The sequence below is a fragment of the Massilia sp. LXY-5 genome, from assembly GCF_059801075.1.
This window is the reverse complement of record NZ_JBNNEH010000003.1, coordinates 280,363-511,048: the sequence shown is the minus strand read 5'-3', so window position 1 is coordinate 511,048 and position 230,686 is coordinate 280,363. Positions and strand designations below refer to the sequence as shown.

The following is a 230,686-nucleotide window of genomic DNA, read 5'->3' as shown; positions in this document are numbered from 1 at the left end:
CATGGTCAGGGTCGGCTCGTCGACGGTCAGCATCGGCAGCGCTTCCGGGGTGTCCGGTGCGCAGATGGTCGAGCCGATGCCGATTTCGTCGATACCGTTGATCAGGCAGATGTCGCCGGCGACGGCTTCGTCGACCAGCACGCGCTCCAGGCCCTTGAAGTTCAGCACCTGGTTGATGCGGCCCTTGATCGGGGTGCCGTCAGGACCGTTCATGACGACCACGTCCTGGCCGGTCTTGACGGTGCCGCGGTTCACGCGGCCGATGCCGATCTTGCCGACGTACGACGAGTAGTCGAGCGAGGTGATCTGCATCTGCAGCGGGCCTTCCGGATTGTCGTCACGGACCGGCACGTGTTGCAGGATGGCGTCGAACAGCGGCTTCATGTCGCCGCTGCGGACGTCTTCGGTCAGGCCGGCGTAGCCGTTCAGGCCCGAGGCGTAGACGATCGGGAAGTCCAGCTGGTCATCGCTCGCGCCCAGCTTGTCGAACAGTTCGAAGGTCTGGTTGATCGCCCACTCGGCGCGCGCGCCCGGACGGTCGACCTTGTTGACGACGACGATCGGCTTCAGGCCCAGGGCCAGCGCCTTGCGGGTCACGAAGCGCGTCTGCGGCATCGGGCCTTCCTGCGCATCGACCAGCAGCAGCACGGAGTCGACCATCGACAGCACGCGCTCGACCTCACCGCCGAAGTCGGCGTGGCCCGGGGTGTCGACGATGTTGATGTGGGTGCCTTCGTACTCGACCGCGCAATTCTTCGACAGAATCGTGATGCCGCGTTCTTTTTCGAGGTCGTTCGAGTCCATCACGCGGGTGTCCACCGCCTGGTTTTCACGGAAGGTGCCGGACTGACGGAGCAGCTGGTCGACCAGGGTGGTCTTGCCGTGGTCAACGTGGGCGATGATTGCAATATTACGAATTGCGCGTTTGGTATTTGACATGTATTTTCAGCGTGATTTGCGTGATTTGCGGATGAACTCGCGGATGTGTCCGATGCTGCCGATTTCGGAAACCGCGTAGTATAGCACGTTGCCGTCGGCTCACCTTGGAAAAGGCGAGCATTTTCAACGAGTTGCTGTGTTTGCACCGAACCGGCGCGGTTCGGTGCGCTCTGGCCGACAGTGTGGCCCTGTTTTATTGCGGGGGTATGAAACGCCCCGCACGGTTTATTGCTGCGCCACGATCAGGCGTTCCGGTGCCAGGATCGCATACTCCTGCAGGTTCGCGGTACCCAGCAGCTTGCCCTCGGCGTAGACCCGCACGCGGCCAAGTTCCGTCGGCACGACGACCGCTTCCTTGCCCAGCGCCAGCCGCTGCCCGTTCAGGAAACGCTTCGCCAGTTCCGGCGTCAGCTCGACCGACGGAAAACTCGACAGCAGCGCATCGACCGGCGCCAGCAGCGACAGCGGGTCACTGTGCGCCTGCAGGTCTTCCAGCGTGATCATCGCCTCCGCCGTCAGCGCGCCCACCTGGATCCTGCGCAGCGCGTTCAGGTGCGCGCCGCAACCCAGGGCCGCACCGATGTCTTCGCCGAGCACGCGCACATAGGTCCCCTTGCTGCAGGTGACGCGGATCTTCAGCATCGGCGCTTCGTAGCCGATCAGTTCCAGGCCGTGGATCGTCACCGGCCGCGCTTCGCGTTCCAGCGTAATGCCTTCGCGCGCGTATTCGTAATAGGCCTTGCCGTCGCGTTTCAAGGCCGAGTACATCGGCGGCACCTGCAGGATCGGGCCGCGGAAACGCGCCAGCGCCGCCTCGATCTGCGCGATCGTCACGTCAACGGGAAGCGTCTCGATGGGCTCGCCCTCGGTGTCGCCGGTATTCGTCATGATGCCCAGGTGGACCGTGGCGTCATAGGTCTTGTCCGCTTCCAGCAAGTCCTGCGAGAACTTGGTGGCTTCGCCGAAGCACAGCGGCAGCAAGCCGGTGGCGAAGGGGTCGAGGGTGCCGGTGTGGCCGGCCTTTTTCGCGTTCATCACGCGTTTGGCCTTGATCAATGCGTCGTTCGAGGACAGTCCGACCGGCTTATCCAGCAGCAGCACGCCGTCGACGAGGTCACGCGGCTTTTTTTGCGGGCGGGCGTTCACTTCGGCTGGTCGTCCGCTTCGGATGCTGCCTGGCCGTCGTCGAAGTCGGCGGCGCGCACGGCGTTGGCCTGGTCGATCAGGGCCGACATCTGCAGGCCGCGCGAGGTCGAGGTGTCGTGCATGAAGTGCAAGGCGGGCAGCGTGTGGATGTGCAGGCGCTTGCCGAGCATGTTGCGCAGGAAGCCGGCGGCCTTGTTCAAGCCCTCGAGCGTCTGCTTGACTTCTTCCTTGCTGTCTTTGAGCAGGGTGAAATAGATCTTGGCGTGGGCGTAGTCAGGCGTCAGCTGGACTTCGGTCAGCGTGATCATGCCGACGCGCGGGTCCTTCAGCTCGAAGGCGATCAGTTCCGACAGGTCTTTCTGGATCTGGTCGGCGACGCGCAGGCCGCGCTGGGGAATGGTTTTGCTGTGTTTTGCCATGGTGTTTATTTGAGGTTTTTCCGACGATGGTACATCGATTGGGGGCGCAGGGGCGTACGCGCGCGTGCGCGCGTGGGGTGTAAAAAAAACGCCACCGGCTGGGCGTGAACCCGGCGGATGGCGCTTTTCGATCGCGCTGATGGATTAGAGCGTACGAGCCACTTCCGTCACTTCGAACACTTCCAGGACGTCGCCAACCTGAATTTCGTTGTTGCCCTTCAGCGAGAGGCCGCACTCGAGGCCGGCGCGCACTTCTTTCACATCGTCCTTGAAACGCTTGAGCGAGTCGATCTCGCCGGTCCAGATGACGATGTTGTTGCGCAGCAGGCGGACCGAGGAGGTACGTTTGACGACGCCATCGGTCACCAGACAGCCGGCAATCGCGCCGACCTTCGAGACCAGGATGACCTGGCGAATCTCGACCTGGCCGGTGATGGTCTCGCGCTTCTCCGGCGCCAGCATGCCCGACAGTGCCGTACGAATCTCGTCGATCGCATCGTAAATGATGCTGTAGTAACGGATGTCGACGCCATTGGCTTCGGCCACCTTGCGCGCCTGGGCGTCGGCACGGGCGTTGAAGCCGATGATGACTGCCTTCGAGGCGGTTGCCAGGTTGACGTCGGATTCCGTGATACCGCCGACCGCCGCATGGACGATCTGCACGCGCACTTCCGAAGTCGACAGCTTCTGCAGCGAACCGACCAGCGCTTCCTGCGAACCCTGCACGTCCGTCTTGATGATCAGCGGCAGGTTCTTGACCTCGCCCTCGCCCATCTGGTCGAACATGTTTTCCAGCTTCGCTGCCTGCTGCTTGGCCAGCTTCACGTCGCGGAACTTACCTTGACGGAACAGACCGATTTCACGCGCCTTGCGCTCGTCGGCCATGACCATGACTTCTTCGCCGGCTGCCGGCACTTCGGTCAGGCCCTGGATCTCGACCGGGATCGATGGGCCGGCTTCGGCGATCGCCTTGCCGTTTTCGTCCAGCATTGCACGGACACGGCCATAAGCGGAACCGGCCAGCACCACGTCGCCGCGGCGCAGGGTACCCGACTGCACCAGGATCGTCGCGACCGGGCCACGGCCCTTGTCCAGACGGGATTCGACCACCAGGCCACGGGCCGGCGCACCGACCGGTGCCTTCAGTTCCAGCACTTCGGCCTGCAGCAGCACTTGCTCGAGCAGGTCGTCGATACCGGTACCGACTTTCGCGGACACCGGCACGAACGGCGAATCGCCGCCGTATTCTTCCGGCACGACGCCTTCGGCCACCAGCTCCTGCGTGACACGGTCGGTGTTCGCACCCGGCTTGTCGATCTTGTTGATCGCGACAACCAGCGGCACGCCGGCAGCTTTTGCGTGAGCAATTGCTTCCTTCGTTTGCGGCATCACGCCGTCGTCCGCCGCCACCACCAGGATGACGATGTCGGTCGCCTTGGCGCCACGGGCACGCATCGCGGTGAACGCCTCGTGACCCGGGGTATCCAGGAAGGTGATCATGCCGCGCGGGGTGTCCACGTGGTATGCACCGATGTGCTGGGTAATACCGCCGGCTTCGCCCGCGGCAACCTTGGCGCGGCGGATATAGTCCAGCAGCGAGGTTTTACCGTGGTCGACGTGGCCCATGACGGTCACGACCGGTGCACGTGGGGTCGCCTCGAACTCGGCGTGCTCGCCCTGGTCGGCCAGCAGCGCTTCCGGATCGTCCTCGGCGGCAGCGAAGGCTTTGTGGCCCATCTCTTCCACCACGATCATCGCGGTTTCCTGGTCCAGCACCTGGTTGATGGTGCACATCTGGCCCAGCTTCATCAGCTGCTTGATGACCTCGGAGGCCTTCACCGACATCTTGTGGGCGAGCTCGGCCACGGTGATCGTTTCAGGGACGTGGACGTCCTTGACGATCGCCTCGGTCGGCGCCTGGAAGTTGGTTTCGCGGTCGTCGTGCGAATTGCGGCGGCCACCACTACGGCCACCCGAACGCCAGCCATCGCGGCCGCTCGGCGCGCTTGGGGCGCCACGGCCCTTCGCACCGCTCGGTGCGCCACGTTTCTTGGCATCGTCCGACCAGGTCGAGGAGACATTCGCCGACTTGATCGACTTCTTGTCGCCCGGCTTCTTGTCGCCCGGCTTGGCGGCGGCACCGTCGGCCGGCTTCTTGTCGGCAGGCTTGTGCAGCGTGCCGGCAGGTGCGGCCGGCTTGGCCACGACCGGTGCTGGAACGGGTTCCGGCGCCTTGATGACGCGGCGCGGCTGCGCCATCATCAGCTTGATCTGGGCTACTTCGTCGGCCACGGCCTTGCGTGCACGCTCGGTGGCGGCAGCGCGTTCGGCGGCTTCCTTGGCGGCTTCTTCCGCCTTGCGCTTGGCGTCGTCGGCGGCGGCCTGCTTGGCCTGCTCGCTGGCAGCCGAATTGGCGGCGGCGGTGGCGGCGGCATTGCGCTTGGCGGCTTCCGCAGCGTCGCGCTTGGCCTGCTCCTCATCGGCCTTGGCCTGTTCGGCGCGCTCGGCTTCGAGCTTGGCCAGGCGTTCCTGCTTTTCACGCAGGTCCGCTTCCTGGCGAGCGACGAGCTCGGCGTGACGGCGCGACTCTTCCTCGCGGCGCGCGATTTCGGCGGCGTCGACCACAGGGGCCGCCGCTTCCGTTGCCGGCGCCGGCGTGGCGACGACGTCGTCGCGCTGGACGAAGGTGCGCTTCTTGCGCACTTCGACCTGGATCGTGCGCGACTTGCCGGAAGCATCCGCCTGCTTGATCTCGCTCGTTTCCTTGCGGGTGACCGTGATCTTCTTCTTCTCGGTCGCATCGGCTGCACCGTGGGTACGGCGCAGGTGGTTCAGCAGCTTGTCCTTATCATCCTTTGACAAGGGATCTGACGTCGAACTTTTATCGACGCCGGCAGAACGCAGCTGCGTCAGCAGCAAATCTGCAGGCATCTTCAGTTCGGTGGCAAATTGGGCTACGTTGTTACTCGCCATTCAGTCCTCTTTTCTATGTGTCGCGGAGATGATAAAGATTTGCAAATTATGCCTTGGCCGTTTCTGCCAGGCTCCAGGCTTTCGCCTGCAGCGCCTTGACGCGGTCATCATATTTACTGTCGACCAGCTTCATCTCATCGTCGGTCACATCATTAAATTCATTCTTGATCAGTTCACGTGCGCGGTCCGACGACAGGGCCAGGATCGCGCCGAATTCGTCGTAGGCCAGGCCGGCAAATGCTTCCACCGTCTTGATACCTGCGAGACCGAGCTTGCCGGCAGTCGTACGGTCCATGCCTTCGAGGTTGACCAGTTCCTCTTCCATACCCTCGAGACCTTCTTCCGAGGCAATCGCCTCGGTCACCAGGGCGTCGCGGGCACGGGTACGCAGTTCGTTGACGGTCTCTTCGTCGAAGGATTCGATTTCCAGCATTTCCGAAATCGGCACGTAGGCGATTTCTTCCAGGCTCGAGAAACCTTCTTCGACGAGGATGTCGGCCACTTCCTGGTCGACGTCCAGCTTTTCCATGAACAGCGTACGAATCGTTGCCGTTTCCTGGGCCACCTTGTTGGCCGATTCCTCGGCCGTCATGATGTTGATCTTCCAGCCGGTCAGTTCCGAGGCCAGGCGCACGTTCTGGCCCGAGCGGCCGATCGCGATCGCCAGGTTCTCTTCGTCGACCACGACGTCCATCGCGTGCTTTTCTTCGTCGACCATGATCGACGACACGTTCGCCGGCGCCAGGGCGCCGATGACGAACTGGGCCGGATCGTCCGACCACAGCACGATGTCGACGCGCTCGCCGCCGAGTTCGCCGGTCACTGCCTGGACGCGCGAACCGCGCATGCCGACGCAGGTACCGATCGGGTCGATGCGCTTGTCGCTGGTGAAGACGGCGATCTTGGCGCGCACGCCGGCGTCGCGGGCAGCCGATTTAATTTCCAGCAGGCCCTGCTCGATTTCCGGCACTTCCAGTTCGAACAGCTTCATGATGAATTCCGGCGCGGTGCGCGACAGGATCACCTGCGGGCCGCGCATGTTGCGGTCCACGCGAAGAATGTAGGCACGGACGCGGTCGCCGATACGCAGGTTTTCCTTCGGGATCATCTGGTCGCGCGGCAGGCGCGCTTCGATCTTGCCCGACTCGACGATCGCATCGCCGCGTTCCATGCGCTTGATGGTGCCGGTCACCAGCGAATCGCCGCGCTCGAGGAAGTCTTGCAGGATCTGCTCGCGCTCGGCATCACGCACGCGCTGCAGGACGACTTGCTTGGTGTCCTGGGCGAAGCGGCGGCCGAAGTCGACCGATTCCACCGGCTCTTCGATGTATTCGTCGACTTCGATGTCCGGAATCTGTTCTTTTGCTTCGAAGTGCAGGATTTCCTGGTCCGGCAGTTGCAGGCCGGCCTCGTCGGGCACGACGTGCCAGCGGCGGAAAGTTTCGAACTCGCCCGTGTCGCGATCGATGCTCACGCGAATGTCGACCTCGCCTTCATAGCGTTTTTTGGTGGCCTGGGCCAGGGCGAACTCGAGCGCCCCGAACACCACTTCCTTATCGACGTTTTTTTCGCGCGCAAGCGCATCAACCAATAACAAAATTTCGCGACTCATGCTTTGCGACTCCTAAAATCCACCTGCGGCACCAAACGTGCCTTGTCCAATTCGGCCAGCGTAAATTCCAACAACGCCGGCCCATCTTTGCCTTCAAATTCCAGACCGATCTTGTCGCCTTCCGGCGCGACCAGGATGCCCGTATAGGTCTTCCGGTTCGCGGTGCCCGGCATGGCGACGCGCAGCTTCACCGTGCATTCATGGCCGGCGAAGCGCTCGAAATCGGCCAGGGTGCGCACCGGGCGGTCCAGCCCGGGCGACGAAATCTCGAGACGTTCGTAATCGACGTTCTCCACCGTCAGCACGTGCGACAACTGGTGACTCACCGTTGCGCAATCCTCGACGGTAATCAAGCCCTTCTCTTCCGCGACTGCAGCCGGGAAATCGATAAACACGCGCAGGACCCCGCGCTCGCCCCGCTCGACATCAACGAGGTCGTAGCCGAGGCCACCGACTGTCTTGGCGATCAAATCAAACTGCTGCACGACACTTCTCCAAGGGCGTTAAAACGTTTTACCAAAAAAAAAATGGGCATCTGCCCATCTTTTGTATTTACAACCCAACCAGATGAAAGCACTTGCACCAAATTAATACTGGGGAAGGACTTCGATTAGGCTGCAAATTATAACGTATTCGAGGGCACGCTGCAATCGACATACCATTTTATGAGCAAGCAAACAACGGCCGCGCACGATATTAAAGCGAAAACAGCTGATATCGGGAACACAAGAACCCACGCGGGTCCGCTTTCACCACGACAGGGTGCCTGACGTAGGGTGGGCACTCGTGCCCACGCGTTCGGACCGGTTGAGCAGACGCAGCATTATTACCGGATACCCTATATGAGGACACAGCGCCGCGGTTCAAGCGCTGAAACGCGTGGGCTCGAGAGCCCGATGAAGCCGTCATTGAAGCTTTGGCTTCAATGACCCCTACGTTACGCCACCGCCGCGTTCTTCATCGGGCGGCGGCGTACAGCTTAACCCCGGCGTCCGCGGCGCGGCAGACCGTGCTCGGACCCGCGCGGACCCTGGCCGCCGCGACGGCCGCCACCGGTGCCGGCAAAGCCGAAGGTGGTCTGCAACGGATCGGGCTGCTTCGGACGGCTGCTGCCGCCACTGTTCGGACGGCCCGACGCATTGCCGCCAAAGCCGCCGGCGTTGCCGCCCCGGCCCTTGCCGCCCGCAGGACGGCCCACGGGTGCCTGGCCGCCGCGCGGCGGGACGCCGACGCGCGCCACCGGCGGACCGAACGGGTCGACGTTGCGATTCGCGTCGGCACGGTCGATGCGGTTACCGTCGGAGCGGCGTGGATCGGCCGGCTGGCCGCCCTTGCCCTTGCTGTCGGCGCCGGCGCCGCCCTTCTTCTCGATCCCGAAGGCCGACATGAAGCTGCGCACGTCGTTTTCTTCCAGCTCTTCCCAGCGGCCGCGCTTCAGGCCCGACGGCAGCGTCATCGCGCCGTAGCGGGTACGGATCAGGCGCGAGACAGTCAGGCCGACCGCCTCGAACATGCGGCGCACTTCGCGGTTGCGGCCTTCGCCGATGACAACGCGGTACCACTTGTTGATGCCTTCGCCGCCGCCGTCGGCGATCTTGGTGAAGTTCGCCAGGCCGTCGTCGAGTTCGACGCCGGCCAGCAGCTTCTGGCGCATGCCCTCTTCCAGCACGCCCAGCGTCCGCACGGCGTATTCGCGGTCGATGTTGTAACGCGGGTGCATCAGGCGGTTCGCCAGGTCGCCCGAGGTCGTAAACAGCAGCAGGCCTTCGGTGTTGAAGTCGAGGCGGCCCACGGCCAGCCACTTGCCGGTCTTCATGGTCGGCAGGCGGTCGAACACCGATGGACGGCCTTCCGGATCGTCATGGCTGACAATTTCTCCGGCCGGCTTGTGGTACACCAGCACGCGCGGCGGCTTGCTGCTGGTGACGCGGCGCTGGATCAGCTTGCCGTTGATGCGCACGGCGTCGGTCGGCAGGATGCGCTGGCCGATGTGGGCCGGCTCGCCGTTCACCGACACGCGGCCGGCGACGATCAGGTCTTCCATGTCGCGGCGCGAACCGAGACCGGCTTCGGCCAGCACCTTGTGCAGCTTCGGCGCATCGTCGTCGGCGGTCAGGTCGCGGCGCACCTGCTTCGCAGGCTGGCCACGGCCGCCTTCGTTGGCGTCGAAGGCGTCCGAGGTGACAAACGAGAAGACGGCGTCGGCGTCGTTCGGCTTGGCGCCCGGCTTGCCCTTGCCGTTCGGCTTGCCGCCCTGGCCGCGCGGATTCTGCTGGCCTTGCTGCCCCTGCTGCGCATTGCGCTGGCCGGCCTGTGCACCACCGCCTTTGCCGTTCTTGCCTTTGCCCTTGGCCTGGCGCTGCTGCTCGCGGCGCGGCTGCTCGGCGGCGGCGCCCTGCTCGCCCTGCGCTTGCGGCGCGTCGGCTGCCGGTGCCTCAGGCGCGGCGGCCGCTGCGGCGGCCGGCTGGCGTGCTTCGCGGCTGGCGCGCTGTTCGCGCATCTGGCGCGGACCGCGCGGCTTGCGCTGGCCGTCGCCTTTAGCTTGTTCCTGGCGCGGCGCGTCGGCAGCAGCCATGTTGTCGGCCGCAGGGGCCGACGCGGCGGCCGGCTGCGGCCAGGTTTCCATCGCCGGGGCCGGCGCCTCGGCCGGCTTGGCCTTGGCGGCACGTGGCTTGCGTACGGAGACGCGCGCCGGCGCAGGATCGGCGGTCGGTGCAGTCGCCGGCGCGGCGGCCGCTGCGGCGCCTGGCGCAGGCGCTTGCGCGCTCACGGGCGCTGCGGCCTCGGCCGCAATAGCCGCCTTGGTGCGGCGCTTCGGCTTCTCGGCCGCAGGCGCAGCGTCGGCGGCAGGCGCGGCTGCGGCAGCTGGAGCAGCAGCTTTGGTGCGGCGCTTCGGCTTGGCCGCTTCGTCCTTGCCCGGTTCGGCAGGTGTGATGTCGGTGTCAGTTGGATTCATCGTTCGTTTCGTTGTTGTTGACCCTGTCCACGCCGTAGGCCGGTTGCGGGTCGTGTATCGGGACTTCAACGGGTGAAGTAACTTGTTCTTCTTCGGCGTCCGCCTGTGCGTCCGCCTTGTCAAAATTCTGCTGCAGCGCCGCTTCCAGCGCCTCCAGGCTGCGCCCGTCCTGGGCGTCGGCAATGCTGTCAAGCGGAGGCAATTGCCCCAGCGATGCCAGGCCGAGGTCGTCGAGGAATTGCTTCGTCGTCCCCAGCAGGGCTGGCCGTCCAACCACTTCGCGGTGGCCGACGACGTCGATCCAGCCGCGGTCTTCCAGCATCTTGATCGTCTGCGAGTTCACCGCGACGCCGCGGATTTCCTCGATGTCGCCGCGCGTGACCGGCTGGCGGTAGGCAATGATCGCCAGCGTCTCGAGCGTGGCGCGCGAATACTTCGGCGGCTTTTCCGGCGTGATGCGGTCGAGATACACCTTCATCTCCGGACGGCTCTGGAAGCGCCAGCCCGAGGCCAGGCTGACAATCTCGATGCCGCGGTCCTGCCAGTCGTGGCGGAGTTCCTCGAGCAGAAGCTTGATGGTGTCGGCCCCGACGCCGATGCCGAGGACGCGCCCGTTGGCGTCGACATCGGCAAACAGCTTCTTCATGCCGTGCAGCGACATCGGCTCGCGCGCGCACAGCAAGGCGGTCTCGAGGACCCGCTTGGCCTCATCAGTCTTCATTCTCGATGTCGTCAGGCTCGCGCCAAAGGTTCAAACAAATACGCGTCCGACGGGCACCGGCTGGCCGGATACGGCGCAGCGCAGGCCCTATCGCCGACGCGGTTCGAGGTACTGCTCGCGCAGTCGTGCTTCTCTACAGGAATCAAGGCCCGCGCTTGGACGCGGCGGGCGATAGTACGGTGGCGGGACAGGACCCACCACCGGCTGTCCGCGTGCCAGGCGGTCAACCTACAGGTGATTATCTAGCGAAACGCGGATTTTGCATGCGGCTTCGAGGCTCGGCTCGGTGGGCACGTCATGACGACAATCGACGTCGTTTCTTCCAACTGCGGGCCATTGTAACCGATAAAACACAGGAAGGGCCACTTGCGCAAGGGGTGCGCGCCCGCTTTGGCTTCAAGCTGACAGTTTTTCGGCCAAAACGGCGGACACGCCAAGGAAAGCCGGATATTCGGCAGTGATCACGTAGGTGGGTACCTGGGCCAGGTAGGAAGCGAAGCGGCCCTTCTGTTCGAAGCGGCTGCGGAAAGGCGAGCTGGCAAAGCGTTCGCCCAGGCGCGGCACGATGCCGCCGCCGATGTAGACGCCGCCTTGGGCACCGAGCGTAACGGCAAGATTGCCGGCGACGGTGCCGAGCATGCCGCAGAAGACGTCGAGTACCTGGATCGAGAGCGCGCATTCCCCCGCCAGCGCGCGGCGCGAAATTTCCGGTGCCGACAATTCCTCGGCCGGGCGGTCCTGCACATGCGCCAGCGCGCGATGGATCAGCTCGACGCCGGCGCCCGACAGGAAGCGTTCCGCCGAGACATGCTCGAACTCGCGCCATGCGTATTGCAGCACTGCCACTTCGAGTTCGTTGGCCGGCGAAAACGTCACATGCCCGCCTTCGCTCGACAAGGCCGTCCAGCTGTCGCCAAACGGGATCAGGCCGGACACGCCGAGGCCGGTGCCGGCGCCGAGCAGGCCCAGTGGCGCCCCCGCACGCGGCAGGCCGCCGCCGACTTGCACCTTGTCGCTCTCCTGCAGATGTGGCAGCGAGCGCGCCAGCGCATAGAAATCGTTGACCACCAGCAGCGTGTCGAGCCCGACTTCGCGGCGCACGGCCTCGATCGAGAATTGCCAGTGGTGGTTGGTCATGCGGATCTGGTCGCCATCGACCGGATTGGCGATCGCCACCGCCGCATGGGCTACCTTGCCGCAGGCCGCCACCGCGGGCGAAGCGAGGTAGGCGCGCATGGCGTCGGCAAAGCTCGCATGGTCGCCGCAGGCAAGTACCTGCACCGCCTCGAACTGCCCCGGCGCACGCTCGAGCGCGAAGCGTGCATTGGTGCCGCCGACGTCGGCCAGCAGGCGTGCGCTATCGAAGGGAGCGGCGGGGGAAGCAAGGTCGGCAGGCAGAGAAGCAGTCATTGCGGGACATAAGGCTGGGGATGTCCAAGCTTACTGGATTTCTTTGCTGACTTACAAGAAGATTTTGTAGTTTAGGTACAGGATTGAGCAGGGAGTGACCGGATTACCGCACCAGCATAAGTAGTACGACTACGTTAGTTCCTCAAGCCGCGGCCGGGCGCGACTCTGGCGCCTGTGCCTGATGCGCATGCCAGGCATCGAGCCCGCCATGCAGCGGACGCGCCCGGTGAAAGCCGTTGGCCAGGAATTCCTTGGCCACCTGGGCCGCCGTTACGTCGTTCGGGCAGCTGCAATAGACGACGATATGCCGGTCCTTGTCGAGGCTGGCCATCAACTGGCCGGGCTCGCAACTGTTGTACAGCAGCGCGCCCGGGATCGCCGCTTCGAGTTCCTGGGCGGTGCTGCTGCGCGCATCGATGATGAGCGGATCGTGCCCGCCTTCCATCAGCGCCTGCAGTTCAGCGATGGCGATGCGCGGGATGGCGAGCGAGGCGCGGTACCGGCGCCGCTCCACATATTTATAGACGATGAACAGCGCCAGCAGGCCGCCCAGCACCATCAGCGCCGCGCTGCCCATGGTTTCCAGCGCCGCCAGCACGCCGTCGACGCTGTCGTGGAAGACCGCCCCAAGGGCGATGCCGGTCCCGCCCCAGAGCAGCGCGCCGCTCGCGGAAAAGCCGAGGAAGGCGCGGGTGCCGGTGCCCAGCGCACCCGACATCGGCGCGGCGATCGTATTGAAGCCGGGCACGAATTTCGAAACGAGCAGGGATTTCGGGCCGTAGCGCCGGAAGCGGTCTTCGGTCTGGTTGACGCAGGAATCGGGAGAGAGGGAAATCCGGCACAGCAAGCGCAGCACGCGCTTGCCGTAATAACGTCCGGCGCGGAACCAGAAATAATCGCAGATCAGGCAGGCGAGCAACACAGCGGCCAGGCACAACTGCCAGCTGGCGCCGCCGTCGACCGCCATCGCACCGGCCAGCACCAGCACCGGGAAAGCGGGGATCGGCAGGCCGAACTGCTCCAGCAGCACCGTGCCGAAGACGAGGAAGACGCCGTAGTGCTGGATCAGGAGCGAGAGCTGGGACATCCGGTCATGGTAGCCCAAATCGCCTTTTCGCATCGGCGACACCGGCTTTTTCGCAACGCTTTTGGCCCTCAGGTCAGACGGGGAATCGCCCCCAGCAGCGAGCGCGTGTACGGATGCTGCGGGTTGCGGTACAGCTCGTCCGAATCCGCCATCTCGACCACGCTGCCATGGTGCATCACCATCACCCGGTCGGCGATATAGCGCACCACCGATAAATCGTGCGAGATGAAGATATAGCTCAGCTTGTACTCGTCCTGCAGGTCCTGCAGCAAATTCAGCACTTGCGCCTGGACCGAGACGTCGAGGGCCGATACCGATTCGTCGCAGACGAGGATTTCCGGCTTCATCGTCAGGCAGCGGGCAATGGCGATGCGCTGGCGCTGGCCGCCGGAAAACTCGTGCGGATAGCGGTGGAAGGCTTGCGCCGGCAAGCCGACCCGCTCCAGCAAGGCATGCACGGTGTTGGTGCGCTCGCGGTCGTCCTCGCCGATGCCGTGGATGCGCATCGGTTCCAGCAGGATCTGGCCGACCGTAAAGCGGGGATTCAGGGACGCGTATGGATTCTGGAAGATGATCTGGATACGCCGTTTATAGGCCGCATACTCGCGCTCCGACAGCGCGAACAGGTCGCGCCCGTCGAACCGGGCACTGCCGCCGGTGGCGCGGTGCAGGCGCAGCAGGGTCAAGCCGACCGTGGTCTTGCCGGAACCGGATTCGCCGACCACGCCCAGGGTTTTACCGCGCGGGAGCGTGAACGACACGTCTTTCACGGCGTGGAAGACCCGCTTGCCGAACAAGCCTTCGCGCAGCGTAAAGCTTTTGGCGAGATTGTTCACCACCAGCAGGTTCTCGTCGTCCGCCGCATAGCCGCGCGCACGCTGCGGCAGCTCGGCCAGGGGATCGCTGCGTCCGCTTAAATAATCGTCGATCACGGGCAGGCGCACCGGACGGCTGTCGAGCGTCGGCCGGCAATGCAGCAGGGCGCGCGTATAGGCATCGCGCGGGGCGCCGAATACTTGCGTCGCACTGCCCTCTTCCCGCACTTCGCCATGGCGCATCACGATCACGCGGTCGGCAATTTCTCCGACCAGTCCGAGGTCGTGGGTGATAAACAGAACCGACATGCGGTGCTTCTTCTGCAGGGCCGCGATCAGTTCCATGATCTGCTTCTGGATCGTCACGTCGAGCGCCGTCGTCGGCTCGTCGGCGATCAGCAGCTTCGGTTCGCAGGCAATGGCCATCGCGATCATCACGCGCTGCTGCTGCCCGCCCGACATCTGGCTCGGATAGGCGTCGATCTTGTTGGCCGGGTCGGGAATGCCGACTTCTTCCAGCAGTTCCAGGGTGCGGGCGCGCGCTTCCTTCTTGCTCATGCCCATGTGCCGGCGCAGCACTTCGCCGATCTGGAAGCCCACCGTGAACACCGGATTGAGCGAGGACATCGGCTCCTGGAAGATCATCGCGATGTCCTTGCCGCAGAGCTTGCGGCGCTCGGCGATGGGCAGGTGCAAGAGCTCGCGCCCATTGAACAGCACGCTGGAACCGGGTTCGATGAGCGTCGTCTCCGGCGGCAGCAAACCCATCACGGCCAGCGAGCTGACCGACTTGCCGCTGCCCGATTCGCCGACCAGGGCGACGGTGGCATTCTGCGGCACGTCGAACGAGATGCCCTTGATCGCCTCGGTCGTGTTCTTCTTGTCGACGCGAAAGGAAATGCGCAGGTCGCGCACCTGGAGAAGCATGCTGTTATTCAAATTCGGATTCGGACTCATTTGATTTTCGGATCGAGCGCATCGCGCAGCGCATCGGTGAACAGGGAAAACGCCGTCACCAGCAGTGCCATGGCCCCGGCCGCGGCGGCCAGCTGCCACCATTTACCGAGGATCAGTTCGTTCTGCGCTTCGTTCAGCATGCTGCCCCAGGACACGGTGCCGACCGGCACGCCAAAACCCAGGAAGGACAGGATGACCTCGGCCTTGATGAAGCCGACGACCAGGATGGACAGCTGCACCAGCGCCACGTGCGAGACGTTCGGGAAAATGTGCGAGAACATCTTGCGCCAGCTCGAGGCGCCGATGGCGTCGGCCGCCATCACGTATTCGCGCGCCTTGTGCTTGATGTATTCGGCGCGGATCAGGCGATACGGTCCGGTCCAGCCGGTCAGGCCGAGGATCAGCACGATCGTCAGCACGCCCTTCTGCTGCAGCACCGCGGCCACCGTCAGGATCATCAGGATCGACGGAATCGACGTAAAGATACTGTAGAACCAGTTAAAGACGTCGTCGACCACGCCGCCGAAAAATCCGGACAGGGCGCCGAACAGCGTCCCCAGCGCGACCGCGACAAAGGCGGCGACGAGCCCCACCACGATCGAGGTTTCGCCGCCCTTGATGGTCTTCTTGACGATGTCATGGCCCCACTTGTCGGCCCCGAACGGCAGGGTCAGCGCTTTCGTGCGCGGCGGGTGGCCGGCGTGCACCTCGGCCTTGAGGACCTCGAGTTCAGCCGCCAGCGGATCGAAGGCATTCGGCGGCGTCGGCGCCTGCGGGCGTGCCAATGCGGCGCCGGCGGCGTCGGGCCCGACAAACGATGGCGGCGCGTAATTGACCGCCACCTCGTCTTCCCAATCGCCGGCGACCAGTCCGCTCGAGGACAGCAGCAACAGCAGGATGAAAGCGCCGACCACGCCCAGTGCCGCCATCGCCAGGCGGTCGGCGCGCAGGCGCCGCCAGGCAAGCGTCCACAGGCCGGGAGAAATTTCGTGATGCATCATTGCGTTCATTTCAATTGCACGCGCGGGTCGACCGCGCCATACAGCAGGTCGGCCAGCAGGTTGAACACCATGGTCGCGGCCGCCACATAGACGGTGATGGCCTTGATGACCGGAAAATCGCTGCGCTCCACGGCCAGGATGACTTCGCGCCCGATGCCGGGAATGCCGAAGAAGCGCTCGAGGAGAAAAGCGCCGATCAGCAGCGCCGGCAGGTTCGCCATGACGTGGGTGATGATCGGGATCGCCGCATTGCGCAGCACGTGGACCCAGACGATGCGGCGCTCGGACAAACCTTTTGCACGCGCGGTGCGCACGTAATCCTGGTGCACCTCGTCGAGTACGAAGCTGCGGTACAGGCGCAGGGTCGGCGCGATCGAGACGGCGAGGCCGATGATGATCGGCAGCAGCGCATAGCGCAGCAGGTTCTCGCCCAGGCTCTCGCCCCAGCCCTGCACCGGGAACAGGCCCAGCTTGTAAGCGAAGAAGTACTGGAACACGATGATGTAGACCAGGATCGAGATCGACATGCCGACCGTGCAGGCGACCATCACCGCGCGATCGGTGAGCGAGCCGCGTACGAAAGCAATGGCGAGCGCCAGCGCGATGCCGAAAAAGGTTTCCAGGATGGTCAGCGGCACCAGCACCGTCAGCGAGGGGCCGAGGCGGCTGGCGATGATGTGGGCAACCGGTTCGCCCGTGCTCCAGGCATTCCCGAAATCGAAGGTCGCGATCTGCTTCAGGAAGATCCCGAGCTGCACGTAATACGGCTGGTCGATGCCGAGCTGGGCGCGGATGTTGGCGATCGCCGCCTCATCGGCCATCTTGCCGGCGAGAAGATAGGACGGATCCCCGCCCACCCAGTTAAACAGCAGGAACACGAGCACGATGACGCCCGCCATCGTCGGCAGCATCTGCCACAGCCGCCGCACAATATAAGCCAGCATGGAAATCCCTCAGCGGCCGCCGGCGCCCTGCACTCGCTCGGCCATATCCAAAAGGCGTAACGATAGCGTAAATCGGATGCGCCGGGCGGGTCCGTCATGCTGCGCCGCACAAACCTCACCAAATATCTCGGGAGCACGCCTGTCAAGCCCCGCACGATTGACGAACTCGACTGTTGTTTCCGTGTCGTGCATACCGTGCGCGTCCTTGACCGTGCTGTATTTACATGTTTTTATGCAAGTGGTCGGGAATGAATGGACTAGTTTTCGGCCTTATAACGATACGCATGGCATATGTATGAGCGTTCAGTAGGATTGACATGCTTGTCAATTTCTTAATGCAAACTGCATATATCCTGCGAAATTTTCTGTAGCTATTTTGGAGTAGAGATGTTGAAAAGAACAATGATGTCGCAAGCCGTTTCCATGGCCCTCGCCGCCGCGTTCGCCCTGCCTGCCTTTGCGCAGACCTCCGGCACACCGGAAGTACCGGTCGCCCGTGTGGAAGTGACCGGCTCGAGCATCAAGCGCGCCAGCGCAGAAACCGCATCCCCGGTGCAGGTCGTCACCCGCGATGACCTGGCCAAGTCCGGCAAGGGCACGGTTGCGGAATACCTGCAGACCCTGACCGCTGACGGCGCGGGCTCCCTGCCGACCGGTTTCGGCAACGGCTTTGCGGCCGGTTCGACCGCGATCTCGCTGCGCGGCCTGGGCGCGACCTCGACCCTGGTGCTGCTCAACGGCCGCCGCATGGCGCCGTTCGCGCGCGCCGACGACGGCCAGAAAAGCTTCACCGACCTCTCCACCGTACCCATGGAAGCCGTCGAGCGCATCGAGATCCTGAAGGACGGCGCCTCCTCGACCTACGGCGCCGACGCCATCGCCGGCGTCGTCAACATCATCCTGCGCAAGGACTTCACCGGCATGGTGCTCAAGGGCGAAGTCGGCCAGTCGCGCTACCACGACGGCGAGATGGCCAAGGCCTCGCTGACCTGGGGCATGGGCAAGCTCGACCAGGAAGGCTACAACGTCCTGGTCAATATCGAGGGCTATGCCAACAAGGAGCTCATGAACAAGGACCGCGCCGACCGCAAGTGGATCGGCGCCGGCGACCTGCGCCGCTGGGGCTATCCGCAGAACACGCAGTTCGCGGGCGGCTTCATCACCCCTGGCGCGTCGAGCCCAACCCCGACCGGCGCGCTGCGCGATCCGGTGACCGGCAACTTCGTGTCGCTGCCGGGCTGCGCGGCCCTGTCGACGACGACCGCCCAGGATCCGGCCGGCGGCTGCCTCTGGTACCACGACCAGTTCCGTTCGATGCAGCCGAAGATCGACGGCTTCAACCTCTACACCCGCGCCGCCAAGCGCCTCTCGGGCGGCCACGAACTGTATGCCGAAGCCGGCTATTCGCGCCGCGATACCGAATTCACGCTGATTCCGCCATCGGTGTCGCCGACGGTCGCCTTCCCGCCGAACGCCCAGTTCCCGACCGGCGTCATCAACTACGGCACCGGCGCCAACGCCATCGTGCTGGCGGCGAACCACCCGCAGAACCCGTATGGCGTGCCGGTACGCCTGCGCTACTCGGCCTTCGACGTCGGCCCGTCGACCCGTTCGGCCGACAACGCCTTCATGCGCGCCGTCATCGGCGTCAAGGGCGAAGTGGCGGGCTGGGACTACGACACCGCCTATGTCCACTCGCGCTCGGAGCTCGACCTCAACTACAGCAACATGCTGAACATGCCGGCGCTGGCCGCCGCGCTCGGCAACCCGGCAAGCAACCTGTTCCCCTACTACATCGGCGCCCAGGCCGGCCGCAACCCGGCCTCGCTGTACCAGGCGATCGCGCGCAATGCGACCTCGCACTCGACCACGCGCCTCGACATCCTCGACTTCAAGGCTTCGCGCGAACTGATGCAGCTGCCGGGTGGCGCCATGGGCCTGGCTTTCGGCGCCGAATACCGCCGCGAGAAGCTCGACAACCCTTCCCTGTCGGGCACCGAAAACGGTTCGATCAACGCCTCCTACGTGGCCGCGCGCGGCGACCAGGACATCAAGGCGGTCTTCGTCGAGGTGGTGGCGCCGGTCATCAAGGGCGTCGAAGTGAACGGCGCGGTGCGCTATGACCGCTACGAGAACTTCTCGTCGACCACGCCGAAAGTCGGCGTGAAGTGGACCCCGATCCAGACCTTCGCCCTGCGCGGCACCTATTCGGAAGGCTTCCGCGCGCCGGGACCTGCGGAATCGGGCGTCGAAAGCCAGAGCACCGGCACCGCCACCGCACGCGATCCGATCCGTTGCCCGGGCGGCGTCCCGGCCGCCGGCGGCGCGACCCTGGCCGATTGCTCGGTTGCAGTCGGCGCGGTCAAGATCGGCAACCCGAACCTGAAGCCTGAAACCTCGAAAGGCGTGACCCTGGGCATGGTCTGGGATCCGCTGGCCAACACCAGCTTCGCGCTCGACGCCTGGAAGATCAAGCGCAGTGACGAGATCAACCCGTTGCCGTACAACGAAGCGGCCGCCCTGCCGGACGCGATCCGCAGCGACAACAACCTGGTGGTGAACGGCGTCGTGCAGCCGAACACCGGCAGCCTGCTGCTCTCGCGCGCTCCGTACCGCAACTCGAGCTTCACCGAAGTCAAGGGTGTCGACCTGGACCTCAAGCAGCGCTTCCGCATGGGCGATTACGGCCGTGCCACGCTTGGCCTGACCTGGACCCACATCGCTTCGTGGGAACGCGCCGAGTCGGCTACCAAGCATTACCAGTACGCCGGTACCCACGGCAACTGCGACACCTCGAACTGCGCGGGTACGCCGAAGAACAAGGTCAGCATGGTCGCCTCCTGGGACCGTGACGCGCTCAACCTGACGGCAACGGCCAACTACCGCAGCAGCATGCAGAACGTGGCCTTCGCGGGCGACCTGTGCGCTTCGAAGTTTGCCAACGGCAGCGATGCGCCGTATGGCTGCAAACTGGCCTCGTTCACCACGCTCGACCTGTCGGCGCGCTATAACCTGAACCGCAACCTGCAGCTGTTCGCGTCGATCAACAACGTGCTCGACAAGGTGGCACCGCTCGATCCGCTGACCTACGGCGGCCTGAGCTACAACCCGATGGACGCCAGCGGCGCCATCGGCCGCTACTTCAAGCTGGGCGCGCGTTATCAGTTCTAAATGGTAGGGTGGGCGGCTTTGCCGCCCACGCGGCGATCGATAGCGGCTCCGCTACCGTGCAGGATGATCTCGCTGCCAACCATCACCGCGTGGGCGGGAGACCGCCCACCCGACGCCCGGCCTAGGCCGGGTTTTTTCATTCCCCGCGCAAACGGCGCTGGCGCACCGACTCCGCCAGGCCCTCCAGCACGCCCACACTCGTTTCCCAGTCGATGCAGCCGTCGGTGACCGACTGGCCATACGCCAGCTCCTTGCCCGGCACCAGGTCCTGGCGGCCGGCCAGCAGGTGCGATTCGATCATCACGCCGACGATGCGCTCGTCGCCCGCCGCGATCTGGCGCCCGATGTCGGCGCACACCGGCACCTGGTTCTCCGGCTTCTTCGAGCTGTTCGCGTGCGAGGCGTCGATCATCAGGCGCGAGGCCAGGCCGAGGGCGGCGATCTGCTTGCAGGCGTCGTCGACGCTGGCGGCGTCGTAGTTCGGCGTCTTGCCGCCGCGCAGGATGATGTGGCAATCCTCGTTGCCGGCCGTCGAGACGATCGCCGAGTGCCCGCCCTTGGTCACGGAAAGGAAGTGGTGCGGCGTCGAGGCGGCCCTGATCGCCTCCACGGCGATCTTGATGTTGCCGTCGGTACCGTTCTTGAAACCGACCGGGCAGGACAGCCCGGAAGCGAGCTCGCGGTGCACCTGCGACTCGGTAGTTCGCGCGCCGATGGCGCCCCAGCTGATCAGATCGGCGATGTACTGCGGGCTGATCACGTCGAGGAATTCGGTACCGGCAGGCAGTCCCATCTCGTTGACGTCGCGCAGCAGCTCACGCGCCATGCGCAAGCCGTCATTGATGCGGAAGCTGTTGTCCATGTAGGGGTCGTTGATCATGCCCTTCCAGCCTACCGTCGTGCGCGGCTTTTCGAAATACACCCGCATCACGATCTCGAGCTCGCCGATAAAGCGGTGGCGCTGTTCGACCAGGCGCCGTGCGTATTCGAGCGCGGCCTTCGGATCGTGGATCGAGCAGGGTCCGATCACCACCATCAGGCGGTCGTCCTGGCCATGCAGGATGCGGTGCAGCGCCACCCGCGCCGCGGATGCCGTTTCCTCGGCCATTGGTGTCACCGGAAACTCGCGGATCAGGTGCGAAGGTGGCGTCAGTTCCTTCATTTCGCGGATGCGTAAATCGTCGGTACGAGGCATGCGGTACTCCGTTTCGTTGGTCTGGGCTGCAAATAAAAAAACCGCCATCTCTGGCGGTTTCTGGTTGTTCGGTCTGTTCTGCTGTCGCGTGAACCTGCCGCTATTCCACCGCCTGAGGGCCGGAAAAGCTAAACCAAAAATAGCAGGTAAAGAAGACAGGGTTGCGCATGAGGGATCCGAAAAGCTTGAAACGACTATAACCCTTGGCTGGGAAGCTTGGCAAGGGTTTTGTCGCAGTGCGTCATTTGCTGCATAAATCATCAGTGATGAGCAAGCGGTTGCGCAGAACGGACAGGTTTTTGAACGCTCCAGAAACGTTTGAGAGATATCAGATGGTGTGTTGTCTTCAATGCAAAAGTCGGACCAAGCCCCCGTCCGGCCTGCACACACCTTTGCTTCGGATCAGTTTCTTTGAATCCAAACCATGAGGCGACGTAAGGTGCGGCTACAGTCAGGACAGGGATTTCCATACGATCCCTTGGAGTCGAGACATGACCGAGACCTTGTTATCCAGATCCGTGCGCCGCCTGTTCGCAGGTGGCGGCGCCATCGGCCCGATTTTGCTGGTCCAGCTGCTGGTCCAGCCGCAAGCCCATGCGCAGGAAGCGGCCGAGCGGCCGGTCGCGCGCGTCGTCGTCACCGGCAGTAACATCCGCCGTGCGGAAGCCGAAACCGCTTCGTCGGTGCTGACCGTCAACCGGGCCGACATCGAGCGCTCCGGCAAAAGCACCGTGTCCGAACTGCTGCAGACCCTGGCGGTGGACAACCAGGGCTCGGTGCCGAGCAGCTTCGGCAACGGCTTCGCGGCCGGCGCCTCGGGCATTTCGCTGCGCGGCCTCGGCACGGCCTCGACCCTGGTGCTGCTCAACGGCCGGCGCATGGCGCCCTACGGCCTGGCCGACGACGGCCAGAAGGTATTCTCAGACCTGAACGTGATCCCGACCGACGCCGTCGACCGCATCGAGATCCTGAAGGACGGCGCCTCCGCCATCTACGGCTCGGACGCGATCGCCGGCGTCGTCAACATCATCCTGCGCCGCGACTTCAAGGGCACCACGGTGCGCGGGTCCCTCGGCATGACCGGGGACTGGGACGGCGAGAAGGAGAACTACGCGATTACCCACGGCTTCGGCGACCTCCAGGCCGACCGCTACAACGTGCTGCTCAATTTCGAGTACAAGCGCAACAACAACATCTGGCTGCGCGAGCGCGACGACCGCCGCCACATCGGCCGCATCGACCTGCGGCGCTGGGGCTATTCGGCGCAGCAGGCGCTGGGCGGCACCGGCGCCATCACGGGACCGAACGCCGCCGGCAGCGCGATCAACGGCAATGTGCGCAATCCGCTCACCAACAACTACTACAACCGTGGCAGCCTCGACCCGGCAGCCGGATTCACGCGCCCCCAACCGGGCGCCGCCTGCTCGAACTTCACCAATCAACCGCAGGGTGACCCCGGCGGTGGCTGCCTGATCGATTCGACCCTGCTGTACAACCAGATCGTGCCGCAGCAGGAAAACTACAGCGTGTTCGGGCGCGGCACCTTCCGCCTGACGCCGGAGATCGAGGGCTATACCGAGCTGAACCTGTACAAGAGCCTGACTGCAGCGTCGACCACCCCCTCGACCGTCAGCGCCAACGTCGGTTTCCCGGGCGGACCAGTCAGCAATGCCGATATCGCGCTCGGCGCCGGCCATCCGGACAACCCATATTTCGGCACCGCCGCCCGCTTGCGCTACCTGGCTGCCGACGTCGGACCGCGGGTCTCGAACATCGACTCCATCTTCGTGCGCGCGCTCGCCGGCATCAAGGGCAGCTTTGCCGGCTGGGAATACGATACCGCCCTGCTGTTCTCGCGCAACAGGGTCAGCAACGAGCGCAGCGGCTACCTGCAGCGCGACGTCGCCTATGCGCTGCTCAACCCGACTGCGGCGAATGTCGCCCTGGCGCAAGCCGGCAGCCCGGCCTATGCCGCGCTGCCGGCCGGTACCCTGTGGCGCATCGGCGAAAACGCGGGGCTGAACACTCCCGAGGTGTACGGCGCGCTGTCGCCAAGGATCGCGAACGACGCCCGCACGAAAATCATCCAGGGCGACTTCAAGGCCACGCGCGAAGTCGGGCAGCTGGCCGGCGGCGCCATCGGCGTTGCGGCCGGCGCCGAGTGGCGGCGCGAAGAAACCGAGCTGCAGCCGACCGCCGGTACCGAACGCGGCAACATCATCGGCCTCGGCTACTCCGCCTACCGCGGCGCGCGCAATGTGTTTGCGCTGTATGCCGAGGCGCTGGCGCCTGTCCTGCCGGGCCTGGAGGTCACGGGCGCGCTGCGCTGGGACCATTTCACCGACGTCGGCAACTCCTACACGCCGAAGGCCGGCGTCAAGTGGCAGCCCGCACCCCAGCTGGCCCTGCGCGGCACGTTTGCGCGCGGCTTCCGGGCCCCGAGCGCGGCCGAAAACGGGGTCGGCGGACTGGCCGCCTTCTCGACCGCGGCCGATCCCCTGCGCTGCGGCCTCGGCGTGGCGGCGGCCTGCAACCCGGCGTCGATCGCGATCATCACCTCGCCCAATCCGAACCTCTCGCCGGAACGCTCGAAGAGCTACAACCTCGGCGTCATCTGGGACCCCTTGCCGCGCACCAGCGTCTCGGTCGACTTCTGGAAGATCAAGCGCAAGAACGAGATCAACCAGGAACTGACCACCGCGGCGATCGCCGCCGGCCACGTTGCGCGCGACCCCAGCACTGCACAACAACCGGGCGACCCGGGGGCGATCACGGCCGTGCTGGCGAACTACGTCAACTCGGCCCAGACCGAGGTGCGCGGCGTCGACGTCGACGCCCGCCACATGGTGCGCCTGCCCGGCGACTGGGGCAATATCCTGCTCGACGGTAAATGGACGTATATCGACAAATGGCTGCGCACTGAACTCGACGGCAGCTCGCGCGACTTCGCCGGCACCCATGGCAACTGCGACGTCTCGAACTGCGTCGGCACGCCGGACCACCGCGTGAACCTGCGCGCTGCCTGGGACCGCGGCGACTGGCGCGTGTCGCTGAACGCCAACTTCCGCGGCACGATCGAGAATACGCAGTTCAAGAACGATCCGCGCGGCTGCGCCAGCCACTTCGCCAACGGCGAGGATGCGCCGAGCGACTGCAGGCTGGCCTCGTTCACGACCTTCGACCTGGTCGCGCGCTGGAAACCGCTCCCCGGCCTCGAAGTGTTCGGCAGCATCGAGAACCTGTTCGACAAGATCGCTCCACTCGATCCGCTGACCTATGGCGCCCAGGCCTACAACCCGCTCGACTTCCAGGGCGCGGTGGGGCGTACCTTCACGCTGGGGGCGCGCTACACGTTCTGATCCGAGGAAGTGGAGGCAGGGAGGCAGAGGCAGACCCGGCGCCGGCCGGTGCGCACGCACTGGCCGGCGCTGACTTGCGCAGGGTCCTTGCCGTGTCGCATGCAAGCGCGGCGCCGGATGTGGCGCACATCCAACGGCTTTCCCCGGCAAGCAACGCTTTGGGCGCCAAGAGCACACGAACTCCCACGCCATTTGAGCGCGATCACTCAAATCGACAGGCGCGGTGCAAGACTCAGTCCCAATCACCCCCGCCTGACCACAGTTGTCCATGCTTGCGGTCAATTTATCTACAGATAAGCATTGAGGTGGCGCAATGAGGGGCCGACAATCTTCCAGGAGCCGGAAATGAACGAAACCATCTTGTCCCGCCAGCTGCGCCGCCTGTTTGGCAGTGCCGTGGCGGGCCTTGGCCTGCTGGCCTGCCTGCCAGCCGGCGCGCAGGACACAAGCGCCCAGCCGATGCAGCGCGTCGAAGTGACGGGCTCGTCGATCAAGCGGCTGGCGACCGAAAGCTCGTTGCCGATCACGACCATCCGCGCCGCCGACTTCGTCAAGCAGGGCCTGACGACGGCCCAGGACGTGCTCAACACGATCCCGATGAACCAGACCTCGACGGTGAGTTCGTCGGCGGTCGGCGCCGGCACCGGCGGGCGCGCCGTGGCCGACCTGCGCGGCCTCGGCGGCGACAAGACGCTGGTGCTGCTCAATGGCCGGCGCCTGGCGAACCACCCGTATTTCGCCGACACCGTCGACCTGAACATCATCCCGCTCTCGGCGCTCGAACGGGTCGAGGTGCTGCGCGACGGCGCTTCCGCGATCTACGGCACCGATGCGATCGGCGGCGTCATCAACTTCATCACCAAGCGCTCGGTCGAGGGCGGCGCGGTCACGCTCGAAGGCTACGAGCCGCTGCGCCGCGGGGGCGGCGACGAACAGCGCGTCAACGCCTCGGGCGGCTGGGGCGACCTCGAGCGCGACGGCTACAGCATGTTCGGCGTGCTCGACTACCACCAGCAGAGCGCGCTGCGCTCCACCGACCGCAGCTTCTCGCGCACCGGCGTGCGGCCCGAGCGCGGCATGAACGAAATCAGCCGTACGCCTTTCCCGGCCAATTTCTTTTCAAGCCTCGGCATCGCCGGCAACCCGTCTTTCGCCACCGGCTGCCGGCCGCCGGACACCCTGCCCGCCACCGACGACCCGGTCTGCGAATTCGACTACACCCAGTTCGTCGACAACGTCCCCAAGACGCGCCAGTACAGCGCGATGGGCAAGTTCAACCGCAAGCTCGGCGCCGACCACATCGGCAGCCTGGAAGTGCTGTGGGGCCGCAGCACCAACGAGTCGCGCGTGGCGCCGCCGCCGCTGTCGAACATCGGCGTCACCATGACGGCGGCGAGCCCCTACTATCCCGGCGCCGGCATCACGCCGGCCTTCCCTGGCCTGACCGGCGAGGACCTCGACATCAGCTGGCGCCCGGTCGAGACCGGCGGACGCCTGAACTACGACAGCAGCAGCACGGTGCGCCTGCTGGCCAGCCTCGAGGGCACCCTGGCCGGCTGGGATTACAATGCCGGACTATCGCATTCGATGGGCCGGGCGCGCAGCGCCTTCCGCGGCGGCTACGTGATCGACCAGGCCATCATCAACGGGGTCGGGGCCGGCATCCTGAATCCCTTCGGTCCGCAAAGCCCGGAGGGCGCCGCCTACCTGCAGAACTCGCTGCTGCTGGGTGAATACCTGCATGCGCGCATCCTCAGCAGCGCCGTCGACGCACGCGCCAGCCGCGAACTGATGACCCTGCCCGCTGGGCCCCTGGGCTTTGCCGTCGGCGCCGAATTCCGGCGCGACAGTGCCAAGTATTTCGTCAACCGGCCACTGGCCAGCCAGGCCTCGAGCTCGGGCTACGCCGACGCCCAGGACCAGAGGGGCCAGCGCCGCATCTACGCCGTCTTCACTGAGCTCAACGTGCCAGTGATCAAGGACCTCGAGCTGAACTTCGCCGGCCGCTACGACCATTACAGCGACGTCGGCGGCAGCTTCAATCCGAAAGTCTCCGTGCGCTACCAGCCGGTACCCCAGGTGCTGGTGCGCGGCTCGTTCAACAAGGGCTTCCGGGCGCCGACGCTGTTCGACCTGTTCGGTCCGCAATCGACCACCAACAGCTCCGACACCTATGACGATCCGCGCCTGTGTCCGGGCGGCGTGGCCATTCCCGGCGCCAACCCGAACATCGTCTGCGGCCAGCAGCAGAACATACGCGGCGGCGGCAACCCCGACCTGTCTCCGGAACGTTCGCGCACCTTCAGCGCTGGCATCGTGGTCGAGCCGATCCCCTCGCTGACGCTGTCGGCCGACTACTGGCAAATCAAGCTCAAGGACCAGATCAATTCGCTGGCCGAGCAAACGATCTTCGGCGACCCGGTGAAATACCAGAACCTGTTCGTCTACGACCCGAGCGGCACCCGGCTCAACTACGTGCTCGACCTCACCGACAACCTCGGCGAAGTGCGTACCCGCGGCCTCGACCTGTCCGTGCTGTACCGGCTGCCGCGCAACGATTTCGGCAACATCAGCCTTTCGATCGATGGCACCTATGTCAACAAATACGAGTACCAGAACGAGCGCGGCGGCCCGTTCACGCAGAACGCCGGACGCTATGCCGACGCCAGCCCGGTGTTCCGGTGGCGCCACAACCTGCTGCTGACCTTGGTACGCGGCGACTACAGCTTCAACCTGACGAACCGCTACCTGTCGCACTACGAAGACCAGAACACGGCCGTTGCGCCCGAGTTCGCCAACAAGGTCCGGCATTACTCGACCTGGTCGCTGTCGACCACCTTCACCGGCAACAAGATGTTCGAACTGACCGCCGGCATCAAGAACCTGTTCGACAAGGAGCCGCCGTTTACGAACCAGGTCACCAACTTCCAGCTGGGCTACGATCCGCGCTATACGGATCCGATCGGGAGGACGGTGTATGCGCGGTTGACGTACAAGTTCTGAGGGGTGGCGGGTAATCCTGCAACTTCAAACGGAGGGACGCAGGGTGGGCCTCGGCGGCCCCGCGGTTTGCCGCCCACGCGTTCAACCGGCTGATGATATTTCGGGAAGAAGCCAGCGTTCGTTGAACGCGTGGGCGGGGGACCCGCCCACCCTACAGCTTAAATCCAATTCATCGCCAAAAAAAATGCCCGGCAAGCCGGGCATTCGTGCATCGCAACAGCAGCGAATTTTATGCCGTACCGCCAACGGTCACGCCATCGATCCGCAGCGTCGGCTGCCCCACCCCGACCGGCACGCTCTGGCCTTCCTTGCCGCACACGCCGACGCCCGAGTCGAGCGCCATGTCGTTGCCGATCATCGAGATGCGGTTCATGACTTCCGGGCCGTTGCCGATCAGGGTTGCGCCCTTGACCGGATAGGTGATCTTGCCGTCTTCGATCATGTAGGCTTCGCTGGCCGAGAACACGAACTTGCCGTTCGTGATGTCGACCTGGCCGCCGCCGAAGTTGACCGCGTACAGGCCGTTCTTGACCGAGGCCAGGATCTCGGCCGGGTCCTTGTCGCCCGCCAGCATGTAGGTGTTGGTCATGCGCGGCATCGGCAGGTGGGCGAAGGACTCGCGGCGGGCGTTGCCGGTGATCGGCATCTTCATCAGGCGCGCGTTCATGGTGTCCTGGATATAGCCCTTCAGGATGCCGTCCTCGATCAGCGTCGTGCACTGGGTCGGATTGCCTTCGTCGTCCATGTTGAGCGAACCGCGGCGGTCCTTCAGGGTACCGTCGTCGACCACGGTCACGCCCTTGGCAGCCACGCGCTGGCCGATCATGCCGGCATACGAGGACGAACCCTTGCGATTAAAATCGCCTTCCAGGCCGTGGCCGACGGCTTCGTGCAGCAGCACGCCGGGCCAGCCCGGTCCGAGCACGATCGTCATCGGGCCGGCCGGGGCCGGGCGCGCATCGAGGTTGACCAGCGCCGATTTCACCGCCTCGGTCGCATAGCGGTCGAGGATCTCGTCGTCGAAATAGCCGTAGTCGAAACGGCCGCCGCCGCCCGAGGAACCGGTCTCGCGCCGGCCGTTCTGCTCGGCGATCACGGTGACGGACACGCGCACCAGCGGCCGGATGTCGGCGGCCAGCACGCCGTCGCTGCGCACCACCAGCACTACGTCGTATTCGCCGGCCAGGCCTGCCATCACCTGCACCACGCGCGGATCCTTGGCGCGTGCCATTTTCTCGACGCGCTCGAGCAGGCGCACCTTGGCGGTGGCGTCGAGCGAGGCGAGCGGATCGCGCGGCAGGTAGAGCGAACGGCCGCCGGTCGGCGTCGTGCTGGCCGCAACCTTCACGCGGCCGGCGCCGGCGCGCGCGATGGTGCGCGTCGCGGCCGCCGCGTCGAGCAGCGCGGATTCGGAGATCTCGTCGGAATAGGCAAAGGCCGTCTTCTCGCCCGAGATGGCGCGCACGCCCACGCCCTGGTCGATCGAGAAGCTGCCGGTCTTGACGATGCCCTCTTCCAGGCTCCAGCCTTCGCTCTTGGTGAACTGGAAATACAGGTCGGCGTAATCGACCTTGTGGGTGAACATCGTGCCCAGCGTGCGCAGCAACTTGCCTTCGTCGAGGCCAAACGGGCTCAAGAGCACATCGCGTGCGACAGCCAGGGAGGAAAGATTCGGTTCGAATGGGGTCATTTTGCGTCTTGTCTCGGTCTCGTGAGGATTGGGGCATTGTGCCATATCCGCCTGGATCGTACCGGTGCGGACGCGGGTGTCTGGCCAAGCAAGCAGCGTAACGTAGGGTGGGCACTCGTGCCCACGCGGGCGCACTTGTGCGCCGTGGTATCGCGACAAAACATCGTAAACGCCAGCAATCGCCATGTTGGATACGTTGCGGCATTCAACTGCACGTACGCGTGGGCACAAGTGCCCACCCTACGTTACCTCGGCGTTCCAGGCGAGATCACATTTTTCGGTGCCGTAGCGCCGGCAGGCTCTCGCGCACCGATGCCAGGAACGCCGGATCGAGTTCGCCCGACACCACACCCTCCCCTTCGCGCAGCACGTCCTTCACTTCGCCCCAGGGATCGACCAGCATGCTGTGGCCGAAGGTGCGGCGTCCGTTGGCGTGGGTGCCGCCCTGGGCCGAAGCGAGCACATAGCACTGGTTTTCGATGGCGCGGGCGCGCAGCAGGACTTCCCAGTGGGCGCTGCCGGTGGTGTGGGTAAAAGCGGCCGGGACCACGATCAGCGCGCATTCGCCCATGGCGCGGTAGAGCTCGGGGAAACGCAGGTCGTAGCAGACCGACAGGCCGACCCGGCCGAACGGCGCCTCGAAGCTGCCGACCGCTTCGCCCGGCACGATGGTGCGCGCTTCGTCATAGGATTCGCTGCCCTTGTTGAAGCCGAACAGGTGGATCTTGTCGTAGCGGCCGATCGATGCACCCTGCGGGTCGTAGACCAGCGTCGTGTTGAGCACCTTGCCGTCTTCCTGCGAGCGCAGCGGCAGGGTGCCGCCGATCAGCCAGATGCCGTGCTCGCGCGCCAGCGCCGCCATGCAGTCCTGGATCGGGCCGGCGCCTTCCGGCTCGGCATGGCGCACTTTATCGGTATCGGTCATGCCCATGATGGGCCAGTACTCGGGCAGGGTCACCAGGGTCGCACCCGCGGCGGCCGCTTCGCCGACGAGGCGGCGCGCGGTGGCGAGGTTGTGGGCGACGTCGGGGCTGGACACCATCTGGACTGCGGCAACGCGGGTCATCTCGTTATTCCTTCGCTTTGGCGGCCGCGGCGGGCGGCGGGTTGTCGAGTTTGATAATGGTAGGCGATTTCCACGGTCCCGTGACCCGCATCTGATAAGTCAGCGCCTTCATCACCGGCGCACGCAGGAAGAGCTGTGCCAGGTAGGAGCCGAGGCCGATCACCGGATTGACGGCGAGGCCGTACACCAGCGGCCCGGTACCGAGGTTGAATTCGGGGATCACGACCACGCGCAGGTCGGTCGATTCGTTGGCGATGTCCGCCGTGCCTTCCATCATCACCGTGGCGGCGACGCCGTGCATTTTCAGGTTGTCGGTTTTCACGACGCCGCGCGTGATCATGGCGTTGGCGCTGATGCCGTCAAAGGCCAGGCCTTCCGAGAACACGTCGTGGAAGTCGAGTTTCAGCAGCCGCGGCAGCATTTGCAGGCTGAGCACGCCGAGCAGCTTGGCCGCGCCCGGGTCCTGTTTCAGGAACTGGCCGCCGCCGACGTTCATCTCGATCTGGCCCGACAGCGTCGGGATGTCGAGCGCATACGGCAGGCCGCTCCAGGACAGGTCGCCGGACAGCTTGCCCTTGCCGCGGCGCAGGGTTTCGGGGAAGCCGAGCCGATCCAGCAGACGCCCGGCATCGAGGATGTCGAGGGTGAAATTCATGCCGGTATTGCTCTTGCCGTCTTTCGTCAGCCAGCGCCCGGTCGCTTTCAGCTGGCCGTCGGGATTGGTCAGCGACAGGCGATCGATGCGCCATTCCTTGCCGGCCAGCGCCTGCACGTTGCTCGCCTGCAGATCCAGGCGCCCGAACTGTTTATTGAAGAGCTCGAAGTGTTCGGCCACGATGTCGAGCGCGGGGATCGTGGCGCTGGCGCCGCGGTTCGATTCGAGCAGCGCCTTGACTTCGGCCGCCTGCGATTCCGGGATCACGAGCGAGGCCAGGCGCGCCGTGACCTTGCCCACGCCCTGCCCCTGCCCTTCGCTCCAGGTGAGATACCCGGTCGCCTGGCGCGAATGGATGTTCGCCTGCCAGGCATTGCCCCGGTGCGTGGCGCCGACCACGACGTCGGCCATGCGGCGCTCGCCGACGAACAGCTCCGAGGCGCGCGCCGCGATCGTGGTCGGTATTACATATTGGGAAAAATTCGGGCCGGCGGCGGCACCCGCGACAGCCTCGCCCTCGCCCGCAATCTCGCGCGCCGTGGCCAGCCAGTTGTCGACATTCAGGGACTTCATGTCGACGTTGATCATCATGCCGTCGTCCGGTTCCGGGGCCGGCAGGTTGACGCCGATACCGCCGCGCTCGACCGTCCAGGCGCCGTGCGGCGCGCGGCTACGCACATAGCGCGCGGCGACCGCTTCACCCAGGGACAGGCGCAGTTCGTCGCGTCCGCTGCCGTCCGCCGCCGTCGGCGCGCCCGTGAGGGCGAAGCGTAGCGGCAGCGCGTCGGCCTCGGACTTGTTCAGTGGCGCCGGCAGATCCATGCCGAGTCCGGCCAGGGTCGAATCGAGCGTGACGCTGAGCTGGTGGTCGCGGAAGGCGACCAGGCCGCCGTAGCGCGTACTGCCCGACAGGCGCTGCGCCAGGCGCGCCATCGCCGGCGCCGGCGCGGTACGGCGCATGCCCTCGGCCGACAGGGTGCCGGCCAGGCGGATCGCGATCGCACCGTCGCGCTGGGTGCCGCCGGTGAGCGCCAGCGGCCCGCCGAGGAAGTTGGCGCCGACCCCGTTCAGGTTGACGCCGTGTTCGCTGAACTCGACCTTGCCGACGGCCGCCTGCATGGGCGGCAGGTCCGGGAAGAGCTGCACGTCGTTCTCCTGCAGCTGCAGGGCGCCCTGCACCCTGGTGTCGTGCAGGTTCGCCAGCGGCATCTGCAGCTTCAGTCCGAGGCGGGCATTGCCACTGCCGCGGGTGTCTTCAGTGAAATGGCCGATCCAGCCCAGCACCGGGCTGGCCGCGACATAACGCAGGAAGTCCTGCAAGGCGCCGGCGGCATTGCCGTCGATGTCGAGCTGCATCTCGTGCGAGCCGAGGTTCGGGATCACTGCCTTGACGTTGGAGAGGTTCAGGTCCTGGGTGCGCAGCGTGTCGCCGATGATTTCCATGCGCGCGCGGTCGAAGACGATGCTGCCGTTGATGGCCTCGGCAACCGGCCACGTCGGCTTGTTCTCAGGCGTGCGGTGGAAGGGCGCGTATTCGAGCACGCCCCCGGCGATGCGTCCGGCGACGCGGAACTCGCCGCGCGCGCGCGCCGCCGCGTTCTCGGCGCGGAAGGGGAACTCGGCCAGGTCGCCGCGCAGGCGCAGGCGCACGTCGTTGAGCATGCCGCCCTGCAGCGCCGTGCTCAGCCAGTCGCGCAGGTGTTCGGGCGTGGCCAGCGGCAGGAAACGCCCGACCTGGGCGATCTGGAAGCCGTCCAGCGTGCCTTCGACATCGGCCACGCCCGGACCGTGCCCCGGACCCAGCGGCAGCAGGTGGCGCCCCGACAGGTTGCCGCGCAGGCTGCCTTGCGCGAACTCGAGCTTGTCGACCTCGACCAGCAGCTGCTCCTGCGGCTGGTAGGTCCAGCGCGCGCCCAGCGCCAGCTTATCGAAAGGCATGGCCGGATCGGCGAACCAGGCCGGCATGTGCAGCACCAGCTCCCTGGAATCGAGGACGATGCTGCCACCCTTGTCGGTCGCGTCGATCGAACCCGACAGGTTGTCGAAGCCGGGCAAGGCCGGCAGCGCCGGCTGCGCGGTATCGGCGGCTGCACCCGGGGCGGCCGGCACGGCGGCGCGCGCCGCCTGCGGCCGCAGGCTGAGACCAGCCACCTGTCCCTTGATCCGATAGCCGGCCAGATGGGGATACTGGCCGTCCCAGGAGGCCGAGAAATCGAGCAGGCGTCCACGCGGCGCGAAGTCGGCCAGCGCGCGCCGCTGCAGGTTCGACAGCGGCAGCTGCGCTGCCATCTCGGCCAGCGCCGCCAGGTCGACCTGGCGCGCCTCGACCGTGACGCGCTGCGGCTTGCCGGCCGCTGCCGGAACGAAGGTTTCGGTCAGGGTGGCCGGCGGCAGGCTGCGACCGTCGTGCGTGACCACCATGAAATTGTCCAGGCTGACCGTGTGGCCGTTGGCGCCGAACGTCGGCTTGCCGTCTTCCTTGCCGGGCAGCAGGGTTTCCTGCGCCGACAGGCGTCCCGAGACCCGTGCCAGCTGCAGCGGCGGCAGCTCGGGTTTGACGCGCGCGGCCACGCCGGACAGGGCAAGGTCGGCAGTGAAGCCGGCCAGGCGCGCATTGTCGAGCGTGATCCAGGCGCGCAGCGAGCCGCGGCCCTGGGTCAGCGAAAACGGATAGTCGAGGTAACGGCGCCAGGCGGCCAGGTCAGCTTCGCGCAGGTCGGCGTAGAGCTCGCCGCGCCAGCGCGCGACGTCCGACGCCCGCCCGCTGAAGCGCGGATGGGTGAAGCGTGCGCGCACATCGAGCGGCTGGGCCAGTTCGGTCGGCGGCGTCGCCTTCAGGGCAAACTTGTGCGTGGTCCAATGGTTCTGCAACACGACGCCGACCTCGCGCAGGCTCAGGGGCGGCGCCCCACGCTGGCCGTCGGTCCAGTCGATGCGGCCTTCGCGGATCAGGATCTCGCGCTGGCGAAACACCCAGTCGCCGCCGGGTCCGCCCTTGTCCTCTTTCGGATCGATGCGGATGCCGGCGACCTGGATCACGCCGTCAGGCCCGCGCCGCACGTCCAGCTGGGGCCGGATCAGCTCGAGCGTCTCGAAGCGCGGCTCGGCCGCGAACACGCTCCACCAGGAAAAGGTGGCCGCAACCGAAGGCAGCGCGAGCACCTGGCGGCCGGCGGCGTCCGTCAGCGTGACGTCGCCCAGGAACAGCGAGGGATGCACCCCGCTCCAAGTGGCGTAGATGCGGGCGATCGCGACCTTGTTGCCGAGCGCGTGGCTGGCGGCGCGCTCGATGTCGCCCTTGTACAGGTCGATGTTGGGGAGGATCGCGTAGCGCAGGACCAGGAACAGGATGCCCAGGCCGAAATAGACGAGCAGCGCCAGCTTGACGGCGAATCCAAGCACATGATGCGACGCCAGGTTGGCATAGCGGTAGGCGGCACGCAACCGCCGCCAGCGTTCGGCCAGCGGCACGGGCGCGGGAGGGGCCTGCGGTTCCGGATTGTGCATCAGGGTGCTAATAATAAGGCTCGCCGAAAATTAGTTCTTTAATAAGAGAGCGCTTGCTTGAATTGCGGCGTCTACCTTACCATCGTGCTGACCGGGGCAGCACGGCGGGCAATTCTACCGCAAGCTGCCTGTCGGAACGCTTTTACTCTCGTGCCGGACACCCTCCATGCCCCATCCTTCCCCCGCCTGCGCCTCGCGCTTCTACCAACGCTGGATCGCCGCCGCCCCCGGGCGTGAAGAGCGCGTCGCACAGCTGGCTCAATTATCGCTGGCTTGCCCGGATTTCGGCGCGTTATTGGAGCACGAGCTGGCAGCCGGCATTCCCTTGCCGCGCGCCATGCGGCGCCTGCGCAACCTGCTGCTGGCGGCCCTGATCCGGCGCGAGCTGGAAGGCGCATCGAACATGGACGAAGTCGTCAGCGCCATGACCCATCTCGCCGACTTCGCGATCCGCACCCACCTGGCCGACCTGATGGCCGAACTGGTGGCCGCCCACGGCATGCCGATCGGCGCCGAATCGGGCCGCCCGCAGGAGATGATCGTGCTCTCCATGGGCAAGGGCGGCGGCGGCGAACTAAACGTCTCCTCCGACATCGACCTGATCTTCGTCTATCCCGAGGATGGCGAAACGGCCGCCGGCCCCGGCCAGCGCGAGCTGTCGAACCATGAATTCTTCGTGCGCCTGGGGCGGCGCCTGATCGGCGCGCTGTCGGAAGTCATCGAGGACGGCTTTACCTTCCGCGTCGACATGGCGCTGCGCCCGAACGGCAATTCCGGGCCGCTGGCCGCCAGCCTGAACATGGTCGAGGAATACCTGATCGTGCAGGGGCGCGAATGGGAACGCTATGCCTGGGTCAAGGCGCGCGCCGTGACCGGGACGGCGGAGGACATTGCCGCACTCGAGGCGATCGTGCGGCCCTTCGTGTTCCGGCGCTACCTCGACTTCGGCGTGATCGACGCGATCCGCAACATGCACGCCCAGATCCGCGCCGAGGTCAAACGCCAGGAGCGCCTGCACCCGGACCGCAGCAACAACGTCAAACTGGGGCGCGGCGGCATCCGCGAGATCGAATTCCTGGCGCAAGTGTTCCAGCTGATCCGCGGCGGGCGCGACCCGGCCCTGCGCGAGCGCTCGACCCGCCTGACCCTGCGCCTGCTGGCCGAGCGCGAGCTGATGACGCAGGAAACCGTCGAGCGCCTGCTGGAAGCGTATACCTTCCTGCGCAACCTCGAACACCGGCTGCAATACCTGGACGACGCCCAAACCCATACCCTGCCCGCGAACGAGGGCGACCGCGAGATCGTCGCCCGCATGATGGGCCTGCCCGACGTGCCGACCCTGCTCGCCCAGCTGGAACAACGGCGCGCCTTCGTCGCCGCCCAGTTCGACGACATGTTCGCCGACAAGAGCGCCCCCGCCGGCGAGGAGCGCGCGGAACTGGAAGCGATCGCGGCCGACCCGGAAGCGATCGCCGCGATCGAAGCCCACCTCGGCGCGCTCGGCTATGACGATCCCGCAGGGGCCGCGCGGCGCCTGGCCGCGACCTGGGGCGCGCCCCGTCTGCAGAGCCTGCCCGACGCGAGCCGTGCGCGCCTGCTGGCCCTGGTCAACCTGGCGCTGCCGCTGGTGGCGACCGTCGTCGTGGAAGCCGGCGTCGGCAGCCATGGCGCGACCCTCGGGCGCCTGCTCGATTTTCTCGAGGCCATTGCCCGGCGCTCGGCCTACCTGTCGCTGCTGACCGAATACCCGCACACCCTCGAGCGCGTGATCCGCATGATGCATGCGAGCGGCTGGGCCGCGACCTTCCTGACCCTGCACCCGATCCTGCTCGACGAACTGCTGGACGACCGCGGCGGCATCGACGAGCCGGCCCAGCTGTCGGCCAGCCTCGACGCGAAACTCGGCGAAGCAGAAGGCGACACCGAACGCCAGCTCGACATCCTGCGCGATGCCCACCACGCCCAGCTGTTCCGGCTGCTGGCCCTGGACCTGGCCGGAGAATTGTCGGTCGAGCGCCTGGCCGACCACCTGTCGGCGCTGGCCGACGTGGTCGTCGCCGCCACCGTGCGCTGGGCCTGGAAGACGGTGGCCACCCGCCACCGCGAGGATCCGCGCTTCGCCGTCATCGCCTACGGCAAGCTCGGCGGCAAGGAACTGGGCTATGTCTCGGACCTGGACGTCATCTTCCTGTTCGACGACGAAGACGACATGGCGCCCTCGAATTACGCCAAGCTGGGGCAGCGCTTCATCACCTGGATGACGGCCCACACCCCGGCCGGCATCCTGTTCGACATCGACACCGCGCTGCGTCCGGACGGGGCCAGCGGCATGCTGGTCAGTTCGCTGGCCGCCTTCGAGCGCTACCAGCACAATGCGGCCTGGGTCTGGGAGCACCAGGCATTGACGCGCGCACGCTTTTGCGCCGGCGATGCGGCCATCGGCGCGCGCTTCGAGGAGATCCGGGAGGCCGTGCTGCGGCGCGACCGCAGTGCCCAGGAAGCCGAGCTGAAGGCCGAAGTGCTCAAGATGCGCCAGCGCATGCACGACGCGATGCCGAACCGCACTTCCCTGTTCGACCTGAAGCAGGATGCGGGCGGCATGATCGACATCGAATTCATCGTCCAGTACCTGGTGCTGCGCTATGCCTCGGCGCATCCGCAACTCACCGCGAATGCCGGCAACATCGCCTTGCTGCACCGCAGCGGAGAACTGGGCCTGATCGATCCGGCGCTGGCCGCCGGCGCCGCCGACGCCTACCGGGCGATGCGCAAGCTGCAGCACCAGTTGCGGCTGCAGGGCGACGAGGCGCGCGTGCCCCATGCGCAGGTTCTCACGCACAGCGCCAACGTCAAAAAGCTCTGGATCAGCCTGCTGGGCTGAAACAGTTCCCCCCTCCTGTCGCCCGCACCGCGATGGTGCGCCGCACCAGCATTTACGCACTGTCACCAAGCGCTCGCGACCTGCTTCGATGCAGGGCGCGAGCTGCGCCGTGGGCGGCCGTATTTATGCACATTTTCTTATAAAAGAAAACAAAGTTTTCAGGAGCAACTGTTGTGTTGCGTTTAAGACTAATCGGCTCTTCAGAGTATTGACATTGATCAAAGGAAAGTGTCCTATATACAAGTCTTGCAGACAATACATACAGCCTGCGCACGGCACGTCATCCGTGACGTGGCGGGCCGGATTGTTGAAATTGCAGTCTCGAACAGAGCAGACGAAATAACTGAAAACCCATTTTCTTGGAGTGTCCATGCATCAACGTACAAAAATCGCGGTGGCCGTTACCCTGGCTGTAAGCGCGATGTCCGCCTTTGCCCAAACGGCGACTACCGAAACCTCACTGCAGCGCGTCGAAGTGACCGGTTCCCGTATTCGCGCTGTTGACCTGGCGACGGCACAACCAATCCAGGTCATGAGCCAGGAGCAGATCCAGAAGAGCGGCCTCGTCACCGTCGGCGACATCCTGAACACCCTGTCCTCGTCGGGTAGCCCGGACTTCTCGCGCGGCGCGGTGCTGACCTCCAACCGCGAAATGGGCGGCCAGTTCCTGAACATGCGTAACCTGGGTTCCGAGCGTCTGCTGGTGCTGGTGGACGGCAAACGCTGGAGCCAGTCGGTTGACGGCTTCACCGACATGTCGACCATCCCGTCGTCGATGATCGACCGCATGGAAATCCTGAAGGACGGCGCCTCGGCCATTTACGGCTCGGACGCGATCGCCGGCGTGGTCAACATCATCCTGAAGAAAAACATGGAAGGTGGCCAGTTCAGCGGCTACATGGGCCAGAACAAGGAAGGCGACGGCAAGACCAAGGACTGGAGCCTGTCGTACGGCGTCGCCGGCGACAAGGGTTCGTTGATGTTCGGCCTGTCGCACGCGGAGCAAGGCGTTGTGTGGGCACGCGACCGCGCGCTGACCAGCTTCACCTACGGCCCGAACCACTACTTCGACGGCCTGGGCACCAGCCCATGGGGCCGCGTTACCCCGATCACGGCAGCCGGCACCTCGAACACCTCGGCCGCAGCCGGCGGTTTCAACCGCATGATCAACCACACCGGCACCTACGACGGCGTGGGCACCAGCTCGGATTCGCGCAATCCGGCCAACTACCACGCTTTCTCCAGCGCCAAGGAAGCGGACCTGTACAACTCGACCCAGGACATGATGTTCCAGGCGCCGAGCCGCCTGACCTCGATCTTCACCAAAGGCACGCTGAACCTGCCGATGGACATGCGCTTCACCACTACCGCCATGTACGCCGAGCGCGGCTCGACGACCCAGGTCGCCGGCTACCCGCTGACCAGCACCTCCCAGGTCGCGAACAAGGTCTTCCTGGACAAGGACAGCTACTACAATCCGTACGGCAACCAGGTAGCCGGTGCCGGCCTCGGCCAGGACGTGTTCTTTGCCCGCCGCGTCATCGAACTGCCGCGCATCACCCAGAACAAGAACCGCACCCTGCACGTCGACGCAGCCCTGCAAGGCAACCTGAACCTGGGTCCAAGCACCTGGGACTGGAGCCTGGGTTACAACCACAGCGCGGTCAGCGGCAACACCACCAGCAGCGGCAACATCGACCTGGTCAACCTGAAGAAGGCCGTCGGCCCATCCTTCCTGGGTACCGACGGTGTCGTGCACTGCGGCACCAGCATGACCAACATCGTCACCGGTTGCGTACCGTTCAACGTCCTGGGCGGCCCATCGGCGTCGACCCCGGAAGCGCTGGCTTACATCAACCACAAAGGCGGCGGTACCTACAACAGCACCGTCAACAGCGCAACGGCCGACATCAGCGGCGAAATCTTCAAGCTGCCAGCAGGCGGCCTGGGCTTCGCAGCCGGTATCGAACGCCGCGAAGTACGCGGTTCGGACAATCCTGACTCGCTCGAGCAGCTGGCACTGACGACCAACCTGGCTGGTTTCAGCACGGTCGGCAAGTACACGGTCAAGGAAGCGTATGCCGAATTGAACGTTCCTATCCTGAAGAATGTCTTCCTGGCACAGAGCCTGGGCCTGAACCTGGCAACCCGCTATTCGGACTACAGCAACTTCGGCGACACCACCAACAGCAAGGTCAGCCTGACCTGGAAGCCAATCAACGACCTGCTGGTCCGCGGCACCTGGGCTGAAGGCTTCCGTGCTCCGGCACTGGGCGATACCTTCGGCGGCGGCTCGCAGTCGTTCGACACCTACCTGGACATCTGCGATACCGCCTTCGGCCGTGCCTCGCGCGACGCAGCCGTCGCAGCACGCTGCATCGCCAGCGGCGCCCCAGCCAACTTCCGCCAGAAGAACCAGGCTGGCGGCAACGTCGGTGCAGCTGGTGCACAGACCCCGGTGGCGTTCAACACCGGCGTCGGCAACAACAGCCTGACCCCGGAAACGGCAACCACCAAGACCGCAGGCTTCGTGTACAACCCATCGTACGTGAACGGCCTGTCGATCGCTGTGGACTACTTCGACATCGAAGTCAAGAACCGTGTGTCGGCCATCGGCGTCGCTTACACCCTGAACCAGTGCTACGTGAGCGGTGTGCAAGAGTTCTGCAACAACTTCTCGCGTGACGCAACCGGCCAGATCACCCAGCTGAACCGTGGCAACAAGAACATGGGTTCGATGTCGACCAAGGGTATCGACCTGGAGCTGAACTACCGCCTGGCGCGCAATGCGTACGGCCAGTTCGCGATCCGCAGCCAGACCACCTATGTGGACGAGTTCAACCTGCAGAGCACGAACGAGTCGGAAGTGCTGAACTACGCCGGCGAGTACCCGTACTACCGCGTGAAGTCGAACGTCAACCTGGACTGGTCGCTGGGCAACTGGTCGGCCACCCTGGGCGCCCGTTACTTCAGCCCGGTCAAGACCACCGGCTGGGATTGCGATCCTGCCGCGCCGATCGAGTGCAACAACCCGACTGGCCAGTCCGCTGGCTTCGACGGCTACAACAAGCTCGGTTCGCAGGTCTATACCGACCTGAGCGTCGGTTACAAGACCGCATGGAACGGCAAGATCATGGTTGGTATCAACAACATCCTGGGCCGCAAGCCACGTTCGAACTACGATGCCGGCTCGTCGGCAGCGAAAGTCGACGCGGACGTCCCGCTGGACCGCTTCTTCTGGGTCCGTTACAACCAGTCGTTCTAAGCCACGCCTGAACGGCCCGCTCCGGCGGGCTGTCATCGAATGCCCGCTTCGGCGGGCATTTTTCGTTAACGCTTTGCCTACGCGGCGTCAAGGGTGCACAAAAGAAATTCTCACGTATTTACACAATTTTGCAACATTTCAAAAGTAAAAAGTTCACTCCATTGACAAGCTCATGCGTGAGATGGTTCCATGATGCCCGCTTGATGCAACTCCAGTTGCGTCGAAGAATGCCTGAACGCCTGAATGACGTATTTACATAAAAAAATACTAAATCTGGATCAGAGTGAGTGATTTTTTACTGAGGAGTGTCGTTTCATGATCGAAACAATCTTGTCCCGGTCGATCCGCGTGATCTGCCTGAGCGGCCTGGCCGTTGGCATGCAGTCCGCGTTTGCCCAGGACGCAGCGCCGGCGTCGGCATCGATGCAACGCGTCGAAGTCACCGGTTCGCGTATTCGCCAGGTCGACCTGGAAACGGCCCAGCCGGTCCAGGTGATGACCCAGCAGCAGATCCAGGCAACCGGCCTGGTCACCGTCGGCGACATCCTGAACAACCTGTCGTCGGCCGGCTCGCCGGACTTCAGCAAGGGCGGCTCGCTGACCTCGAACCGTGAAAACGGCGGCCAGTACATCAACCTGCGCAACCTGGGCTCGAACCGCCTGCTGGTGCTGGTCAACGGCAAGCGCTGGACCCAGACCGTCGACGGCTTCACCGACATGTCGACCGTTCCTGCCTCGATGATCGAACGCATCGAAGTGCTGAAGGACGGCGCCTCGTCGATCTACGGCTCGGACGCGATCGCCGGCGTGGTCAACATCATCCTGAAGAAGTCGATGGAAGGCGGCCAGCTGAGCCTGTACACCGGCGCCAACCAGCATCATGGCGACGGCAAGAACAAGGACTTCTCGCTCTCTTACGGCGCCGGCAACGACAAAGCCTCGCTCATGTTCGGCCTGTCGCACACCGAGCAGGGCGTGGTCTGGCCATCGTCGCGTGAAATCACCTCCACCTCCTACGGTCCGGCACACCCGACCGCAGGCCTGGGTGGCGGCCCATGGGGCCGTATCACCGCCGTCGACGCGTTCGGCGGCTCCCTCACCGATCCGGCCAAGGGCGGCTTCAACAAGACCCTGAACCACACCGGCACCTACGACGGCGTGGGCACCGGCGCCAATTCGCGCGACCCGAACAGCTACCACAACTACGTGGGCGCCAGCGCGGACAAGTACAATTCGACGCAAGACATGATGTTCGTCATGCCGAACAAGCTCGATACGCTGTTCGTCAAGGGCGAAGTCAACCTGCCGCTGGACATGAAGTTCAGCAGCACCGCGATGTACTCGCAGCGCAAATCGACCGCGCAGATTGCCGGTTACCCGCTGCAGTCGACCACCCAGTCGACCTTCCCGGTCTACATCGACCAGGACAGCTACTTCAACCCGTACGGCAACCAGGTGGCCGGCGCCGGTAATGGCCAGGACCTGTTCTTCGCCCGCCGCACGATCGAAGTGCCACGCGTGACCGAAAACGAAAACCGCACCCTGCACGTCGACGGCACCCTCGAAGGCAACTTCAACGTGCGCGACATGGCATGGAACTGGAGCGCCGGCTGGAACCACAGCAAGGTCACCGGTTCGACCCTGGGCACCGGCAACCTGAACCTGCCGAACCTGAAGCGCGCCCTCGGCCCATCGTTCTTGAATGCCTCCGGCGTCGTCCAGTGCGGCACCCCGGGCGCGCCGATCGGCCTGACCGAGTGCACCCCGTTCGACATCCTGGGCGGCCCATCGGCCTCGACCCCGGAAGCGCTGGCCTACGTCATGTCGACCGGCCAGGCGACCTATGGCAGCTCGGTCACCAGCTTCACCGCCGACATCGGCGGCGAAGTCTTCAAGCTGCCGGCCGGCGCAATCGGCTTCGCGGCCGGCGTCGAGCGCCGTGAAGTGAAGGGCTACGACCGTCCGGGCCAGTTCGAGCAATCGGGCTACTCGACCGACCTGGCGGGCAACCCGACCGTCGGCCGCTACACCGTCAAGGAAGCCTACGCCGAACTGAACGTGCCGGTCCTGAAGGGCCAGCCGTTCGCAGAACTGCTGAGCTTCAACCTGGCGTCGCGCTACTCGGACTACAGCAACTTCGGCAACACCACCAACAGCAAGATCAGCTTCATGTACAAGCCGGTCAAGGACCTGCTGACCCGTGGTACCTGGGCTGAAGGCTTCCGTGCACCTGCCCTGGGCGACACCTTCGGTGGCGGCCAGCAGTCGTTCGACACCTTCCTCGATCCGTGCGACACCCGCTTCGGCGAAGCCGCGCGCGATCCGGCCGTCCAGGCGCGCTGCGTTGCCATGGGCACCAACGCGACCTATCGCCAGCTCGACCAGTCGGGTACCCCGATCAGCAGCACCGGTGGCACCCAAGGCCTGACCGCCTTCAACTCGGGCGCAGGCAACACTTTCCTGCAGCCTGAAACCGCGGTTACCAAGACCCTTGGCTTCGTCTACAGCCCGTCGTTCCTGCCAGGTTTCTCCGGCTCGCTCGACTGGTACAACATCAAGGTCAAGAACCGTATCACCGGCATTTCCGCCGAATACGTGGCCAACGAGTGCTATATCAACGGTTCGGCTGACTTCTGCAGCGTGATCAAGCGTGACCCGGCCACCGGCCAGGTCAATGCCCTGTCGCACGGCAACGCCAACCTGGGCGAAATGGAAACCGAAGGCTTCGACATCGCCCTGTCGTACCGCCTGCCGCGTACCCAGTACGGCCAGTTCTCGGTCCGTAACGAGACCTCGTACGTCGACACCTTCCGTACCCGTACCGGTGCCGACAGCCAGTGGAACAACTACGCCGGCGAGTACCTGTACAACCGCGTGAAGTCGAACACCACCCTGGACTGGAACCTGGGCAACTGGAGCGCGACCTGGGGCATGCGTTACTACAGCCCGGTCAAGGACCAGTGCTGGGACGTGGACGTCGAGTGCAACCTGCCGAACGCCCAAACCACCTGGGGTACCGGTGCCAACAAGCTCGGTTCGCTGGTGTACCACGACCTGAGCGTCGGCTACAAGACCTCGTGGAACGGCCGCATTCTGGTGGGCGTGAACAACGTCTTCGGCAAAGAGCCGCGCATCACGTACAACACCCAGGCCTCGGCTGCCTCGGTGGATGCGGACCAGCCAATCGACCGCTTCTTCTACGTCCGTTACAACCAGTCGTTCTGATGCACGCCTGATCGCAGATGCCGGCCATGCCGGCATACGGTGCCCGCTTCGGCGGGCATTTTTTATTGTATTTCCGCTTTTCCCGCGTCCCCGCGCCGCCTGCCGCGGCCCTCCAAGCCAATGTGTTTCCTTACAACATTGTGACTCCGTAACGACACATATTCACAATAGTTGTTTTCTTATAACGCGCGCTCGTTGACACCGAAGTTGCCAAATGATGTTATGGCAAAGGTGGAAAGAAGGAACTTCTTTTCACAGAGAACCCATCAGGATGTACCGGACTTCCGCTCGGATTTCCGGGGCCCAATCTATCAAATAGGACATCATGTTTAAAGAAAAAGTTATGGCGCAATCGCTGCGCCTGATGTTTTCCAGCGGTGTCGCGCTCGGCCTGGGCGTCGCCGCCCTGCCGGCAATGGCGCAAGAGCAACCGGAACAACCAGCCATGCAGCGCGTCGAGGTGACGGGTTCCTCGATCAAGCGCATCGCCGCCGAAGGAGCGTTGCCGGTCACGACCGTCACCGCCGAAGCCATCCGCGCATCTGGCGTTACCTCGATGGCCGACCTGGTGCAGCGCATGTCGACGGTGCAGGGCTCGACCGGCGAATCGGCTTCGGTCGGCGGCCAGACCTTCGGCTTCTCGGGCATCTCGATCCACAATGTCGGTGAAACCCGTACCCTCGTCCTGCTCAACGGCAAACGCCTCGCGCAGTTCGGCGGCCAGACCCTCACCGGCTTCGCCGCCGGCTTCGACCTGAACTCGATCCCGCTGTCGGCCATCGACCGTGTCGAACTGCTGACCGACGGCGCTTCCGCGCTGTACGGCGCCGACGCCATCGCCGGCGTCGTCAACTTCATCACCAAGCGCGACCGTACCGATGCCGACATCACGGTCGGCTACTCGCATCCCAAGGACGGCGCCCGTGAACGCCGCTTCAGTCTGACCAAGGGCTTCGGTTCGCTCGACGAGGACGGCTGGAACGTGATGCTGACCTTCGGCCACGACGAGCGCACCAAGCTCACTTCGGGCAGCCGTTCGTTCGCCAACACCGGCGAGCGTACCTTCTCGGCCAACGGCAAGCAGTATCGCATCCAGCAATTCTCGGCCAGCCCGATCCCGGCCAACGTCCTGAACGACCGCGGCGAGCTGATCAGCCCGGCACTGCGCACCAGCGGCAGCTGCCCGACCAAGACCTTCCGCGTTACCCAGCCCTACACCATCGACGGCGAGAACTTCGTCGACGACTACTGCGGCTACGACTTCGTCAAGGATCTGGAGATCTTCCCGGAACGCAAGCGCGACAGCCTGATGCTGTCGGGAACGACCAAGGCCTTCGGCCAGGAACTGTATGCCGACGTGCTGCTCTCGCAAACCAAACAAAGCTCGCGCATCGCGCCGGTGCCGGGGCAGGTCTCGATCGATGCCGGTACGGCCCTGCACAACCAGTACCTGGTGCCGCTCGGCATCACCGGCGACACCGTCGCCTTCTACCGCCTGTTCGACCTGGGCCAGCGTACATCGAACGACATCGCCCAGTTCGCCAGCGCCGTGTTCGGCTCGCGCGGCAGCTTCGCCGGCTGGGATTACGATGCGTCGTACAACTTCTCCAAGAGCAAGGTGCGCGGCGACATCTCCGGTTATCCGGGCGCCCTTGCCGTCAGCAACCTGACCAGCAGCGGCCTGCTCGATCCCTTCGTCGGACCGGGCCAGCAAAGCGCCGCCGCGCAACAGGCGATCAGCGCGACTGCCTATAACGGCTATTGGGATGGCGGTGTGTCCGAGCTGAATTCGGTCGCGCTGACCGGCTCGCGCTCGCTGATGCAACTGGCGGGCGGCGCCATGATGCTGGGCGTCGGCGTCAACTTCAACCGCGAGGAGTTCTCCTCGAAGCCGAGCCTGTTCGCCCAGGGCGCACTGGCCGATCCGGTGGCCGGCACCCTGTGCGGCGGCGCCGCAGGCCTCGAGTGCGACCAGCGTTTCGGCGATGCCGCCAGCTCCCTGCCGTACACCGCGAAGCGCAATTCGAAAGGCGTGTTCGCCGAATTGGTGATGCCTGTCATCAAGAACCTGGAACTGGGTGCCGCGGCACGCTACGACCACTACTCGGACTTCGGCAGCGCCCTCACCGGCAAGGCCAGCTTCAAGTGGTCGCCAACGACGAACTTCCTGGTGCGCGGTTCGGTCGGCAACGGCTTCCACGCACCGACGGTCCCGCAGGTCAATGCCGCGCTCCAGAGCTTTGGCGTGACCAGCGAGAACTACACCTGCTCGCCGGAACTGCAGCAGGTGGCAGCGGCTAACGGCGCGCTCTGCCGTCCAGGCAGCGCCCAGTACGACCAGCTGGCCGGCGGCAACCAGACCCTGAAGCCTGAAAAATCGCGCCAGGCCACCCTGGGCTTCCGCTACGAGCCGTTCCGCGCGCTCAGCCTCGGCGCCGACATCTGGACGGTTGCGATCCGTGATACCTTCGGCCAGCTGAGCGAGCAGGTGGTCTTTGCGAACCCGCTGCAGTTCCCGAACTCGTGGGGCTCGCAGGTGGACATCGCCACCGGCCGCAACTACCTGGCCTTCAAGGCGGATAACCAGAACCTGGGCAAGTACTACGCCACGGGTATCGACTGGGACATCACCGGCCGCTACCGTACCCCTTGGGGCGCGCTGACCTCGCAGCTGAACATCTCGCAGATGCTGCGCGAGAAGAGCCAGCTGGAACAAAACGGAGAGTACTTCTCGGCGATCGCCAACTTCGCCGAGTTGGGCAACGTGACCTTCCGCAACCGCGGCACCTGGCGCAATACCCTGAAAACCGGCAACTTCTCGACCACCCTGAGCGCGAACTTCAAGTCGGGCTACCGCGACCAGGAAACCCTGGTCGATGTACTTGACGCCGGCGGCAACGTCACCGGCCAGGAAGAAGTGCGCTACAAGGTCAAGTCCTTCGCCACCTTCGACCTGCAGACCGTCTGGACCCCGAACGCGACCTGGTCGGTCACCGCCGGCGTCCTGAACCTGGCCGACAAGGAACCGCCTTTCGTTCCCTCGACCTCGGGCGCGAACCGCGGCCAGCAGTTCGGCTACGACGACCGCTACTACGATGCACGCGGCCGTACCGCGTACATCAACGCGTCCTACCGGTTCTGACGCCTCACCCGTCGCACCCACATCCGCCGGCCTGCCCGGCGGATTTTTTTTGTCCGCGCACGCCCGGTGCAGCCCTGCAACACCCTGAGGTATCATAGCGGATTGACCGCACCGCGCCCGCAGGGCCGGCACACCTGGCTTTCAAGGCAAACATGGCAATCAAACTCAAGAACGACAAGGACATCGCGAAGATGCGCGTCGCCGGCCGCATGGCCGCCGAAGTCCTGGAAATGATCAAAGAATACGTCGTTCCCGGCGTCTCCACCGAAGAACTCGACCGCCGCTGCAACGAGTACATCCGCAAGGTACAGAAGGCAACGCCCGCCAACGTCGGCTACCACGGCTTCCCGAAGACCCTGTGCACCTCGGTGAATGGCGTGGTCTGCCACGGCATCCCGAGCGAAAAGGAAATTTTGAAGGACGGCGACATCGTCAACATCGACGTCACCGTGATCAAGGACGGCTGGCACGGCGACACCAGCCGCATGTACTACGCCGGCACGCCCAGCCTCGAGGCGAAGCGCCTGGTCGACACCACCTATGAATGCATGATGGCGGGCATCCGCACGGTGCGTCCCGGTTCGCGCCTGGGCGACGTCGGCCACGCGATCCAGAAAATCGCCGAGGCCGCCGGTTATTCGGTGGTGCGCGACTACTGCGGCCACGGCATCGGCCGCGTCTACCACGAAGACCCGCAGGTGCTGCACTATGGCCGCCCGAACACGGGCCTGCTGCTGAAGGAAGGCATGACGTTTACGGTCGAGCCGATGATCAATGCCGGCGACGACGAAGTGGCCCAGCTCGACGACGGCTGGACCGTGGTGACGCGCGACGGCTCGCTCTCGGCCCAGTGGGAACACATGATCGCGGTCACCGCGAACGGCTTCGAGATCCTGACGCCCTGGCCGAAGGCCTGAGCGCAGGCGATGGACGAAAAAAAACCCGCCGGTCGGCGGGTTTTTCATTGCTGCTTGCGAGAATTATTTGGCGTTCATCAGCGCGACGGTGGTGTCGAGCATGCGGTTCGAGAAGCCCCACTCGTTGTCGTACCACGACGAGACTTTCACCAGGCGGCCCGAGACCTTGGTCAGGGTCGAATCGAAGTTCGACGAGGCCGGGTTGTGGTTGAAGTCGATCGAGACCAGCGGCTCGGTCTGGTAGGTCAGGATGCCTTTCAGGGCGCCTTCCGAGGCGCTCTTCAGGATCGAATTGACCTCGTCCACCGTGGTGTCGCGCTTGGCGATGAAGGACAGGTCGACCAGCGAGACGTTGATGGTCGGCACGCGGATCGCGAAGCCGTCCAGCTTGCCGTTCAGTTCAGGCAGCACCAGGCCGACCGCGGCGGCGGCGCCGGTCTTGGTCGGGATCATGCTCATGGTGGCCGAACGGGCGCGGCGCAGGTCTTCGTGCATCACGTCCGACAGCACCTGGTCGTTGGTGTAGGCGTGCACGGTGGTCATCAGGCCGGTTTCCAGGCCGATGGCGTCGTTCAGCGGCTTGACCAGCGGGGCCAGGCAGTTGGTGGTGCAGGAAGCGTTCGAAATGACGGTGTCGGTCGACTTCAGCACGTCCTGGTTGACGCCGAAGACGATGGTGGCGTCCACATCCTTGCCGCCCGGTGCCGAGATGATGACCTTCTTGGCGCCGCCCTTCAGGTGGGCCGATGCCTTTTCCTTGGTGGTGAAGAAGCCCGTGCATTCCAGCACCACGTCCACGCCCAGCTCGCCCCATGGGATTTCGGCCGGGTTACGCTGCGCGAACACGCGGATCGGATCGCCGTTGACGATCATGTTGTCGCCTTCGACCGTGACGGTGCCCGGGAACTTGCCGTGCGCGGTGTCATAGCGGGTCAGGTGGGCGTTCGACTCGGCATTGCCGAGGTCGTTGATCGCCACGATCTGGATGTCTTGCTTTTTGCCGCCTTCGTAGAAAGCGCGCAGGATGTTGCGGCCGATGCGGCCGTAGCCGTTGATTGCAACTTTGATCGTCATTGCTTAGCTCCTGATTAGAAAAAAACTTTTTTCGACCTCGAATACGAAACGGGCCACCCGCAGGCAGCCCGTGAAAAACATTAGGCAGCGATGACCGCTTTCGCCTTGGCCACGACGTTCTCGACCGTGAAGCCGAAGTGCTTGAACAGCACCGGCGCCGGAGCCGACTCGCCGAAGGTGTCGATACCGACGACCGCGCCTTCCAGGCCCACATACTTGTACCAGAAATCGGTCACGCCGGCTTCGATGGCGACACGCGGTACGCCGCGCGTCAAGACACTTGCTTTATAGCTTGCGTCCTGGCGGTCGAACACGTCGGTCGACGGCATCGAGACCACGCGTGCGGCAATGCCCTCACCCGCCAGCGCTTCGGCCGCCTTCACGGCCAGCTCGACTTCCGAACCGGTGGCGATCAGGATGACTTTGGCGTCCGCCGCGTCGCGCAGCACATAGCCGCCCTTGGCGACGTTGGCGACCTGGGCGCTGTCGCGCTCCATGAACGGCAGGTTCTGGCGCGAGAAGATCAGGGTCGATGGGCCGTCGCGGCGCTGGACTGCCGCGCCCCAGGCCACTTGCGATTCGACCGTGTCGCACGGACGCCAGTTGTCCAGGCCCGGGATCAGGCGCAGCGACGAGACGTGCTCGACCGACTGGTGGGTCGGGCCGTCTTCGCCCAGGCCGATCGAGTCGTGGGTGAACACGAACAGCGAGCGGATCTTCATCAAGGACGCCATGCGCAGGGCATTGCGGCTGTAGTCGGAGAAGGTCAGGAAAGTCGCGCCGAACGGGATGAAGCCGCCGTGCAGGGCGACGCCGTTCTGGATCGCGGCCATGCCGAATTCGCGCACGCCGTAGTTGATGTGGTTGCCCGGGATGCCCGAACGCACGGCAACGATCTCTTTCCAGTTCGTCAGGTTCGAGCCCGTCAGGTCAGCCGAGCCGCCCAGGAATTCAGGCAGGATCGGGGCCAGCGCCTGGATCGCGTTCTGCGAAGCCTTGCGGGTGGCGATGGTTTCCTTCTTGTCGATGCAGGTGGCGATGGCCGCTTCCAGGACTTCGTTGAAGTTACCCGGCAGCTCGCCTTTCATGCGGCGCTCGTATTCGGCGGCCAGCTCAGGGTGCTGGGCGCGGTATTCCGCGAACATCGTGTTCCAGCCGTTTTCCAGCTCGGCGCCGCGTGCCTTGGCGTCCCAGGCCTGGTAGATTTCGCCAGGAATGTCGAACGGGACCGGGTCCCAGACGAGGTGCTGGCGCACGGCCGCGATTTCCTTGTCGCCCAGCGGGGCGCCGTGGACTTTATCGCCGCCTTCCAGGTTCGGGGCGCCCTTGCCGATGATGGTCTTGCAGCAGATCAGGGTCGGACGGTCCGAGGTCTTGGCTGCCGCGATGGCGGCGCTGACGGCTTCCACGTTGTGGCCGTCGACCTTCGGGATCACGTTCCAGCCGTAGGCTTCAAAACGCTTCTGGGTGTCGTCCGTGAACCAGCCTTCGACGCGGCCGTCGATCGAGATGCCGTTGTCGTCGTACAGCCAGATCAGCTTGTTCAGGCGCAGGGTGCCGGCCAGCGAGGCGACTTCATGCGAAATGCCTTCCATCAGGCAGCCGTCGCCCAGGAAGGCATAGGTGTAGTGATCGACGACATCGAAGCCCGGACGGTTGAATTCGTACGACAGCAGCCACTCGGCCAGCGCCATGCCGACGGCGTTGGCGATACCCTGGCCCAGCGGACCGGTGGTCGTTTCCACGCCCGGGGTGATGCCCACTTCCGGATGGCCCGGGGTCTTCGAGTGCAGCTGGCGGAAGTCGCGGATGTCGTCCATCGACACGTCGTAGCCGGCCAGGTGCAGCAGCGCGTAATGCAGCATCGAGCCGTGGCCGTTCGACAGCAGGAAGCGGTCGCGGTTGCTCCAGTGCGGATTGGCCGGGTTGTGGCGGTAATGCTTGTCCCACAGGGCGACGGCGATTTCTGCCATGCCCATCGGCATGCCCGGGTGGCCGGAGTTGGCTTTCTGGACAGCGTCCATTGCCAGCGCGCGGATTGCGTTGGCCATCAGGGAGGTGGTTTGCATAGATGTCATGATCGGTAAGTCTGGGAATGGGAGGCGGCAGACCTTGAAAAGGCCGTAACCCGATATTCTACCAGAGCTGCCGCTGCCTAACTAAAAGGCGTTCATTTACAATGCGCCCTTCCCTTGACTTTCGCAGGATCTCCATGCCCCGTTTCTACTGTCCCCAGCCGCTCGCCACGGGCGCCGTCGTCGACCTGCCGGAAGCGGTCGCCCATCACTTGCACGTGGTGCGGATGCAGCCGGGCGATGCGCTGACGCTGTTCGACGGCCGCGGCGGCCAGTACCGGGCCAGCCTTGCCGAGATCGGCAAGAAACGCGCAAGCGCCCTGGTCGAGGAACATCAGGCGCTGGAGGCCGAACTCCCGTACGCCCTGACGCTGGCGCAAGGCTTGCCGGAAGGGTCGAAGATGGACTGGATCATCGAAAAGGCGGTCGAACTCGGCATCGCGGCGATCCAGCCGCTGGCGGCCCAGCGCAGCGTGGTGCGCCTGTCGGGCGAGCGGCTCGACAAGCGCCAGGCGCACTGGCAGGGCGTGATCGTGGCGGCTTCCGAGCAGTGCGGGCGCAACCGGCTGGCGCAGCTGGCGCCGCTGGCGGATTTCGAGCGTTTCATCGGCCAGCCGGAGGCCCAACCGCGCATCCTGTTCTCGCCACGCGCCACACAGTCGCTCGCCGGATGGGCGCGCGCCGCCGGGCCGCAGGCGGTGACGCTGCTGGTCGGGCCGGAAGGCGGTTTCAGCGATGAAGAAGAACAGGCGGCGATCGGCGCCGGCGCCCTCGCCCTCTCGCTCGGACCGCGCGTGCTGCGCACCGAGACGGCGGGACTGGCGGCGGTCGCCGCCCTGAACGCGCTGTGGGGCCAGTTCTGAGCCTGCCCGGCCGGCGCCGCCCATAAAAAAAACCGCAGCCGAGGCTGCGGTTTTTTGTTGCGGCCGCGAAGGCCGCAAGCCCTACACGGTTCGATTACTTGAACTTGTAGTTGTACTCGGCGGTGAACTTGGCCGAACGTGGCGCGGTTGCGCTGATCAGGCCTTCGTACAGGTTGTAGCGCGACTGGTTGGTGTTGTAGCGCTCGTACACCTTCTGTGCGGTCTGGCTGTTGAAGACGTTGAACACGTCCACCTTCAGCGACAGGCCGGCGACGGCTGCCGGACGGTACACCACGTTCATGTCGAAGGTCTTTTCCCAAGGCAGACGGCCAACGCTGCCGCGCGGCGACGGCGTGTTGGTCGAACCGGTCGCGCCGAAGCAGTAGTGCGATGCCGACTGGTAGTTCAGGCCAGGAGGGAAGCCAACCGTGTTCGGGTTGGTACCCACGCACGAACGTGGACGGCCCGATGCCAGGGTAGCGGCGCCACCGATCACCCATTCAGGCGTGATGTCGTAGAAACCGAAAGCCTTGATCTGGTGCTTGCGATCGTTCGGCAGCAGGCCGTCGGCGTAAGACATCAGCTCACGGTAGTCCCAGGTCTGGGTAGCTGCCACGTCGCCCTGCGCCGAACTCGTATCCGACAGCGTCTGGCCCTCGGTGTTGCCCTTGTTGCGCGACAGGGTGTAGTTCACCTTGGCGTACCAGCCGTTGCGGTATGGGTGCTCGGCGAACAGATCCAGCGCTGCGTAGGTACGCGTTGCCTTGTCGAAGCCCAGCTCTTCCTTGGTCAGGTGGACCTTGGTGTAGGTGCCGTTGCCTGCGTAGTCGACCAGGAAGTCGTTGTCTTCGCCCGGGTTGAACGTGGCGCAACCGAAGCCCGCGTAGTTGGTGGCGTCGATGCCGTTACGCGCGGCGTAGGCATCGAACGGACGTGGATCGCACAGGTCGTCGATGGTCGAACGCAGCTTGCGGTAGGTAACCTTGGCGCCGAAGTTCAGGCTCGGGTTGAACGAACGTTCCAGGCCCAGGGTGATTTCGTCCTGGTAGGCCGGCTTCATGTTCTGGGCCGCGACCGTCTTTGGATCCTTGGCCTGGCCGAATTCGTTGTTCGACGACAGCACGCCGGTCAGCTCGGTCGTACCGGTCGGCTGGCCGTTTGCATCCACACCCGTGTACGAGAAGTTCTGGGTGGTATACAGCGAGCCGTTCGCGCCGCGCAGGGCAACCACGGTCGGGATCTGGATGGTGTAGCGGCCGATGCTACCGAACACCTTGAACGATGCGTCACCGTTCACGTCCCACGACACGTTCGCGCGTGGTGCGTACTGGTTCTTCATCTCGATGTACTTGGTGCCATCCTGGTTCGCGTTGTAGAAACCTTCGCGACGCACGCCGACGGTCACCAGCACGTCCTTGGTTGCCTGCCAGCGGTCTTCGATGTACTGCGCGTCCTGGCCTGCAAAGGCGTTCGACACGGTCGAGTAGATCGTCTTCTGGACGTAGTAACCCTGGTTCGCCAGGCCTGGCTTGCCCAGCAGGATACCGACGTCGTCGGCCGGCTTGGTCGGATCGGTATGGAGGTAGGTCAGCAACGCACCGCCCGCATAGGCCTCGCCGGCGCCCAGCGATGCCATCTTGTTGTTGTCCAGACCAGCGCGCAGGGTATGGTTGCCCAGCTTGTACTCGAGGTCCAGGCGCTTCGAGGTCACGTCGTCCGACGAGCCGTTCTTCGGCAGCGTGCCGGTGATCGACTGGCCGCTCGTATAGGCCAGGCCAGGGTACTGGTTTTCCGGCGCTGCGGTTACTTGCGGCAAGGCCGGGTTGTAGCCAGCAGGCGTGTAGAAGTGGCGTGCCTGCATCTTGCCGTACAGCGCGTTGACGGTCAGGTTGTCGGTGATGTTGCCGACGTAACGCAGGCTCTGCAGTTCGCCGCCATTCGCGTTGAACGGACCGAATTCCTCACGGGTCGAGGTATTGACGGTCGCGCCGACGGCACGGGTCGCGTAGTTGTACGAGCGGTACTGGGTCTCGGTCTTCGGCAGGTCGCCGATCAGCGTCAGCTCCAGGCGGTGGTCGTCGTTGATGTTCCAGTCGACCTTGCCGTAATAGCGCTTGGTCTTGGTCTCGTAGTCGCGCCAGCCGTTGCTTGCCAGCGTGGTCGAGGTACGCGACTGGTAGACGCCATTGCTTTCCAGCTGGGTCTGCTCCAGGGCGAAGAAGCCGAACAGGGTGTCGGGGATCAGCGGGCCGCCGGCATACACCGAGTACTGCTTCTGGTCGACCTTGTTGTCTTCGCGGCGCAGGCGCAGCGTGTTGTCCGTTGCCGGGAAGGTGCCGATGTTCGGGTAGTAATAGTCGCGGTAGCTGGCGCGGGTCGACGATGGGGTGATCGAGACCAGGGCACCTGCTTCCCAGGTGTTGGTGCCGGATTTGGTGGTGATGTTCACCACGCCGCCGGTCGAGCGGCCGAATTCGACGCCGTAGCCGCCGGTCAGGATCTGCGCCTGGGCGATTGCGCCGAACGGCAGTTCCATCGCGCCCAGCTGGGTCAGCGGATTGGTGACAGGGAAACCGTTGATGTTGTACGCGTTCTCCGATGCGCCGCCGCCGGCGAAGCTCGCGCCTGCTGCATAGGTCGGGTCGCCACGGGTGGTGTTCGGCGCCAGCTGGACGATCGATTCGACGTTGCGGCCGATCGGCAGCTTCTCGAGTTCGCGCGCGGTGAAGGTCGCGCCGTTGACCGAGCTCGACACGTCGATGCGGCTGCGGCGGCCGCTCACGCGGACCGTTTGCGCGCCGCCGGCGATGGCGGCAGCGCTCTCGAAGCTCGCTTCGACGCCCTGGCCGGCAAGGACTTCCAGCTGGCTGGTGCCGACGGTGGCGCCGCCCTTGGTCAGGGTCGCGCTGTAGGTGCCGATCGGGAGGCTGGTGATGCGGAAGTTGCCGTTCGCATCCAGTGCCACCGAACGCGTCGCGTTAGTGCCGTTGTTCTTGAGGACCACGGTGTCGCCGGAACCGGCGGCGACCTTGCCAAAAACCGTACCCGAGGCGTTGGATTGCGCCATTGCGGTCGGCATTACGGCTACGGTAATAGCACTGGCTGCGAAGGCAACCTGTAAGGCGCGAACCAAGACTGTATTTCTCAACATGCTCTATTCCTATTTAGTTTTTAGATTTACTGGCGTTCATGTCTCCGCAAAGGAAGCCTCTGCAGCAGCGCAGCTACTCTCCCTGCCATGATGGCCGCGAGACTCAAGTTCCACTCACGCGAGAACCAGTGTTACTGAGCTTACAAATAGAAACATGTGGGCTGAGATTGTGTCAACAGTGCAAGATGCGGTTGTGCATATTTGCAACAGAAAAATTTCACTTAAATAGATTTTTGAAGGATGTACATACTACGTTTTTAGGATCGAGAGCGTGTATGTACACGTATTTACGGCTTGTTGGAAGCCTTCTCTTTTTCGCTGCAGCGCAGCAATTGACCCGAAATGTTAAATTTCCTCTTTGCTTGCTCCATCGCTCGACCAGATTCAACCATGCGCAAGCTTGCCGCAAATCGCGAAGAATTAACTCGGCAATAATCTGCAATACCATGATGAAAACGCGCGAAAATAATTTCTTCAATCAGGACATAATAATCAGCCAATTCGGCGGGCGAGAATCAGACATTATCCTGCTCGGGGAAAACTTATGGATATCAAAGCGATGATTTGAATATGCACCGTAACAGGCGGCCGGTTGCGCTTGTTTTCCGCGCGGCGAACAGCGCAATAAAAAAAGCCGGTCCTCGTGGTTGACCGGCATTCGACAAGCAAGCGTGATCATTTTCCGTTGCAGGAAACGTCCGCACGCGAGCCGGCCTCTGGATGGCAGCGCGCGCCCATAAAAAAACCGCAGGCCGAAGCCTGCGGTTGCTCACTGCTCTTGGCGTTAGACCAGCCGCCTTGCGGCGGCCGTTCCCCTCATCAGAAGCGGTAGTTGTACTCGACGCCGAGTCGGACACTACGTGGTGCCGTGTAGCTGATCACGCGGCCGTAGGTCGGGCTGACATCTTCCGTGCTGCCGACATTGTAGGTCTCGTCGATCGTCTGCACGGTCTGCTTGTTGGCCACGTTGAACATGTCCAGTTTCACAGCCAGGCCTTTCAGCATCGCCGGACGATACGCCACGCTCAGGTCCAGGCGGATATCCCATGGGAGCTTGCCGCTGGTACCGCGTGGTGCAGGACCGCCGTTGCAGTAGAAGAACACCGAACCGTAGTCAGCCTCAGGCGGAACGTTTGGATCCCAGCCGAAGCAGTTCTTCGGACGGCCGGATGCAGCCAGGAAGTTACCGCCCAGGGTGATTTCCGGAGTCAGGTCGTAGTAGCCGAATGCCTTGACCTGGTGCTCGCGGTGGTTCGGCAGCAAGCCGTACGCATTGACCATCAGCTCTGGATTGTCCCAGGTCGACGTCGCTGCGACGTCGGTCTGTGCGTTGTCCGACTTGGTCTGGCCTTCCGTATTGCCACGGCTGCGCGACCAGGTGTAGTTCACGCGGCCATACCAGCCGTTGCGGTACGGGTGCTCGGCGAACAGGTCGACGGCGGTGTAGGTACGCTTCGGTTCGTCGAAGCCCAGGTCGGCCTTGCTCAGCTTGACCGTGGTGTAGCCGGTGCCGGTGCCGGCGTAGTCGACCAGGAAGGTCGAGTCTTCGCCCGGATTGAACGAAGCGCAGCCGAAACCACCCCAGTTGTCGGTGTTGATCTTGTTACGCTCGGCGTAAGCCTCGAACGGACGCGGATCGCACAGGTCGTCGATCGTGGCCTTCAGGACACGATGGGTCAGGCGTGCACCCACGTTCAGGTCCGGCGTCAGGGAGCGTTCGATACCCAGGGTCAGCTCGTCCTGGTAGGTCGCCTTGATGTCGCGAGCACTGACGGTGTTCGCGTCTTTTGGCTGGCCCAGTTCGTTGTTGACCGAGTACACGCCCGAAATTGGGTTCAGGCCGGTCGGCTGACCGTACTGGTCGGTGCCGGTGTAGGTGAATGCCTGACGGGTCAGGGTCGAACGGCTGGCGCCGCGCACTGCCAGGTGGGTCGGGATCTGCAGCGCGTAGCGGCCTGCCGAACCATAGACCTTCATCGACGAGTCGCCGTAGACGTCCCAGCTTGCCGCGACGCGTGGCGAGATCAGGTCCTTGGCTTTGAGGAAGGTCTCGCCGTCGCCGTTGATGTTCTTGAAGCTCTCGTTACGCAGGCCGAGGGTCACCAGGAGATCCTTGTTGACCTGCCATTTGTCTTCGATGTACTGGGCTTCCTGCTCGGAGCCGGCGCTGGTCAGCGAATCGAAGATACGACGCGAAACGTAGTAGCCCTGAGTTCCCAGGCCGCCGCCGCTTGCCGTCGAGGCGCGGGTCGGACCGAATGCGAGCGGGGTGTTCGGATTCGCCGTTTTTGCATAGACCCAGATACCGCCGCCGCCGTACACCTGGCCGATGGATTCCGAATCGAGCTTGTTGCTGTCGACACCGGCGCGCAGGAAGTGGTCACCCAGCTTGTATTCGACGTCGAAACGACGCGACTTGACCTTGCTTTCCGAGCTGCCGCTGGAGACGGCACCCGACAGCACCTGCGGGCTGAAGTAGTTCAGGCCGGGAGCACGGGCATTGCTCGGTGCAGTGATCTGGAAAATGTCGGCAGGAATGTTGCCAACTGGGTCGTATTTCGCCGAAGCCGGCGTCTTCATCTGGCCGACCAGCGCGGTCACGGTCAGGTTGTCGGTCAGGTTACCGGTATAGCGCAGGATCTTGATATTGCCGCCGACACCAGGGCCGAAGTCTTCGCTGTTCTTGTAGTGCTGCGAGGCGGTCTGGGCGCCGATCGTACCGCCTTTGACGCCGCTGGTCGGGTAGGTATAGCCGTACAACTGGCGGTCTTCCTCGCCTTTGTCACCGATGAAAGTGGCTTCCAGGCGATGCGCGTCGGTAATGTTCGCGTCGAGCTTGACCAGGTAACGGTCGGTCTTGTCCTGCGTGCGTTCGAAGCCGGTCGAGGCCAGGGCGCTCGAGGTGCGGATACCGATCACGCGGTCCAGGTCGTCGGTGCGGCGCTCGACGGCAGCGAACATGAACAGCTTGTCCTTGATCAGTGGGCCGCCGACGTAGGCGCCGTACAGCTTTTCGTCGCGCTCGAGGTTGTTACGCTGGACGTACAGGGTGCCATCGGTGGCCGAGTTAATTGCCGCGCCGGTGTTCGGATAGTAGATATCCTTCGGTTTCGAGCGCAGGCCATTCGGGGTAATCGAGGCGCTCACGCCTGCTTCCCAGGTGTTGGTGCCGTTCTTGGTGGTGATGTTGACCACACCGCCGACGGAACGGCCGAATTCCGCGCCGAAGCCGCCGGTCAGGATCTGTGCCTGGGCGATGGCGCCGAATGGCAATTCCGATGCGCCGAGCTGGGTCACCGGGTTGGTGACAGGGAAACCATTGATGTAGTAGGAGTTTTCAGAAGCACCGCCGCCGCCGAACGAAGCACCAGCCGAGTAACGCGAGTCGGCGCGGGTGGTGTTCGGTGCCAGCTGGATGATCGCTTCGACGTTCTGGGTCGTCGGCAGCTTGGCCAGTTCCTTGGCGGTGAAGACTGCACCGTTGTTGGTGTTCGAAACGTCGATCCGGTTGCGGCGACCCGTCACGCGAACCGTCTGCGCGCCTCCCGTCACAGCACCAGCCGCAGGCGCGAACGAAGCATCGACACCCTGGCCGACGATGACGTCGATTTCGGTGGTGTTGACCACGGCGCCGTTACGCACCTGTTCAACACGGTAATGACCTGGCGGCATTGCCGTAGCCGTATAGCGGCCACTTGCATCCGGCGTCACCGAACGCCGCACGCCCGTTTCAGTGTTGATCAGGTTGACGGTGGAACCCGATGCTGCCTCGACGGTACCGAAGATGGTACCTGCGGCATTCGACTGGGCCATGACCGGGTTGGTCACTGCCATCGATACTGCGGTTGCGCCGAGCGCAAGCTGCAGTGCACGGACCAAAACAGTTTTCTTCAACATGTGTGATTTCCTAAATTGATAGCGTCTCTATTGATCGGCTTGTTTAACAGTTCTTTAACCCTACAAACTGCCTTACCTCACTACTTCTTCTTTTTACTTGGCCAATAGATTAATCAGCCTCAAATTTCGATTGGATACGTTCAAACGTTATCTGATCGCAACATAAAACCATAGCAAAAGAACTACTGTCAACGAACAACTATTTGTGACGTGCATATAAACAACAGTCGTCTCTCCCTGGAGTAAAGTTACCAACACGTTCTCCTCAAACTGATGCGGTGCAACGAAAAATGCACCGTAAAATTCCTCCCGTGCACCAGACGGGTGCGTCGTTTAACTACGGTTATATTTACGTGATCGTGCAAGGGCAGCAGCCGGACATTCGCGCATTTATATTGCATCGCAATAAAAAATCGCATGCGGGAGCTGCCGTGCGCCGGCCTCGACCTACAGCGCAGCGCCGCTGCCGGGTTAAAATACGTGTTTGCCCACCGCCTTCCCGCGGCCCGGCACAGCGCTACCGCCCCATCTGGACTCTCCATGCTGCGAATTAACGAACTCAAGCTTCCCCTCGACCACCCCGACCACGCCCTGCGCGATGCCATCCTCAAGCGCCTCGGCATCGACGCCAGCGAGCTGGTCGACTTCAATGTCTTCAAGCGCAGCTACGATGCGCGTAAAAAAGCGGCGATCGTCCTGATCTACGCGATCGACGTCGAAGTGAAGAACGAAGCGGCGGTGCTGGCGCGCATGAAGGGCGACCAGTACATCCTTCCCTCCCCCGACACCGGCTACAAATTCGTCGACGCCGCGCGTCCGCCGGCCGGCACGCCGCGCCCGGTCGTGGTCGGCACCGGCCCCTGCGGCCTGTTCGTCGCCCTGATCCTGGCGCAGATGGGCCTGAACCCGCTGGTGCTCGAGCGCGGCAAGGTGGTGCGCGAGCGCACCGTCGACACCTTCGGCTTCTGGCGCAAGCGCAAACTCAATACCGAGTCGAACGTCCAGTTCGGCGAAGGCGGCGCCGGTACCTTCTCGGACGGCAAGCTCTACAGCCAGATCAAGGATCCGAAGCACTACGGGCGCAAGGTGCTGACCGAATTCGTGAAGTCCGGCGCGCCGGAAGAGATCATGTATGTCAGCAAGCCGCACATCGGTACCTTCCGCCTGGTGAAGATGGTCGAGCAGATGCGCGCCGAGATCCTGTCGCTGGGCGGCGAAATCCGCTTCGAGACCCGCGTCGACGACATCCGCATCAGCGAGACGAACGGCGTGCGCCAGGTGCGCGGCGTGGTGCTGGCCAGCGGCGAAGAAATCGCCACCAACCACCTGGTGATGGCGGTCGGCCACAGCGCGCGCGACACCTTCGAAATGCTGTACGAGCGCGGCGTCTACGTCGAAGCGAAGCCGTTCTCGATCGGCTTCCGGGTCGAGCACCCGCAGTCCTTGATCGACGTCTGCCGCTTCGGTCCGAACGCCGGCAACAAGATCCTCGGCGCCGCCGACTACAAGATCGTGCACCACGCCTCGAACGGGCGCTCGGTCTACAGCTTCTGCATGTGCCCGGGCGGCACCGTAGTCGCCGCCTCCTCGGAAGAAGGCCGGGTCGTCACCAACGGCATGAGCCAGTATTCGCGCAACGAGAGAAACGCCAACAGCGCCATCGTGGTAGGCATCACGCCGGAGGATTATCCAGGCCACCCGCTGGCCGGCATCGCCTTCCAGCGCGAACTCGAATCGCGCGCCTTCCTCCTCGGCGGCAGCACGTATGACGCGCCGGGCCAGCTGATGGGCGATTTCGTGCGGGGCGTGCCCTCGAAGGAATTCGGTTCCGTCATCCCGTCGTTCAAGCCGGCGGTGCACCTGACCGACCTGGCGCCGTCGCTGCCGGACTACGCGATTCTCGCGCTGCGCGAAGCCTTCGTCGCATTCGACAAGCAGATCAAGGGCTATTACAAGGAAGACGCGGTGCTGACCGGCGTCGAGACCCGCACCTCCTCGCCGATCCGCATCAAGCGCCGCGACGACGACCTGCAAAGCCTGAACACGCGCGGCCTGTTCCCGGCCGGCGAAGGCGCGGGCTACGCCGGCGGCATCATGTCGGCGGCCGTGGACGGCATCCGCGTGGCCGAGGCGGTGGCGATCGCCATGGGCGTGCCGGTCCCTGCACTGCAGGACTGATGCAGGCCACGCCCGACAGCCCTCCTGCCCGCGCGTTCGCGCCCTTCCTGGCGATCGTCGGCTCGCTGATCTCCGTGAACGTGGGCGCGGCCTATGCCAAGGGCCTGTTCCCGCTGGTGGGCAGCGCCGGCATCACGGCCGTGCGGGTGGGACTGGCGAGCATCTTCCTGATGGCCTTCTGGCGGCCCTGGCGCGCGCCGCTGGCACGGCCCGATGCGATCAACGTCGGCATCTACGGGGTCATGCTGGGCATGATGAACCTGCTGATCTACGCCGCGTTTGCGCGCATCCCGATCGGGGTGGCGATCGCCATCGAAGTCATCGGGCCGCTGGCGGTGGTGGTGCTGTCCTCGCGCCACCTGCGCGACTTCTTCTGGGTCGCCTGCGCGGCATGTGGATTGTGGCTGCTGGCGCCCACCAGCGTGGGCGCGGTGGCGCTCGATCCGCTCGGCGTCGCCGCAGCCGTCGGCGCCGGCTTCTGCTGGGCCATGTACATCGTCTTCGGCAAGCGCGTCTCGACGCTCAAGGGCGGCCATGTGGTCGCCTGGGGCATGCTGGTGGCCGCGCTGTGCACGGTGCCGGTCGGGATCAGCCAGGCCGGCAGCGCGCTCTTCTCCCCGCAGGTGCTGGCGGGCGGCCTGGCGGTCGCCCTGCTGTCGTCGATCCTGCCCTACTCGCTGGAGATGATGGCCCTGTCGCGCCTGCCGCGCCGGGTGTTCGGCATCCTGGTCAGCGCCGGCCCGGCGGTGGGCGCGCTCGCGGGCTTCTTCGTGCTAGGCGAAGTCCTGAGCACGACCCAGTGGCTGGCGATCGGGATGATCGTGGTGGCCACTGCCGGCAGCGCGGCCACTGCCGGGAAAAACTAAATCCAGCCGGATTTCTTGAAGCGGTAGTAGAGGTAACCGCAGACCCCGAACATGATGCAGACCGCGGTCGGATACCCGTACTTCCATTTCAGCTCCGGCATGAATTCGAAATTCATGCCCCAGACGCCTGCAAAGGCCGTGAACACGGCGAAGATCGCGGCGTAGGCGGCAAGCTTTTTGTTGATGTCGTTCTCTTCGATCGTGACCATCGACAGCGATACCTGGATGGCGGTGGCGATGGTGTCGCGGATGGTGTCGAGCCGCCCCGAAATACGCAGCAAGTGGTCGTGGACGTCACGAAAATAATCCTGGGTATGCGCAGCCAGGTCCGGCACGCGCCCGCCATGCAGGTGGTCGACGGCGTCCATCAGCGGCATCACCGCGTGGCGCAGCACCAGGGAATTTCGCTTCAGGTCGTAGAGACGCTCGATGTTGTCGCGCTGGGCGCCCTGGCCGCCGAAGATGCGGTCCTCGATCGATTCGAGGTCGGACTCGAGCTTGTCGATGACGGGGAAATAGCGGTCGACGATGGCGTCCATCAACGCGTACAGCACGAAGCCGGAGCCCATTTTGAGCAGCTTCGGTTCGCGCTCGGCGCGGGCGCGCACGCCGAGGAAGCCCTGGGCCGAATCGCGCCGCACCGACAGCACGTAATTCGGGCCGGCGAAGATCGCGACCTCGCCCGAGCAGAGTTCGTCGCCGTTCAGGTTCACCGTATGCACGACCGTAAACACCGAGTTGCCGTATTCCTCGAGCTTGGGGCGCTGGTGGCCGCGCGAGGCGTCTTCCACGGCCAGTTCGTGCAGGCCGAATTCTTCCTGCATCTTGGCCAGTTCGCCGGGCTCCGGATCGCGCAGTGCGACCCAGACGAAGCAGGCGGGTTGTTTCAGGTACTCGCTGATATCCTCGACTGGGATATCGGACAGTTTTTTGCCTTCCTGGTAGGCGACGCAGTTGATCAGCATGGGTGCAATGGATGGGACAACGGGGCTAAAGCTTATACCAGAGCTTACACCATTGCCCACCCGCCACCCTACTCTTCCCGTGCCCCGTCGATCCCCAGCTCCACGATCTTGCGCGTGATCGTATTCCTGCCGATCCCCAGCCGCATCGCCGCATCGTTCTTGCGCCCGTGCGTGTGCTTCAGCGCCGTCTTGATCAAGGCCGACTCGAACTGTTTGCCGAGGGTGTCCATCACCTCGAACTGGCCGGCGCTGAGCATGCTGGCCGCCTGCAATTCCAGCAGGCCGATCCAGCCGTCCGGGGCTGGCGGCGTTGCCGGCAGGGCAGGCGCCACGGCCCCGCCCTCGGCCAGCGCGGGCGTGAACGGCGCCGCGCCGCCCGGGGGCGCCTGGGTCAGGTCGCGCGGCAAGTCCTTGACCTCGACCGTCTGGCCCGGCGCCATCACCGTGATCCAGTTACACAGGTTTTCCAGCTGGCGCACATTGCCCGGCAGTTCCAGGCTGGAGAGAAAACGCATCGCGCTTTCGCTCATGCGCTTCGGCTCGACGCCCAATTGGTGTGCGCTCTGCACCAAAAAGTGGCGCGCCAGCAGCGGGATGTCTTCGCTGCGCTCGCGCAGGCTCGGCAGGCGCAGGCGGATCACGTTCAGGCGGTGATACAAGTCTTCGCGGAACAGGCCGTCGCGCACGCGCTGTTCCAGGTTCTGGTGGGTCGCGGCGATGACGCGCACATTGGCTTTCACGGGCTGGTGCCCGCCGACGCGGTAGAAATGGCCGTCCGAAAGCACGCGCAGAAGGCGCGTCTGCAGATCGAAGGGCATGTCGCCGATCTCATCCAGAAACAGCGTACCGTCCTCGGCCTGTTCGAAGCGGCCGCGCCGCATCGCCTGGGCGCCCGTGAACGCGCCGCGCTCGTGGCCGAAGAGTTCGGACTCGAGCAGGTCCTTCGGGATCGCCGCCGTGTTCAGCGCGATGAAGGGCTGCTGGGCGCGCGGGCTGTGCTTGTGCAGGGCGCGCGCCACCAGCTCCTTGCCGGTACCCGATTCGCCGGTGATCAGCACCGTCACGTTCGACTGCGACAGGCGGCCGATGGCGCGGAACACTTCCTGCATCGCCGGCGCCAGGCCCAGGATCTCGGGCGTCTCCGCGGGCGCCGCCTCGACGCTGGCTTCGCGCAAACTCTCTTCCAATGCGCGCCGGATCAGGGCGACGGCCTTGTCGATGTCGAAAGGTTTTGCGAGGTAGTCGAAGGCGCCGCCCTGGAAGGAGGCGACGGCCGAATCGAGGTCCGAGAAGGCGGTGATGATGATGACCGGCAGGCCGGGATGTTTGGCCTTGACGGCCTGCAGCAGGTCGATGCCCGATTCGCCGGGCATGCGGATGTCCGATACCAGCACCTGCGGCGCATCAAGCTCGAAGGCGCTCAGGGCGTCGCGCGCGTTGGCGAAGCTGCGGGTCTCGAGATTCTCGCGCGCCAGGGCTTTTTCCAGCACCCAGCGGATCGATGCGTCGTCGTCGACAATCCAGATTGGTTTCATGTAGGTCGTACTTTCCGCAGTGAATTCATCATTGGACACGGCGGAAGCGCTTCGGCTGCTTATGGCAGCGGCAGCAGGATCCGGAAATCCGTCAGTCCAGGCCGGCTTTCGCACTCGATCATGCCCAGGTGCTGCTGCACGAAAGTTTGCGCCAGCGTCAGCCCCAGGCCGCTCCCGCCATCCCTGCCCGACACCAGCGGGTAGAAAATACGGTCGCGGATCTCCGGTGCGATGCCCGGTCCATTGTCGATGATATGCAAGTCTAATGCCAGCCCGTAGCGGACCTTGGCCAGGGTCACCTGGCGCGCCACCCTGGTGCGCAAAACGATCTCGGCGTCGCCCGCCGCGATGCGGCCAGCCAGGGCCTGGGCGGCGTTGTGGACGATGTTCAGCACGGCCTGGATCAGCTGCTCCTTGTCGCCCCTGAACTCGGGAATCGAAGCGTCGTAGTCGCGCCGGATGGTCAGCCCGTTCGGGAATTCGGCCAGCACCAGCGAGCGCACCCGTTCGCACACCTCGTGGATGTTGACGTCGCCGACGATGTGCGGCTTCCTGTGCGGCGCCAGCAGGCGGTCGACCAGGGTCTGCAGGCGGTCGGCTTCCTTGATGACGACCTGCGTGTATTCCTTCAGCGCGGAGAGGTGCAGCGGCGGCAGTTCGAGTTCGAGCAGCTGCGCCGCACCGCGGATGCCGCCCAGCGGGTTCTTGATCTCGTGCGCCAGGTTGCGGATCAGTTCCTTGTTGGCCTGGCTCTGGTCGAGGAAGCGTTCCTCGCGGTCGAGTTTCAGCTGCTGCACGTTTTCGCGCAGCTCGATCAATACTTCGCCGTTTTCCAGGGCGCTGGCGATCGAGTGCACGTGCAGGGTCTCGCGCCCCGGGCGCACCAGGGCCAGGTCCTGCCGCAGGTCGGCGTACTGGTGCAGCCGGGTCTGGTCGCACAGGGCGGCCAGTTCGTCGCCGTTCGAGAACAGGGCGCCGAGGGTCTGGCGCGACAGCGATTTCAATGAAGCGTCGAGCATGTTCTCGGCCGCCGGGTTGGCATAGCGCACGCGGTCGCTGCCGTCGACCAGCAGCACGCTGGAAGCGAGCAGCTCCAGGCCGGCGAAGCGGGCCTGGGCGGCGGGACGGTCGGGGATGGTCATCGTATGTTGGCGATCTCGCGCCGCAGCGCTTCGATATTGCGTTCGGTGCGGCTGATGTCGTCGCGCATTTGCGCCACGCGTTCCTGGTATTTGGCGTAGTTACGCTCGTTGCCCTGGCGTTCGGGTTCGCCGTTGTTGAAGACCTTGCGCAAGTCCCCCAGCTTCTGTTCTTCCGCGCGCAGTTCCTCGGTCAGGATGCCGCGCCGGTCGTCGTCGCGGGCACGCTGCTGCGAGGTGTCGACGCGCGGGAAGTTCGAAGGGCTCGGCGTGGCAGCCGCCGGAGCCGGATTGCTTGCGCGGGCAGCGGCTGGGGCCGGGCCGCGGCGTTCGACCGGCGCGGGGATATAGCCGGGCAGGTCGAGCGCCTTGCAGCCTTTCTTGCCGGTGTCGGTAAATTCGACGCGGCCTTGCGCGTCGACGCATTTGTAGACCGTGGTCTGGGCTTCGGCGGCGCCATGGAACATCACGCCGGCCAACACCAGGCCGGTCACACTGGTTGTCATTCGCATCAGTAGAGGCAGCACGCTTGAATGCGTGCATGGTGGAGTTGAGCCGAATATACCGCATCCATAAAAAAACGCGGGGAAAGCCACTGGCTCTCCCCGCGTTTGTTACCTGCGCTTACAGCTTATGATGCCGTAGCGCAACAGTCAGATTACGACGAGTAGTACATGTCGAACTCGGCCGGGTGCGGGGTCATGCGCAGGCGCTGGACTTCGTTCATCTTCAGTTCCAGGTAGGCATCGATCATGCTGTCGCTGAACACGCCGCCGCGGGTCAGGAACTCGCGGTCCTTGTCCAGGGCTTCCAGCGCTTCTTCGAGCGAGGAGCAGACGGTCGGGATCAGCTTGTCTTCTTCCGGCGGCAGGTGGTACAGGTCCTTCGAGGCGGCTTCGCCCGGATGGATCTTGTTCTGGATGCCGTCCAGGCCCGCCATCAGCAGCGCGGCGAAGCACAGGTAGACGTTGGCCAGCGGGTCCGGGAAGCGCACTTCGATGCGGCGGCCCTTCGGGTTCGGGACGTGCGGGATGCGGATCGAGGCCGAACGGTTACGGGCCGAGTAGGCCAGTTTCACCGGCGCTTCATAGCCAGGCACCAGGCGCTTGTACGAGTTGGTGCCCGGGTTGGTGATCGCGTTCAGGGCCTTGGCGTGCTTGATGATGCCGCCGATGTAGAACAGCGCCGTTTCCGACAGGCCGGCATAGCCGTCGCCGGCGAACAGGTTCTTGCCGTCTTTCCAGATCGACTGGTGCACGTGCATGCCCGAGCCGTTGTCGCCGTTGATCGGCTTCGGCATGAAGGTGGCGGTCTTGCCGTAGCTGTGGGCGACGTTCCAGACCACGTATTTCAGGTTCTGGGTCCAGTCGGCGCGCTCGACCAGGGTCGAGAAGCGGGTGCCGATTTCGTTCTGGCCGGCGCCGGCCACTTCGTGGTGGTGCACTTCGACCGGGATGCCGAGCGATTCGAGGATCAGGCACATTTCCGAGCGCATGTCCTGGAAGCTGTCGACCGGAGGCACAGGGAAGTAGCCGCCCTTGACTGCTGGACGATGGCCGCTGTTGCCGCCTTCGGTTTTCGCGTCGGTCGACCACGAGGCTTCGTCCGAATCGATCTTCACGAAGCAACCCGACATGTCGACTTTCCAGCGGATCGAATCGAAGATGAAGAATTCAGGCTCCGGACCGAAATAGGCGGTGTCGCCCAGGCCGGTCGACTTCAGGTAGGCTTCGGCGCGCTTGGCGATCGAGCGCGGGTCGCGGTCGTAACCCTTGCCGTCCGACGGTTCGATCACGTCGCACTGCATGAACAGGGTGGTCTCTTCCATGAACGGGTCGATGTTGGCGGTGTTCGGGTCCGGCATCAGGATCATGTCCGATGCTTCGATGCCCTTCCAGCCGGCGATCGACGAGCCGTCGAACGCGTGGCCCGACTCGAATTTGTCGAGGTCGAAGTGCGACACAGGAACGGTGACGTGCTGCTCTTTACCGCGGGTATCCGCAAAGCGGAAATCCACGAATTTGACTTCATTGTCCTTCACCAACTGCATCACATCTGCGGCGGTCTTTGCCATGCGTTTCTCCTAAGTAAAATGGGGTGCCGTAGAACAGGCGAGATCGTTACCGACCAGTCAGCCAACCTCCGACATGCTCGCAGGAACTTATGCAGGAACCATGCCAGCCTGATTCGAATGACTAAATACGCAATCGTTCTTTGGAAAGCCGAGAGTTTAACCATAAAATCTTCAGCAACACGGGAATATCCAACGGTGCACCACAATTGAACGTTTGCACCATGGTAGTGCACTTGCACATAAATGCACTATTTTGAGGCGTGACGCACTATTTCGGCAAGCCTGCGCCAGGCCGGTGCGATCAACGATAAAGGACAAGATGAAAACGACCAAAGAGATACTCGACGCCGCGCGCGAACGTGCCCCCGGCCAGCCCTATGCCGGTGCGGTAACGCCGGACGAGGCCTTCACCCTGCTGCAGGCGGCGCCGAACGTGAAGCTGGTGGACGTGCGCACCAATGCCGAGCGCGACTGGGTAGGCCGTGTCGTGGTGCCGGAAGGCCAGCACCTGGCGGTCGAATGGGCGAGCTATCCGGGCGGCCAGCCGAATCCGCAGTTCGGCCAGCAACTCGAACGCGTGGCCGGCAAGGACGACGTCCTGCTGTTCCTGTGCCGCTCCGGCGTGCGCTCGCGCCACAGCGCGCGCGTGGCGACCGAACTCGGTTACGCCAACGCCTTCGACATCCTCGAGGGCTTCGAGGGCGACAAGGATGGGGAAGGACACCGCAAGACGGTGGGCGGATGGTGCAAGGCGGGACTGCCCTGGATCGGGGCGTAGATCGTTCGCAACTGATCTGCGGCCTGTCGAACGCGCGGGGAACCGGCCCACCCTACGGCAGCACCATCACTTGCAAACCGGACGGGGTAGCGGGCGCGCGGTAGACGCGCTGGGTCGCCTTGACGAAATCTTCCGGCTTCGCCTTCGGGATGTGGATAAACGTCTGCGGATTCAGGTCGACCAGAGGGAACCAGGAACTCTGCACCTGCACCATGATGCGGTGGCCGCGGCGGAAGGTGTGGTTCACCTGGCCGAGCTCATAGCTGAGCGCTTCCACCTTGTTCGGCGTGAACGGCTCAGGCTTCTCATAGCTGTTGCGGAACTTGCCGCGCAGTGGATTGCCGCGCACCAGCTGCTGGAAGCCGCCCATTTCGACGCCCGGGGCTGCGATGTCGCCGCCCTTGTGTTCACCCGGCGCTTCCGGATAGGCCGCCGGATACACGTCGATCAGTTTCACGACCCAGTCGGCATCGGTCCCGCTGGTCGATACGAACAGCTTGGGCGTGACGGGGCCGGCGATCGTCACATCGTCTTCCAGCACGGCACTCTGGTAGACCAGCACGTCCGGACGCGTAGCGGCGAAGCGCTGGTCCGAGACCATGTATTCCTGCGGTACACCGGTTGCCGGGTAGCCGATATAGGGCACCGGTTTGCGCGGGTCGGCCACGTATTCGTCGAAAGCGCCGGCGACCGCCGGCTGGGTCCATCCGAGCTTGCCGTCGGCGCCGAAGTAGAGGGTGCGCGCTTTGGCCTGTACCGGCGGCCAGGCCGAATAACGGCGCCAGACATTGCTGCCGGTCTCGAAGGCGGTGACCTCGGCGATCGCCGCTGCCGGTTTGACGCCCTTCAGGTGCTGCTCGAAGAAGGGGAACTGGAGCTCCTTGCGGAAGTATTCCGAGGTCTTGCTGTCGAAATTCACGTGCCCCAGGCGCGCACCTTCTCCGCGCGCCCAGCCCCCGTGCACCCATGGCCCCATCACCAGGCTGTTCACGATGCCCGGGTTCTGCTTTTCGATGGCGCCATAGGTCGTGAACGGGCCCTGCGGATCTTCGGCGTCGAACCAGCCGCCGACCGTCAGCACGGCCGCCTTGACGTTCTTCAGGTGCGGTGCAATCGCCCGCGCCTTCCAGTACGCGTCATAGGTATCGTGCTCGACGTTCGGCAGGAACAGTGCGCGCTGCTGTTCGCTCATGCTGGCGGCGATGTTCGACAGGCTCAGGCGCTCCAGGAAGAAGTCATAGCCGCTGGTCGTACCGTACTCGAATCCGGCCCAGCTCTTCGGCAGCGGCGTCGGATTCGGTGCCTCGGTAAAGGCGGCATAAAAATCGAAGTTCGCGGCCAGCATGAAGGCGCCGCCGTGGTAGGAGTCGTCGCCCAGGTAGAGGTCGGCGATCGGCGCCTGCGGCGAGGCGGCCCGGATCGCGGGGTGCGAATCGATGATGCTGGCCGCCGTATAGAAGCCCGGATAGCTGATGCCGTAGATGCCGACTTTGCCGTTGTTGTTCGGGACGTTCTTCAGCAGCCAGGCCACGGTGTCGTGCATGTCCTGGCTCTCGATGCCCTCGCCCGCGGCCCGTTTCGCCTGCGCGTGCGGCGTCATCTCCTGCCACTTCCCTTCCGACATGTAGCGTCCGCGTACGTCCTGCTTCACGAAGATATAGCCGGCATCCTCGAACTCGGGCGAGGGACCGATCGAACCCGGCATCCAGTCGACGCCATAGCGCAGCTCTCCCTCGGCCTGGACGCCGGCGCTGTAAGGCGTGCGCTGCATCAGGAAGGGGTAGCTGCGTGCACCGTCCTTCGGCACGTAGACGGTCGTGAACAGCTTGACGCCGTCGCGCATCGGGATCCGGTATTCGTATTTGGTATAGGTTTCGCGCAGGTTGCGCCTGGCGGTGGGCGCGTCGGCGGCGCTCTCGCTGGAGGCCAGCGTGGCGGCCAACATCGGACCAGGACCGAAGGCCAGCGCCATCGACAGCGCGAGCAGGGAAAGCGGACGGGAAAGCGGGCGACGCATCATGAATTCCTCTGAACAAAGACGGCCGCCAGTGTAATCGCATTCAGTGAGGAATTGTTATTCGGGCAATCCGCTTTCGTCATGGTGTGCCGCCTGCAGCCGCTGGCGCACGATGTTGATATGGCCGCGCAAGCCATACAGGCCGTCGGCATAGGCCAGCGGGATCGAGATGTGGTTCACCTGCTCCTCGATCTCGTCGAGGCGGTGCAGCAAGTCGTGGCGGACAATCTCGCGCTGCTCTTCGACCACGCCCTCCCAGGCCTGCTCCACCGCACGCAACTCGCCGTACCAGCGGTAGACGCGCGAACGCACCCGCCACACGTACAGCGGCGGCACGATCTTCGACAAGGGAATCACCAGCGCCGCCAGCGCCACCACCACGACCCACAGCCGGTCGAACAAATTCGCCAGCCAGAAGCTCATGTAGCGCTGCAGCAGCGGCGGGCCGTCCCGGTAGTATTTCGCCGCCTCGCTTGCTACCGGAATCTCGGTGAACTTCGGTGACGGGAACTGGCCCTGCTGCTGGAACCACCCTGCCCCGCCGTGGATCTCGCCGGCCGCCTTCACGAACAAATCGATCAGCGCCGGATGCAGGTCCGCGCGCGCGACCAGGGTCGCGGTCGGCGCGATCAAATGGTAGTCCTGCGAAGGGATGTCGCGCCCGAGGTCGACGATGCCGCGCGGCAGGGTCACGTGCGTGAGGAAAGGCAGGCGCCGGGTATAGGCTTCGGCCTGGCTGAAATTGAAGAGGCGGATGCCCGGGGTTTGCAGCAGCATCTGGATCAGCGGCGCTTCCGGGGCCGAACTGAAGACCAGGCCGTCGATGCGCCCGGCCAGCAGTTCGACGGTGGCCGGCGTGTTCTCGAGCGCGCTGATGCGGAGCTCTTTCGGTTCGACCCCGTTCACGGCCAGGATCTGCCGGAACAGGTTGGGCACGCCCGTGCCTTCCGGCCCCAGGTTGATGCGCAGGCCGCGCAGGCCGGTGAGGCTTTTCGTCTTGACGCCCTCGCGTACGAACAGCCACACCGGTTCGGTGAACAGGCTGCCGAGCGACACGAGGCCGAGCTCCTTTACTTTTTTATCGGCCTGCTCTTCGCTGGTCGAGCCGCTCTGGACGAAGGCGATGTCGGCCTGGCCGCTGCGCAGGCGCTCGAGATTCTCGCGCGAGCCGAGCGTCGGCTGGAGGGTGACGCGGATGTCGTCCTTTTTCAGTTCCTTCGCGTACTGCTTGCCGAACGCTTCGTAGGCGCTGTTTTCCTGGCCGGTGGCCAGGCGCACCTGGCGCGGCGGGGCCGGGTCCACTACCCAATAGGCGACGACACAGGCAGCGATGACGAGGACGATCGTCGGCCCTGCGGCGACCAGCAGGTCGCGCAGGGAGACGAGGCTGAAACTGCGGATTTTGGAGACGGCGCGCCGGCTGGCCCGGCGCGCCCGTTCACCCGGGTTCAACGCACGCACTGGCGCGTGGCGCCCACGCTGCCTTGCGGCGGTTCGATCATCGGCATCAGGCTTGGCGCCAGGGTCACCAGCAGCTGCGTCGGCAGCGCGCTGGTGAAGTCGTATTTTTCCGACTGCGGACCGTGGACATAGGCCGTCATCGAACCGAAGAAGCGCTCGCCGATGTTGAAGACAAAAGTCGCCGAGCGGTTCACGTAGCGCGACTCGATCAGGCGCCCGCCGCGTGCATAGACGTCGAAGCGCTGGTCGCCGGTACCGGTCTTGCCGCCCACCGCGACCACGTTGCCGTCCGAGGTGGTGAACGCCGTCTTGACGCGCTTGGCCGTCCCTTCGGAGACCACGCCGCGGATGGCATTGACCGCCGCGCGCGCCACTTCCGGCGCTAGCACGACTTCGTTCTCCACTTTCGGCGCGCGCTTCACGAGGGTCTCGTAAGGCGTGCCCTTGGCGAAGTGCAGCGAATCGATGCGCTCGACGGGTTTGCGCACGCCGCCATTGATGAGGATGCCCATCATTTCGGCCAGCGCGGCCGGACGGTCGGCCGAGGCGCCCAGCGTCGTCGCATAGGACGGCACCAGCGAGTCGAACGGATAGCCCATCTTCTTCCACTGCGCGTGGATCTTGAGGAAGGACTCGACTTCCAGCAGGCCCGCGATGCGCTTGTCCTGGGCGTTCTTGCGGTTCGTCTTGAACAGCCAGGAATACACTTCCTGGCGTTCCTTGGTGCTGGCCTTGACCGCTTCGCTCCAGCCGGCTTTTGGATGCGTGCGCAGGTAGCCGACCAGCCACAGTTCCAGCGGATGAACCGAAGCGACATAGCCGCGGTCGGCCAGCGACATGTTGGCCGGGGCGTACTGGTCATACATCTTGGCGATGCGTTCCTCGTCGACCTCGTTGGTCGGCAGCGAGGCGTCGATGAAGGCGCCGAACTGCTGCAGGCTCGCGTTCGGGGCGATCGTGCGGTGCACGGCGGCCAGCTTCGAGGCCATCGGGCGCACGCCCTGGATCAGCAGCGCGGTCGCTTCGTCGCCGGTCTTGCCCTTGTACTTGTTCCAGAATTTCGCCAGGAAGGTTTTACCTTCGGCGTCGGCGAAGCGCGCCAGGTATTCGGCGCGGCGCGGATCGTCGGCGTCGGCCAGCAGCGCGGCCGAGGACCCCGGCAGCTGGAACATGTAATAGCGCGCCACGTCGCGCATCAGGCGCACGAACACGAGGTTCGTCGACTGCTGCAGCGCTTCCTGCACCGTCATGATCTTGCTGTTATCGAGCTTGCTGAAGTTGCCGAAGTAATGCAGGCCGCCGCCGGTGAAGAAGCCTTCGCCCGGGTTGCCGGAATACTTGCGCGCCATCGCGGCCGCCAGCATCGGCGTGAGGCCGCGGTCGGCATTCGCCGGCAGCGCCAGGAAGTAGTCGACCGCCCAGCGGCTCAGGTGGTCTTTCGGATCGATGCGGACCTCGCGCAGCGCCTTGGGATCGAGCGGTTCGTAGCGCTTGTGCAGCTGGTCGACGATGTCGAGATAGCTCACCAGGGTGCGCAGCTTGGCGGTGGAGCCGAGGTCGAGTTTGGCCTGCTCGTTGATGTCGAGCGGCTGGTCGTAGTTGTCGGTCTGGACGCGCAGGTAGTTGACGTTGTCGCCGCGCTCCATCAGCGTGAAGCTGTAGACCACCTGCGAGGGGTCGCCGTTGCCGAGCATACCCTTGCCGGTCAGGCCGGCCTCCGCCGCCGCTTCCGGCGTGGTCAGGCGGCGCAGCGCAGCGGTAACGGCCTGCTGGGCCTCCGAGTCGAGCGTCGAGACGACCGACATGTCGAGGCGGTCCAGGTTGTACAGGCGCGGCTCGCCCAGCAGGTAGCCGAGATGGTTGCGCACCGCGTTCGAGGCCTTGCGCGAGACGAAGGCATTCGCCGCGGGGGCTTCGACGCCGGAGCCGAGCGCCGGTTTCAGTTTCACGGCCAGCGCGGCGTCGCGCAGTTGCGGCGTGATCACGCCGGCCTGCGCCAGCACGCGCAGGTGGCTGTTGGTCAGCGTTTCGAGGTCGGCTTCGCCGGCGCCCAGGTAATAGGCCGGGCGGCGCTGCGCGATCATCAGCGACAGCGCTTCCTTGTAGACGAGGACAGCCTCCGGCGTGTCCATGCGGCCCTTGAGGATCTCGCCGACTTTCTTGAAGTCGCGCCCGTACCAGACCCACATGCCGTCGCCGAGGCCGTTGACTTCGCCGTAGCCCAGCTTCGCCGACAGCGGCACCGTGTTCAGGTAGTCGAGCACGATCTGGCGGCGCGCGGAAGTCGTATCCTCGCCGTCCTGGTAGGCGCGCAGGGTGGCCGAGGCCATCTGGACGAATTTATCGTGCAGCGAGGCGGTACGCCCTTCCGGCGAGTGGCGGTATTTTTCGATCTGGGTCGCCAGCGTCGAGCCGCCTGCCACGCGGCCGCCGCCGCTGATGCCGATGGCGGAGAGCGACTTGTCGAACACGGCTTTCGAGAAGCGGTCCCATTCGACGGCCGGATTGCGTTTCGGGTAGGCCGGGTCGAGCAGTTCGCGGTTCTCGATGAACAGCAGGCTTTGCACCAGCAGCTGCGGCGTGTCGTCGAATCGTTCGTAGAAACGCTCGGGGAAGCGGGAAGCGAACAGCGGCTGGCTGCGGCAGTCGAGGATCTCGAGGCCGGTGCGGGTCTTTTCGCGGTAGGTGGCGAAGATGCCGCGGTCGGCCAGTTCCACCATCTTGGGCGACATGCGCGCCTGGGCGTCGATCACGTAGTCGCGCGTCTGCAGCTTGGCGAGGAAGCCCGGCAGGTGCGAATAGCCGAGGCGCGCATCGTAGGGGCTTTCCGCCGGGAAGCGGATCGCGTTGCTGGGACCCTTTTCCATCCGGTAGTGCACGTCCTTCATCATGCCGGCGAAGACTTTCGCCTGCAGCGTCGAGGTACGCGTTTCGTAGACCGCATAGGCCGAGCCGGCCGCCACGACCACGAGCAGGATGCCGAACAGGACCAGCTTGCCCCGGCCGCGGCCCTTCGGCGGCTCGCCTTCGCGATCGGGTTCAGGGCTGTTGCCGTCTCCAGGGGAGGTGTCCGCGGGCGCGCCCGCCTCGGTCACCAGCGAAAGGTGGGGAACGGTATCGGACAAGGATTCTTCCTGCGCGGCCGCATCGATTGCGGGCGCGGCATTGCCGGCCGCTTGACCGCGCAGTGCGCGAAATACGTTACGAGGCCGTTTGAAACGGCGGGTGCTTTCCATGATGGCTCAACCGGTTTTGAATCGACATTCCTGCAATCCCGTCAACCTGCTCGCCATCCCTGCTGCCGGTTTGTTCGAGTGATCGCGGTGGTCATTGGTTCACGTTTGTGGTTCTTTTTTCAAGCGCCGTTCCAATGTCAATTGTGTCGGCGCCCAAGACATCATTCCACCACATCAACAGGTTTTGCACGTAGCCCTCTTCAACAATTTTGACCTGCCCTGATCTTTTTCGCAAAAAAACAACGGCAGAGTTATCTGGATAGCATTGATGCCTACAAGCATTCTTCTCGCTATCCTACATGGCGTCGATGTCGGGCAGATGACATGCCATTTTCGGTTCTGCTCAGGCGGTGACCGGGGCGCTTGTACGCAAGTCTTCCAGCGCCTGCAGGCAGTAGTACTGGAACCATAGTCCAGTGAATAAAAAGATCAGGATATATAGCCAGGCCGACAGGATCGCCAGGACCGGGAACAGGGCCACCGCCAGCACCGCGCCGCCCATCCAGGCAATCCCCGGCAGTGCGCCGAGCACGCCCGAAACCATGCCGATCGCCAGCAGCGGCCAGCGCCGCGCCTGCATCAGGGTCTTGCGCTCGGCGGCGCTGGCGTGGGCGGCGAGGGCGTCGTAGCTCATCACGCGCGCGGAGACCCAGCCCCACAGCGCCGCTTGCACCACCACCGCCAGCGGCGGGATCGCATACAGCGGCACCGTGCACAGCCAGAGCAGCGCAAAGACGAGGACGCTCGTCAGGTTCATCCAGATGCTGCCGGTAAAGCTGCCGCCCTCCTTCCGCTCGAGCTTGGGGAAGGTCCGGCGGCCGACATGGCGTTCGATGGCCGGCATCGCGAACACCCCCATGAACAGCAGGGCAGAGGCGATCATCAGCGGAAGCAGCAGCAGGATCGCCATCAAGGGCACCACGACCACCTTCAGCATGCCCAGGCCGAGCGTGGACAGCAGGCTGCCGCTCGCCTGGAACCAGCCGTACTCGGCGAACAAGCCCTGCAGCCAGTCGAAGAACGCCGGCCCGAAGGCCCACAGCAGGCCGCCCCAGAGCAGCAGCGACAGCAACAGCGGCGCCAGGGACAGCATCATCATGCGCGGCGAGAAGCCTGCGCGCAGGGCGCGCGCCCAGGCGGTGGCGATGCCGTTCATGTGCGGCTCCAGGGTGTGGTCAGGAAAGATACGGGCATGGTCGCGCGGCTCCCGATGTCAAAAGGTCATTGTAGACGCGATGGGACAATATGGGACGGAACGGGCAACGGATGGCAGTTTCGCAGGGCATGCACTACAATCGCCGTTCACCAGATTATCGAGGGAACAACATGTCCACTACCACCACTGCATCGGGCCTGCAATACGAAGACACCGTCGTCGGCGAAGGCGCAGAAGCCAAAGCCGGTGCCTACGTCACCGTCCACTACACCGGCTGGCTGCGCAACGACGACGGCACCGCCGGCGCCAAGTTCGATTCGAGCAAAGACCGTAACGATCCGTTCCAGTTCCCGCTGGGCGCCGGCCACGTTATCAAAGGCTGGGACGAAGGCGTGCAGGGCATGAAAGTCGGCGGCCAGCGCCGTCTCACCATCCCCGCCAGCATCGGCTACGGCGCACGCGGCGCCGGCGGCGTGATTCCGCCGAACGCCACGCTGATTTTCGACGTCGAGCTGCTGGGCGTCTAAAGTAATACCCCGCCCTGCCGCGCCCGCGGCAGGGCCTGCATCGAGCATCCCCTCTAAAATACCGTCCAAAAGCACGGTTTCTCCCGCCCCCTGCGCTAAGATGGCGCGCCGCATTGCCTTCGAAGCAATGCTCCCATTCAGCAACCAGACCACAGGAGTATTTCCATGAGCTTGCAGGAACAGTTCACCCAGGCCCAGGCCGATTCGAAGAACCTGCCGGAACGCCCGGACAACATGACCTTGCTGAAGATTTACGCGCTGTTCAAGCAGGCGTCGAGCGGCGACGCGACCGGCGAGCGTCCAGGCTTCACCGACATGGTCGGCCGCGCCAAGTTCGACGCGTGGGACGGCCTGAAAGGCACCTCGAAAGAGGAAGCGATGCAGCAGTACGTCGATCTGATCGAAGAGCTGAAGGGCTGATCGGCCCGGTTTGTCGTCGGGGGCCGCGTGCCCCCGGTCATCGCGACGGCATCACGCCGCCGCAAAAATCCTGCGCATCTTGTCCGTCACCTTCGCCTCGATCGCCGGGCGAAACGCACTCATCAGCATTCCCAGCCTGATTTGCAGCGCCGCGCGCTGCGCGCCCAGGGTCAGCGCCCCTTCGACGCCGCTGCGTTCGAAACGCAACACATCACCTTCCCAGCGCCACTGCATGCCGAATTCGGCGGCCACCTTGTCGGCCACTTGCTGCGCCGCGGCGCGTGCCCGCTCCGGGCTCAGGTTGTGTTCCTGGACGATCTGGATGTCGGCCATGTGCTTCCTTTCTCTACAAAATGCGTAAGACAATCCGCCATCATGCCAGTTGCATCGGCGTGATGCCAGTCCACAGTGCAATTGATGGGGGTCAAAACCTGATCCGCCGGGGGCGCGAGTATCTGCTGAGCCAAGTCAATCACGACCACGCGAGGATTGCGCCATGGAACAAAGAGCCCTGCTACCCGACGACATCGCCAGCTTCGAACTCCCCACCCCGAGCGCGCCCTACCGCCAGCACCGCAAGGCGTCCCAGCTGCTCGACCAGCCCGGCGCCCCGCGCGCTGCCGACGCGCCACCTGATTCAAGCGTACCGCTGCCCTATGCCTTCGGCGCGCGCGTGCTGATGTGGAAACAGGATCCGTCGGTACTCGAGATGGGCACGAGGAAAGCCTATCTGCCGGGCGTGGTGCTGGCCGGCCCGAGAGATGCCCGGATTGCCTCCGGCGACCCCGGCATCAGCCCGGTCGAACCGAATGCCTTCGGCGACTTCGTCACCATGCCCGACACGCCCCAGTTCGATGCCGTCCACACCTTTGCCGTGGTGCGCCAGACCCTGACCATGTACCAGCGCTCCCTGTCCTCCGCCGGCGCCGAGATGCCGCTGCCCTGGCAATGGAACAGCAGCATCGACACGGCGCCGCTGCAAATCTTCCCCTACGGCTTGCCGAACGTGATGAACGCCTTCTACAGCCGAACCCAGAACTGCCTGAAGTTCGGCGATTTCGTGCCCCCAGGGGAAAAGGAGCGCGTGTTCACCTGCCGTTCCTTCGACATCGTCGCCCACGAAACCGGCCACGCCGTGCTCGATGGCCTCAAGCCGCATTGGCTCGAGGCCGATAATCCGCCCCAGACCGGGGGACTGCACGAATCCTTCGGCGACCTCACCGCGATCTTCCTGGCCCTGTCCCAGCTCGACCAGTGCGAGGCCGTGGTGGCCCAGACCAAGGCCCGCTTGCACGACAAGACTTTTCTGGCCGACATCGCCGAGCAGTTCGGCCTGGCGCTCGGCGGCACCACGGGCCTGAGGAATGCCGACAACGACCTGACCCTGTCCCAGGCCGGGACGCAGGTGCACGCGATCTCCCAGGTCTTTACGGGCGCCGTCTACGACATCCTGGCCGACCTGTTCGCCCTCGAGCGCAACCCGGCCTTCGAGGACGACGCCGCCGTGCTGCACCGGGTCGCCGCCTGGCTGCGCGGACTCGTATTGCGCGCCCTGGTGGCCGCGCCCGACATCGCGGCCACCTATGCCGATGTCGTCAACGAAATGTTGCGTCTGGCCATAGAGGACGGCAAGCCGGCCGCCTATGCCGATGCGATCCGCCACCAGTTCACGCTCCGCGAAGTGGTCGGGGAGCCGGAAGTCACGCAAGACACGCCTGTTCCCACCGAACCCGCCAGCGCGACAGCGTCCGCCACCTGCACCTTCCAACGCCTGAGCGCCGTCGTCTGCGACGCTCCCGGCGCCCAGCAGGACCGGCGCGCCTGCTGCGGCACCATGAACCTGGCCGAGTACTACAACATCGAACGCGTGCTGGACGCCGAGTCCGAGGCGCTGGCGCGCTGGTGCGCCGAGCACGGCCGCAACGGCCCGGCCGGCGAAGCGCTGCCGGTCGAGCCGCTGCCGGAACCCGGCGACCAGACCCGGGCCGCCCCGGTCCCGGTTGCGCCATGAAGATCCGCGCGAAACTGGCGGGCGGCTTCGCCGGCCTCGATCGCTGCGTCGAGCTCGACACGGCCTGCCGGCCGGACGGGCCCGTGCTCGAAACCCTGGTGCACGGCGCCGACTTCTTCGGCGCCACCCCGCCCCAGCCGGTCGGGGCCGACCTGCCGCGCTGGGAAATCACGGTCGAGGATGGCGAGCGCTGCCGCTCGGTGCTGCTGATCGACGAGGGTTCTGCCGATGCGGCCGGGTGGCCGGCCTTGCTGGCGCATTTGCGCAGGCTCGGTTAAGCAGGCAGGATGCGGGCGTTACCCCGGGCGGTGCCCGGGCTCCCCGGGTCAAATCGCGCGTCACCCGATGCATTTGCATATGTATATTGTGTCTAAGCCTGATTTGTGGGAAAACTCGAATTGCCCTAAAATACAGTGCTTTGCCATGTTGGCGGCCCCAATTTGCGCCCTGACGCCGCGGCACCCCACCATAGATAGGACTGTTATGACCCACGTTGTCACCGAATCGTGCATCCGCTGTCGCTATACCGACTGCGTCGATGTATGCCCGGTCGATTGTTTCCGGGAAGGCCCGAATTTCCTCGCGATTGACCCTGACGAGTGCATCGACTGCGCAGTATGCGTGGCCGAGTGCCCGGTGAATGCGATCTATGCCGAGGAAGACGTGCCGGGCGACCAGCAGCAATTCATCAAGATCAACGCCGACCTGTCGCGCGCCTGGCCTTCGATCACGAAGACCAAACCGGCCCTGGCCGACGCCGACGAGTGGAAAGACGTCAAGGACAAGCTGGACCAGCTGGCCCGCTAAGCGCGCCTGATTGTCCGCCTGCCGACGCCGGTTTTACCCGGCGCCTGCAGGCAAGTTCCATCCATGGCACACTAGCGGCCATCGCAGCATCGGGCACGCATCGACGGCATGCCATTAGCGCCCCTCTTTTCAAAAATCAACAGGATTTGCACATGACCATCAGTGCCACCCACGATGCGGGCAGCATCGCCCCTAACACTTCGTTCGCCGGCGCCATCGATGCCGACGCGGTCATCATCGGTGCGGGCCCGGTCGGCCTGTTCCAGGTCTTCGAACTCGGCCTGCTCGAGATCAAGGCCCACGTCATCGATTCGCTCGCTGCCGTCGGCGGCCAGTGCGTCGAGCTGTATCCGGACAAGCCGATCTACGACATCCCTGCCGTGCCTGTGTGCACCGGCCAGGAACTGACCGACAACCTGCTCAAGCAGATCGAGCCGTTCGAGCCGACTTTCCACCTGGGCCAGGAAGTGACGACCGTGCAGCGCCGCGAAGACGGCCGCTTCAATGTCGAAACCTCGGCCGGTACCCGCTTCATCACCAAGACCATCTTCATCGCGGCCGGCGTCGGTTCGTTCCAGGCGCGCACGATCAAGGTCGACGGCATCGACAAGTTCGAAGGCAACCAGCTGCACTACCGCGTCAAGGATCCGTCTCAGTTCGAAGGCAAGAACCTGGTCATCTGCGGCGGCGGCGATTCCGCGCTGGACTGGGCGCTGAACTTCGTCGGCAAGGCCGAGTCGGTCGTGCTGCTGCACCGCCGTGAAGACTTCCGCGCGGCCCCGGCATCGGTGGCCAAGATGAAGGCCCTGTGCGACGAATACGAGATGCAGCTGATCATCGGCCAGGTCACCGGCTTCGACGAAACCGACGGCAAGCTGACCGAAGTGAAGGTCACCGGCGCCGACGGCGTCACCCGCCGCGTGCCGCTGGACATGCTGCTGGTCTTCTTCGGCCTGTCGCCGAAGCTGGGCCCGATCGCCGAATGGGGCCTCGACATCGAGCGGCGTCAGTTAAAGGTTGTGGACACCGAAAAGTTCGAAACCAATGTGCCGGGCATCTTCGCCGTGGGCGACATCAACACCTATCCGGGCAAGAAGAAGCTGATCCTGTCGGGCTTCCACGAAGCGGCCCTGGCTGCCTTCGGCGCGGCGCCGTATATCTTCCCGGACAAGAAGATCCACATGCAGTACACGACGACCTCGCCGAAGCTGCACAAGATCCTCGGCGTCGAAACGCCTGTGTTCGATTGATTCTGAACAAGAACGCACGACCGTTCAGTTTCTGAAATACGACAATGCCCCGGACCTCCGGGGCATTTGTTTTTATGTGTGCCGTATCACCGACGGCCTATCAAATTCGGGTGTATAACCCCTTAAGCGTGCCCCACATGCAGCCTGCAAGGGAAATGGTTATTTCCACGCGTCAATCAACTTATCCTATAATTGGCTGATGAATTTTCGCGCAAGGGACGGCCAGCCCATACGGCAGCCATGCCAGGCGCAAGGGCCTGGGCAACGCGCCCCGGCGACACGCACCACATGAAGGAATTACTTATGCTTTATCAACTGCACGAGATGCAACGCTCCTTCCTGACCCCGCTGATGCAATGGGCGGATGCGTCCTCGAAGCTGTTCTCCAATCCTGTTTCCCCCTTTGCCCACACCCCGTTCTCCCAGCGTATCGCCGCCGGCTACGAACTGATGTACCGTTTGGGCAAGGATTACGAAAAGCCGGCCTTTGGCATCGACACCGTCACCATCAAGGGTGAAACGGTGAATATCGTCGAGGAAGCGGCTGTCACCAAGCCATTCTGCAAGCTGCTGCATTTCAAGAAAGACTTGCCGGACGCGGCCTATGCCGCGCTGGCGCAGCCGACCGTCCTGCTGGTCGCACCGCTGTCGGGCCACCACTCGACGCTGCTGCGCGACACCGTGCGCGCCCTGCTGCCGAATCACGACGTCTTCATCACCGACTGGATCGACGCGCGCATGGTGCCGTTATCAAGCGGTCCCTTCCACCTGGACGACTACATTTATTACGTGCAGGACTTCATCCGCGCCCTCGGCCCGGACGTGCACGTGATTTCCGTCTGCCAGCCGACCGTGCCGGTGCTGGCCGCGATCTCGCTGATGGCCTCGGCCAACGATCCGAAGCTGCCGAAGACGATGACGATGATGGGCGGCCCGATCGACCCGCGCAAGTCGCCGACCGCCGTCAACGACCTCGCCACCGAGAAGCCGTTCTCGTGGTTCGAGAACACCGTGATCTACGCGGTGCCGGGCAATTACCCGGGCTATGGCCGCAAGGTGTACCCGGGCTTCCTGCAGCACGCCGGCTTCATCGCGATGAACCCGGGCCGCCATGCACAGTCGCACCGCGAGTTCTACCAGCACCTGGTGCGCGGTGACGACGAGTCGGCCGAGAGCCACCGCCAGTTCTACGACGAGTACAACGCCGTGCTCGACATGCCGGCCGAATACTACCTCGACACGATCAAGACCGTGTTCCAGGAATTCCGCCTGCCGAAGGGTACCTGGGAAGTCGGCGGCAAGCTGGTGCGTCCGCAGGACATCAAGACGGTCGCCCTGTTCACCATCGAAGGCGAACTCGACGACATCTCGGGCGCCGGCCAGACACAGGCTGCGCACGAGCTGTGCAGCAACCTGCCGGAGACCATGAAGCGCGACTTCGTGGCGCCGAAAGCCGGCCACTACGGCATCTTCTCGGGCCGCCGCTGGCGCGAGACGATCTGCCCGAAGATCGGCGAATTCATCCGCGAATTCGGCTGATCCGCTGACACCGCCCATGAAAAATGCCACGACTTTGTCGTGGCATTTTTTTTACTGCCGCCGCTACCGGCCGCCAGCTTCAGACCAGGTCGCCACGCCGGTCGTCGCCACGCGCGAAATCGGGATCGGCTTCGTCGTCGTGCCCGTCGCGGCGGTCGCCATGGCGGCGATCGTCGACCACACCCTCATGCGGGGGCTGGCCTGCTTCCTCCGGCGCCGTGCCCCGGTGCGCGATCATGCCGGTCGGGTCGGGTTCAAGCAAGGGGGCGATAATCCATTCGTTCATGTGTTCTCCTGTTGGCATTGCCGCGTCATGCGGCCCATGGCCCATTAAGCCATTGCGTGAGGATCACATCTGTTCGATATGCCACTTACCGGCCCCCTTTTCGCACAGCTCAGTTGCCGAGCAGGACACTGGCGATGATGCCGGTCGCCACGGCGGCCAGCACATAGTCGCCGCCCACCTGCACCCAGTGGTAGCCGCGCGGCGGCGCGCTCAGGCGATGCGAACGCCAGTTGTCGACCACGTACTGGCGGTTGTGATAGTGCGAGGGCAGGCGCCCGCCGCGGTAGAGGTCGTGGCGCGGACCGGCGCCGCGCGCTTCACGGCGCGCCTCGCGGCGGTCGTCCCGGTAGTCGCGGCGCGCCTCGCGCTGGGCATCGCGGTAGTCGCGGCGTTCCTCGCGCCGGTCGTTGCGCATTTCATGCCGATCATCGCGGCGCTCCTGGGCGCGGCTATCGTAGCCATCGCGGTAGCCCCGGTCCTGCGCCATCGCCGGCAGGCTGCCGGCCAGCATGACGGCGATCATCGCCCGGGCAATCATCTTGTTCTTCATGGATTTCTCCTGTTGTTGGAGCCGGGCTGGTGACCGGCGGTGTTCCCAGTAGGCCACAGGGGATGCTTCCACTCTGTACGCTTCCCCACGCAAGCGATGAGCTCGCTACCAGGCTTCGCACGCCCCCGCCTTTTGTCGGATAATGACGGCTTTATATTGTCAGCCGCGCCGTGACCAAGACCCTTGCCGACCTGATCGAAGACCAGCTGCCGCAGACGCAATGCACGAAATGCGGCTATCCGGCATGCCGGCCCTATGCCGAAGCGATTGCCGCGGGCGAAGCCGAGATCAACCAGTGCCCGCCCGGCGGCCTCGAGGGCGTGCGCCGGCTCGCGGCCGTCACCGGGCGCCGGGTCATCCCGATCAACCCTGCCAACGGCGTCGAGCGCCCGCGCCCGGTCGCCTTTATCGACGAAGCCTTGTGCATCGGCTGCACGCTGTGCATCCAGGCCTGCCCGGTCGACGCGATCCTGGGCGCGGCCAAGCAGATGCACACGATTTTGCCGAGCCTGTGCACCGGCTGCGACCTGTGCGTGGCGCCCTGCCCGGTCGACTGCATCAGCATGGTGCCGGTCACGGGTGACGCCACCGGCTGGGCCGCCTGGTCGCAGGAAGCGGCGGACGCCGCGCGGGCGCGCCACGATTTCCGCACCCAACGCCTGACCCGCGAGCGCGAGGAAAACGATGCGCGCCTGGCGGCCAAAGCCGTCGAGAAGATGCGCGAAGTCACCGCCGAGGCAACGAACACGCCTGAAGAACTGGCCGAGAAAGAGCGCAAACGCGCGATCATCGCCGCGGCCATGGAGCGTGCGCGCCTGCGCGCGGCCGGCAACGCTCCCGAACAAAAAGACTGACGCATGAATCCAGCCAAACGCTTCGAGATTTTTTCGCGCTTTCGCGCCGCCAATCCCCATCCGACCACCGAACTGGAATTCACGACGCCGTTCGAACTGCTGATCGCCGTGCTGCTGTCGGCGCAGTCGACCGACGTCGGCGTGAACAAGGCCACGCGCCGCCTGTGGCCGGTGGCGAACACACCGCAAAAAATCCTCGATCTCGGTCTCGACGAGCTGAAAACCTATATCTCGACCATCGGCCTGTACAACACCAAGGCCAGGAACGTGATCGCGACCTGCCAGATCCTGGTGGACCAGTACGGCGGCGAAGTGCCGCGCGCGCGCGAAGCGCTGGAAGCCCTGCCCGGCGTGGGCCGCAAGACGGCAAACGTGGTCCTGAACACGGCTTTCGGCGAGCCGACGATGGCGGTCGACACCCATATCTTCCGCGTCTCGAACCGCACGAAAATCGCACCGGGCAAGAACGTCGACCAGGTCGAGATGAAACTGCTGAAATTCGTGCCGAAGGAATTCCTGCAGGACGCGCACCACTGGCTGATCCTGCACGGGCGCTATACCTGTGTCGCGCGCCGGCCGAAGTGCTGGAACTGCATCATCAACGATTTATGCGAATTCCGCGACAAGACGCCCGCGCCGGATGGCCTGATTGCACCGGAACCCATCGAACCGGTCGTACTGCCAGCCGCCTGATGCGGGCATAAAAAAGCCGGCGCAGCCCTACCAGCGGTCGTAGTGCGCCACCACGCCGCGCCAGAAGGCGTCGGCTTCCTTGCCCAGGGACGTTTGCCCGGCCTTGGCGGTCGCGTTGGCCGCCGTCTGCACCATCACCAGTTTCAGTTCCGGATCGATGAAGATCATCTGCCCGTACACGCCCAGCATGGCGAACCGCCTCTTCTCGCCCGGGAAGGTCCAGAACTGGTAACCGTAGCCGTAATACGGCGTCGCTACCTGGGGATGGAAGGCTTGCGGCGCACGGCGCCAGTCGGTGGCCTCGAGCAGGTAGTCGCGCGGGATGACCTGCCGGTGCTGGGGATCGTCGGGACGGGCGCCGTCGTTGGCCAAAACAATGCCCAGGCGGCCGTAGTCGCGCAGCGTGGCGTTGAAATTTCCGGCGGCGCGTTCAAGGCCGGTCCGGTCGGCGCGCCACAGCGCCGGCGTCTCGGCGCCGATCGCCTGCCACAGGCGGGTGCCGAGATAGTCGCTCAGATTGCTCCCGGTTGCACCGCGCAAGACGGCCGCCATGATTTCCGTTTCGGCGCTGGCGTAGGAAAAACGGCTGCCCTGCGGCGCGTCGCGTTCGGTGATCACCCTGGCCGCTTCCTCGACCCCGCCCTGGATGACGGCGCGGGCAAAGCGCTCGAGGTCGTCCTTGCCGTCGTAGCGCTCCTCGAAGTGGGCGCCCGAGGACATGCGCAGCAGATTGCGGATCGTCGTTTCGCCGTACAGGGTGCCGGCCAGCTTCGGCGCATATTTGTCGGCGCGGTCGTCGAGCGAGGCGATCGTGCCTTCCTGCCGGGCGATGCCGATCGCCAGCGAGACGAGCGACTTGGCCATCGAATTCGACACGAAGCGCTGCTGCGGCGTGCGCTCGTACTGGTAGCGCTCGACCTGTACCACGCCGTCCTTGATGATCAACAGGCCCATGATGCGCTGGCGCGCCAGGTAGTCGTCGACGCCCAGTTTTTTGCGCCCGTCGAGCGTCCAGCGGATCGGCGGCTCGTTCTCGCGCCGGGGCAAGGGCATCGGCGCGCTGCTCGCCGGCAGGACGTTGGCCTTGCCGCCAAAAATACCCGGAATCTCGCCTTGCGCCGTAAACGAACCGACGCGCACCGACTCGTCATAGAACCAGTTTTTTGCGGTGCCGACCGGGTAGCCTTGCGCCTTCCCCAGCTTGTCTTCGTCCGGGGCGGCAAGGGCGCAGGCCGCAGATGCAGCCCACAGCAGGGAGAATACGAACGGTGTTGCGCGCGACATATCGGGATTCCTTCATTCGGGTTGAACAAGGGTGCCGGCGTGATGCGACGAAGATGGGACCGGCTGTAAAAGCGGCCCATCTTGTCACGTTATTATTGTTGAGGCAATACGTCCTGGTGGACGAGGGCGATGCTCAGACGCCGGCGACCAGGGTCGTGGCGCCGGTGGCAAACGAGGCGCGCAGGATGCGGCCGTCCACGACCTCATAAATGCAGAGCATCTCGACCGTACCCAGCCCTTCCGGGAAATTGCGGGTGACGAGTTCGAGATCGGTGACGAAGTTGCCGAGCACGGTGCGGCCGAGCAGCCGCGCGTGCAGGTCGGGTTCGGCAAAGCGCGCCACATAGCGCGGCCGGATGGCATCGTGGCCTTGCGCCAGCAGCGGGCCATGCAGCACGAACTGCTGGGCATCGGGCGCATAGGTGCGCATCAGGGCGTCGACGTCTTTCGCGTTGTAGGCGTCGAGCTGGGCCTGCACCACGGCGGCCGGATCAAGAGTCGTCATGCGGGCTTTCAGAGGAGGACGAGGTTGTCGCGGTGGACCAGTTCCGGTCCTTCGATATAGCCGAGGATGGCTTCGATCTCGTTCGAGGAATGGCGCATGATGCGGCGCACTTCGCTGCTGGTGTAGCTCGTGAGGCCGCGTGCGATCGGGCGTCCGGCCTCGTCGACGCAGGTGATCACCTGTCCGCGCCCGAATTCGCCCTTGACCGCGATGACGCCGATCGGCAGCAGGGATTTTCCCTCCTGGGTCAGCTTCTGCACGGCGCCGGCATCGAGCACGACCTCGCCGGCCGTATGCAGGTGATCGACCATCCACTGGCGCCGCGCGGTCAGGCGCGTGGTGGCGGCATTGAGTTCTGTGCCGATCGCCTCGCCATGGGCCAGGCGCGTGAGGACATCGGGCTCGCGGCCCCAGGCGATGACCGTGTGGGCACCCGAGCGCGCGGCGCGGCGTGCGGCCAGCACCTTGGTCAGCATGCCGCCGCTGCCGATATTGCTGCCGGCACCGCCGGCCATGGCTTCCAGGCTGGCGTCGCCGGCCTGGGCGCGTTCGATCAGGCAGGCTGACGGGTCCTTGCGCGGGTCGGCCGAATACAGGCCGCGCTGGTCGGTGAGGATGACGAGCGCATCGGCTTCGATCAGGTTCGCCACCAGGGCGCCGAGGGTGTCGTTGTCGCCGAACTTGATCTCGTCGGTGACGACGGTATCGTTCTCGTTGATGATCGGGACCACGCCCAGGCGCAGCAGTGTCGTCAGCGTGGCGCGCGCGTTCAGGTAGCGTTCGCGGTCGGCCAGGTCGGCGTGCGTAAGCAGGACTTGCGCGGTCTTGACGCCGTGCGCCTTGAAGCTGGTTTCGTAGATTTGGGCCAGGCCCATCTGGCCGACGGCGGCGCAGGCCTGCAGCTCGTGGATGTCGTGCGGGCGGCTGCCAAAACCGAGGCGCAGCATGCCTTCGGCAATTGCGCCGGAGCTGACCAGCACGACTTCCTTGCCGAGGGCGCGCAGTGCGGCGATCTGGGTGGCCCAACGGGCGATCGCCGTGTGGTCGAGGCCGCGGCCTTCGTTGGTGACGAGCGAGGAGCCGACCTTGACGATGATGCGGCCGGCTTGCTGGATGACGGACTTGTGTGCGGACGTAGTTGCAGCATTCATGGCGAGAGTCTCAGGGTGTCAATCCGTCCTTCCGCGGGCGCAAGGCCAGCAGGGCCAGGCCCGCCAGCAACTCGATCCCGCTTACGACGAACAGGGACCCATTCGGCAGGCCGATCGCGAATGCCGCGACCAGGCGCCCGGCCGGCTGGGCCAGCAGGAATAATGCGACGAGATCGCCGAGGATGGGCTGGTCGCCCCGCCTTGCCGCCAGCACAGCCAGCCCCGCGGTGGCGAGGCGGACTCCGACATAGATGGCGTAGAACTGGCTGTAGCCGTTCACGCCAACGAGAAACAGGCCCATTGAGGTGGCGACCCGGTCCGGGTCGAGCATCGCAACGAGCGCCGCCAGCGAGCTGGCGGTGGCGACCAGCGACAACAGCTGGCCACGCGCCCAGGCAGGCGACAGCGGAAGACGCTTAGTCTTCAAGGATTTTAAAACGAGGATCGTCCGGATCGATCGAGACGATGCCGCGCGCCTCTTCGGTCATCTGCATCGTTTCATCGACGCGCACATCCTGCGCGCGCTTCTCTTCCAGGTGCAGGTAGATCGCATTGATCAGTTCCTGGCAGCCTTCGCGGTTCAGGGCCGAGATCTCGAAGACAGGCCCCTTCCAGGCCATCTTCTTGATGAAGTCCTTGACGCGCTTCTTGCGCTCTTCTTCCGGCACCACGTCGAGCTTGTTGAGCACGAGCCAGCGCGGCTTGTTGAGCAGGTCCTCGTCGTACTTCTCGAGTTCCTTGATCAGCGCTTTCGCTTCCTTCACCGGATCGATGGTGTCCTCGAAGGGCGCCAGGTCGACGATGTGGAGCAGCAGGCCGGTACGCGCCAGGTGACGCAGGAACTGGTGGCCGAGGCCCGCGCCTTCGGCCGCGCCTTCGATCAGGCCGGGGATGTCGGCGATCACGAAACTCTTCTCGTGCGATACGCGCACCACACCGAGGTTCGGGTGCAGGGTCGTGAACGGGTAGTCGGCGATCTTCGGCTTGGCGTTCGAGACGGCCGTAATGAAGGTCGACTTGCCGGCGTTCGGCATGCCCAGCAGGCCCACGTCGGCCAGCACCTTCAGTTCCAGGCGCAGTTCGCGGCGTTCGCCCTCCTTGCCCTCGGTCTTCTGGCGCGGTGCGCGGTTGGTCGAGGTTTTAAAATGGATGTTGCCCCAGCCGCCCTCGCCGCCCTTGGCGAGCAGTTCGGTCTGGCCGTGTTCGGTCAGGTCGGCGATGATTTCGCCGTTGACGTTATCGATGATCAGGGTGCCGACCGGCATGCGCAGGTAGACATCGTCCGCGCCCTTGCCGTAGCAATCCGAACCGCGTCCCGGCTCGCCGTGGCGGCCATGGTGGGTCTTCGAATAGCGAAAGTCGACCAGCGTGTTGATGTTACGGTCCGCAACCGCCCAGATCGAGCCGCCCTTGCCGCCGTCGCCGCCGTCGGGACCGCCGAAGGGGCGGAACTTCTCGCGCAGGAACGAGGCGCAACCGTTGCCGCCGTCGCCCGCAATGACTTCAATTCTTGCTTCGTCGATAAACTTCATTTTGACCGCCAAAAAACTAAAAAGGCCCTACCGTGGGCAGAGCCTTTCGATGGAAGGCTTGCGCCTTACAAGGATGCGCCGCTCCGGGCGGCGCTTTACGTCACTTACGCTGCGACTGCTTCAGCAGCTGGTGCAGCAACGACGGTCACGTACTGCTTCGAACCGACGCCTTGCTTGACGAACTTCACAGTGCCGTCGACCAGCGCGAACAGGGTGTGATCCTTGCCCAGGCCAACGTTGGTGCCTGGACGCACTGGGGTGCCGCGTTGACGGATGATGATGCCGCCGGCGTTGATCGCCTGGCCGCCGTACACCTTCACGCCGAGGCGCTTGCTTTCTGAGTCGCGGCCGTTACGGGTAGTGCCGCCGCCTTTTTTGTGTGCCATTTAAGTACTCCTTGATGACTTTGAAGAGAGGGGCAATTAGCCGTTGATCGAAACCACTTGGATTTCGGTGAAGTTCTGGCGGTGGCCCTGACGCTTCTGGTAGTGCTTACGACGGCGCATTTTGAAAATGCGGACCTTGTCGTGGCGACCATGGGAAACGACCTTCACCAGAACCGTAGCACCTTCAACCAGGGGAGCACCAAATTTGATGCTCTCGCCCGCGCCAACGGCGAGGACCTGATCGATCGTGAGTTCGGAACCAATGTCTGCCGGTATCTGTTCTACTTTAAGTTTTTCGCCAGCGACAACTTTATACTGCTTGCCACCGGTTTTTATGACCGCGTACATGATTGAAAACCTCATCAATTGTTTAATAAAAATCCCTGCGGCGACGACGGGTTATTGGCCGCGCTGCGCTTCTCTGGTGCCGGGGAACAGGGAATTATACACGGTTCGATCTCTTGCGTCAAAAGCCGAGACACAGTCAGCAATGCAGTCGGGCTGCCGTGGCATTGCGGCAACGCCTGCGCAGCAGCCGGGGAAACACGGTGCACGCCTCGCGCTGGTCGAAATGGCACGGCTCATGCTTGCATGTCGTATAATCGCCGCACTCTCGCACATCAACCGCATTTCAACTGTCACAGCAGGTTCGCCTTGTCCGCCGCTACCCCTCACGCACAGAACAACATCACCCAATCGATCGCCGCCGACATGGATGCGGTCAACACGGTGATCCGCCAGCGCCTGCATTCGGAAGTCAGCCTGGTCAACCAGATCGCCGAATACATCATCAGCGCCGGCGGCAAGCGCATCCGCCCCGTGCTGGTACTGCTGCTGGCCAATGCCTACGGATACAAGGGTGGCGCGCACCACGAACTGGCGGCGGTCGTCGAGTTCATCCATACCGCTACCCTGCTGCACGACGACGTCGTCGACGAGTCCTCGATGCGGCGCGGGCGCCAGACGGCGAATGCATTATTTGGAAATGCCGCCTCGGTGCTGGTCGGCGACTTCCTGTATTCGCGCTCCTTCCAGATGATGGTCAGCCTGGAAAACATGCGCGTCATGCAGATCCTGTCGGACGCGACCAACGTGATCGCGGAAGGCGAAGTGCTGCAGCTGCTGAACATGCACGACCCGGACGTCAGCCACGAGAGCTACCTGAAGGTGATCCGTTCCAAGACCGCCAAGCTGTTCGAAGCGGCGGCGGAACTGGGCGCCCTGGTGGCCGGCGCCAGCAGCGCGCAAGTGGCCGCGGCCGGCGAATACGGGCGCTCGCTGGGCACGGCGTTCCAGCTGATCGACGATGTGCTCGATTACGCCGGCGACGCCGCCGAGATCGGCAAGAACGTCGGCGACGACCTGCGCGAGGGCAAACCTACCCTGCCCCTGATCTACCTGATGGAACACGGCAGCCCGGAACAACGCGAACTGGTGCGTACCTGCATCGAGCAAGGCGACGAGCAGCATTTCGACGCCGTACTGGCCGCCGTCACCTCCAGCGGCGCCCTCGATTACACGCGCCGCGAAGCCGAAACGGCCGCCCGCCGCGCCGCCGAATCGATCGCCGACCTGCCGGAAAGCATCTATAAAGAGAGCCTGCTGCAACTGTGCCGTTTCGCTGTTGACAGGAACCATTGAGCAAATTTATATTAATGCTTCCTGAGGCATGTTTTCAGCGCCTCGAATTAGTCGGGGTGTAGCTTAGCCCGGTAGAGCGCTACGTTCGGGACGTAGAGGCCGGAGGTTCGAATCCTCTCACCCCGACCAGAATTTTCTCGATTAAAACAGCGGCCTTAGCCGCTGTTTTGTTTTGCGCAGAGGGCTTGTACGTCATTTGCCTTGAGCGAAGATCCGCTTCGAATCGGGGACGGACGCAACAATAGGTCTGCTATCGGCCAGAAGCGGACATTCGAGATTTTGAGCTCAAGTGAAGACGGCGCGCCCGATTTTCCGATTTCATGTTTGTGCAAAAGCTAGTCGCATCAACGAACAGCATTGCATCACAGCCGCGCCGGAATTAACTCAGAAACCGCCTTTGGAAACCGGGGGAAGGAACCTTGAAATGAAAAGCCCGCAATCTTCCGAATGCGGGCTTTCCCATTCAAACTGCGATGGATAAGCTAACGGGCTAGCGCAACAGCGCTTTCGAGGCCCCTGTCGAGTTTAATTGGTCTTCCCGGTGGCATTCACCACAAAACTCTTCCCGGTCTCTTGAATTTGGAAAGCGAAATCAAGATTCACATTCCGTCCTCCGGTCAAGGGAGTAACGAGTGAGAACGAGACAGTACTACCTGCACTAATTACCTGTCCATCCGTTAAACCTTCAAACCGGGGAACGACCGTCCCTGTGCTGTCCGTCGCCCGGAGGGAAACCACAGTGTAATTCTTTCCAACCGCTGTTAACTGGTAAGTACCTAACTTGGACGAGCTGGCACCTGCCACTGTGTTGTTGAAGGCCAGAGTCGCTGAGTACGGCATGGACAATTCCTGGGTGCCTCCCATAAAGGAATCGGTACTGTAAAGCTTCAGCGATTCGGCTGCAGCAGGGGCCTGGCTGAGTGGCAGATTCCATTGCAGCGATCCAGCAACCGGGGAAGTGGCGAAGAAATTTTCGGCATCGTATTCCAGCACACTCGGCGTGCTCGTTTTGAGCTGCGTGAACGTATAGCTTCGGCTCACGGGCATGCCTGGATAGACCCGGTCAAAGAAGCCGTATTGTGCCATTGCTGCGTCGTTGCTGAAGTACAGCTTGAAAGTTGCTTCGTCAATTGCGACGGTTTTCGGATTCGTCTGCGTGTAGTTAATCGTATAGGCGTTATAACCGTTGCCCTGGTCAACGACAGTGAACGAATTCAAGGTGACGTTAAGTCCGTTACGCGCCGTGTAGCTAACGCCAAGATACTTGGGTGCTTTGGCAGTGATCGCCACCGTAGAGGCAGCACTTTCTGCGCGGCCGTCGTTCACCACAAGCGTAACCACATACGTTCCTTCAATGTCAGCCTTGAAGGATGGGCGTGCAGCGGTAGCAGAAGACAGCGTGGCGGTGCTCCCGACGGGCTTGCTGGTCAGGACCCAGCTATAGGTCAAGGCATCGCCGTTGGCATCAGAGCTCGCGCTTCCATCGAGCGCGACGACAGCCCCGCTCGACACTTCCTGCGTCGTTCCAGCATTCGCTACCGGGCGAGCATTGCCTGCCGTTGCTGTAATGGTTACGCTTGCCAGCGCACTGCTGAGCTTGCCGTTATTTACGACTAAGGTTGCCTCGTACTGGCCGTCGACGTCAGGCGTGAAGCTTGGCTTGACGGTGTTTTGGGCGACTAGGGCGGCCTTACTTCCGGCCGGGAGTTTCGACAGCGTCCAGGCGTAAGACAATCCCGCGCCGTTAGCGTCTGAACTTCCGCTACCGTCCAATGTGACGACGGTTCGTGTAATAGCGTTCTGCGGTAAGCCAGCAACTGCCATTGGTGCGATCGCGCCGGCCATTACGGTCACGGTCACCTTTGCTGGCGCACTCGTATTGGCACCATCATTGACGACGAGACTGACGACGTACTCGCCTGCAATGTCAGCAATAAAGCCTGGCTTTGCCGATGAGGCGTTAGTCAAAATAGCGTTACTGCCTGGTGGCTTGGAAGCAAGCGTCCAGCTATAAGTGAGGGAACCGTTTGAAGCAGTGGTGCTCTTCGACCCGTCGAGTACCACAGCCGTGCCGGGAGCCACGTTCTGGTCGGCACCTGCATTTGCGAGTGTGACAGTGCTCGGCGCTGTCGATGACGTGGCGCTTGACGAACCACCGGGAGCAGACGAGCCGCCACCGCCTCCACATGCAGCTAAAACTGCTACCATTCCGCTCAATACGAGCGGGTTGAATATCTTTTTCATAACAATCCTGTTCTTTTCTTTTCTGTAAAATCTATTGCCAAATGGCGTTACCCATTCCGGCGAAGCAGTATATGGCGTTACCGATGGTTAAAATCTATTCAATTGTCACAAAAGCAACGGTTAAACGATGCTTAGCTGGAGCAGTCGCCGGCCTGAAGACTGCGAGGGCCGCGTCATCGAACGGCGGACATTCGCTAGAAGCATCGGGTGCGCACCACGGGATCGTGGTCGACTCCGGTTATGAGCCACGATCGACTCAGCTCTCATCGGTAGCAAGCAGTGTGGATTGACGTCCGCTATCGGCCAAGAGCAGACTATCTTCGGCCCACGCGTCACTTAAAAGAGAAAGGTTAAAATGCTATCTTCGTACATTTCCACTCCGATCCATGAGCAACGAGATATTGCGATCAAGCAATTCCGTGCCGGTATTTGTCTTATTGAGAAATCGGGTTTACTGGAATTTGACCAGACAAGCTTTACATTCCGAGGCGTGCCGCCGAGCATTTTCGAAGAGAAGGCTACAGAACTAGATGAACACTTCGGCCGCGTGATGTATTGGCTATGGTTCTCTACAGGGGCCGAATACTTGCTCAAAGGATTTTTGATTGTGCAAGACCCGGATTTCCTAAAGAGGACTCTGAAAGCTATACCGCTACCTGTGGCTGGCCCTAAGCGTGACCCAAAGTGGGTGGATAAGGTAATCAGCAATAAGGGAGCAGAAGAGCTCCAAGACGTTTTTAGCACGATGAACCTCGCGGAACAACTAGAAAGGCGCCTTAGCACGGAAATCCCTAATGGCTTTAAGCCCTCGCCTGAAGAGGCGCGAAGGACTAAAGCCGCATACTTAATATTGAAAGATGCGATTCGAAATCGTGATTCTCATGCTTATGTAGAGAACGTGCGTCAGTCACACCATCATATGATTCATGACTTCGCACCTGCTTTTGATACTCTACTCGCAGCAGCAGGAGCGAAGCAGTTGCTAACTAATCAGTAGCTTCTAGCGACAAGACTTCAGTCAAAATGAAATGAGCGAACAATAGGCGTGTCAGTTGCGCGCACGGCTTGTTCGCGTCCTTCCTAATGTCTGCTTCGGTCGAAAGGAAATGCTACCGGAGCTACAACCGGCGAAAACGGTCTCGTAATGTTGAGCGGCGCGCTGGCGTTGGTACGCAGGCAGCGGTATGCACAGGTACGCACGGTTTCCTAGACTCTAGGCGGTAACCGCGGAAACTCTTTCAAGCACGGCTCGTCCTTGAGCTTGGCGCGGAGCGTTTCGAGGATGGCGCCCTGCGGTCCGGCCATCGTCGGAAGCTCGCGCCGCCACTGCCCGCCGTCGAGCAGATTGGCGGACAGGTTTTTGCTGTTACGCTAGAGCCTTTCGACTACGTAACAGCGCGACTGGATTAGGTGCCCGATGCAGAGCAACAGTGTGAGAAGACCGCCTCCGGTTTTCTATAAGTTTTATCCGATCGAAGAATGGCTGCCTGGTCTATTCACTGGCGCATCCATTTCGTTCTCAAGCCGCGTAAAGTTTAACGACCCGTTTGACTGTCGGCCGGGTTTCCGACTTGGAAGCGGACCGAGTGCGCGCAAGTACCTGCACGACAAGTTCAAAGTTACTACCCTTTCTCCGTCGAAGAGGATCAAGGCGGTCAACGCGATCATGAACAAAAACGCGGGCAAAGACTCGATGGTGGTAGAAGAGACACAGAAGATGCTGGATGGAGTGGGGATCTTATGCTTGACCACGAGGTGGGACAACGCGTTGATGTGGTCGCACTACGCTGCTGATCATACCGGGATTTGCATCGGCTTCAGGTCCCATGTTGGTATATTCCAGGCAGCAAATCCGGTCGCATACAGCGAGACCTTCCCAGTCATCGATCGCCCAGGCGACGACGAGACGGAGATGTTTCGCAAGACGTTTCTAACGAAGGCGAAATGCTGGGAGTATGAGGATGAGTGGCGGATCACGAAGAACAAACGCACGCTCGAAGACCGGGACCAACTTTTCCGGGAATTCTGCATACGTACATCGGTGCCAAACGCTCGCACTCTTGCTGACCTCCGCGGCAGCTCACTGTACTCATTCGATAACTCTGCAATCGAAAGCGTAACTCTAGGCATGCGATCTGCCGAAAAAGAGCGACTTGTGATTGATGCGCTTTCTTCCGCGGGGCTATCGATTCCTCTATACAGGGTGGACTCTCCGTCGACAACGTATCTGTTATCGCGCCACCTAGTTACTTAGAGCGCCTAACAAAACCCTCTAGTTGCTGTGCAGGCAACAGCCGGGTACACTGAGCCGTGCCGGCCGTCTGCAATCGGCCAGGAGCGGTCGTTGCTAACTTTTTGACATACAGCACATTAAAACAATTTTGACCCATGAGCCTACTAGGCCATATTGGCATTCCCCCATCGTCACGGACACTTCCGTTAGGCGCATTTTAGATTTTCAAACTGTACCGGGCTGATGTAGCCGATAGTGGAATGACGCCGACGTGGATTGTAGAACCTTTCGATATAGTCGAACACATCAGCGCGTAAGTCATTCCTGGTCCGGTAGTGCTTCTTGCTCAGGCGCTCGGTCTTAAGCGTCGAGAAGAAGCTTTCCATTGCAGCGTTGTCCCAGCAGTTGCCGCGACGGCTCATGCTGCAAACGATGCCGTGAGATTCGAGCAGGCGCTGAAAATGTTCGCTGGTGTATTGCGAGCCCTGGTCCGAGTGGTGCAATACTGCCTGAGGCCGGCCACGGCGGAAGATGGCCATCAGCAGGGCATCCATCACCAACTGCGCCGTCATTGTCGGTTGCATCGACCAGCCCACCACACGCCGTGAGTACAGGTCGAGGACGACAGCGACAAACAGCCAGCCTTCGCCAGTCCACACGTAGGTAAAGTCGGCCGCCCATTTCTGGTTCGGGCCTGTCGCTTCAAACTGCCGGTCCAGCAGATTCGGCGCGATGGCGTGGACTGGCGAATCGAGCTGCCCTGGCGCACGACGTCGTTTGTGGCGTGCCTTGATGCCGGCCGCTTTCATCAGTCGCGCCACGCGGTTCTCGCTGCAGGAAAAACCAGCGTCGATAAGGTCTCGCACTACGCGCGGCGAACCGTATGTGCCATCGCTGGCTTCGTGGCTGTGCTTGATCGCTTTGAGAAGCTGGGCATTCTCACGTTCATGCGCACTTACTGGTCGGCCGAGCCAGTCGTAAAAGCCACTGCTCGATACACCGAGCAGACGGCACATCGTTCGTGTTGGCCAGATGGTTCGATATTTGGCGATGAAGCCGTACTTCACTTGAGGTCGGCTGCGAAGTAGCCGAGCGCCTTTTTTTTTTTAAGATGTCGCGCTCCGTCTTGACCTTTGCCAGCTCACGCCGCATGCGCTCATATTCCTGAGCCGACACCTTCTCGCGCCCGACTGCAACCTCTGCATCGACGTTGGCATCTCTGCACCACCGTCCCAGTAAATTGGCACCAATGCCAAGGTCCCGCGCAATCGCCGCCTTGCTCGCACCAGGCTGGCCTACCAACTTGACTGCCTCGCGCTTGAACTCTTCTGAAAACAACCGTCTTTCACGTGCCATGTAATTCCTCCGATAGGGACATCATACCTATCGAAAGTGTCCGAGGCGGTGGGGGAATGCCATATCACTTCCATAGCAGCGCTCTTCATGGCCTTTCCCGCCAGTGCGGACCCGCATCAACTTGGTCCTAAGGACGCGTGCATCGCAATGGACGACAAGTCTTGTGATGTTTCGGACGTCCACGCGTTTTCCGACGTTGACTTAAACGCCGACGGCGAAAAGGAGATTATCTTCGCTTGGTCCGGCGGTTCGTGCGGAGAACAGCACTGGATCTTCACTCGAAGAAAAGGGAAATGGGAACAAATTGGTAACTGGTGTGGGATGGACGGTGGTACATATTCAGTTCGCAAATCGAAACACCATGGGTTCCGCGACATAGACACTTACTTTGGGATTCTTCGGTTCAATGGAAAAGAATACCCGAATACGACCAAGAAGTAAGTTTGCTGTTGATTACTTTTTACCTTCAGCTTTGGCGAACGTCTGCTTCCCGAAGGTCCGCTTCGGGTCGGAAGCGGACGCTCGCGATCGCAGGTTTACATCACTGCCAGTTATAGAGAACGCGGCCTCGAGGATCAAATACAACCCGAGGCGCACTAGTTAAATCTAGTCCACTCGACGCAGGATGTTTGTAGGGACCTGCAAACTCCCGGTCATCGATACGTCTTTCGACGACTTTAACAAAGATAGAAATTGCCTCATGTAGTTGCAGATACTTCTCGAACTCGAAGTCCTGTAACTGGACGATAAACCCAATGTAAGAGCAGCCTTCCAAGACAGGTTCGATCGATGCCCTCTCTGCAAGCACTTCGCATGGATGAGGTACCTCGGAACAGACAGTTCTGAACAATGCACACATGGTTTCGCTCCCAAGCTAGACATGGCTCAGATCCTAGCGCCGAGTAATGGGTTCCGAAGCTATCATTTCTGATAGGTGCTTCTTACTAGTCAAGTCCAAATACGCGAGACATTGAGGCGTACGCAAACTGCTGGTATCTGAGCAGTGTGCGTGTTGATGGCCAAAGGTACTGATGCTCGGGGAAGCTTTGGACAGGCAGTAAATAGATCTGTGCCACCTCGTCGTTGGCCTCGTTCATACGAATCCAAACGACGAAGTCAGCCGGCGGCGAGTGTCGCACGGTGACTTTCCAGCAAGGGTGGCTACGCTCATACCGGCACCTGGTGCATAACAAGCGCACGATGACACCGTTGATCCGATATGTCCGCGTCGTCAATTTCTCTACTTTTGCCTTTGCCCGAAGTGCACAACGCTCCAGTTCAATTGCCGTGTCTTTGGTCACGCAGCGAATTCTGAATCGGGCGATCGTCGCGCGGGACAATGATGGACCAGACACCCCAGCAGCCTCGTATGCGGCAACTAATCCTCGAAAACGCAGCGCATACGACTTTGCTGACGGGAGACAACTGTTATCGATGAGATCCGCGGAAACGTTGCCATGCTCAACAAGGATCTCTCGCAGACCGTCGAGCATCTCGTCGTCGGTCCAGTGCTTTCCGCGGCGTAGTCGCACCTGTTTGGTCTTGTTGAACATCTCATTGCTGACAATGCCTGGAAAAGCATCCTCGACCCTTACCCATTTGTCGGTGTCGTTCGGGCGGCGGGAGCTTCGGAAGCGCTGTGTACTGCGATTAAAGATAAGGGTACCGGCATACTTCTCGTTCGTAAGTATCCCCTTGACGTTGTGGGCAGACCAAGGCCTGCCGAATTGATTCGTTAAGCCCTCAGCATTGAGTATCTCTGCAATCTTGGTGTCAGGCATCTCCCTGTTCGTGCACATGTCGAAGATCCTGCAGACAACAGCGACCTCTTCACTAGGCCCAAGAACGAAACCCACCCGATCAGTAGGCAGGCTTTTTCGTTCGCCAATCTCGAGTGTTCGGAGCGTCAGTCCATCTGCCGAGTGACACTGACGTCTAAGCCCGTACCCAGCCGAACCACCTTGTTTGTAGCCAGCTGCGGTAAGTCGGCATTGCGCCCGAAAGACCTTCGCCGATAGCTCCCGACTGTACTCGGCAGCCATTGCGCGCTTCAGTCCCTTGAGCAGTGTTGCCAAGGGTGACCCGTCGTTCGTGAACGGCTCAGCGCAATACGAAATCATGATGCCGGCTTTCCGGCATGCATATTCGTAATAGGCACTTTCATCGACGTCCTGAAACCGTCCCCAGCGGCTTACGTCGTACACAAGAACGGCAACATAGCCGGCTTGACCGGACTGTACGTCGTTAAGTAGCTGTAGAAGCCCGTTGCGTCTGTTGAGAGTCAATCCGCTTCGCCCTTCGTCACGATAAATCGCAATGACTTCGAAATCGTGCTGAACTGCATATTCTCGTAGGGCCGACTCTTGATGGTCTGTCGAGTAATTCTGATGCTCAGTCGACGCTCGCACGTACAGTGCGGCGCCGCGGGAAACAAGCCGGGCCATGGCAGAACTCCTCACTAATGCTGATGTCGGTATGTTGCGCTTCAGGCTGTGCGTCGAACTGGCTTACGGGCCGAACATTGACGCCAGGGACAGGTATCGTAATTCGGCGAGGCGCTCAAGGTTCGACTCTTTCAGGTAGAGCGGACCGTTCGCGAGTTTCGCTGCCGGAATCAGGAAGTAATCAATAAGCTCATGTGTGTCACCGTGGAGCCGTGCCGTAAGGACGAAGTCGGCATCTGGCAACGGCATGACTCTCCAATTTACCAAGCCTCTTTTCGGCCTACGTCGAGTCGCAATTTCTATTCGGACCCGAACACACTGGTTGATGACCAAAGTGTGCGGCGCTTTGACCTCATGTACGGTAGCGCCAGAGGATAGTGCGAGTCTTTTTACCTCTGCAAAAAGGTCGCGCAGCTTCGCTGCGATGAGCTTTTTCGTTTCGACGAAAACGTGGGACGGGCAGGGGATAAGCCCAGCCGCATCATATGCAGCGATAAGAGAGCCGAAGCCGCGCACGAAAAGCTGAGGGTCCGGCATAGACGGATCCGCCGCGATGATCTTCGCGTTCACCCTGCCGTGCGTTTCGTGACACCTCTGCAGGAGGACGAGCAACTCGTCCAGGGTGTAGCGACGCACGCGCCTGGCTCGCTCATCTCGCGCTTGAGCGAATAACGATAAAGAAATCAGGGGCTCGACGGCACCTTCATTCACGACCCACTCTGCATGAGGATTGGACTTGCGCCGACTCGATAGCTTGCATGACTTCCTGTTGAACGCCAACGTTCCGCAATACTTCAGGTTAGTCAGCAGTGAATTGACCATCGAGTGGGTCCAGGGTCTGTCAAACTCGCTGGCGATGCCCTCAGCGTTCAGTAGCCGGGCAATAGCTGGCTCGCTGAGCTTTTGTTCTAGGTAGAGGGCATAGACGCGCCGGATTGTTATTGCCTCGTGCGCCGGGCCCGGGATGAGTATGACCCGGTCAGTGACAGCTCCCTTTGCCTCACCGTATTCGAGTACCCGGCGCGGTGTCCCATCCTTCGTTAGGGCTAAGCGTCTGAGGCCATAACCGGCATGGCCACCTTGCTTGAATCCGATCTCGGTGAAGCGACATTGCGCGTTGAAGGTCTTTGTCGAGAGCTCCCGGCTATACTCCGCGGCCATCATTCGCTTGATGCTCTTCATTAACGCACCAAGTGGTGTTGCATCGTCAGAAAATTGCTCACCGCTGTAGACCACCTTGATGCCAGCACGGCGGCACGTATGCTCGTGGTAAGCCGCTTCGTCAACGTCTTGGAACCTACCCCAGCGGCTCACGTCGTAAACGATGATCAGCTGAAAGTCGGCATTTCCCGACTGCACGTCATCGATCAGGCTCCTTAGCCCTGTACGGCGCCGGATATCGAGTCCGCTCTTACCCTCGTCCACGTACTCGCGTACAACCTGAATGCGTTTGCTGAGCGCGTACTCGTAGATTTTTGCGCGCTGATGATCGGTCGAGTAATTTTGGCTCTCGGTCGACATCCGCACATAAATCGCGGCCTGAATTGGCTGGCTTGGTAACACGGATGCGCTCCTTGTTTGAGCTACCGATGAGACCTGTAGAGTAAGGAGAGTACCGAATTAGGCGGAAGCGGGACGCACGCGAGGGAAAAAAGGTGATTGAAGCTCGCAGCATTCTCAACTGACAGCGCAACTGGCATGACGAAACGGCGCCTCAAAGCGCCAAGGGCAGGAACGAGTCCGCGCGCTGAGCGCGACATTCTGGCGGGTGACATCTAAGAATTAGTGTTTAGATAAATATACGAATTACTTATCGTCGACATCACGAACTGAAAGTATATTTATGGCCCCAAGGCATTTATACTGCACCGCAACATCACAGTATTTATCTTGGAGCGACACATGAACGCAGCAACGATCACCCAGGCGCAGGAACAAGGGCTGCGCCACCAATCCACCGGCCTGTTCGCGACCATTCGCAGCTTTTCGGAGCAGCTCTTTGTTGCGCACGGCGGCTGGCTTGCCGCCCGCAAGGAACGCGCACAACGCGCTTCGTACGCCGTCGCCGAACGTGCAGGCCGCGCCGAACTGTTCGCGATGGCGGCCGATGCCGAAAAGCATTCGCCGAACCTGGCCGCAGAACTGCGCTGGATGGCAAACCGCTAAGCAGCAGGTAGCAAGCAGTAAGTAGCAGGTAGCAAGCAGCAGGTAGTGAGTAGTGAGTAGTAATTAGCAGGTAACAGCGCGCGCCCCGGCTTTCGCCGCCGCAAACGGCAGCCCGGGCGCAAACCTCCCTCCTCCGCCCGGGCCGTCGGCGCCCGCCACGCCCGGGCCGCACTTCTTTCCTCTATTGCGCGGCCTCCTCGCCGCAGCTGGCCAGCGCCAGCAGCTTGCCGATCTCCGGCACGCAGGATCCGCAATTGCCGCCCGCCCTGACGCAAGCCGTCACCTGCGCCGTCGTCTCGAGACGGTTCGTGCGGATCGCCGCGCAGATCGTATTGCGCCCGACGCCGAAGCAGGAGCACACCGTCGGACCGGGGTCCGGGCCCTGTTGCGGCGCCCGTCCTGCCAGCAAGGTAGCGCGATCGAGCGCCCCCAAGGATTCACGCGCGAACAGGCCGGCCAGCCAGTCGCGCGCCGGCAGCTGCGGGCGGCGCGCAACAAACACGCAGGCCTGCAGCCTTCCGTCGACCAGATACGCCGCGCGGTAGGCGCCGGCACTGCCGTCTTCGTAGTCGATCCAGTCGGCATCCCCATCGGCCGCCAGCAGCGCGCGCGCCCAATCGGCGCCGACCGGTCCCCGTCCCCCCATCTCGTAGCGCACGAAACCGTCCCCCTGGATACGGGTCCAGTTGGCGATGCTGTCGAGCGACAGCGCTTCCCGGCTCAGCACGAAGGCATGCCACTCGACCACGAAGGGTTCGATGCGCACCGGCGTATGCTTGAATTCCGGTTCGCCCGAGACCGGATCGACCGCCGGATTGACCAGCGCGCCGACGCGGGCGTCGGACGCCGTCTGGCCGCTCCAGTGGATCGGCACGAACACGCTGCCGCGGGCGATGCCGCCGCCGTGCGTGACGCGCGCCACCATCGCGCCCCAGCGGCTGGTAACGCGTGCCAGCTCGCCTTCGCGCACGCCGCACAGCAAGGCATCGTTCGGATGCAGGTCGATCGACGGTTCCGGCGCGTGGTTCGCCAGGCGCGGCGACTTGCCGGTGCGCGTCATCGTATGCCACTGGTCGCGCATGCGTCCGGTGTTCAGCGCCAGCGGAAATTCGTCGTCGAGCGCGTGCACCGGGAACCGCGGGGCGGTGGCGACGAAGCGCGCCTTGCCGCTCGCGTGGGCGAAGCGGCCGTCGGCGAACAGGCGCGCCGTCGCCTGCAGCGTGCCGTCCGCAGCGCGCAGCACCGGCCACTGGATCGGCTCGAGCGCGTCGTAATCCTGGCGGCGCATGCCGCTCATGCCCGAGATGTCGAACACGCGCCGGCCAGCGCCGCCCTCGCCATTGCGCCAGCCCGACAAGCGCGCGTGCTCGTCGAAAATCGCGTGCGCGTCCTCGTAATCGAAGCCGCCGAAACCCATGCGCCGCGCGACTTCGCACAGCGCCCACCAGTCGGCACGCGCTTCGCCCGGGGCCGGAAGAAAGGCGCGCTGGCGCGAGATGCAGCGCTCGGAGTTGGTCACCGTGCCGTCCTTTTCTCCCCAACCCAGGGCCGGCAGCAGCACGTCGGCATGGGTGGTGGTATCGGTGGCGCCCACGATATCGCTGACCACCACCAGCTCGCATTTTTCCAATGCGCGCCGCACCTGGTCGGCGTCGGGCAGGCTGACCAGCGGATTGGTGGCGATGATCCACACCGCTTTTACGCTGCCCTCCTCCACCGCGCGGAACAGGTCGACCGCTTTCAGGCCGGGTTTATCGGCGATCCGCGGCGCCTCCCAGAACGCGCGCAGGGCGTCGCGCTGCAGCGGATTGTCGAGGTCCATGTGGGCGGCCAGCATGTTGGCCAGCCCCCCGACTTCGCGCCCGCCCATCGCGTTCGGCTGACCGGTCAGCGAGAACGGCCCCATGCCGGGATGGCCGATGCGACCGGTGAGCAGGTGGCAGTTGATGATTGCATTGACCTTGTCCGTGCCGCTCGAGGACTGATTGACACCCTGCGAATAGGCGCTGACGACCTTCGTGGTCGCGGCGAAGCCCTCGTAGAAGGCCAGCAGCTTCGCCGGGTCGACGCGGCAGATGCGCGCGACCTGCGCCGGGTCGCCGCAATCGGCGTCGGCAGTCGCCAGCGCCATGTCGAGCCCTTCGGTATGCGCCGCCACGAAGGCCGAATCCTTGATCCCATGGCGTGCCAGATAGCTGAGCAGGCCGTTGAACAGCCAGACGTCCGTTCCCGGTTTGACCGGCAGGTGCAGGTCGGCCAGTTCGCAGGTGGCGGTGCGGCGCGGATCGATCGCCACGACCTGCAGCGATGGCCGCGCCTCCTTTGCCTTCAGGATGCGCTGGAACAGGGTCGGATGACACCAGGCCGTGTTCGAACCGACCAGCACGATCATGTCCGCCAGCTCGAAGTCTTCGTAGGCACCCGGAACCAGGTCTTCGCCGAAGGCGCGCTTGTGGCCGGCCACGCTGGAGGACATGCACAGGCGCGAATTGGTGTCGATGTTCGCGCTGCCGACATAGCCCTTCATGAATTTATTTGCGACGTAATAATCCTCGGTCAGCAGCTGGCCGGAGACGTAGAGCGCGACCGCATCCGGCCCATGCTCGGCGATGATGGAGGCGAAGCCGCCGGCCACGCGTTCGAGCGCTTCGTCCCAGCCGGCGCGGCGCATGGACCCGTTTTCGCGCACCTGTGGGTACAGCAGGCGCCCGTCCAGGTCCAGGGTTTCGCCGAGCGCCGCGCCTTTCACGCACAGGCGCCCCCTGTTGGCGGCATGCGCGGTGTCGCCGGCGATGATCGGAATGGTGCCGGGCTTGACGGTGGCGCTCACGCCGCAGCCGACGCCGCAATATGGACAGGTGGTGCGCACGGTCTGCACGGGAAGTGACATGTCCATGGTGTTTCCTTTTTCTAGGTGGCGGCGCACAGCGCCTGCCCGAACAACAGGCGGTCGCGGAAGCTCGACACGTCGGCACCGCGCTGGATCAGGTCGAAATACCAGGGGCCGTCGCCGACGTCGCCCACCAGCACGGCCCCGGTCACGCGCCCGCCTTCGAGCACGAGGCGTTTATAGATGCCCGAGGTACGGTCGCGCAGGATCAGCTCTTCGCTGCCGGCGCCCCCAAGAATATCTCCGGCCGAGTACAGGTCGATGCCGGTGACCTTCAGCTTGGTCGCGGTGGCAGCCTGCACATAGCGGCGGTGTCCGGCGCCGGCCAGGTGGGCGGCGCAGACCCGCGCCTGCTCCCAGACCGGGGCGACCAGGCCGAAGGTGGCGCGCCGGTGCTGCACGCATTCGCCGACGGCGTAGATGCGCGGGTCAAAGGTCTGCAGCGTGTCGTCGACGACGATGGCGCGTTCGCAATGCAGGCCCGCCTCGCGTCCCAGCGCCACGTTCGGCCGCACGCCGGCGGCCATCACGACCAGGTCGGCCGAGAGTACGCTGCCGTCGGCGAAGTGCACCGCCTCGACCTTGCCCTCGCCGGTGATGGCGCTGGTCTGGGCCGCGAGCACGATGCGCAGGCCGTCGCGTTCCAGCGTTTCCTTGAGCAGGCGGCCCGCTTCGCCGTCGAGCTGCTGGTTCATCAGGCTGGCGGCCACATGGACGACGGTGACGTCCATCCCGCGCCGCATCAAAGCATGCGCCGCTTCCAGCCCGAGCAGGCCGCCGCCGATGACGACCGCGCGTCCTCCCTGGCGGGCAGCGGCCAGCATGGTATCGACATCGTGCAGGTCGCGAAAGCCGACCACGCCGGGCAGCGTATTACCGGGAATGGGCAACACAAAAGGCGTCGAGCCGGTCGCCAGCAGCAGCCGGTCATACGGCGCTTCCAGGCCGGAACGCGCGACCACGACGCGGCGCTTGCGGTCGATGCGCACGACCGGATCGCCCGCATGCAGGGTGATGCCGTGTTCCGCATACCAGGCGCGCGGATGGAGCATGATCTCGTCGACGTTCTTGTCGCCCGCCAGCAGCGGGGAAAGCAGCACGCGGTTGTAGTTCCCGTGCGGCTCGGCACCGAAGACGGTGATCTGGTACAGGTCGGGCGCGAGCTTCAGCAGTTCCTCGACCGTGCGCATGCCGGCCATGCCGTTGCCGATGAGGACTAAGCGGGCGCTTTTCCGCTCCGTATTCATGCGGCTACCCACACGGTGCCGTTCTCGACCCGCACCGGAAAGCTGCTCACCGAATGCGCCGGCGCTTCCAGGCATTCGCCCGTCTGCAAGTCGAAATGGTGCTTGTAGATCGGCGAAGCAACGACGATGCGCTCGCCGATGCTGCCCACCAGGCCGCGCGAGAGCACGGCCGCGTTGGCGTTCGGGTCGTAGTTATCGATCGCGAACAGGCTTTCCTCGCCGACGCGGAAGACGGCGACCTGGCGCCCGTTGAGCAAGGCGCAAACGCCGGTGTCGGGGACGATCTCGTCGAAGGCGCAGACGGCGTTCCAGTTGTGAAGTTGGCTCAGTTGCATATCCCGGTGCATGGCAGGCTCCTTAGTTGACGACCGCGATCGGAATCGTGCGGCGGCGTTCTTCGATGGTGGCCGGGCGAACCTGGCCGCGTTCCGGCATGAAGACGACGTTCTCGTCCTGCGCCGGGCTGTTGACGAAGTGGCGGAAGCGCTTGCGTACTTCCGGATCCTCGACCGCGTTCTTCCACTCGCAGGCATAGGTGTCGACCACCGCCTGCATGTCGGCCTCCAGCTCGGCGCCAATGCCCAGCTTGTCCTCGACCACGACCTGCTTCAGGTAATCGAGCCCGCCTTCGAGGTTCTCGCGCCAGGTGCTGGTGCGCTGCAGGCGGTCCGCGGTGCGCACGTAGAACATCAGGAAGCGGTCCACCAGTTTCACGACCGTCGCCTCGTCCAGGTTCGATGCGATCAGCTCGGCGTGGCGCGGCTTCATGCCGCCGTTGCCGCACACGTACAGGTTCCAGCCCTTGTCGGTGGCGATCAGGCCGACGTCCTTGCCCTGCGCCTCGGCGCATTCGCGGGTGCAGCCGGAGACCCCGAATTTCACTTTATGCGGCGTGCGCAAGCCCTTGTAGCGGTTCTCCAGCGCGATCGCGAAGCCGGCGCTGTCGCCCACGCCGTAGCGGCACCAGGTCGAGCCGACGCAGGATTTCACGGTGCGCAGCGACTTGCCGTAGGCGTGGCCGGATTCGAAGCCGGCGGCGATCAGCTCTTCCCAGATCGGCGGCAGCTGGTCCACGCGCGCGCCGAACAGGTCGACTCGCTGGCCGCCCGTGATCTTGGTGTACAGGCCGTATTTTTTGGCGATCATGCCGACCGCGATCAGGCCGTCGGCCGTGACCTCGCCGCCCGGCATGCGCGGCACCACGGAATAAGTGCCGTCCTTCTGGATATTCCCGAGGAAGTAGTCGTTCGAATCCTGGAGGCTGGCGTGCTCCGGTTTCAATACGAAATCGTTCCAGGTCGAGGCCAGGATGTTCGCCGCTACCGGCTTGCAGACGTCGCAGCCCAGGCCCTTGCCGTGTTTGGCGAGCAGCTCGCCGAAGCTCTTGACGCGGCCGACGCGCACCAGGTGATGCAGTTCCTGGCGCGAGTGGTCGAAGTGTTCGCACAGCGCGCGGCTGACGGTCACGCCCTGCTTGGCCAGTTCGGCGTTCAGCACCTGGGTCACCAGCGGCACGCAGCCGCCGCAGGCCGTGCCGGCGGTGGTGCACTTCTTCAGCGCACCGATGCTCGCCGCGCCATCACGCACAGCCGCGCACAGGCTGCCTTTCGAGACGTCGTTGCAGGAGCAGATCTGGGCCGACTCCGGCAAGGCGTCGACGCCGAGTCCCTTCTTCGGCGCGCCGCCCGACTGCGGCAAGATCAGGCTCTCCGGCGCTTCCGGCAGTTCGATGCCGTTCAAGGCCATCTGCAACAGCGTGCCGTATTCGGCGGCATCGCCGACCAGCACCGCGCCCAGCAAGCGCTTGCCGCATTCGCTCACCACCAGCTTTTTATAGGTCTGGCGCCGCTCATCCAGGTACTGGACGCTGCGGCTGCCGCTCGTTGCGCCATGGGCGTCGCCGATGCTGGCCACGTCCACGCCCATCAGTTTCAGCTTGGTGCTGAGGTCCGCGCCGGCAAAGCCGCCGGGGGCGCCGAGCACGTGGCGCGCGGCGGTGCGCGCCATGTCGTAGCCCGGCGCGACCAGGCCGAACAGCTGGCCGCGCCAGGCTGCGCATTCGCCGACGGCGTAGATGTCCGGATCGGAAGTGAGGCAGTCGTCGTCGACGGCGACGCCGCCGCGCGGGCCCAGCGTCAGCCCGCAGGCGCGGGCCAGCTCGTCGCGCGGGCGAATGCCGGCCGAGAACACGATCATGTCGGTGTCGAGGTGGGACCCGTCGGCGAACTGCATGCGGTGGGTACCTGCTTCGCCATCGACGATCTCCAGGGTGTTCTTGCCGGTGTGGACGGTGACGCCCAGTTCTTCGATGCGGGTACGCAGTACGCGTGCGCCGTGGTCGTCCACCTGCACCGCCATCAGGCGCGGCGCGAATTCGACCACGTGCGCTTCCAGGCCGAGGTCGCGCAGCGCCTTCGCGCATTCCAGGCCGAGCAGGCCGCCGCCGACCACGACGCCGGTGCGCGCGCGTGCGCCGCATTCCCGCATCGCTTCCAGGTCTTCGATCGTGCGATATACAAAACAGTCGGCGCGTTCGCGGCCCGGCACCGGCGGCACGAAGGGAGAGGAACCGGTGGCCAGTACCAGCTTGTCGTAGGCCAGCACTGCGCCATCGGCCAGCGTCACCGTGCGCGCGCCGCGGTCGATGGCGACGACTTTGGCGTTCAGTTTCAGGTCGAGGTTGGTGCGCTCGAAAAAGCCCGGCGCAACCAGCGACAGGTCTTGCGCCGTTTTCCCGGCGAAGAATTCGGACAGGTGTACGCGGTCGTAGGCCGGGCGCGGCTCTTCGCCGAGCACCGTGATGTGGATGTGCGGTGCCGCTGCGGCCAGGGTGTCGACGAATTTGTGGCCGACCATGCCGTGGCCGATGACGATGATGTTCATGCTGCTCTCCTTGTTTTCCGACTAAGCACGCGCCGCTGCAGGCTCGGCAGCAGTGACGGTATTGCTGAAACGGGCGCCGAGTGCGCACAGGCTGGCGACGACGACCAGGCCACCGAGGATCATCAGGGTCTGGCGCACGTCGCCCGTCCCTTTCATGAGGAAGCCGGCCAGCACCGCGCCGACATTCCCGCCGGCGCCGACGATGCCCGCCACGCCGCCGAGCGCCGTCGGTGCGACGAAGGGCACGAGCGCATAGGTCGCGCCGCAGGCCATGTGGGTAAACAGGCCGAAGCAGAGCATGGCGATGAAGGCAAACGCGACGCCGTCCGCATTCGCGAACAGCAGCAGGCCGAGGCCTTCGCCGATCATCAGCACGAACAGCACGGTGACGCGGCTGTTCAGGTCACCACGCGCCGCGCTGCGGTCCGACAGCCAGCCGCCCAGGGCGCGGGCAAACAGCGCCAGCAGGCCGAAGCTGCCGGCAGCCAGCCCGGCGGCCTTCAGCGACAGGCCGAAATGGTCGACGTAATAAATGGCGGCGATGTTGTGGATGAAGATCTCGATGCCGAAGCAGGCGCCGTAGGTGACGAACAGCAGCCAGGCGCGGTGATTGCGGCAGGCGGCCTTGAAACTGGCCCAGCCGCCCTTGCCGCCGCCTTCGAAGTGGATGCCGGCCGCGCGCAGTTCGCTGAAGTTACCCGCCGGGCAGTCCTGGGTATGGCGCCAGTAGACGACGGCCATGACCAGCATCGCGACGCCCGGCACGATCAGGGCGATGCGCCAGCCCATGGTTTCGCTCACGCCGGCCATGACGAGGGCCGCGAGCAGCAGCGGCATCGCCGCCTGCGCCGCCCCGCCGCCGCTGTTGCCCCAGCCGGCGGCGGCCGCGTTGGCGGTGCCGACCACCTTGGGGGCGAACATCACCGAGGTGTGGTACTGGGTGATCACGAAGCTGGCGCCGACGGCGCCGATCCCGAGGCGGAACAGCAGGAAGCTTTCGTAGCTCTGGGCGAACGCGACGCCGAGTACGGGAATCGCCCCCAGGGCGAGCAGGCCGGTATAGGTCTTGCGCGGGCCGTAGCGGTCGCACAGCGGACCGACGAGCAGGCGCACCAGGATCGTAATGGCGACCGCGGCGATGTTGATGTTGGCGATTTGCGCGACCGACAGGCCGAATTCGCCTTTGATCACCGGCATCAGCGGCGCGCAGGCGAACCAGGCGAAGAAGCAGATGAAGAACGCCATCCAGGTCAGGTGGAAGGCACGCATCTGCGGCGTGTGGAAGTCGGTCAATCTGATGCTGTTCGCTTTGCTGGCCATGTCATCCCTCTTTTGAAAACAAAAAGGCGTCCGCGTCCCAGGGTGGTACCTGGAAGGCGGACGCCGTTGTCCGGAATGCCGGTCCAGCAGTGGACCGGCTATGTAAATGAAGGGATCGCCGTTGATCCTGCGTTCAGTGTTTGCAAGAGGCGTGCCAGCGGAGATGCGGGGCGGGTGATGCGGTCGGTCGGGAAGGGAGCGCTCTATTGCAGTGCACAATGCGCGCTAATGATGCGGAACGGCGCACTACCGGTGGTCGGTGCATCATCGCGCCGCATGAGCATGACCCGCAGGCGCGGCTCATGCGCTCAAGGGCTGCGGATCGCGCTGGTGGATATCGAACGAGGCCGCGTAGGCAAGCGGATCGCTCCCGTCCCACACCCGGCCATCCATCAGCGTACTGCTGCGCATGGCGGCCGACGGCAGGTCCACGCCTGCCAGCTGCGCCGCGTCGCGATACAGCTCGACCCGGTTCACCCTGGCCGCCACGCCCAGGTAATCGGGATCCTCGCGCAGCAGGCCCCAGCGCCGCTGCTGGGTCAGGAACCACATCCCGTCCGACAGCCACGGGAAGGTCGCCTCGCCTTCGCCGAAGAAGCGCAGGCCCGGGAAATCGGAACGGCGCGGCACCAGGCAGGCCCGCAGCAGCTCGACGTCGGCATGCACGTAGGCCGGGCTGGCCAGCACCTCGGCGGCGGCTTCGCGGTTGGTGGTCGAGGCGTCGAGCCAGCGCGCCGTGTCGAGCAAGGCGGCGACGAGGGCGCGGCAGGCGTTCGGATGGCGCGCCACGAAATCGGCGCGCGCGCCGAGCGCCTTGCCGGGGTGGTTCGGCCAGACCTGGCCGCTGGACGCAACCAGCGCGCCGCTCGCTTCCATCACGGCGCGCCGGCTCCAGGGTTCGCCCGCGCAGAAGCCGTCCATGTGGCCGGCTTCCAGGTTGACCGCCATCTGGCTCGGGGGCACGGTGACCAGCCGGGTCTGCGCCAGCGGATCGATGCCGGCCGCCGCCAGCCAGTAGCACAGCCACATCGCGTGGTTCCCGGTCGGGAAGGTGTGGCCGAAGGTGTAGCGGCGCGGCTGCTCGCGCATCAGGGCGGCGAGACCGGCGCCGTCCTGGACGCCGGCCGCCGCGATCGCCCGCGAGAGCACGATGGATTGACCGTTCTGGTTCAGGTTCATCAGCACCGCCATCTCGCGCGCGGCGCTGCCGATCCCCATCTGCAGGCCATACAGCAGGCCGTACAAGGCGTGGGCGGCATCGAGCTCGCCGTTCGTCAGGCGGTCGCGCATGCCGGACCAGGACTGCTGCCTGTCGAGCGCCAGCTTGATGCCGTACTTTTCGTCGAAGCCGAGGATCGACGCCATCACCAGCGGCGCGCAGTCGGCAAGCGGCATGAAGCCGATGCGCAGCACTTCCTTCTCGGGCCGGTCCGACCCGGCCCCGTGGACGTTCAATGCAGCGCCCTGGCCTGGCAAGTCAGTCATGCGTTTCCTTTCGCCGGATCTAGCCCAGCAAGTCCTCGACGTCCAGGATACGCTGCGCGATCTCGGCCAGTCTCATGTTCTTGTTCATCGCCAGGCTGCGCAGGCGGCCGTAGGCTTCGTCTTCAAGCAGGCCGTGGCGCTTCATCAGCACACCCTTGGCGCGGTCGATCACCTTGCGCTCGGCCAGTTTCTGGCGGGTGTCGGCCAGTTCGCCCAGCAGCTTCTGTTCGCGCCTGAAGCGCGCCAGCGCCACGTCGAGCACCGGGCGTACCCGCTCGGCACGCAGGCCGGCCACGATATAGGCCGAGACGCCGGCCGCCACCGCCGCTTCCATCGTGTCGGCGCTGTCGTCCTCGGTGAAGAGCACGATCGGGCGCCGGGCCTCGCGCGTGGCGATCACGATGTGTTCGAGCACGTCGCGCGCGTCGGACTCGCTGTCGACGATGATCAGGTCCGGCTGCAACTGGGCGATGCGTTCGGGCAGGAAGATGTCGGGCGGGAGCGAAGCGACGATATCGTAGCCCGACTCCAGCAGGCCGACGCGCAATGCTGCGCTGCGGCAGGCCTGGGTGGCCAGTTCGGCGTCGCCGGCCGGCACGTCGCCGCCGGTAACGACGACGATGCGCAGGCTGCGTGAGGGATCGGCTGGTTTCATGCGCTTTTCGAATGCAAGAACCGCGCCATCCACGATCGGACACAGCGCAAAGGTATTCTTGGAGGAAATATCTGCCATGCGAACTACGCAGAAGACATTCATCAAACGCATCGCCGGCATCACAAACGAAAAGTTTATTTATGACTGGGTCTCACATATACTGCACCGCAACATCACAGTGTTTTTCAGGAGATCCACCATGACCGTTCTCGAATTCGTCCCCATCGCTCTCGCCGTTCTCGCCGTTGTCGCCCGCGTCGCCATGTTCCTGCCGCGCGCGCCCAAGTCCGCGGCTCAGGCGCGCTAAGCCGCAACGCAGCATCGCCCCTTCCCGATAAAGCGCGCCTGTACGTACGCAGGCGCGCTTTTTTTATGCCGGATAAATGTTCCGGCGGCCTCCCCTGTCGCAGAGTGGCTGCGCTAGAATGCATTCGCAATTTCTAGCCAGAAAGCTATTTTCCCTACTCACCAAACATCCACGATGCGACTTCCTGCACTGACTTTCCTTGCCGCGCCGTTCTGCGCGCTCCTTGCGCTTCCGGCAACAGCCGCGCCCACTCCGATTACCCTCGACCAGGCGATGGCCCATCCGGACTGGATCGGCAATCCCGTCGAACAGGCGTGGTGGGGCTGGAACGGCAAGGACGTGTACTTCAAGCAGAAGCGCACCGGCTCGCAGCTGCGCGACACCTTCGTCGTTGCGCAAAACGGCGCGCACAAAGTCGCCGACACCGAATTATCCAGGCTCGACAGCCCGGCCGTGGTCTACGACCGTGCACACAGCCGCACCATCATGGTGCGCAATGGCGACCTGTTCGAGCGCGACCTGAAAAGCGGTGCACTGGTTCAGATCACGCGCGGCGTGAAGGCCGAAGATCCGCAATTCTCCAGCGACGAGCGCGCGGTGCAGTTCCGTATCGGCCAGGACTGGTTCAGCTGGGATCGCGCCAGCCGCCTGCAGGCCCCGGTCGCCCTGCCGCGTGCGGCCAAGGATCCGGCGGCGCAGGACCCCGACGCACTGCGCGACATGCAGCTGCGCCTGATCACGACCCTCAAACGCGCGAAGGACGACCGCGACGCCGCGCGCGCCCGCCTCGACGAAGAGCGCCGTCTCGATCCCACCCGCGCGCCCGGCCAGGTCTACCTGGGCGACAAGGTCACGATCGAAGGCAGCGCATTGTCTCCCGACGGCCGCTGGCTGGTGGTCGTCACCGCCGCCAAGAGCGCCGATAAAGGCCGGGTCGGCAAGATGCCGCGCTACGTGACCGAATCGGGCTACGAAGAGACGGACGACGAGCGCACCCGCGTCGGACGCACCAATCCGGCGCCGCATCAACTGAAACTGATCGAACTGGCGTCCAGCCGCGTGCAGGACATCTCCTTCGACACCCTTCCCGGCATCGCGGTCGATCCGCTGGCCCAGCTGCGTGCAGCCGCCAGGCTCGATCCCCTGAAAGGCAACCGTCCACTGCGCATCGCCGACCGCGCCGACGCCATCCGCTGGAGCGGCGATGGCAGCCAGGCTGCCGTGATGCTGCGCGCCGTCGACAACAAGGACCGCTGGATCGCCACCATCGACCTGAAGGCGGCGACACTGAAGCCGCGCCACCGCCTGACCGACGAAGCCTGGGTCAACTTCGACAACAGCGAATTCGGCTGGCTGCCCGACAACCGCACGCTGTGGTACCTGTCGGAAGAAAGCGGCTACCCGCACCTGTACACGCAAGGGCTTGACGGCCGCGCCCGCGCGCTCACGAGCGGAAAATGGGAAGCCGGCGAGGTGCAGTGGAGCGCTGACGGCGGCACCGCCTACCTGCTCTGCAACCGCAAGAATCCTGGCACTTACGAAGTCTGCGCGGTGAACGCGAAGGACGGCGGCACGCGCGAAGTCACGAACCTGGAGGGGGTCGAGCGCTTCGCGCTGTCGCCGGACAGCCGCAAGCTGCTGGTGCACTATTCGATGAGCTACATGCCGGCCCAGCTGGCAACGGTGCCGGTCAGCGGCGGCGCGGCCGTCAGGCTGACCGACACGCGCACGGCGGACTATAAAGCGCGCGAATGGATCCAGCCCGAATACGTGGCCGTGCCCTCGAGCGACGGCGGCGATCCGGTCTGGTCCAAGCTGTATCGTCCCGCCAAAATGGAGCCGGGTAAAAAATACCCGGTCGTGATGTTCGTGCACGGCGCCGGCTACCTGCAGAACACGACCAAACGCTTCCCGGTCTACTTCCGCGAGCAGATGTTCCACAACCTGCTCGTCGAGAAGGGCTATGTCGTGCTCGACATGGACTACCGCGCCTCGAAGGGTTATGGCCGCAACTGGCGCACCGCCATCTACCGCCAGATGGGCCACCCGGAACTGGTCGACTACCAGGACGGCGTGAAGTACATGGTGGCGAATGTCCAGGGCGACGCGGCCAACGTCGGCATCTACGGCGGCAGCTACGGCGGCTTCATGACCTTCATGGCCCTGATGCGCGCACCCGAGATGTTCAAGTCGGGCGCAGCCCTGCGTCCGGTCACCGACTGGACCACCTACAACCACGAGTACACGGCGAACATCCTGAACACGCCCGACCTCGATCCGCAGGCCTATAAAGTGTCGTCGCCGATCGAGTACGCCGACAAGCTGCAGGGCAACCTGCTGATCGGTCACGGAATGGTCGACGACAACGTGTTCTACCAGGACTCGGTGCGCATGGCCCAGCGCCTGATCGAACTGAAAAAGGATAACTGGGAACTGGCGAGCTACCCGCTCGAGCGCCATGCCTACACCCAGCCGGAGAGCTGGTTCGACCAGTACCGCCGCATTTATAAACTGTTCGAACGCACGCTGAAGCAGTAAGCGCAAGCCGGCAGCACACAAACGGGCGCCCTCCGGGGCGCTTTTTGTTTTACTGTTGGCCTGTTATTCGTTCCTGCTCCGATTGCCTTCATGACACCTGCCCTGCTACGCCCGCTCTGCCTTCTTGTCGCGCTCTCCTGCGGCACCCTCCATGCCCAGGATCGCGGAAAGCCGGACGACACCGGCTTCGTCGGCCTGCCGACCACCGGCCAGCTCGATGCAAACCGCGTGCTCGAAGCGCGCCACGGCGCGCCGAAGGACGCCGCCGGCAAGGACCTCAAGGACGACAAGGCCGACAGGGACGACAGGGATGGCAAGGACGGCAAGGTTGGGCCAAGGCCCGCGCGCCCGGCCGCGAAAGGCATTACCGTGCCGACGGGCGGCATCACGGGCGTCGTCATCGAGAGCACGGCACGCGAAGCCCAGTCGAATGTGCCGGTGACCTTTGGCCAGGTGTTCGCGCCCGGCGACCTGCCTCGCGGCGCGGGCCTGTCAGGCAAGCTGGCCGACGGCACGCTGCTGCCGCTGCAGCTCGACGTCAAAGCCAGCCATCCGGATGGCTCGGTGCGCCACGCCGTCATTTCGCTGGTGCTGCCGCGCCTGGCCGCCGGCAAGGACCTCGGCCTTGCCCTGGTGAGGACCTCGAAAAAGGCTCACGGCCCCGCGCTCAAGCCGGAGAATCCGCCGGACACGGTGGTCAGCATCGTCGTCGACGGCGAGCGCTATACCGCCTCCAGCGCCGCCCTGCTGAAGGAACAGAAGGTACAGACCTGGCTGCAAGGACCGGCCGTGACCGAACTGCAGGTGGCCGCGCCGCTGAAGAACGCGAAGGGCGCCGAGCATCCGCACCTGGCCGCGCGCTTCGCCATCCGCAGCTACGCCGGCACGCGCAATGCGCGCGTCGACGTGGTGCTCGAGAACGACTGGGCCTACGAGCCCGAGCCGCGCAATTTCAGTTACGACGTCAGGATCACGGCCGGCGGCGAGACGCTCTACGAAAAGAAGGACTTGCTGCACTACCACCATGCGCGCTGGCGCACCGTGGCCTGGACCGGCGAAGCGCCTGCAATCCACCTGCGCCACGACAGCGCCTATCTGATCGCCACCCGCGCGTTGCCGAACTACGACCGCTCGATCCAGGTCCGCGACAGCATGCTGGCCGCGCTGGCCGCGAAATGGGAAGGCCCGAAGACCGAACCGATGGGCGTGGGCGTGGCCGAGCGCTCGATGGGCAACACCGGCGGGCGCAGCGACATCGGCCTGCTGCCCGGCTGGGGCGCTGCCTACCTGCTCAGCATGGACCCGCGCGCGAAGAAGGTCACGCTCGGCACCGCCGACCTGGCCGGCAGCTTCCCGATGCACTACCGCGACAAGCGCACCGGCCTGCCAATCAGCCTGCTCGACTACCCCTACATGACGCTGCTCGGCCATCCCTCGGACACGCGCAACCCCAAGACCGGCAAGCAGGAAGTCTTCCCGCCCTGCCGCAAGGAGCTGTGTAAAACGCCGAATGCGCCGGACGGTTCGCACCAGCCGGCCTTCGCCTACCTGCCCTACCTCGTCACCGGCGACCACTACTACCTCGAAGAGCTGCAGTTCTGGGCCATGTACAACGTGTTTTATTCGAACCCCGGCTACCGCAAGGATGCCCAGGGGCTGCTGGCCTCGGACCAGGTGCGCAGCCAGGCCTGGAACCTGCGCACCCTGGCCGAGGCGGCCTACATCACCCCCGACGGCCACCCGCTCAAGCGCCCGCTGGAAAAAATCCTCGACAGTAACCTCGACTGGTACAACGCCACGTATACCAATAACCCGCAGGCGAACCGGCTGGGTGTGCTGGTGATCGGCTATGCGATCGTCTACAAGGACAAGACCGCGATCGCGCCCTGGCAGGACGACTTCTTCACGGCCGCCGTCGGCCACGTGGCGGAACTCGGCTACAAGGAAGCCGAGCCCCTGCTCAAGTGGAAAGTGCGCTTTCCGATCAGCCGCATGACCGGGGAAGGCGTATGCTGGCTGGCCGGCGCCAACTACACCTACACGGTACGGCCATCGCCGACGGCGCCGCTGTTCGAGCGCATCGGCGACGCCTATGCAGCCACCGTCGGCCCCGACATCGCTTCCCTTCCCTGCGACGGCGACCGCATCGCTGCGGCGCTCAAGCAGAAGCCGGGCGACATGGGCGGCTATGCCGATGCCACCACCGGCTTCCCCTCCAACATGCAGCCGGCACTGGCCTACGCCGCCAGCGTCGGCGGCGAAGCCGGCCGCAAGGCCTGGGCCAGGTTCATGGCACGCAGCGTGAAGCCAGATTATGGCGAGGGGCCGCAGTTCGCGATCGTGCCGCGCTGAGGTGCATTGGCGTCGGAAAGCGCCAAAGAATTACAACTTGTAACCGCGATTGCATCGTCATCGGCCTTGTAGCATCTTGTGAGAACAATAACTCCACAAGGTCCTGACATGAGACGCTCGTCCGCCGCGCTGCCTGCCCTGGCAGCCGCATTGCTCCTCGCCGCCTGCAGCACGCAGAACCAGGCGCCGCAGCCTGTCGTTGCCGGCACTGCTGTCGCGCCGCCTCCGCCTCCCGCGCCCAACATGCCGCAGCGCGTGGATGTCACCGGCTCGAGCCTCAAACAGGGCCCGGTGTTCACCTATGCGCCCGCATCGCCGCTGATGTTCCCCATGGCGCCGGTGGTGCGCCTGCCCGGCGTCGACAAATTCCCCGATGTCCAGGCGAACAAGGCAATCCTGGTCGAGGAGCAGCCCGTCTCCACCTTCAGCACCGACGTCGATACGGCATCCTATGCCTTCGTGCGGCGCCAGCTGAACACCGGCCGGCTGCCGCCGCTCGCGGCCGTGCGCGTGGAAGAAATGGTGAACTACTTCCCCTACAACTACGCCCGTCCGGCGAGTCGCACCCAGCCCTTCGCGCTGACGACCGAGGTCATGCCGAGCCCGTGGAAAGCGGAGAACCAGCTGCTGCACATCGCGGTGCGCGGCTACGACATCCAGGCGGCGCAGCAGCCGCCGATGAACGTGGTGCTGCTGGTCGACGTCTCCGGCTCGATGGCGCCGCCGGACCGGCTGCCGCTGCTGAAACAGGGCTTCCGCCTGTTCGCCGAGCGCCTGCGGCCGCAGGACCGGGTCGCGATCGTCACCTACGCCAGCGGCACGAAAGTGGCGCTGGAACCGACCACGGGCAAAGACAAGGGCAAGATTCTCGACGCCATCGATGCCCTGGGTGCCGGCGGCGGCACGGCCGGCGCCGACGGCCTGCAGCGCGCCTATGCGCTGGCCGAGCGCCATATCGACAAGCGCGCCGTGAACCGCATCATCCTCGCGACCGACGGCGATTTCAATGTCGGCATTACCGACCCGCGCGAACTGGAGAAATTCGTCGCCGACAAGCGCAAGAGCGGTGTCTACCTGTCGATCCTCGGCGTCGGCAGCGGCAACCTGAACGACGCCCTGATGCAGCGCCTGGCGCAGTCGGGCAACGGCAACGCGGCCTACATCGACTCGCTGCTGGAGGCACGCAAGGCGCTGGGCGAGGAACTCGGCTCGACCATGTTCCCGATCGCGAACGACGTCAAGATGCAGGTCGAATTCAACCCGGCCCAGGTCGCCGCCTACCGCCTGATCGGCTACGAGACGCGCATGCTGGACCGCCAGGATTTTAAAGACGACAAGGTCGACGCCGGCGACATGGGCGCGGGCCATACCGTCACCGCGATTTACGAGATCACGCCGGCCTCCGCTGCGGGGAAACTGGTCGATCCGCTGCGCTACGGCGCGGGCAGGAAGCCGGCTTCGAGCGCGAAGAGCGACGAGCTGTGCTTCGTACGGGTGCGCTACAAGCTGCCGGGTGAGTCCAGCAGCCGCCTGGTCGAACAGCCGGTGCGCGCCGGATCGGTGCACAAGACACTGGCCTCGGCGCCGGCCGACCAGCGCTTCGCCGTCGCCGTCGCCGCCTTCGGCCAGCGCCTGCGCGGCGAGCAGCAGGTGGCCGATTACAGCTATGCCGACATCGCCGACCTGGCGAACGGTGCGCGGGGCGAGGATGCGGAAGGCTATCGGGCCGAGTTCGTGAAGCTGGTGCGGATGACGGAAGCGCTGGGCAAGGCCGGTGGAATCGGCCAGCCGTAGGGATTACGCCGACAGTAAATCGAAGAGGGTGAGGGCGACGACCTTGGTCGCTTTCCTCAGATCCTCCAGCGCCAGCTTCTCGTCCGCCTTCTTCGCATTCGATTCCGGCACCGTCCGCGGCCCGGCGCCGTACATCACGGCCGGAATCCCGCGCTCGCCATACAGGCGCGCATCCGCGTACAGCGGCGTACCGACCGCCGGAATGGCTTCGCCGAGTACCGCCCGTGCATTCTCCTGCAGGCTGCGCACCAGTTGATCCGCCCCTGGCAGCGGCCGCAGCGCCTGCGACAGCAGCAATCTCCGGATCTCGACCCGGATTCCGGGCAGGGCCTGCACCGCCTCCTCGATCAGCGCACGCACCCCCGCTTCCACGGCGGCCGGGTCTTCTTCCGGAATCATGCGCCGGTCCATTTTGAGGACCACCTTGCCCGGCACGACATTCGTGTTGGTCCCGCCATCGATACGCCCGACCAGCATGGTCGGCGAGTCGATCCCCGGCACGCTCGACTTGATCTTCTTCAGCTCCGGCAGCTGGCCATAGATCGCGTTCAGGACGCGCGTGGCGGCCTGCAGTGCATCATGCGCCGTCTCAGGCATGGCGCCGTGGCCGGCCTTGCCGTGCACCGTCACTTCCAGCTGCAGGCAGGCGTTGTGGGCGGTGACGACCTGGTAGCTGAAGCCGGCGGCGATCACCAGGTCCGGGTGCGTCAGCTCCTGTTCGAGCAGCCAGCCCGGACCGAGCAGGCCGCCGAACTCCTCGTCGTACGTGAAATGCAGCTCCACGCCGCCCCGCAAAGGCGCCTTCAATGCTTCGAGTGCGCGCACGGCGAAGATATAGGTCGCGAAGTCGCTCTTCGACACCGCCGCCGCGCGCCCGTACAGGTAGCCATCCTCGATCTCGGCGCCGTAGGGCGGCCTGGTCCAGCCCTCGCCCGGCGGCACCACGTCGCCGTGGGCGTTCAGGGCGATCGTCGGACCGCCCGCGCCGTAGGGCCGGCGCACGATCAGGTTCGTGATGCTCTCCATGCCGTAGTCGCGCACCTCCTGCGCCGGCACCGCGTGGCGCTCGGCCTGCCAGCCGAAGCTTTCCACCATGCCGGCGATCGCTTCCGCATGCGGCGCGTTGTTGCCGGGCGGGGTATCGGTCGGGATGCGCACCACCGACTGCAGAAAGGCGACCTGCTCGTCGAAGTGGGCGTCGATCCAGTCGAGCAGCTGCTGTTTGGTGTCCATATTTTTATTTGCCCCGCTTGTTTACCTGCTTATTTACTTACCTTTGCGCCGGCTTCGAACCAGGCGCCGACCTGCGCCCGTTCGGCGTCGGTCATGTGGGTGAGATTCGCCAGCGGCATGGCCTTCAGCTGCACCGTCTGCTGGTAGATGCGCGCCGCGTGCTGGGCGACCAGTTCGGGCGAATCGAGCATCACGCCGGCCGGCGCGGTGGCGAAGCCGGGTTGCGTTGGATGCGCGGAATGGCAGGCCACGCAGCGCTGGTCGACGATGCTCTTGACCTGCGTGAACTGGCCGGCCGTGTCCACGCCCGGCTGCTGCGCCGTGGGCGCTTTCGGCGCAATCAGCACCGCCAGCACGGCCAGCAGCGCGACGCCGGCCGCCGGATACTTCAACTCGATGCGGCCCTTGTGGCGCAGGTTGAAGAAATGGCGGATCAACACGCCCGCCGCCATGATGACCGCCAGCACCGCCCAGGCGTGTTCGTGGCGATAGGTCATCGCATAGTGGTTGCTGATCATGAGGAACAGCACCGGCAGCGTGAAGTAATTATTGTGCACCGAGCGCTGCTTGGCGCGGATGCCATGGACGGGATCGGGCTTCCCGCCGGCCATCATGGCATCGACCATCTTGCGCTGCCCGGGAATGATCACGTGGGCGACATTCGCTACCATGATCGTGCCGATCATCGCGCCGATATGGAGGTAGGCCGCGCGGCCGCTGAGCAAATGCGTCAACACGTATGCGCTGCCGACCAGGAAGGCGAAGATGACGAGGCCGAACGCCAGGTCGTGTTTGCCGAGCGGCGATTTGCACAGCAGGTCGTACACCAGCCAGCCGGCCACCAGGCTCCCGAGGCCGATGCCGACCGCCTGCCAGCTGCTCAGATCGGCCACGCTGCGGTCGACCATCATCGCCTGCGCGTTCAGGTAGTAGACGATGAACAGCAGCGCAAAGCCCGACAGCCAGGTCGAATAGGCTTCCCACTTGAACCAGTGCAGTTCCGTCGGCAGTTCGGCGGGCGCCACCAGGTATTTCTGCGGATTGTAGAAGCCGCCCCCGTGCACGGCCCACAGCTCGCCGGCGACGCCCTTCTTCGCAAGGTCGGAGCCGGGCGCGGGCGGCTTGATCGTGTTGTCGAGCCAGACGAAATAGAAGGAGGCGCCGATCCAGGCGATGCCCGTGATGATGTGCAGCCAGCGCACCAGCAGGTTGAGCCATTCGAGGCCATAGGAGGCGAACACGTCCATGCAGGGTCCTTGTAGCGTGATTTCACTGACGATAAACCGATTTCATTTTGTACAACATGAAAGTTGACGTATATTCGACATACCCGATTTCATATACAACAAGCCCATGGCCGCCCTGCCCCAGCACCTGGATATCCACCTGATCCGTATCCTCTATCTGCTGCTGGTCGAGAAGAACGTCTCGCGGGTGGCCCTGAAACTGAACCAGCCGCAGCCTTCGATCTCGGCCTCGCTGCGCAAACTGCGCGAACTGACGGGCGACCCGCTGCTCGTGCGCGGCGCGCGCGGGATGGTGCCGACCCAGCACGGCGAAAGCCTGCTCAAACCCGCCAAGCGCATCCTCGACGAGACCGAGAGCCTGTTCGTCAAAAAGTCGGCCTTCGTCCCCGAAGAGGCGGCGCGCACTTTTCATATTGCCGCGCCCGACTACCTCGACACCCAGTTCCTGCCGAACGTGGTCGCCGCCGTGCGCCGCGGCTCGCCCAACAGCCGGGTCGCGATCCACGGCATGGGCGCCGGCGCCGACTACCTGCGCATGCTCTCCGACGGCGAAATGGACCTGGTGATCGCCAACTGGGACGAGCCGCCCGCGCACCTGCACATCTCGAAACTGTTCGAGGACCCGATCGTCTGCACGATGCGCGCCGACAGCCCCTACGCGCGCAGGACGGACGCCGACGCGATGACCATCGAAGACTACCTCAGTTTGCCGCACGTGGCACCCTCGCAGACGCTGCCCGGCTACCACGGCGTGATCGATTCCTTCCTCGCGCGCCAGGGGATGCAGAGAAAAATCGCGGTCGAGTCGCCCTACTTCGGGCTGATTCCCTACATGCTGACCCAGACCGACCTGGTGCTGACCACCGGCCGCCAGTTCATGCGTTTTTATGAGAAGACGCTGCCGCTGAAGACGTTTACGATGCCCCTCAAATTCCCGCCGATGCGCTTCTACCAGCTGTGGCACCAGCGCGTGCACCAGTCGTCCGAGCACAAATGGCTGCGCGACCAGGTGAGCCAGGCTGCGCGGGCGCTGGTACAAAAATAAGGTATATGCGCAGGCTTATGATTGAACCGCGCGCAGGATTTATCATCGAATGCTTGACCACCCGAGGCCGACCATGACCACGCTTGCAAGCCTGAACACCTTGACTGACTCCGCCTTTGTCGCGGCGCTGGACGGCATCTACGAGCACTCGCCCTGGATTGCACAGCGCGCGGCAGCGCGCCGGCCGTTTGCCACGCTCGCCGCGCTCAAGCTGGCGCTGCAGGACGTCGTGAATACCTCGAGCGAGGCTGAGCGCCTCGGCCTGCTGCGCGCGCACCCTGAGCTGGCGGGCAAGGCGGCCATCGCGGGCGAGCTGACGCAGGAGTCGACGAGCGAGCAGGCAGCTTCCGGCCTGAACCTGTGCAGTGCCGAAGAATACGCGCGGCTGCACGCCCTGAACGCCGAATACAACGACAAGTTCGGCTTCCCCTTCATCCTGGCCGTGAAGGGCCCGACCGGGCGCGGGCTGACGCGGACCAGCATCATCGAGACCTTCGCCCGGCGCCTGAAGAACACGCGGCCCGATGAATTCGCCGAGGCCCTGCGCCAGGTGCACCGCATCGCCGAAATCCGCCTCAACGCTTTATTCGACGTGGCGCCGCAACTGGGCGCGCAGGTGATGGACTGGTGCGAAACGATCGGCGCCTGGAGCGACGCCGACACAGGCCTCACTTGCGCCTATCTCACGCCCGCACACCGGCGCACCGCCGCACAGATCATGCAGTGGATGGCCGACGCCGGCATGGAAGCCCACATCGACGCGGTCGGCAATGTGGTCGGGCGCTACGCCGCGCATGATCCGGATGCGAAGACGCTGATGACCGGTTCGCACTACGACACGGTGCGTAACGGCGGCAAGTACGACGGGCGGCTCGGCATCCTGCTGCCGATTGCCATCGTGGCCCACCTGCACGCGCGCGGCGAGCGCCTGCCCTTCCACCTCGACGTGGTCGGCTTCGCCGAAGAAGAAGGCGTGCGCTTTCGCAGCACCTTCCTCGGCAGCAGCGCGATCACCGGCCAGTTCGACCCAGCGCTGCTGGACGCGCTCGACGCCGACGGCATCGCGCTGCGCGACGCGATCCGCGCCGCAGGCCAGGAGCCCGGCGCCATCGCATCGATTGCCCGCAAGCCGGAAGACCTGCTCGGTTTCGTCGAAGTCCACATCGAACAGGGACCGGTGCTGCTCGAACGCGGCTTGCCGGTTGGCGTCGTCACCGCGATCGCCGGCAGCTCGCGCTATCTGGTCGAACTGACGGGCGTGGCGAGTCACGCCGGCACCACCCCGATGGGCATGCGGCGCGATGCCGCCGCTGCCGCCGCCGAAATCGTGCTGCTGGTCGAGGAACGCTGCAGCGGTGTGCCGTCTCTGGTCGGCACCGTCGGCCAGCTCGAGGTGCCGGGCGGTTCCGTCAACGTGATCCCGGGCGCCTGCAAGCTCTCGCTCGACATCCGCGCCGCCATCGACGCCGTGCGCCTGGCAGCCGTGGACGACATCCTGGCCGGCATCAGTGCCATCTGCGCGCGGCGCGGGATCGAGGAAAAGCTGTGGAAGATCGTCGAGGCCGACGCTGCTCCGTGTGCGCCGCGCCTGATGGACGCGCTGGGCGCGGCGGTCGAGCGCGCGGGCGTGCCACGCTTCGACCTGCTGTCGGGGGCCGGCCACGATGCGATGCAAATGGCGCAGATCACCGAGGTCGCGATGCTGTTCACCCGCTGCGGCAACGGCGGCATCAGCCACAACCCGCTGGAGACGATGACGGCGGACGACGCGGAACTGGCCGGACAGGTGCTGCTCGACTTCCTGCGCAGCTACCCGGCCTGAGGGACAGGCTTCGCGGTCCCCGGAAGCATGCCGCGCACGGTGAGGCCGATGGACAGGCCGATCGATGCGAGCAGGAAGGGACCGCCCAAGGCCTCGCTCAGCCTGTCACCCGCCGCCACGCCGACCAGGAACAGCGCGCCGAACCAGATACCGATCGACCACAGGACGCAGCATGCAATCAGCATGAAGGGATTGCGCCGGATGCCGGGGGCGGCCGCCACGGCCTGCGATGCGCCGCAGACTGGACAGGCGCCGCTGCCATCATGCACGTCGCCGGCACAGCCCGGGCAAAAGACCATTTCCATGTTCGCTCTCCATCGGTTGCGGGTCGATGCGGCTACTGCGATTAATGCGCGCAGAAAAGATTACCTGGCGGGCAGCGCGAGGTCATGCGGGCTGTCATTGTCAATGTAGGGCCATCGACATCGATGTCAAGGAAGTCCCATGTTCGTGCTCCGTCCTGCTTACCCTGAAGAAATTCCCCTGCTATGGGCGCTGCGCACCCGCGCGGTCGCCCACGCCTGTGCGGCGCACTACAGCGCAGCCGTGCTGGCGGCCTGGCTCAGCTCACCGCCACCGGCTTCCCTACATCAATTGGTGGCCCAGGGTGGCGGCATCGTCGCCGAGGACGACGCCCGCCTGCTTGGCTATGGGGTATTGAATGCGGCCAGTGGCGAGGTCGACGCCGTCTTCGTCGAGCCGGCGCAGCACGGACGCGGGATCGGCGCGCTGCTGCTGAAGGCGGTCGAGGATGCCGCCCGCGCGGCCGGCTGCGGGCGCCTGTTCCTGTCGGCTTCGCTGAACGCGGTGCCCTTCTACGGGTGCGCCGGTTTTATCGCGGTGCGCGAGGAGATGTATCCGCACAGGTCGGGGATCGGAATACCGTCCGTGCTGATGGAAAAGCTGCTCTAAGGCTGCTACCGCTTCGTCCGCCGCGCCAGCACCAGCGCAATCCCGCCCAGGATCGCCACCGAAGCCAGCACCAGCCGCAGTGTCAGCGGCTCGGAAAGGAACAGCACCGCCCCGAACGCGGTCATCACGGGCACCGACAACTGCACCGTCGCCGCCTGCATCGCCGTCAACCTGCGCAGGGCGGTGTACCAGAGCGCATATCCGAGGCCGGACGTCACCGCGCCCGACACGATCGCAAGCAGGATGCCTGCGGCGTCGGCATGGGCGACGCCGGTGAACGGCAGCCACAGCACGAAACCCAGCGGCGCCGCGCGCAGGAAATTGCCCGCTGTGGCGCGCAAGGGATCGGGCGCACCGCGGCCGCGCAGCGAATACACCCCCCAGGCCGCCCCGGCCAGGGCCATCGACACGGCAGCGAGAAGCGGCGGCGCACTCACCCCCGGCAACACCAGGTAGACCAGGCCCGCCGCCGCCAGTCCCAGCCCGCACCAGGCCGTCAGCGGGAAGCGCTCGCCGCCCCGCAGCGCCCAGCCGAACATGGTCAGCTGGACGGCGCCGAACAGGACCAGCGCCCCGGTTCCTGCCGCCAGGCCGACATAGGCAAACGAGAAAAAAGCGACATACGCGAACAGCATCGCCGCCGACATCCAGTCGCCGTGCACGCTCGTTTCGTGCCCCGCGCGCCAGCGCACGATCAGTGCCAGCGCCAGTGCGCCGGAGGCCAGGCGGATCGCACCGAAGCTGGCCGGATCGATGCCGCCGCGCGCCAGGGCCAGGCGGCACAGCAGGGAGTTGGCGGCAAAGGCGAGCATCGCCGCCGCCGTCAAGGCCAGCGTTGCGAGCTGCGGCGTGTCGGCGGCGCGGTCACGCATGGACGGCCCCCGGTGCAGGCGCCCGGTTCCACACGTGCGGGGCCGCGCCCGCTGCGCGCGTGACATGATCCCGCTGCTGGACGGAAGGTTCAAGCCGGCTGGGGTGCGCCGTCGACATCGGGGAAGTGGTCGCCGAAACTGGGTTGGACACCCTCGGGCCGTGCTGGTTCAGCATCCTGGCACGCATGCGGCCGTGCCGGCGCCGGCACGCCCACGACAAAGCGCGCGCGTTTCGCCTACTCGAACTCGCGCGGCGGCGCGCGCCTGGCCGTCGCCCGGCTCTTGAGCCAGTCGCGTCCGCCCGCATTCAGCGCGCGCGTGACGACCGCCGGCGGCAGGCTGTACACGGTGGCCCAGGTGGCGCGCCCATCTGCCCCGTTCGAGGGAAAGCTGCTGGTCTCGATCGGCCAGTTGTACTTGCGTTTCAGGGTGCGGACGATGGCCGCCAGCGTGACGCGGCCGCGCAGCGGCTCGGCGCCGGTCTGGTCTTCGTCGGACAGCAGCACCGCCAGCACGGCGCCACGCGCGGTCAGCGGACCGGGAAAGGTAGGGGTTTTGCTCGGCATGCGGGCATTGTAGCGGCGTTTTCGCAAGGCCAGTGCACGCCGGCACCGTGTGGACGCGGCGACTCTCCGGCTGCGCCGCGCCCGCCCCGGCCCGCATCAGATGCTCGCTGCTTCGCCTGCGACGACTGCGTCCTGCGCGACGCCGGCCCGTTCCAGCATCGCATGCAGCAGGACATTGCAGCCGGCCTCGAGGTGGGCGGGCTGCGCATCCTCGATCTCGTTGTGGCTGATGCCATCCTTGCAGGGCACGAAGATCATGCCCGAGGGCGCGACCCGCGCCGTGTAGATGGCGTCGTGGCCGGCGCCCGAGACCACGTCCATCGTCGAATAGCCGAGCTTGGCGGTGGCCGCACGGACGGCGTCCACGCAATCCGGATGGAAGGGGCAAGGCGGGTAATAGGAGACGCGCTCGATCTCGATTCCCAGGCCGGTCTCGCGTTGCGTCTTCGCGACGAAGGCCAGCATCTCCTCGTGCATCGTGTTGAGGAGCGCGTCGTTCACGTTGCGCAGGTCGATGCTGAATTTCACCTGGCCGGGAATCACGTTGCGGCTGTTCGGGAACACCTGCACCATGCCGACCGTGCCGCGTCCGTAGGGCGGGTAGCGGTTCGCAATCGCGACGACCTCCTGCATGATCGTGGTGGCGACCTGCAGCGCGTCGCGGCGCAAGCCCATCGGCGTCGGGCCGGCGTGGGCTTCCATGCCGGACACCGTGCAGTCGTACCAGGACAGGCCCATCACGGCCGGCACCACGCCGATCACCTTGTCGGCGTCTTCCAGCACCGGGCCCTGTTCGATGTGCGCTTCAAAGTAGGCGCCGATCGGATGCTGGCCGGGTTCCTGGTCGCCGAGGTAGCCGATGCGCTCGAGCTCCTCGCGCACGGTCTTGCCGTCGACGTCCTTCGCTGCATAGGCGGTCTCCAGGCTGAAGGCGCCGCAGAACACGCCGGACCCCATCATCACCGGCACGAAACGCGATCCCTCCTCGTTGGTCCAGAAGGCGACCTCGATCGGGGCCTCCGTCACGATGTTGCGGTCGTTCAGGGTGCGCACGACTTCGATGCCGGCCAACACGCCGTAGTTGCCGTCGAATTTGCCGCCGGTCGGCTGGGTGTCGACGTGGCTGCCGGTGACGATCGGGGGCAGGCTGTTGTCGCGGCCTGCGCGGCGCATGAAGACGTTGCCGATCTTGTCGACGGTGACGCTCATGCCGGCTGCGCGCGCCCAGCCGACGACGAGGTCGCGGCCCTGGCGGTCGAGGTCGGTCAGGGTGAGGCGCTTGACGCCGCCTTTGGGGGTGGCGCCGATCCGGGCGAGCTCCATCAGGGAGTTCCACAGGCGTTGGCCGTTGATGCGCAGGGTGTCGGGCATGATTGTTTTCCGTTGGGAGTTCAAGCTTGCGTCGTGGTGAATGCCGGCCGGTCGATGTGGCGGCCGGCGCCCTCTTCCGCGCGCAGGTCGCCACGTTCGAAGACGAGCTTGCCGGCGGCAATCGTGTGCGTGGGAATGCCGCGTACGGTGCGGCCTTCGAAGACGTTGAAGCCGCCTTTCGCGAACTGGGTTTTCGCCGAGATGGTCCGGGTGCCGTTCGGGTCCCAGACGACGAGGTCGGCATCGGCCCCGACCTCGATCACGCCTTTTCTCGGGTACATATTAAAAATCTGCGCGGCGTTGGTCGAGGTGACGCGCACGAATTCGGAGGGCGTCAGGGTGCCCGAGTTGACGCCGGCGTCCCAGACGATCGCCATGCGTTCCTCGACGCCGCCGCAGCCGTTCGGGATCCGCGTGAAATTGTCGGCACCGGCCGCCTTCTGTTCGGCGCAGAAGGTGCAGTGGTCGGTCGCCGTCGTGTGCAGGTTGCCCCCACGCAGGCCCTGCCACAGCGCCGCCTGGTGATGCTTGCCGCGAAACGGCGGGCTCATCACGTGGCCGCGGGCGAAATCCTCGTCTTCGCTGGCGTACACGCTGTCGTCGATGACGAGGTGGCCAGCCAGCGCTTCGCCGTACACGCGCTGTCCCTTGGCACGGGCACGGGTGATGGCCTCGAGCGACTCGGCGCAGGACACGTGCACGATGTAGACGGGCGTACCGAGCACCTTGGCGATGGCAATGGCGCGGTTCGCCGCCTCGGCCTCGACTTCCGGCGGACGCGACAGCGGATGCGCCCTGGCGCCGGTGATACCCTTTTGCAGCAGTTCCTGCTGCAACTGATAGACGAGTTCTCCGTTCTCGGCGTGGACCGTCGGGATCGCCCCCAGTTCCAGCGCGCGCCGGAAACTTTTCACGAGCGTTTCGTCGTCCGCCATGATCGCGTTTTTGTAGGCCATGAAATGTTTAAAACTGTTCACGCCGTGCTCGCGCACCAGCGTGCCCATGTCGGCGTGCACGGACTCATCCCACCAGGTCACGGCCACGTGGAAGGTGTAGTCGCCGGCCGACTTCCTCGCCCAGCCGCGCCAGGTGCGGTAGGCCTCCAGCAGCGACTGCTTCGGATCGGGAATCACGAAATCCATGATCGTCGTCGTGCCGCCCGCCAGGCCAGCCGCGGTCCCCGTAAAAAAATCGTCGGCGGTGACGGTGCCCATGAACGGCAGCTGCATGTGGGTGTGGGTGTCGATCCCGCCCGGCATCACATACTGTCCGCCCGCGTCGATGACGGTGGCGTTCGCGGGCGCGTCCAGCTGCTCGCCGACGGCCACGATCTTGTCGCCAAAACAGAGCACGTCGCCGCGGAAGGCGCGGTCGGCGTTCACGATGGTGCCGCCGCGGATAATCGTCGTCATGGGCATCTCTCCAGGTTTGCTAGGAATTCGCAGCCGGACGCAGCGCCGGCAGCGCGCGTCCTTTCATCATCAGGCCGTAGGCAAGCCCGGAAATGAGCACGCCGACGAACCAGGCATAGGTATAAATCGTCTTGAAGGTCGCCCCCACTTCCGGGAACGAGGCCGGGAAGGCGGCGTTCAGGAAGCCCGGGATGTTCGGCGCCACGCCCAGCACGAAAGCGACGATGGCCGCGACGTTCCAGCCGCTGCCGTACGAATAGATGCCGCCATGGCGGTAGAGCTGGTCGACGTCGAGGGCGGTCTTGCGGATGAAATAGTAGTCGATGATCAGGATGCCGGCGATCGGCCCCAGCAGTGCGGAATAGCCGATCAGCCAGGTGAAGATATAGCCCTGGGTCGTCTCCAGGATTTTCCAGGGCATCATCACCAGCGCGATGCCGGCCGTCAGGTAGCCGCCTGCACGGTAGCTGATGGTCTTTGGCGCCAGCGCGGAAAAGTCGTAGGCCGGGCCGACCAGGTTGGCGGCGAGGTTGACGCTGACGGTGTCGATCAGCAGCACGATCAGGGCGATCAATACGGCCACGCCCGTCATGCGGCTGGCGACGTCGACCGGATCCCACAAGGCCTTGCCGTACAGGACCACGGTGGCCGAGGTGACGATCACGGCCAGGGCCGCGAGCAGGCCCATCGGTGCCGGCAGGCCGATGGTCTGGCCGATGACCTGGTCGCGCTGGGATTTGGCGAAGCGGGTGAAGTCGGGGATGTTCAGCGCCAGCGTCGCCCAGAAACCGACCATGGCCGTGAGCGAGGGCCAGAAGGTGCTCCAGAACTGGCCGGCCTTCTTGCCGCCTTCGACGAATTGCGACGGCTGGTCGAGCAGCGGACCGAAGCCGCCCGCCTTGTTGTACACCCAGCCGAGCAGCACGAAGCAGATGACGATCTTCAGCGGCGCGGTCCAGGTTTCCAGTTTGCGGATCGCGTCCATGCCGTGCACGATGAAATAGAACTGGATCGCCCAGAAGGCCAGGAAACAGAGCAGCTGGCCGAGGTTGATGCCCAGGCCCGCGATCGGCTCGCCGCCGACCGGATGTCCGGCCAGCACGCCCAGCAGCGTATAGATCATGCTGCCGCCGAACCAGGTCTGGATGCCGTACCAGCCGCAAGCGACGATCGCGCGCATCAGGGCCGGCAGCTTGGCGCCCGAGGTGCCGAAGGAGGCGCGCGCCAGCACCGCATACGGGATGCCGTATTTGGTGCCGGCATGGCCGATCAGGAGCATCGGCAGCAGCACGATGGCGTTCGCCAGGAACACCGTCCACACCGCTTGCCAGCCGGACATGCCGGCTTCGATCAGGCTCGCCGAGAGCGTATAGGCCGGGATGCACATCACCATGCCGACCCAGAGCGCGGCGAAGTGGTACCAGCGCCAGGTGCGCTGCGCGGCGCTGGTGGGCGCCAGATCGTGATTCCAGAGTTCGGTGCTGACAGGGTGTTGCGTCACGGTACGGTTTTCCAAACGGATCTCTCCAAACAGGTTGCTGATGCAACGCAGTGTAGCGCAAACGTTTTTGCGGGCGCGAGTGGAAAACCGCTTGCGCCCGCCATACCGGTTCAGGCCGGCTCGATGACCGCCGTTGTCTGCCCTACCGCGGCGTCGGCCCGGCTTTCCGCGCGCGGATTGCGGGGATCCTGCGTCCAGTTCATGTAGGGCTTGCCGGTTTCCTGCGGCACCATCGCGATGCAGGCCTCGACCGGGCAGGTGATTTCGCACAGGTTGCAGCCGACGCACTCGTCGCGGATCACCTCGTAGCGGCGGGCGCCGTTCTCCATGATCCGCTGCGCGATCGCCTGGTGCGAAGTGTCTTCGCAGGCGACAAAACACTTGCCGCAGCCGATGCACTTGTCCTGGTCGATGTGGGCGATGGTCTGGAAATTCATGTCCAGGTATTTCCAGTCGGTCGTGTTCGGCACTGCCTTGCGCGAGAAGGCGGCGATGTCGGCATAGCCCTTCTCGTCCATCCAGCGCGCCAGGCCATCCTTCATCTCCTCGACGATGCGGAAGCCGTGCAGCATGGCAGCCGTGCACACCTGCACCGAGCCGGCACCGAGCGCGATGAATTCGGCCGCGTCTCGCCAGTTGCCGATGCCGCCGATGCCGGAGATCGGCAAGCCGGCGGTGACCGGGTCGCGTGCGATCTCGGCCACCATGTTCAGGGCGATCGGTTTCACGGCCGAGCCGCAATAGCCGCCGTGGGTGCTGGCATTCCCGACTGCCGGGAACGCGACCATGCGATCGAGGTCGAGGTGGGTGATCGAGTTGACAGTGTTGATCAGCGAGACCGCATCGGCGCCGCCGGCCAGCGCCGCACGCGCTGGGGCGCGTACGTCGGTGATGTTCGGCGTCAGTTTCACGATGACGGGCAGGCGCGTGTGCTTCTTGCACCAGGCGGTGACCATCTGCACGTATTCGGGCACCTGGCCGACGGCCGCGCCCATGCCGCGTTCGGGCATGCCATGCGGGCAGCCGAAATTGAGTTCGATGCCGTCGGCGCCGGTCGCTTCCACCAGCGGCAGGATCGCCGCCCACGGCGCTTCCTCGCAGGGCAGCATCAGCGAGACGATCATCGCGCGGTCGGGCCAGGCCTTTTTCACGGCCGTGATCTCGCGCAGGTTGATCTCCAGGCTGCGGTCGGTGATCAGCTCGATGTTATTGAAGCCGATGACCTCGCGGTTCTTGCCGTAGTGGGCCGAATAGCGCGAAGAGACGTTGACGGCCGGCGGATCTTCGCCGAGCGTCTTCCAGACCACACCGCCCCAGCCGGCCTCGAAGGCGCGCACGACGTTATAGGCTTTATCCGTCGGCGGCGCCGAAGCGAGCCAGAACGGATTGGGCGATTTGATACCGCAGAAATCGATGCTCAGGTCGGCCATGCTGCCCCCGCCAGGATATCGTTGTGGATCGCCAGCGCGGCCAGTTTGCCGTGCTGGACCGCTTGCACCGTCAGGTCCTGTCCCAGCGCGACGCAGTCGCCGCCGGCGTAGATGCCGGGGACCCTGGTGCGTAGCGCGCCGTCGACGGCGATGCGTTCGCCGTCGCGCCATAGTTCCTGGGCCAGGGCATCGAATTCCGATGGCGGCGCCATCGCCTGGCCGATGGCCTTGAACACGGCATCGGCCGCGATCTCGATAAAGGCGCCGGTACGCGCCAGCCGGCCTTCGTCCATGCGGGTTTCCTCGAAGCGCATGCCGATCACGCGCCCCAGGCCGTCGAACAGGACTTCCAGCGGCGAGGCCCAGGTACGGATGCGCACGAAATTGGTCTTGGCGATCTCGATCTCGTGGCCGGTTGCGCTCATCGCGTCGAAACCCCGGCGGTAGACCAGGGTGACCTCGTCGGCGCCGAGGCGTTTCAGTTGCACCGCCATGTCGATCGCGGTATTGCCCGCGCCGATGACGATTGCGCGGCGCGGTACCGGCAAACGAGACAAGTCGTCCGCCTGGCGTAGCGCCGCAATGTAGTCGGTCGCGGCCAGCAGGCCCGGCGCATCTTCTCCCGTCAGGCCCAGGCGGCGGCTGGCGCCCAGGCCCAGGCCGAGGAAGACGGCGTCGAAACGCGCGTGCAGGTCCTGCAACTGGAGGTTGTCGCCCAAAGCCTGGCCGTACTGGATGTCGATGCCGCCGATCGAGAGCAGGAAGTCGACTTCCTGCTGCGCGAAGTCGCCGGGCAGCTTGTATTTGGCGATGCCGTATTCGTTCAGGCCGCCGGCTTTCGGCTTCGCTTCGAACACGACGACGTCGTGCCCGAGCATGGCCAGGCGGTGGGCGCAGGACAGGCCGGCCGGTCCGGCGCCGACCACGGCGATCGTCTTCCCGGTCGACGGGGCGCGCGCGAATGGATGGCCCTCGAAGCGCGCATTGTCGACCGCGTGGCGCTGCAGCAGGCCGATTTTGACGGGCTCGCGCTCGGCGTAGTGATTGCGCACGCAGGCGTCTTCACAGAGGATTTCGGTCGGGCAGACGCGCGCGCAGCTGCCCCCTAAAATGTTCGCCTTGAGGATGCCGATGGCGGCGCCGTTGATGTTCCCGTCGTGGATGTTGCGGATGAAGCTGGCGACGTCGATGCCGGTGGGACAGGCACGCATGCAGGGGGCGTCGTAACAGTAGAGGCAGCGCGCTGCTTCGATGGCCGCCTGGCGGCTTGTCAACGGCGGCGCCAGGTCCGTGAACTGCGCCGCGAGCGCGCCGTGCGAGTCGGCTGCCGGCGGCAGGTGCTGGAGAGTCTCGATCATGTGCATCCCTGTTTTTTGTTGGAGTGCTGGTGTTCGACTGCTTCGTACCTGTGGTGCTGACTGCTGCTTTGCTTTTCGTAGGGTGGGCACTTGTGCCCACGCGGCCGGACCGTTGCTCACCGAGGCGCACGCGTTGTACCGCGTGGGCATGAATGTCCACCCTACGCCCTCCGGCGGCGTTCGCAGTGTGCGAACGTCGCCAAGGTTTGTCACTTCATCTGCGGGAACGCGAACTCCACGCCGGAACTCGCCGTATTCGGCCAGCGCTGCATCACCGCCTTGTGGCGCGTATAGAAGCGCACGCCTTCCGGGCCGTAGGCGTGGTGGTCGCCGAACATGCTGCGCTTCCAGCCGCCGAAGCTGTTGAAGGCCATCGGCACCGGCAACGGGACGTTCACGCCCACCATGCCGACCTGGATCTGGCGCACGAATTCGCGCGCCACGCCGCCGTCGCGCGTGAAGACGGCGACGCCGTTGCCGTACTCGTTGGCGTTGATCAGCTCGACCGCGCTGCCGACGTCCGGCAGGCGCACCACGCACAGCACCGGCCCGAAGATCTCTTCCTGATAGATGCTCATCTCGGGTTTCACGTGGTCGAACAGAGTACCGCCGACGAAGAAGCCGTTTTCATAACCCTCGACCTTGTGGCCGCGGCCATCGACGACGAGGGTCGCGCCCTGCTCCACGCCCTCTCCGATCAGGCGCTCGATGCGCTGGCGCGCCGCATGCGTGACGACCGGGCCCATTTCTGCCCCTTTGCTCATGCCCTCGCCGATTTTCAGGTTCTTCGTGCGCTCGGCCAGGGTGGCAACGAGCTTGTCGCCGGCGTCGCCGATGGCCACCGCCACCGAGATCGCCATGCAGCGCTCGCCCGCCGAGCCGTAGGCGGCGCCGATCAGGGCGTCGACCGCCATGTCCATGTCGGCGTCGGGCATCACGACCATGTGGTTCTTGGCGCCGCCCAGGGCCTGCACACGCTTGCCGTTGGCGCTGCCGCGCGCATAGATGTATTCGGCGATCGGGGTCGAGCCCACAAAACTGATCGCCTGCACGTCGCGGTTATCCAGCAGCGCGTCGACGGCAAGCTTATCGCCCTGCACCACGTTGAAGACGCCGTCCGGCAAGCCGGCTTCCTTCAGCAGGCGCGCGTGCAGGAGCGATGGCGAGGGATCGCGCTCCGACGGTTTCAGCACGAAGGTGTTACCGCAGGCGATCGCCACCGGGAACATCCACATCGGCACCATGACCGGGAAATTGAAGGGCGTGATGCCGGCCACGACGCCGAGCGGCTGGCGCATCGACCAGGCGTCGATGCCGCGCGCGATCTGGTCGGTGAACTCGCCTTTCAACAATTGCGGGATACCGCAGGCGAATTCGACGACTTCGATGCCGCGCGCGACTTCGCCCTGCGCGTCGCTGAAGGTCTTGCCGTGTTCGCGCGTGATCATGGCCGCGAATTCGTCGGTGTGCTGCTGGCACAGCTGCAGGTACTTGAACAGGATGCGCGAGCGCGCCAGCGGCGGCGTGGCGGCCCAGGCAGGGAAGGCGGCTTGCGCGGCGAAGACGGCGGCGTTGACTTCGTCGACGCTGGCGAGGGTCACGCGGGCGCAGGGTTCGCCCAGCGCCGGGTTGAAGACGTCGGCGTAGCGCTCGCCCGCCGTGTCGACGACCTGGCCGCCGATGAAGTGGCCGATAATTTCAAGTTGATTCATGTTATGTCTCTTCTAGTCCAGGTTTTTCAGTACGGTGGCCAGCTTGCCGAACAATTCGTCGATGTGCTGTTTCTCGAGGATGAGGGGCGGCGACAGCGCGATGATGTCGCCGGTGGTACGGATCAGGATACCGTCGGCAAACGCTTTCTTGAACGCCTGGAAGGCGCGCGCGCCCGGCTTGCCGGCGATCGGTTCGAGCTCGATGCCGGCGACCAGGCCGATCGTGCGAATGTCGATCACATGCGGCAAGCCTTTCATGGCGTGCACTGCGTCTTCCCAATACGCCTGCATGCCCTTGGCGTGCTCCAGGATCTGCTGCTCCTTGAAGGTCTCGAGCGTGGCAAGTGCAGCTGCGCAGGCGACCGGGTGGCCCGAATAGGTATAACCGTGGAACAGCTCGATGCCGGCAGGCGCTTCCATGAAGGCATCGTGGATGAATTTTTTGCTGAACACCGCGCCCATCGGGATCACGCCATTGGTGAGGCCTTTTGCGGTCGTCATCAGGTCCGGCTCGACCTCGAAATAGTCCGCCGCGAACGGGGTCGTCAGGCGTCCGAAGCCGGTGATGACTTCGTCGAAAATGAGCAGGATGCCGTGTTTGGTGCAGATCTCGCGCAGGCGTTTCAGATAGCCTTTCGGGGGCACCAGCACGCCGGTGGAGCCGGAGACCGGCTCGATGATCACGGCCGCAATGGTGGAGGCGTCGTGCAGGGCGACCAGGCGCTCGAGTTCGTCCGCCAGTTCGACGCCGAAGTCCGGCTCCCCGCGCGAAAAGGCGTTCTTCAGCAGGTTGTGCGTGTGTGGCAGGTGGTCGACGCCCGGGAGCAATGGACCGAAACTCTTGCGGTTGGGGCCGATGCCGCCGACCGACAATCCGCCGAAACCGACGCCGTGATAACCGCGTTCGCGTCCGATCAGCCGAGTGCGTCCCCCCTCGCCGCGCGCCTTGTGATAGGCCAGCGCGATTTTCAAAGCGGTGTCGACCGCCTCGGATCCGGAGTTGGTGTAAAAAACGTGGCCGAACTTGTGGCCCGTGTAGTCCATCAACTGTTCGGCCAGGTCGAAGGCGGCCGGATGGCCCATCTGGAAGGTGGGCGCGAAATCGAGCTGGCCGATCATCTCGCGCACCGCGCTCACGATCTTCGGCTGGGCGTGGCCGCAAGGCACGCACCACAGGCCGGCGGTGCCGTCGAGGATCTGGTTGCCATCCACGTCCTTGTAGTACATGCCTTCGGCCGAGACCAGCAGGCGCGGATTGGCCTTGAAGTCGCGATTGTTCGTGAAAGGCATCCAGAAGGCGGACATCGATTCGGGTCTGGACTCGTTCATGCAGGCTCTCCCTTGTTTGCAGCCAATTATTGGTCTGTGTGGCAAAACGACGAGGCAATACTAACAATGTGCACGCCAGCGCTGCGAATGTAAAGCCACGGGGCTTTCGGGCTGGCCGGTCCGAACAGGGTACGTTGCAAAAATGCAAAATACTCCACCGATCCGGTAATATAAACGCGCGCCGTGATGCCGTCATATCAATTCGAATATATCCGAAGTCTACGGCGACCAACAGCCATGCTAAATCACCCGGCATACCGCCAGTGTGAGAATGCTAACGCCCTTGATCTAACGCAAACTCAGCCATCGCGGGTAAGGAAACGTGGGGCTGACCGGAGATTGCCATGCCAGAATCGATGCCTCCCGTCCTGACAACCGGACGCTTGACCCTGCGTCCGCTCGCCGCCGGCGACGAAGCCGCCCTGTTTGCCATTTTCTCCGACCCGGAGGTCGTGCGTTACTGGTCGCGCAACGCCTGGACCGACATGGCCCAGGCCGACGAGATGCTCGCCGCCGCCCTGCGCGACTATGCCGACGGCGGCGGCCTGCGCTACGGCATCGTCGTCAGCGCCACCGGTGAACTGATCGGCGTCGCCAGCCTGTTCGCCTTCAACCGCGACAACCGGCGCTGCGACCTCGGCTACGCCCTGGGCAGCCGCCATTGGGGCCATGGCTATGTCAGCGAGGCGCTGGTGCCGGTGCTGGAACACGCCTTCGGTGCGCTGGGCATGAACCGGATCGAGGCCGACATCGATCCGCAGAACCTTGCCTCGGGACGCGTACTGGAAAAACTTGGTTTCCGCCAGGAGGGATTCATGCCGGAACGCTGGATCGTCCATGGCGAGACGGCCGACACCGTCTTCTATGGCTTGCTCAAGCGCTATTGGGACGAGCGTGCACCGTCCCGTTCGTCGGTCGACGCTGCCGGTTAGCCCATGAAATGCACGCTTCGTCGCAGTGCCCTCGCCGCCGTCCGGCGCCAAGGGTAGAGTGCTTCCATCGACACCACCAACACGAGGAGCACAGCATGAAAACGACCACCTTCCGATCCTTTGCCGCCGAACTGGAAGACGCCGCGGCAACGGCCATGCGTTATCTGCGCAGCGGCCTGCGCACCTTCTCGGCCCTGCCCTGGCCGGCCCTGCTGCTGGCGGCCATCCTGACGGCCTGCGCCATCACTGTCATTCCGCTGGCCCTGATGCTGTTTGCGATCTTCCTCGCCATCAAGTACGCCGTACTCGCGATCAATAGCGACAAGACCACCCCGCTCGAGGACTGAGCCATGCAAGCCAGCCAGATCAACCGGGCCGTCGACTTCATGCGCGAAGCCTTTGCCGAGGTGAGCAAGCTGTGGTGGGCCTTCTTCGACTGGGTCGCGGTGGTCGACTGGCGCAAGCTGGCCATCACCTGGCTGCTGGCACTGTTTTTCCTCGGCATGCTGAATACGCCGGAACCGGCGGTCTGGTACATCTTCCTGTCCTTCGGCATCAAGGTGCTGGCCGGCGGCAAGCGCCGCGCCGAACTGGTGGCGAAGGACGCCACGCTGAAGGCCGAGGTGGCGACCCTGGAGCGGCGCCTGACCGAAGCGCAGATGGCGGCCCTGCAGGCCCAGGTCGAACCCCACTTCCTGTTCAACACCCTGGCCCTGATCGGCCGCCTGATCGAGACCGATCCGCCGGAAGCGGCCAAGGTCCACGCCCACCTGATTTCCTACCTGCGCTCCAGCCTGCCGCAGATGCGCTCGGGCGGCGGCGCCACGCTCGGCAAGCAGCTCGAATTGTCGCGCGCCTACCTCGCGATCATGCAGGCAAGGATGAAGGAACGGCTGCAGGTGCGCTTCGAGGTGCCCGACTTCCTCGGCAGCGCGCCCTTCCCGCCCATGATGCTGCAAACCCTGATCGAAAACGCGATCAAGCACGGCCTCGAACCGAAGATCGAAGGCGGCACCATCACGGTGCGGGCCCGGGTCGACGTCGCCACCCTGGTCGTCGATGTCTGCGACGACGGCGTCGGCATCGACCTGCACGCCGACGACGGCGTGGGCCTGGCCAACATCCGCGAACGCCTGCAACTGCTGTACGGCACCCAGGCCGAGCTGGTCATCGAAGCGCCTCCCGGCGGCGGCGCCTGCGCCTCGGTGCGCATTCCCTACAAGATGATGGAGGAATCATAATGCGTGTCACCGCCCTGATCGCCGACGACGAAGCCGCGATGCGCGAGCAGCTGCGCGCGCGCCTGGCGGAAGTATGGCCCGAACTCGAGGTGCTCGCCCTCGCCTCGAACGGCATCGAAGCCGTCGAGATGGCCGCGCGCCACCAGCCGCAGATCGCCTTCCTCGACATCCGCATGCCCGGCATGGGCGGCATCGAGGCCGCGCGTCAGCTGTATAACCGCTGCCACATCGTCTTCGCCACCGCCTACGACCAGTACGCCGTCGACGCCTTCGAGCATGGCGCGATCGACTACCTGCTGAAACCCGTCACTGCCGAAAGGCTGGCGACCACCTGCGAACGCCTGCGCAAGCGCTTGCAGCAAGCGCCACAGGACATCGGCGCCCAGCTCGCCCAGCTGGGCAGCCTGCTCCAGCAAGGAACGCCGCCGAAGCGCAGCTACCTGCGCTGGATCCAGGCGCAAGTGGGCGGCAGCTTGCGCATGGTGAGCACGCGCGAAATCCTGTTCTTCCAGTCCGACGAAAAATACACGCGGGTGCAGACGGCCACCGCCGAACTGCTGATCCGCAAGACGCTCAAGGAACTGGCGGACGAACTCGATCCGGACGAATTCTGGCGCATCCACCGGTCGACGCTGGTGCGGGTCGACGCCATCGCCGAGGTCTCGCGCGACCTGCGCGGGCGCCAGATGCTGAGGGTGCGCAATTATCCGCAGGAGCTGGAGGTGAGCCGGAATCATTCACACCTGTTTCAGCAGATGTGATTTTCGAGTCATTGACCCTCGTCGCTGTTGATGTCGAAACTTCCTGCCGAATCCGTACTCGAAAGATGAACCGTGGAGAGGAGGCGCCATGTCGCGCGCAGTGCACTTCGAAATTCACGCCACACAGCCGCAGGCGCTGATCGATTTCTATTCGAACCTGTTCGGCTGGTCGTTCAGCAAATTTCCAACTGGTGAATACTGGATGATCAATACGGGACCCGACAGTCAACCCGGGATCAATGGCGGACTCCTGCCGCGGCCCGGGCCGGCGCCGGGGCCGATGGCGTCGCCGAATGCGTTTGTGATCACGGTTGACGTGGATAACCTCGATGCGTCGATGGTGAAGGCGCAAGGGGGCGGGGCCGTGCTGTGTGTGCCGAAGATGGCGATTCCTGGGGTTGGGTGGCTGGCGTATTTCAAGGATCCGGATGGGAATATCTTTGGGATGATGCAGATGGATGCGAGCGCGGCGTGACGCCTGGGTATCCGTTGGCAGTACTATTCGCGACGCTGGAGAAATAGCTTTTCTTCGAAGAGGAAGTGCATAGATCCACGACCGCAATGAAGACTGGGCGTCTTACCTACAACAGTCTAGCCGTGCAAAGGTGCGCAGAAATGAACGTCCGCGTCCAAGGCTGCCTTTGGGAATACAGCCGTTCGCTCACCAGTTAGAGTCCCTTCAATTGCATACGGGTCGTCCGGCTCAACCATACAGCCAGCCTCGACGTCGCTTGGCCATTGCGGCACTTTGCTCGTGCGCATAGCGAGCCATCGAAACATGCTCACGACCAGGCACAAAGGGAACATGGCCCAGTAGATTACAAACGGCGCGCCCGCAAAATTGGCGAATACTCGCTCAGCACCTACGCGGAATGCTTCCCTTCGCTTGTCGACGGGCATACAAAATTGTATCTGATTCACTACATCTTGTGGACCATCTTCCATATAGCGCCGGATGAATTCCCAGTGTGCGCGTACGAAATCATCAGACGAGTGGCGCACGCTGCCTGGAGCGGCAATTGCGGCGTCGATGGAACCAACATAACTAAGGGCAAAAGTCTCGCGAATCGTCACCTTATCAGACGCGAGGACATGCCCGCGGACTTCCCACTCATTCCACTGAGGCATATGCCCTAACGTGAAAAATACATCACTCCAACGAACCGAAAGTACCGTTCCATTTTTTCTGAACACATGTACCATCCGATTCTTCCGATCAAAACGCATTGGATAATGGGTATATGCAAATGACTCTTTTTTCAGCAACCAAATAGCTCCAGCTATCACTGGTAAGATCATTACCGCGACAACTGTACAAATCAACCAGCCGTCGCTTGCGGGACGAAGACTTGGCGGGCTAGTCAGCGTCACATACACCATTCCGAAGAGACCGGAAGCAAAGATGGCAATGACTATGATCGCAACTGCCGTCAAAAGCCCCTTCCAACCGAACCATTTGTCTATTGATTCCAAATATGTAGAGTTTAATTTAACCACGCTTAACTGGTATCTTGGCTCAAGTTCAAGACGCTGGCTCTGCTTCAGATGATGAAGTTTCTCCTCGTCGGTAAGCAGTCGGTTTACTTGATAGTCTCGGATCAGGCCAGAGAATTCCATATTTACCTTCACGATAAAGCCAGTTTGAGCTGTGCTTGCTCAGTATCGAAATCGACGTATCGCTGACCTGTCAACTTCCCCCAAGGACAACGTTCCAGCCAATCCTGGATAGGATTATCTTTGATATTATCGATAAGAAACCCGATACCGATTGCCAGCAAAATTAGAAGTCCAATTACGGGGATCGAGGCCGAAAGAAGAATTGCTGCGCTAAGCGCCACCCCGACAATTGCCGATCCGATATAGCTAACAACAATCAACCCGCTTGATCCCTCTTGATATTCATTGAAAGCTTTGTAGACATCTAATCCAGCCACAACTAATCCTGCGCATATCCCGACACCCTTTCCTGCATGCGCTAAGAAATCTGCAAACTTAGAAGAAAATGCTTGCCCAAATCGCATACCTAGGCTTACTCGCCCTGACAAGGCATGGCCAATTGCTTCAGAAGTCGTCGCCGCAACAGCTGCCATTGCGCTATAGAGTCGGGCGCTCGCATCGAACGTCTCGTCTTTTAGACTTTTCGCTTCGTCCGACATCAATTTGGTCAAACAAACTGCCTGCAAGATTGCTGTTACCACACCGGCACGAACTTCGATGCTGATAACTTTTCGCCACCGGCCCAAATTGAGAGATTCGATTGCCTCAGTAGTTTTTATACTTTTAGCCAACCAATCATGACGCTGTTGTGGAGTCAATCCATTCGGCAGCTGCGCAATAACTTCCTTATCAGCGATCATTAACCATTTTCTTTTTGTCGTCCCACTCATCGGCTTACCATGAACCTGCTGGCGTTTCAGCTCAATTGCAACGGCTCGTCTTAATTGTTCTTCATTCGCGGGTTGGCCACTTAACTGAATAAGCTGTTTGGTCAGAAGCGTTACAAACTGTCTCTTTGTGCCGACGATATCGCATACAACGACTGGATGCCCGGATATTAAACCTGTAGCCATTATTGCAGCCCTGAAACCTGAACTACCGTCAATTACCTTGTGAAACATTTTTGCTATCGAACAGCCTATCTGTGCGATAAGATGGGCTGTAACGTCCCTTGCTTGAGAATCAATCTTACCGACAGCAAGAGCAGACGCCGTAAAGATATTGTCCCATGGAAGTTGACGCACGTCGAAACCTACTGTGGTGGCGCCGCTGATTGCATCTTTAGTAACATTTTGATTGAGAATCATCGCACGCAACAAAACATTTTTTGCATCTGCGATATCGCCTTTAAGCCAATCGTCGTACAAGTCAGTGCATGCTTTCTTGTCTTGGGTAGCAGTTAAACACTGCGCAACCGTTTTCGTGAATACAACTCCCGATTCCGCATTAAGAGGATCATAATTACATTCGAGATGGTTGATGAGAGACGTGCTCTTCATCCAGGCAACGTGGCTTAGCGCCAAAGGAGCTATGAATTCCCCATCGAATGCCTGAAGTCTTTTTCCAAAAGAATCATTCCAACGGCCCCGCGCAGTGTTATCAAATTTCTTGGCATACTTATCCCACCCATTATCTGCAGCACGCGTTAACTCCGCTCGCGTAACAGTACGAATACTCTCTGTTTGAGCCCGTGTGGAAGCCGAAAACAAATGGCCGAGCGGGTTTGCCTTGATTTGATTATCTGCGATCTGATCTGCCGCGGCGATCTCAGCATCCTCCGCCTGCTTACGTAATGCTTCCTCGATCCGATCAATTGCATTACTAGCTGCCAAATATCTTTTATTTTCAACATTTTTTTCCGAAAATAGAAGTGCATTCCGTTTCATTAGAAAGGCCAATTCCTGCGCCACGCCTACTGGATCATTCAAGGTAACAATCAATCCCGCGTTTGGACGCAAAGCCTCACATTCCCGCTTCAAGCGATCGGCGTGACCGTGGCGAGAGATAAACTCGAATGGGCTCCACTCAAAATTAGCTTTCGCCTGACTAGGGGATACCGCATACTCTGCTATTAGTGCATCAACCTGCTTAATCGGCCGGTGAGGCATTTGGTTTCCGCTTAGCGCTGCCTTAATATCGATTTCTATCATGTGACGTTTGCGATAAGCAACGTCCTCGTTCGCCTTTCGTACGGCTTCAGTCCACCAAACATCGCTGAAGCCTATCCATACCTTAGAGGCATTCTTGGGATCTGGCACCGTAATACAACTTGCGATAGCGCGATGGCCTGCGTCTGGACAATTAAACGGCTTCTGGGGTGTCGCTGCGATGACGCCAGGGGTATCCAACAGTTTGAAGAAATAGCCATCGTTGGTGACGAAGTATATTTCCCAGCGATGCCGCGCTTCATCGAAGACATGCACATAACCACTGCGAAGCACCCGCTTCGTGTAGTGGGCTGCCTTGGCACTGAGCTCGATCGGTAGAGCTGGCGCTAATGGCGCGCCACCGCCGGCCGGTGCGACGCCATCGCGCACGAGCAGTAGAGGCAAGCCGCGTTTGTCACAAAATTCGCATGTTTTTGCAGAGGTCATAGTTGGCTTTCCAGCGGCGTTTTCGTAGGCTTGCAAAGCGCATGCCAGACCTGCTCTTCGACAAGCGCAAACCGATCGGATAGGCTGGACTCTTCGGCTGACATCGCGTCCTGCTTGATGACTCTTGCCACTGTGGGATGTTCGTCGAACGTGGGATTGGTCCGAAGGCCTCGCGCGGCGAACTCAACCAGATCGGCATTGTCGATAAGGCCGTAGCGTCTGGCTGCGCGTTCCATTAATTCCTCCGCCAACGCTCCAGCGCTTGTCAGCGCCGCGGCCGCCCGAATATTCGCGTGATGTAGGGCACGATTAACGAGGCCGATACGTTCGATTCGGGCCCAGTCCCAACGCTCTTGACCTGCGTAGGGTTCAGCGCCACCAAGAGCGCTGGATTGAGAGCCGGGCGGATAATGCAATTCACGTTCTGCGGTCACCCACTCCCCGCCTATCCAGTAGGTAATTGCCAGTGACAGCCCAAACATCTTTCGGCTCTGCATTGGGTTCAATATGCGTAGCATCTGATGTAGAACACGCGAATCGTGCAAGCGCAGCCACAACCCGTGTCCCGGCCGAGGCCGCACTAACTGCATCGAATTCCAATGGCGGGTAATTTCTCTTGCGGAGGCTTTCGTCTTGATGAATAGAGTTATGCACGGAGCCTGTGCGTTCTCGCAAGCATTCCGTATTTGATTCGATATGCCGTCCAGCGCGTAACTGGCTGATCGGTTGAGATCGATCAATATCGGCATCAGGTGAGCACTTGGCCCGAGGTGGTTAGGCACTAATCGATCAACGATCAGTCCGTCGGGAAGACATTCGGCCATTCCTGCATCGGCCACGGCAAATGCGTATTGACGCACCGTCTGGGAATTGAAAGGTTCGTTCATCGGATTTCCGCATCAGGACAAAGGGACGGTGCTGTCGCCGGCAGCTGCTGCACCGGCGGCCCGGAACTCACAAAGCTTCAGATCGCCAGGCTTCGGCATTGTTTTCTTGCAACTGGCGCTCTGCGGCCCCGCCAACTCTTTTGCACTCGCCTTAAACTCCACCTTCCCCGGCGCATGCACCTCGATATTCCCGCCCTCCAGCTTGATGAACGCCCCCTGCGCCGTCAGCAGCACATGTTTCTTCGGCGCCGAGATCGCCACCGTTTTCGTGACGCTGGCCACCGTCACCGTCTTGTCCGCAACCAGAGAGGTCGTGCCGGACTGGCTTTGTGCGCTCAGCTTGCCGCTGGCCGCATGCAGCTTGAGGCCGGTCTCCTGGTTCGGCTTGGTCTTGTTGCTGGCTTTGCCGTAGGTAAAGAGACTAATACCGCCAATTAGTAGCGTAGATGAGCTAGCCTGCGCGACAAGGTTGATGTCCTGGGCAGTGATGTTGGTCGTCGTGCCGGCCGAAAGAACAGCATCGGCGGGGGTGGCAGCGACGATGCCGGCAGGGCTCGACAGTTGCAGGTGCGGTTCGCCGTACGCGACCGCATTCTGATCGGCGGCCTCGATGACCTCTGCGCTATGGCCCATCTGCCCGAGCGCAGGAAACTTGGCAGGCTCGGGCTCATCCTTGAGCTTTGCATTGTGCTTCTGCGCCTGCGTCGCCAGCGCGACCTGCAATTCATGGCTTTCCCTGATCTGCCCCGCAGCCTCGCGCGAATCGAGCTGGCTGCCGCTGCCGCCATTGCGCACATCCGCCGACAGCAGCAGGCCCTGTCCGGCGCGCACTGCCGCGCCGTCGGCGGTCTTGAGTTCGGCGCCAAAGCCGGCCGGCTGCAGGCGCGCATTGTCGCTCTGGTGCCGCAGCTGGCCGAGGTTCAGCTCGGCCGCGCCGTCGTGTGCTTTCGTGTGCCGCTGCAGGGCCAGGCGCGACTGGCCGGGACTGTCGTCGAACACCAGCTGGCTGTAGGCCCCGCCGCCCTCCTGGCTGGCATTCATCGCCTGCGATTTAAGCCCCGACAGCACCGCCGGGTGCGCATGTCCGCCGCCCTCGCCCGGAAACCACGCGGGCGCATTCCCGGTTGCTGCGGCAGCGCCGTGGGCCACCGCGTTGTGCTGCGCATCCTGCTGGCCGCGTCCGTTGTACAGGCTGCCGATGACGACCGGGCGGTCGATATCGCCCTCCAGGAAGTCCACCAGCACTTCCTGCCCGATGCGCGGCACCATGTTGCTGCCCCAGTTCGCGCCGGCGATCGGCGTGAGGACCCGCACCCAGGTGCCCGCCGTATCGTCGCCTGGCGCATCGGTGTGGCCGTCAGGATAAGGGTGGAGGGCACGGCTATGGCTGGCTGCGCCACGCTGCCAGTGGAATTGGATTTTGATGCGGTGGTCGCGATCCGTGTGGATGCTTGCGCCAGGCGGGCCGACGACGATTGCCGTCTGCTGGCCGCGCACGGTCGGACGCGGATGGAGGAGGCGGCCGTGCGCGTCGATGCCGCTGCAGCGAAACGGAACGCGCGCGAGGATCGCGTCGATCCGGTTGCGGTACAAGGGCCGGTCATCGCCAGAGAGGCCGAATTCATCGGCGACGCTTGTCGTCACTACTCCCTGTCCCAGCAGTGTGTGCACGGAGCCCAGTACGTCGGCGCCCAGGTTGTTGTGCATCAGGTGGACGGCGCGCGTAATGAGGAAGCTGCGCTCGCCGTCGTGACCGGCCGCGTCGAAATGGGCGTGGCCGTGCAGGGTAAAAGTGGTGCCCGGCGCGAAGCTGCGCACGGTGCCGGCGGCCACGTGCACCTCGCGCGCCGCCTCCAGGGCCTGGATCTGGTTGAGGGCGATGCGCTGTCCCTGCTCGCGGTCCTGCCATGCGTAGACGCCGGGCGCATCGCGGCTGGCCAGCGCTGCCTCGCCACCGGGTCCGGCGGCATCGACCCGGCGCTGGCGCACGGTGCGGTAATCCCAGCTGCCCATCTCGATCGCATCGGTTGCGAGCCGCGACTCGATCCGCCAGCGGTCGACACTATCGGCACGCATGACGGCGCCCGGCCGGGTGAACTCGACCGAGGCCTGCACGTTCTGCTGAAAGGCGCCGTTATGGTCCGCGATCACCAGCACGTGGCTGCCCAGCGCCGGGCTGTCCGGGGCGCCGCTGTGCTCGAAAAAGGTGAACAGGCCTTCCTCGTGCATCAGGCGCTCGGCGAAGGCCAGGTCGCTTTCCTGGTATTGCGTAGTGAGACTGTGCTTCGGATACACACGGCTGTCGGCCAGCTCGAAACGCCAGTCCGGTATCAGCCTGCCGCGTCCCGCATACGCCTTGAAGACGCTGTCGAGGATCTCGATGACCGTCTTGTCCTGGAAGATGCGGCTGTCCCTGCCGAACGAAAGGAAGCGCGTCCAGGGTTCGATCGTCAGGGTGTAACGGGCAAAGCCGCCGTTCGCGCCGCTGATTTCAAAGGCGGTGACGTGGCCGTGAAAGGAACGCATCTGGCCGCTGGTGGCGGTCAGCAGTTGCAGCAACGCCGGTTGGCCGATCAGGCTTTTCAGGGAAAGATGCGCATCCGTGCACAGCGCATCGACTCGAAAAGAATACCCTTTGCTGATCCCCTCCTCGCCGCGCACGCACTCGACGAGCAGGTCGACGCCGAGTGGTGTCGTCAACCGGAGCAGGCGCGTATCCTGCGTAAAACGATTGAACGACGCGAGAAGCGCCGCGCCGTGTGCCTGCTCTGACATGGATCCCCCTGTAAATGCATTGCGCATCGGCCGATGTGATCCGGTTTATACGCGCATACAACATGCGATTACACGTCGAGAACACAGCCCGGCTGTTGAGGAAGATCAGCCGGCTTGCCGCTTGGCACGCAAAAAAAAGCGCCGCCACGTTCCCGTGTGCGGCGCTTCCCGTACTGCAGGCGATCGCAGGACTTACTTGTTCAGGTCCCACCCACCAAACGCGTTCGGCAGTTGCCCGGCCGCGGTCGTCTCGTGGATATCGCCTTTCAGGTTGGTCAGCACGACCGGCAGCGCATTGCCGCCCAGTTCCAGGATGACCTGGCGGCAGGCGCCGCAGGGAGCGATCGGGCCGTCGGTCTGGCCGATCACGGCCAGGGCCGTGAAGTCGCCCGGCTTGTAGCCGTGGGCGATGGCGCTGAAGAAGGCGGTGCGCTCGGCGCAGTTGCACAGGCCGTAGGAGGCGTTTTCGACGTTACAGCCGCGGAAGATGCGGCCGTCCTTGCATTCGAGGGCGGCGCCGACCTGGAATTTCGAATACGGCGTGTAGGCCAGTTCGCGCGCGGCGCGGGCTTCGTCGATCAGCTTTTCGTATTTCATGTGCCTTCCTTACTCCGGGCGGATGGTACGGTGGATCATCGGTGCGACAGCGGCTTTCGCAGCACCGATCTGGTATGCGGCCTGCACCTGGCGCACGGCCTGCTCGGCCGCCTGCCGGGTGCGCGCGTGGACCATCGCCAGCGGCTGGCCGACGGCGATCGCGTCGCCCAATTCAACCAGGTTCGTCAGGCCGACGGCGAAGTCGATCGCATCCTGCGGACGCACGCGGCCGCCCCCCAGCGCGACGACCGCCAGGCCGAGGCCGCGGGTGTCGACGGCGGTGGCGAAGCCGGCCTGCAGAGCCGGCACCGGCACGATGACCGGTGCGGTCTCGAGGTAGGCGTCGGGCTTGTCCATCAGGTCGGCCGGGCCGCCCAGGGCCTTGACCATGCGCGCGAAGCGTTCCGCCGCTTCGCCCGAATCGAGGGCCGCCTGCAGCCTGGCGCGGGCCTCGCTGTCGTTCGCTGCCAGGCCCGAGATGACCAGCATCTCGGCGCACAGCGCCATCGTCACTTCGTGCAGGCGCGCCGGGCGCGCTTTGCCGGTCAGGTAGTCGATCGCGACGCGCACTTCGACGGCATTGCCGGCGGCGTGGCAGAGCGATTCGTCCATGCCGGTCAGGATGGCCGAGGTGCGGGTGCCCGCGCCGTTGCCGACGCTGACGATGCTCTCGGCCAGCTCGACCGATTTCGCATAGGTCGGCATGAAGGCGCCATTACCTACTTTGACGTCCATGACCAGGGCATCGAGGCCGGCCGACAGCTTCTTGGAGAGGATCGAGCCGGTGATCATCGCTACCGATTCCACGGTCGCCGTCGTGTCGCGGATGCTGTAGAAGCGCTTGTCGGCCGGCGCCAGCTGGGCGGTCTGGCCGATGATGGCGACGCCGACTTCCTTCACCACGGTGCGGAACAGTTCAGGATCGGGGACAGTGCTGTAGCCGGGGATCGAATCGAATTTATCCAGCGTACCGCCGGTGTGGCCCAGGCCGCGGCCCGAGATCATCGGCACGAAGCCGCCACAGGCGGCGATCATCGGTCCGAGCATCAGCGAGACGACGTCGCCGACGCCGCCGGTCGAGTGCTTGTCGACCACGGGACCCGGCAGGTTCAGGGATTTCCATTCCAGGACCTGACCGGAATCGCGCATCGCCAGCGTAAAGGCGACGCGTTCGTCCATGGTCATGTCGTTGAAGTAGACGGCCATCGCGAGGGCCGCGATCTGGCCTTCGGTGACCGTATTGTCAGGGATGCCGCGGACAAAAAACTGGATTTCTTCGGCGCTGAGGATGCCGCCATCGCGCTTCTTGCGGATGATTTCCTGGGGGAGGAACATGGGATGTTCGCCTCTCTACAATTCAAACATTCAAACGACGTAGGGTGGGCACTCTGTGCCCACGCGGCGATACGCGGCGGCGAGATCGTCGAACACGACAACGGAGCCTTTACGTATCACCGCGTGGGCACGGAGTGCCCACCCTACAAAATCAAATCAAACGCCGTAAGGAATCCAGACGTTTTTCACCTGGCTGGCGTGCTGCAGCACCGTGCGGCCACAGGCCTGCTTCGCATCGAACCAGTCACGGCCCTTGCCGCCGCCGACCCAGGTGCGCTTCAGCGTCTCGCTGGATAAGCGCTCGACTTCGGCGCAGCCTTCCGCCGAACCGTCGTGGCGCCACACTGCATCGATGTCGCCGTGGGTGGCCAGCGTACGCGCCAGCTCGTCGGCCGAGCCAGTGACGATGTTGAGCGCGCCGCCCGGCAGGTCCGAGGTGTCCAGCACCTGGTACAGGTCCGTGGCCGACAGCGGGTAGGCTTCCGACGGCACCGCGACGACGCGGTTGCCCAGCGCCAGCGCGGGAGCGACCAGCGAGATGAAGCCCAGCAGCGGGTTCTCGTTCGGGCAGATCACGCCGATCACGCCGACCGGCTCGTTGAGCGCAACGGTGATGCCGTGCATCGGCGGCTGGTGGGCGGCGCCGTCGTACTTGTCGCACCACGCGGCCCAGTAGAACAGGCGCTCGATCGAAGCCGCGACTTCGCGCTGCGGGTCACGCACGCCGGTCATGGCGGCGAGACGGGCAGCGAATTCCTCGGCGCGGATCGCCAGGTTCTCGGCGATGTAGTACAGCACCTGCGCGCGGTTGTGCGCGGTCGCTTTCGACCAGCCGGCAGCCTTGTGCGCGGCTTCCACGGCGTTGCGGATGTCCTTGCGATTGCCCTCGCCGACGTCGGCCAGGAAGGCGCCGTTGGCGCCGTTGATCGCGCGGCTGTAGGCGCCGTCAGGGCGGGCCTGCTTGCCGCCGATGTAGAGCTTGGCGGTGCGGTCGACGGCGAACGGGCTGCCGGCGTCCGAAGCTTTCACTTTGCCTTTTTCAGCGACGATCGGTGCGCTTGGGCGCGCATCTTCCGACAGCGGGGTCAGGTACTCGTACATGCCCTCCTTGCCGCCTTCGCGGCCGAAGCCCGATTCCTTGTAGCCGCCGAAGCCGCAGGCTGCGTCGAACTGGTTGGCGGTGTTGATCCACACGACGCCGGCCTTGATCTGCGGCGCGACGTCCAGCGCCAGCGAGATCGATTCCGACCACACGCAGGCGGCGAGACCATACACGGTGTTGTTCGCGAGTTGCACTGCTTCGCCCGGGGTGCGGAAGCTCATCGCGACCAGCACCGGTCCGAAGATCTCGGTCTGGGCGACGGCGGCCGAGGTCGAGGCGCCGGTGATCAGGGTCGGCAGGTACCACGAGCCGGCGACAGGCGCTTCGCAGCTCGGTTGCCAGATTTCGCAACCTTCGGCGCGGGCGGCTTCCACCAGGCCGTGGATGCGCTGCTGCTGCACCGGATCGACCAGGGCGCCGATGTCGTTCGATTTATCCAGCGGCGAACCGACGCGCAGGTTCTGCATGCGCACTTTGACTTTGGCGATGAAGCGGTCGTACACCGATTCCTGCACAAGCAGGCGCGAGCCCGCGCAGCAGACTTGTCCCTGGTTGAACCAGATCGAGTCGACCAGGCCTTCGACGGCCGCGTCCAGGTCGGCGTCGTCGAAGACGATGAACGGCGACTTGCCGCCCAGCTCCAGCGACAGCTTCTTGCCGCTGCCGGCCGTGGCCTTGCGGATGATGCGACCGACTTCGGTCGAACCGGTAAAGGCGAGCTTGTCGATGCCAGGGTGATTCACGATGGCTTCGCCCACGCGGCCGTCGCCGGTGACGATGTTCACCACGCCGGCCGGCACGCCGGCCTGCTGGCAGATTTCAGCAAATAACAGCGCCGTCAGCGAGGTGTACTCGGCCGGCTTGAACACGATGGTGTTGCCGGCGGCGAGCGCAGGCGCGATTTTCCACGCCAGCATCAGGACCGGGAAGTTCCAGGGAACGATCTGGCCGACCACGCCGACGGCGCGGTAGTCGGCGAATTCTTCCGACTGCAATTGCGCCCAGCCGGCGTGGTGGTAGAAGTGGCGTGCGGCCAGCGGCAGGTCGGCATCGCGCGTTTCGCGGATGGTCTTGCCGTTGTCCAGCGTTTCCAGCACCGCGAACAGGCGCGAATGCTTTTGCAGCAGGCGCGCGATCGAATACATGACTTTCGCGCGGCCGTGGCCACCCATGGCGACCCAGCCCGGCTGCGCACGGCGCGCGGCTTCGACGGCGCGGTTCACGTCGTCCGAGGTGGCTTGGGTGACTTGCGCCAGTTCCGAGCCGTCGGCCGGGTTGTTCGAGGCGAAGGTCTCGGCACCTTCGGTCCACGCGTTATCGATGAACAGTCCAAAACGGCGTCCGTGCTGGTCCAGCCACGCTTGCGCTTCTTTGGTGCTCTCGGGTGCGGGGCCGTAATCCATAGTTTGCAGAATCTCTTTAATTGTTGGCATGACGAATCCGTTCGGTATTTAAGGTTGCGCGTGGCGATGTGCGGCCGAGTAGGCGCCGGTCACGTAGTGCTCGAGCTGGCGCTCGATGTCGGTCATCAGGCTCGAAGCGCCGATGCGGAACAGGTGCGGCTGCAGCCAGTCGTTGCCCAGCTCTTCCTTCATGACGGTCAGGTATTGCAGCGCGCTCTTCGCGGTCGAGACGCCGCCGGCCGGCTTGTAGCCGACCTGGAAACCGGTCTGCTCGTAGTATTCGCGGATCGCGCGGGTCATCACCAGCGACACGGGGATGGTGGCGTTCACGCCTTCCTTGCCGGTCGAGGTCTTGATGAAATCGGCGCCGGCCATCATGCAGACCCACGAGGCCTTGGCCACGTTGTCCAGCGTGACCAGGTCGCCGGTGGCGAGAATGGCTTTCACGTGGGCCTCGCCACAGGCCTGGCGGTAGGCGACCATCTCGTCGTACAGGGCCTGCCAGTTACCGGTCAGGACATGCTGGCGCGTGATGACGATGTCGATCTCGGTGGCGCCGGCGGCGACCGACAATTCGATTTCACGGATCTTGGTCTCCAGGCTCGACAGGCCGGCCGGGAAAGCGGTCGACACGGCGGCGATCGGCAGGCGGCCCTGCAGGATTTTCACTGCAGGCGTGATCATCTCGTGGTAGACGCAGACGGCGCCGGTGGTCAGCGACTCCAGGCCGAGCGCTTGCATCAGGTCGGCGCGCAGCGGGCGCATCGCCTTCATGCACAGGCGCTCGACGCGGCCCGGGGTGTCGTCGCCGCCGAGGGTGGTCAGGTCCATGCACTGCACGGCGCGGATCAGCCAGGCAGCCTGGTATTCCTTTTTCACCGTGCGGCGATTCGCCAGGCTGGCGGCGCGGCGGTCGGCCGCATTGCGGTTGACCTTGATACTGTTCACCCAGCCGAGGTCGAGGCCGACGGCGGTGTTACGTTTGAAGTCCAGGTTCTGGGTCATAGCAGTGCGGTTCCGTTGGAGAGAGGTTTGACGCCGAGGTGTTTGGCCAGCGTGGCGCCGATGTCGGAGAAGGTGCTCGCGATCGGCAGCTCCTGCGGCTTGACGTTCGGGCCGAAGAAAATCATCGGGATGTGTTCGCGCGTGTGGTCCGAGCCCGGCGCAGTCGGATCGCAGCCGTGGTCGGCGGTGATCACGACCAGGTCGCCGTCTTTCAGTTTCGCCATGAACTCGGGCAGACGCGCGTCCAGTTCGTGCAGCGCGTTCGCGTAGCCGGCGACATCGCGGCGGTGGCCGAAGTGCATGTCGAAGTCGACGAAGTTCACGAACGACAGCGATTTGGCAGGCGCCTCGTCCGCCACTTCCAGCAGGCGGTCGAACAGCGCCATGTTGTCGATGCCTTTGACGAGGCGGGTCACGCCCTGGGCCGCGAAGATGTCGCTGATTTTACCGAGGGCGATGACTTCGCCGCCTTCATTGGCGACGTGATCGAGCAGCGTCGGGCTTGTGGGCGGCACGGCGTAATCGTGGCGATTGCTGGTGCGCTTGTACTTGCCGTTCGCGCCCAGGAACGGACGCGCGATCACGCGGCCGATGTTGTAGGGTTTCACAAGTTCATAGGCCGCCTCGCAGACCGCGTACAGGCGCTCCAGGCCGAAACTCTCTTCGTGCGCCGCGATCTGCAGCACCGAGTCGGCCGAGGTATACAGAATCGGCTTGCCGCTGGCGACATGTTCGTCACCGAGTTCGTCGATGATGGTGGTGCCCGAAGCGTGGCAGTTGCCCAGCCAGCCGGGAACGCCGGTCAGCTCCTGCAGTTTATCCGTCAGCTCCTTCGGGAACGAAGGAACGGTCTTCGGAAAATAACCCCAGTCGAACAGCACCGGCACGCCGGCGATTTCCCAGTGGCCGCTCTGCGTGTCCTTGCCGGTCGACTGTTCGCGCGCGACGCCCCAGGCGCCCGTAAAACCGTCGCGTTGATTGAAACCGGCGGCCCATTCGCCGCTGGCCTTGTGGGCGGCGGCTGCCAGGCCGAGGCGCTCGAGGTTCGGCAGCGACATCGGCTTGCCCTCTTTCGCGGCCCACTCGGCGATGTGGCCGAAGGTATTGGCGCCCGTGTCGCCGTATTTGTCGGCGTCGGGCAGCGCGCCCAGGCCGAAGGAATCAAGCAGGAGGATGAATGCGCGTGACATGGAAGTCCTCGATTATTGAGCGGCTGCGCGTGGAATGGCCGCCAGGCGCTCGGTGAACGAATGGATCAGGGTGACCAGGTCCTTGGCTGCGATCGCCGCGTACTTCAGGGTCTGCTCGTGCGACAGCGGGAAGGGCGAGAGGCCTTCCGCCAGGTTCGTGATGGCCGAGATGCCGACCACTTTCAGGCCGCAGTGGCGGGCCGAGATCACTTCCGGCACCACCGACATGCCGACGACGTCGGCGCCCATCGTCCTGAACGCGCGGATTTCGGCGGCGGTCTCGAAGTTCGGACCCGGCGCGGCGAGATACACGCCTTCGGCGATGGTGATGTTTTTGGCGGCCGCGGTTTCCTTGACCAGGGCGCGCAGCTCGGCGTCATAGGCATTGGCCATGCTGAAGAAGCGCGGGCCGAAGCGGTCGTCGTTCGGACCGGCCATCGGGCTGCCCGGCAGCAGGTTGATGTGGTCCGACAGGACGACGACGCTGCCGGCATCGACTTCGGGGCGCAGCGAACCGGCGGCATTCGTCACCAGCAGCATCTCGCAGCCCAGCAGTTTGAAGGTGCGCACGGCCGAGGTCATGACGTTGGCGCCATAGCCTTCGTAGAAGTGGCCGCGGCCCTTCATGCAGACGACCGGCACGCCGGCCAGGGTACCCAGCACGAGTTCGCCCGCATGCCCGTGCACGGTGCTGATCGGGAAGCCCGGCAGTTCCGAGTAGCTGATCGAGACCGCGTCCAGCATCTGCTCGGCAAGCACGCCGAGGCCGGAGCCGAGGATCATCGCCACGCGCGGCTCGAACCCTGGTTTGCGGGCGCGAATGATCTCGGCGGCTTCGAATGGGGTATTGCTGGACATGAGGTTTCCTTCTGTTGAATCCAAGATGAGGGAGGCAGTCGTGCCGGCTGTACAGGGGAGCGGCCCGGCGCCACAGAACGGGCGTACGAAGACCAGAAATTATTATAACTATGCATTATCCGGGATATGTATGGCAAATACCATTTCTCTTGCTCATTTATATGAGAGCCGACTAAATCCCGCTACATACTGTGGTGCCGCCGATATGGGTTGACGCCATCCAAACATCTGTCTAGCATTGATAAACATTTGTTGAAACCGACCCCGACCGTGACCGAGCTTCCGAAAAAAGAACAGTTGTATGAGCTGATCCGCGCCAATCCCTTCATCGCGCAGAACGAGCTCGCTACCGAACTCAATCTGTCGCGTTCGGCGGTGGCCGGCTACATCGCCAGCCTGGTACGCGAACGGCGCCTGCTCGGGCGCGCCTATGTGCTGCCAAGCGAGCGGCCGATCCTGTGCATCGGCGCGGCCAACCTGGACCGCAAGCTGCGCGCATCGGGCCCGCTGGCGATGGGCAGCTCGAACCCGGCCAGCGCGGTCGAATCCTTCGGCGGCGTGGCGCGCAACATCGCCGAGAACCTGGCGCGGATGGGAGCAAAGGTCGGCCTGATCACGGCGGTCGGCAACGACTCCTCCGGCAGCGCCCTGCTCGCCCATGCCGACGGCGCCGGCATCGACACCCGCGGCTGCCTGCGGTTGGACGACGCCGCCAGCGGCACCTATACCGCAGTGCTCGACCACGATGGCCAGATGGTGGTAGCCCTGGCCGACATGGCGCTCTACGACCGCATCACGCCCGCGCTTCTCGACCTGCGCCGGCAGCAGCGCGCCGGCGCCTCGCTGATCGTGGCGGACCTGAACCTGGGCCGCGACGCGATCGAAACGCTGCAGCTGGACGCCGCGCGCGACGGCGTCGATCTCGTCATCGTCGCGGTCTCGGAGCCGAAGATGAACCGGCTGCCGGCATCGCTGCAGGGCGTACGTTTGATTATCCTGAACCGGGGCGAACTCGGTGCCCGCCTCGGTCGCGTAGTACAGGACGACGACCTCGCAGCGGCCTGCGGCGAACTGCAGGCGCAGGGCGCGCAGGACGTCGTCGTCACGCTGGGGCCGCGCGGCGTGCTGTTCACGACGCCAAACGGCGTCGAACGGCTGGACGCGCCGCCGGCAAAGGTGGTCGACGTCACCGGCGCCGGCGACGCCTTCTCCGCCGCCGTCTGCCTCTCGCTGCACGGCGGCGGCACCGACCTGGCGCTGGCCTGCCGCCGCGGCCTGCAGCTCGCCACCCTCACCATCGAATGCCGCGAGACGGTCTGTCCGCAACTGGCGCCGGAAACCTTCGGCGCCCTTATCTAACATACTGGAATCCCCATGCACTCCTTCCTGCTGTTCTCCCCCGAAGTCGTCGCCGCGCGCAATGCCGGCCGCCCCATCGTCGCGCTCGAGTCGACCATCATCTCGCACGGCATGCCCTATCCGCAGAACGTGGAAACCGCGCGCAAGGTCGAACAGATCATCCGCGACGCCGGCGCCGTGCCGGCCACGATCGCCATCATGGACGGCAAGATCTGCATCGGGCTGTCCGATGCGCAGCTCGAAACGCTGGGAACCGCACCCGATGCAATCAAAGTGAGCCGGCGCGACCTGGCCTATGTGCTGTCGCAGCGCCTGCTGGGCGCGACCACCGTTGCCGCGACCATGATCTGCGCCCAGCTGGCCGGCATCGAAGTCTTCGTCACCGGCGGCATCGGCGGCGTACACCGCGGCGCCGAGACCAGTTTCGATATTTCGGCCGACCTGCAGGAGCTGGCGCATACGAGCGTCGCCGTCGTCTGCGCCGGCGTCAAGTCGATCCTCGACATCGGGCTCACCCTCGAGTACCTGGAGACCCACGGCGTGCCGGTGGTGAGCGTCGGCCAGCCCGGCTTCCCCGCCTTTTTTACACGCGAGAGCGGCTTCGATGCAGATTTCCGGATCGACGGCGCCGAGCAGCAGGCCAGCTTCATCCGCACCAAGTGGCAGCTCGGTTTAAAGGGCGGTGTCGTGGTCAGCAACCCGGTGCCGCAGGGGTTCGCGATGCCGAAGGAAGAGATCGACCGCATCACCGAACAGGCCCTGCGCGAAGCCGGCGAACAGGGCGTGACGGGCAAGAAGGTGACACCCTTCCTGCTGGCGCGCATCAAGGAGCTGACCGGGGGCCGCAGCCTGGCCACGAATATCGCCCTGGTCGAGCATAATGCCCTGGTCGGTGCACGCCTGGCCGTCGCCTTGAACGCTCACGCCGCATAAATCACACACCATGTCGATCGACCTGAAACAGCTGAAATACTTCCTCGCCGTGGCCGAGGAAAAAAGCTTCAGCCGCGCCGCCGAGCGCCTGCACATCTCGCAGCCGCCGCTCTCGCAGCAGATCATGAAGCTGGAATCGGAACTCGGCGTGCGCCTGTTCGCGCGCACCACGCGCAGCTTCGAGCTGACCGTGGCCGGCAAGGCGCTGATGACGGAAGCGGCCGACCTGCTGGCCCGCATGCGCATGACGATCGACACCATCCGCCAGATCGACCGCGGCGAAGTCGGGCGCCTGCGCGTGGGCATCGTCGGCTCGGCGATGTGGGGGCCGATCCCGAGCCTGCTGGAGCGCTTCCAGAGCGAATTCCCGAAAGTCACCTGGACCCTGCACGAACTCGGCCCCGACGAGCAGTTCGAGGCGCTGCGCTCGAAGCAGATCGACGTCGGCTTCTGGCGCGAGCCGCGCCTCGAGGAAGAAGAGCTGAAGGCGGCGCACCTGCACCAGGAACTGTGCTTCCGCGAGAACGTCTGCGTGGCCGTGCACAAGAACCACGCACTGGCCGGGCGCGAGGCGATCGACCTGGTCGACATCGCCAACGAGCCGATGCTGACCCTGCACCTGAGCCAGTCGGCCGAGCCGCGTTACCTGATCCAATGCTGCGTGAATGCAGGCTTCCAGCCGACCATCTTCCAGGAAGCGGCCGAGCCGCAGACTTTATTGGCGATGGTCGGCGCGGGCCTGGGGGTGGCACTGCTGCCGGAGACGACCAGCCGGATCGGCTGGCCGGGGGTGGTGTTCGTGCCGATCAAGGCGAATACGCCGTCGGCGAATTTGTATATCACGTACACCAGCCAGGACGATGCGCCGGTGGTCAGGGCGTTTTTGAAGATCCTCAAGCCGGACGGAGACGGTGGCGCACCGTAGGGTGGGCACTTGTGCCCACGCGGACCACCGGTGAATGTACGGCGGCGCCAGGTGGATTCCGTCATGCGTGCGAACCGATTAAATTCAACGCAAGCACATATCCACCGTCGCACGCGTGGACTCAGGAGTCCACCCTACGAACTTCGCTTCAGACTAGTGGGTGGCTCCACCCACTGTGGTCTGATCTCCGCCACCCCGCACTGCCACCTCGATCGCCACCTTCAAACCCTCGACAATCTGCGCAAGCGCCATCGACGGCGCGCCGTCCGGCGCCTGCTCCGGCAGATATGGCACGTGAATGAAGCCGCCGCTCACATCCCGCCCCTGCAGGTGGTGCATCAGCCCATAAAACACGTGATTGCAGACGAAGGTACCCGCCGTCTGCGATACCGACGCACGCAGCCCGCGCTCGCGCATCGCGCCCACGATCGCCTTGACCGGCAGAGAGGCGAAATAGCCCGCCGGACCGTCGGCCGCGATCGGCGCATCGACCGGCTGCTGCCCGTCGTTGTCGAGGATCGGCGCGTCGTCGACATTGATCGCGACCCGTTCGACGGTCAAATCCGCGCGGCCGCCGGCCTGGCCGACGGCGATCACGACATCGGGCTTGATTTCGTCGACCGCGCCGCACAGCACCCGGTTGGCCTGGCCGAAGACGCAGGGCAGCTGCAGGATTTCGACCATGAAATCGCCATCCACCCAGCCCTTGAGCGCGCGCACCGCCTCCCAGGCCGGATTGATGGTTGCGCCGTTGAAGGGCTCGAAGCCGGTCAGCAAGACAGTCTTTTTCATCGCTATCGATTCATCAGGAAGTAGAGGAGGACGATGTTCGCCGCCAGCAGCGGCAGCGCGGTCGGAATCTGCGCCTTGATCACCGCGTTCTTGTCGGGCAACTCCAGGAGCGCCGCCGGGACGATATTAAAGTTCGCCGCCATCGGTGTCATTAATGTGCCGCAATACGCGCTGAACATGCCGATGGCAGCCATGATCGCCGGATCGGCGCCGAAGCGCCCTACCAGCACCGGCACCCCGATGCCGCCGGCAATCACCGGAAAGGCCGCGAAGCCATTGCCCATGATGATAGTGAAGAGTGCCATGCCGACGCAATACAGGGCGACGGCCGCCAGGCGCGAGTCGGCGGCGATCCACGAGGTCGTCACTTGCGCCACCGCCTTGCCGACGCCGGCTTCGGCGAACAACAGGCCCAGCACCGCCAGCATATGGGGCAAGGTCACCGCCCAGCTCATTGCATCGACCAGGCGGCGCGCCTCGCGCAGGCCCTGCAGCGGACTGGCGCGGGTCAGCCGGCAGGCCGCGCCGAGGGCCAGCAGCGAGGCCAGGCCGAGGCAGGCCAGGGTCAGGTGGGCCTTGTCGAACAGGGCCCAGTCACCGATGCGGACGTCCTTCAGCACGGTCGCCCCGAGCACGGTCACGACTGGAATGACCAGCGCCGGCAGGAACAGGCGGTTGCCCAGGCGGGCGGCGCTGGCGCGGCGTTCGTCCGCTTCCAGCGTTCCGTGCTTGCCCGGCTTGACAAGACCGCAGCCGGCCAGCAGCGCCATCGCGATCATCAGCGCCCCGGCCAGGGCCGGCGGCAGAAAATCGCCCACCAGGTAGACGGCCGCGTACAGTCCCCAGAACAGGGCCGACGTGAAACGGCGCGGGTGGCCGCGGTCGAGCGCGGTCAGGAGTGCCACGAAAGCCAGCAGCAAGCCGACCATCAGGTAAAGGACATTGAGCGAAAAGATCACTTGCCCTCCCCTTCGCGGCGAATCGCGGCGTCGAGCCGGCACAGGTTCCAGCTGTGGATGACGAAGGCGCATACCGCCGTCGGGATGCCCCACAGCGCCATCCGCATCGGGTCGACCTCGATGCCTTCGGCGCGCAGGATGGTCTGCATCAGGACGATGGCGCCGAAGGCGACGAAGATGTCTTCGCCGAAGAACAGGCCGACGTTGTCGGTGGCCGCCGCCATCGCACGGATGCGGTAACGCAGCGCATCGGACAGCGTACCAATGCGCGCCTCGGCCGCGCCCTCGGCCAGCGGCGCGACCAGCGGACGCACCATCGACGGCTGCCCACCCAGGCTGGTCAGGCCGGCGGCGGCCGAGATCTCGCGCAGGAACAGATACACGATCAGCAGGCGCCCGCTGGTGGCCGAGCGGATTTTCGCGATGCTCGCCATCGCATGCTCCTTCAGTCCGAAGCGCTCCAGCAGGCCGACCGCCGCCAGCGGCAGCAGCAGCACCAGCGGCAGGTTGCGGGTCTTGATGAAGGCCGTGCCGAGCGACTCGAGCACGTGCATGAAAGGCATGGCGGCCGCGGCCCCGGTGACGCCGCAGGCGGCCACCACGACCAGTACGGGATTGGCCCGCAGCAGGAAGCCGGCGGCGATGACGGCCACGCCCAGCAGTGGCCACAGGTTGACGGCGGTTTGCATGCACTCTCCGGCTTGAAATTTGGCGAGAGGAGTGTAACCGAAGCGAGCTTGCGTAGACGAAACACCGAAGCGATCGGCCCACCCGCGCACGCTTGATCGCGCTCATGCCCGGGAGGCACCTCTTGATTAACCTCGGGGGCATAAACGGCAGGAACACCTGCCACCGACAAGGAGACACCATGCGCCTGCCCGCCCTGTTCCACTCTCTGCGCCGCTGGGCCAGACGGCTCGGCCCGGTCGTGCTGTGCGCCACGCTGGCCGCTTGTGGCGGGGGCGTGGCGATCGGCTTCGGCTATACGGACTATCACGACGACTACCCGGACCGGCCCGACCGTCCGGACCACGGCCGTCCGAACGCCGAGACCGGCATTTTCCTGATCGCCGGCGGCCTGTGCCCGACCTGCGGCGGCTCGCTCGACGGTTCGGGGTCGAGTGCCCGCTTCGATGCGCCCGAGGGCGTCGTCAGTGCGCCCGACGGCAACCTGTACGTCGCCGAGAAGAACAGCGCCACGATCCGCCGCGTCTCGACCCAGGGCGTGGCGGTCACCTTCGCCGGCAGCGTCGGGGCGATCGGCAGCCTCGATGGCGCCGGCACCAGCGCGCGCTTCAATTCGCCGACCCGGCTCGAGGCCGATGCCGACGGCAACCTGTACGTCACCGACACCGGCAATTCGCTGATTCGCCGGATCAGCGCCGCCGGCGCCGTCACCACGCTGGCCGGCGCGGCGGGCCAGTGCGGCAGCGTCGACGGCGACGCGCGCAACGCCCGCTTCTGCTCGCCGCAAGGGATCGCGATCGACCGCCAGGGCAACCTGTACGTGGCCGACACCCTGAACCACACCATCCGCCGCATCGACCGCGCGAATAAGGTGACGACCGTGGCCGGAGCAGCGGGCGCCTGCGGCAGCAGCGACGGACGCGGTAGTGCAGCGCGCTTTTGCGAGCCGCAGGACATCGAAGTCGACAACGCCGGCTACCTGTACGTCGCCGATACCGGCAACTCGACGATCCGCGAAATCTCGCCCGCGGGCGAGGTGCGCACCATCGCCGGCGCCGCGGGACAATGCGGCAGCGCCGACGGCACCGGCGCGAATGCACGCCTGTGCCGCGCCGCCGGGCTCACGCTCGACGGCACCGGGGACATGTACGTGGCGGACACCGGCAACGGCACCATCCGGCGCATCAGCACCTCGAACGCGGTCAGCACCGTCGTCGGGGTGCCCGGCAGCCAGAACAATGTGCTCGGCCCATTGCCGGGCGGGTTGAACGCGCCGCGAGGGATTGCGGCACTCAGTGCAGGGGTGCTGGCCGTGACCTCGCACAACCTGATATTAAAACTGGTGCCGCGCTGAAGCCTCATGCCGCGCGGCCCACGCATGGAGCGTGGGATCGTGGACTACTCGGGCCGTACCGGCGTGGCCGCCATGTCGCCGACCACCGTATTCCAGGGGCGCACGTGGAAAGCGCGCACCAGGCCATGCGTGACATACGGGTCTTTCGCGGCGAACAGCTGCGGTATCTCGGGGCTGTCGCAGTTGAAGACGAGCAGAGCGCGGTCGGCCGGTTCGCCGAGGGCGCCGGCGAGCACGATCTCGCCGCGCTCCTGGGATTCCCAGGCCAGTTTCAGGTGTTCGTTGCGGAACTCGGCGCGGCGCTCGAGGTAGTCGGGGGCGAGGTCGTAGGTGAGGAGATAATGCACGGCGCTTCCTTCATTGTTGGATGAACAATCGTCCTTCATGTTACCCGAAGCCGCCGCGGCGTACCGGGCGAACGAACCGATCCGCACTCCTGCTGTCCAATCGATCAGGTAGCGATGCCTGCCTGCGCCTGATTGTGTTTCTGTAGCGAAAAACACACTCCCCCGCCGACAAATCTTTATGCTGCGGTGCATTGCGACATGGCGCACAGAACATTCTCTACCGACGAGGTAGACTGGCAGCATGAACACATCGAGCAAAAAAATGGCGGCGGGAATGGCGGGCTTTGCCAGCGTGTTGTGGCTCGGCCTGACGGCGGCCGTTGCAGCCAACCAGCGCCGGCTGGTGTTCAACCCCACCGTCATCCCCGAAGTGAACAGCCCGCGCAGCAGCGGCCACCGTACCCGTCCGATCGTGCTGCGCGCGAAAGACGGCACCCGCCTCTGCGGCTGGCTGATGACGCCGCGCACCCCGGGCCCGCGTCCGGCCGTGCTGTATTTCGGCGGGCGCTCGGAAGAAGTGTCCTGGGTCGTGCGCGACGCCGGCAACCTGTTTCCGAACATGACGGTGCTGGCGCTGAACTACCGCGGCTACGGCAATTCCCACGGCATCCCCGACGAAACCCTGCTCGTCGAAGACGGCTGTACCCTGTTCGACTGGCTGGCCGCCCTGGGCCAGGTCGACGCACGCCGCATTGCCGTCGTCGGGCGCAGCCTCGGTTCCGGCGTGGCGGTACAGGTCGCCAAGGAACGCGCGGCGCACTCGGTGGTGCTGATCACGCCCTACGATTCGATCCTCGCCATCGCCAAGAAAAAATTCCGTGCAATGCCGATCGAGTACATGCTGCGCCACCGCTTCGAGTCGATCAAGCACGCGCCTTCGCTGAAGGTGCCGACCTATGTGCTGCGCGCCGAGAGCGACGACATCGTGCCGCATTCGCATACCGACCAGCTCTGCGAAAAGCTGGCCAACCTGATCCTCGACGACATCGTCCCCGGCTCGGACCACATGAATATCCCCTACCTGGAAGCGACGCAAACGCGCATCGCCGGCTTCCTTACCCAGCGCTTCAGCCAGCCCCTGGCGGCGCCCCAGCTCATCGAAACTGTGGCTTGATGGAAAAAAATTGCCGAATCTTGTCGGCATTTATATTTCCACCGAATAAATTGCCAAGTAAAATCGTATTTGCCTTGCAGCAGTGGACTGATGCATATTTGACAGGTTGAGCTGCAGGATTCCGGCATCGGATCACGCGGCGCATGGCCGGCCCTCTCCCCCTCTCATTGTTGTGATGGCGCGACATTCGCGCCCGCGCTGTGTGGGGGAAAGGTTTCGATACAAATCGTAACCCCATGAAACGTCCGGGGCTGACACAATCCGCACGGCATCACGCGCCAGAACGCATTGCGGTGGTGTGTCGAGAGCCTTGCCTCTAGCTTAGCCCTCCCAACGCAGCCGTTGCGCCGGGTACAATATCGAAATTCCAGGAGCTCATTCATGAAATTCAAGCAACTCAGCACGACGATTGCGGCTTTGTTCATTGCCGGCAGCGCCATGGCGCAAGCGCCGGCGCCGAAGCTGGGCATCGTCTACGATGCCGGCGGCAAGTTCGACAAGTCGTTCAACCAGTCCGCTTTCGAAGGCGCCGAGCGCTTCAAGAAAGAGACCAACATCCCGTATATCGAAGTCCAGGCCAACAGCGATACCCAGGCCGAGCAGGTGATGCGCGGCCTCGCGCGCAAGAAGCTCGACATGATCGCCGCCATCGGCTTCTCGCAGACCCAGGCCGTGGCCAAGGTCGCCAAGGAATTCCCGAAAGTCAAATTCGTCCTGATCGACTCGATCGCGCCAGGCGCGAACGTGAACTCGATCATGTTCAAGGAACAGGAAGGCTCGTACCTGGTCGGCGTCGCCGCCGCGATGGCCTCCAAGTCCAAGAAGATCGGTTTCGTCGGCGGCATGGACATCCCGCTGATCCGCGCATTCGCCTGCGGCTACAGCCAGGGCGCGAAGGCCCAGCAGCCGAAGATCGAGATCATGTCGAACATGGTCGGCACCACCAGCGCGGCCTGGAACGACCCGGCCAAGGGCGGCGAGCTGGCACGCCAGCAATTCGACCGCGGCGCCGACGTCGTGTTCGCCGTTGCCGGCGGTTCGGGCATGGGCGCGCTGCAGATGGCCAAGGAAAAGGGAAAACTGGCGATCGGCGTCGATTCGAACCAGAACTACCTGCATCCGGGCTCGATGCTGACCTCGATGGTCAAGCGCGTCGACGTCGCGATCTACGACGCGTTCATGCAAGTCAAGAACAACACCTGGAAGGCCGGCACCACCTATAAAGGCCTGAAGGAAGGCGGCGTCGACTGGGTGCTGGACAAGGACAACCGCAAGGTCGTCTCGCCCGAAATGGAAAAGCGCGTCAATGGCGTGAAGGCCGACATCATCAACGGCAAGATCAAGGTCATCGACTACCGCGCCGCAAGCAGCTGCCCGGTTTAATTTTTTAAGTTTCAAAAAACCAAAGCGCGCCGCGCCGGTTCCCCCGGCGCGGCGCGCTTTTGAATGAATGCATTCACTTTTTCACTACTGATCGCTATGCAGCCAGCCGTAGAATTTCGCAACATAAGCAAGGCCTTCGGGCCGGTGCAAGCGAACGCTGACGTCAGCTTCACGATCGCCAAGGGTTCCATCCATGGCGTCATCGGGGAGAACGGCGCCGGCAAATCCACCCTGATGAGCATCCTGTACGGCTATTATCACGCCGACAGTGGCCAGCTCCTGATCGACGGCCAGGCGCGCGCCATCCGCAGCAGCCAGGAAGCCATCGATCTCGGCATCGGCATGGTGCACCAGCACTTCATGCTGGTCGAGAACATGACCGTGCTCGACAACGTCATGCTCGGCGCCGAGGGTGGTTTCAAACTGGCTGCGAAGCGCGCCGAAGTCGAAGGAAAGCTACGCGAGATCTGCAGCCGCTACCGCCTCGATGTGGATCCGCTGGCAACCATCCACGATTTATCCGTGGGCGCCCAGCAGCGCGTCGAGATCCTCAAGCAGATCTACCGCAGCGCCAACATCCTGATTCTCGACGAGCCGACCGCCGTGCTGACTGCCCAGGAAACCGCGTCCCTGTTCGAGATCCTGCGCCTGTTCAAGGAGCAGGGCAAGACCATCATCCTGATCACCCATAAACTGCAGGAGATCATGGACATCACCGACCAGGTGACGGTGCTGCGCGCCGGCCGCGTGTCGGGCGCCGTGGCGACCCGCGAGACCTCGAAAGAGCAGCTGGCCAACATGATGGTGGGCCGCCCGATCGAGGGCAACCTGCCGCGCAAACCTTTCAACCCAGGCGCGCCGGTGTTGAAAGTGTCGAACCTGCAGCTGAAGGACGCGAACGGCGTTCAGCTGCTGGCCGACATCGACCTGAACGTGCGCGCGGGCGAGATCGTGGCGATTGCCGGCGTCTCCGGCAACGGCCAGAGCGAACTGATGGAAATCCTGGCCGGCATGCGCCTGCCGACCTCGGGCCAGGTCGAGCTGGAGGGCAAGCCCCTGCCCTTCGGGCGCCGCACGAATGCCGACGGCTTGCCGGCCACCTTCCGCAAGCTCGGCATCGGCCACGTGCCGGAAGACCGCCTGCGCGACGGTGTGATCAAAGATTTCTCGGTGATGCAAAACACCGTGTTCGGCTACCAGGACCGTGTGAAGAACCGCTGGGGCCTGTTCGACTTCGATGCGATCGCCAAGCGCTGCGCGCACCTGCTGCAGGCCTTCGACGTGCGTCCGAACAATCCCGACCTGCGTATCGGCCTGCTCTCGGGCGGCAACCAGCAAAAGGTCGTGATCGCGCGCGAAGTGTCGGCGGCACCAAAACTGATGCTGGTCGGCCAGCCGACCCGCGGCGTCGACATCGGCACCATCGAATCGATCCACACCCAGCTGCTGCGCCTGCGCGACGAAGGCGTGGCGATCCTGCTGGTGTCCGTGGAACTGGAAGAAGTACGCGCACTGGCCGACCGCATCGTGGTCATGTCGGGCGGCCGCGTCACCGGCGAACTGAATATCGACGAATTCGACACCACCCGCATCGGCCTCCTGATGGGCGGCATGCACAAGTCATGAAACAGATGAAAACCACCGAACTGCCACGCTGGGCGACAGGCTTCGCCCTGCCGGTCCTGAACCTGCTGTCGGCCCTGCTGGTCGCCGCGCTCGTCATCCATCTGCTGGGCGAAAGCCCGGTCGAATCGATGAAGATCCTGATCAACTCCGCGGTCGTCAATCCGGAAGGCCTGGGCTATACCCTGTTCTACGCCAGCACCTTCATCTTCACCGGCCTGGCGGTATCGATCGCCATGAAGGCGGGCCTGTTCAACATCGGCGCAGAAGGCCAGATGTATTTCGGCGGGCTGGGCCTGACGCTCGCGATGCTGGCATTCGACGCCACGCTCTCGCCCTGGCTGCTGATTCCGCTGGCGCTGCTGGGCAGCGCCCTGTTCGGCGCGCTGTGGGCCTTCCTGCCGGGCTACCTGCAGGCCCGGCGCGGCAGCCACGTGGTGGTCACGACCATCATGTTCAACTTCATCGCCGCCAACCTGATGAACTTCATCATCGTCAAGGCGCTGCTTCCCGAGGGCGAGCAAAACCCGGCCAGCCGCGTCTTTTCCGATGCCGCCGCCCTGCCGACCCTGAACACCTGGTTCTCCTTCTTCGGCGACTCGCCGCTGAACATCGGCTTCCCGATCGCCATCGTCGCGCTGGCAGTCTACGGTGTGATGGTCTCGCGTTCGGCCTGGGGCTACCAGCTGCGCGCGACGGGCCTGAACCAGCACGCGGCCCACTACGCCGGCGTGCGCATCAGCCGCATGATCATCGTCGCGATGCTGATCTCGGGCGCGCTCGCCGGCCTGGCGGCGGTGAACTCGATCATGGGGTCGACCCATTACCTGAGCCTGAACTTCCCGGCCGGCGCCGGCTTCGTCGGCATCGCGATTGCCCTGATGGGCCGCCAGCACCCGGTCGGCATCTTCCTGTCGTCGGTGCTGTTCGGCGCGCTGATCCAGGGCGGCTTCGACCTCTCGCTGGAAAAACCGAACATCCCGGTCGAGACCTTCATCTTCATCCAGGGATTGATCATCCTGTTCTGCGGCGCGATGGAACACTTCTACGCGCCGGCGCTCCTGAAACTGATCAACGCAACACGCAAGGGATAAGCCATGGAATTCTTTGATTTCGCCGCCGCCGTCATCGTCTCGATGATCCGCAGCGCGCCGGTGCTGATGTTCGCCGCGCTGGCCGGCCTGTTCGCCGAACGCAGCGGCGTGGTCGACCTCGGGCTCGAAGGCAAGATCCTCGCCTCGGCCTTCGTGTCGGCCGCCGTTGCCTACAGCACCCACAATCCCTGGGCCGGCATCGTCGCGGGCATGGCGGTCTCGGTTGCAATCGCCATGGTCCAGGCCTTCGTGTCGATCACCCAGAAGGGCAACCAGCTGGTGGCCGGCATCGCCATCAACATCGCCATGAGCGGCCTGACCTTCGTCGTCGCCCAGTACATCTTCCAGCAGGGCGGGCGCACGCCGGACCTGGGCGACGCGCGCCTCCCGAACATCGTGCTGCCGGGGACCGAAGCGCTGGCAAACCTGCCTTTCCTCGGCTGGCTGTGGGGCCGTGTGCTCGGCGGCCATTCGCCGCTGGTCTACCTGGCCTTCCTGCTGCTGCCGGTGGTGCACTGGGTGGTGTATCACAGCCGTTTTGGTTTGCGCCTGCGCGCCTGCGGAGAAAACCCGCATGCGGCGGACGCGGCCGGCGTCTCGGTCGAGAAGACGCGCTACCTGGCGATGCTCGTCGCCGGCGTACTGTGCTCGTTCTCGGGCGCCTACCTGTCGATCGTCCAGAGCGGCTTCTTCCTGCGCGACATGTCGGCCGGCGCCGGCTACCTGGCGTTGACCGCGCTGGTGTTCGGCAACTGGCGTCCGCTGCACACCGTGCTCGGCTGCCTGATGTTCGGCTTCTTCACGGCCGTGCAGATCCAGCTCGAAGGCCGCGACCTGCCGCTGGTCGGCCGCATCCCGGGTTCGCTGATCCAGATGATCCCGTACGTCGTGACGGTGGTCGTGCTGGCCGGACTGATGGCCAAGTCGGTGGCGCCGAAGGCGATCGGCAAGCCGTTCGTCAAGTCGCGCTGATCGGACACGTATCAAACGAGGGGCGGCCTGCGGGCCGCCTTTTTTTTGCCTGGACACCTGGCAACTGCAGGGTGGGCGCCCCGTGCCCACCGCCCATTATTCCCGCTGTAGTGGCACCCCACCCGCATCGAGCTTCTGCGACGCATGCTTCTTCCCGCTGCGCGCCTCCTGCCAGGCCGGCAGCACGCGGAAGGTCAGCGCCAGGTCGTAGTCCCCGGCCACGCTGCCCGCGTCCATCGGCACATTGCCCGGACGGTTCTGGAACCAGCGCAGCCATTCGCTTGATCCCGGCGCGGGCGAATTCAAATAGGGAGCGCCGGCGTTCGGCGCGCTGTCGGCATCCGGCGGCGCCAGCGGCATCAGGAAGGCGCTCATTCCCTTCGCCGGATTGGCGGGATTCCACTGCGAGGTCCCATGGCAGCTGAGGCAGGACGAATTGCCGGCCCGCCGCAGCAGGCTGCGCTGCCCGCCCCTCACCACCGAGATATCGTTGGCGCCATGGTCGTTCGGTCCCGACAGCCGCCCTCCCCAGCCGAGCGTCTCGGTGGCGTACAGGGGCGCGTTCGGATTGATCCAGCTTTCGAACAGCGGCGCGCCCGGCGTGGCGGCGCTGTCGACCCGCGGATCGTTGCCCCATTGCGCGCCCAGCGGCACCATCTGGTCCCATACGCCACGGCTGCCCGGACGCGTGTTGCGGTCGTAGACCAGGGTCGTGAACACCCAGCCGGTCTGCGGCGCCGACTGCGTGTCCTTCACCACGATGTCGACCTGCATCAGGTGGCCCTTGCCCAGGGTCGGGCGGTCGAACTGCCCGGTGGCGGCATTCGTCGTCATCATCATCGGCCAGGACAGCGCGCCGCGCATCGCCGGCCATTCGGCGGGACCGGCCGTCGTAAAGGCCAGCTTCACCGTGATCGAGCCTTCGGCATATTGGGTGGCGCCCCCTCCGAGCTGCGGCGCCTGCGGGTCACGCCAGATCGCGCCCAGCGTTTGTGCCGCCGTGCGGTTGTACCAGGTGAGGACATAGGTCGTAAATGGTTTCGTCAGGCCGCTCTTCGCAAACATGGCGTCGTCGACCCGTTCGATCCCGACCAGCATGCCGTGGATCGCTTCGCGCTGGGCGCCCAGCCAGGGATCGTTGTACCAGCCGCGCCGGCCCGGGTCCCAGCCGCCGTCGTCCAGCAGCAAGGCCACCATGTCGCGGGCGACGCTGTCTTTCAGGGCTTGCGTGTAGGCGGCGGCGTTCGCGGTGCTGATCGGCAGGTTGCCGATCGCGGTGCGCCAGGGCATGTGCGGGGCCGGCAGGCCGGATGGATAGTCATGGCTGAGTTTGAACAGCGGCCCGGCGTAGTCCGAGCGCGCCGGCAGGCGGCCGTTGTGGTCGAGCCAGGGATCAGGGGCGGCAATGGCCGGCACCCCAAGCAGCACGCCGAGCACGGCCAGGCAATAGCAGAAGTACATGGTTCGAATGCGCATGTTCTTTCCTTGGAAGGAAGTGAAAACAGCCCATTCTTCCGTGCGGGAACCCTGCTGGATTGCGAACGAACAATGTCTTGCCAGAAGCCTCCAGCGAGCGCCGCTGAGCGTCGCTATTGCGCCTCAGTCGCTCGCCAGCCGCGCCGAGCGCGTGATGGTCCACGACAGCCCGAAGCCCGCCGACAAGCCATTGTCGCGCAGGTGCAGTGGACTGTCGCGGTTGGCGCCCGAGCCATAGTTCTCGGCGCGCAGGAAGCCGTAGACGCGCAGGTCGCGGTTGACCACGCGCGCGGCGAATACCCCGGCGCGGACCAGGATCAGGCCGGCGTCCGCGCTGTAGGCGGGTCGGGTGGCGGTCGCGAATTCGGGCCGCACCTCGTAGAAATAACGGTTGATCTTGCCGTCGCCGACGACCGCGGCGAGATGGGTGTCGAACAGCCATTTGCCGTCAAGACTGCGCCGCTCGTAGACCAGGCGCGGCTCGAAGGTATAACCCTGGTGGCGCAGGCCGCTGCGTACTTCGATCACGGCGCGCAGGGGCAGCTCGGCGCGCAGGCCGCTTTGCGCATCGAAGCGCGCCAGGCGCAGTTTCAGGCGCGGACCGAATTCGGCCAGCGCGCCCAGGTCGGGCATGCCGGCACGCGCCGCCACGTCGTCGGAACGGGCAGGCAGCGAGGCGGCCAGGCCGACGTCGAGTTCGGCGGCGTCGGTCTTGAACAGGCGCGCGCCGATACCGGACTGGTCGGAACGGAATACCTTGCCGCGGTAGATGACGAGCGGCAGCGCCAGGCCGCGCGTCTCGCGGTCGGCCGCGCCGGGATACGAGGGCGTGCTGACGACGCCGCCCGCCAGGCCCAGTTCCCACAGCGGCTGGCCGGGACGGGACTCGGGCGCCACGTCGGAATCGACTCCGGATTGGGCGCGGGCGGCCGTGCTCAGGCACAGGCCAAGGCAGGCAAGGAGGCGGCGGTTCATGCGGTTATCCGGTCAAGGGCGGCGCGGCGCGCCGGAAACGCCATTCTAGCCGCGGCCGGGCCGGCCCAGCCGCACGGCTGGCCCCAGAAAAAAGGCCGGGGCGTCACCGCCGCGGCCTTCATGACGACTGGACTTGCGGGATTGCTTAGCCGTAGATCGCCTTCAGCACTTCCGCCAGTTTGTAACCGCCCTTGATCAGCTGTTCCTTGGCGATCTGCGAGCTCGGCACCGGGTAATTGGCCGGCACTTCCAGGGCGAAGGTGTAATAGGTCTCGCCCTTCTTGCTGATTTGCGGCGTGATCTTGCCCGGCACCACGTCGGCGTAGGCGAATTTCGACACCACCAGCGCGTCGTCCGCCCACTGGTAAGGCCAGGTCGCCGGCTCGCCCGTGTTCGCCTTGATCACCGGCTTGCTGTCGATCGCGAACTGCGCGAACTGTTCCGGCGTCTTGGTACGGACGCGGCGGAAGGCGTAGTCGACCGTGGTGCTGTCCCAGTACGAGTGGAAAGGTTTCGTCAGCGCCTTCGGCACGCCCTCTTTGACCGGCTTCGGATCGCCCGGCGGAATCAGGTTCGCGCTCAGCTCGGACAGCTTCTGGTCGTCCAGCAGCAGGTTGTTGCCGCCGCGCGAGTCGAAGATCGCCGCTTCGTCGACTTCCGCATGGCTCTTCGGCACCACGAACTTGCCGTCCCTGGAAACGAAGGCAGCGCCCACGTGCAGCGGCTGGTGGATGTCGCCGGTCATGTGGGTCAGCAAAATCAAGGCCTGGCGCTTGGTGAACTTGTGCGGGTTCAGGGCCGGGTCGGTTTTGCCCTGCAGGACCGCGATGCACTGCTTCAGGGTCTGGACGATGTCGACCTCGGCCGTACCCACCGCGCCGTCATGGTAGTGCGCCAGCTGGAAGGGCACGTCGGTGTAGTGGTACTCGCTGTGCTTCGGATTGGCGTCCGTGTAGGCCACCATTTCCGGCGACTGCGGGCCGCAATAGGTGCCCTTCACGCAGTCCGGCCAGTTGGCGATGGCTTCCAGCGACTCGCCCGGCAGCAGCAGGGCCGCGATCTGCTTTTCGGCATTCGTGCCCTTGAGCAGTTTGTCGGCGATGGCGCCGACCGCGCGGTGGCCGTCGCCGCCCCAGGCCAGGGCGTCGACCGACGTAAAGGCGCTGGCGAGCGCGAGGACACAAGCTAGTTTTTTCATGGTGGTTCCTTGGTTTGTGCGGTGCTGCGGTTATTGTTGCGCGCGCACTTTGTCGATGCGCGTCGATGGGGCCAGGCCGGCATTCGCGCCGCCGGCGCCCGGGTGTTTCGCGATGTAGTCGCTCAGCGCGTCGAGGTCGACGATATGCGTGTCGACCCGGTTCGTGCCCCTGGCAAATTCCGGGAAATTATCGCCGCCTTCGGCCAGGAAGTTGTTCGCGACCACGCGATAGGTTTTGCTGTCCTCGACCGGCGCGCCCATGAACTTCAGACTGCCCGGCACCAGGCGCTGGCCGGCCGGACGCGTCTCGTCCCAGGTGTACGTGAGGCCTTGCGACACTTGCAGGATGGTGGCGCCGGAGGCGCTCGGACGCTGCCACTGCTGTTCCAGCAGGCGCCGCAATTGGGCGCCGGTCAGGTCCAGCACGACCAGGGTATTCCCGAAGGGCAGCACCGCCTGGGCGTGGCCGAAGTTGGTGGTCAGCGCGGCATCCGACGTCTCGAGGTCCTTGCGGATACCGCCATTGTTCATGAAGCCGATCTGGGCACCCTGCGCCCGGGTCGCGGCCAGCACGGCGTCGGCGATCAGGTTACCGAGCGGCGACTCCCCTGCTTCGTTTGCCTTGCGCGCCACCGTCGGCGTGCCCAGCTTGCCCAGCGGACGGGCCAGCGCGGCGCGGCTGCGCTCCTTGACGTTGGCGAGGAAGGCGCTGACTTTCGGATCGGCCGGGAACAGTTCCGGGTTCATGACGACGTTGCGCACGTCGATGTCGGACACAAGGCCGCTGGCCGGGTCGACCTTCACGGCGATGCGCGACAGCAGGTGCCCCGCCGCATCGGCCTGGGTCACGACGCGCCCGTCGACCTTGCACAAATAGCCCTGGTGCGAGTGGCCTGTAATCACCAGGCGGAACGCCGGGTCGAGCTGCTTCACGATGTCGACGATGCCGCCCTTTAGATCGTTGCAGGCCGGCTGGTCTGGCGGCGTGGCCGTGTGGCCGCCTTCGTGGATCAGGGCGACGAAGACCTGCGCACCCTCGGCGCGCATCTGCGGCAGCGCGCGGTTGATGGCTTCGGCTTCGCCGATGAAGTCCAGGCCGGCAATCGCCGAGGCCACCGCGACCGAGGCGGTGCCCTGCAGCACCGCGCCGACCACGCCGACTTTCACGCCTTTCACGGTCTCGATGCGCCAGGCCGGCATGAAGGGCTTGCCGGTGGCGCTATCGAGCACGTTCGCGGCGAGATACGTAAAACGCGCGCCGCCGTAGTTCGGCATGATCCGGCAGGCCTTGCCCGGACGCGGCGAATCGCAGCCGCCGGCCTGCTGGCGCAGCAGCTCCTTGCGGCCCTGGTCGAACTCGTGGTTTCCCACCGACGACAAGCGCAGGCCGAGCAAATTCATCGCCTCGATGCTCGGCTCGTCGGCCCACATCGAAGAGAGCGCCGGGCTGGCGCCGATCAGGTCGCCCGCGCCGATGAACAGCAGATCTTTATCCTCTTTGCGCCAGGCGGCAAGTGCGCCGCTCAAGGCTTCGATGCCGCCCGCGCTCAAGGTTTCGCTCTTGCCCGTGGCGGCGCTGGTATAGCTGTACTTGCTCGGCTCGAGGTTGCCGTGGAAATCGTTGATGGCAACGAGGTTCAATGTGACCGGACCACGCGGCGCGGTGGTGCAGCCGGCGGCAGCCAGGGCCAGCGCCAGAATGGACAAACGGGCGCGGGCGCGCGGGGAAACGGTCATACATTACCTTTGCTGATGAAGTCGGGAACACCCTGCAGGGCGAGCCGAATTATTGCACGTAGGGATGCGCGCGGCCATCTTTACAGCCGCCGCACCCTTTCATCCTGAAACGAAAAAACGGCCGGTGTCGCCACCGGCCGTTCATCACTCAAGCTGCGAATTCAGTACTTAGAACTCGTACTTGAGGGTTGCCTGGATTGCCCACTGCGATTCGTTCTTCTGCTGCTTGATCGTCACGTCGTCGGCCTTGTTGCGGACCGCGTAGACGTAGCGGCCTTGTGCATCCAGACCGGCGTAGTCGACGAAGCCGCGCACGTTACCGCCGGCCGAAGCGAACGGCACTTCTTCGATATGACCCCACTTCTTGTTCAGCAGGTTGCCGAAGTTCAGGAAGTCCAGCGTGAACGTTGCCTTGTTGCGCTTGAAGATGCCCGGGATTTCCTGGCTCAGGCGCAGGTCGACGGTGTTGGTCCACTTCGAGAAGCTCTTGTTGCGGCCAACCACGCCGCCGGCTGCGTCACGCAGGTCCGACTGGCTGTTGACGATGTCCCAGAAACGTGCCTCGGTGGCAGCGCGTTCCGCATCGGTGGCGCCGTAGAACGCGACCTCACCCGAACCTGGTGCCTTCGGGATGTACATCAGGTCGTTACCGGCAACGCCGTCACCGTTCAGGTCGTTCTTGTAGGTCCAGCTGTACGGCTTGCCCGAACGGCCTTCGTAGAACACGCCGATACGGGTGTTGTAGGTGCCGATGAACTTCTGCTGGAAGTTAACCAGCGCGTTGACGCGGTCCTTCACCAGGTAGGCCGAGTTCGCTGCCACTTCTTCGTTCGGGTTGAATACCGAGCGGGCGCGGAAGTTCGAGTTCGACACCGACGAGGTCAGCGGCGAGACTTCGGTTGCATCCGTGCGGGTGTAGGCAACCGACCAGCCCAGGCCCTTGGTCAGCGGACGCGACAGCGACAGCGTGATCAGGTTGCCGTCGCCTTTGCTCGAGTTCTTCGCCAGCAGCACGTCGGCAAACGCCTGGTTGTTGCGGGCGCGCGAAGTCGTGGTGATGCCCGACTTGGTGCTGACCGTGCCGTTGTTGGCGCTGTAGCTGGCAGCAGCCAGGCCGGCGGCGTTCCAGAACATCTGGCGGCCGTCGCTACCGGTTGCGGTCGGTGCACCCAGGTTCAGGTGCTCGTAGTAGATCGAGGACTTGTTGTTGGTGTACAGGTACTCGGCACCGAAGACGATGCCACCCCATGGCAGTTCGGTATCGAAGGCCAGGTTGGCTTTCCAGATCGACGGCTGCTTCAGGCTTGGATCCAGGATGTCGACGTTGGCCGCCGGTGGCGAACCGACGTTGGTCGGCTGTGCATCAGGATTGAAGCTGAAGATGCTGCGGTCGGTCGGGCAACGGTTCGAGCTGGTGCCCGAGCAGTTGATGATGCGGGTCGCAACGCCCGGGTTCGAGAACGGGTTCGACATCCAGACGGTTGCCGCGGCACCCTGGAACAGGCCGGCGCCACCGCGGATCTGGGTTGGCAGGGCGCGGTCGAACTTGTAGTTGAAACCGACGCGTGGCTGCCACAATTTCTGGCCGTCGACGGTGACGGTGTTGTCGTAGCCGAAACCACCGGTCTGGCGACCGAACTGGCCGGTGCCTGCGATCACAGGCGCGGCGGCGGCGCTGTTGCGCAGCGGCGTACCGCCGACACCGGTCTCGTCGACACGGACGCCTGCGCTCACGGTCAGCTGCTTGTTGATGGTCCAGGTGTCCTGCACGAACAGGCCCGTGTTGTTCATCGTGAAGTCGGCAACGGCGTTGTCCAGCGACGAACCCGGTGCGGCGGTTTGCAGGGTGTACGAGGTCGGCTTGCCGTTGCGGAAGTTGCTCAGCACGGCCGCTTCGATTTCCGCGGTGGTCACGCCGGACTTGCTGCAGACACTCGCGTTGAGCGTGTTGTCGCAAGCGAAGGTGTAGTTACCGTAGATATTCTGCAGGAAGGCGTTGTACACCTCGTTCTTGCTGTAGTCCAGGCCGAACTTGACTTCGTGCGCGCCCAGCGTCCAGTTGGCGCCGGCGAAGTAGTCCATGGTCTTCGTGCCGAGGATGTTACGCTGGCGCGAGTTTTCGGTACCGAAGTTGATGAAGCGCGAGCCGGTCTGGGTACCCGACGGGGTGCCGGCCGGGAGCGGGCCGCTGAAGCTCAGGCCGATCGAAGGCAGGCGCGAATTGTTGTCCGGGATCGCGTCGTAGTCGCGCATCGAGATACGCGCTTCGGTCGAGAAGGTCGGGGTCCAGTCCGAGAAGACCTGGGCAACCGCGGTTTCGATCTTCTTGTTATTCCGGTAGTACATCGAATCGAGCGTCACGCCGGTGGCCGAGAACGATGGGAAGATTGGTTCGGTCTGCTTGGTCTTGCCGTAGCGGAAGTTCGCACGGTGGTCGTCGCTGATGTTCCAGTCGACTTTCAGCAGCTGCTCTTCCGAGGTCAGCTCGCCGCCGGTGGTGGCGATGCTGCCGACGTCGATGCCGTAGACGTCCTTGGCGATCTGCTGGGCGCTGGCGACAGCGGACGCGGTGATCGGGACGATGGTGCCGGCGCTCGAGCCGACGATGCCGAAGTCAGGAATCGCACGGGTGCTCTTCGATTTTTCGGTCAGGGCGTAGATGAAGAGCTTGTCTTCGATCAGCGGACCGCTGGCCCACAGGCCTTTGGTGTCTTCCTTGAATTTAGGAACGTCGCTATAGGTGTCGGCGACGTTGTTGTAGCGCTTGCCGGACATGCTGTCGTCGCGGTAGACGTAGTAGGCGCCGCCCTTCCAGGTGTTGGTGCCCGACTTGGTCACGGCGTTGACGTTTGCGCCGGTGTAGCCCTTCTGGGTAACGTCGTAGTTGGCAACGTTGACCTGCACCGACTGGATCGCTTCGATCGACAGTGGCTGGCGCGCGGTCGGGCTGCCGTTCGACTCCAGGCCGAAGGTGTCGTTGATGGCGACGCCGTCGACGGTGATCGAGTTGTAGCGCGAGTTCTGGCCGGCGACGGACATTTCGCCGCGTTCCTTGTCGGTCTGCGACACGCGTGGGTCGGAACGGGCGTAGTCCTGCAGGTTACGCTGGATCGATGCCTGGGTGGCCAGTTCGGTGGCGCCGATGCTGGTCACGGCGCCCATCGACGTGCGGTTGAAACGCTCCGAACGGTTGGCCGTGCCGGTGACGGTCACGGTCTGCATGGCGGCGGCGCCCAGGGTGGCGTCGATCGATGCGGTTTCGGCCAGCTGGACATAGACGTTTTCACGTTTTTCCGAGACGCCGTTTTTGGTGATAATGATCGTGTACGGACCGCCAACGCGCAGGCCGCGTGCGACGTAACGCCCTTGGGCGTCGGTCACCACGTTGCTGACAGAGCCCGACTCCGTGTGGACGATCGACACCTGGGCACCGGCCGCAGGCGCACCGTCCGCGCTCGAGACGCGACCGCCGATGGCCGAGGTGGTGTTCTGTGCGAACGTCGGCACCGCCGACAACGCAATCGACAAAGCCAGCGCCAGCTTGGTCAGCCGGATCTGTTGTTGAGTGATCATTATAAAAACCCCAAAATAGACTTAATAGTTATGTGGGCGCTCGGTAAGCGCCCCTCTTTACAAGTACTGCAACCTTCGAATGCTACGCACCGCAGCGGCGTACTGCCGGCTTCCCCAGGACCGGGCGATTGTAGACAGGAAAGATGTCATCCCTGTTACGCTCACCCTTGAAAAAACTTAAAGCATATTTACTAACAACAACAAATATGCATGAGTGTCCTTGGAGGCACAAATACGTTTTTAGTTGCCGATTTAGACTACCGACCTCTTAATCGCCCAAAAAACGTGCATTTGCACACCAACCGGGGTTCCCACGAGCAAAATCACAAGGCGCGATTATACGGAAGGCATTCTTGACTGAAATATTTTGCTAAATATTTTCGACAATCCCCGGGTGGCCCCGAGAAATTTGTGGCGACTTGACCACAAACATTAAAGAAACACTAATATTTGTCTGTTCCACAACGGTGCATGCGCTGGTGCGCACACAAAAACGGCAGCGTTGCGCTGCCGTTACAGAACATCGAGATCAGCGTGCCGTACGTCGCTCCGGCACAACAGTTCTCGCCAGTTTCGCCACCTCCGCTTCGAAGCCGGCGAAGCGCGTGTCGAGCTGGCGCGTCAGGCGCGCCTTGTCGGCGGCAGGCAGGAAGGCGTAGCGGATGCTGTTGTACGAGGTCTTCTTGAGTTCCGCATAATCCGGTTTGTAGCGGCTCGCGAACAGCACGTATTCCTGCGACAGCGTGTGGCGCGTGACGCCGGCGTCGTCGGTCGAGATCACATAGGGCACGCCGTATTTGCGGTACAGGGTGACTGGGTGGTTTTCGTCCTTGATACCGCTGATAAACGCATTCGAGGTCAGGTTGATCTCGACCGGGATGTCGTCCTGGCGCATCTTGCGCAGGATGGCCGGCGCGTTTGCTTCGTGGGCCAGGTCGATGCCGTGGCCGATGCGGTTGGCGCCGGCCACCGTCAATGCCTGGTCGATGTGGAACTTCAGGCCTTCCGGCGGCACGTCGCCCAGGGCCAGCTCGCCCGCGTGCAGAGCGACCTTGACGTCCGGGTAGCGCGCCTTCAGGAAGCGGAACATCTTCATGTGCAGCGCGTAGTCGCGCATCGACACCATCGTGCTTTCCTGGCCGACGATATTCACGCCGACCACCTTCCCCCCTGCGCTCGCCGATTTGAACGCGGCCAGCATCGAGGAAAACACCTGCGACGGATTTAACAGGCGCAGCACATAGGTCTGGTAGCGCATGGTGAAGCGCTCGTCGTCGATGCCCGCGGCCGCTTCGTCGATCTTCGCCACGAAATCGGCGATCGACTGCGCGAAGGCCGGGTCGCGTTCGAGCGCCTCGGTGGCGCGGCCCAGCTCGGTGGTCAGGCCGGCGTCGTCGCTCGCCAGCTGCCAGGCGCGCGCGTCGAACTCGGCGTTGGCAATTGCCGGCGCCATCTTGAACATGGTTTCGATATAGCTGACGTTCTCGGCGATCGCGCGCTTTTTCAGCTCCTGCAGTCCTTCCTTGAAATTCGCGTTCGAGACCGGGCCGAAGTAGCCGAAGGTCTGGAAGAACAGGCGGTCCGGCGCCGGGTTCAGGGCGCCGTGGTTGTCGAAGTCCTTGTTCGACCAGCGCTGCACCAGCTCGCGCCAGGTGTAGTCGTCGGCATAGACCTCGGCGCTGGAGAGGCAGTTGCGCTCCCTGGCGGGCTTGGCGCGTTCAAGCGCGATGACGGCTTTGTCCTGCTCGATGCGGTAGGTCTGCTTGTTCACGCACAGGCCCTGGCGGTCGAGGAAGTCGAGGTATTGCTCGACATAGATCGCACCCGAGTAATGGTGGTGCAGGTCGCCGCCCTTGGGCATCTGCGTGAAGAACATGGTCAGCTCGGCCAGCTTGGGTTCCGCGCCCGCGATCAGGCTTGCGTAGTGACGCGCAGTGGCCGTTTCGTTGGCCTGGCGCGATGCGGCGATCGGCTCCTTTGCGATCGCGAAGCCTGGGGCGGCGACGGCCAGGGCGATCAGCAGGCTGCGGCTGAATGTGTTCTGCATGACGGGACTTTCGTATCGGGTTGACGGTGCCGCGCAACTTTAACGGCTTCGTTCGATGTTGGCAATGTCATACCTCGGCAGACGTGGGCGCTCGCCTGCGGTGCTATCGATACACATGATCCGCGTGGGCATGCTCACCCTACGGTGCACGCAAGCCCCTGGCCGTCGCTTGAAGCAGGGTCGGCATGCCCACGCGGATCTAAAACACCGATAACGGATCAGGCAAGCGCTCCACTGCGTTCGTGCACTTTCGCGCCCGCGGCATAGGTCGCGCGGATCGCGCGGTCGTCGCCCAGCAGCGCCAGCGCGAACAACTGCTCTTCCAGCGTATTGCAATGGCTGCTGCGGCGCGCCAGCAGCGGCGTCGACTGCGGGTCGAGGACAATGAAGTCCGCTTCCGCGCCGATGGCGAAGCTGCCGATCGTGCCTTCCAGGTCCATCGCGCGCGCCGCGCCCAGGGTGGCGAGGTAGAACATGCGCAGCGCCGGCAGGTGGCGGCCCTTCAGGCGCGCCACTTTATACGCTTCGTTCATCGTCTGCAGCATCGAGAACGAGGTGCCGGCGCCGACGTCGGTGCCGAGCGTGACCTGCACGCCGGCGCCGTCTGCCTTTTCGAAATCGAACAGGCCGCTGCCGAGGAAGAGGTTCGAGGTCGGGCACACTGATGCGGCCGAACCGGTCGCCGCCATCCGCGCGAAGTCCTCGTCATCGAGCCAGATGCAGTGGCCGAACAGCGCGCGCGGGCGCATCAGGCCATAGCCGTCGTACACGCCGAGGTAGCTGCGCGAATCCGGAAACAGCTCGCGCACCCAGCTGCACTCGTCCTTGTTTTCCGAGACGTGGGTCTGGATGAAGGTGTCCGGAAAGGCCTTCGCCAGCTCCGCGATCGCACCCAGTTGGGCCGTGCTGGAGGTGGGCGCGAAGCGCGGCGTGATCGCGTACAGCGAGCGATTGTGCTTGTGCCACTTGTTGATCAGGGCTTCGCTCTCGCCGATCTGCCCCTCTGCGTCACGCAGGAAGTCCGGGCAATTCCGGTCCATCAGCACTTTACCCGCCACCATGCGCAGGTTGCGCGCTTCGCTGGCTTCGAAGAAGGCGTCGACCGATTCGCGGTGCACGGTGCAGTAGACGACGGCTGTGGTCGTGCCGCAGCGGGTCAGCTCGTCGAGGAAGAATTCTGCGGTCGCGCGCGCGTGCGCCGGATCGGAAAACCGGCGCTCGGTCGGGAAGGTATAGGTCTCGAGCCAGGGCAGCAGGCCTTCGCTGGGCGAGGCGATCATGTCCGTCTGCGGGTAGTGCAGGTGGGTGTCGATGAAGCCGGGCGTGATGATCTGGCCGCGGTAGTCGTGTGGAACGACGCCGTCCGGCAGGGTCGGGCCAAGCGCCGCGTAGTCGCCGGCCGCCTTGATACGGCCGTCTTCGACGATGAGCAGGCCGTCCTGGTGCCAGGAATATGCGTTCTCCGTAAAAGCCGGGTCGGCGTGAAAATGCAGCAAGCTCGCACGGTAGGCTTGCACGGTATGTGGTGCGATGGACATCAGCTGGATTCCGGAGAATGGTGCAGGTGGCTGGCGGCGTCGTGGTCAAGCGCCTCCCAGACGGTGAGCAGTTGCGCCGCCACGGAGGCGGCGATCACGGCCGGGGCCTTGCCCTCGATGCCGGGCAGGCCGATCGGGCAGACCATGGCCGCGAGGCGCTCGTCGGCAATGCCGCGCTCGCGCAGGCGGTGTTCGAACTGGCGGCGCTTGGTCTCGGAGCCGATCAGGCCGAACCAGTCCCTCAGTTGCGTCGATATGGGACGGGACAGTATCGCGTTTGACAGGCGCAGGTCAAGTGCGTGACTGTGGGTCATGACCAGAAAGCTGGTGCCGGGCGCGGCTTGTTCGACCAGCGCCTCGGGGATGTCGGTGGCCTCGATCGTCACATTGGTGGGGACCTCGGCGGGGAACAGGTCCTCGCGCTCGTCGACCCAGGTGACGCGGCAAGGCAGGTCGGCCAGCGCGCGTACGATGGCCGCGCCGACGTGGCCGGCGCCAAACAGCATCAAGTGGGCGCGCGGGGCGAGGACGGCGTCGGCGAGCCAGCGGTTACCGTCCACATCCGTGAAGACCTGAGTGCCGAGGCGACGATCGAAGGGTGGGACAGGATTGCCCGCGAGTTGCACACCGTCGGCGTCGAATAAAGCCCACGTAGCGTGGGCGGCTCTGCCGCCCACGCGTTCAGCGCACGCATGAATATCGGATTGCATCACAGCGCCAGCAGCGGCTGAACGCGTGGGCGCAATTCCGGCCATTGGCCGAAATTGCCCCGCCCACCCTACGGGTATGACGCGCCATGTATCGACATTGCGTCGGCCATCGAGCAAGGCCATCTGGTCGCGGTCGATCGGTTCGAACACGAGATGCGCAATCCCCCCGCAGCACTGGCCCAGGCTCGGCCCCAGCGCGAAGCGCTCCAGCTTCGGCGCTCCGCCATCGATGAGCATGGCGCGCGCGATCTCGATCGCCCGGTGCTCCAGGTGCCCGCCCCCGATTGTCCCGGCAAAGCCATGGGCCGTGACGAGCATCCTCGCCCCCGGCTCGCGCGGCACGGAGCCTTCGACGATGGCGACCGTGACCAGCACGGCCGGCGCGCACTGCGCGGCTGTCAGCCAGTCGTCCATCACGCGCGTCGTGCGGCAGCCGCTTCGACAAAGGCGATGGCGTCGAGGATTTCCTCGCTCGTCGCCGGCGCATTCAGGGGCGGATTGACGCTGTGCCCACCCACGCTGGAGATCGCGTCGCGGATCGCGAAGAACACCGAGAACGGCAGCAGCAACGGCGGCTCGCCCACCGCTTTCGAGCGGTGGATGCTGTCTTCGACGTTGCGGTTCTCGAACAGGCGCACGCGGAAGTCCTGCGGGCAGTCGGAGACGCCCGGAATTTTATAGGTCGAGGGTGCGTGCGTCATCAGCTTGCCGCCCGGGTTCCACCACAGCTCCTCGGTGGTGAGCCAGCCCATGCCCTGGATGAAGGCGCCTTCGACCTGGCCGATGTCGATCGCGGGGTTGAGCGAATTGCCGGCGTCGTAGAGCGCGTCCGCGCGCAGCAGCTTCCATTCGCCGGTGAGCGTGTCGACCACGACCTCCGAGACGGCCGCGCCATAGGCGAAGTAGGAGAACGGCCGGCCGTTCATGGTCTTCGCATCCCAGGACAGGCCGGGCGTGGCATAGAAGCCGTCGGACCACAATTGCACGCGCGCCAGGTAGGCCTTTTGCACCAGCGCCGGGAACGGCACTTCCATGCCGTTCACAAAGACGGTATCGGCCGCAAAACGGACGTCCGCCACCTCGCCGCCGTACTCTTTCGCCGCGAAGGCGGCCAGGCGTTCCCTGATCTGGCGCGCCGCATCCTGCGCCGCCTTGCCGTTCAGGTCGGCGCCGGTCGATGCCGCCGTGGCCGAGGTATTCGCCACCTTGCTGGTGTTGGTGGCGGTGGCGCGTACATGATCCATGTCCACGCCCAGTTCGTGCGCGACGACCTGCATCACCTTGGTATTGATGCCCTGCCCCATCTCGGTACCGCCATGGTTGACCATGATGGAACCGTCGACGTACACGTGCACCAGCGCGCCCGCCTGGTTCAGGTGGGTGACGTTGAAGGCGATGCCGAATTTGACGGGCGTGAGCGCGAGTCCTTTTTTCAGCACCGGACTGCCGGCGTTGAAGGCGGCAATGGCTGCGCGCCGCGCGCGGTATTCGCTCGAGGTCTCGAGTTCGGCCACCAGCTCGTGGATGACGTTGTCGACCACCGCCTGGCCGTAGGGCGTGACGTTGCGCTCGGTTTTACCGTAAAAATTAATCTTGCGGATGTCGAGCGCGTCGACTTGCAGGTTGCGCGCGATCTCATCTAACACGTATTCCATCGCGATCGCGCCCTGCGGGCCGCCGAAGCCGCGGAAGGCCGTGTTCGACTGGGTGTTCGTCTTGCCGCAGGCGGCGCGGATGTCGACGTCGGACAAATAGTAGGCGTTGTCGTAGTGGCAGACGGCGCGCGTGGCGACGGGACCGGACAGGTCGGCGGAATAGCCGGCGCGCGAGACCATGTCGACTTTCGCGGCCAGGATGCGGCCGCTCTGGTCGTAGCCGACTTCATATTCATAGTAAAAACAGTGGCGCTTGCCGGTGACGAGCATGTCGTCGTCGCGGTCGGCGCGCAGTTTCACCGGACGTTTCAGCTTATTCGCCGCAATCGCCGCGGCGGCGGCCCACAGGGCCGACTGCGATTCCTTGCCGCCGAATCCGCCGCCCATGCGGCGGCACTCGACCACGACATGGTGCGAATGCAGGCCGAGCGCGTGCGCGACCACGTGCTGCATCTCGCTCGGGTGCTGGGTCGAGCACTGCACCAGCATGCCATTGTCTTCACCCGGGATGGCGTAGGCAATCTGCCCTTCCAGGTAAAACTGTTCCTGGCCGCCGACATACAGCTTGCCGGCCACCTTGTGCGGGGCGTTCGCGAAAGCCGTTTCGGCGTCGCCGCGCGCCAGGCGCATCGGCGGCACGACATAGGATTTGGCGGCGTGCGCTTCCTGCGGCGTGAGGATGGCCGGCAGTTCCTCGTACTCGACTTTTGCCAGGCGCGCCGCGCGGCGGGCGTTGTCGTGGGTGTCGGCGACGACGATGAAGATCGGCTGGCCGACATATTCCACTTTGCCGTCGGCGAGGATAGGATCGTCGTGGATGATCGGGCCGCAGTCGTTGGTTCCCGGGATGTCTTTCACGGTCAGCACCGAGACCACGCCGCGCGCCGCGCGCACGGGCGCCAGGTCGATGCCGAGGATGTTCGCGTGCGGCTTGGCCGACAAGCCGAGCGCCGCATGCAGCGTGCCCGCCGTTTCCGCGATGTCGTCGGTGTAGGTTGCCTGGCCGAGCACGTGCAGCGTGGCCGACTCGTGCGGCCGGGCGCGGCCGACGGCGCTCCACGCCGCCGCCTTGAATGCTGGTGCGCCTGCGTCGTTCATGGTGATCTCCTCAGGCCGTGGCGGCGAACGCGTTGACTGCACTGCGCGGCAGCGGATTGTCGCGGCGGGTTTCAAACCAGAAGCGGCGCAGCAGGTTCTGCGCCGCCTTCATGCGGTAGCTGTTTGAGGCGCGCATGTCCGACAGCGGCGCGTAATCCTGCGCCAGCGCGGCCATGGCTTCCTTTAAAACGGTTTCATCCCACACGCGGCCGGTCAGCAGCGCCTCGGCGCCTGCCGCGCGCCTGGGCGTGGCGGCCATGCCGCCGAAGGCGATGCGCGCTTCTTTGACGACATCGCCTTCGAGCGTGAGGGCGAAGGCGGCGCACACGGCCGAGATGTCCTGGTCGAAGCGCTTGGCCAGTTTATAGGTGCGGAAAGCGACCCCTGGACGCGGCAAAGGCAGGCGCAGCGCCGCGACGAATTCATCGGCTTTCAAATCCTTCTGCTGGTAGCCCAGATAAAAATCTTCCAGCGCCAGCTCGCGCTCGCCGCCAGCGCCGCGCAGCACGAGGCGCGCGCCAAGCGCGATCAGCCAGGGCATCGAATCGCCGATCGGCGAACCGTTGGCGACATTCCCGCCCAGCGTGCCGGCATTCCGGATCGGCAGCGAAGCGAAGCGCTGCCACATTTCCGACAGTTCGTCGGGGTAGTGCCGGCAGACGGCCGCGTAGGCGTCCTGCAGCGTGACACCGGCGCCGATCTCGAGGAAACCGTCGGCCTGCGTCACCGATTTCAGCTCGGCCACGTTGCCGATATAAATGATGTCGTTCAGCTCGCGCATCTGCTTGGTGACCCAGAGGCCGACATCGGTCGAGCCGGCGAGGATCAGCGCCTGCGGGTGTTCGGCGCGCAGCGCCACCAGCTCGGCGAGCGTACGCGGCGCGTGGAAACTGCTGCCCGCATGCGAATAGGTCGCGCCTGCGCCGCGCTGGAGGGCAAGCAGCGCATCGGCCACCGCGCCCCGGTCGAACTCGGCGCGCGGCAATTCCATCATGCGTCCGGCGGCGTCGATGATCGGCCGGTAGCCGGTGCAGCGGCACAGATTACCGGACAGGGCGTCGTCGACCTGGCAGCGCCCAGGTGCCTGACCTTGCGCTTGCCCTTCCTGCTTCAGGTACATGCCCCACAGCGACATCGCGAATCCCGGCGTGCAGAAGCCGCATTGCGAGCCATGGCACTCGACCAGCGCCTGCTGGACCGGGTGCAGCCGTCCGTCCGGCAGTTGTAAATCCTCCACGGTGAACAGCGCCTTGCCGTCGAGCGTGGGCGTGAACTGGATGCAGGAGTTGACCGCCTTCAGTTCCAGCTCGCCGTTCTCGAGCGAACCGACCACCACGGTGCAGGCGCCGCAATCGCCCTCGGCGCAGCCTTCCTTGGTGCCGGTGCAGCGCAGATCCTCCCGCAAGTGCTGCAGGATGGTTTGCGTCGGCGCCACGCCGCTCACTTCGTGGACGGCGTTGCGGAAATAAAAGCGGATCGGTTCGGCCATGCTTGCCTCGGATTGGTGCCAGCGTGAAGGATACCTTGTAGAAGCTGCGGCCAACTATGTCCAAAAACAGATTTTGATTATCATCAAATGGATATATCACCTGCGAACGGATGGGTAGTTTTCCAGTGCTCGGCGATATCTATGCGACGCGTGATCCATACGTTTTTGTGCTGCAACACATAATCCAGGAAACGTGCCAGCGCGGCGGCGCGCGCCGGCCGCCCGACGATGCGGCAATGCAGGCCGATCGAGAGCATTTTAGGCGCGTTCAGGCCATTCGGGTCGCCTTCCGCATACAGCACGTCGAAGGCATCTTTCAGATAATCGAAGAACTGGGTGCCCGAGTTAAAACCCTGCATCGCGCAAAAGCGCATGTCGTTGGTGTCGAGGGTATACGGCACCACCAGGTGTGGCGTTTCAAGCGGCGCGCCATCGGGCCCGGTGTGCGCCACTTTCTCCCAGAACGGCAAGTCGTCGCCATAGTAATCGGCGTCGTAGGCAAAGCCGCCGTGCTCGACGACGAGGCGACGGGTGTTGGGCGAATCGCGGCCCGTGTACCAGCCGAGCGGCGCCTCGCCGGTGAGCTCGCGCAGGATGGCCACTGCCTCGGCCATGTGGGCGCGCTCGGTGGCTTCGTCGACATTCTGGTACGAAATCCAGCGCAGGCCATGGCAGGCAATCTCATGGCCAAGCTCGCGGAAGGCGGCCACCGCTTCCGGATTGCGCTGCAGCGCCATCGCCACGCCGAACACGGTCAGCGGCAGTTTTCTTTCCTCGAACATGCGCAGCAGGCGCCACAGGCCGGCCCGGGAACCGTATTCGTAGAGCGATTCCATGCTCATGTGGCGCATCGGGAAGGCCTGGGCGCCGATGATCTCGGATAAGAAGGTTTCCGAGGCCGGGTCGCCGTGCAGGACCGAGTTCTCGCCGCCCTCCTCGTAGTTCAGCACGAACTGCAGGGCGATGCGCGCCGCGCCGGGCCACTGGGCATGGGGTGGCGTGCGGCCGTAGCCGATCAGGTCGCGCGGATAGCCGGAAAAATCAGCAGCAGGCATCGGAAAGTCTCGAGGATGGGCGGTATATCGCCGATCATATATTGACGGAACGCCATCGGTATATGATCCGGAGAATAAATATCTTCACCACGAACATATAGGGAAAGCGATGGGCAAACTCAGCACCCACGTGCTCGACACCGCGAACGGCCGTCCGGCGGCCGGCGTGGCGATTGCGCTGTACGCCGTCTCGGACGCAGGCCGCGCCCTGCTGGCGCAGGCCAGGACGAATGCCGATGGCCGCTGCGACGCCCCGCTGCTGGCGGGCGACGCCATGCGCGCCGGGCGCTACGAACTGGAATTTGCAGCGGGCGACTATTTCGCGGCGCAAGGCGTCGTATTGCCGGATCCGCCTTTCGTCGATCGCGTGACGATCGCCTTCGGCATTGCCGACCCGAGCCAGAACTACCACGTGCCGCTGGTCGTGACGCCCTGGTCGTACTCGACCTACCGCGGCAGCTGAGGCCCGGCGAAAGCGAGCGCCTGCGCACGCGAGAAATGGTTATCCTGAGCATTCACGACAGGAGCGCCAATGGCTTTGCACATCGTTCATTTCATCGGGCCGATCCACCATAACTCCGCCTGCAGCGTGCGCAACCTGTGCCTGCAGGCCTTGCAGAATGGGGCCACCGAGATCGAGCTCCATATGTCGACCGAGGGCGGCAACATGACGGCCGGCTTCGCGCTCTATTTCTTCCTGAAATCGCTGCCGATTCCGCTGACTACCTTCAACATCGGCAGCGTGGAATCGGTCGGCGTCGTCATCTTCCTCGCCGGGTCCAAGCGCTACGCCTGTCCGGGCGCGCGTTTTCTCGTCCATCCCCTGCACTGGGGCTTCGGCAACCTGGTGGCAGCCGACCATTCGCGCGTGTCCGAGTGGCGCGAATGCCTCGACTTCGACGCCGAACGCTATGCCAGCATCTTCGACGAAGCGACCCAGGGCGCGCCGGAAGCGCACGACATCCGCCCTCACCTGTTCGGCAATGCACGCATCTACACGGCCGACCAGGCCGTGCGCGCCGGCCTGATCCATGAAGCGGTCCAGGCGCGGCTGCCTGAAATGGGCGCAACCACGCACTGGTGGAATTGATCACAGACTTTGATCATGGACGAGCTGACCCGGCAGCTGGCGGGGCGCTGTGCCCACCTTAAGCCATCCGATAAGCAGTCGCCCTCCTCTCTGTTGACGTACCGCCAACACCCTTGATCGAAACGCCAACATACTCCCGTGCCAGCGACGTCATGGCATTTTGTCTACGTGGCGCGTACGCATCTGGCACCTGTTGAAACGCTTTACAAAGTTGATGCCTGTAGGCATCATCCGAGTAGCATGCCGCCTCGAAACAGCTTGGGCGGCCCTCTTGTCCTTCCTCTACTGACCCGGCTCATATGGCAGCAGTCCTCCCGCACGCGACTTCAGGCACCCCGATGTCCGGGCTCGCGCGCGCGCTGGTGCAAGCCGGGCGCCTGACGGCGCAGCAGGCTGACGCGCTGCAGAAGAAGGCCGCGGGCGACCGCAGCGCCTTCATCGACGCCATCATCGCCGACCGGGCGCTCGACGCCTCCTCCCTGGCCGCCTTCTGCGCCGAGACGTTCGGCTATCCGCTGCTCGACCTGTCGACCTTCAGCATCGAGTCGCTGCCGGAAGCTGCGATCGACGCCAAGCTGATGGCGGCCCAGCGCGTGGTCGCCCTGGCCAAGCGCGGCAACCGCCTGTCGGTCGCCATTTCCGACCCGACGAATACGCAAGCCCTGGACCAGATCAAGTTCCAGAGCGAAGCGGCGGTCGAGCCGGTGATCGTCGCCCACGACGCCCTGCTGGCACTGCTGGCCACGCTCACCAAAAGCGCCGAACAGAACTTGAACGACATGGTCGGCGACGACGCCGACATCGAGTTCGCCGAGGAAGAGCAGACGGCCGCGCCGGTCGAATCGCAGAATGAGGTCGAGGACGCGCCGATCGTGCGCTTCCTGAACAAGATCCTGATGGACGCGGTGCAGCTGGGCGCCTCGGACATCCACTTCGAGCCCTACGAAAAATACTACCGGATCCGCATGCGCGTCGACGGCGTGCTGCGTGACCACGCGATGCCGCCGCTCTCGATCCGCGACAAACTGGTCTCGCGCATCAAGGTCCTGGCCAAACTCGACATCTCGGAAAAGCGCGTGCCGCAGGATGGCCGCATGCGCCTGATCCTGTCAGCCACGCGCACCATCGACTTCCGCGTCAGCACGCTGCCGACCCTGTTCGGCGAAAAGACCGTCATGCGTATCCTGGACGCGACCCAGGCGCAGATGGGCATCGACGCCCTCGGCTACGACCCCGACCAGAAGGCGATCCTGCTCGATGCGATTTCCCGCCCCTACGGCATGGTGCTGGTGACCGGGCCGACCGGATCCGGTAAAACCGTCTCGCTGTACAGCTGCCTGAACGTGCTGAATAAACCCGGCATCAACATCTCGACCGCGGAAGACCCGGCCGAGATCAATTTGCCGGGCGTGAACCAGGTCAACGTCAACGATCGCGCCGGCCTCACCTTCCCGGTGGCCCTGAAATCCTTCCTGCGCCAGGATCCCGACATCATCATGGTCGGCGAGATCCGGGACCTGGAAACGGCCGACATCGCGATCAAGGCGGCCCAGACCGGCCACATGGTGTTTTCGACTTTGCACACCAACGACGCGCCCTCGACGCTGACGCGCCTGATGAACATGGGCGTGGCGCCGTTCAATATCGCCTCCTCGGTGATATTGATCACGGCGCAGCGCCTGGCGCGTCGCCTTTGTAACTGCAAGCAGCCGCTCGAAATGGGGCGCGAAGCGCTGCTGGCGGCCGGCTACCGCGAAGGCGACCTGCAGGACGACTGGACGCCCTACGGCCCGGTCGGCTGCGAACGCTGCCTCGGTTCCGGCTACAAGGGCCGGGTCGGCATCTACCAGCTCATGCCGATCAGCCCGGCGATCGAAGCCCTGATCCTGGCGAACGGGAATTCGATGCAGATCGCCGCCCAGGCCGAGAAGGACGGCGTCAATTCGCTGCGCCGCTCGGGCCTGATGAAAGTAAAACAGGGGCTGACCAGCCTCGAAGAAGTGCTCGGCTGTACCAACGAATAGGATTCATGATGGCTCAATCCCTCACCACCCGAAGCCGCGGCGGCGCGCAAGTCAAGGAAGCGGTCTACGCCTGGGAAGGCAAGGACAAGGCCGGCAAGACCGTGCGCGGCGAGCTGCGCGCCGGCGGCGAGGCGATCGTCAACGTGACGCTGCGCCGCCAGGGCATCATGGTCACCAAGGTCAAGAAGCGCGTCTACCGCAGCGGCAAGAAGATCACCGACAAGGACCTGACCATGTTCACGCGCCAGCTGGCGACGATGATGAAGGCCGGCGTGCCGCTCCTGCAGGCCTTCGACATCGTCGGCAAGGGCCATGCGAATCCCTCGATGGCGAAACTGATCCTCGACATCCGCGCCGACATCGAGACCGGCACCAGCCTGAACAACGCCTTCCGCAAGTACCCACGCTATTTCGACCCGCTGTTCTGCAACCTGGTCGGCGCCGGCGAACAGGCCGGCATCCTGGAAGACCTGCTGCACCGCCTGGCCGTCTACAAGGAAAAGACGCTGGCCCTGAAGTCCAAGATCAAGTCCGCCCTCACCTACCCGATCGCCATTCTCGCGGTCGCCTTCATCGTGGTCGCCGTGATCATGATCTGGGTGGTGCCGGCCTTCAAATCCGTGTTCCAGAGCTTTGGCGCCGACCTGCCCGCGCCGACCCTGATCGTGATGGGGATGTCCGAATTCTTCGTCGAATGGTGGTACCTGATCTTCGGCTCGATCTTCGGCTCGATCTACTTCTTCTTCCAGTCCTGGCGCCGCTCGCTGAAAATGCAGCAGGCCATGGACCGCCTGCTGCTGCGCATCCCGATCTTCGGCGACGTGATCCGCAAGGCGACCATCGCGCGCTGGACGCGCACCCTGGCGACCATGTTCGCGGCCGGCGTGCCGCTGGTCGAAGCCCTCGACTCGGTCGGCGGCGCCTCGGGCAACGCGGTCTACCTCGATGCCACCCGCCGCATCCAGACCGAAGTCTCCACCGGCACCAGCCTGACGATGGCGATGCAGAACGTGAACGTGTTCCCGAGCCTGGTGACGCAGATGGTCGCCATCGGCGAAGAATCGGGTGCGCTGGACGGCATGCTCGGTAAAGTCGCGGACTTCTTCGAGGACGAAGTCGACGAAGCCGTCGCCGCCCTGTCCTCGCTGATGGAGCCAATGATCATGGTCATCCTGGGTACGCTGATCGGCGGGCTGGTGGTGGCGATGTATCTGCCGATCTTCAAGCTCGGTTCGGTGGTGTAAACGGTCCCTTTCGACACTGTCATCCTCCGCGGGCGCATGCCCGCACGGATTGCATGCATACTCTTCGCATGCGAAAGAACCTCGAACGGAACATGCGCGAATTCTGGATCGCACGTGGCGCCATCCTGGTCACGGCGGCCCTGAACGCCGTCCTGATCAACAACCTGACCATCTTCCCGTGGTGGCTCGCCTCCGTGGTCGAGGTGGCGCTGCTGGTGCCGCTGTCCGTCGCCACCGCCTGGAACCACGGCCAGATGCGCAAGGCCACCCGCGAGCATCACTGGATCCGGATCCACCACCATCGGCGCATCATCCGGCGCGCCGCCATCGTGCTGACCGCGCTGATCACCCTCATCAACTTCCAGGCCCTGTTCGTCGTGCTCCACGCGCTGCTGTACGGTGCGAAAGGAACCACCGGGCAAAGCCTGCTGGTCGATGCGCTGAACATCTGGCTCACCAACGTGGTCGTGTTCGCCCTGTGGTTCTGGAACCTCGACCGCGGCGGCCCGGCGGGCCGCGATGCGGCAAAGGAGCCGGTGGCCGATTTCATGTTTCCGCAGATGGGCTCCGGTTGCCCGGGCGGGCAGGAATGGACGCCGGGATTTTTCGATTATGTGTTTGTCTCTTTTACCAATGCGACGGCCTTTTCGCCGACGGACACGGTGCCGCTGACGGCGCGCGTCAAGATCCTCTTCATGGTGCAGGCAAGCGCCTCGCTGCTGACGGTCGGCCTGGTGGCGGCGCGGGCGGTCAACATCCTGGCTTGAGTCATCGACGACGAGGCCCCACGCTCCACGAACCTGCATCCGCGCCAGGCGCCCGGTAATCCCTTAGCTGCGCAGGCGATCCATGAAGGCGCCAAGGCGCCGGATCGCCTCTTGCAGGTGTTCGGCGCTGGCGGCGTAGGACAGGCGCACGTACTGGTCCGCGCCTACATTTCCGAAGTCCTTGCCCGGCGTGAGCGCCACGTGCACTTCCTCCAGTACGCGCTCGCAGAACTGCCAGGACGTCAAACCCGTCCCGCTCACGTCGAAATAGACATAGAAGGCGCCGTCCGGCGGCACCGGTACCGGCAGGCCGATCCCCGCCAGGCCCTTGAGCACCAGTTCCCGCCGCCGCGCGAACTCGACGCGCCGCTCTTCGCAGACGGCCAGCGATGCGGGCGTAAAACAGGCCAGCGCTGCCTGCTGGGACAGGTTCGAGGCGCAGATATAGTAATTCTGGGCGAGTCTCTCCATGGTCGGCACCAGCGCTTCGGGCACGACGGTCCAGCCGAGACGCCAGCCGGTCATGCCGAAATACTTGGAAAAACTGTTGATGACGATGGCGTCGTCGTCGAAGGCGAGCACCGTCTGCGGCGGGCGGCCTGCGGCGTCGCGGTCGCCCAGGTTCAGGTAGATCTCGTCGACGATGCGCCAGGCGCCGTGCTCGCGCGCCCATGCGCAGATCGCGCGCAGTTCGTCGGGCGGCACCGAGGTGCCGGTCGGGTTCGAGGGCGTGGCGACCATCAGCCCTTTCGTCTGCGGCGTCCAGTTGGCGCGCACGCTGGCGGCATCGAGCTGGAAGCGGGTGTCCGCATCGGTGCTGACGAGCTTTACTTGCGCACCGAAGCTGCTCATGAACTGGCGGTTGCACGGGTATGAGGGGTCGCCCACGATCACTTCGTCGCCCGGGTCGACCAGCGCCGCGGACACCAGCAGCAGCGCCGCCGAAGCGCCGGCGGTGACAATGATCCGGTGCGGGTTTAGGGTGACGCCATGCTCGTGCAGGTAGAAACCGGCAATCGCCTCGCGCAGGGCCGGGATGCCCAGGGCCGCGGTATAGGGCAGCGAACCGCCCTCCACGGCCTTGCCCGCCGCCTCCAGCACGGCCGGCGGCGGGCCGAAATCGGGCTCGCCCAGGCTGAGCTTGATGACTTCATGCCCTTGCGCTTCCAGGGCGGCGGCGCGTTTGCCGAATTCCATGGCGAAGAAAGGATCGACGGACTGGGCGCGTTGCGAGATTTTCATGGTGGCTTTTCGATAGAGACTGTGCGTGACGCATTTTATAGGCGTGCCGGGAAACGCGCCGGCCGGTGCGCCCCCCGGTTGGCGGTCGCGCCGTGCTGCAATGGCGCGACAGGCCGAATGCACCATTGCACTCCAACGCAAGTCTCTTCGCCAAAACACCGGAAACACCCTAAAATAGGTTGATCTACGGAACCATTTACCATTTTCGGAAGCCTGCATTGGAAACTCTTCTCTTCGCCGCCCCGGGCTCGCTCGGTCCTACCCTGGTTGCCGGCCTGCTGGGCCTCCTGATCGGCAGTTTCCTGAACGTGGTAATCCACCGCATTCCGAAGATGATGCAGCGCGAGTCCGACAATTACGTGGCCCACGAAAGCGGCAAGGAACTTCCGCATACCGACCGCTACAACCTGATGGTGCCGCGCTCCGCCTGTCCCCACTGCGGGCACCAGATCACGGCGCTGGAAAACATTCCCGTGATCAGCTGGCTGGCGCTGCGCGGCAAGTGCCGCAAGTGCAAGGCCCCGATCTCGGCACGTTATCCGGCCGTCGAACTGCTGACCGGCGTCCTGTCGGCCCTGCTGGTCTGGACTTTCGGGTCCGGCGTGGCCGGCATGGCGACCCTGGTGTTCGCCTGGCTGCTGGTCGCGATGACCTTCATCGACGTCGACACCCAGCTGCTGCCGGACGACCTGACCTTCCCGTTGCTGTGGATGGGTCTGCTGGTCAACCTGAACGGCACCTTCGTGCCGCTGCGCGACGCCGTGATCGGCGCGGCGGCCGGCTACCTGGTGCTGTGGGCGGTGTACTGGCTGTTCAAACTGGTGACCGGCAAGGAAGGCATGGGCTATGGCGACTTCAAGCTGCTCGCCGCGCTCGGCGCCTGGCTGGGCTGGGCGATGCTGCCGACCATAATCCTGCTATCCTCGGTGGTGGGCGCGATCGTCGGCATCAGCCTGATCGTGTTCGCGCGCCGCGGCCGCGACAAGCCGATCCCGTTCGGACCGTATCTGGCCGCCGCCGGCATGATCGCCCTGCTCTACGGCGAGCAGATCGGCAGCATCTTCCAGGGCCTCCTTGCGTAAATCATGAAACCCGGCCAGGCACTCTCATTTTCCGTCGGCCTGACCGGCGGCATCGGCTGCGGCAAGACCACGGTGGCCGACATGTTCGGCGCGCTCGGCGCCTCGCTGGTCGACACCGACGCCATCGCCCACGCCCTTACCGCTCCGCACGGGTCGGCCATGCCGGCAATTCTGACGGAATTCGGAGAGGGCTTTGCGACGCCGGACGGCGCACTCGACCGCGCGAAGATGCGCGAACTGGTGTTTACGGATCCCGGCGCCCGGGCCCGGCTGGAAGCCATTTTGCACCCGCGCATCCGGGAGGCGACGGCCGCCGCGGCTGCGATCGCCACCGGCCCCTACGTCATCTTCGTGGTGCCGCTGCTGATCGAGTCGGGCAGCTGGCGCGCGCGCGTGTCGCGCATCCTTGCAATCGACTGCAAGGAAGAGACCCAAGTCGCGCGCGTGATGGCCAGAAATAATCTGTCGGAAGCCCAGGTGCGCGCCATCATGGCGGCCCAGGTCACGCGCGCGCAGCGCCTGGCGGCTGCCGACGACGTCGTCGTCAACGACGATGGACTGGAGGCATTGACGCCCCAGGTCGCACGCCTGCACGCGTTTTATATGGATGAAGCCGCCCGCTTGGCCGCTTCATCCATGCAGGGTTTGTAATTTTGCTCCGCATGGTTCAGAATCACGGAGTTGCTCGCCAGTCCACATCCAGGGGAATGTCACTTTGATCGTCTACGAATATCCTTTCAACGAGCGCATTCGTACCTTGTTGCGGCTGGAAGACCTGTATGAGAAGTTCAAGTTCTTCGTACGCCAGGAACATGCGATGCAGCACCACGTCGCGCTCTCGACGATCTTCGACATGCTGGAAGTGGCCGGCCGCGCCGACCTGAAATCCGACCTGCTGCAGGAACTCGAACGCCAGAAGCAGAGCCTGCTGGCCTACCGCAGCAATCCGAACGTGGCGCCCGAGGCGCTCGATGCCATCCTGGGCGAACTCGACCAGGTCAGCAGCGCCCTCGTGGCAACCCAGGGCAAGACGGGCCAGAACGTGCGCGACAACGAGTGGCTGATGAGCATCCGCGGCCGCACCATCATCCCCGGCGGCGCCTGCGAATTCGATCTGCCCTCCTACTACGCCTGGCAGAAACGCCCGACCGAACAGCGCTACGCCGACATCATGGGCTGGTTCGGCCCGCTCGCTCCCCTGTTCGACGCGCTCGCACTGGTGCTGCGCCTCCTGCGCGATTCCGGCCGTCCGACTAAAATGATCGCGACCGCCGGCAGCTATCAGCAAATGCTGCAGGGAAAGGTCTATCACATGCTGCGCCTCGGCCTGGACGAGACGCTGGGTGCAATTCCCGAGATCTCGGCCAACAAATACATGCTGTGGGTGCGGTTTACAACCCAGGGTGGGGATTTGAAGCCGAAGTCGCTGGAAGAAGACGTGCCCTTCGAGCTGACGCTCTGTAATTTTTAAGGTTTTATCGTACTGTCATGACCGTTGTTGCCTGCCCTACCTGCGCGAAAAAAGTCGAATGGACGCCCGAGAACAAGTTCCGTCCGTTCTGCTCCGAGCGCTGCAAACAGATCGACCTGGGCGCCTGGGCCGAAGAGAAATATACGATTCCCGCCGCTGCACCGAACGAGTTGCAGGACAATCCGCTGGACGAAGACAAGCACTGATCCGCGCCTGTTCCCAAGAACATTGATCTGACCGTAGGGTGGGCTCCCCGAGCCCACGCGTTACGGACGTGTCCTCTGGCCTGCGGTAGCCGGAGACGCACGTAACGCGTGGGCACGAGTGCCCACCCTACGTTAACCGGCTGCCAACGACACTTGGAGAGACCGGCAATGATCTCCCTTGAGTGACGCTACAACACCTATGCCGTCACCGTAATCCCGCCCGGCACCAGCACCGGCTTGTTACGGCTGCCGTAGCGGTCCATGAACAGGCCTTCCAGCCCGATCTCCGGCTGGCGTCCCGACACCATATCGGCCAGTACGCGGCCCGAGCCGCAGGCCATGGTCCAGCCCAGCGTGCCGTGGCCCGTGTTCAGGAACAGGTTGCGGTACGGGGTCGGACCGACGACCGGCGTGCCGTCCGGCGTCATCGGACGCAGGCCGCACCAGAACTCGGCTTTCGAGACATCGCCGCCGCGCGGGAACAGGTCGGTCACCGAGTGCTCCAGCGTGTCGCGGCGCGCCTGGTGCAGGCTCAGGTCGTAGCCTGCCAGTTCGGCCGTGCCGCCGACGCGGATGCGGTCGCCCAGGCGCGTGATCGCCACTTTGAACGTTTCGTCCATCACGGTCGATTCCGGCGCGCCGGCGGCGTCCGTGATCGGCACCGTGATCGAATAGCCTTTCACCGGATACACCGGGATGTGGATGCCGATCTGTTTCAGGACGAAGGGCGAATAGCTGCCCAGCGCCAGCACGAAGGAATCGGCCTTCAGCTCGCCCTGCGAGGTGACCACGCCGGTGACCTTGTCGCCTTCGACCGAGAGACGCTTGATCTCGACGCCGTGGCGGAACTTGACGCCCAGTTCCCTGGCCATCTCGGCCAGCTTCTGGGTGAACTTGAGGCAGTCGCCGGTCTCGTCGTTCGGCAGCAGCAGGCCGCCGACGAATTTCCCGCGCACGTTTTTCAACGCCGGCTCATAGGCTTCGCAGCCGGCCGGATCGAGCACTTGATAGGGCACGCCGTATTGTTCGAGCACGGCGATGTCGGTGGCGGCGCCGTCCAGCTGCTTCTGGTTGCGGAACAGCTGCAGGGTGCCCTGGCTGCGCTCGTCGTAGGCAATGCCGGTGTCGCGGCGCAGCTGGACCAGCACGTCGCGGCTGTACTCGGCCAGGCGTACCATGCGGCCCTTGTTGATGGCGTAGCTCTTGTGGTTGCAGTTGGCCAGCATCGAGAGCATCCAGCGCCACTGGTTCGGGTCGAGTTTCGGGCGCACGACCAGGGGGCTGTGCTGCATCATCAGCCACTTGACCGCTTTCGCCGGCACGCCGGGACCGGCCCAGGGCGACGCGTAGCCGGGCGAAATTTCGCCGGCGTTGCCATAACTCGTTTCCATGCCGGCGGCCGGCTGGCGGTCGATGACCGTGACGTCGTGCCCGGCCTGGGCCAGGTAGTACGCCGTGGTGGTGCCGATGACACCACTACCCAAGACGATGATTTTCACAGGGATCCTTCAACAGATTGGTTGACTGCTTTTTTACCCGGCATAGCGCAGCTGATCGAGCCACGCGAGCAGGGGGATGGTTGCGGGCAGCAGCGGGGTGAGGCCGACTGTCCCTTGCCACGCAAAGGCCTGGCCTTCCAGGCTTTGCGGTTCGCCGCGCCAGTCGCGGCTGATATAAAAATGGAGCCGCACATGGGCGTGCTCGTAGACGTGTTCGACGCAGCACCACGCATCGGCGCTGACGATGTCGACGCCCAGTTCCTCGACGAATTCGCGCTGCAGGGCGTGAAAAATGTCCTCGCCCGCCTCGACTTTACCGCCGGGGAATTCCCAGTAGCCGGCGTAGGGCTTGCCGTCCGGGCGCTGGCCGAGCAGCACGTCGCCGTTCGGGCGCATCAGGATGCCGACCGCCACATCGATCGGCCGGTTTGTCGCTTGCTGCATCGCTGGGTCCGTCCGGAAAAGCCGATATTGTACGCCAGGCTGATGCGCAAGGCATGGGCAGTGTTGCTGTGGGCGATACAAAAACGAGGGTGGGGATAACCCCAATGCATGGGGTTCGATCGCGCTGTCGAAACGTTCAATATGGCGCAAGTTCCATTGGGTGGGCTCCGCCCACCCAATGGTTTATGGCTGATCGAGCTTGCCTGCGTAATCCTTGGCGAACTGCCAGGCCACGCGGCCCGAACGCGAGCCGCGTCCCAGGGCCCACTGCAGCGCCTCGCCACGCGCCGCCTCGATCTGCTCCGGCGTGCAGCCGAAACTGGATAGCCAGTGCGCCACGATCGCCAGGTAATCCTCCTGCCGGAACGGATAGAACGACAGCCACACGCCAAACCGCTCCGACAGCGAGATCTTCTCCTCGACCGCTTCGCCCGGATGCAGCTCGCCATCGTCGCCATGTTTGTAACCCGTGTTGTCCGACATTTTCTCGGGCATCAGGTGGCGCCGGTTCGAGGTGGCGTAGATCAGCACATTGTCCGACTGGGTCGCGACGCTGCCGTCGAGCGCCACCTTCAGCGCCTTGTAGCCGGCCTCCCCTTCCTCGAACGAGAGATCGTCGCAGAAGATGACGAAGCGCTCCGGCCGCGCCGCCACCAGGTCGACGATGTCGGGCAAATCGGCGAGGTCGGCTTTGTCCACTTCGATCAGGCGCAGGCCCTGGTCGGCGAAGCCGTTCAGGCAGGCCTTGATCAGGGACGACTTGCCGGTGCCACGTGCGCCGGTGAGCAGCACGTTGTTCGCCGGCCGGCGCGCCACGAACTGGCGCGTGTTCTGCTCGATCAGACGCTTCTGGGCGTCGACGTGCTGCAAGTCGTCGAAGGAGATGGTCGAGGCGTGCGTCACCGGCTGCAGCCAGTTGCCGCCGCCGGTCGGGCGCCGGCGCCAGCGGAAGGCAAACGCGCGCTTGAAATCCGGCTCGCGCGCCGCCGGCGGCGGCAGGATCGCCTCGACCCGCGCCAGCAAACCTTCGGCGCGGTGCAGGAACTGTTCGAGCGGCGTCATGCGCGTTCCGCTTACGAACGGTAGTCGGCGTTGATGCTGACGTAGTCGTGCGACAGGTCGCAGGTCCAGACGGTGGCGCTGGCCTCGCCGCGCGCAAGCGTGACGCGGACAAGGATTTCGGCCTGCTTCATCACGCGCTGGCCGTCCGCTTCCTGGTAATCCGGATTGCGTCCGCCCGCCTTCGCGACCCAGACGTCGTCCAGGTAGAGGTCGAGTTTCGTGACGTCGAGGTCGTCCACGCCGGCATAACCGACGGCGGCCAGGATGCGGCCCAGGTTCGGGTCCGAGGCGAAGAAGGCGGTCTTCACCAGCGGCGAGTGCGCGATCGCGTAGGCGATCTTGCGGCACTCTTCCAGACTACGGCCCTGCTCCACCGTGATGGTGATGAACTTGGTCGCGCCTTCGCCGTCGCGGATGATCTGCTGTGCCAGGTTGCGCGAGATATCGGTGACGGCCTCTTTCAATGCCTCGTAATCGGGGCCGGACGCTTCGTTCACGACCAGGCTGCCGGCGCCGGTGGCGATCAGCATGAAGGAATCGTTGGTCGAGGTGTCGCCGTCGATCGTGATGCTGTTGAAGGAGCGGTCGGCCGCGTACTTCACCAGTTCGTCCAGCACCGGCTGCGCCACTTTGGCGTCGAAGGCCAGGTAGCCGAGCATGGTCGCCATGTTCGGCTTGATCATGCCGGCCCCCTTGCTGATGCCGGTCATGGTGACCGTGTGGCCGCCGATGGTCACCGTGCGCGAGGCCGCTTTCGGCTGGGTGTCGGTGGTCATGATCGCTTCAGCGGCATTGAACCAGTTGTCGGCCGTGAGATTCGCCACGGCGGCCGGCAGGCCGGCGACGATCTTCGCGACCGGCAGCGGCTCCAGGATCACGCCGGTCGAGAACGGCAGCACCTGCTGCGCCTCGCACCCCAGAAGCTTCGCCAGTTCGGCGCAGGTGGTCTGTGCATTCGCCAGGCCCGATTCTCCGGTACCGGCATTCGCATTGCCGGTGTTGACGACCAGCGCGCGGATCGGCTTGCCGCCGTTCTGTACGGCTGCCAGGTTCGCCTTGCTGACCTGGACAGGCGCGGCGCAGAAGCGGTTCAGGGTGAACACGCCGGCGACGGTGGCGCCGTCGGCCAGGCGCATCACCAGGACGTCCTTGCGATTGGGCTTCTTGATGCCGGCTTGGGCAAAACCGATCTCGATGCCGGCAACCGGCTTCAGGTCGGCGGCGACAGGCAGGGGGGAATTCACGGCCATGGTGGTCTCAATGGAAAGATTTCGAATCCGATATTGTACTGCGCGCGGGGCAGCGGGTGCGCGCGGCGCTCCATCTCCCATTTTCCTGATGTTCAGAATGTGTGTTTGTCAACTGTGCGATTAGCCAGTTAACAAAACACGTCAATGCAATCGTGCGCGAGGGCAACATACCTATACTCGATCGGGCCTGGCGCGCTGGTGTTCGGGCTGTTGCCGGGTACCTGCCTGTGGCCTCCACGGGCTTACATAATCAGAATCAGGAGACGGAAAATGAAGTTCACCACCAAGGCGCGGCTGCTCGCTGCGCTCTGCACCGCGCTGTGCGCCGGCCTCGCAGCCACGCCGGCCGCATTTGCCGACGGCCAGCCGCGCCAGCTGACCGCGTCCGCCAAGCTGTATAAACAGTATTTCCAGGAAGCCTCGAAGGAGTTCGACGTACCGGTCGAACTGCTGGAATCGATCGCCTACGCCGAAACGCGCTGGGTCTCGCATGTGCCGAAAGGCCAGCTGAAAAAGAATGGCGAGCCGCAGCTCGAGATCGATCCCGATCCGCACCACGGCATGCCGCCCAGCTACGGCATCATGGGTCTGCGCAACGACACGTATTTTGGCACCTCGCTGACCCAGGGCGCGGCCCTGATCCGGGTCTCGCCCGAGGTCGTGATGATCGACGTGCGCAGCAACATCCGCGCCGCCGCCGCCCTGCTTTCCCAGTACGGCGCGCGGAAAACGAAAAACTTCCCGCTCGAGGATTGGGAAGGCGCCGTGGCGCGCTACAGCGGCATCCCGCAGCCCGAGATCGCCCAGATCTACACCTATGAAATCCTGACCGCGATCCGCCAGGGCCGTGAAGACAGCGGCTACAAGGTCGGCCAGCGCCACGTGGAGATGGAAAAAGTCTACGGCAAGGAGAAGCTGAAAAAGCTGTCCGCGCGCCGCATCACGATCGAGACCGGCGTGCCGGATCCGAAGATCTCGGCGCCCGATTTCGTCGATGCCCCTGCCAAGAACAAATAACGGATTCGGAGACTATCCATGAAGAAGAACATGAACGGCCTGCTGGCAGGCTTGATTCTGGTCGCCCTCGGCCTGCAGGCATTGCCGGCCCGCGCCTCGACCGACTATCCGCCGGCGATCTGGAACCCGGCGGCCAGTTGCAATTATTCCGCGCGCACGGCGGCGATCAGCCACGTGACCATCCACACCACCGAAGGCTCGTACGCGGGCTCGATCTCCTGGTTCCAGAACTGCAGCGCCGGCGTCAGCGCCCACTACGTGGTGCGCTCGTCGGACGGCCAGGTGACGCAGATGGTGCGCGAGGCCGATAAAGCCTGGCACGTCGGCAATTCGAACGGCTACACGATCGGCATCGAGCACGAGGGCTACACGAATGCGCCGGCCACCTGGTACACCAGCGCCATGTACAACGCCTCGGCCGCCCTCACCCGCGACATCCTCTCCTCGCGCAGCCTGGCGCAGAAGGTCTTCGACGGCAGCGGCGGCTGGAACGCGGTCCCAAGCGACTCGCTCTACAACGTCAAGGGCCACGTCAACTTCGCCAGCCAGACCCACACCGACCCCGGCTCGGGCTGGGACTGGCCGCGCTACAAGACGCTCGTCGCCGGCGGCACCAGCGGTGGCGGCGGCAGCGATGCGACGCTCACCTGGCCGCTGGTCCAGTACGGCAACACGGGCGAACGCGTGCGCACCATCCAGTACCTGCTGCAGCAATGGGGCTATACGCTGACCGTCAACGGCAGCTTCGACACGGCGACGCAAACCGCGGTGAAGAACTTCCAGTCCTCGCGCGGCCTGGGCGCGGACGGCATCGTCGGCAACGCGACGTGGCCGGCGCTGACCATCGTCACCCAGCAGGGCGACTCGGGCGCCAAGGTGCGCGCGGTGCAGAGCCAGCTGAACGAAAGCGGGTATGGCCTGGTAGTGGACGGCATCTTCGGCTCGGGCACCGACAGCGCGGTACGCAGCTTCCAGTCGGCGAAAGGTCTGGGCGTTGACGGCATCGTTGGCGACAACACCTGGAGCAAAATGGCTTGGTGATCGCGAACGACCCAGCAACATGAACGCCAAGCCGTTGCAGGGTCGACCCGTATCGATCAATAAAAAAGGCGCCCCGCGGGGCGCCTTTCTCGTTACGGCAACCGGCTTACGCCAGCTTGCCGTGACACTGCTTGAACTTCTTCCCGCTGCCGCAAGGGCAAGGATCGTTGCGGCCGACCTTCACACCCAGGTAGGTGCTGTGGTCTTCGGCCGTCACCGGCGTGGTGCCCGGATTGGCGACCGGCGCCAGCAGCTCTTCCGGCGCGGCCGACGGATTGAAGTCGGCGTGCTGGTAGTTGATGTTTTCCAGGTGCGCCGCCTGCGCCGCCATGGCCGCTTCCGCTGCCTCGACTTCTTCGCGCGACTGGATGCGGACCGTCATCACGGTGCGAATGACTTCGTTCTTGATCTGGTCCAGCATGCTGCCGAACAGTTCGAAGGCTTCGCGCTTGTACTCCTGCTTCGGGTTCTTCTGCGCATAGCCGCGCAGGTGGATGCCCTGGCGCAGGTGGTCCAGCGCCGACAGGTGTTCGCGCCAGTGGGTGTCGACGCTTTGCAGCATGACGTTGCGCTCGAAGCCGCCGAAGGATTCCTTGCCGACGATGTCGACCTTGGCGTTGTACGAGGCGTCGGCCGCGGCCAGCACCTTTTCCAGGATGTCGTCGTCGTTCAGGTTAGGCTCGTCGACCAGCATCTGCTCGAGCGGAACGTCGAGCGCCCACTCCGACGCCAGCACCGACTGCAGCGACTTGATGTCCCACTGCTCTTCGACCGATTCGGCCGGCACATAGGTGCGCACCACGTCGGTGAAGGTACCCGTGCGCAGCGAAGCGATCAGTTCCGAAATGTCGGCCGCTTCCAGCAGTTCGTTACGCTGGGTGTAGATCACCTTGCGCTGGTCGTTGGCGACGTCGTCGTATTCCAGCAGCTGCTTGCGGATGTCGAAGTTGCGGGCCTCGACCTTGCGCTGGGCGGTCTCGATCGAACGGCTGACGATGCCCGCCTCGATCGGCTCGCCTTCCGGCATTTTCAGGCGTTCCATGATGGCGCGCACGCGGTCTCCCGCGAAGATGCGCAGCAGCGTGTCGTCCAGGCACAGGTAGAAGCGCGAGGAGCCCGGATCGCCCTGGCGGCCCGAACGGCCGCGCAACTGGTTGTCGACGCGGCGCGACTCGTGGCGTTCGGTGCCGACGATGTGCAGGCCGCCGGCCGCGACCACGTGGTCGTGCAGCGACTGCCATTCGTCGCGCAGGGTCTGCGACTGGGCAGCCTTCTCCGCTTCCGACAGCTCGTTGTTCGCTTCGATGATCTGGATCTGCTTCTCGACGTTGCCACCGAGGACGATGTCGGTACCGCGGCCGGCCATGTTGGTCGCGATCGTGATCATCTTCGGACGGCCTGCCTGGGCGATGATTTCCGCTTCACGGGCGTGCTGCTTGGCGTTCAGGACGTTGTGCGGCAGCTTGGCGCCCGTCAGGATGCCGGACAGCAGTTCCGAGTTCTCGATCGAGGTCGTGCCGACGAGGACCGGCTGGCCGCGCTCGTAGCAATCCTTGATGTCGATGAGCATCGCGTTGTACTTTTCCTGCGCCGATTTATAGACCTGGTCCTGGCGGTCCTTGCGCTGCGACGGACGGTTCGGCGGAATCACGACGGTTTCCAGGCCGTAGATTTCCTGGAATTCGTAGGCTTCGGTGTCGGCCGTACCGGTCATGCCGGACAGCTTGGTGTACATGCGGAAGTAGTTCTGGAAGGTGATCGAGGCCAGGGTCTGGTTCTCGTTCTGGATGCGCACGCCTTCCTTCGCCTCCACCGCCTGGTGCAGGCCGTCCGACCAGCGGCGGCCCGTCATCAGGCGGCCGGTGAATTCGTCGACGATCACGACTTCGTTGTTCTGCACCACATAATGCGTGTCCTTGCTGTACAGGACGTGCGCGCGCAGCGCCGCATACAGGTGGTGGATCAGCGTGATGTTGGCTGCGTCGTACAGCGAAGCGCCTTCCGGCAGCAGGCCCATCCTGGTCAGGATGGCTTCGGCCTTTTCGTGGCCGGCTTCGGTCAGGAGCACGGTGTGCGCCTTCTCGTCCTTCGTGTAGTCGCCCGGGACTTCGATCTCGCCGCGGCCGTCCGGAGTTTCTTCGCCGATCTGCAGGGTCAGCTGCGGCGGCACTTCGTTCATGCGGTGGTACAGGTCGGTATGGTTCTCGGCCTGGCCCGAAATGATCAGCGGCGTCCGTGCTTCGTCGATCAGGATCGAGTCGACCTCGTCGACCACGGCGAAGTTCAGGCCGCGCTGCACGCGTTCGCGCGCCTCGTAGACCATGTTGTCGCGCAGGTAGTCGAAGCCGAATTCGTTATTCGTGCCGTAGGTGATGTCGGACGCGTAGGCGGTCTGCTTGGTGTCGTGGTCCATCTGCGACAGGTTCACGCCCGTGGTCAGGCCCAGCCAGCCGTACAGGCGGCCCATCGAGTCGGCATCGCGCTGCGCCAGGTAATCGTTGACGGTAATGACGTGCACGCCCTTGCCCGACAAGCCGTTCAGGTAGACCGGCAGGGTTGCCATCAGGGTTTTACCTTCACCCGTGCCCATCTCGGCGATCTTGCCTTCGTGCAGGACCATGCCGCCGATCATCTGGACGTCGAAGTGGCGCATTTTCAGGACGCGCTTGGCGGCTTCGCGGCAGACGGCAAAGGCTTCCGGCAGGATGGCGTCGAGCGTCTCGCCCTTGGCGATCCGTGCCTTGAATTCAGGGGTCTTGGCCTGGAGGTCGGCATCCGACAGCGCTTCCATCTGCGGCTCGAGCGCGTTGATCTGACGCACGGTTTTTTGATACTGCTTGAGCAGCCGCTGGTTGCGGCTACCGAAAATCTGGGTCAGTAATGACATGCTAAGTTTCTTAAAAAGACGCCGCAAAAAGAGCCAGGGATGATATCAAAAAAGATACCTACCTAAGACCGACGGAGGCATAAAGCGAGTGATTTTATCATGCGATGCGGCCACACTTGGGGATGATAGGCAGGATAACAAGTGTCGTGCACGAAAGAATGTTGTCAATTTGCCTTGATCGCCATGGATTGCCGCAGCTTCGTGTCGCTTATGGTATGTTGCGGCCCTGTAGCCCACTTATATTTACCCTTGATGCACATCTACGGCACCCGCAACCGCCCCACCTCGTTCGAGGCAACAAGCTTCCTGCGTCAGAACGACCGCATGGCCAGCCTGCTGCCGGCCGCGTTGCGCATGGCCGACCTGCAGCGCGATGTCGGCCAGGCCTTGCCGGCGATTGCGAACAACTGCGACGTGCTCTCGTTCCAGGAAGGCGTGCTGACCCTCGCCGTGCCGAGCTCGGCAGTGGCGGCGCGGCTGAAGCAGCAGCTGCCGAAATTGCAGAGTACTTTATTGGCACGCGGCTGGCAGGTGACGTCGACGCGTTTGAAGGTGCAGGTGACGCGGGCGATGCCGCCGCAGGTGGAAACCCGGGTGCTGGAGTTGCCGCCGACGGCGGTCGATGCCTTCGAGGAGTTGGGGGACAGTTTGCCGGATACGCCGCAGAATGCGGCGCTGGTGGCGGCGATCAAGAGATTGGCGGCTAAGCGGCGCGGCGGTTAAGGTCGTTGCCGCCGCTGTGCAGGCCGTGAACGCGTGGGCTCGGGGAGCCCACCCTACGTTACACTGCGGCCGCTGGTACACCGTACGGGGTCATTGATGCCAATGGCATCAATGACGGGTTCACCGGGCATGTCCACGCGTTACGGCGCTTGCACACCAATCACATCTGCGCCCATTCCTCGTGCATCTGCTTGACATACGAGGCCGGCGCATCGGCCGCCCCATCGAAAGACACGATCTCGTACGCATCCGGCCGCGCCAACAAAGCACGCAGCAGGTCGTTATTCAGCGCATGCCCCGATTTATGGGCCTCGTAGGCCGCCAGCAGCGGATGCCCGATCATGTACAAATCGCCGATCGCATCGAGAATCTTGTGCCGCACGAATTCGTCGTCGTAGCGCAGGCCGTCCGCATTCAGGATCCGGTATTCGTCCATCACGATCGCGTTTTCCAGCGAGCCGCCCCGTGCCAGGCCCATGCCACGCAGGCTCTCGACGTCCTGCATGAAGCCGAAGGTGCGGGCGCGCGCCACGTCGTGCACATAGGATACGTGCGCAAAATCGACCGTCGCGTTCTGCATGGTGCCGTCCACCGCCGGGTGGTTGAATTCGATGAAGAAGTCGAGTTTGAAACCGTCGTGCGGTTTCAATTTCGCCCACTTTTCGTTGTTGCCCGCGCCGTGGCGCACTTCGACTTCCTTCAGCACGCGAATAAATTTCTTCGGCGCGGCCTGGTCCTGCACGCCGGCCTGCTGCAACAGAAACACGAAGGAGGACGCGGAGCCGTCCATGATCGGGATTTCCTCGGCCGTCACTTCGATGTACAGGTTGTCGATGCCGAGGCCGGCGCAGGCCGACATCAGGTGTTCGACGGTCGAGACGCGCGCGTCGCCCTTGACCAGGACCGAGGCCATGCGCGTATCGCCGACGACCTCGGCGCTCGACGGGAATTCGACGACCGGGTCGAGGTCGACGCGGCGGAATACGATGCCGGTATCGACCGCGGCCGGGCGCAGCGTCAGTTCGACCTTGCGGCCCGAGTGCAGCCCGACGCCGGTCGTACGCACGAGTTCTTTGATGGTTCGTTGTTTGAGCATGAGCCGATTATATCGTCGCTGGCAAATCGCTGCCGGACTCGACCCTTGCAGCGAGGCAATGGATGAGCTAACCGATGCGCATGGGCGACACTACGGATGCTCGCTCTCCGCATGTGTTTTCTCGTGTCGAATCAGATAGATACCGCTGCCGATGATGATCGCTGCCCCGACCAGGGTGTACTCGTCGGGCAGGGTCTGCCACAGCAGCCAGTCGATCGCCACGCCCCAGGCCAGGGCCGAATACTCGAAGGGCGCGACCACCGAGGCCTCGCCGTGGCTGAAGGCCTCCGTGATCGCCAGCTGGCCGAAGAAGCCGGAAATCGCCAGTCCGAGCAGCAGCCAGACGTGGGCCGGGTCGAGCGCCACCCAGTTCGGCGCGGCCAGCGTGCTGGCGCCGATCGCCATCAGCAGCATCAGCCAGAACATCATCTGGCGTGTGGAATTGGTGCGCGCCTGCACGCGCGCCGCGATTGCGGAAATGGCGTAGCAGACGGCCGAGGCCAGGATGGCGAGACCGCCCAGGGTCAGCATGCCCTCGCCTTCCGGTCGCAGCACGACCAGCACGCCGCCGAGGCCCACGAAAATGGCGATCCAGCGTGCCAGGTCGACGGTCTCTTTCAGGAAGAACACCGACATCGCCGTGATCAGCGCGGGCGCGATGAAGAAGATCGAATAGGCTTCCGCCAGGCTGAGTTTTTTCAGCCCGAACGCGAACAGTGCCAGCATGCCGATGCCGAGCGCGCCGCGCAGCAGGTGCAGGCCCGGCTTCACCTGCAGCATGGTCGAGAAGCCGCCGCGCCAGGCGACATAGGCGCAGACCAGCGGCAGCGAGGACAGCGAACGCAGGGCCGCGACCTGCATCGCCGGATAGTGGGCGGCGAGCAGTTTCATCGCCGTGTCCATCAATGAGAACATGACGACCGCGATCAGCATCGCGTAGATGCTGCGCAGGTTGCCGCTTACTTTGCTTTGTGCGTGGGCTTGCATGGGCTACGGAATAAAATGAAAACGGCGCCGCAGCGCCGTCGGGTGATGCGGGGGAGCCGGAATCAGCCCAGTTGCGACAGCATCGTTTCGGCGCTCGAGACGTCGAAGCCGCCCTGCTCCACGTTCAGCTGTTTCACTACGCCGTCTTCCACCAGCATCGAGTAGCGCTGCGAACGCGTGCCCATGTTGTGCTTCGAGAAGTCCGCGTCCAGGCCGAGGGCCTTGGTGAAGGAAGCGTTACCGTCGGCCATCATGCGCACGATGCCGGTCGATTTCTGGTCGCGGCCCCAGGCGCCCATGACGAAGGCGTCGTTCACCGAGATGCACCAGATTTCGTCCACGCCTTTGGCCTTCAGGGCGGCGGCGTTCTGGACATAGCCAGGCACGTGCTTGGCCGAGCAGGTCGGCGTGAAGGCGCCCGGCAGGCCGAAGATCGCGATCTTCTTGCCTTTTACCAGGTCGGCGACCTGGAACACGTTCGGGCCGAGCGAGCAGCCTTCGGTTTCGGTCTCGATGAATTCAGCCAGGGTGCCTTCCGGCAGGCGCTCGCCAATCTTGATGGTCATGGATTAATCCTCAGGTGTTATTTTGAAAACCTTGCCAGTATGCCTGATGCGCACAAGGCTTGCACGGCGCGGCCTCGCCTGCCCTGCTGTCACAAAACCCGGCGCCCCCGCGTCTTGTCCTCATCCCTGCTCTACACTGGCTTCAGGACGCCTGGCTGCGCTGGCACGGCAGTGCCCGGGCGAATGCGAAAAATCGCGTGCAGTCGCCCGAAGCCTGGCTGGTCACGGTCACGACGCGCCTGGCGATCGACCGCCTGCGCAGCCGCAAGAGCGAGCGCGAGACCTATATCGATAAATCCTGGGACGTAGGTGGGCGGGTCTCCCGCCCACCCTACCGGTATTGCCGGACGCAATCGATGAACGCATAAAAAAACCGGGACCGGAGCGCGAGCTCCGACCCCGGTTTTATTTAACTAAACGATTTACGCTCAGTCGGCCTGCTTGCGCAGGAAAGCCGGAATGTCATAGGTCTCGACGCCATTACGCTGCATCGCCTGCACCTGCTCCGATGCCTGCTCGCGGCGCCACACGGCCGGCTGCTTCATGCCGGCGTCGCCGCCGGTCGCTGCGTGGCCCATGGTGACGCCGGCGGTGACCGACGCGGTACCGGCCATCATCGGCGCATTGTAGGTACCGGTGCGCAGCACCTGCTGCGGCTGCACCAGCTGCATCTTCTTGGCTTTGCCCAGGCCCGTGGCAACCACGGTCACGCGGATCTCGTCGCCCATCTCGTCGTCGTAGGCGATGCCTTGTGCGATCGATGCGTCCGGAGCGGCAAAGGCGCGTACGGCAGCCATGACTTCCTTGATCTCCTTGCCCTTCAGGCCGCGCGACGCGGTGACGTTCACCAGCACGCCCTTGGCGCCCGACAGGTCGATACCGTCCAGCAGCGGCGAAGCGACGGCCTGCTCGGCGGCGATGCGCGCGCGGTCCACGCCGGAAGCGGTGGCGGTGCCCATCATGGCCTTGCCCTGCTCGCTCATGATGGTCTTGACGTCGTTGAAGTCGACGTTGATGTGACCCGGCACGTTGATGATCTCGGCGATACCGGCAACGGCGTTGTTGAGCACGTCGTCGGCATGCTTCATCCACTCGAGCATCGATTCGTCTTCGTAGATGTCTTCCAGCTTTTCGTTGAGGATGATGATCAGCGAGTCGACATGCTTCGACAGTTCTTCGAGGCCCGCCTCGGCGACGTCCATGCACTTCTGGCCTTCGTACGAGAACGGCTTCGAGACCACGGCCACCGTCAGGGCGCCCATGGTTTTCGCCACTTCGGCCACGATCGGTGCGGCGCCGGTACCGGTGCCGCCGCCCATGCCGGCAGCGATGAAGACCATGTGCGCGCCGCGCAGCGAATCTTCGATGCGGCTACGGGTCTGCTCGGCCAGCTGGCGGCCGATTTCGGGGCGCATGCCGGCACCCAGGCCGGACTCGCCGATCTGGATGATGTTGTTCGCGCTCGACGCAGCCAGCGCCTGGGCATCGGTGTTGGCGGCGATGAATTCGACGCCCGACACACCTTTGTTGATCATGTGCTGCACCGCGTTGCCGCCTGCACCACCCACGCCGACGACCTTGATCACCGTTCCCAGTGCTGCGTTATCGACCATATCGAACTCCATGATGTCACTCCTAATTTTCAAAGTGCACTATCCATGCACCAAACCTCATAAGGGTATCAGGCCTAGCGCTTGGATACTGCTTAGTATTATAAAAAAATATGTGTTTTGTATCGAATCAAATACGCTTGGCTGACTGCGCCGATTGCTGCTTAGAAATTCCCCAAGAACCATTCCTTCATACGTTGCCACACCGCCTTTACCGAGCCATCCTGACGCGTAACGATGTGGCCCCGCAAATACTGTTTTTTCGCTTCCATCAACAGGCCCAGCACCGTCGCGTAGCGCGGGCTGCGGACCACGTCGGCCAGCTGGCCGCGGTAGTCCGGCGTGCCTAGGCGCGTCGGTTTCAGGAACATGTCTTCGGCCATCTCGATCATGCCCGGCATCATCGAGGTGCCGCCGGTGAGCACGATGCCCGACGACAGCACGCCTTCGTAGCCGGACTCGCGCACCACCTGGTGCACCATCGCGAACAGCTCTTCGACGCGCGGCTCGATGACGGCGGCCAGCGCCTGGCGCGAGAGCGAACGCGGACCGCGGTCGCCCAGGCCCGGCACTTCCAGGGTCTCGCCCGGATCGGCCAGCACCTGCTTCGCGACGCCGTAGCGCAGCTTGATTTCTTCGGCTTCGCCGGTCGGCGTGCGCAGCGCCATCGCGATGTCGCTGGTGATCTGGTCGCCGGCGATCGGGATCACGGCCGTGTGGCGGATCGCGCCGTCGGAAAAGACCGCGATGTCGGTGGTGCCGCCGCCGATGTCGATGATGACGACGCCGAGTTCCTTCTCGTCGTTCGTCAGCACCGCGTCGGCCGAGGCCATCGGCTGCAGGATCAGGTCCGATACTTCCAGGCCGCAGCGGCGCACGCACTTGACGATGTTCTGCACCGCCGACACCGCGCCGGTGACGATGTGCACGCGCACTTCCAGGCGGATGCCGCTCATGCCGATCGGCTCGCGCACGTCTTCCTGGTTGTCGACGATGAATTCCTGCGGCACCGTGTGCAGCAGCTGCTGGTCGGTCGGGATGTTGACCGCTTTCGCCGTCTCGATCACGCGCGCGACGTCGGTCTGCGTGACTTCCTTGTCCTTGATCGCAACCATGCCGCTCGAATTGAAGGAGCGAATATGGCTGCCGGCGATGCCTGCGTAGACATTGCGGATCTTGCAGTCGGCCATCAGCTCGGCCTCCTCGAGCGCGCGCTGGATCGATTCGACGGTGGCCTCGATGTTGACCACAACGCCCTTCTTCAATCCCTTCGACTCGTGCTGACCGAGGCCGATGACCTCGTGGCGTCCGTCGGACATCACCTCGGCCACCACCGCCACCACCTTCGAGGTGCCGATGTCGAGGCCGACGATCAGGTTTTTCGCGTCTTTTGTCATTGCTCGCCTGCTTAGATTTGCTTTGTTGGCTTGTTAGTCGGAGTTTTTGTTTTCTTCTTCGCCGCGGCCTTTACAGGCTTGGTGGCATCCGTCGGCACAGTCAAGGCCGCGGAGGACAGCGCCAGCCCGTTCGGGTAGCGCATGTCGATCGTATCGATGCGGCCTTCCTGCAGCCGGGCGACCAGCTGCGGGTAGACCCCGACCAGGCGCTGCACGCGCGCCTTGACGGTGTTCTTGTCCTGCTCGCGGCCGAGCTCCACGCTCATGCCGTTGTCCAGCTTGACGGTCCAGGCGTAACGCGAGGACAGCGCCAGTTCCTGCGGCACCAGTTTCACCGGCGCGAACCACGAGCGCAATTCGGAGAAGCGCGCCAGCACATCCTTCTCGCTGCCGGCGGGTCCGACAAAGGCCGGCAGTTCGTGGTCGTCGTCGGCCTCGGCGATATTGGCGGTAAATACATCGCCCTTCACCGACAGCAGGCGGCCTTCGCCCCAGGTGCCGAGCGCTTCGTGCTCTTCCACTTCCACGATGAGGCCGTTCGGCCACTCGCGGCGCACCGTTGCGCGGCGTACCCAGGGCACGGCCTCGAAGGTCGTGCGCACCTGCTCCAGGTCCGTCGTGAAGAAATTGCCGCGGATCTTGCCAAGGACGCTGTTCCGTACCGTCAGTTCGTTCACGTGCTTCAGGTCGATCTTGTACAGGCTCTCGATGCGCACTTCGCGCAAGGTGAACATCGGCCGCTGCGACAGCCACCACACGCCGCTCGCGATACCGGCGAGCAGCGTCGCCGCCAGCAGCGTGCTGGCGGTGGCGTTGAGGGCGCGTACGTCATGCCACATTCTTTTAGCCTTGTGCCTTTACCATCTTGCAGCGCGCCGAACGCAGGATCTCGACGCACAGGTCTTCATAGCTGATGCCCACCGCGCGCGCCGCCATCGGCACCAGCGAGTGGCCCGTCATGCCCGGCGAAGTATTGACTTCCAACAGGAACGGCCGCATGTCGCTCTCGCGCACCAGCACGTCGACCCGGGCCCAGCCTTCGCAGCCGAGGGCGCGGTAGGCGTCCACGGCGTGCTTCTGGATCTCGGCAGTCAGTGCATCCGGCAGCTGCGCCGGGCAGTGGTACTGGACGTCGTCCGTGAAATACTTGTTCTGGTAGTCGTAGTTGCCCTGCGGAGCCACGATCTCGACGATCGGCAGCGCGCGCGCATGCTTGCCGGTGCCGAGCACGGCGACCGTGAACTCGCGGCCGGTGACGAATTCCTCGGCGAGGATGACTTCGTCGAAACCGGCGGCCAGGGCCACGGCAGCTTCGAACTCTTCGGCCTTTTCCACTTTCGTGATGCCGATGGTCGAGCCCTCGAGCGGCGGCTTGACGATCAGCGGCAGGCCCAGTTCGGCAACGACTTTATCCAGGTCGTCGCCCGGGGCGACGGTGGCGTAGCGCGGGGTCGGGATGTTTTTCGACAGCCAGATGATCTTGGTGGTGATCTTGTCCATGCCGACGGAGGACGCCATGACGCCGCTGCCGGTGTAGGGAATGCCGAGCTGTTCGAGGGCGCCCTGCAGGCTGCCGTCTTCGCCGTAGCGGCCGTGCAGCGCGATGAAGACGCAGTCGAATTTTTCGGCGGCCAGCTCGGCCAGCGTCCGCTCGGCCGGGTCGAAGCCGTGGGCGTCGATGCCGCGGCTTTGCAGGGCCTGCAGCACGCCGGTGCCGGACAGGATGGAAATTTCGCGCTCGGCCGAACGGCCGCCGTACAGGACGCCGACCTTGCCGAAGTTGGTAATGATGTCGCTCACGATGCTACCTTTTGTTCAGAAGTCAGTATGTTGGGAACGCCGCTGATCGAGCCCGCCCCCATGGTCAGCACGACGTCGCCGTCCTTGACTGCCTGGAGGATCGCGGCCGGCATCTCGGCGATGGTTTCCACGAAAATCGGTTCGATCTTGCCGCCGGCGCGCAGCGAGCGCGCCAGGGCGCGGCCGTCGGCCGCCACGATCGGGGCTTCCCCTGCCGGATACACTTCCGACAGCAGCAGCACGTCAGGGGCGCTCAGCACCTTGACGAAGTCCTCGAACAGGTCGCGCGTGCGGCTGTAGCGGTGCGGCTGGAAAGCCAGCACCAGGCGCCGGCCCGGATAGGCGGCGCGCGCGGCGGCCAGGGTCACCTCGGTCTCGACCGGATGGTGGCCGAAGTCGTCGACCAGGGTAAAACTGCCGCCGCCTTCGAGCGCCACTTCGCCGTAACGGGTGAAGCGGCGGCCGACGCCGCGGAATTCCAGCAGGCCCTGCGCGGTCGCGGTATCGTCGATGCCGATCTCGCGTGCGATGGCAATCGCCGAGCAGGCGTTCAGGACGTTGTGCATGCCCGGCTGGTTCAGCACGAACCTGGTGTCAGGGTACCCGTCCTGGCGCACCGTGAAATGCATGTGCACGCCGTCCGCATGGGCATCCATTGCGCGCACCTGCGCGTCTTCGGCGAAGCCGTAGGTCGTGACGGGCTTCGTCACCTGCGGCAGGATCGAGCGCACGTGCTTGTCGTCGATGCACATCATCACGCGGCCGTAGAACGGCAGGCGATGGGTGAAATTCACGAACGCGGCCTTCAGCTTCTCGAAGTCGTGTTCGTAGGTTTCCATGTGGTCGGCGTCGATGTTGGTGATCACCTCGATCATCGGCGTCAGGTTCAGGAAGGACGCGTCCGACTCGTCGGCTTCGGCCACGATGTAGTCGCCGGTACCCAGCTTCGCATTCGCACCTGCACTGTTCAATTTGCCGCCGATGACGAAAGTAGGATCGAGCCCGCCCTGCGCCAGTACCGATGCGACCAGGCTGGTCGTCGTCGTCTTGCCGTGGGTGCCGGCAATCGCGATGCCGCGCTTCAGGCGCATCAGTTCGCCCAGCATGATCGCGCGCGGCACCACCGGAATCTGCGCGGCGCGCGCGGCCATCACTTCCGGGTTGGCTTCGTTCACCGCGGTCGAGGTGACGACGGCGTCGGCCCCGATGATGTTGTCTTCCGCGTGGCCGAGGTAAACGCGCGCGCCCAGGTCCTTCAGGCGGGCGCTGGCCGCGTTGCTGCCCAGGTCCGAGCCCGAGACTTTATAGCCGAGGTTCAGCAGGACTTCGGCGATGCCGCTCATGCCGCTACCGCCGATGCCGACGAAATGAATGTGTTTGATCTTGTGTTTCATTCTTATTTTTTATTCTTTATCAGTTGTTCGAGCACGTCCGCAATTTCCTCGTTTGCATGGCGCTTGCCGACCCCGTGCGCCGCCTGGGCCATCGCCAGGCAGTCGGCACGCGTGGTCGACATCAGGAGCTGCGCCAGGCTCGTCGCCGACAGCTCTCCCTGCTCCAGGTGGATCGCCGCTTTTTGTTTCGCCATCCAGACCGCGTTGTCGCGCTGGTGGCTGGTGGTGCTGGCGACAAACGGCACCAGCACGCTGGCCACGCCGGCCGCCGTCAGTTCCGACACGGTGATCGCGCCGGCGCGGCAGATCACCAGATCCGCCTGCGCGTAGGCGGCCGCCATGTCGTCGATGAAGTCGACCACGTTCGCTTCCACGCCCGCCTGCGCATAGGCCGCGCGCAGGGCGTCGATATTCTTCTTGCCCGACTGGTGGGTCACGATCGGGCGCACGTTGGCGTCGATCCGGGCCAGCGCCGCCGGCACGCTGTCGTTCAGCACCTTCGCGCCCAGGCTGCCGCCGACCACCAGCACGCGCAAGGGACCGCTGCGGCCGTCGAAGCGCGTGGCCGGCAGCGGCAGCGCGAGGATCGCCTGGCGCACCGGATTGCCGGTGACGACAGCCTTGCCCGCGGCATTGCCGAAATCGGCCGGGAAGCCGAACAGCACGCGCTGGGCGATCGGGCTGAGGGTCTTGTTCGACAACAGCAGGGCCGCGTCGGCATTCACCAGGGCCAGCGGAATACCGCGCGCGCGCGCCATCAGGCCGCCCGGCACGGTGACATAGCCGCCCATGCCCAGCACCACGTCCGGCTTGCGCTTGCCGAGGTAACGCAGGCAGGCGCCGAAGCTGGCCGCCATTTTCATGGCGCCAGTAAGGGTATGCCGGATGCCCTTGCCGCGCAGGCCGGCGAAGTCGATGGTGTCCATCTCGATGCCGTGCTTCGGCACGAACTCGCGCTCCATGCCGTGCGCGGTGCCGAGCCAGCTGACGTTCCAGCCGCGCTCGCGCATGGTCTGGGCGATCGCTACGCCGGGGAAGATGTGGCCGCCGGTGCCGGCTGCCATGATCATGAGCTGCTTCACAGGCTTATTCATCACAGGCGCCCTCCCCGCATCAGCACACGGTTCTCGTAGTCGATGCGCAGCAGGATCGCGAGACCGATGCAGTTGATGACGACGCCCGAACCGCCATAGCTCATCAGCGGCAAGGTCAGGCCTTTCGTCGGCAGCAGGCCCAGGTTCACACCCATGTTGATGAAGGTCTGCACGCCGATCCAGATGCCGATGCCTTTCGCAGCCAGGCCCGCGAAGAACTGGTCGAGGGCGATCGCCTGGCGGCCGATGTCGAAGGCGCGCTTGACGATCCAGTAGAACAGCGCCAGCGTCACCAGCACGCCGACCAGGCCCAGCTCTTCGCCGATCACGGCCATGATGAAGTCGGTGTGCGCTTCCGGCAGGTAGTGCAGCTTCTCGACGCTGTTGCCGAGGCCGACGCCGCCGATCTCGCCGCGCCCGAAGGCGATCAGCGAGTGGGTCAATTGATAGGCCTTGTCCAGCGCATTGTCTTCCTGCCACGGGTCGAGGTAGGCGAACATGCGCGCGCGGCGGAATGGCGACAGCGCGATGATGGACGTAAAAATGATCACCAGGATGGCGCCGATGCCGCCGAACCAGATCATGTTGAAGCCGCCCAGGAACAGGATGCCCATGGCGATGCAGACGATGACGCCGAAGGCGCCGAGGTCGGGCTCAAGCAGCAGCAGCATGCCGACCACGCCGATCGCAAAGGCCATCGGCATGAAACCCTTGGTCAGCTTGTGCATGTACTGCTGCTTGCGCACCGTGAAGTCGGCGGCGTACAGCACGGCGACGATCTTCATCATCTCGGACGGCTGCAGGTTGAAGACTTTCAGCGACAGCCAGCGCCGCGCGCCGTTCACCACCACGCCGACGCCCGGAATCAGGACCAGCATCAACAGCACCAGGGTGCCGACGAACATCAGCGGCGCCAGCTTTTGCAGGGAGGCGATGGGGATGCGGAAGGTGATATAGCCGAACAGGAGCGCCGCCGCGATGAAGGCCATCTGGCGGAACAGGAAGTATTCATGGCGCCCGGTCAGGTAGGCGAACTTGGGCGAGTCCGGCAGCGCGATCGAGGCCGAATACACCATCACCATCCCGAACAGCATCAGGATCACGGTGACCCAGACCAGCGGCTGGTCGTAGTCCATCATCTTCGACGGGCGCGAGCGCTCGGCGATGGCCGCGTCGCTGGCGGAACCGGAGAATTTGAAGGGAATCTGGAAAGCCATCAGATCTCCTGCCCCTTCTCGAGCGCGATCTCGCGCACGGCGTCGACGAACACCTGTGCGCGGTGCGCATAGTTCGTGAACATGTCGAGGCTGGCGCAGGCCGGGGACAGCAGCACGCTGTCGCCTGCGCGCGCCAGGCCGGCGGCGCGGCGCACCGCCTGCGGCAGGTCGTCGAGGTCGAAGCACGGCACGCCGGAAGGTTCGATCGCGGCCTTCACGGCAGGCGCGTCCTTCCCGATCAGCAGCACGGCGCGCACGTAGCGCGAGACGGGCTCGGCCAGCGGACTGAAATCCTGGCCCTTGCCGTCGCCGCCGGCGATCAGCAGGATCTGCTGGTCTTCGCCGGTAAAGGCCTTGCCGAGGCCGAGCAAGGCGGCGACGGTGGCGCCGACATTCGTGCCCTTGCTGTCGTCGTAGTAGTCGACGTTGTCGATGGAAGCGACCAGCTCGACGCGGTGCGGCTCGCCCGCGTATTCCCGCAGGCCGTGCAGCAAGGGCGCCAGCGGCAGGCCGGCGGCGCGGCACAGGGCCAGGGCGGCGAGCGCGTTCGAGGCGTTATGCAGGCCGCGGATTTTCAGGGCGTCGGCCGGCATCAGGCGGCTCACCGTCGTTTCGACCGGCTCGGCGACCTCGCCTTTTTTTAATTTTTTCTCACTCGCCTCGCCGGCCAGCGCGGTGGCCAGCCACAGCACGCCGCGCTCGTTGACGATGCCGAAGCTGCCCGCTTCCTGCGGTTCGCCGGTGCCGAAGGTAATCTGCGGCACATTCGGTGCGCCCATGCCCATCACGATGGCATCGTCGCGGTTCAGCACGCGGGTGGTGTCGGCGCCGAAGATGCGGGCTTTATCGGCGGCGTAGGCGGCCATGTCGCCGTGCCAGTCGAGGTGGTCCTGGGTGATGTTCAGCACCGTCGCCGCATCGGCGTTCAAGGAGTAAGTGGTGTGCAGCTGGAAGCTGGACAGTTCGAGCACCCAGGCCTGCGGCAGCTTGTCCTCATGAAGGGCTTCGCGCAGCACGTCCAGCGCGGCCGGGCTGATATTGCCGGCCACGCGGGTCTCGAAACCGGCGCGGCGGCACAGCAGGCCGGTCAGGCTCGTGACGGTCGTCTTGCCGTTGGTGCCGGTGATCGCGATGACTTTCGGCGCGTACGCACGCTCCGCCTTCAGGGCGGCCAGCGCTTGCGCGAACAGCTCGATCTCGCCCCAGACGGGAATGTTCTTCTCTTGCGCGGCAGGCGTGATCTCGGCCAGTTCCTTGTTCGGCGCCAGGCCGGGGCTGACGGCCACGAAATCGACGCCGTCGAGCAGCGCGGCCGTGAACTCGCCGTGGACGAATTCGGCATCGGCCACGGCTTCGCGCAGCGCCGGCAGGCGTTGCGGCTCGGCGCGCGTGTCGGCCACGCGCACGCGCGCGCCGCAACGGGCGAGCCATTGCGCCATCGCGAGCCCGGATTCCCCGAGCCCCAATACCAGTGCGAGTTTGCCTTCGTAGTTCATCGATCAGCGCAGTTTCAAGGTAGAGAGGCCGACGAGGACCAGGACCATCGTCACGATCCAGAAGCGGACCACGACCTTGGTCTCCTTCCAGCCCTTTTGTTCGAAATGGTGGTGCAGCGGCGCCATCAGGAAGACGCGGCGGCCGGTGCCGTAACGTTTTTTCGTGTACTTGAACCAGCTGACCTGGATGATCACCGACAGCGTTTCGGCCACGAACACGCCGCCCATGATGAACAGGACGATTTCCTGGCGCACGATGACGGCGATCGTGCCGAGCGCGCCGCCCAGCGCCAGCGCGCCGACGTCGCCCATGAACATCTGCGCCGGGTGCGCGTTATACCAGAGGAAGGCCAGCCCTGCCCCCGCCATCGCACCGCAGAAGATCAGCAGTTCGCCGGCGCCGGCGATGTGCGGGATGAACAGGTATTTCGAGTAGGTGACGTTACCGGTGAGATAAGCGAACAGTCCCAGCGCGCCGCCGACCATCACGGTCGGCATGATGGCCAGGCCATCGAGGCCGTCGGTGAAGTTGACTGCGTTCGAGGAGCCGACGATCACGCAATAGGTCAGCGCAATGAAACCCCAGACGCCCAGCGGATAGCTGATGGTCTTGAAGAAGGGGACGATCAGGTCGGCCTTGGGCGGCAGGTCCATCGAGAAGCCCGACTGTACCCAGGCCACGAACAGCTGGGCCACGCCCCACGGGGTCTTGGCCGACACCGAGAACGCGAGATACAGCGAGGCAGTCAGGCCGACCAGCGACATCCAGAAATATTTTTCGCGCGAGCGCATCCCTTCCGGGTCCTGGTACACGACCTTGCGGTAGTCGTCGACCCAGCCGACGGCGCCGAAGCCGAGCGTGACGATCAGCACCGGCCAGATCAGCCGGTTCGACAGGTCGCACCACAGCAGCGTGGAGATGGCGATCGAAATCAGGATCAGCACGCCGCCCATGGTCGGGGTGCCGTGTTTTTTCAGGTGGGTCTGCGGACCCTGGGTGCGCACGGCCTGGCCGACCTTCATCTCGGTCAGCTTGCGGATCACGGCCGGGCCGGTAAACAGGCCGAGCGCGATCGCGGTGATCGTGGCGAACACCGCGCGGAAGGTGATGAAGTTAAAGACACGCATCGGACCGATGTAGTCCTGCAGGTATTGGGCGAGCCAGAGAAGCATTTAGTGGGCGTCCTTGCCAGTGTGTGTGGATCCAGTCAGGTGATTGACCACGCGTTCCATCTTCATGAAACGCGAGCCCTTCACCAACACAGTTGCATCAGAATTGCCGCCCAGTTCCTTGTCCAGTGCTGCCAAAACATCCTCAAACTGCTCGAAATAATGTGCGCCGCTCGCCGCCAGATGGCGCGAGAGCTCACCCGTCGCCAGCACCGTCTCGATGCCGCGGCTTTGCGCATACGCGCCGATCTCTTCGGTGAATTCGCGGCCCTGCGTGCCCACCTCGCCCATGTCGCCGATGACCAGGATGCGCGGTGCCGGATAGGCTGCCAGCACATCGATCGCGGCGCGCATCGAGTCGGGGTTGGCGTTGTAGGTGTCGTCGATCACCAGCGCGCCGTTCGCGGCGCGCTTTTGCTGCAGGCGCCCGCCGACCGGGGTAAAACCTTCCAGGCCGCGCACGATGACGCTTTGTTCGATGCCGCCCGCCAGCGCGCAGGCAATCGCCGCCAGCGCGTTGCGTACATTGTGCTCGCCCGCGGCTGCCAGTTTCAGTTCAAACGCGCCGCCCGGCGTCGTTACTTTCAAATTGTTACCGAATCCCGTGCTGGCGTAGCTCGCGCGCACGTCGCAGGCGTCGGAAAGGCCGAAAGTCATGCTCCGGCAGTGCGCCGCCAGGCCCTGCCAGAGGGACGTATAGACGTCGTCGCCCGGATAGACGGCCACGCCGTCCGCCGGCAAGGCGGCCAGTACGGAGCCGTTTTCCTGCGCCACCGCTTCCACCGTGTGCATGAATTCCTGGTGCTCGCGCTGGGCGTTGTTCACCAGTCCCACGGTCGGCTGGGCGATGGCGGCGAGGCGGCCGATCTCGCCCGGATGGTTCATGCCGAGTTCGACGACGGCCGCGCGGTGCGAGGCTTCCAGGCGCATCAGGGTCAGCGGCACGCCGATCTCGTTGTTCAGGTTTCCCTGCGTGGCCAGGCGTGCGGCTTCGCCGAACGCGGCGGCGAGGATCGCGGCGATCATTTCCTTGACCGTCGTCTTGCCGTTGCTGCCGGTGACGCCGATCAGGGGAATGGCGTACTGGCGGCGCCATTGATTCGCGATCTGGCCGAGCGCCGTCAGGGTGTTCGGCACGAGGATGGCCGGCAGGGTCCAGCCTTCCGGCAGGCGTTCGGCGACGACCGCGGCGGCGCCGTTGGCGGCGACCTGCGGCAGGAAGTCGTGGGCATCGAAGGTTTCGCCGCGCAATGCGACGAACAGCGCGCCGGCATTCGCCGTGCGGCTGTCGGTCGAGACGCTGTCGAAGCTGGCGTCAGCAATCAGCTGAGAACCAGGCATCGATGCGATCAGATGTGCGAGCGAACCGCGCATGCTAGTTATTCCTCATCATGGTGAGCCGCGCACTGAGCGCCAGCGCGGCGTGGTCGGCGTCGGAAAACGGCAGCTTCTTGCCCTTGATTTCCTGGTAGGGCTCGTGGCCCTTCCCGGCCAGCAGGATCACGTCCTGTTTATTCGCCTGCTTGACGGCGGCCAGGATCGCGGTGGCGCGGTCCTCGATCGCCTGATGTTCTTTATCCATACCCGCGACGATCTGGGCGATGATCGCGCCCGGTTCTTCGCTGCGCGGGTTGTCGCTGGTGACGATGACCTGGTCGGCAGCTTGCGCGACGGCGCCCATCTGCGGACGCTTGCCCGGGTCGCGGTCGCCGCCGCAGCCGAACACGCACCACAGCTGGCCGCCACGCTCGTCCGCAACCTGGCGCAGCGCGTGCAGGGTTTTTTCCAGCGCGTCCGGTGTGTGGGCGTAATCGATCACGACCAGCGGCGCGTCCTGGCCGCCGACCTGCTGCATGCGGCCCGGGGCCGGCTGCAAGGCTTCGATCGCCTCGACCGCGCGCGGCAGCTCGACGCCCTTGGCCAGCAGCGCGCCCAGCACGGCCAGCGCATTGCTGATGTTGAAGCGGCCGACCAGCTGGGTTTTCACCAGCTGGCTACCCTGGGGCGCCTCGAGCTGGAATTCGGCTCCCGTCGGACGGCTGCGTTTATTGGACGCGCGCAGGATGGTCACGCCCTCGATCGCCGGCTGGGTGGCCGCGTCGTGCAGCGTGTAGCCGGTGATCGCCAGCGCGGGATTGGTCGCACGCAGGTGTGCCACCAGGCGCTGGCCGGCCGGATCGTCGAGGTTGACGACGGCGGTCTGCAGGCCGGGCCATTCGAACAGCTTGAGCTTGGCCGCCTCGTAGGTCTCCATGTCGCCGTGGTAGTCGAGGTGGTCGCGCGTCAGGTTGGTGAAGATCGCGACGTCGAAATGCAGGCCGGCCAGGCGTCCTTCGACCAGGCCGATGGACGAGACTTCGATCGCCAGCGAGCGTGCCTTCGCTTCGCGCACGGCAGCCAGGCGGCTCGCGAGCAGCACGGCGTCCGGCGTGGTGTAGCCGGTCACGTCGAACTCGGGTTCGCCGCGCCCTTTGTACATGGCCACGCCGAGGGTGCCGATGACGGCGGCCGTCTCGCCGAGCCTTGCGAAGGCCTGGCCGAGCCAGACGGCGCACGAGGTTTTTCCATTGGTGCCGGTCACGCCGACGGTGAACATGTCGGCGTCGGGCTGGCCGAGGACGGCGTGCGCGATCAGGCCGGCCTGCGGTTTCAGGTCCGGCACGGCCAGGTGCGGCACCACGATTGCCTCGTCCCAGGCGAAGTCGCGCGCTTCGAAGACGACGGCGGCGGCGCCGTTCGCGACTGCCGAAGCGATGAAGCGGCGCCCGTCGGCGGTTTCGCCCGGATAGGCGAAGAAGACGTCGCCCGGTACAACCTGGCGCGAGTCGGAAACGAGTTTGCCGCCCGGTGCGGCGGCAGTGATCCACTTGCAGATATCGTGCAGGCTACGCGTCATCACCAACTCTCCTCGAGTGGCTCTTCCGGAATGATGATGTCGGTGACCGACGAATCCGGAGGAATGTTATGGGCCCGCAGGGCGTTCGCTGCCAGGTCGGCGAAGGTCGGCGCTGCGACGCTACCGCCGGTGCGCAGCGCGCCGCGCGGGTTGTCGACCATGACGGCGATGATGAAACGCGGCTTCGACATCGGCGCGATGCCGACGAAATAGCCGATGTTGTCGGTGCGCGAGTAATGGCCGTTGACGATCTTTTCGGCGGTACCGGTCTTGCCGCCCACCCGGTAGCCCGGCACCTGCGCCTTCGAGGCCGTGCCTTCCGGGCTGACGACCGATTCGAGCATGGTGCGCACCTGGGCCGCGGTCTTCGGCGAAATGACCTGCTGGCCGACCGGCCGTTCGTCCATCTTGACGAACGACAGCGGGATGATGTCGCCGTTGCGCGCGAAGATCATGTAGGAGCGCGCCATCTGCAGCAGCGACACCGACAGGCCGTGGCCGAAGGCCATGTTCGCGTATTCGATCGGCTTCCAGGACTTCCATGGACGCACGCGGCCGGCGGTCGGGCCGGGGAAGCCGAAGCGCGGGGCCTGGCCGTAACCGAGCTTGGTGTACATCTCCCACATTTCCTGCGGCGGGATCAGCTGCGAGATTTTCACCACGCCGATGTTCGACGACTTCTGGATGATGCCGCCCACGGTACGCACGCCGTAGTTGTGGGTATCGCGGATGGTCTTCCCCGTGATCGTGATGCGGCCGGGCGAGGTGTCGAACACGGTGTTCGGCGTGATGCGCTTGGTTTCCAGGCCGAGCGCCACGGTCACCGGCTTGATCGTCGAGCCGGGCTCGAAGGTGTCGGTGATGACGCGGTTGCGCAGCTGCTCGCCGGTGAGCTTGGAGCGGTCGTTCGGGTTGTAGCTCGGGTAGTTGGCCATGGCCAGCACTTCGCCCGTCTGCACGTCGAGCACGACGGCGCCGCCGGCCTGGGCGTTGAACTTCTCGACCGCATTCTTGACGCTGGTGAAGGCGATGTACTGGAGTTTACTGTCGACCGACAGGGTCAGGTCCTTGCCGTCGTGCGGCTCGCGCGAGAAGCCCAGGTCTTCGACGATGCGGCCCAGGCGGTCCTTGATCACGCGGCGGCTGCCCACCGCGCCGACCAGCGATTTTTGCTGCGCCAGCTCCATGCCTTCCTGGCCCACGTCTTCGACGTTGGTGAAGCCGACCATGTGGGTCATGACTTCGCCCTGCGGATAAAAACGCTTGTATTCCTTGCGCGTATCGAGGCCCGAGATTTTAAGTTTTTCGATTTTCGCGATGACGTCCATCTCGACCTGGCGCTTCAGGTAGACGAAGGTGCGGTCGGAGTCGAGCTTCTTGCGCAGTTCCGATTCCGGCATCTCGAGCAGGCGCGCCAGTTCCCTCAGTTTTTCCGGCGGCGAGGCCAGCACGTCTTCCGGGATCGCCCAGACGGCCTTCACCGGCAGGGACGAGGCCAGCACCTCGCCGTTGCGGTCCATGATCTTGCCGCGCGTGGCGGGCAGCTCGAGCGTGCGCTCGTAGCGGCTCTTGCCCTGCTTTTGCAGGAACTGGGTCGACATGCCCTGCAGCCAGAGCGCGCGCAGGCCGAGCGCGGCAAAGGCCGCGAACAGCACGAACAGCATCACGCGCGAGCGCCAGTCGGGCAGGCGCACGGCCAGCACCGGGCTCTTCGAGAAGGCCATGCCTTTGGCCGCGGCGACGCGGCCGGTGGTGAAGGGCTTGTCGCGCTTCATCGCGCGCCCTCCGTCAGGTACTGGGTGCGCGCCGGGGTCAGCGGGGTCATGTTCAGGTTGGTGCGGGCGATCTGCTCGATGCGCTCGTTCTTGCCGAGCGTGGACTGGTCCAGCTGCAGCTGGGCCCAGTCGATGTCGAGCTGGCGCGACTGCTGCTGCAGGCGCTCGAGTTCGATAAACAGGTGGCGCGCCTGGTAGCGCGCGTTAACCAGGGTCAGGCCGCAGGCGATCAGGCCGGCCGCCAGCAGGATGTTGAGCTTGTTGCTCATCGTGCCGCATCCTCCAGCCGCTCGGCCACGCGCAGCACCGCCGAACGGGCGCGCGGGTTGGCGGAGACTTCTTCGCCGGATGGCTTGATCTTGGCAATCAGCTTCATCTGCGGCTGCGGCAGGTCGACGGCGCGGATCGGCAGGCGCCGGTCCGGCTGCGGCACCTTGGCCTTGCTGGCCAGGAATTGCTTGACCATGCGGTCTTCGAGCGAGTGGAAGCTGATCACGGACATGCGGGCGCCGGGCGCGAGCATGGCGTAGGCAGCCGTCAGCCCTGCCTCGAGGTCCTCAAGCTCTTTATTGATGAAAATCCGGATAGCCTGAAAGGTACGGGTGGCCGGATCCTTGCCTTTTTCCCGAGTCTTGACCGCGTCTGCCACGATTGCGGCAAGCTGGCGTGTGCCTGAAATTGGCTCGATTGCCCGGCGAGCAACAACCGCCTTTGCAATCTGAAAAGCAAACCGTTCTTCCCCATAATCACGTATAACCTTTTCCAGTTGTTGTTCGGTCGCCGTGGCTATCCATTCGGCGGCCGAGAGTCCGCGTGTCGTGTCCATCCGCATGTCGAGCGGGCCGTCGTTGCGGAAGCTGAAGCCCCGCGTGGCGTCGTCGACCTGGGGCGAGGAGATGCCCAGGTCGAGCAGGATGCCGTCCACTTGCGTCACGCCCTGGGCGGCGAGTGCCGTGCCCATGGTCGCGAAGCTGTCGTGGACAATCGAAAAGCGTGGGTCGGTGATCTGCTGCGCGGTGGCGATCGCCTGCAGGTCCTTGTCGAAGGCAACCAGGCGACCGTCCGGTGCCAGGCGTGACAGGATCAGGCGGCTGTGGCCGCCGCGGCCGAAGGTGCCATCTATATAGAGACCCGAGGCACGAGCGCCCGTCAGGTCGAGCGCATCGACCGCTTCATCAAGCAGCACCGTGCGATGCTGCAATTCGGGCACCGGAGTGGCAATCGTCATCCGTGCCTCAGAAAGAGAAATTGGAAAGAACATCGGGCATGCCGCCGGCAACGGCGGATGCTTCATCGGCGGCCAGCTTGGCGGCGTCCCAGATCTCGAAGTGGCTGCCCATGCCGAGCATCATCACTTCTTTTTCCAGGCCGACGGCGGCACGCAGTTCGGGGGAAATCAGGGCGCGGCCGGCGCTGTCCATCTCGACATCGCAGGCGTTACCGAGGAAAATGCGCTGCCACGCGCGTGCCGACATGGGCCAGGCGGCGATCTGGTCGCGGTGGGTTTCCCAGACGGGACGCGGGAACAGCAACAGGCAGCCGTGCGGGTGGCGGGTCAGCGTGAGGCGGCCTTCGCATTGCAGCGCGAGGGCGTCACGATGCTTTGCCGGAATCGACATCCGGCCTTTCGCATCGAGATTGATCGCTGACGCGCCTTGAAACACGTAGGTACCTAGCTTTGGAGAGTTATCAGTTTAGTTGTTTTGCGCGCCGGGAGACCTGAACTTCTCCCACAAAACTGCACTTTTTCACACTGTTTCCCACTTTAGAGGAAGCGTTGTTACTGGTCAAGCGAATTCCGGTAGGAAAAATCTGGATTTTGCTAATGAAATGAAGGACTTAGCACGCATCGCTCAAGCAGTCTCACGACAAAATCTCTCGGAAAATTAAGCACTTAGGCTCAAGTGTGAATGTCTTACCTCATCTGGATAATTACGCGACATTTTTTCCTTGTAGAAAAAATATTCATTTTCCGTGACGAGATCGTAGCTGTGGCCGGCTCGCACGCGACATCCGGGAAATTGCGGATTCATGCTGGAAGGATTAGGATTTCTCCATCGCCCAACAGTTCGGCCCAGGCCGGGGGCGAGTTGCCGTAACAGCAAGGAGATTGCCGTGAGCCTGACCATTGCGCGCACCCGCGCCGTGTACGACCTGCTCGACGTACAGGATGCCCTGGATCGCAGCCGGGGCCGCTCGCCCGAGCTCGAAGCGTTCTATGAACGCATGCTCGATACCGGCCCCGAGCGCTTCGTGACCACGCCCTCTTCCCTCGACGCCCTGTCCCCGCTCTTTGAAGAATGCCCGAACTTCGACGCCGTGCTGGACGACCTGGCGCGCTACCTGCGCCTGGCCCACGCCGGCAACAAGGGGTTCAATGTGATGCCGATCCTGCTGCTGGGCGGGCCGGGCGTCGGCAAGACCCATTTCGCCAAGCGCCTGGCGCGCGCCATGGGCACCGACTGCGAACTGATCAGCATGAACGCCCTCTCAGCCGGCTTCGTCATCACCGGCAGCTCGGCCAGCTGGCGCGGCGCGAAATGCGGCAAGGTCGCCGAGCGCCTCGTGCGCGGCCAGTACGCGAATCCGGTCGTGGTGCTCGATGAAGTGGAAAAGGCGAGCGGTTCCTCGCAGTCCGACCCGCTGGCCGCCTTGTACCAACTGCTGGAGCCGGAAACCTCGCGCGCCTTCCGCGACGAATTCATCGACGTCGAGATCGACGCCAGCCAGATCTTCTGGGTACTCACCGCCAATTCCACCGAAGGCATCCCGGCGCCCCTGTTGAACCGGATGGCCGTGTACGAGGTGCCGGCGCCGACGGCGAGCCAGGCGGCCGGGATCGCCCAGCGCATGGTCGCGGCGCTGCTGGTGGAACTGAACTTGCCCGGGTTCGACGCGCGCCTGCCCGATGCGGTGCTCGACAAGCTGGCCCCGGTCGCCCCGCGCGACCTGCGCAAGACCCTGCTCGACAGCCTGGGTTATGCGGTGGCCGACGGGCGTGCCCATGTGACCGTGGCCGACGTGCGCCTGCGCGGCGTGCCGGGACGGGCGCGGATCGGGTTTTAACTTGGCGTTCCGCTGATCCTCCGGCGGCGCTAGAATAAGGTCATATCGTCAACCAGAGAGCCCCATGACCGAGTTCGCCATCACGCCACCTGCCACGCCTTCGCTCGCCATCTTCGGCAGCAGCGCCCGCTTCCCGATCCGCCGCGTCTTCTGCGTCGGCCGCAATTATGCGACCCACGCGCGCGAAATGGGCAGCGATCCGGACCGTGAACCGCCCTTCTTCTTCACCAAGCCGGCCGACGCCGTAGTGCCCGCCGAAGGCGCCATTCCCTATCCGCCGGCGACAAAGGACCTGCACCACGAGATCGAACTGGTCGTCGCCCTGCGTTCGGGCGGCGCCGACATTCCGGCGGACGAGGCACTGGCCAAGGTGTGGGGTTACGGCGTCGGCCTCGACCTGACGCGGCGCGACATGCAGGCGGTGGCGAAGGACACCGGCCGTCCGTGGGACATGGCCAAGGGTTTCGATGCCTCCGCCCCGTGCAGCCCGCTGCGTCCGGTGAGCGCCTTCGGCCATCCGGCAGACGATGCCTGCATCCGCTTTTCCGTGAACGGCGAGGTGCGCCAGGACGGCGCCTTGAACGAGATGATCTGGCCGATCGCCGACATCATCAGCCACCTGTCGCGCCTGGTGACGCTGGCGCCGGGAGACCTGATCTTCACCGGTACGCCGGGCGGCGTCGGTGCGCTGCAGCCGGGTGACCGGGTGCACGGCGAAGTGGCGGGCGTCGACGAGTTCGATCTCGAGATCGTCGAGAAATCGTAAGCGGGTAGTGGCCGCGCGTCCTCACCTGGCCGGCGTTGCGCGCAGCGCAGCCAGGAAGCGCTCCGGCTGCTCCACGCTGATCAATAACGAAGGTCCAGTTCTGGCCGGCAGGTAGACCACCCGGCCGCGGTCGGTCAGCAACGCAAACACCTGTCCGCCCTGCCCCGTAAAACGCCCCGCCGCATAACCCGGCAGGCTGATGCCATTGCTGCGCACGCCGAGCCGGGCCTCCGGGATGGCGTCGAGACTACCGGCCCGCGCCCGCGCCAGGTCGAACTCGCCCAGCGGACGCTCGTGCTGGTAGAAGTGGGCCGCGTGCAGCACGAGCTTGCCGTTTTCAAGAAGCAACTCGTTGTCCGACATGGTAAAACCGAGGGCCGACATCAACGGCACGATCAGGATCGCCGCCAGTCCCACGTTGCGCAGGGTACGCGCCGGCCCGTCGCGGCGCAGCACCAGCAAGGGCGCGCCGCAGGCCAGCAGCGCGATGGCGAACAAGGCCGCATACACCCAGGCGTCCGGCGCCGGAATCGCGAACGCCGTCAATGCTCGACCCAGCCCTTGGCATGCTCGACCGCACGCGCCCAGCGCGCCCGCAATTCGGCACGACGCTCGGCCGGCATGTCCGGCTCGAAGCGGCGCTCGGCGCGCCACAGGGCCTGGATTTCCTCGCGCGAGCTCCAGAAGCCCTCGGCCAGGCCGGCCAGGTAGGCCGCGCCCAGCGCCGTGGTTTCCGTCACCGCCGGGCGCACCACCGGCACGCCGAGCAGGTCGGCCTGGAATTGCATGAGTAAATCGTTGCGGGCGGCGCCGCCGTCGGCGCGTACTTCCATCACCGGGCAGGCGGCATCCTTCTGCATCGCCGCCAGCAATTCCGCGCTCTGGTAGGCGATTGCCTCGATCGCCGCGCGTGCAATGTGCGCCTTTGTCGTGCCGCGCGTCATGCCGACGATGGTGCCGCGCGCGTATGGGTCCCAGTGCGGCGCGCCGAGGCCGACAAAGGCCGGCACCAGCATCACGCCGCCGGAATCCGGCACCGAGGTCGCCAGCGCTTCGACCTCGTTCGACTCCTTGATGATGCCGAGGCCATCGCGCAGCCACTGGACGGTGGCGCCGCCCATGAAGACGCTGCCCTCCAACATGTAGTCGGTGCGGCCGTCGATCTTCCAGCCGATGGTCGCCAGCAGGCGGTTGCGCGAGACCGGCGGCACATAGCCCGAGTGCATCAGCATGAAACAACCGGTGCCATAGGTATTTTTCACCATGCCCTTGTCGTAGCAGGCCTGGCCGAAGGTGGCGGCCTGCTGGTCGCCGGCGATGCCCGACAGGGGGATCGGCCTGCCGAACCATTCCTCG

At 64.2% G+C, this 230,686-nt stretch carries 175 protein-coding genes, 1 tRNA gene and 1 pseudogene (2 of these 177 running past the window's edge); 63 read left to right on the top strand and 114 right to left on the bottom strand.

Features of this window, described 5'->3' with window-relative positions; all coding sequences use genetic code 11:
• The 13 genes from typA to ACI48I_RS11120 all read right to left on the bottom strand — a co-directional run.
• Window positions 1-939, bottom strand: partial view of a translational GTPase TypA gene (typA, locus tag ACI48I_RS11180; protein ID WP_193686837.1) — the 5' portion only. 894 nt of this gene lie to the left of the window's left edge; the window shows 939 of its 1,833 coding nt (coding positions 1-939); the start codon lies at window positions 937-939; its stop codon lies off the left edge, out of view.
• A gap of 225 nt (window positions 940-1,164) precedes the next feature.
• The gene (truB, locus tag ACI48I_RS11175) at window positions 1,165-2,085 is read right to left on the bottom strand and encodes a tRNA pseudouridine(55) synthase TruB (protein WP_498574209.1); all 921 of its coding nucleotides are present in this window, start codon (window positions 2,083-2,085) and stop codon (window positions 1,165-1,167) included.
• Window positions 2,082-2,504, bottom strand: coding sequence for a 30S ribosome-binding factor RbfA (gene rbfA, locus ACI48I_RS11170; protein WP_193686839.1), 423 nt, complete (start codon window positions 2,502-2,504; stop codon window positions 2,082-2,084). Before rbfA ends, truB begins: the two co-directional genes overlap by 4 nt.
• Window positions 2,505-2,648: 144 nt before the next feature.
• Window positions 2,649-5,477 carry a translation initiation factor IF-2 gene (gene infB / locus ACI48I_RS11165; RefSeq protein ID WP_193686840.1) on the bottom strand — a complete coding sequence of 943 codons (2,829 nt, stop codon included), beginning with the start codon at window positions 5,475-5,477 and terminating at the stop codon, window positions 2,649-2,651.
• Window positions 5,478-5,523: 46 nt separating this feature from the next.
• Window positions 5,524-7,089: a transcription termination factor NusA gene (gene nusA, locus ACI48I_RS11160; protein ID WP_498574208.1), complete on the bottom strand. Its 1,566-nt coding sequence runs from the start codon at window positions 7,087-7,089 to the stop codon at window positions 5,524-5,526.
• Window positions 7,086-7,574: a ribosome maturation factor RimP gene (gene rimP, locus ACI48I_RS11155; protein ID WP_193686842.1), complete on the bottom strand. Its 489-nt coding sequence runs from the start codon at window positions 7,572-7,574 to the stop codon at window positions 7,086-7,088. Before rimP ends, nusA begins: the two co-directional genes overlap by 4 nt.
• A 494-nt stretch (window positions 7,575-8,068) precedes the next feature.
• Complete coding sequence (rluB, locus tag ACI48I_RS11150; protein ID WP_498574207.1) at window positions 8,069-10,045, bottom strand: 23S rRNA pseudouridine(2605) synthase RluB; 1,977 nt, start codon at window positions 10,043-10,045, stop codon at window positions 8,069-8,071.
• Window positions 10,032-10,766, bottom strand: a complete 735-nt coding sequence (gene scpB / locus ACI48I_RS11145) for an SMC-Scp complex subunit ScpB (protein ID WP_193686844.1) — start codon at window positions 10,764-10,766, stop codon at window positions 10,032-10,034. Before scpB ends, rluB begins: the two co-directional genes overlap by 14 nt.
• 396 nt (window positions 10,767-11,162) lie before the next feature.
• Entirely contained in the window at window positions 11,163-12,176 is a 1,014-nt protein-coding gene (locus ACI48I_RS11140; protein WP_498574206.1) for a glucokinase, read from the bottom strand.
• A gap of 142 nt (window positions 12,177-12,318) precedes the next feature.
• Window positions 12,319-13,296 (bottom strand): DedA family protein/thiosulfate sulfurtransferase GlpE, encoded by a 978-nt coding sequence (locus tag ACI48I_RS11135; protein WP_498574205.1) that lies wholly within the window; start codon window positions 13,294-13,296, stop codon window positions 12,319-12,321.
• Between the two features lie 35 nt (window positions 13,297-13,331).
• The gene (locus ACI48I_RS11130; protein WP_498574204.1) at window positions 13,332-15,035 is read right to left on the bottom strand and encodes an ABC transporter ATP-binding protein; all 1,704 of its coding nucleotides are present in this window, start codon (window positions 15,033-15,035) and stop codon (window positions 13,332-13,334) included.
• Complete coding sequence (locus ACI48I_RS11125) at window positions 15,032-16,036, bottom strand: ABC transporter permease (protein WP_498574203.1); 1,005 nt, start codon at window positions 16,034-16,036, stop codon at window positions 15,032-15,034. Before ACI48I_RS11125 ends, ACI48I_RS11130 begins: the two co-directional genes overlap by 4 nt.
• Before the next feature lie 5 nt (window positions 16,037-16,041).
• Window positions 16,042-16,980, bottom strand: a complete 939-nt coding sequence (locus tag ACI48I_RS11120; protein WP_498574202.1) for an ABC transporter permease — start codon at window positions 16,978-16,980, stop codon at window positions 16,042-16,044.
• Between the two features lie 387 nt (window positions 16,981-17,367).
• Here ACI48I_RS11120 and ACI48I_RS11115 point away from each other — a divergent pair, with 387 nt between their 5' ends.
• Window positions 17,368-20,151, top strand: coding sequence for a TonB-dependent receptor (locus tag ACI48I_RS11115; protein ID WP_227496561.1), 2,784 nt, complete (start codon window positions 17,368-17,370; stop codon window positions 20,149-20,151).
• Window positions 20,152-20,287: 136 nt separating this feature from the next.
• Here the strand turns inward: ACI48I_RS11115 and aroG are convergent, their stop codons facing one another.
• The gene (gene aroG, locus ACI48I_RS11110) at window positions 20,288-21,346 is read right to left on the bottom strand and encodes a 3-deoxy-7-phosphoheptulonate synthase AroG (protein WP_193686849.1); all 1,059 of its coding nucleotides are present in this window, start codon (window positions 21,344-21,346) and stop codon (window positions 20,288-20,290) included.
• Between the two features lie 491 nt (window positions 21,347-21,837).
• Here aroG and ACI48I_RS11105 point away from each other — a divergent pair, with 491 nt between their 5' ends.
• Both ACI48I_RS11105 and ACI48I_RS11100 read left to right on the top strand, forming a co-directional pair.
• Complete coding sequence (locus tag ACI48I_RS11105) at window positions 21,838-24,705, top strand: TonB-dependent receptor (protein ID WP_498574201.1); 2,868 nt, start codon at window positions 21,838-21,840, stop codon at window positions 24,703-24,705.
• Window positions 24,706-25,050: 345 nt separating this feature from the next.
• The gene (locus ACI48I_RS11100) at window positions 25,051-27,708 is read left to right on the top strand and encodes a TonB-dependent receptor (RefSeq protein WP_498574200.1); all 2,658 of its coding nucleotides are present in this window, start codon (window positions 25,051-25,053) and stop codon (window positions 27,706-27,708) included.
• Between the two features lie 229 nt (window positions 27,709-27,937).
• Here ACI48I_RS11100 and tldD read toward each other — a convergent pair whose 3' ends face one another.
• The 3 genes from tldD to ACI48I_RS11085 all read right to left on the bottom strand — a co-directional run bounded on the left by tldD (window position 27,938) and on the right by ACI48I_RS11085 (window position 34,626).
• Window positions 27,938-29,398 (bottom strand): metalloprotease TldD, encoded by a 1,461-nt coding sequence (gene tldD / locus ACI48I_RS11095; protein ID WP_498574199.1) that lies wholly within the window; start codon window positions 29,396-29,398, stop codon window positions 27,938-27,940.
• Between the two features lie 268 nt (window positions 29,399-29,666).
• Window positions 29,667-30,464 carry a carbon-nitrogen hydrolase family protein gene (locus tag ACI48I_RS11090; protein WP_498574198.1) on the bottom strand — a complete coding sequence of 266 codons (798 nt, stop codon included), beginning with the start codon at window positions 30,462-30,464 and terminating at the stop codon, window positions 29,667-29,669.
• A gap of 4 nt (window positions 30,465-30,468) precedes the next feature.
• Window positions 30,469-34,626 (bottom strand): YhdP family protein, encoded by a 4,158-nt coding sequence (locus ACI48I_RS11085; protein WP_498574197.1) that lies wholly within the window; start codon window positions 34,624-34,626, stop codon window positions 30,469-30,471.
• 166 nt (window positions 34,627-34,792) lie between these two features.
• On the opposite strand from ACI48I_RS11085, the gene glnE reads away from it, so the two are divergent.
• From glnE to map, 5 genes are all read left to right on the top strand, one after another.
• On the top strand, window positions 34,793-37,507 hold the full coding sequence (gene glnE / locus ACI48I_RS11080) for a bifunctional [glutamate--ammonia ligase]-adenylyl-L-tyrosine phosphorylase/[glutamate--ammonia-ligase] adenylyltransferase (protein ID WP_498574196.1): 2,715 nt from the start codon (window positions 34,793-34,795) through the stop codon (window positions 37,505-37,507).
• A gap of 370 nt (window positions 37,508-37,877) precedes the next feature.
• On the top strand, window positions 37,878-40,772 hold the full coding sequence (locus tag ACI48I_RS11075; protein ID WP_193686856.1) for a TonB-dependent receptor domain-containing protein: 2,895 nt from the start codon (window positions 37,878-37,880) through the stop codon (window positions 40,770-40,772).
• 315 nt (window positions 40,773-41,087) lie between these two features.
• Complete coding sequence (locus tag ACI48I_RS11070; protein WP_193686857.1) at window positions 41,088-43,997, top strand: TonB-dependent receptor domain-containing protein; 2,910 nt, start codon at window positions 41,088-41,090, stop codon at window positions 43,995-43,997.
• Window positions 43,998-44,340: 343 nt separating this feature from the next.
• Complete coding sequence (locus ACI48I_RS11065; RefSeq protein WP_498574195.1) at window positions 44,341-47,139, top strand: TonB-dependent receptor domain-containing protein; 2,799 nt, start codon at window positions 44,341-44,343, stop codon at window positions 47,137-47,139.
• A 152-nt stretch (window positions 47,140-47,291) separates the two neighbouring features.
• The gene (map, locus tag ACI48I_RS11060) at window positions 47,292-48,056 is read left to right on the top strand and encodes a type I methionyl aminopeptidase (protein ID WP_498574194.1); all 765 of its coding nucleotides are present in this window, start codon (window positions 47,292-47,294) and stop codon (window positions 48,054-48,056) included.
• A 63-nt stretch (window positions 48,057-48,119) separates the two neighbouring features.
• Here the strand turns inward: map and gap are convergent, their stop codons facing one another.
• Together gap and tkt are read right to left on the bottom strand one after the other, a co-directional pair.
• Complete coding sequence (gene gap / locus ACI48I_RS11055) at window positions 48,120-49,130, bottom strand: type I glyceraldehyde-3-phosphate dehydrogenase (protein ID WP_193686859.1); 1,011 nt, start codon at window positions 49,128-49,130, stop codon at window positions 48,120-48,122.
• 80 nt (window positions 49,131-49,210) lie between these two features.
• Window positions 49,211-51,208, bottom strand: a complete 1,998-nt coding sequence (gene tkt, locus ACI48I_RS11050) for a transketolase (RefSeq protein ID WP_498574193.1) — start codon at window positions 51,206-51,208, stop codon at window positions 49,211-49,213.
• A 134-nt stretch (window positions 51,209-51,342) separates the two neighbouring features.
• Between tkt and ACI48I_RS11045 the strand changes: the two genes are divergently transcribed.
• Complete coding sequence (locus ACI48I_RS11045) at window positions 51,343-52,068, top strand: 16S rRNA (uracil(1498)-N(3))-methyltransferase (protein WP_193686861.1); 726 nt, start codon at window positions 51,343-51,345, stop codon at window positions 52,066-52,068.
• A gap of 94 nt (window positions 52,069-52,162) precedes the next feature.
• Here the strand turns inward: ACI48I_RS11045 and ACI48I_RS11040 are convergent, their stop codons facing one another.
• Both ACI48I_RS11040 and ACI48I_RS11035 read right to left on the bottom strand, forming a co-directional pair.
• On the bottom strand, window positions 52,163-55,147 hold the full coding sequence (locus ACI48I_RS11040) for a TonB-dependent receptor (RefSeq protein WP_498574192.1): 2,985 nt from the start codon (window positions 55,145-55,147) through the stop codon (window positions 52,163-52,165).
• Between the two features lie 891 nt (window positions 55,148-56,038).
• Window positions 56,039-59,116: a TonB-dependent receptor gene (locus ACI48I_RS11035; RefSeq protein WP_498574191.1), complete on the bottom strand. Its 3,078-nt coding sequence runs from the start codon at window positions 59,114-59,116 to the stop codon at window positions 56,039-56,041.
• 540 nt (window positions 59,117-59,656) lie between these two features.
• On the opposite strand from ACI48I_RS11035, the gene ACI48I_RS11030 reads away from it, so the two are divergent.
• Together ACI48I_RS11030 and ACI48I_RS11025 are read left to right on the top strand one after the other, a co-directional pair.
• A complete protein-coding gene (locus ACI48I_RS11030; RefSeq protein ID WP_498574190.1) occupies window positions 59,657-61,294 on the top strand; it encodes an NAD(P)/FAD-dependent oxidoreductase in 1,638 nt (545 codons plus the stop codon).
• On the top strand, window positions 61,294-62,160 hold the full coding sequence (locus ACI48I_RS11025; protein ID WP_498574189.1) for an EamA family transporter: 867 nt from the start codon (window positions 61,294-61,296) through the stop codon (window positions 62,158-62,160). Before ACI48I_RS11030 ends, ACI48I_RS11025 begins: the two co-directional genes overlap by 1 nt.
• Here ACI48I_RS11025 and corA read toward each other — a convergent pair.
• The 5 genes from corA to glnA form a co-directional block, all read right to left on the bottom strand.
• On the bottom strand, window positions 62,157-63,125 hold the full coding sequence (gene corA, locus ACI48I_RS11020; protein WP_193686866.1) for a magnesium/cobalt transporter CorA: 969 nt from the start codon (window positions 63,123-63,125) through the stop codon (window positions 62,157-62,159). The genes ACI48I_RS11025 and corA overlap by 4 nt on opposite strands.
• Window positions 63,126-63,193: 68 nt before the next feature.
• The gene (ntrC, locus tag ACI48I_RS11015) at window positions 63,194-64,660 is read right to left on the bottom strand and encodes a nitrogen regulation protein NR(I) (protein WP_498574188.1); all 1,467 of its coding nucleotides are present in this window, start codon (window positions 64,658-64,660) and stop codon (window positions 63,194-63,196) included.
• A 59-nt stretch (window positions 64,661-64,719) separates the two neighbouring features.
• Complete coding sequence (gene glnL / locus ACI48I_RS11010) at window positions 64,720-65,802, bottom strand: nitrogen regulation protein NR(II) (RefSeq protein WP_193686868.1); 1,083 nt, start codon at window positions 65,800-65,802, stop codon at window positions 64,720-64,722.
• The gene (locus tag ACI48I_RS11005; RefSeq protein ID WP_498574187.1) at window positions 65,799-66,305 is read right to left on the bottom strand and encodes a DUF4124 domain-containing protein; all 507 of its coding nucleotides are present in this window, start codon (window positions 66,303-66,305) and stop codon (window positions 65,799-65,801) included. The genes glnL and ACI48I_RS11005 overlap by 4 nt, the downstream gene beginning before the upstream one ends.
• 152 nt (window positions 66,306-66,457) lie before the next feature.
• Window positions 66,458-67,873 carry a type I glutamate--ammonia ligase gene (gene glnA, locus ACI48I_RS11000; protein WP_193686870.1) on the bottom strand — a complete coding sequence of 472 codons (1,416 nt, stop codon included), beginning with the start codon at window positions 67,871-67,873 and terminating at the stop codon, window positions 66,458-66,460.
• 319 nt (window positions 67,874-68,192) lie between these two features.
• Here glnA and ACI48I_RS10995 point away from each other — a divergent pair, with 319 nt between their 5' ends.
• On the top strand, window positions 68,193-68,651 hold the full coding sequence (locus tag ACI48I_RS10995) for a rhodanese-like domain-containing protein (protein WP_193686871.1): 459 nt from the start codon (window positions 68,193-68,195) through the stop codon (window positions 68,649-68,651).
• 52 nt (window positions 68,652-68,703) lie between these two features.
• On the opposite strand, the gene ACI48I_RS10990 is transcribed toward ACI48I_RS10995, so the two are convergent.
• From ACI48I_RS10990 to ACI48I_RS10975, 4 genes are all read right to left on the bottom strand, one after another.
• Complete coding sequence (locus ACI48I_RS10990; protein ID WP_498574186.1) at window positions 68,704-70,671, bottom strand: CocE/NonD family hydrolase; 1,968 nt, start codon at window positions 70,669-70,671, stop codon at window positions 68,704-68,706.
• Between the two features lie 54 nt (window positions 70,672-70,725).
• Window positions 70,726-72,120: a TAXI family TRAP transporter solute-binding subunit gene (locus tag ACI48I_RS10985; protein ID WP_498574185.1), complete on the bottom strand. Its 1,395-nt coding sequence runs from the start codon at window positions 72,118-72,120 to the stop codon at window positions 70,726-70,728.
• Window positions 72,117-75,365: a transglycosylase domain-containing protein gene (locus ACI48I_RS10980; RefSeq protein WP_498574184.1), complete on the bottom strand. Its 3,249-nt coding sequence runs from the start codon at window positions 75,363-75,365 to the stop codon at window positions 72,117-72,119. Before ACI48I_RS10980 ends, ACI48I_RS10985 begins: the two co-directional genes overlap by 4 nt.
• Window positions 75,366-75,708: 343 nt before the next feature.
• Window positions 75,709-76,521: an EI24 domain-containing protein gene (locus ACI48I_RS10975; protein WP_498574183.1), complete on the bottom strand. Its 813-nt coding sequence runs from the start codon at window positions 76,519-76,521 to the stop codon at window positions 75,709-75,711.
• 170 nt (window positions 76,522-76,691) lie between these two features.
• Here ACI48I_RS10975 and ACI48I_RS10970 point away from each other — a divergent pair, with 170 nt between their 5' ends.
• Both ACI48I_RS10970 and ACI48I_RS10965 read left to right on the top strand, forming a co-directional pair.
• Entirely contained in the window at window positions 76,692-77,048 is a 357-nt protein-coding gene (locus ACI48I_RS10970; RefSeq protein ID WP_193686874.1) for an FKBP-type peptidyl-prolyl cis-trans isomerase, read from the top strand.
• A 165-nt stretch (window positions 77,049-77,213) separates the two neighbouring features.
• Window positions 77,214-77,468: an acyl-CoA-binding protein gene (locus ACI48I_RS10965; protein WP_498574182.1), complete on the top strand. Its 255-nt coding sequence runs from the start codon at window positions 77,214-77,216 to the stop codon at window positions 77,466-77,468.
• 51 nt (window positions 77,469-77,519) lie between these two features.
• Here ACI48I_RS10965 and ACI48I_RS10960 read toward each other — a convergent pair whose 3' ends face one another.
• Window positions 77,520-77,801 (bottom strand): polyhydroxyalkanoic acid system family protein, encoded by a 282-nt coding sequence (locus ACI48I_RS10960; protein WP_193686876.1) that lies wholly within the window; start codon window positions 77,799-77,801, stop codon window positions 77,520-77,522.
• A 163-nt stretch (window positions 77,802-77,964) separates the two neighbouring features.
• Here ACI48I_RS10960 and ACI48I_RS10955 point away from each other — a divergent pair, with 163 nt between their 5' ends.
• The 5 genes from ACI48I_RS10955 to ACI48I_RS10935 all read left to right on the top strand — a co-directional run bounded on the left by ACI48I_RS10955 (window position 77,965) and on the right by ACI48I_RS10935 (window position 83,075).
• Window positions 77,965-79,479: a hypothetical protein gene (locus ACI48I_RS10955; RefSeq protein ID WP_498574181.1), complete on the top strand. Its 1,515-nt coding sequence runs from the start codon at window positions 77,965-77,967 to the stop codon at window positions 79,477-79,479.
• Window positions 79,476-79,757: a protealysin inhibitor emfourin gene (locus ACI48I_RS10950; protein WP_498574180.1), complete on the top strand. Its 282-nt coding sequence runs from the start codon at window positions 79,476-79,478 to the stop codon at window positions 79,755-79,757. Before ACI48I_RS10955 ends, ACI48I_RS10950 begins: the two co-directional genes overlap by 4 nt.
• Window positions 79,758-79,962: 205 nt before the next feature.
• Window positions 79,963-80,286, top strand: coding sequence for a ferredoxin FdxA (gene fdxA, locus ACI48I_RS10945; RefSeq protein WP_193686878.1), 324 nt, complete (start codon window positions 79,963-79,965; stop codon window positions 80,284-80,286).
• 152 nt (window positions 80,287-80,438) lie between these two features.
• Entirely contained in the window at window positions 80,439-81,536 is a 1,098-nt protein-coding gene (locus ACI48I_RS10940) for an NAD(P)/FAD-dependent oxidoreductase (protein ID WP_498574179.1), read from the top strand.
• Window positions 81,537-81,839: 303 nt separating this feature from the next.
• Window positions 81,840-83,075 (top strand): polyhydroxyalkanoate depolymerase, encoded by a 1,236-nt coding sequence (locus ACI48I_RS10935; protein ID WP_498574178.1) that lies wholly within the window; start codon window positions 81,840-81,842, stop codon window positions 83,073-83,075.
• Window positions 83,076-83,154: 79 nt separating this feature from the next.
• On the opposite strand, the gene ACI48I_RS10930 is transcribed toward ACI48I_RS10935, so the two are convergent.
• Window positions 83,155-83,361, bottom strand: coding sequence for a hypothetical protein (locus tag ACI48I_RS10930; RefSeq protein WP_498574177.1), 207 nt, complete (start codon window positions 83,359-83,361; stop codon window positions 83,155-83,157).
• A gap of 109 nt (window positions 83,362-83,470) precedes the next feature.
• Window positions 83,471-83,911 (bottom strand): RcnB family protein, encoded by a 441-nt coding sequence (locus ACI48I_RS10925; RefSeq protein WP_193686881.1) that lies wholly within the window; start codon window positions 83,909-83,911, stop codon window positions 83,471-83,473.
• A gap of 170 nt (window positions 83,912-84,081) precedes the next feature.
• On the opposite strand from ACI48I_RS10925, the gene rsxB reads away from it, so the two are divergent.
• Both rsxB and nth read left to right on the top strand, forming a co-directional pair.
• Window positions 84,082-84,765, top strand: a complete 684-nt coding sequence (gene rsxB / locus ACI48I_RS10920) for an electron transport complex subunit RsxB (RefSeq protein WP_498574176.1) — start codon at window positions 84,082-84,084, stop codon at window positions 84,763-84,765.
• Window positions 84,766-84,768: 3 nt separating this feature from the next.
• Window positions 84,769-85,458, top strand: coding sequence for an endonuclease III (gene nth / locus ACI48I_RS10915; RefSeq protein WP_498574175.1), 690 nt, complete (start codon window positions 84,769-84,771; stop codon window positions 85,456-85,458).
• 27 nt (window positions 85,459-85,485) lie between these two features.
• On the opposite strand, the gene ACI48I_RS10910 is transcribed toward nth, so the two are convergent.
• The 7 genes from ACI48I_RS10910 to rplU all read right to left on the bottom strand — a co-directional run bounded on the left by ACI48I_RS10910 (window position 85,486) and on the right by rplU (window position 90,664).
• Window positions 85,486-86,742: a serine hydrolase domain-containing protein gene (locus ACI48I_RS10910; protein WP_498574174.1), complete on the bottom strand. Its 1,257-nt coding sequence runs from the start codon at window positions 86,740-86,742 to the stop codon at window positions 85,486-85,488.
• Between the two features lie 133 nt (window positions 86,743-86,875).
• Complete coding sequence (locus tag ACI48I_RS10905; protein ID WP_498574173.1) at window positions 86,876-87,247, bottom strand: nuclear transport factor 2 family protein; 372 nt, start codon at window positions 87,245-87,247, stop codon at window positions 86,876-86,878.
• Window positions 87,248-87,255: 8 nt separating this feature from the next.
• The gene (proB, locus tag ACI48I_RS10900; RefSeq protein WP_498574172.1) at window positions 87,256-88,398 is read right to left on the bottom strand and encodes a glutamate 5-kinase; all 1,143 of its coding nucleotides are present in this window, start codon (window positions 88,396-88,398) and stop codon (window positions 87,256-87,258) included.
• A gap of 10 nt (window positions 88,399-88,408) precedes the next feature.
• Window positions 88,409-88,825, bottom strand: a complete 417-nt coding sequence (locus tag ACI48I_RS10895) for a hypothetical protein (protein ID WP_498574171.1) — start codon at window positions 88,823-88,825, stop codon at window positions 88,409-88,411.
• Window positions 88,815-89,930 (bottom strand): GTPase ObgE, encoded by a 1,116-nt coding sequence (gene obgE / locus ACI48I_RS10890; protein ID WP_193686889.1) that lies wholly within the window; start codon window positions 89,928-89,930, stop codon window positions 88,815-88,817. Before obgE ends, ACI48I_RS10895 begins: the two co-directional genes overlap by 11 nt.
• 104 nt (window positions 89,931-90,034) lie before the next feature.
• On the bottom strand, window positions 90,035-90,316 hold the full coding sequence (gene rpmA / locus ACI48I_RS10885) for a 50S ribosomal protein L27 (RefSeq protein WP_193686890.1): 282 nt from the start codon (window positions 90,314-90,316) through the stop codon (window positions 90,035-90,037).
• Between the two features lie 36 nt (window positions 90,317-90,352).
• Entirely contained in the window at window positions 90,353-90,664 is a 312-nt protein-coding gene (gene rplU, locus ACI48I_RS10880; RefSeq protein WP_082493710.1) for a 50S ribosomal protein L21, read from the bottom strand.
• Window positions 90,665-90,970: 306 nt separating this feature from the next.
• Here rplU and ispB point away from each other — a divergent pair, with 306 nt between their 5' ends.
• Complete coding sequence (gene ispB, locus ACI48I_RS10875; protein WP_498574170.1) at window positions 90,971-91,957, top strand: octaprenyl diphosphate synthase; 987 nt, start codon at window positions 90,971-90,973, stop codon at window positions 91,955-91,957.
• 52 nt (window positions 91,958-92,009) lie between these two features.
• Window positions 92,010-92,086, top strand: a tRNA-Pro gene (locus tag ACI48I_RS10870).
• A gap of 396 nt (window positions 92,087-92,482) precedes the next feature.
• Here ACI48I_RS10870 and ACI48I_RS10865 read toward each other — a convergent pair.
• A complete protein-coding gene (locus ACI48I_RS10865) occupies window positions 92,483-94,201 on the bottom strand; it encodes a PKD domain-containing protein (RefSeq protein ID WP_498574169.1) in 1,719 nt (572 codons plus the stop codon).
• A gap of 355 nt (window positions 94,202-94,556) precedes the next feature.
• Here ACI48I_RS10865 and ACI48I_RS10860 point away from each other — a divergent pair, with 355 nt between their 5' ends.
• Both ACI48I_RS10860 and ACI48I_RS10855 read left to right on the top strand, forming a co-directional pair.
• On the top strand, window positions 94,557-95,198 hold the full coding sequence (locus tag ACI48I_RS10860; RefSeq protein WP_498574168.1) for a hypothetical protein: 642 nt from the start codon (window positions 94,557-94,559) through the stop codon (window positions 95,196-95,198).
• A 420-nt stretch (window positions 95,199-95,618) separates the two neighbouring features.
• A complete protein-coding gene (locus tag ACI48I_RS10855) occupies window positions 95,619-96,455 on the top strand; it encodes a DUF2971 domain-containing protein (RefSeq protein ID WP_498574167.1) in 837 nt (278 codons plus the stop codon).
• Between the two features lie 185 nt (window positions 96,456-96,640).
• Here ACI48I_RS10855 and ACI48I_RS10850 read toward each other — a convergent pair.
• Window positions 96,641-97,790 (bottom strand): IS3 family transposase gene (locus ACI48I_RS10850; RefSeq protein ID WP_498574166.1). Its coding sequence is split into 2 segments (ribosomal slippage): window positions 96,641-97,522 and window positions 97,524-97,790, totalling 1,149 coding nucleotides; the frame shifts between segments, so codons are not numbered across the junction.
• A gap of 87 nt (window positions 97,791-97,877) precedes the next feature.
• Here ACI48I_RS10850 and ACI48I_RS10845 point away from each other — a divergent pair.
• Window positions 97,878-98,231, top strand: coding sequence for a hypothetical protein (locus tag ACI48I_RS10845; protein WP_498574165.1), 354 nt, complete (start codon window positions 97,878-97,880; stop codon window positions 98,229-98,231).
• 503 nt (window positions 98,232-98,734) lie between these two features.
• On the opposite strand, the gene ACI48I_RS10840 is transcribed toward ACI48I_RS10845, so the two are convergent.
• The gene (locus tag ACI48I_RS10840) at window positions 98,735-100,234 is read right to left on the bottom strand and encodes a recombinase family protein (RefSeq protein WP_498574164.1); all 1,500 of its coding nucleotides are present in this window, start codon (window positions 100,232-100,234) and stop codon (window positions 98,735-98,737) included.
• A 63-nt stretch (window positions 100,235-100,297) separates the two neighbouring features.
• A complete protein-coding gene (locus ACI48I_RS10835) occupies window positions 100,298-101,797 on the bottom strand; it encodes a recombinase family protein (RefSeq protein WP_498574163.1) in 1,500 nt (499 codons plus the stop codon).
• Window positions 101,798-102,136: 339 nt separating this feature from the next.
• Between ACI48I_RS10835 and ACI48I_RS10830 the strand changes: the two genes are divergently transcribed.
• On the top strand, window positions 102,137-102,400 hold the full coding sequence (locus ACI48I_RS10830; protein WP_193686898.1) for a hypothetical protein: 264 nt from the start codon (window positions 102,137-102,139) through the stop codon (window positions 102,398-102,400).
• A gap of 181 nt (window positions 102,401-102,581) precedes the next feature.
• Here the strand turns inward: ACI48I_RS10830 and ACI48I_RS10825 are convergent, their stop codons facing one another.
• The 7 genes from ACI48I_RS10825 to ACI48I_RS10795 form a co-directional block, all read right to left on the bottom strand.
• Window positions 102,582-105,296, bottom strand: a complete 2,715-nt coding sequence (locus ACI48I_RS10825; RefSeq protein WP_498574162.1) for a molybdopterin-dependent oxidoreductase — start codon at window positions 105,294-105,296, stop codon at window positions 102,582-102,584.
• Window positions 105,297-105,310: 14 nt separating this feature from the next.
• Window positions 105,311-106,537 (bottom strand): NAD(P)/FAD-dependent oxidoreductase, encoded by a 1,227-nt coding sequence (locus tag ACI48I_RS10820; RefSeq protein WP_498574161.1) that lies wholly within the window; start codon window positions 106,535-106,537, stop codon window positions 105,311-105,313.
• Complete coding sequence (gene nirD, locus ACI48I_RS10815) at window positions 106,534-106,884, bottom strand: nitrite reductase small subunit NirD (protein ID WP_193686901.1); 351 nt, start codon at window positions 106,882-106,884, stop codon at window positions 106,534-106,536. Before nirD ends, ACI48I_RS10820 begins: the two co-directional genes overlap by 4 nt.
• A 10-nt stretch (window positions 106,885-106,894) precedes the next feature.
• A complete protein-coding gene (gene nirB, locus ACI48I_RS10810) occupies window positions 106,895-109,420 on the bottom strand; it encodes a nitrite reductase large subunit NirB (protein WP_498574160.1) in 2,526 nt (841 codons plus the stop codon).
• 21 nt (window positions 109,421-109,441) lie between these two features.
• On the bottom strand, window positions 109,442-110,740 hold the full coding sequence (locus ACI48I_RS10805) for an MFS transporter (RefSeq protein WP_498574159.1): 1,299 nt from the start codon (window positions 110,738-110,740) through the stop codon (window positions 109,442-109,444).
• Window positions 110,741-111,040: 300 nt separating this feature from the next.
• Complete coding sequence (locus ACI48I_RS10800) at window positions 111,041-112,225, bottom strand: CmpA/NrtA family ABC transporter substrate-binding protein (RefSeq protein ID WP_498574158.1); 1,185 nt, start codon at window positions 112,223-112,225, stop codon at window positions 111,041-111,043.
• 19 nt (window positions 112,226-112,244) lie between these two features.
• Window positions 112,245-112,880 (bottom strand): ANTAR domain-containing response regulator, encoded by a 636-nt coding sequence (locus tag ACI48I_RS10795; RefSeq protein ID WP_498574157.1) that lies wholly within the window; start codon window positions 112,878-112,880, stop codon window positions 112,245-112,247.
• 76 nt (window positions 112,881-112,956) lie between these two features.
• Between ACI48I_RS10795 and ACI48I_RS10790 the strand changes: the two genes are divergently transcribed.
• The 4 genes from ACI48I_RS10790 (at window position 112,957) to ACI48I_RS10775 (ending at window position 119,871) form a co-directional block, all read left to right on the top strand.
• Window positions 112,957-113,187, top strand: a complete 231-nt coding sequence (locus ACI48I_RS10790) for a hypothetical protein (protein ID WP_498574156.1) — start codon at window positions 112,957-112,959, stop codon at window positions 113,185-113,187.
• Between the two features lie 174 nt (window positions 113,188-113,361).
• Window positions 113,362-115,725, top strand: a complete 2,364-nt coding sequence (locus ACI48I_RS10785; protein WP_498574155.1) for a S9 family peptidase — start codon at window positions 113,362-113,364, stop codon at window positions 115,723-115,725.
• Window positions 115,726-115,815: 90 nt separating this feature from the next.
• Entirely contained in the window at window positions 115,816-118,077 is a 2,262-nt protein-coding gene (locus ACI48I_RS10780) for a hypothetical protein (protein ID WP_227496570.1), read from the top strand.
• Between the two features lie 108 nt (window positions 118,078-118,185).
• Window positions 118,186-119,871, top strand: coding sequence for a vWA domain-containing protein (locus tag ACI48I_RS10775; protein WP_498574154.1), 1,686 nt, complete (start codon window positions 118,186-118,188; stop codon window positions 119,869-119,871).
• Window positions 119,872-119,874: 3 nt separating this feature from the next.
• Here the strand turns inward: ACI48I_RS10775 and ACI48I_RS10770 are convergent, their stop codons facing one another.
• Both ACI48I_RS10770 and ACI48I_RS10765 read right to left on the bottom strand, forming a co-directional pair.
• Complete coding sequence (locus ACI48I_RS10770; protein WP_498574153.1) at window positions 119,875-121,104, bottom strand: M20/M25/M40 family metallo-hydrolase; 1,230 nt, start codon at window positions 121,102-121,104, stop codon at window positions 119,875-119,877.
• A 29-nt stretch (window positions 121,105-121,133) separates the two neighbouring features.
• A complete protein-coding gene (locus ACI48I_RS10765; RefSeq protein ID WP_498574152.1) occupies window positions 121,134-122,351 on the bottom strand; it encodes a urate hydroxylase PuuD in 1,218 nt (405 codons plus the stop codon).
• A gap of 106 nt (window positions 122,352-122,457) precedes the next feature.
• Between ACI48I_RS10765 and ACI48I_RS10760 the strand changes: the two genes are divergently transcribed.
• Window positions 122,458-123,396 (top strand): LysR substrate-binding domain-containing protein, encoded by a 939-nt coding sequence (locus tag ACI48I_RS10760; protein ID WP_193686911.1) that lies wholly within the window; start codon window positions 122,458-122,460, stop codon window positions 123,394-123,396.
• A gap of 73 nt (window positions 123,397-123,469) precedes the next feature.
• On the top strand, window positions 123,470-125,218 hold the full coding sequence (locus ACI48I_RS10755) for an allantoate amidohydrolase (protein WP_498574151.1): 1,749 nt from the start codon (window positions 123,470-123,472) through the stop codon (window positions 125,216-125,218).
• Here ACI48I_RS10755 and ACI48I_RS10750 read toward each other — a convergent pair.
• The gene (locus tag ACI48I_RS10750; RefSeq protein WP_193686913.1) at window positions 125,206-125,523 is read right to left on the bottom strand and encodes a hypothetical protein; all 318 of its coding nucleotides are present in this window, start codon (window positions 125,521-125,523) and stop codon (window positions 125,206-125,208) included. The two genes, ACI48I_RS10755 and ACI48I_RS10750, sit on opposite strands and share 13 nt — an antisense overlap.
• A gap of 139 nt (window positions 125,524-125,662) precedes the next feature.
• Between ACI48I_RS10750 and ACI48I_RS10745 the strand changes: the two genes are divergently transcribed.
• Window positions 125,663-126,130 carry a GNAT family N-acetyltransferase gene (locus ACI48I_RS10745; protein ID WP_498574150.1) on the top strand — a complete coding sequence of 156 codons (468 nt, stop codon included), beginning with the start codon at window positions 125,663-125,665 and terminating at the stop codon, window positions 126,128-126,130.
• 5 nt (window positions 126,131-126,135) lie between these two features.
• Here the strand turns inward: ACI48I_RS10745 and ACI48I_RS10740 are convergent, their stop codons facing one another.
• The 9 genes from ACI48I_RS10740 to aptA form a co-directional block, all read right to left on the bottom strand.
• Window positions 126,136-127,002 carry a DMT family transporter gene (locus ACI48I_RS10740; protein WP_498574149.1) on the bottom strand — a complete coding sequence of 289 codons (867 nt, stop codon included), beginning with the start codon at window positions 127,000-127,002 and terminating at the stop codon, window positions 126,136-126,138.
• Window positions 127,003-127,238: 236 nt separating this feature from the next.
• The gene (locus ACI48I_RS10735) at window positions 127,239-127,568 is read right to left on the bottom strand and encodes a hypothetical protein (protein WP_193686916.1); all 330 of its coding nucleotides are present in this window, start codon (window positions 127,566-127,568) and stop codon (window positions 127,239-127,241) included.
• Between the two features lie 96 nt (window positions 127,569-127,664).
• The gene (locus ACI48I_RS10730) at window positions 127,665-128,939 is read right to left on the bottom strand and encodes a Zn-dependent hydrolase (protein ID WP_193686917.1); all 1,275 of its coding nucleotides are present in this window, start codon (window positions 128,937-128,939) and stop codon (window positions 127,665-127,667) included.
• Window positions 128,940-128,959: 20 nt separating this feature from the next.
• Window positions 128,960-130,351 (bottom strand): dihydropyrimidinase, encoded by a 1,392-nt coding sequence (gene hydA / locus ACI48I_RS10725; RefSeq protein WP_193686918.1) that lies wholly within the window; start codon window positions 130,349-130,351, stop codon window positions 128,960-128,962.
• A gap of 19 nt (window positions 130,352-130,370) precedes the next feature.
• Window positions 130,371-131,852, bottom strand: coding sequence for an NCS1 family nucleobase:cation symporter-1 (locus ACI48I_RS10720; RefSeq protein ID WP_193686919.1), 1,482 nt, complete (start codon window positions 131,850-131,852; stop codon window positions 130,371-130,373).
• A gap of 110 nt (window positions 131,853-131,962) precedes the next feature.
• Window positions 131,963-133,282 (bottom strand): NAD-dependent dihydropyrimidine dehydrogenase subunit PreA, encoded by a 1,320-nt coding sequence (preA, locus tag ACI48I_RS10715; RefSeq protein ID WP_193686920.1) that lies wholly within the window; start codon window positions 133,280-133,282, stop codon window positions 131,963-131,965.
• Entirely contained in the window at window positions 133,270-134,640 is a 1,371-nt protein-coding gene (locus tag ACI48I_RS10710; protein WP_498574148.1) for an NAD(P)-dependent oxidoreductase, read from the bottom strand. Before ACI48I_RS10710 ends, preA begins: the two co-directional genes overlap by 13 nt.
• 209 nt (window positions 134,641-134,849) lie before the next feature.
• Window positions 134,850-136,352, bottom strand: coding sequence for a CoA-acylating methylmalonate-semialdehyde dehydrogenase (locus ACI48I_RS10705; protein WP_498574147.1), 1,503 nt, complete (start codon window positions 136,350-136,352; stop codon window positions 134,850-134,852).
• Between the two features lie 12 nt (window positions 136,353-136,364).
• Entirely contained in the window at window positions 136,365-137,681 is a 1,317-nt protein-coding gene (gene aptA / locus ACI48I_RS10700; protein WP_498574146.1) for an omega-aminotransferase AptA, read from the bottom strand.
• A 344-nt stretch (window positions 137,682-138,025) separates the two neighbouring features.
• Between aptA and ACI48I_RS10695 the strand changes: the two genes are divergently transcribed.
• The 5 genes from ACI48I_RS10695 to ACI48I_RS10675 all read left to right on the top strand — a co-directional run bounded on the left by ACI48I_RS10695 (window position 138,026) and on the right by ACI48I_RS10675 (window position 141,090).
• On the top strand, window positions 138,026-138,613 hold the full coding sequence (locus tag ACI48I_RS10695) for a GNAT family N-acetyltransferase (RefSeq protein ID WP_498574145.1): 588 nt from the start codon (window positions 138,026-138,028) through the stop codon (window positions 138,611-138,613).
• A gap of 95 nt (window positions 138,614-138,708) precedes the next feature.
• The gene (locus tag ACI48I_RS10690; protein ID WP_227496571.1) at window positions 138,709-138,960 is read left to right on the top strand and encodes a hypothetical protein; all 252 of its coding nucleotides are present in this window, start codon (window positions 138,709-138,711) and stop codon (window positions 138,958-138,960) included.
• A gap of 3 nt (window positions 138,961-138,963) precedes the next feature.
• Window positions 138,964-139,854 (top strand): sensor histidine kinase, encoded by an 891-nt coding sequence (locus ACI48I_RS10685; RefSeq protein ID WP_498574144.1) that lies wholly within the window; start codon window positions 138,964-138,966, stop codon window positions 139,852-139,854.
• Window positions 139,854-140,615, top strand: coding sequence for a LytR/AlgR family response regulator transcription factor (locus tag ACI48I_RS10680; RefSeq protein WP_498574143.1), 762 nt, complete (start codon window positions 139,854-139,856; stop codon window positions 140,613-140,615). The genes ACI48I_RS10685 and ACI48I_RS10680 overlap by 1 nt, the downstream gene beginning before the upstream one ends.
• 88 nt (window positions 140,616-140,703) lie before the next feature.
• Entirely contained in the window at window positions 140,704-141,090 is a 387-nt protein-coding gene (locus ACI48I_RS10675) for a VOC family protein (protein WP_498574142.1), read from the top strand.
• 116 nt (window positions 141,091-141,206) lie between these two features.
• On the opposite strand, the gene ACI48I_RS10670 is transcribed toward ACI48I_RS10675, so the two are convergent.
• The 10 genes from ACI48I_RS10670 to xapA all read right to left on the bottom strand — a co-directional run bounded on the left by ACI48I_RS10670 (window position 141,207) and on the right by xapA (window position 155,858).
• Entirely contained in the window at window positions 141,207-142,232 is a 1,026-nt protein-coding gene (locus ACI48I_RS10670; RefSeq protein WP_193686928.1) for a DUF6708 domain-containing protein, read from the bottom strand.
• A gap of 8 nt (window positions 142,233-142,240) precedes the next feature.
• Window positions 142,241-144,706 (bottom strand): T6SS effector BTH_I2691 family protein, encoded by a 2,466-nt coding sequence (locus tag ACI48I_RS10665; protein ID WP_193686929.1) that lies wholly within the window; start codon window positions 144,704-144,706, stop codon window positions 142,241-142,243.
• The gene (locus ACI48I_RS10660) at window positions 144,703-145,593 is read right to left on the bottom strand and encodes a DUF4123 domain-containing protein (RefSeq protein ID WP_498574141.1); all 891 of its coding nucleotides are present in this window, start codon (window positions 145,591-145,593) and stop codon (window positions 144,703-144,705) included. The genes ACI48I_RS10665 and ACI48I_RS10660 overlap by 4 nt, the downstream gene beginning before the upstream one ends.
• A gap of 12 nt (window positions 145,594-145,605) precedes the next feature.
• Window positions 145,606-148,368 (bottom strand): type VI secretion system Vgr family protein, encoded by a 2,763-nt coding sequence (locus ACI48I_RS10655; RefSeq protein WP_498574140.1) that lies wholly within the window; start codon window positions 148,366-148,368, stop codon window positions 145,606-145,608.
• 192 nt (window positions 148,369-148,560) lie between these two features.
• Window positions 148,561-148,965 carry a cytidine deaminase gene (locus ACI48I_RS10650; protein ID WP_193686932.1) on the bottom strand — a complete coding sequence of 135 codons (405 nt, stop codon included), beginning with the start codon at window positions 148,963-148,965 and terminating at the stop codon, window positions 148,561-148,563.
• A gap of 9 nt (window positions 148,966-148,974) precedes the next feature.
• Window positions 148,975-150,300 (bottom strand): thymidine phosphorylase, encoded by a 1,326-nt coding sequence (gene deoA, locus ACI48I_RS10645; protein WP_193686933.1) that lies wholly within the window; start codon window positions 150,298-150,300, stop codon window positions 148,975-148,977.
• Between the two features lie 156 nt (window positions 150,301-150,456).
• The gene (locus tag ACI48I_RS10640; protein ID WP_407943874.1) at window positions 150,457-152,835 is read right to left on the bottom strand and encodes an aldehyde dehydrogenase family protein; all 2,379 of its coding nucleotides are present in this window, start codon (window positions 152,833-152,835) and stop codon (window positions 150,457-150,459) included.
• A gap of 18 nt (window positions 152,836-152,853) precedes the next feature.
• Window positions 152,854-153,810 carry a deoxyribose-phosphate aldolase gene (gene deoC, locus ACI48I_RS10635; protein ID WP_193686935.1) on the bottom strand — a complete coding sequence of 319 codons (957 nt, stop codon included), beginning with the start codon at window positions 153,808-153,810 and terminating at the stop codon, window positions 152,854-152,856.
• Complete coding sequence (locus ACI48I_RS10630; protein ID WP_498574139.1) at window positions 153,807-155,000, bottom strand: phosphopentomutase; 1,194 nt, start codon at window positions 154,998-155,000, stop codon at window positions 153,807-153,809. The genes deoC and ACI48I_RS10630 overlap by 4 nt, the downstream gene beginning before the upstream one ends.
• Window positions 155,001-155,012: 12 nt before the next feature.
• Window positions 155,013-155,858, bottom strand: a complete 846-nt coding sequence (gene xapA / locus ACI48I_RS10625) for a xanthosine phosphorylase (protein WP_193686937.1) — start codon at window positions 155,856-155,858, stop codon at window positions 155,013-155,015.
• Window positions 155,859-156,107: 249 nt separating this feature from the next.
• On the opposite strand from xapA, the gene ACI48I_RS10620 reads away from it, so the two are divergent.
• Genes ACI48I_RS10620 through ACI48I_RS10610 form a run of 3 tightly spaced genes read left to right on the top strand, consistent with a single transcriptional unit; the run spans window position 156,108 to window position 159,075 of the window.
• The gene (locus ACI48I_RS10620; RefSeq protein ID WP_498574138.1) at window positions 156,108-157,217 is read left to right on the top strand and encodes a carbohydrate kinase; all 1,110 of its coding nucleotides are present in this window, start codon (window positions 156,108-156,110) and stop codon (window positions 157,215-157,217) included.
• A gap of 15 nt (window positions 157,218-157,232) precedes the next feature.
• The gene (locus tag ACI48I_RS10615; protein ID WP_193686939.1) at window positions 157,233-158,150 is read left to right on the top strand and encodes a pseudouridine-5'-phosphate glycosidase; all 918 of its coding nucleotides are present in this window, start codon (window positions 157,233-157,235) and stop codon (window positions 158,148-158,150) included.
• Window positions 158,151-158,160: 10 nt separating this feature from the next.
• A complete protein-coding gene (locus tag ACI48I_RS10610) occupies window positions 158,161-159,075 on the top strand; it encodes a LysR family transcriptional regulator (RefSeq protein ID WP_193686940.1) in 915 nt (304 codons plus the stop codon).
• 153 nt (window positions 159,076-159,228) lie between these two features.
• Here ACI48I_RS10610 and pcp read toward each other — a convergent pair whose 3' ends face one another.
• The 3 genes from pcp to ACI48I_RS10595 are packed head-to-tail and all read right to left on the bottom strand — an operon-like array spanning window position 159,229 to window position 161,515.
• A complete protein-coding gene (gene pcp / locus ACI48I_RS10605) occupies window positions 159,229-159,867 on the bottom strand; it encodes a pyroglutamyl-peptidase I (RefSeq protein ID WP_498574137.1) in 639 nt (212 codons plus the stop codon).
• A 2-nt stretch (window positions 159,868-159,869) separates the two neighbouring features.
• Window positions 159,870-160,826 (bottom strand): DUF979 domain-containing protein, encoded by a 957-nt coding sequence (locus tag ACI48I_RS10600; RefSeq protein ID WP_193686942.1) that lies wholly within the window; start codon window positions 160,824-160,826, stop codon window positions 159,870-159,872.
• Window positions 160,823-161,515, bottom strand: a complete 693-nt coding sequence (locus tag ACI48I_RS10595) for a DUF969 domain-containing protein (protein WP_193686943.1) — start codon at window positions 161,513-161,515, stop codon at window positions 160,823-160,825. Before ACI48I_RS10595 ends, ACI48I_RS10600 begins: the two co-directional genes overlap by 4 nt.
• A 179-nt stretch (window positions 161,516-161,694) precedes the next feature.
• On the opposite strand from ACI48I_RS10595, the gene ACI48I_RS10590 reads away from it, so the two are divergent.
• Window positions 161,695-162,867, top strand: a complete 1,173-nt coding sequence (locus ACI48I_RS10590; protein ID WP_193686944.1) for an NHL domain-containing protein — start codon at window positions 161,695-161,697, stop codon at window positions 162,865-162,867.
• A gap of 44 nt (window positions 162,868-162,911) precedes the next feature.
• Here ACI48I_RS10590 and ACI48I_RS10585 read toward each other — a convergent pair whose 3' ends face one another.
• Window positions 162,912-163,214: a YciI-like protein gene (locus ACI48I_RS10585; protein ID WP_193686945.1), complete on the bottom strand. Its 303-nt coding sequence runs from the start codon at window positions 163,212-163,214 to the stop codon at window positions 162,912-162,914.
• Window positions 163,215-163,455: 241 nt separating this feature from the next.
• Between ACI48I_RS10585 and ACI48I_RS10580 the strand changes: the two genes are divergently transcribed.
• The 5 genes from ACI48I_RS10580 (at window position 163,456) to ACI48I_RS10560 (ending at window position 169,400) form a co-directional block, all read left to right on the top strand.
• On the top strand, window positions 163,456-164,328 hold the full coding sequence (locus tag ACI48I_RS10580; protein ID WP_498574136.1) for an alpha/beta hydrolase: 873 nt from the start codon (window positions 163,456-163,458) through the stop codon (window positions 164,326-164,328).
• A gap of 381 nt (window positions 164,329-164,709) precedes the next feature.
• Complete coding sequence (locus tag ACI48I_RS10575; RefSeq protein ID WP_193686947.1) at window positions 164,710-165,711, top strand: BMP family lipoprotein; 1,002 nt, start codon at window positions 164,710-164,712, stop codon at window positions 165,709-165,711.
• A gap of 96 nt (window positions 165,712-165,807) precedes the next feature.
• Window positions 165,808-167,337 carry an ABC transporter ATP-binding protein gene (locus tag ACI48I_RS10570; RefSeq protein WP_498574135.1) on the top strand — a complete coding sequence of 510 codons (1,530 nt, stop codon included), beginning with the start codon at window positions 165,808-165,810 and terminating at the stop codon, window positions 167,335-167,337.
• Between the two features lie 5 nt (window positions 167,338-167,342).
• Window positions 167,343-168,428 (top strand): ABC transporter permease, encoded by a 1,086-nt coding sequence (locus tag ACI48I_RS10565; protein WP_193688809.1) that lies wholly within the window; start codon window positions 167,343-167,345, stop codon window positions 168,426-168,428.
• A gap of 3 nt (window positions 168,429-168,431) precedes the next feature.
• Complete coding sequence (locus ACI48I_RS10560; protein ID WP_193686949.1) at window positions 168,432-169,400, top strand: ABC transporter permease; 969 nt, start codon at window positions 168,432-168,434, stop codon at window positions 169,398-169,400.
• Window positions 169,401-169,496: 96 nt separating this feature from the next.
• Here the strand turns inward: ACI48I_RS10560 and ACI48I_RS10555 are convergent, their stop codons facing one another.
• From ACI48I_RS10555 to puuE, 11 genes are all read right to left on the bottom strand, one after another.
• Entirely contained in the window at window positions 169,497-170,876 is a 1,380-nt protein-coding gene (locus ACI48I_RS10555) for a hypothetical protein (protein ID WP_498574134.1), read from the bottom strand.
• Window positions 170,877-170,999: 123 nt separating this feature from the next.
• On the bottom strand, window positions 171,000-171,851 hold the full coding sequence (locus ACI48I_RS10550) for a MipA/OmpV family protein (protein WP_193686951.1): 852 nt from the start codon (window positions 171,849-171,851) through the stop codon (window positions 171,000-171,002).
• 145 nt (window positions 171,852-171,996) lie between these two features.
• The gene (locus ACI48I_RS10545; RefSeq protein WP_193686952.1) at window positions 171,997-173,049 is read right to left on the bottom strand and encodes a S1/P1 nuclease; all 1,053 of its coding nucleotides are present in this window, start codon (window positions 173,047-173,049) and stop codon (window positions 171,997-171,999) included.
• A 30-nt stretch (window positions 173,050-173,079) separates the two neighbouring features.
• Window positions 173,080-174,786 (bottom strand): bifunctional metallophosphatase/5'-nucleotidase, encoded by a 1,707-nt coding sequence (locus ACI48I_RS10540; protein ID WP_498574133.1) that lies wholly within the window; start codon window positions 174,784-174,786, stop codon window positions 173,080-173,082.
• A gap of 168 nt (window positions 174,787-174,954) precedes the next feature.
• Window positions 174,955-178,359, bottom strand: coding sequence for a TonB-dependent receptor (locus ACI48I_RS10535; RefSeq protein ID WP_193686954.1), 3,405 nt, complete (start codon window positions 178,357-178,359; stop codon window positions 174,955-174,957).
• Between the two features lie 529 nt (window positions 178,360-178,888).
• Entirely contained in the window at window positions 178,889-180,406 is a 1,518-nt protein-coding gene (locus ACI48I_RS10530) for an adenosine deaminase (protein ID WP_498574132.1), read from the bottom strand.
• A gap of 218 nt (window positions 180,407-180,624) precedes the next feature.
• The gene (gene guaD, locus ACI48I_RS10525; RefSeq protein WP_498574131.1) at window positions 180,625-181,944 is read right to left on the bottom strand and encodes a guanine deaminase; all 1,320 of its coding nucleotides are present in this window, start codon (window positions 181,942-181,944) and stop codon (window positions 180,625-180,627) included.
• Complete coding sequence (gene xdhC, locus ACI48I_RS10520) at window positions 181,944-183,068, bottom strand: xanthine dehydrogenase accessory protein XdhC (protein WP_498574130.1); 1,125 nt, start codon at window positions 183,066-183,068, stop codon at window positions 181,944-181,946. Before xdhC ends, guaD begins: the two co-directional genes overlap by 1 nt.
• Entirely contained in the window at window positions 183,068-185,407 is a 2,340-nt protein-coding gene (gene xdhB, locus ACI48I_RS10515) for a xanthine dehydrogenase molybdopterin binding subunit (protein ID WP_498574129.1), read from the bottom strand. The genes xdhC and xdhB overlap by 1 nt, the downstream gene beginning before the upstream one ends.
• Window positions 185,408-185,417: 10 nt before the next feature.
• Window positions 185,418-186,896, bottom strand: coding sequence for a xanthine dehydrogenase small subunit (gene xdhA, locus ACI48I_RS10510; RefSeq protein WP_193686959.1), 1,479 nt, complete (start codon window positions 186,894-186,896; stop codon window positions 185,418-185,420).
• 83 nt (window positions 186,897-186,979) lie between these two features.
• Entirely contained in the window at window positions 186,980-187,951 is a 972-nt protein-coding gene (gene puuE / locus ACI48I_RS10505) for an allantoinase PuuE (protein WP_498574128.1), read from the bottom strand.
• A 109-nt stretch (window positions 187,952-188,060) separates the two neighbouring features.
• Here puuE and uraH point away from each other — a divergent pair, with 109 nt between their 5' ends.
• The 5 genes from uraH to ACI48I_RS10480 all read left to right on the top strand — a co-directional run bounded on the left by uraH (window position 188,061) and on the right by ACI48I_RS10480 (window position 193,076).
• Window positions 188,061-188,414, top strand: coding sequence for a hydroxyisourate hydrolase (uraH, locus tag ACI48I_RS10500; RefSeq protein WP_498574127.1), 354 nt, complete (start codon window positions 188,061-188,063; stop codon window positions 188,412-188,414).
• A gap of 69 nt (window positions 188,415-188,483) precedes the next feature.
• Window positions 188,484-189,041, top strand: coding sequence for a ClpP family protease (locus ACI48I_RS10495; protein ID WP_193686962.1), 558 nt, complete (start codon window positions 188,484-188,486; stop codon window positions 189,039-189,041).
• A 299-nt stretch (window positions 189,042-189,340) separates the two neighbouring features.
• Window positions 189,341-191,065 carry a type IV-A pilus assembly ATPase PilB gene (gene pilB / locus ACI48I_RS10490; RefSeq protein WP_193686963.1) on the top strand — a complete coding sequence of 575 codons (1,725 nt, stop codon included), beginning with the start codon at window positions 189,341-189,343 and terminating at the stop codon, window positions 191,063-191,065.
• An 8-nt stretch (window positions 191,066-191,073) separates the two neighbouring features.
• Window positions 191,074-192,309, top strand: coding sequence for a type II secretion system F family protein (locus ACI48I_RS10485; protein ID WP_498574529.1), 1,236 nt, complete (start codon window positions 191,074-191,076; stop codon window positions 192,307-192,309).
• Window positions 192,310-192,377: 68 nt separating this feature from the next.
• A complete protein-coding gene (locus tag ACI48I_RS10480) occupies window positions 192,378-193,076 on the top strand; it encodes a hypothetical protein (RefSeq protein ID WP_498574126.1) in 699 nt (232 codons plus the stop codon).
• 63 nt (window positions 193,077-193,139) lie between these two features.
• Here the strand turns inward: ACI48I_RS10480 and ACI48I_RS10475 are convergent, their stop codons facing one another.
• Window positions 193,140-194,318: a pyridoxal phosphate-dependent aminotransferase gene (locus ACI48I_RS10475; protein ID WP_193686965.1), complete on the bottom strand. Its 1,179-nt coding sequence runs from the start codon at window positions 194,316-194,318 to the stop codon at window positions 193,140-193,142.
• A gap of 218 nt (window positions 194,319-194,536) precedes the next feature.
• Between ACI48I_RS10475 and ACI48I_RS10470 the strand changes: the two genes are divergently transcribed.
• The 4 genes from ACI48I_RS10470 (at window position 194,537) to yacG (ending at window position 197,077) form a co-directional block, all read left to right on the top strand.
• Window positions 194,537-195,400: a prepilin peptidase gene (locus ACI48I_RS10470; protein ID WP_498574125.1), complete on the top strand. Its 864-nt coding sequence runs from the start codon at window positions 194,537-194,539 to the stop codon at window positions 195,398-195,400.
• Window positions 195,401-195,403: 3 nt separating this feature from the next.
• Window positions 195,404-196,051: a dephospho-CoA kinase gene (coaE, locus tag ACI48I_RS10465; protein ID WP_498574124.1), complete on the top strand. Its 648-nt coding sequence runs from the start codon at window positions 195,404-195,406 to the stop codon at window positions 196,049-196,051.
• Between the two features lie 64 nt (window positions 196,052-196,115).
• Window positions 196,116-196,871, top strand: coding sequence for a cell division protein ZapD (zapD, locus tag ACI48I_RS10460; protein WP_193686968.1), 756 nt, complete (start codon window positions 196,116-196,118; stop codon window positions 196,869-196,871).
• 17 nt (window positions 196,872-196,888) lie between these two features.
• Entirely contained in the window at window positions 196,889-197,077 is a 189-nt protein-coding gene (gene yacG, locus ACI48I_RS10455) for a DNA gyrase inhibitor YacG (RefSeq protein ID WP_498574123.1), read from the top strand.
• A 197-nt stretch (window positions 197,078-197,274) separates the two neighbouring features.
• On the opposite strand, the gene ACI48I_RS10450 is transcribed toward yacG, so the two are convergent.
• The 4 genes from ACI48I_RS10450 to argJ all read right to left on the bottom strand — a co-directional run bounded on the left by ACI48I_RS10450 (window position 197,275) and on the right by argJ (window position 201,332).
• On the bottom strand, window positions 197,275-198,576 hold the full coding sequence (locus tag ACI48I_RS10450) for a D-amino acid dehydrogenase (RefSeq protein ID WP_498574122.1): 1,302 nt from the start codon (window positions 198,574-198,576) through the stop codon (window positions 197,275-197,277).
• Between the two features lie 33 nt (window positions 198,577-198,609).
• Entirely contained in the window at window positions 198,610-199,020 is a 411-nt protein-coding gene (locus ACI48I_RS10445) for an NUDIX domain-containing protein (protein ID WP_498574121.1), read from the bottom strand.
• Between the two features lie 183 nt (window positions 199,021-199,203).
• On the bottom strand, window positions 199,204-200,082 hold the full coding sequence (locus ACI48I_RS10440; RefSeq protein WP_193686972.1) for an ATP-binding protein: 879 nt from the start codon (window positions 200,080-200,082) through the stop codon (window positions 199,204-199,206).
• A gap of 11 nt (window positions 200,083-200,093) precedes the next feature.
• The gene (gene argJ / locus ACI48I_RS10435; protein ID WP_193686973.1) at window positions 200,094-201,332 is read right to left on the bottom strand and encodes a bifunctional glutamate N-acetyltransferase/amino-acid acetyltransferase ArgJ; all 1,239 of its coding nucleotides are present in this window, start codon (window positions 201,330-201,332) and stop codon (window positions 200,094-200,096) included.
• Between the two features lie 270 nt (window positions 201,333-201,602).
• Here argJ and ACI48I_RS10430 point away from each other — a divergent pair, with 270 nt between their 5' ends.
• Together ACI48I_RS10430 and ACI48I_RS10425 are read left to right on the top strand one after the other, a co-directional pair.
• A complete protein-coding gene (locus ACI48I_RS10430; RefSeq protein WP_193686974.1) occupies window positions 201,603-202,349 on the top strand; it encodes a hypothetical protein in 747 nt (248 codons plus the stop codon).
• An 18-nt stretch (window positions 202,350-202,367) separates the two neighbouring features.
• A complete protein-coding gene (locus ACI48I_RS10425) occupies window positions 202,368-203,390 on the top strand; it encodes a peptidoglycan recognition protein family protein (RefSeq protein ID WP_498574120.1) in 1,023 nt (340 codons plus the stop codon).
• Between the two features lie 106 nt (window positions 203,391-203,496).
• Here ACI48I_RS10425 and secA read toward each other — a convergent pair whose 3' ends face one another.
• Window positions 203,497-206,277, bottom strand: a complete 2,781-nt coding sequence (secA, locus tag ACI48I_RS10420; protein ID WP_498574119.1) for a preprotein translocase subunit SecA — start codon at window positions 206,275-206,277, stop codon at window positions 203,497-203,499.
• Window positions 206,278-206,529: 252 nt separating this feature from the next.
• Between secA and ACI48I_RS10415 the strand changes: the two genes are divergently transcribed.
• Window positions 206,530-207,000, top strand: coding sequence for a DciA family protein (locus ACI48I_RS10415; RefSeq protein ID WP_193688811.1), 471 nt, complete (start codon window positions 206,530-206,532; stop codon window positions 206,998-207,000).
• 160 nt (window positions 207,001-207,160) lie between these two features.
• Here the strand turns inward: ACI48I_RS10415 and lpxC are convergent, their stop codons facing one another.
• The 3 genes from lpxC to ACI48I_RS10400 all read right to left on the bottom strand — a co-directional run bounded on the left by lpxC (window position 207,161) and on the right by ACI48I_RS10400 (window position 209,649).
• A complete protein-coding gene (lpxC, locus tag ACI48I_RS10410) occupies window positions 207,161-208,096 on the bottom strand; it encodes a UDP-3-O-acyl-N-acetylglucosamine deacetylase (RefSeq protein WP_193686977.1) in 936 nt (311 codons plus the stop codon).
• A gap of 90 nt (window positions 208,097-208,186) precedes the next feature.
• Window positions 208,187-209,029, bottom strand: a complete 843-nt coding sequence (locus ACI48I_RS10405; RefSeq protein WP_193688812.1) for a DMT family transporter — start codon at window positions 209,027-209,029, stop codon at window positions 208,187-208,189.
• Between the two features lie 116 nt (window positions 209,030-209,145).
• Window positions 209,146-209,649: a peroxiredoxin gene (locus ACI48I_RS10400; RefSeq protein WP_193686978.1), complete on the bottom strand. Its 504-nt coding sequence runs from the start codon at window positions 209,647-209,649 to the stop codon at window positions 209,146-209,148.
• A 140-nt stretch (window positions 209,650-209,789) separates the two neighbouring features.
• Here ACI48I_RS10400 and ACI48I_RS10395 point away from each other — a divergent pair.
• A pseudogene (locus ACI48I_RS10395) lies at window positions 209,790-209,939 on the top strand (sigma factor); the annotation flags it as partial.
• 138 nt (window positions 209,940-210,077) lie between these two features.
• Here the strand turns inward: ACI48I_RS10395 and ftsZ are convergent.
• The 15 genes from ftsZ to mraZ all read right to left on the bottom strand — a co-directional run bounded on the left by ftsZ (window position 210,078) and on the right by mraZ (window position 227,162).
• Entirely contained in the window at window positions 210,078-211,274 is a 1,197-nt protein-coding gene (gene ftsZ, locus ACI48I_RS10390; RefSeq protein WP_193686980.1) for a cell division protein FtsZ, read from the bottom strand.
• Window positions 211,275-211,423: 149 nt separating this feature from the next.
• Entirely contained in the window at window positions 211,424-212,656 is a 1,233-nt protein-coding gene (gene ftsA / locus ACI48I_RS10385; RefSeq protein ID WP_193686981.1) for a cell division protein FtsA, read from the bottom strand.
• Between the two features lie 11 nt (window positions 212,657-212,667).
• Window positions 212,668-213,495 (bottom strand): cell division protein FtsQ/DivIB, encoded by an 828-nt coding sequence (locus tag ACI48I_RS10380; protein ID WP_193686982.1) that lies wholly within the window; start codon window positions 213,493-213,495, stop codon window positions 212,668-212,670.
• Window positions 213,496-213,499: 4 nt separating this feature from the next.
• A complete protein-coding gene (locus ACI48I_RS10375) occupies window positions 213,500-214,447 on the bottom strand; it encodes a D-alanine--D-alanine ligase (protein WP_193688813.1) in 948 nt (315 codons plus the stop codon).
• Window positions 214,448-214,452: 5 nt separating this feature from the next.
• Window positions 214,453-215,850, bottom strand: coding sequence for a UDP-N-acetylmuramate--L-alanine ligase (gene murC / locus ACI48I_RS10370; protein WP_498574118.1), 1,398 nt, complete (start codon window positions 215,848-215,850; stop codon window positions 214,453-214,455).
• Window positions 215,851-215,852: 2 nt separating this feature from the next.
• Entirely contained in the window at window positions 215,853-216,944 is a 1,092-nt protein-coding gene (gene murG, locus ACI48I_RS10365) for an undecaprenyldiphospho-muramoylpentapeptide beta-N-acetylglucosaminyltransferase (protein ID WP_498574117.1), read from the bottom strand.
• On the bottom strand, window positions 216,944-218,161 hold the full coding sequence (gene ftsW, locus ACI48I_RS10360; RefSeq protein ID WP_193686985.1) for a putative lipid II flippase FtsW: 1,218 nt from the start codon (window positions 218,159-218,161) through the stop codon (window positions 216,944-216,946). The genes murG and ftsW overlap by 1 nt, the downstream gene beginning before the upstream one ends.
• Window positions 218,161-219,657: a UDP-N-acetylmuramoyl-L-alanine--D-glutamate ligase gene (gene murD, locus ACI48I_RS10355; protein WP_193686986.1), complete on the bottom strand. Its 1,497-nt coding sequence runs from the start codon at window positions 219,655-219,657 to the stop codon at window positions 218,161-218,163. The genes ftsW and murD overlap by 1 nt, the downstream gene beginning before the upstream one ends.
• Window positions 219,658-219,660: 3 nt before the next feature.
• Window positions 219,661-220,830, bottom strand: a complete 1,170-nt coding sequence (gene mraY / locus ACI48I_RS10350; RefSeq protein ID WP_193686987.1) for a phospho-N-acetylmuramoyl-pentapeptide-transferase — start codon at window positions 220,828-220,830, stop codon at window positions 219,661-219,663.
• Window positions 220,831-222,201, bottom strand: a complete 1,371-nt coding sequence (locus tag ACI48I_RS10345) for a UDP-N-acetylmuramoyl-tripeptide--D-alanyl-D-alanine ligase (RefSeq protein ID WP_498574116.1) — start codon at window positions 222,199-222,201, stop codon at window positions 220,831-220,833.
• Window position 222,202: 1 nt separating this feature from the next.
• Window positions 222,203-223,723, bottom strand: coding sequence for a UDP-N-acetylmuramoyl-L-alanyl-D-glutamate--2,6-diaminopimelate ligase (locus tag ACI48I_RS10340; RefSeq protein WP_498574115.1), 1,521 nt, complete (start codon window positions 223,721-223,723; stop codon window positions 222,203-222,205).
• Window positions 223,723-225,498 carry a peptidoglycan D,D-transpeptidase FtsI family protein gene (locus ACI48I_RS10335; RefSeq protein ID WP_193686990.1) on the bottom strand — a complete coding sequence of 592 codons (1,776 nt, stop codon included), beginning with the start codon at window positions 225,496-225,498 and terminating at the stop codon, window positions 223,723-223,725. The genes ACI48I_RS10340 and ACI48I_RS10335 overlap by 1 nt, the downstream gene beginning before the upstream one ends.
• Entirely contained in the window at window positions 225,495-225,767 is a 273-nt protein-coding gene (gene ftsL / locus ACI48I_RS10330) for a cell division protein FtsL (RefSeq protein ID WP_193686991.1), read from the bottom strand. Before ftsL ends, ACI48I_RS10335 begins: the two co-directional genes overlap by 4 nt.
• Complete coding sequence (rsmH, locus tag ACI48I_RS10325; RefSeq protein WP_498574528.1) at window positions 225,764-226,726, bottom strand: 16S rRNA (cytosine(1402)-N(4))-methyltransferase RsmH; 963 nt, start codon at window positions 226,724-226,726, stop codon at window positions 225,764-225,766. The genes ftsL and rsmH overlap by 4 nt, the downstream gene beginning before the upstream one ends.
• A 7-nt stretch (window positions 226,727-226,733) precedes the next feature.
• Window positions 226,734-227,162: a division/cell wall cluster transcriptional repressor MraZ gene (mraZ, locus tag ACI48I_RS10320; RefSeq protein ID WP_193686993.1), complete on the bottom strand. Its 429-nt coding sequence runs from the start codon at window positions 227,160-227,162 to the stop codon at window positions 226,734-226,736.
• A 451-nt stretch (window positions 227,163-227,613) separates the two neighbouring features.
• Between mraZ and ACI48I_RS10315 the strand changes: the two genes are divergently transcribed.
• Window positions 227,614-228,564, top strand: coding sequence for an AAA family ATPase (locus ACI48I_RS10315; RefSeq protein WP_193686994.1), 951 nt, complete (start codon window positions 227,614-227,616; stop codon window positions 228,562-228,564).
• A gap of 64 nt (window positions 228,565-228,628) precedes the next feature.
• A complete protein-coding gene (locus ACI48I_RS10310; RefSeq protein WP_193686995.1) occupies window positions 228,629-229,330 on the top strand; it encodes a fumarylacetoacetate hydrolase family protein in 702 nt (233 codons plus the stop codon).
• 21 nt (window positions 229,331-229,351) lie between these two features.
• On the opposite strand, the gene ACI48I_RS10305 is transcribed toward ACI48I_RS10310, so the two are convergent.
• Window positions 229,352-229,876 carry a PH domain-containing protein gene (locus tag ACI48I_RS10305; protein ID WP_498574114.1) on the bottom strand — a complete coding sequence of 175 codons (525 nt, stop codon included), beginning with the start codon at window positions 229,874-229,876 and terminating at the stop codon, window positions 229,352-229,354.
• Window positions 229,873-230,686, bottom strand: partial view of a glycerol kinase GlpK gene (glpK, locus tag ACI48I_RS10300; protein ID WP_498574527.1) — the 3' portion only. 674 nt of this gene lie beyond the right edge of the window; 814 of the gene's 1,488 nt are visible here — the last part of the coding sequence; the start codon falls outside the window, past its right edge; it ends in the stop codon at window positions 229,873-229,875. The genes ACI48I_RS10305 and glpK overlap by 4 nt, the downstream gene beginning before the upstream one ends.

Excerpts from the sequence above, each read along its gene's own strand:
- ACI48I_RS10380 (WP_193686982.1), bottom strand. The coding sequence starts at position 213,495 with ATGTGGCATGACGTACGCGCCCTCAACGCCACCGCCAGCACGCTGCTG.
- ACI48I_RS10555 (WP_498574134.1), bottom strand. The coding sequence starts at position 170,876 with ATGCGCATTCGAACCATGTACTTCTGCTATTGCCTGGCCGTGCTCGGC.
- ftsW (WP_193686985.1), bottom strand. The coding sequence starts at position 218,161 with ATGGCTTTCCAGATTCCCTTCAAATTCTCCGGTTCCGCCAGCGACGCG.
- argJ (WP_193686973.1), bottom strand. The coding sequence starts at position 201,332 with ATGGCCGTGAATTCCCCCCTGCCTGTCGCCGCCGACCTGAAGCCGGTT.
- ACI48I_RS10670 (WP_193686928.1), bottom strand. The coding sequence starts at position 142,232 with ATGGAATTCTCTGGCCTGATCCGAGACTATCAAGTAAACCGACTGCTT.
- rplU (WP_082493710.1), bottom strand. The coding sequence starts at position 90,664 with ATGTACGCGGTCATAAAAACCGGTGGCAAGCAGTATAAAGTTGTCGCT.
- ACI48I_RS10535 (WP_193686954.1), bottom strand. The coding sequence starts at position 178,359 with ATGATCACTCAACAACAGATCCGGCTGACCAAGCTGGCGCTGGCTTTG.
- ACI48I_RS11040 (WP_498574192.1), bottom strand. The coding sequence starts at position 55,147 with ATGCCGACCGCAATGGCGCAATCCAACGCCTCGGGTACGGTTTTTGGC.
- ACI48I_RS10820 (WP_498574161.1), bottom strand. The coding sequence starts at position 106,537 with ATGAATACGGAGCGGAAAAGCGCCCGCTTAGTCCTCATCGGCAACGGC.
- scpB (WP_193686844.1), bottom strand. The coding sequence starts at position 10,766 with ATGAAGACTGATGAGGCCAAGCGGGTCCTCGAGACCGCCTTGCTGTGC.
- ftsA (WP_193686981.1), bottom strand. The coding sequence starts at position 212,656 with ATGACAAAAGACGCGAAAAACCTGATCGTCGGCCTCGACATCGGCACC.
- ACI48I_RS10650 (WP_193686932.1), bottom strand. The coding sequence starts at position 148,965 with ATGAAATACGAAAAGCTGATCGACGAAGCCCGCGCCGCGCGCGAACTG.
- mraY (WP_193686987.1), bottom strand. The coding sequence starts at position 220,830 with ATGCTTCTCTGGCTCGCCCAATACCTGCAGGACTACATCGGTCCGATG.
- ACI48I_RS10905 (WP_498574173.1), bottom strand. The coding sequence starts at position 87,247 with ATGACGACTCTTGATCCGGCCGCCGTGGTGCAGGCCCAGCTCGACGCC.
- ACI48I_RS10310 (WP_193686995.1), top strand. The coding sequence starts at position 228,629 with ATGACCGAGTTCGCCATCACGCCACCTGCCACGCCTTCGCTCGCCATC.
- rbfA (WP_193686839.1), bottom strand. The coding sequence starts at position 2,504 with ATGGCAAAACACAGCAAAACCATTCCCCAGCGCGGCCTGCGCGTCGCC.
- ftsL (WP_193686991.1), bottom strand. The coding sequence starts at position 225,767 with ATGAGCAACAAGCTCAACATCCTGCTGGCGGCCGGCCTGATCGCCTGC.
- ACI48I_RS10405 (WP_193688812.1), bottom strand. The coding sequence starts at position 209,029 with ATGCTGATCGCGGTCGTCATGTTCTCATTGATGGACACGGCGATGAAA.
- ACI48I_RS11120 (WP_498574202.1), bottom strand. The coding sequence starts at position 16,980 with ATGCTGGCTTATATTGTGCGGCGGCTGTGGCAGATGCTGCCGACGATG.
- nirB (WP_498574160.1), bottom strand. The coding sequence starts at position 109,420 with ATGAACATCATCGTCATCGGCCACGGCATGGTCGGCCACAAATTCGTC.
- ACI48I_RS10545 (WP_193686952.1), bottom strand. The coding sequence starts at position 173,049 with ATGAAAAAACTAGCTTGTGTCCTCGCGCTCGCCAGCGCCTTTACGTCG.
- ACI48I_RS10980 (WP_498574184.1), bottom strand. The coding sequence starts at position 75,365 with ATGGAAAGCACCCGCCGTTTCAAACGGCCTCGTAACGTATTTCGCGCA.
- pilB (WP_193686963.1), top strand. The coding sequence starts at position 189,341 with ATGGCAGCAGTCCTCCCGCACGCGACTTCAGGCACCCCGATGTCCGGG.
- ACI48I_RS11035 (WP_498574191.1), bottom strand. The coding sequence starts at position 59,116 with ATGTTGAAGAAAACTGTTTTGGTCCGTGCACTGCAGCTTGCGCTCGGC.
- ACI48I_RS10855 (WP_498574167.1), top strand. The coding sequence starts at position 95,619 with ATGCAGAGCAACAGTGTGAGAAGACCGCCTCCGGTTTTCTATAAGTTT.
- nusA (WP_498574208.1), bottom strand. The coding sequence starts at position 7,089 with ATGAGTCGCGAAATTTTGTTATTGGTTGATGCGCTTGCGCGCGAAAAA.
- ACI48I_RS10755 (WP_498574151.1), top strand. The coding sequence starts at position 123,470 with ATGACCACGCTTGCAAGCCTGAACACCTTGACTGACTCCGCCTTTGTC.
- ACI48I_RS10750 (WP_193686913.1), bottom strand. The coding sequence starts at position 125,523 with ATGGAAATGGTCTTTTGCCCGGGCTGTGCCGGCGACGTGCATGATGGC.
- gap (WP_193686859.1), bottom strand. The coding sequence starts at position 49,130 with ATGACGATCAAAGTTGCAATCAACGGCTACGGCCGCATCGGCCGCAAC.
- ACI48I_RS10780 (WP_227496570.1), top strand. The coding sequence starts at position 115,816 with ATGACACCTGCCCTGCTACGCCCGCTCTGCCTTCTTGTCGCGCTCTCC.
- ACI48I_RS10845 (WP_498574165.1), top strand. The coding sequence starts at position 97,878 with ATGGCCTTTCCCGCCAGTGCGGACCCGCATCAACTTGGTCCTAAGGAC.
- ACI48I_RS10795 (WP_498574157.1), bottom strand. The coding sequence starts at position 112,880 with ATGAAACCAGCCGATCCCTCACGCAGCCTGCGCATCGTCGTCGTTACC.
- ACI48I_RS11100 (WP_498574200.1), top strand. The coding sequence starts at position 25,051 with ATGAACGAAACCATCTTGTCCCGCCAGCTGCGCCGCCTGTTTGGCAGT.
- hydA (WP_193686918.1), bottom strand. The coding sequence starts at position 130,351 with ATGACGACGATTATCCGCGGCGGCACCATCGTGAACGCCGACCGCGCC.
- ACI48I_RS10690 (WP_227496571.1), top strand. The coding sequence starts at position 138,709 with ATGAAAACGACCACCTTCCGATCCTTTGCCGCCGAACTGGAAGACGCC.
- ACI48I_RS10575 (WP_193686947.1), top strand. The coding sequence starts at position 164,710 with ATGAAATTCAAGCAACTCAGCACGACGATTGCGGCTTTGTTCATTGCC.
- ACI48I_RS10485 (WP_498574529.1), top strand. The coding sequence starts at position 191,074 with ATGGCTCAATCCCTCACCACCCGAAGCCGCGGCGGCGCGCAAGTCAAG.
- ACI48I_RS10775 (WP_498574154.1), top strand. The coding sequence starts at position 118,186 with ATGAGACGCTCGTCCGCCGCGCTGCCTGCCCTGGCAGCCGCATTGCTC.
- ACI48I_RS11125 (WP_498574203.1), bottom strand. The coding sequence starts at position 16,036 with ATGATGCATCACGAAATTTCTCCCGGCCTGTGGACGCTTGCCTGGCGG.
- ACI48I_RS11030 (WP_498574190.1), top strand. The coding sequence starts at position 59,657 with ATGCTGCGAATTAACGAACTCAAGCTTCCCCTCGACCACCCCGACCAC.
- ACI48I_RS10655 (WP_498574140.1), bottom strand. The coding sequence starts at position 148,368 with ATGTCAGAGCAGGCACACGGCGCGGCGCTTCTCGCGTCGTTCAATCGT.
- ACI48I_RS10495 (WP_193686962.1), top strand. The coding sequence starts at position 188,484 with ATGGCTTTGCACATCGTTCATTTCATCGGGCCGATCCACCATAACTCC.
- ACI48I_RS10805 (WP_498574159.1), bottom strand. The coding sequence starts at position 110,740 with ATGGCCAGCAAAGCGAACAGCATCAGATTGACCGACTTCCACACGCCG.
- ACI48I_RS10995 (WP_193686871.1), top strand. The coding sequence starts at position 68,193 with ATGAAAACGACCAAAGAGATACTCGACGCCGCGCGCGAACGTGCCCCC.
- preA (WP_193686920.1), bottom strand. The coding sequence starts at position 133,282 with ATGGCCGACCTGAGCATCGATTTCTGCGGTATCAAATCGCCCAATCCG.
- yacG (WP_498574123.1), top strand. The coding sequence starts at position 196,889 with ATGACCGTTGTTGCCTGCCCTACCTGCGCGAAAAAAGTCGAATGGACG.
- ACI48I_RS11075 (WP_193686856.1), top strand. The coding sequence starts at position 37,878 with ATGCATCAACGTACAAAAATCGCGGTGGCCGTTACCCTGGCTGTAAGC.
- guaD (WP_498574131.1), bottom strand. The coding sequence starts at position 181,944 with ATGTCCATCGCACCACATACCGTGCAAGCCTACCGTGCGAGCTTGCTG.
- ACI48I_RS11045 (WP_193686861.1), top strand. The coding sequence starts at position 51,343 with ATGCCCCGTTTCTACTGTCCCCAGCCGCTCGCCACGGGCGCCGTCGTC.
- murC (WP_498574118.1), bottom strand. The coding sequence starts at position 215,850 with ATGAAACACAAGATCAAACACATTCATTTCGTCGGCATCGGCGGTAGC.
- ACI48I_RS11005 (WP_498574187.1), bottom strand. The coding sequence starts at position 66,305 with ATGACAACCAGTGTGACCGGCCTGGTGTTGGCCGGCGTGATGTTCCAT.
- uraH (WP_498574127.1), top strand. The coding sequence starts at position 188,061 with ATGGGCAAACTCAGCACCCACGTGCTCGACACCGCGAACGGCCGTCCG.
- ACI48I_RS11105 (WP_498574201.1), top strand. The coding sequence starts at position 21,838 with ATGACCGAGACCTTGTTATCCAGATCCGTGCGCCGCCTGTTCGCAGGT.
- proB (WP_498574172.1), bottom strand. The coding sequence starts at position 88,398 with ATGAATGCTGCAACTACGTCCGCACACAAGTCCGTCATCCAGCAAGCC.
- ACI48I_RS10770 (WP_498574153.1), bottom strand. The coding sequence starts at position 121,104 with ATGGACACCAAACAGCAGCTGCTCGACTGGATCGACGCCCACTTCGAC.
- aroG (WP_193686849.1), bottom strand. The coding sequence starts at position 21,346 with ATGCCTCGTACCGACGATTTACGCATCCGCGAAATGAAGGAACTGACG.
- ACI48I_RS10710 (WP_498574148.1), bottom strand. The coding sequence starts at position 134,640 with ATGATCGAGACTCTCCAGCACCTGCCGCCGGCAGCCGACTCGCACGGC.
- deoA (WP_193686933.1), bottom strand. The coding sequence starts at position 150,300 with ATGTTCCTCCCCCAGGAAATCATCCGCAAGAAGCGCGATGGCGGCATC.
- ACI48I_RS10675 (WP_498574142.1), top strand. The coding sequence starts at position 140,704 with ATGTCGCGCGCAGTGCACTTCGAAATTCACGCCACACAGCCGCAGGCG.
- ACI48I_RS10570 (WP_498574135.1), top strand. The coding sequence starts at position 165,808 with ATGCAGCCAGCCGTAGAATTTCGCAACATAAGCAAGGCCTTCGGGCCG.
- ACI48I_RS10615 (WP_193686939.1), top strand. The coding sequence starts at position 157,233 with ATGCACTCCTTCCTGCTGTTCTCCCCCGAAGTCGTCGCCGCGCGCAAT.
- ACI48I_RS10340 (WP_498574115.1), bottom strand. The coding sequence starts at position 223,723 with ATGACGCGTAGCCTGCACGATATCTGCAAGTGGATCACTGCCGCCGCA.
- map (WP_498574194.1), top strand. The coding sequence starts at position 47,292 with ATGGCAATCAAACTCAAGAACGACAAGGACATCGCGAAGATGCGCGTC.
- ACI48I_RS10565 (WP_193688809.1), top strand. The coding sequence starts at position 167,343 with ATGAAAACCACCGAACTGCCACGCTGGGCGACAGGCTTCGCCCTGCCG.
- ACI48I_RS10830 (WP_193686898.1), top strand. The coding sequence starts at position 102,137 with ATGAACGCAGCAACGATCACCCAGGCGCAGGAACAAGGGCTGCGCCAC.
- ACI48I_RS10730 (WP_193686917.1), bottom strand. The coding sequence starts at position 128,939 with ATGCCCGACACCCTGCGCATCAACGGCCAACGCCTGTGGAACTCCCTG.
- ACI48I_RS10760 (WP_193686911.1), top strand. The coding sequence starts at position 122,458 with ATGGCCGCCCTGCCCCAGCACCTGGATATCCACCTGATCCGTATCCTC.
- ACI48I_RS10930 (WP_498574177.1), bottom strand. The coding sequence starts at position 83,361 with ATGAACGAATGGATTATCGCCCCCTTGCTTGAACCCGACCCGACCGGC.
- ACI48I_RS10695 (WP_498574145.1), top strand. The coding sequence starts at position 138,026 with ATGCCAGAATCGATGCCTCCCGTCCTGACAACCGGACGCTTGACCCTG.
- ACI48I_RS10680 (WP_498574143.1), top strand. The coding sequence starts at position 139,854 with ATGCGTGTCACCGCCCTGATCGCCGACGACGAAGCCGCGATGCGCGAG.
- ACI48I_RS10640 (WP_407943874.1), bottom strand. The coding sequence starts at position 152,835 with ATGCCAACAATTAAAGAGATTCTGCAAACTATGGATTACGGCCCCGCA.
- rpmA (WP_193686890.1), bottom strand. The coding sequence starts at position 90,316 with ATGGCACACAAAAAAGGCGGCGGCACTACCCGTAACGGCCGCGACTCA.
- xdhC (WP_498574130.1), bottom strand. The coding sequence starts at position 183,068 with ATGGACGACTGGCTGACAGCCGCGCAGTGCGCGCCGGCCGTGCTGGTC.
- ACI48I_RS10925 (WP_193686881.1), bottom strand. The coding sequence starts at position 83,911 with ATGAAGAACAAGATGATTGCCCGGGCGATGATCGCCGTCATGCTGGCC.
- ACI48I_RS11140 (WP_498574206.1), bottom strand. The coding sequence starts at position 12,176 with ATGACTGCTTCTCTGCCTGCCGACCTTGCTTCCCCCGCCGCTCCCTTC.
- ACI48I_RS10785 (WP_498574155.1), top strand. The coding sequence starts at position 113,362 with ATGCGACTTCCTGCACTGACTTTCCTTGCCGCGCCGTTCTGCGCGCTC.
- ACI48I_RS10630 (WP_498574139.1), bottom strand. The coding sequence starts at position 155,000 with ATGTCACGCGCATTCATCCTCCTGCTTGATTCCTTCGGCCTGGGCGCG.
- nth (WP_498574175.1), top strand. The coding sequence starts at position 84,769 with ATGAATCCAGCCAAACGCTTCGAGATTTTTTCGCGCTTTCGCGCCGCC.
- ACI48I_RS10400 (WP_193686978.1), bottom strand. The coding sequence starts at position 209,649 with ATGACCATCAAGATTGGCGAGCGCCTGCCGGAAGGCACCCTGGCTGAA.
- ACI48I_RS10910 (WP_498574174.1), bottom strand. The coding sequence starts at position 86,742 with ATGTCGCGCGCAACACCGTTCGTATTCTCCCTGCTGTGGGCTGCATCT.
- ACI48I_RS10425 (WP_498574120.1), top strand. The coding sequence starts at position 202,368 with ATGAAGAAGAACATGAACGGCCTGCTGGCAGGCTTGATTCTGGTCGCC.
- ACI48I_RS10840 (WP_498574164.1), bottom strand. The coding sequence starts at position 100,234 with ATGGCCCGGCTTGTTTCCCGCGGCGCCGCACTGTACGTGCGAGCGTCG.
- ACI48I_RS10445 (WP_498574121.1), bottom strand. The coding sequence starts at position 199,020 with ATGCAGCAAGCGACAAACCGGCCGATCGATGTGGCGGTCGGCATCCTG.
- ACI48I_RS10825 (WP_498574162.1), bottom strand. The coding sequence starts at position 105,296 with ATGGACATGTCACTTCCCGTGCAGACCGTGCGCACCACCTGTCCATAT.
- ACI48I_RS11085 (WP_498574197.1), bottom strand. The coding sequence starts at position 34,626 with ATGCACAATCCGGAACCGCAGGCCCCTCCCGCGCCCGTGCCGCTGGCC.
- ACI48I_RS10940 (WP_498574179.1), top strand. The coding sequence starts at position 80,439 with ATGACCATCAGTGCCACCCACGATGCGGGCAGCATCGCCCCTAACACT.
- ACI48I_RS10960 (WP_193686876.1), bottom strand. The coding sequence starts at position 77,801 with ATGGCCGACATCCAGATCGTCCAGGAACACAACCTGAGCCCGGAGCGG.
- ACI48I_RS10550 (WP_193686951.1), bottom strand. The coding sequence starts at position 171,851 with ATGAACCGCCGCCTCCTTGCCTGCCTTGGCCTGTGCCTGAGCACGGCC.
- rsmH (WP_498574528.1), bottom strand. The coding sequence starts at position 226,726 with ATGACGATTGCCACTCCGGTGCCCGAATTGCAGCATCGCACGGTGCTG.
- glnE (WP_498574196.1), top strand. The coding sequence starts at position 34,793 with ATGCCCCATCCTTCCCCCGCCTGCGCCTCGCGCTTCTACCAACGCTGG.
- ACI48I_RS10990 (WP_498574186.1), bottom strand. The coding sequence starts at position 70,671 with ATGATGCGTCGCCCGCTTTCCCGTCCGCTTTCCCTGCTCGCGCTGTCG.
- rluB (WP_498574207.1), bottom strand. The coding sequence starts at position 10,045 with ATGAATCCAACTGACACCGACATCACACCTGCCGAACCGGGCAAGGAC.
- ACI48I_RS11115 (WP_227496561.1), top strand. The coding sequence starts at position 17,368 with ATGTTGAAAAGAACAATGATGTCGCAAGCCGTTTCCATGGCCCTCGCC.
- ACI48I_RS10335 (WP_193686990.1), bottom strand. The coding sequence starts at position 225,498 with ATGAAGCGCGACAAGCCCTTCACCACCGGCCGCGTCGCCGCGGCCAAA.
- ACI48I_RS10660 (WP_498574141.1), bottom strand. The coding sequence starts at position 145,593 with ATGAACGAACCTTTCAATTCCCAGACGGTGCGTCAATACGCATTTGCC.
- murG (WP_498574117.1), bottom strand. The coding sequence starts at position 216,944 with ATGAATAAGCCTGTGAAGCAGCTCATGATCATGGCAGCCGGCACCGGC.
- ACI48I_RS10965 (WP_498574182.1), top strand. The coding sequence starts at position 77,214 with ATGAGCTTGCAGGAACAGTTCACCCAGGCCCAGGCCGATTCGAAGAAC.
- ACI48I_RS11070 (WP_193686857.1), top strand. The coding sequence starts at position 41,088 with ATGATCGAAACAATCTTGTCCCGGTCGATCCGCGTGATCTGCCTGAGC.
- ACI48I_RS11025 (WP_498574189.1), top strand. The coding sequence starts at position 61,294 with ATGCAGGCCACGCCCGACAGCCCTCCTGCCCGCGCGTTCGCGCCCTTC.
- ACI48I_RS10415 (WP_193688811.1), top strand. The coding sequence starts at position 206,530 with ATGCACATCTACGGCACCCGCAACCGCCCCACCTCGTTCGAGGCAACA.
- ACI48I_RS10740 (WP_498574149.1), bottom strand. The coding sequence starts at position 127,002 with ATGCGTGACCGCGCCGCCGACACGCCGCAGCTCGCAACGCTGGCCTTG.
- coaE (WP_498574124.1), top strand. The coding sequence starts at position 195,404 with ATGAAACCCGGCCAGGCACTCTCATTTTCCGTCGGCCTGACCGGCGGC.
- ntrC (WP_498574188.1), bottom strand. The coding sequence starts at position 64,660 with ATGAAACCAATCTGGATTGTCGACGACGACGCATCGATCCGCTGGGTG.
- puuE (WP_498574128.1), bottom strand. The coding sequence starts at position 187,951 with ATGCCTGCTGCTGATTTTTCCGGCTATCCGCGCGACCTGATCGGCTAC.
- xdhA (WP_193686959.1), bottom strand. The coding sequence starts at position 186,896 with ATGGCCGAACCGATCCGCTTTTATTTCCGCAACGCCGTCCACGAAGTG.
- ACI48I_RS10705 (WP_498574147.1), bottom strand. The coding sequence starts at position 136,352 with ATGAATCAACTTGAAATTATCGGCCACTTCATCGGCGGCCAGGTCGTC.
- ACI48I_RS10530 (WP_498574132.1), bottom strand. The coding sequence starts at position 180,406 with ATGCAGAACACATTCAGCCGCAGCCTGCTGATCGCCCTGGCCGTCGCC.
- ACI48I_RS10955 (WP_498574181.1), top strand. The coding sequence starts at position 77,965 with ATGGAACAAAGAGCCCTGCTACCCGACGACATCGCCAGCTTCGAACTC.
- ACI48I_RS10440 (WP_193686972.1), bottom strand. The coding sequence starts at position 200,082 with ATGACGCCGCTCGAACAGTTCCTGCACCGCGCCGAAGGTTTGCTGGCG.
- ACI48I_RS11130 (WP_498574204.1), bottom strand. The coding sequence starts at position 15,035 with ATGAGTCCGAATCCGAATTTGAATAACAGCATGCTTCTCCAGGTGCGC.
- ACI48I_RS10560 (WP_193686949.1), top strand. The coding sequence starts at position 168,432 with ATGGAATTCTTTGATTTCGCCGCCGCCGTCATCGTCTCGATGATCCGC.
- xdhB (WP_498574129.1), bottom strand. The coding sequence starts at position 185,407 with ATGAACGACGCAGGCGCACCAGCATTCAAGGCGGCGGCGTGGAGCGCC.
- obgE (WP_193686889.1), bottom strand. The coding sequence starts at position 89,930 with ATGAAGTTTATCGACGAAGCAAGAATTGAAGTCATTGCGGGCGACGGC.
- tldD (WP_498574199.1), bottom strand. The coding sequence starts at position 29,398 with ATGACCCCATTCGAACCGAATCTTTCCTCCCTGGCTGTCGCACGCGAT.
- xapA (WP_193686937.1), bottom strand. The coding sequence starts at position 155,858 with ATGTCCAGCAATACCCCATTCGAAGCCGCCGAGATCATTCGCGCCCGC.
- ACI48I_RS10665 (WP_193686929.1), bottom strand. The coding sequence starts at position 144,706 with ATGACCTCTGCAAAAACATGCGAATTTTGTGACAAACGCGGCTTGCCT.
- ACI48I_RS11090 (WP_498574198.1), bottom strand. The coding sequence starts at position 30,464 with ATGACCCGCGTTGCCGCAGTCCAGATGGTGTCCAGCCCCGACGTCGCC.
- pcp (WP_498574137.1), bottom strand. The coding sequence starts at position 159,867 with ATGAAAAAGACTGTCTTGCTGACCGGCTTCGAGCCCTTCAACGGCGCA.
- ACI48I_RS10595 (WP_193686943.1), bottom strand. The coding sequence starts at position 161,515 with ATGCAAACCGCCGTCAACCTGTGGCCACTGCTGGGCGTGGCCGTCATC.
- deoC (WP_193686935.1), bottom strand. The coding sequence starts at position 153,810 with ATGACCCAGAACCTGGACTTCAAACGTAACACCGCCGTCGGCCTCGAC.
- ACI48I_RS10790 (WP_498574156.1), top strand. The coding sequence starts at position 112,957 with ATGCGAACTACGCAGAAGACATTCATCAAACGCATCGCCGGCATCACA.
- ACI48I_RS10950 (WP_498574180.1), top strand. The coding sequence starts at position 79,476 with ATGAAGATCCGCGCGAAACTGGCGGGCGGCTTCGCCGGCCTCGATCGC.
- ACI48I_RS10800 (WP_498574158.1), bottom strand. The coding sequence starts at position 112,225 with ATGACTGACTTGCCAGGCCAGGGCGCTGCATTGAACGTCCACGGGGCC.
- ACI48I_RS10970 (WP_193686874.1), top strand. The coding sequence starts at position 76,692 with ATGTCCACTACCACCACTGCATCGGGCCTGCAATACGAAGACACCGTC.
- glnA (WP_193686870.1), bottom strand. The coding sequence starts at position 67,873 with ATGGCAAAGACCGCCGCAGATGTGATGCAGTTGGTGAAGGACAATGAA.
- ACI48I_RS10590 (WP_193686944.1), top strand. The coding sequence starts at position 161,695 with ATGCGCCTGCCCGCCCTGTTCCACTCTCTGCGCCGCTGGGCCAGACGG.
- murD (WP_193686986.1), bottom strand. The coding sequence starts at position 219,657 with ATGAACTACGAAGGCAAACTCGCACTGGTATTGGGGCTCGGGGAATCC.
- corA (WP_193686866.1), bottom strand. The coding sequence starts at position 63,125 with ATGCTGATCAACTGCGTCGCCTACCAGGAAGGCAAAAAACTGTCCGAT.
- ACI48I_RS10475 (WP_193686965.1), bottom strand. The coding sequence starts at position 194,318 with ATGAAAATCTCGCAACGCGCCCAGTCCGTCGATCCTTTCTTCGCCATG.
- ACI48I_RS10345 (WP_498574116.1), bottom strand. The coding sequence starts at position 222,201 with ATGCGCGGTTCGCTCGCACATCTGATCGCATCGATGCCTGGTTCTCAG.
- ACI48I_RS11065 (WP_498574195.1), top strand. The coding sequence starts at position 44,341 with ATGGCGCAATCGCTGCGCCTGATGTTTTCCAGCGGTGTCGCGCTCGGC.
- ACI48I_RS10685 (WP_498574144.1), top strand. The coding sequence starts at position 138,964 with ATGCAAGCCAGCCAGATCAACCGGGCCGTCGACTTCATGCGCGAAGCC.
- aptA (WP_498574146.1), bottom strand. The coding sequence starts at position 137,681 with ATGAACGAGTCCAGACCCGAATCGATGTCCGCCTTCTGGATGCCTTTC.
- nirD (WP_193686901.1), bottom strand. The coding sequence starts at position 106,884 with ATGCACCGGGATATGCAACTGAGCCAACTTCACAACTGGAACGCCGTC.
- ACI48I_RS10745 (WP_498574150.1), top strand. The coding sequence starts at position 125,663 with ATGTTCGTGCTCCGTCCTGCTTACCCTGAAGAAATTCCCCTGCTATGG.
- ACI48I_RS10430 (WP_193686974.1), top strand. The coding sequence starts at position 201,603 with ATGAAGTTCACCACCAAGGCGCGGCTGCTCGCTGCGCTCTGCACCGCG.
- secA (WP_498574119.1), bottom strand. The coding sequence starts at position 206,277 with ATGTCATTACTGACCCAGATTTTCGGTAGCCGCAACCAGCGGCTGCTC.
- ACI48I_RS10580 (WP_498574136.1), top strand. The coding sequence starts at position 163,456 with ATGAACACATCGAGCAAAAAAATGGCGGCGGGAATGGCGGGCTTTGCC.
- glnL (WP_193686868.1), bottom strand. The coding sequence starts at position 65,802 with ATGACCATCCCCGACCGTCCCGCCGCCCAGGCCCGCTTCGCCGGCCTG.
- tkt (WP_498574193.1), bottom strand. The coding sequence starts at position 51,208 with ATGACATCTATGCAAACCACCTCCCTGATGGCCAACGCAATCCGCGCG.
- ACI48I_RS11135 (WP_498574205.1), bottom strand. The coding sequence starts at position 13,296 with ATGCGAAAAGGCGATTTGGGCTACCATGACCGGATGTCCCAGCTCTCG.
- fdxA (WP_193686878.1), top strand. The coding sequence starts at position 79,963 with ATGACCCACGTTGTCACCGAATCGTGCATCCGCTGTCGCTATACCGAC.
- ACI48I_RS10935 (WP_498574178.1), top strand. The coding sequence starts at position 81,840 with ATGCTTTATCAACTGCACGAGATGCAACGCTCCTTCCTGACCCCGCTG.
- infB (WP_193686840.1), bottom strand. The coding sequence starts at position 5,477 with ATGGCGAGTAACAACGTAGCCCAATTTGCCACCGAACTGAAGATGCCT.
- ACI48I_RS10860 (WP_498574168.1), top strand. The coding sequence starts at position 94,557 with ATGCTATCTTCGTACATTTCCACTCCGATCCATGAGCAACGAGATATT.
- ACI48I_RS10540 (WP_498574133.1), bottom strand. The coding sequence starts at position 174,786 with ATGACCGTTTCCCCGCGCGCCCGCGCCCGTTTGTCCATTCTGGCGCTG.
- ACI48I_RS10735 (WP_193686916.1), bottom strand. The coding sequence starts at position 127,568 with ATGCCGAGCAAAACCCCTACCTTTCCCGGTCCGCTGACCGCGCGTGGC.
- ACI48I_RS10765 (WP_498574152.1), bottom strand. The coding sequence starts at position 122,351 with ATGGACGTGTTCGCCTCCTATGGCCTCGAATGGCTCAACCTGCTGGTG.
- ACI48I_RS10975 (WP_498574183.1), bottom strand. The coding sequence starts at position 76,521 with ATGAACGGCATCGCCACCGCCTGGGCGCGCGCCCTGCGCGCAGGCTTC.
- ACI48I_RS10610 (WP_193686940.1), top strand. The coding sequence starts at position 158,161 with ATGTCGATCGACCTGAAACAGCTGAAATACTTCCTCGCCGTGGCCGAG.
- ftsZ (WP_193686980.1), bottom strand. The coding sequence starts at position 211,274 with ATGGAGTTCGATATGGTCGATAACGCAGCACTGGGAACGGTGATCAAG.
- ACI48I_RS10865 (WP_498574169.1), bottom strand. The coding sequence starts at position 94,201 with ATGAAAAAGATATTCAACCCGCTCGTATTGAGCGGAATGGTAGCAGTT.
- ACI48I_RS10480 (WP_498574126.1), top strand. The coding sequence starts at position 192,378 with ATGCGAAAGAACCTCGAACGGAACATGCGCGAATTCTGGATCGCACGT.
- lpxC (WP_193686977.1), bottom strand. The coding sequence starts at position 208,096 with ATGCTCAAACAACGAACCATCAAAGAACTCGTGCGTACGACCGGCGTC.